The 223,780-nt window shown below is 71.8% G+C and carries 210 protein-coding genes (2 of these 210 running past the window's edge); 116 read left to right on the top strand and 94 right to left on the bottom strand.

What is annotated here, in order from left to right:
• Nucleotides 1-898 carry the 3' portion of a family 1 glycosylhydrolase gene (locus D3272_RS01315; RefSeq protein ID WP_207210096.1) on the top strand. The gene continues 404 nt to the left of window position 1, outside the view, so 898 of the gene's 1,302 nt are visible here — the last part of the coding sequence; its start codon lies beyond the left edge, outside the window; its stop codon occupies nt 896-898.
• A 122-nt stretch (nt 899-1,020) separates the two neighbouring features.
• On the opposite strand, the gene D3272_RS01310 is transcribed toward D3272_RS01315, so the two are convergent.
• The gene (locus D3272_RS01310; protein ID WP_129217266.1) at nt 1,021-2,808 is read right to left on the bottom strand and encodes an ABC transporter ATP-binding protein; all 1,788 of its coding nucleotides are present in this window, start codon (nt 2,806-2,808) and stop codon (nt 1,021-1,023) included.
• A gap of 460 nt (nt 2,809-3,268) precedes the next feature.
• Between D3272_RS01310 and ffh the strand changes: the two genes are divergently transcribed.
• The 10 genes from ffh to D3272_RS01260 all read left to right on the top strand — a co-directional run bounded on the left by ffh (nt 3,269) and on the right by D3272_RS01260 (nt 13,915).
• Complete coding sequence (gene ffh / locus D3272_RS01305; RefSeq protein ID WP_129217265.1) at nt 3,269-4,840, top strand: signal recognition particle protein; 1,572 nt, start codon at nt 3,269-3,271, stop codon at nt 4,838-4,840.
• Nucleotides 4,841-4,863: 23 nt separating this feature from the next.
• Nucleotides 4,864-5,130: a hypothetical protein gene (locus D3272_RS01300; protein ID WP_129217264.1), complete on the top strand. Its 267-nt coding sequence runs from the start codon at nt 4,864-4,866 to the stop codon at nt 5,128-5,130.
• Nucleotides 5,131-5,133: 3 nt separating this feature from the next.
• Nucleotides 5,134-5,478 (top strand): 30S ribosomal protein S16, encoded by a 345-nt coding sequence (gene rpsP, locus D3272_RS01295; RefSeq protein WP_129217263.1) that lies wholly within the window; start codon nt 5,134-5,136, stop codon nt 5,476-5,478.
• A 460-nt stretch (nt 5,479-5,938) separates the two neighbouring features.
• Nucleotides 5,939-7,051, top strand: a complete 1,113-nt coding sequence (locus D3272_RS01290; RefSeq protein ID WP_129217262.1) for an NAD-dependent epimerase/dehydratase family protein — start codon at nt 5,939-5,941, stop codon at nt 7,049-7,051.
• Complete coding sequence (locus D3272_RS01285; RefSeq protein ID WP_129217261.1) at nt 7,051-8,130, top strand: NAD-dependent epimerase/dehydratase family protein; 1,080 nt, start codon at nt 7,051-7,053, stop codon at nt 8,128-8,130. Before D3272_RS01290 ends, D3272_RS01285 begins: the two co-directional genes overlap by 1 nt.
• Entirely contained in the window at nt 8,127-9,416 is a 1,290-nt protein-coding gene (locus tag D3272_RS01280; RefSeq protein WP_129217260.1) for a TIGR04295 family B12-binding domain-containing radical SAM protein, read from the top strand. The genes D3272_RS01285 and D3272_RS01280 overlap by 4 nt, the downstream gene beginning before the upstream one ends.
• Nucleotides 9,413-10,576, top strand: a complete 1,164-nt coding sequence (locus D3272_RS01275) for a glycosyltransferase family 4 protein (RefSeq protein WP_129217259.1) — start codon at nt 9,413-9,415, stop codon at nt 10,574-10,576. The genes D3272_RS01280 and D3272_RS01275 overlap by 4 nt, the downstream gene beginning before the upstream one ends.
• Before the next feature lie 59 nt (nt 10,577-10,635).
• The gene (locus tag D3272_RS01270; protein ID WP_129217258.1) at nt 10,636-11,763 is read left to right on the top strand and encodes a CgeB family protein; all 1,128 of its coding nucleotides are present in this window, start codon (nt 10,636-10,638) and stop codon (nt 11,761-11,763) included.
• Nucleotides 11,760-12,854 (top strand): CgeB family protein, encoded by a 1,095-nt coding sequence (locus D3272_RS01265; RefSeq protein WP_129217257.1) that lies wholly within the window; start codon nt 11,760-11,762, stop codon nt 12,852-12,854. Before D3272_RS01270 ends, D3272_RS01265 begins: the two co-directional genes overlap by 4 nt.
• On the top strand, nt 12,851-13,915 hold the full coding sequence (locus D3272_RS01260) for a CgeB family protein (RefSeq protein WP_129217256.1): 1,065 nt from the start codon (nt 12,851-12,853) through the stop codon (nt 13,913-13,915). The genes D3272_RS01265 and D3272_RS01260 overlap by 4 nt, the downstream gene beginning before the upstream one ends.
• 64 nt (nt 13,916-13,979) lie before the next feature.
• Here the strand turns inward: D3272_RS01260 and D3272_RS01255 are convergent, their stop codons facing one another.
• From D3272_RS01255 to D3272_RS01245, 3 genes are all read right to left on the bottom strand, one after another.
• Nucleotides 13,980-15,629 (bottom strand): putative bifunctional diguanylate cyclase/phosphodiesterase, encoded by a 1,650-nt coding sequence (locus D3272_RS01255; RefSeq protein WP_129217255.1) that lies wholly within the window; start codon nt 15,627-15,629, stop codon nt 13,980-13,982.
• Between the two features lie 46 nt (nt 15,630-15,675).
• On the bottom strand, nt 15,676-17,403 hold the full coding sequence (locus tag D3272_RS01250) for an ATP-binding protein (RefSeq protein WP_245496311.1): 1,728 nt from the start codon (nt 17,401-17,403) through the stop codon (nt 15,676-15,678).
• A gap of 203 nt (nt 17,404-17,606) precedes the next feature.
• Entirely contained in the window at nt 17,607-18,980 is a 1,374-nt protein-coding gene (locus D3272_RS01245; protein ID WP_207210095.1) for an MFS transporter, read from the bottom strand.
• A 206-nt stretch (nt 18,981-19,186) separates the two neighbouring features.
• Between D3272_RS01245 and D3272_RS01240 the strand changes: the two genes are divergently transcribed.
• Entirely contained in the window at nt 19,187-19,486 is a 300-nt protein-coding gene (locus tag D3272_RS01240) for a YggT family protein (RefSeq protein ID WP_129217254.1), read from the top strand.
• 43 nt (nt 19,487-19,529) lie between these two features.
• On the opposite strand, the gene D3272_RS01235 is transcribed toward D3272_RS01240, so the two are convergent.
• Complete coding sequence (locus D3272_RS01235; protein ID WP_129217253.1) at nt 19,530-20,537, bottom strand: bile acid:sodium symporter family protein; 1,008 nt, start codon at nt 20,535-20,537, stop codon at nt 19,530-19,532.
• Between the two features lie 134 nt (nt 20,538-20,671).
• Between D3272_RS01235 and D3272_RS01230 the strand changes: the two genes are divergently transcribed.
• The 5 genes from D3272_RS01230 (at nt 20,672) to D3272_RS01210 (ending at nt 24,605) form a co-directional block, all read left to right on the top strand.
• A complete protein-coding gene (locus D3272_RS01230; protein ID WP_165361162.1) occupies nt 20,672-21,223 on the top strand; it encodes a GNAT family N-acetyltransferase in 552 nt (183 codons plus the stop codon).
• A gap of 9 nt (nt 21,224-21,232) precedes the next feature.
• A complete protein-coding gene (locus tag D3272_RS01225) occupies nt 21,233-21,436 on the top strand; it encodes a hypothetical protein (protein WP_129217251.1) in 204 nt (67 codons plus the stop codon).
• Between the two features lie 126 nt (nt 21,437-21,562).
• A complete protein-coding gene (cobU, locus tag D3272_RS01220) occupies nt 21,563-22,108 on the top strand; it encodes a bifunctional adenosylcobinamide kinase/adenosylcobinamide-phosphate guanylyltransferase (RefSeq protein ID WP_129217250.1) in 546 nt (181 codons plus the stop codon).
• A 187-nt stretch (nt 22,109-22,295) separates the two neighbouring features.
• On the top strand, nt 22,296-23,258 hold the full coding sequence (locus tag D3272_RS01215; protein WP_129217249.1) for a ferritin-like domain-containing protein: 963 nt from the start codon (nt 22,296-22,298) through the stop codon (nt 23,256-23,258).
• A gap of 129 nt (nt 23,259-23,387) precedes the next feature.
• Complete coding sequence (locus D3272_RS01210; RefSeq protein WP_245496310.1) at nt 23,388-24,605, top strand: MFS transporter; 1,218 nt, start codon at nt 23,388-23,390, stop codon at nt 24,603-24,605.
• Nucleotides 24,606-24,629: 24 nt separating this feature from the next.
• On the opposite strand, the gene D3272_RS01205 is transcribed toward D3272_RS01210, so the two are convergent.
• Nucleotides 24,630-25,625, bottom strand: a complete 996-nt coding sequence (locus D3272_RS01205; protein WP_129217248.1) for a class 1 fructose-bisphosphatase — start codon at nt 25,623-25,625, stop codon at nt 24,630-24,632.
• 134 nt (nt 25,626-25,759) lie between these two features.
• Here D3272_RS01205 and D3272_RS01200 point away from each other — a divergent pair, with 134 nt between their 5' ends.
• The 3 genes from D3272_RS01200 (at nt 25,760) to D3272_RS01190 (ending at nt 29,078) form a co-directional block, all read left to right on the top strand.
• Nucleotides 25,760-26,383, top strand: a complete 624-nt coding sequence (locus D3272_RS01200; RefSeq protein ID WP_129217247.1) for a class I SAM-dependent methyltransferase — start codon at nt 25,760-25,762, stop codon at nt 26,381-26,383.
• A gap of 85 nt (nt 26,384-26,468) precedes the next feature.
• Nucleotides 26,469-26,906, top strand: a complete 438-nt coding sequence (locus D3272_RS01195; RefSeq protein WP_129217246.1) for an ABA4-like family protein — start codon at nt 26,469-26,471, stop codon at nt 26,904-26,906.
• Between the two features lie 216 nt (nt 26,907-27,122).
• The gene (locus tag D3272_RS01190; protein ID WP_129217245.1) at nt 27,123-29,078 is read left to right on the top strand and encodes an AMP-binding protein; all 1,956 of its coding nucleotides are present in this window, start codon (nt 27,123-27,125) and stop codon (nt 29,076-29,078) included.
• On the opposite strand, the gene D3272_RS01185 is transcribed toward D3272_RS01190, so the two are convergent.
• Complete coding sequence (locus D3272_RS01185) at nt 29,041-29,772, bottom strand: cytochrome c biogenesis CcdA family protein (protein ID WP_129217244.1); 732 nt, start codon at nt 29,770-29,772, stop codon at nt 29,041-29,043. The two genes, D3272_RS01190 and D3272_RS01185, sit on opposite strands and share 38 nt — an antisense overlap.
• A 232-nt stretch (nt 29,773-30,004) precedes the next feature.
• Here D3272_RS01185 and D3272_RS01180 point away from each other — a divergent pair, with 232 nt between their 5' ends.
• Genes D3272_RS01180 through D3272_RS01170 form a run of 3 tightly spaced genes read left to right on the top strand, consistent with a single transcriptional unit; the run spans nt 30,005 to nt 32,124 of the window.
• The gene (locus tag D3272_RS01180) at nt 30,005-30,451 is read left to right on the top strand and encodes a hypothetical protein (RefSeq protein ID WP_129217243.1); all 447 of its coding nucleotides are present in this window, start codon (nt 30,005-30,007) and stop codon (nt 30,449-30,451) included.
• Nucleotides 30,452-30,466: 15 nt separating this feature from the next.
• Nucleotides 30,467-31,468 (top strand): P1 family peptidase, encoded by a 1,002-nt coding sequence (locus D3272_RS01175; protein ID WP_129217242.1) that lies wholly within the window; start codon nt 30,467-30,469, stop codon nt 31,466-31,468.
• Nucleotides 31,469-31,503: 35 nt separating this feature from the next.
• The gene (locus D3272_RS01170) at nt 31,504-32,124 is read left to right on the top strand and encodes a ParB-like protein (RefSeq protein ID WP_129217241.1); all 621 of its coding nucleotides are present in this window, start codon (nt 31,504-31,506) and stop codon (nt 32,122-32,124) included.
• Between the two features lie 17 nt (nt 32,125-32,141).
• Here D3272_RS01170 and D3272_RS27095 read toward each other — a convergent pair whose 3' ends face one another.
• The 4 genes from D3272_RS27095 to D3272_RS01150 all read right to left on the bottom strand — a co-directional run bounded on the left by D3272_RS27095 (nt 32,142) and on the right by D3272_RS01150 (nt 37,473).
• Nucleotides 32,142-32,315 (bottom strand): hypothetical protein, encoded by a 174-nt coding sequence (locus D3272_RS27095; RefSeq protein WP_165361161.1) that lies wholly within the window; start codon nt 32,313-32,315, stop codon nt 32,142-32,144.
• 136 nt (nt 32,316-32,451) lie between these two features.
• Nucleotides 32,452-33,507, bottom strand: a complete 1,056-nt coding sequence (locus tag D3272_RS01165; RefSeq protein ID WP_129217240.1) for an aldo/keto reductase — start codon at nt 33,505-33,507, stop codon at nt 32,452-32,454.
• A gap of 169 nt (nt 33,508-33,676) precedes the next feature.
• The gene (locus tag D3272_RS27805) at nt 33,677-34,936 is read right to left on the bottom strand and encodes a DUF2778 domain-containing protein (protein WP_245496309.1); all 1,260 of its coding nucleotides are present in this window, start codon (nt 34,934-34,936) and stop codon (nt 33,677-33,679) included.
• A gap of 413 nt (nt 34,937-35,349) precedes the next feature.
• A complete protein-coding gene (locus D3272_RS01150; RefSeq protein WP_165361160.1) occupies nt 35,350-37,473 on the bottom strand; it encodes an ATP-dependent helicase in 2,124 nt (707 codons plus the stop codon).
• Nucleotides 37,474-37,698: 225 nt separating this feature from the next.
• On the opposite strand from D3272_RS01150, the gene D3272_RS01145 reads away from it, so the two are divergent.
• On the top strand, nt 37,699-38,262 hold the full coding sequence (locus D3272_RS01145) for a metallophosphoesterase (RefSeq protein WP_129217238.1): 564 nt from the start codon (nt 37,699-37,701) through the stop codon (nt 38,260-38,262).
• Between the two features lie 71 nt (nt 38,263-38,333).
• Here the strand turns inward: D3272_RS01145 and D3272_RS01140 are convergent, their stop codons facing one another.
• Nucleotides 38,334-38,786 (bottom strand): DUF2794 domain-containing protein, encoded by a 453-nt coding sequence (locus D3272_RS01140; protein WP_129217237.1) that lies wholly within the window; start codon nt 38,784-38,786, stop codon nt 38,334-38,336.
• 504 nt (nt 38,787-39,290) lie between these two features.
• Between D3272_RS01140 and htpG the strand changes: the two genes are divergently transcribed.
• From htpG to D3272_RS01120, 4 genes are all read left to right on the top strand, one after another.
• Complete coding sequence (htpG, locus tag D3272_RS01135) at nt 39,291-41,219, top strand: molecular chaperone HtpG (RefSeq protein ID WP_129217236.1); 1,929 nt, start codon at nt 39,291-39,293, stop codon at nt 41,217-41,219.
• Between the two features lie 13 nt (nt 41,220-41,232).
• Nucleotides 41,233-42,090, top strand: coding sequence for a peptide chain release factor N(5)-glutamine methyltransferase (gene prmC, locus D3272_RS01130; protein WP_245496308.1), 858 nt, complete (start codon nt 41,233-41,235; stop codon nt 42,088-42,090).
• A 216-nt stretch (nt 42,091-42,306) separates the two neighbouring features.
• On the top strand, nt 42,307-43,245 hold the full coding sequence (gene pip, locus D3272_RS01125) for a prolyl aminopeptidase (protein ID WP_129217234.1): 939 nt from the start codon (nt 42,307-42,309) through the stop codon (nt 43,243-43,245).
• Nucleotides 43,246-43,481: 236 nt separating this feature from the next.
• Complete coding sequence (locus tag D3272_RS01120) at nt 43,482-44,039, top strand: bleomycin resistance protein (RefSeq protein ID WP_129217233.1); 558 nt, start codon at nt 43,482-43,484, stop codon at nt 44,037-44,039.
• A gap of 228 nt (nt 44,040-44,267) precedes the next feature.
• On the opposite strand, the gene D3272_RS01115 is transcribed toward D3272_RS01120, so the two are convergent.
• The 3 genes from D3272_RS01115 to D3272_RS01105 all read right to left on the bottom strand — a co-directional run bounded on the left by D3272_RS01115 (nt 44,268) and on the right by D3272_RS01105 (nt 47,976).
• The gene (locus tag D3272_RS01115) at nt 44,268-44,549 is read right to left on the bottom strand and encodes a hypothetical protein (protein ID WP_129217232.1); all 282 of its coding nucleotides are present in this window, start codon (nt 44,547-44,549) and stop codon (nt 44,268-44,270) included.
• 128 nt (nt 44,550-44,677) lie between these two features.
• Nucleotides 44,678-47,263, bottom strand: a complete 2,586-nt coding sequence (locus D3272_RS01110; protein WP_245496307.1) for an ABC transporter permease — start codon at nt 47,261-47,263, stop codon at nt 44,678-44,680.
• Complete coding sequence (locus tag D3272_RS01105; protein WP_129217231.1) at nt 47,260-47,976, bottom strand: ABC transporter ATP-binding protein; 717 nt, start codon at nt 47,974-47,976, stop codon at nt 47,260-47,262. The genes D3272_RS01110 and D3272_RS01105 overlap by 4 nt, the downstream gene beginning before the upstream one ends.
• 84 nt (nt 47,977-48,060) lie before the next feature.
• On the opposite strand from D3272_RS01105, the gene D3272_RS01100 reads away from it, so the two are divergent.
• Both D3272_RS01100 and recF read left to right on the top strand, forming a co-directional pair.
• Nucleotides 48,061-48,699: an arylesterase gene (locus tag D3272_RS01100; RefSeq protein WP_129217230.1), complete on the top strand. Its 639-nt coding sequence runs from the start codon at nt 48,061-48,063 to the stop codon at nt 48,697-48,699.
• Between the two features lie 25 nt (nt 48,700-48,724).
• A complete protein-coding gene (recF, locus tag D3272_RS01095; protein WP_129217229.1) occupies nt 48,725-49,888 on the top strand; it encodes a DNA replication/repair protein RecF in 1,164 nt (387 codons plus the stop codon).
• A 14-nt stretch (nt 49,889-49,902) separates the two neighbouring features.
• On the opposite strand, the gene D3272_RS01090 is transcribed toward recF, so the two are convergent.
• The 11 genes from D3272_RS01090 to D3272_RS01040 all read right to left on the bottom strand — a co-directional run bounded on the left by D3272_RS01090 (nt 49,903) and on the right by D3272_RS01040 (nt 59,382).
• Nucleotides 49,903-50,220 carry a cupin domain-containing protein gene (locus tag D3272_RS01090; protein ID WP_129217228.1) on the bottom strand — a complete coding sequence of 106 codons (318 nt, stop codon included), beginning with the start codon at nt 50,218-50,220 and terminating at the stop codon, nt 49,903-49,905.
• Between the two features lie 38 nt (nt 50,221-50,258).
• Nucleotides 50,259-51,239: an ADP-glyceromanno-heptose 6-epimerase gene (gene rfaD / locus D3272_RS01085; RefSeq protein WP_129217227.1), complete on the bottom strand. Its 981-nt coding sequence runs from the start codon at nt 51,237-51,239 to the stop codon at nt 50,259-50,261.
• Complete coding sequence (locus D3272_RS01080) at nt 51,236-52,693, bottom strand: PfkB family carbohydrate kinase (protein WP_129217226.1); 1,458 nt, start codon at nt 52,691-52,693, stop codon at nt 51,236-51,238. Before D3272_RS01080 ends, rfaD begins: the two co-directional genes overlap by 4 nt.
• Before the next feature lie 103 nt (nt 52,694-52,796).
• Nucleotides 52,797-53,135, bottom strand: a complete 339-nt coding sequence (locus D3272_RS01075; RefSeq protein ID WP_129217225.1) for an Rdx family protein — start codon at nt 53,133-53,135, stop codon at nt 52,797-52,799.
• A gap of 256 nt (nt 53,136-53,391) precedes the next feature.
• Nucleotides 53,392-54,471 carry an extensin-like domain-containing protein gene (locus D3272_RS01070; RefSeq protein ID WP_129217224.1) on the bottom strand — a complete coding sequence of 360 codons (1,080 nt, stop codon included), beginning with the start codon at nt 54,469-54,471 and terminating at the stop codon, nt 53,392-53,394.
• Between the two features lie 102 nt (nt 54,472-54,573).
• A complete protein-coding gene (locus D3272_RS01065; RefSeq protein ID WP_129217223.1) occupies nt 54,574-55,272 on the bottom strand; it encodes a hypothetical protein in 699 nt (232 codons plus the stop codon).
• 95 nt (nt 55,273-55,367) lie between these two features.
• On the bottom strand, nt 55,368-56,066 hold the full coding sequence (locus tag D3272_RS01060) for a YggS family pyridoxal phosphate-dependent enzyme (RefSeq protein WP_129217222.1): 699 nt from the start codon (nt 56,064-56,066) through the stop codon (nt 55,368-55,370).
• A 73-nt stretch (nt 56,067-56,139) separates the two neighbouring features.
• Nucleotides 56,140-57,387 carry a hydroxysqualene dehydroxylase HpnE gene (gene hpnE / locus D3272_RS01055; protein ID WP_129217221.1) on the bottom strand — a complete coding sequence of 416 codons (1,248 nt, stop codon included), beginning with the start codon at nt 57,385-57,387 and terminating at the stop codon, nt 56,140-56,142.
• Nucleotides 57,387-58,229, bottom strand: coding sequence for a presqualene diphosphate synthase HpnD (gene hpnD, locus D3272_RS01050; RefSeq protein WP_281010568.1), 843 nt, complete (start codon nt 58,227-58,229; stop codon nt 57,387-57,389). Before hpnD ends, hpnE begins: the two co-directional genes overlap by 1 nt.
• Entirely contained in the window at nt 58,226-59,107 is an 882-nt protein-coding gene (gene hpnC, locus D3272_RS01045) for a squalene synthase HpnC (protein ID WP_129217220.1), read from the bottom strand. Before hpnC ends, hpnD begins: the two co-directional genes overlap by 4 nt.
• 89 nt (nt 59,108-59,196) lie before the next feature.
• Entirely contained in the window at nt 59,197-59,382 is a 186-nt protein-coding gene (locus D3272_RS01040; protein WP_129217219.1) for a hypothetical protein, read from the bottom strand.
• A gap of 231 nt (nt 59,383-59,613) precedes the next feature.
• Between D3272_RS01040 and D3272_RS01035 the strand changes: the two genes are divergently transcribed.
• The gene (locus tag D3272_RS01035) at nt 59,614-60,816 is read left to right on the top strand and encodes a cupin domain-containing protein (RefSeq protein ID WP_129217218.1); all 1,203 of its coding nucleotides are present in this window, start codon (nt 59,614-59,616) and stop codon (nt 60,814-60,816) included.
• An 82-nt stretch (nt 60,817-60,898) separates the two neighbouring features.
• Here D3272_RS01035 and D3272_RS01030 read toward each other — a convergent pair whose 3' ends face one another.
• The 3 genes from D3272_RS01030 to D3272_RS01020 are packed head-to-tail and all read right to left on the bottom strand — an operon-like array spanning nt 60,899 to nt 63,511.
• Nucleotides 60,899-61,573 (bottom strand): GntR family transcriptional regulator, encoded by a 675-nt coding sequence (locus D3272_RS01030; RefSeq protein ID WP_207210094.1) that lies wholly within the window; start codon nt 61,571-61,573, stop codon nt 60,899-60,901.
• A gap of 17 nt (nt 61,574-61,590) precedes the next feature.
• Complete coding sequence (locus tag D3272_RS01025) at nt 61,591-62,589, bottom strand: 4-hydroxyproline epimerase (RefSeq protein ID WP_129217217.1); 999 nt, start codon at nt 62,587-62,589, stop codon at nt 61,591-61,593.
• Between the two features lie 7 nt (nt 62,590-62,596).
• Nucleotides 62,597-63,511 (bottom strand): dihydrodipicolinate synthase family protein, encoded by a 915-nt coding sequence (locus D3272_RS01020; RefSeq protein ID WP_129217216.1) that lies wholly within the window; start codon nt 63,509-63,511, stop codon nt 62,597-62,599.
• Nucleotides 63,512-63,576: 65 nt separating this feature from the next.
• Between D3272_RS01020 and D3272_RS01015 the strand changes: the two genes are divergently transcribed.
• The 7 genes from D3272_RS01015 (at nt 63,577) to D3272_RS00985 (ending at nt 71,327) form a co-directional block, all read left to right on the top strand.
• A complete protein-coding gene (locus tag D3272_RS01015) occupies nt 63,577-64,827 on the top strand; it encodes an NAD(P)/FAD-dependent oxidoreductase (protein WP_207210093.1) in 1,251 nt (416 codons plus the stop codon).
• Nucleotides 64,828-64,953: 126 nt separating this feature from the next.
• Entirely contained in the window at nt 64,954-65,676 is a 723-nt protein-coding gene (gene rph, locus D3272_RS01010) for a ribonuclease PH (protein ID WP_129217214.1), read from the top strand.
• A 166-nt stretch (nt 65,677-65,842) separates the two neighbouring features.
• Nucleotides 65,843-66,277, top strand: a complete 435-nt coding sequence (locus D3272_RS01005; protein WP_129217213.1) for an RbsD/FucU family protein — start codon at nt 65,843-65,845, stop codon at nt 66,275-66,277.
• A gap of 70 nt (nt 66,278-66,347) precedes the next feature.
• Nucleotides 66,348-68,057, top strand: a complete 1,710-nt coding sequence (locus tag D3272_RS01000) for a heparinase II/III family protein (protein ID WP_129217212.1) — start codon at nt 66,348-66,350, stop codon at nt 68,055-68,057.
• Nucleotides 68,058-68,164: 107 nt separating this feature from the next.
• Nucleotides 68,165-69,757, top strand: a complete 1,593-nt coding sequence (purH, locus tag D3272_RS00995) for a bifunctional phosphoribosylaminoimidazolecarboxamide formyltransferase/IMP cyclohydrolase (protein ID WP_129217211.1) — start codon at nt 68,165-68,167, stop codon at nt 69,755-69,757.
• Nucleotides 69,754-70,137: a hypothetical protein gene (locus D3272_RS00990; RefSeq protein ID WP_129217210.1), complete on the top strand. Its 384-nt coding sequence runs from the start codon at nt 69,754-69,756 to the stop codon at nt 70,135-70,137. Before purH ends, D3272_RS00990 begins: the two co-directional genes overlap by 4 nt.
• A gap of 71 nt (nt 70,138-70,208) precedes the next feature.
• Entirely contained in the window at nt 70,209-71,327 is a 1,119-nt protein-coding gene (locus D3272_RS00985) for a nucleoside hydrolase (protein WP_129217209.1), read from the top strand.
• A 37-nt stretch (nt 71,328-71,364) separates the two neighbouring features.
• Here D3272_RS00985 and phbB read toward each other — a convergent pair whose 3' ends face one another.
• The 4 genes from phbB to pgsA form a co-directional block, all read right to left on the bottom strand.
• Nucleotides 71,365-72,087: an acetoacetyl-CoA reductase gene (gene phbB / locus D3272_RS00980; protein ID WP_129217208.1), complete on the bottom strand. Its 723-nt coding sequence runs from the start codon at nt 72,085-72,087 to the stop codon at nt 71,365-71,367.
• Between the two features lie 161 nt (nt 72,088-72,248).
• The gene (locus D3272_RS00975) at nt 72,249-72,707 is read right to left on the bottom strand and encodes a molybdenum cofactor biosynthesis protein MoaE (RefSeq protein WP_129217207.1); all 459 of its coding nucleotides are present in this window, start codon (nt 72,705-72,707) and stop codon (nt 72,249-72,251) included.
• A gap of 4 nt (nt 72,708-72,711) precedes the next feature.
• A complete protein-coding gene (gene moaD, locus D3272_RS00970; RefSeq protein ID WP_129217206.1) occupies nt 72,712-72,963 on the bottom strand; it encodes a molybdopterin converting factor subunit 1 in 252 nt (83 codons plus the stop codon).
• 4 nt (nt 72,964-72,967) lie between these two features.
• Nucleotides 72,968-73,555 carry a CDP-diacylglycerol--glycerol-3-phosphate 3-phosphatidyltransferase gene (gene pgsA, locus D3272_RS00965; RefSeq protein ID WP_129217205.1) on the bottom strand — a complete coding sequence of 196 codons (588 nt, stop codon included), beginning with the start codon at nt 73,553-73,555 and terminating at the stop codon, nt 72,968-72,970.
• A gap of 127 nt (nt 73,556-73,682) precedes the next feature.
• Between pgsA and D3272_RS00960 the strand changes: the two genes are divergently transcribed.
• Entirely contained in the window at nt 73,683-75,266 is a 1,584-nt protein-coding gene (locus tag D3272_RS00960) for a Na+/H+ antiporter (protein ID WP_129217204.1), read from the top strand.
• A gap of 198 nt (nt 75,267-75,464) precedes the next feature.
• On the opposite strand, the gene uvrC is transcribed toward D3272_RS00960, so the two are convergent.
• Both uvrC and D3272_RS00950 read right to left on the bottom strand, forming a co-directional pair.
• The gene (gene uvrC, locus D3272_RS00955) at nt 75,465-77,684 is read right to left on the bottom strand and encodes an excinuclease ABC subunit UvrC (protein WP_129217203.1); all 2,220 of its coding nucleotides are present in this window, start codon (nt 77,682-77,684) and stop codon (nt 75,465-75,467) included.
• 66 nt (nt 77,685-77,750) lie between these two features.
• On the bottom strand, nt 77,751-78,902 hold the full coding sequence (locus tag D3272_RS00950; protein ID WP_165361159.1) for a helix-turn-helix transcriptional regulator: 1,152 nt from the start codon (nt 78,900-78,902) through the stop codon (nt 77,751-77,753).
• A 318-nt stretch (nt 78,903-79,220) separates the two neighbouring features.
• On the opposite strand from D3272_RS00950, the gene D3272_RS00945 reads away from it, so the two are divergent.
• The 3 genes from D3272_RS00945 (at nt 79,221) to dcd (ending at nt 82,191) form a co-directional block, all read left to right on the top strand.
• Nucleotides 79,221-80,795 carry an OpgD/OpgG family glucan biosynthesis protein gene (locus tag D3272_RS00945; protein WP_129217201.1) on the top strand — a complete coding sequence of 525 codons (1,575 nt, stop codon included), beginning with the start codon at nt 79,221-79,223 and terminating at the stop codon, nt 80,793-80,795.
• Nucleotides 80,796-81,376: 581 nt separating this feature from the next.
• The gene (locus D3272_RS00940; protein WP_129217200.1) at nt 81,377-81,634 is read left to right on the top strand and encodes a hypothetical protein; all 258 of its coding nucleotides are present in this window, start codon (nt 81,377-81,379) and stop codon (nt 81,632-81,634) included.
• Entirely contained in the window at nt 81,631-82,191 is a 561-nt protein-coding gene (dcd, locus tag D3272_RS00935; RefSeq protein WP_129217199.1) for a dCTP deaminase, read from the top strand. Before D3272_RS00940 ends, dcd begins: the two co-directional genes overlap by 4 nt.
• A 448-nt stretch (nt 82,192-82,639) precedes the next feature.
• On the opposite strand, the gene D3272_RS00930 is transcribed toward dcd, so the two are convergent.
• Nucleotides 82,640-83,938 (bottom strand): O-antigen ligase family protein, encoded by a 1,299-nt coding sequence (locus D3272_RS00930; RefSeq protein ID WP_129217198.1) that lies wholly within the window; start codon nt 83,936-83,938, stop codon nt 82,640-82,642.
• Nucleotides 83,939-84,051: 113 nt separating this feature from the next.
• Here D3272_RS00930 and D3272_RS00925 point away from each other — a divergent pair, with 113 nt between their 5' ends.
• The 9 genes from D3272_RS00925 to D3272_RS00885 all read left to right on the top strand — a co-directional run bounded on the left by D3272_RS00925 (nt 84,052) and on the right by D3272_RS00885 (nt 94,788).
• Nucleotides 84,052-84,852, top strand: coding sequence for an aldolase/citrate lyase family protein (locus tag D3272_RS00925; protein WP_245496305.1), 801 nt, complete (start codon nt 84,052-84,054; stop codon nt 84,850-84,852).
• 71 nt (nt 84,853-84,923) lie between these two features.
• Entirely contained in the window at nt 84,924-85,673 is a 750-nt protein-coding gene (locus D3272_RS00920; RefSeq protein WP_129217197.1) for an electron transfer flavoprotein subunit beta/FixA family protein, read from the top strand.
• Nucleotides 85,670-86,617: an electron transfer flavoprotein subunit alpha/FixB family protein gene (locus D3272_RS00915; protein WP_129217196.1), complete on the top strand. Its 948-nt coding sequence runs from the start codon at nt 85,670-85,672 to the stop codon at nt 86,615-86,617. The genes D3272_RS00920 and D3272_RS00915 overlap by 4 nt, the downstream gene beginning before the upstream one ends.
• A gap of 132 nt (nt 86,618-86,749) precedes the next feature.
• The gene (locus D3272_RS00910) at nt 86,750-87,628 is read left to right on the top strand and encodes a 3-hydroxybutyryl-CoA dehydrogenase (RefSeq protein ID WP_129217439.1); all 879 of its coding nucleotides are present in this window, start codon (nt 86,750-86,752) and stop codon (nt 87,626-87,628) included.
• Nucleotides 87,629-88,049: 421 nt separating this feature from the next.
• Entirely contained in the window at nt 88,050-88,616 is a 567-nt protein-coding gene (locus D3272_RS00905) for an HNH endonuclease (protein WP_129217195.1), read from the top strand.
• A gap of 106 nt (nt 88,617-88,722) precedes the next feature.
• Entirely contained in the window at nt 88,723-91,086 is a 2,364-nt protein-coding gene (locus tag D3272_RS00900; RefSeq protein ID WP_129217194.1) for an efflux RND transporter permease subunit, read from the top strand.
• A 213-nt stretch (nt 91,087-91,299) separates the two neighbouring features.
• A complete protein-coding gene (locus D3272_RS00895) occupies nt 91,300-92,739 on the top strand; it encodes a TadA family conjugal transfer-associated ATPase (protein ID WP_129217193.1) in 1,440 nt (479 codons plus the stop codon).
• The gene (locus D3272_RS00890) at nt 92,736-93,728 is read left to right on the top strand and encodes a type II secretion system F family protein (RefSeq protein WP_245496303.1); all 993 of its coding nucleotides are present in this window, start codon (nt 92,736-92,738) and stop codon (nt 93,726-93,728) included. Before D3272_RS00895 ends, D3272_RS00890 begins: the two co-directional genes overlap by 4 nt.
• An 82-nt stretch (nt 93,729-93,810) precedes the next feature.
• Nucleotides 93,811-94,788 carry a type II secretion system F family protein gene (locus D3272_RS00885; protein ID WP_129217192.1) on the top strand — a complete coding sequence of 326 codons (978 nt, stop codon included), beginning with the start codon at nt 93,811-93,813 and terminating at the stop codon, nt 94,786-94,788.
• Nucleotides 94,789-94,934: 146 nt separating this feature from the next.
• Here D3272_RS00885 and fumC read toward each other — a convergent pair whose 3' ends face one another.
• Nucleotides 94,935-96,347: a class II fumarate hydratase gene (gene fumC / locus D3272_RS00880; protein ID WP_129217191.1), complete on the bottom strand. Its 1,413-nt coding sequence runs from the start codon at nt 96,345-96,347 to the stop codon at nt 94,935-94,937.
• Nucleotides 96,348-96,630: 283 nt separating this feature from the next.
• Here fumC and D3272_RS00875 point away from each other — a divergent pair, with 283 nt between their 5' ends.
• Nucleotides 96,631-97,110, top strand: a complete 480-nt coding sequence (locus D3272_RS00875; RefSeq protein ID WP_245496301.1) for a cupin domain-containing protein — start codon at nt 96,631-96,633, stop codon at nt 97,108-97,110.
• 7 nt (nt 97,111-97,117) lie between these two features.
• Here D3272_RS00875 and D3272_RS00870 read toward each other — a convergent pair whose 3' ends face one another.
• A complete protein-coding gene (locus tag D3272_RS00870) occupies nt 97,118-97,957 on the bottom strand; it encodes a tetratricopeptide repeat protein (protein WP_129217190.1) in 840 nt (279 codons plus the stop codon).
• Nucleotides 97,958-98,071: 114 nt separating this feature from the next.
• Between D3272_RS00870 and D3272_RS00865 the strand changes: the two genes are divergently transcribed.
• Together D3272_RS00865 and D3272_RS00860 are read left to right on the top strand one after the other, a co-directional pair.
• Entirely contained in the window at nt 98,072-99,451 is a 1,380-nt protein-coding gene (locus D3272_RS00865; RefSeq protein ID WP_129217189.1) for a leucyl aminopeptidase family protein, read from the top strand.
• The gene (locus D3272_RS00860) at nt 99,448-99,801 is read left to right on the top strand and encodes a 4a-hydroxytetrahydrobiopterin dehydratase (protein ID WP_129217188.1); all 354 of its coding nucleotides are present in this window, start codon (nt 99,448-99,450) and stop codon (nt 99,799-99,801) included. Before D3272_RS00865 ends, D3272_RS00860 begins: the two co-directional genes overlap by 4 nt.
• Nucleotides 99,802-99,967: 166 nt before the next feature.
• Here D3272_RS00860 and D3272_RS00855 read toward each other — a convergent pair whose 3' ends face one another.
• The 5 genes from D3272_RS00855 to D3272_RS00835 form a co-directional block, all read right to left on the bottom strand.
• Nucleotides 99,968-101,056, bottom strand: coding sequence for an ABC transporter ATP-binding protein (locus D3272_RS00855; protein WP_129217187.1), 1,089 nt, complete (start codon nt 101,054-101,056; stop codon nt 99,968-99,970).
• Between the two features lie 89 nt (nt 101,057-101,145).
• Nucleotides 101,146-102,492 carry an alpha-glucosidase/alpha-galactosidase gene (gene melA / locus D3272_RS00850; RefSeq protein ID WP_129217186.1) on the bottom strand — a complete coding sequence of 449 codons (1,347 nt, stop codon included), beginning with the start codon at nt 102,490-102,492 and terminating at the stop codon, nt 101,146-101,148.
• 99 nt (nt 102,493-102,591) lie between these two features.
• The gene (locus tag D3272_RS00845; protein WP_129217185.1) at nt 102,592-103,908 is read right to left on the bottom strand and encodes an ABC transporter substrate-binding protein; all 1,317 of its coding nucleotides are present in this window, start codon (nt 103,906-103,908) and stop codon (nt 102,592-102,594) included.
• Between the two features lie 37 nt (nt 103,909-103,945).
• Entirely contained in the window at nt 103,946-104,818 is an 873-nt protein-coding gene (locus D3272_RS00840) for a carbohydrate ABC transporter permease (protein WP_129217184.1), read from the bottom strand.
• Between the two features lie 7 nt (nt 104,819-104,825).
• Nucleotides 104,826-105,731: a carbohydrate ABC transporter permease gene (locus D3272_RS00835; RefSeq protein ID WP_129217183.1), complete on the bottom strand. Its 906-nt coding sequence runs from the start codon at nt 105,729-105,731 to the stop codon at nt 104,826-104,828.
• A 210-nt stretch (nt 105,732-105,941) separates the two neighbouring features.
• Here D3272_RS00835 and D3272_RS00830 point away from each other — a divergent pair, with 210 nt between their 5' ends.
• Nucleotides 105,942-106,973: a LacI family DNA-binding transcriptional regulator gene (locus D3272_RS00830; protein WP_129217182.1), complete on the top strand. Its 1,032-nt coding sequence runs from the start codon at nt 105,942-105,944 to the stop codon at nt 106,971-106,973.
• 198 nt (nt 106,974-107,171) lie between these two features.
• Here D3272_RS00830 and D3272_RS00825 read toward each other — a convergent pair whose 3' ends face one another.
• Complete coding sequence (locus D3272_RS00825) at nt 107,172-107,900, bottom strand: HAD family hydrolase (protein ID WP_129217181.1); 729 nt, start codon at nt 107,898-107,900, stop codon at nt 107,172-107,174.
• A 261-nt stretch (nt 107,901-108,161) separates the two neighbouring features.
• Between D3272_RS00825 and D3272_RS00820 the strand changes: the two genes are divergently transcribed.
• Nucleotides 108,162-108,623, top strand: coding sequence for a DUF1236 domain-containing protein (locus tag D3272_RS00820; protein ID WP_129217180.1), 462 nt, complete (start codon nt 108,162-108,164; stop codon nt 108,621-108,623).
• A 120-nt stretch (nt 108,624-108,743) separates the two neighbouring features.
• Here D3272_RS00820 and D3272_RS00815 read toward each other — a convergent pair whose 3' ends face one another.
• The 5 genes from D3272_RS00815 to D3272_RS00795 form a co-directional block, all read right to left on the bottom strand.
• A complete protein-coding gene (locus D3272_RS00815) occupies nt 108,744-109,493 on the bottom strand; it encodes an SDR family oxidoreductase (RefSeq protein WP_129217179.1) in 750 nt (249 codons plus the stop codon).
• 16 nt (nt 109,494-109,509) lie between these two features.
• Nucleotides 109,510-110,400, bottom strand: coding sequence for a DMT family transporter (locus tag D3272_RS00810; protein WP_129217178.1), 891 nt, complete (start codon nt 110,398-110,400; stop codon nt 109,510-109,512).
• On the bottom strand, nt 110,397-111,386 hold the full coding sequence (gene denD / locus D3272_RS00805; RefSeq protein WP_129217177.1) for a D-erythronate dehydrogenase: 990 nt from the start codon (nt 111,384-111,386) through the stop codon (nt 110,397-110,399). Before denD ends, D3272_RS00810 begins: the two co-directional genes overlap by 4 nt.
• Before the next feature lie 103 nt (nt 111,387-111,489).
• Nucleotides 111,490-111,825, bottom strand: a complete 336-nt coding sequence (locus D3272_RS00800; protein ID WP_129217176.1) for a hypothetical protein — start codon at nt 111,823-111,825, stop codon at nt 111,490-111,492.
• Between the two features lie 77 nt (nt 111,826-111,902).
• On the bottom strand, nt 111,903-112,814 hold the full coding sequence (locus tag D3272_RS00795; protein ID WP_129217175.1) for an SDR family oxidoreductase: 912 nt from the start codon (nt 112,812-112,814) through the stop codon (nt 111,903-111,905).
• Between the two features lie 191 nt (nt 112,815-113,005).
• Between D3272_RS00795 and D3272_RS00790 the strand changes: the two genes are divergently transcribed.
• Complete coding sequence (locus D3272_RS00790; RefSeq protein ID WP_129217174.1) at nt 113,006-113,635, top strand: glutathione S-transferase family protein; 630 nt, start codon at nt 113,006-113,008, stop codon at nt 113,633-113,635.
• An 89-nt stretch (nt 113,636-113,724) separates the two neighbouring features.
• A complete protein-coding gene (locus tag D3272_RS00785; RefSeq protein ID WP_129217173.1) occupies nt 113,725-114,567 on the top strand; it encodes a formate/nitrite transporter family protein in 843 nt (280 codons plus the stop codon).
• Nucleotides 114,568-114,714: 147 nt separating this feature from the next.
• Here the strand turns inward: D3272_RS00785 and D3272_RS00780 are convergent, their stop codons facing one another.
• A complete protein-coding gene (locus tag D3272_RS00780; protein WP_129217172.1) occupies nt 114,715-114,927 on the bottom strand; it encodes a hypothetical protein in 213 nt (70 codons plus the stop codon).
• Nucleotides 114,928-115,055: 128 nt separating this feature from the next.
• Between D3272_RS00780 and D3272_RS00775 the strand changes: the two genes are divergently transcribed.
• Complete coding sequence (locus D3272_RS00775; protein ID WP_129217171.1) at nt 115,056-116,402, top strand: MATE family efflux transporter; 1,347 nt, start codon at nt 115,056-115,058, stop codon at nt 116,400-116,402.
• A gap of 36 nt (nt 116,403-116,438) precedes the next feature.
• On the opposite strand, the gene D3272_RS00770 is transcribed toward D3272_RS00775, so the two are convergent.
• The gene (locus D3272_RS00770) at nt 116,439-117,662 is read right to left on the bottom strand and encodes a cytochrome P450 family protein (RefSeq protein ID WP_129217170.1); all 1,224 of its coding nucleotides are present in this window, start codon (nt 117,660-117,662) and stop codon (nt 116,439-116,441) included.
• A 238-nt stretch (nt 117,663-117,900) separates the two neighbouring features.
• On the opposite strand from D3272_RS00770, the gene D3272_RS00760 reads away from it, so the two are divergent.
• On the top strand, nt 117,901-118,473 hold the full coding sequence (locus tag D3272_RS00760) for a cytochrome b (RefSeq protein WP_129217168.1): 573 nt from the start codon (nt 117,901-117,903) through the stop codon (nt 118,471-118,473).
• 10 nt (nt 118,474-118,483) lie between these two features.
• On the opposite strand, the gene D3272_RS00755 is transcribed toward D3272_RS00760, so the two are convergent.
• On the bottom strand, nt 118,484-119,341 hold the full coding sequence (locus D3272_RS00755; protein WP_165361157.1) for a substrate-binding periplasmic protein: 858 nt from the start codon (nt 119,339-119,341) through the stop codon (nt 118,484-118,486).
• Between the two features lie 194 nt (nt 119,342-119,535).
• Between D3272_RS00755 and D3272_RS00750 the strand changes: the two genes are divergently transcribed.
• Nucleotides 119,536-122,520, top strand: a complete 2,985-nt coding sequence (locus tag D3272_RS00750; protein ID WP_129217166.1) for a PAS domain S-box protein — start codon at nt 119,536-119,538, stop codon at nt 122,518-122,520.
• 4 nt (nt 122,521-122,524) lie between these two features.
• Here D3272_RS00750 and D3272_RS00745 read toward each other — a convergent pair whose 3' ends face one another.
• Nucleotides 122,525-122,764, bottom strand: coding sequence for a BrnA antitoxin family protein (locus D3272_RS00745; RefSeq protein WP_129217165.1), 240 nt, complete (start codon nt 122,762-122,764; stop codon nt 122,525-122,527).
• 193 nt (nt 122,765-122,957) lie between these two features.
• On the opposite strand from D3272_RS00745, the gene D3272_RS00740 reads away from it, so the two are divergent.
• From D3272_RS00740 to D3272_RS00730, 3 genes are all read left to right on the top strand, one after another.
• Nucleotides 122,958-123,626, top strand: a complete 669-nt coding sequence (locus D3272_RS00740) for a 50S ribosomal protein L25/general stress protein Ctc (protein WP_129217164.1) — start codon at nt 122,958-122,960, stop codon at nt 123,624-123,626.
• Between the two features lie 75 nt (nt 123,627-123,701).
• Nucleotides 123,702-124,304, top strand: coding sequence for an aminoacyl-tRNA hydrolase (pth, locus tag D3272_RS00735; RefSeq protein WP_129217163.1), 603 nt, complete (start codon nt 123,702-123,704; stop codon nt 124,302-124,304).
• Nucleotides 124,305-124,404: 100 nt separating this feature from the next.
• Nucleotides 124,405-126,573 carry a malate synthase G gene (locus D3272_RS00730; RefSeq protein ID WP_129217162.1) on the top strand — a complete coding sequence of 723 codons (2,169 nt, stop codon included), beginning with the start codon at nt 124,405-124,407 and terminating at the stop codon, nt 126,571-126,573.
• Between the two features lie 76 nt (nt 126,574-126,649).
• On the opposite strand, the gene D3272_RS00725 is transcribed toward D3272_RS00730, so the two are convergent.
• Both D3272_RS00725 and D3272_RS00720 read right to left on the bottom strand, forming a co-directional pair.
• Nucleotides 126,650-126,946 carry a DUF2934 domain-containing protein gene (locus D3272_RS00725; protein WP_165361156.1) on the bottom strand — a complete coding sequence of 99 codons (297 nt, stop codon included), beginning with the start codon at nt 126,944-126,946 and terminating at the stop codon, nt 126,650-126,652.
• A gap of 97 nt (nt 126,947-127,043) precedes the next feature.
• Entirely contained in the window at nt 127,044-128,117 is a 1,074-nt protein-coding gene (locus D3272_RS00720; RefSeq protein WP_129217160.1) for a spore photoproduct lyase family protein, read from the bottom strand.
• 200 nt (nt 128,118-128,317) lie between these two features.
• On the opposite strand from D3272_RS00720, the gene D3272_RS00715 reads away from it, so the two are divergent.
• Nucleotides 128,318-128,791, top strand: coding sequence for an RNA polymerase subunit sigma-70 (locus D3272_RS00715; protein ID WP_129217159.1), 474 nt, complete (start codon nt 128,318-128,320; stop codon nt 128,789-128,791).
• A 376-nt stretch (nt 128,792-129,167) separates the two neighbouring features.
• Here D3272_RS00715 and D3272_RS00710 read toward each other — a convergent pair whose 3' ends face one another.
• From D3272_RS00710 to ftsE, 7 genes are all read right to left on the bottom strand, one after another.
• The gene (locus D3272_RS00710) at nt 129,168-129,419 is read right to left on the bottom strand and encodes a hypothetical protein (RefSeq protein ID WP_129217158.1); all 252 of its coding nucleotides are present in this window, start codon (nt 129,417-129,419) and stop codon (nt 129,168-129,170) included.
• 97 nt (nt 129,420-129,516) lie between these two features.
• Nucleotides 129,517-130,110 (bottom strand): GNAT family N-acetyltransferase, encoded by a 594-nt coding sequence (locus D3272_RS00705; protein ID WP_129217157.1) that lies wholly within the window; start codon nt 130,108-130,110, stop codon nt 129,517-129,519.
• Nucleotides 130,110-132,518 (bottom strand): Orn/Lys/Arg family decarboxylase, encoded by a 2,409-nt coding sequence (locus tag D3272_RS00700; RefSeq protein WP_129217156.1) that lies wholly within the window; start codon nt 132,516-132,518, stop codon nt 130,110-130,112. Before D3272_RS00700 ends, D3272_RS00705 begins: the two co-directional genes overlap by 1 nt.
• A 97-nt stretch (nt 132,519-132,615) precedes the next feature.
• A complete protein-coding gene (locus tag D3272_RS00695) occupies nt 132,616-133,464 on the bottom strand; it encodes a 23S rRNA (adenine(2030)-N(6))-methyltransferase RlmJ (protein ID WP_129217155.1) in 849 nt (282 codons plus the stop codon).
• Nucleotides 133,465-133,646: 182 nt separating this feature from the next.
• Nucleotides 133,647-134,303 (bottom strand): YdcF family protein, encoded by a 657-nt coding sequence (locus tag D3272_RS00690; RefSeq protein ID WP_165361155.1) that lies wholly within the window; start codon nt 134,301-134,303, stop codon nt 133,647-133,649.
• 98 nt (nt 134,304-134,401) lie between these two features.
• Nucleotides 134,402-135,340 (bottom strand): cell division protein FtsX, encoded by a 939-nt coding sequence (locus D3272_RS00685; RefSeq protein WP_129217153.1) that lies wholly within the window; start codon nt 135,338-135,340, stop codon nt 134,402-134,404.
• A complete protein-coding gene (ftsE, locus tag D3272_RS00680; RefSeq protein ID WP_129217152.1) occupies nt 135,333-135,995 on the bottom strand; it encodes a cell division ATP-binding protein FtsE in 663 nt (220 codons plus the stop codon). Before ftsE ends, D3272_RS00685 begins: the two co-directional genes overlap by 8 nt.
• A 135-nt stretch (nt 135,996-136,130) precedes the next feature.
• On the opposite strand from ftsE, the gene D3272_RS00675 reads away from it, so the two are divergent.
• Nucleotides 136,131-136,880 carry a hypothetical protein gene (locus D3272_RS00675; RefSeq protein WP_129217151.1) on the top strand — a complete coding sequence of 250 codons (750 nt, stop codon included), beginning with the start codon at nt 136,131-136,133 and terminating at the stop codon, nt 136,878-136,880.
• A 4-nt stretch (nt 136,881-136,884) separates the two neighbouring features.
• Nucleotides 136,885-137,415: a hypoxanthine phosphoribosyltransferase gene (gene hpt, locus D3272_RS00670; protein ID WP_129217150.1), complete on the top strand. Its 531-nt coding sequence runs from the start codon at nt 136,885-136,887 to the stop codon at nt 137,413-137,415.
• 34 nt (nt 137,416-137,449) lie between these two features.
• Here the strand turns inward: hpt and D3272_RS00665 are convergent, their stop codons facing one another.
• From D3272_RS00665 to D3272_RS00655, 3 genes are all read right to left on the bottom strand, one after another.
• A complete protein-coding gene (locus D3272_RS00665) occupies nt 137,450-137,890 on the bottom strand; it encodes a TspO/MBR family protein (protein ID WP_129217149.1) in 441 nt (146 codons plus the stop codon).
• An 80-nt stretch (nt 137,891-137,970) separates the two neighbouring features.
• The gene (locus tag D3272_RS00660) at nt 137,971-138,213 is read right to left on the bottom strand and encodes a DUF3072 domain-containing protein (RefSeq protein WP_129217148.1); all 243 of its coding nucleotides are present in this window, start codon (nt 138,211-138,213) and stop codon (nt 137,971-137,973) included.
• A 91-nt stretch (nt 138,214-138,304) separates the two neighbouring features.
• Nucleotides 138,305-138,790 carry a hypothetical protein gene (locus D3272_RS00655; RefSeq protein ID WP_129217147.1) on the bottom strand — a complete coding sequence of 162 codons (486 nt, stop codon included), beginning with the start codon at nt 138,788-138,790 and terminating at the stop codon, nt 138,305-138,307.
• Nucleotides 138,791-139,026: 236 nt separating this feature from the next.
• On the opposite strand from D3272_RS00655, the gene D3272_RS00650 reads away from it, so the two are divergent.
• From D3272_RS00650 to D3272_RS00635, 4 genes are all read left to right on the top strand, one after another.
• Nucleotides 139,027-140,496, top strand: coding sequence for a hypothetical protein (locus tag D3272_RS00650; RefSeq protein WP_129217146.1), 1,470 nt, complete (start codon nt 139,027-139,029; stop codon nt 140,494-140,496).
• Nucleotides 140,497-140,637: 141 nt separating this feature from the next.
• Nucleotides 140,638-141,894 (top strand): NRAMP family divalent metal transporter, encoded by a 1,257-nt coding sequence (locus D3272_RS00645; protein ID WP_245496300.1) that lies wholly within the window; start codon nt 140,638-140,640, stop codon nt 141,892-141,894.
• A gap of 102 nt (nt 141,895-141,996) precedes the next feature.
• Complete coding sequence (locus D3272_RS00640; RefSeq protein ID WP_129217145.1) at nt 141,997-142,365, top strand: hypothetical protein; 369 nt, start codon at nt 141,997-141,999, stop codon at nt 142,363-142,365.
• Between the two features lie 94 nt (nt 142,366-142,459).
• Complete coding sequence (locus D3272_RS00635; RefSeq protein WP_129217144.1) at nt 142,460-142,771, top strand: hypothetical protein; 312 nt, start codon at nt 142,460-142,462, stop codon at nt 142,769-142,771.
• Between the two features lie 462 nt (nt 142,772-143,233).
• Here the strand turns inward: D3272_RS00635 and D3272_RS00630 are convergent, their stop codons facing one another.
• The gene (locus D3272_RS00630) at nt 143,234-143,746 is read right to left on the bottom strand and encodes a pilus assembly protein N-terminal domain-containing protein (RefSeq protein ID WP_165361154.1); all 513 of its coding nucleotides are present in this window, start codon (nt 143,744-143,746) and stop codon (nt 143,234-143,236) included.
• Nucleotides 143,747-144,101: 355 nt separating this feature from the next.
• Here D3272_RS00630 and D3272_RS00625 point away from each other — a divergent pair, with 355 nt between their 5' ends.
• The 3 genes from D3272_RS00625 to D3272_RS00615 all read left to right on the top strand — a co-directional run bounded on the left by D3272_RS00625 (nt 144,102) and on the right by D3272_RS00615 (nt 145,730).
• On the top strand, nt 144,102-144,266 hold the full coding sequence (locus D3272_RS00625; protein ID WP_129217142.1) for a Flp family type IVb pilin: 165 nt from the start codon (nt 144,102-144,104) through the stop codon (nt 144,264-144,266).
• Nucleotides 144,267-144,573: 307 nt separating this feature from the next.
• Nucleotides 144,574-144,735, top strand: a complete 162-nt coding sequence (locus D3272_RS00620) for a Flp family type IVb pilin (RefSeq protein ID WP_129217141.1) — start codon at nt 144,574-144,576, stop codon at nt 144,733-144,735.
• A gap of 485 nt (nt 144,736-145,220) precedes the next feature.
• Entirely contained in the window at nt 145,221-145,730 is a 510-nt protein-coding gene (locus D3272_RS00615) for an A24 family peptidase (protein WP_129217140.1), read from the top strand.
• A 118-nt stretch (nt 145,731-145,848) separates the two neighbouring features.
• On the opposite strand, the gene D3272_RS00610 is transcribed toward D3272_RS00615, so the two are convergent.
• Nucleotides 145,849-147,354, bottom strand: a complete 1,506-nt coding sequence (locus D3272_RS00610) for an NAD(P)/FAD-dependent oxidoreductase (protein ID WP_129217139.1) — start codon at nt 147,352-147,354, stop codon at nt 145,849-145,851.
• A 27-nt stretch (nt 147,355-147,381) separates the two neighbouring features.
• Nucleotides 147,382-147,834 carry a GtrA family protein gene (locus D3272_RS27090; RefSeq protein ID WP_165361153.1) on the bottom strand — a complete coding sequence of 151 codons (453 nt, stop codon included), beginning with the start codon at nt 147,832-147,834 and terminating at the stop codon, nt 147,382-147,384.
• 144 nt (nt 147,835-147,978) lie between these two features.
• On the opposite strand from D3272_RS27090, the gene D3272_RS00600 reads away from it, so the two are divergent.
• The 5 genes from D3272_RS00600 (at nt 147,979) to D3272_RS00580 (ending at nt 154,610) form a co-directional block, all read left to right on the top strand.
• On the top strand, nt 147,979-149,988 hold the full coding sequence (locus D3272_RS00600; RefSeq protein WP_165361152.1) for a hypothetical protein: 2,010 nt from the start codon (nt 147,979-147,981) through the stop codon (nt 149,986-149,988).
• 92 nt (nt 149,989-150,080) lie between these two features.
• Nucleotides 150,081-150,893 carry a Flp pilus assembly protein CpaB gene (gene cpaB / locus D3272_RS00595; RefSeq protein WP_129217136.1) on the top strand — a complete coding sequence of 271 codons (813 nt, stop codon included), beginning with the start codon at nt 150,081-150,083 and terminating at the stop codon, nt 150,891-150,893.
• On the top strand, nt 150,890-152,533 hold the full coding sequence (locus tag D3272_RS00590) for a type II and III secretion system protein family protein (protein ID WP_129217135.1): 1,644 nt from the start codon (nt 150,890-150,892) through the stop codon (nt 152,531-152,533). The genes cpaB and D3272_RS00590 overlap by 4 nt, the downstream gene beginning before the upstream one ends.
• A gap of 38 nt (nt 152,534-152,571) precedes the next feature.
• A complete protein-coding gene (locus D3272_RS00585; protein ID WP_129217134.1) occupies nt 152,572-153,342 on the top strand; it encodes a CpaD family pilus assembly protein in 771 nt (256 codons plus the stop codon).
• Entirely contained in the window at nt 153,342-154,610 is a 1,269-nt protein-coding gene (locus D3272_RS00580) for a CpaE/TadZ family protein (RefSeq protein ID WP_129217133.1), read from the top strand. The genes D3272_RS00585 and D3272_RS00580 overlap by 1 nt, the downstream gene beginning before the upstream one ends.
• A gap of 37 nt (nt 154,611-154,647) precedes the next feature.
• On the opposite strand, the gene D3272_RS00575 is transcribed toward D3272_RS00580, so the two are convergent.
• Both D3272_RS00575 and hmuQ read right to left on the bottom strand, forming a co-directional pair.
• Nucleotides 154,648-155,157 (bottom strand): hypothetical protein, encoded by a 510-nt coding sequence (locus D3272_RS00575; RefSeq protein WP_129217132.1) that lies wholly within the window; start codon nt 155,155-155,157, stop codon nt 154,648-154,650.
• Between the two features lie 155 nt (nt 155,158-155,312).
• A complete protein-coding gene (hmuQ, locus tag D3272_RS00570) occupies nt 155,313-155,645 on the bottom strand; it encodes a heme-degrading protein HmuQ (RefSeq protein WP_129217131.1) in 333 nt (110 codons plus the stop codon).
• A gap of 503 nt (nt 155,646-156,148) precedes the next feature.
• Here hmuQ and D3272_RS00565 point away from each other — a divergent pair.
• Nucleotides 156,149-156,520: a response regulator gene (locus tag D3272_RS00565; RefSeq protein ID WP_129217130.1), complete on the top strand. Its 372-nt coding sequence runs from the start codon at nt 156,149-156,151 to the stop codon at nt 156,518-156,520.
• Between the two features lie 18 nt (nt 156,521-156,538).
• On the opposite strand, the gene D3272_RS00560 is transcribed toward D3272_RS00565, so the two are convergent.
• Nucleotides 156,539-156,925 (bottom strand): response regulator, encoded by a 387-nt coding sequence (locus D3272_RS00560; RefSeq protein ID WP_129217129.1) that lies wholly within the window; start codon nt 156,923-156,925, stop codon nt 156,539-156,541.
• Between the two features lie 353 nt (nt 156,926-157,278).
• Between D3272_RS00560 and infC the strand changes: the two genes are divergently transcribed.
• Nucleotides 157,279-157,806: a translation initiation factor IF-3 gene (gene infC / locus D3272_RS00555; RefSeq protein ID WP_129217128.1), complete on the top strand. Its 528-nt coding sequence runs from the start codon at nt 157,279-157,281 to the stop codon at nt 157,804-157,806.
• Between the two features lie 78 nt (nt 157,807-157,884).
• On the opposite strand, the gene D3272_RS00550 is transcribed toward infC, so the two are convergent.
• A complete protein-coding gene (locus D3272_RS00550) occupies nt 157,885-158,904 on the bottom strand; it encodes a CobW family GTP-binding protein (RefSeq protein WP_129217127.1) in 1,020 nt (339 codons plus the stop codon).
• Between the two features lie 127 nt (nt 158,905-159,031).
• Nucleotides 159,032-159,916, bottom strand: coding sequence for a UTP--glucose-1-phosphate uridylyltransferase (locus D3272_RS00545; RefSeq protein ID WP_129217126.1), 885 nt, complete (start codon nt 159,914-159,916; stop codon nt 159,032-159,034).
• A 192-nt stretch (nt 159,917-160,108) separates the two neighbouring features.
• Between D3272_RS00545 and galE the strand changes: the two genes are divergently transcribed.
• The 5 genes from galE (at nt 160,109) to D3272_RS00520 (ending at nt 164,259) form a co-directional block, all read left to right on the top strand.
• Complete coding sequence (gene galE / locus D3272_RS00540; protein ID WP_129217125.1) at nt 160,109-161,098, top strand: UDP-glucose 4-epimerase GalE; 990 nt, start codon at nt 160,109-160,111, stop codon at nt 161,096-161,098.
• Between the two features lie 82 nt (nt 161,099-161,180).
• Nucleotides 161,181-162,242 carry a DUF2332 domain-containing protein gene (locus D3272_RS00535; RefSeq protein ID WP_129217124.1) on the top strand — a complete coding sequence of 354 codons (1,062 nt, stop codon included), beginning with the start codon at nt 161,181-161,183 and terminating at the stop codon, nt 162,240-162,242.
• Between the two features lie 112 nt (nt 162,243-162,354).
• Nucleotides 162,355-163,269: a thioredoxin gene (gene trxA, locus D3272_RS00530; RefSeq protein WP_129217123.1), complete on the top strand. Its 915-nt coding sequence runs from the start codon at nt 162,355-162,357 to the stop codon at nt 163,267-163,269.
• Between the two features lie 38 nt (nt 163,270-163,307).
• Complete coding sequence (locus tag D3272_RS00525; RefSeq protein WP_129217122.1) at nt 163,308-163,973, top strand: LON peptidase substrate-binding domain-containing protein; 666 nt, start codon at nt 163,308-163,310, stop codon at nt 163,971-163,973.
• A gap of 58 nt (nt 163,974-164,031) precedes the next feature.
• Nucleotides 164,032-164,259, top strand: coding sequence for a Trm112 family protein (locus D3272_RS00520; RefSeq protein ID WP_129217121.1), 228 nt, complete (start codon nt 164,032-164,034; stop codon nt 164,257-164,259).
• A gap of 118 nt (nt 164,260-164,377) precedes the next feature.
• On the opposite strand, the gene D3272_RS00515 is transcribed toward D3272_RS00520, so the two are convergent.
• Nucleotides 164,378-165,319, bottom strand: coding sequence for a pseudouridine-5'-phosphate glycosidase (locus tag D3272_RS00515; protein WP_129217120.1), 942 nt, complete (start codon nt 165,317-165,319; stop codon nt 164,378-164,380).
• Between the two features lie 307 nt (nt 165,320-165,626).
• Here D3272_RS00515 and D3272_RS00510 point away from each other — a divergent pair, with 307 nt between their 5' ends.
• The 7 genes from D3272_RS00510 to D3272_RS00480 all read left to right on the top strand — a co-directional run bounded on the left by D3272_RS00510 (nt 165,627) and on the right by D3272_RS00480 (nt 173,378).
• Nucleotides 165,627-166,946: a GNAT family N-acetyltransferase gene (locus D3272_RS00510; RefSeq protein ID WP_129217119.1), complete on the top strand. Its 1,320-nt coding sequence runs from the start codon at nt 165,627-165,629 to the stop codon at nt 166,944-166,946.
• 269 nt (nt 166,947-167,215) lie between these two features.
• Nucleotides 167,216-167,779 carry a F0F1 ATP synthase subunit delta gene (locus D3272_RS00505; protein WP_129217118.1) on the top strand — a complete coding sequence of 188 codons (564 nt, stop codon included), beginning with the start codon at nt 167,216-167,218 and terminating at the stop codon, nt 167,777-167,779.
• Complete coding sequence (gene atpA, locus D3272_RS00500) at nt 167,779-169,308, top strand: F0F1 ATP synthase subunit alpha (RefSeq protein ID WP_129217117.1); 1,530 nt, start codon at nt 167,779-167,781, stop codon at nt 169,306-169,308. Before D3272_RS00505 ends, atpA begins: the two co-directional genes overlap by 1 nt.
• A 100-nt stretch (nt 169,309-169,408) precedes the next feature.
• On the top strand, nt 169,409-170,287 hold the full coding sequence (locus D3272_RS00495) for a F0F1 ATP synthase subunit gamma (protein ID WP_129217116.1): 879 nt from the start codon (nt 169,409-169,411) through the stop codon (nt 170,285-170,287).
• A gap of 78 nt (nt 170,288-170,365) precedes the next feature.
• Complete coding sequence (atpD, locus tag D3272_RS00490; RefSeq protein ID WP_129217115.1) at nt 170,366-171,844, top strand: F0F1 ATP synthase subunit beta; 1,479 nt, start codon at nt 170,366-170,368, stop codon at nt 171,842-171,844.
• 68 nt (nt 171,845-171,912) lie between these two features.
• Nucleotides 171,913-172,314: a F0F1 ATP synthase subunit epsilon gene (locus D3272_RS00485; RefSeq protein ID WP_129217114.1), complete on the top strand. Its 402-nt coding sequence runs from the start codon at nt 171,913-171,915 to the stop codon at nt 172,312-172,314.
• A gap of 89 nt (nt 172,315-172,403) precedes the next feature.
• Nucleotides 172,404-173,378, top strand: a complete 975-nt coding sequence (locus D3272_RS00480) for an L-threonylcarbamoyladenylate synthase (RefSeq protein WP_129217113.1) — start codon at nt 172,404-172,406, stop codon at nt 173,376-173,378.
• Nucleotides 173,379-173,421: 43 nt separating this feature from the next.
• Here D3272_RS00480 and acuI read toward each other — a convergent pair whose 3' ends face one another.
• Entirely contained in the window at nt 173,422-174,411 is a 990-nt protein-coding gene (gene acuI, locus D3272_RS00475; RefSeq protein WP_129217112.1) for an acrylyl-CoA reductase (NADPH), read from the bottom strand.
• A 201-nt stretch (nt 174,412-174,612) separates the two neighbouring features.
• On the opposite strand from acuI, the gene D3272_RS00470 reads away from it, so the two are divergent.
• The 3 genes from D3272_RS00470 (at nt 174,613) to D3272_RS00460 (ending at nt 178,452) form a co-directional block, all read left to right on the top strand.
• Entirely contained in the window at nt 174,613-176,460 is a 1,848-nt protein-coding gene (locus D3272_RS00470; RefSeq protein WP_129217111.1) for a tetratricopeptide repeat protein, read from the top strand.
• A gap of 161 nt (nt 176,461-176,621) precedes the next feature.
• Nucleotides 176,622-177,683 (top strand): RluA family pseudouridine synthase, encoded by a 1,062-nt coding sequence (locus tag D3272_RS00465; protein WP_129217110.1) that lies wholly within the window; start codon nt 176,622-176,624, stop codon nt 177,681-177,683.
• 4 nt (nt 177,684-177,687) lie between these two features.
• Entirely contained in the window at nt 177,688-178,452 is a 765-nt protein-coding gene (locus D3272_RS00460) for an ATP12 family chaperone protein (protein ID WP_129217109.1), read from the top strand.
• A 148-nt stretch (nt 178,453-178,600) separates the two neighbouring features.
• Here D3272_RS00460 and fdxA read toward each other — a convergent pair whose 3' ends face one another.
• The 4 genes from fdxA to D3272_RS00440 all read right to left on the bottom strand — a co-directional run bounded on the left by fdxA (nt 178,601) and on the right by D3272_RS00440 (nt 184,159).
• On the bottom strand, nt 178,601-178,936 hold the full coding sequence (fdxA, locus tag D3272_RS00455; RefSeq protein ID WP_129217108.1) for a ferredoxin FdxA: 336 nt from the start codon (nt 178,934-178,936) through the stop codon (nt 178,601-178,603).
• A gap of 142 nt (nt 178,937-179,078) precedes the next feature.
• Complete coding sequence (locus tag D3272_RS00450; RefSeq protein WP_129217107.1) at nt 179,079-179,450, bottom strand: RNA-binding S4 domain-containing protein; 372 nt, start codon at nt 179,448-179,450, stop codon at nt 179,079-179,081.
• A gap of 6 nt (nt 179,451-179,456) precedes the next feature.
• The gene (locus tag D3272_RS00445) at nt 179,457-183,125 is read right to left on the bottom strand and encodes a helicase-related protein (protein ID WP_129217106.1); all 3,669 of its coding nucleotides are present in this window, start codon (nt 183,123-183,125) and stop codon (nt 179,457-179,459) included.
• Nucleotides 183,126-183,307: 182 nt separating this feature from the next.
• Entirely contained in the window at nt 183,308-184,159 is an 852-nt protein-coding gene (locus D3272_RS00440) for a DUF3108 domain-containing protein (RefSeq protein ID WP_165361151.1), read from the bottom strand.
• A 365-nt stretch (nt 184,160-184,524) separates the two neighbouring features.
• Between D3272_RS00440 and hslV the strand changes: the two genes are divergently transcribed.
• The gene (hslV, locus tag D3272_RS00435) at nt 184,525-185,103 is read left to right on the top strand and encodes an ATP-dependent protease subunit HslV (RefSeq protein ID WP_129217104.1); all 579 of its coding nucleotides are present in this window, start codon (nt 184,525-184,527) and stop codon (nt 185,101-185,103) included.
• Nucleotides 185,100-186,410, top strand: a complete 1,311-nt coding sequence (gene hslU / locus D3272_RS00430) for an ATP-dependent protease ATPase subunit HslU (RefSeq protein WP_129217103.1) — start codon at nt 185,100-185,102, stop codon at nt 186,408-186,410. Before hslV ends, hslU begins: the two co-directional genes overlap by 4 nt.
• Before the next feature lie 37 nt (nt 186,411-186,447).
• Here the strand turns inward: hslU and D3272_RS00425 are convergent, their stop codons facing one another.
• The 4 genes from D3272_RS00425 to ilvD form a co-directional block, all read right to left on the bottom strand.
• Entirely contained in the window at nt 186,448-187,317 is an 870-nt protein-coding gene (locus tag D3272_RS00425; protein WP_129217102.1) for a class I SAM-dependent methyltransferase, read from the bottom strand.
• 222 nt (nt 187,318-187,539) lie between these two features.
• Nucleotides 187,540-187,752 carry a hypothetical protein gene (locus D3272_RS00420; RefSeq protein ID WP_129217101.1) on the bottom strand — a complete coding sequence of 71 codons (213 nt, stop codon included), beginning with the start codon at nt 187,750-187,752 and terminating at the stop codon, nt 187,540-187,542.
• Nucleotides 187,749-188,039, bottom strand: coding sequence for a BrnT family toxin (locus tag D3272_RS00415; RefSeq protein ID WP_129217100.1), 291 nt, complete (start codon nt 188,037-188,039; stop codon nt 187,749-187,751). Before D3272_RS00415 ends, D3272_RS00420 begins: the two co-directional genes overlap by 4 nt.
• Nucleotides 188,040-188,080: 41 nt before the next feature.
• On the bottom strand, nt 188,081-189,919 hold the full coding sequence (gene ilvD, locus D3272_RS00410; RefSeq protein WP_129217099.1) for a dihydroxy-acid dehydratase: 1,839 nt from the start codon (nt 189,917-189,919) through the stop codon (nt 188,081-188,083).
• A gap of 170 nt (nt 189,920-190,089) precedes the next feature.
• Between ilvD and D3272_RS00405 the strand changes: the two genes are divergently transcribed.
• Nucleotides 190,090-192,474 (top strand): bifunctional diguanylate cyclase/phosphodiesterase, encoded by a 2,385-nt coding sequence (locus D3272_RS00405; RefSeq protein ID WP_129217098.1) that lies wholly within the window; start codon nt 190,090-190,092, stop codon nt 192,472-192,474.
• A gap of 107 nt (nt 192,475-192,581) precedes the next feature.
• The gene (locus D3272_RS00400; RefSeq protein WP_129217097.1) at nt 192,582-193,598 is read left to right on the top strand and encodes an LLM class flavin-dependent oxidoreductase; all 1,017 of its coding nucleotides are present in this window, start codon (nt 192,582-192,584) and stop codon (nt 193,596-193,598) included.
• A 63-nt stretch (nt 193,599-193,661) separates the two neighbouring features.
• On the opposite strand, the gene D3272_RS00395 is transcribed toward D3272_RS00400, so the two are convergent.
• Nucleotides 193,662-194,324 (bottom strand): TetR/AcrR family transcriptional regulator, encoded by a 663-nt coding sequence (locus D3272_RS00395; protein WP_245496299.1) that lies wholly within the window; start codon nt 194,322-194,324, stop codon nt 193,662-193,664.
• 236 nt (nt 194,325-194,560) lie between these two features.
• Here D3272_RS00395 and D3272_RS00390 point away from each other — a divergent pair, with 236 nt between their 5' ends.
• The 5 genes from D3272_RS00390 (at nt 194,561) to D3272_RS00370 (ending at nt 199,127) form a co-directional block, all read left to right on the top strand.
• Nucleotides 194,561-195,871 (top strand): HlyD family secretion protein, encoded by a 1,311-nt coding sequence (locus D3272_RS00390; protein WP_129217096.1) that lies wholly within the window; start codon nt 194,561-194,563, stop codon nt 195,869-195,871.
• Between the two features lie 13 nt (nt 195,872-195,884).
• A complete protein-coding gene (locus D3272_RS00385) occupies nt 195,885-197,459 on the top strand; it encodes a DHA2 family efflux MFS transporter permease subunit (RefSeq protein ID WP_129217095.1) in 1,575 nt (524 codons plus the stop codon).
• 165 nt (nt 197,460-197,624) lie between these two features.
• Nucleotides 197,625-197,831: a hypothetical protein gene (locus D3272_RS00380; protein WP_129217094.1), complete on the top strand. Its 207-nt coding sequence runs from the start codon at nt 197,625-197,627 to the stop codon at nt 197,829-197,831.
• A gap of 168 nt (nt 197,832-197,999) precedes the next feature.
• Nucleotides 198,000-198,449: an RrF2 family transcriptional regulator gene (locus D3272_RS00375; RefSeq protein ID WP_129217093.1), complete on the top strand. Its 450-nt coding sequence runs from the start codon at nt 198,000-198,002 to the stop codon at nt 198,447-198,449.
• 30 nt (nt 198,450-198,479) lie between these two features.
• Nucleotides 198,480-199,127 carry a DUF1684 domain-containing protein gene (locus D3272_RS00370; RefSeq protein ID WP_129217092.1) on the top strand — a complete coding sequence of 216 codons (648 nt, stop codon included), beginning with the start codon at nt 198,480-198,482 and terminating at the stop codon, nt 199,125-199,127.
• 525 nt (nt 199,128-199,652) lie between these two features.
• On the opposite strand, the gene D3272_RS00365 is transcribed toward D3272_RS00370, so the two are convergent.
• A complete protein-coding gene (locus D3272_RS00365) occupies nt 199,653-199,880 on the bottom strand; it encodes a hypothetical protein (RefSeq protein WP_129217091.1) in 228 nt (75 codons plus the stop codon).
• 269 nt (nt 199,881-200,149) lie between these two features.
• On the bottom strand, nt 200,150-203,557 hold the full coding sequence (locus tag D3272_RS00360) for an acyl-[ACP]--phospholipid O-acyltransferase (protein WP_129217090.1): 3,408 nt from the start codon (nt 203,555-203,557) through the stop codon (nt 200,150-200,152).
• Between the two features lie 207 nt (nt 203,558-203,764).
• Between D3272_RS00360 and tcuC the strand changes: the two genes are divergently transcribed.
• A complete protein-coding gene (tcuC, locus tag D3272_RS00355) occupies nt 203,765-205,096 on the top strand; it encodes an MFS transporter (protein WP_129217089.1) in 1,332 nt (443 codons plus the stop codon).
• A 40-nt stretch (nt 205,097-205,136) separates the two neighbouring features.
• On the opposite strand, the gene D3272_RS00350 is transcribed toward tcuC, so the two are convergent.
• The 3 genes from D3272_RS00350 to D3272_RS00340 form a co-directional block, all read right to left on the bottom strand.
• Nucleotides 205,137-206,366: a hypothetical protein gene (locus tag D3272_RS00350; RefSeq protein WP_129217088.1), complete on the bottom strand. Its 1,230-nt coding sequence runs from the start codon at nt 206,364-206,366 to the stop codon at nt 205,137-205,139.
• Nucleotides 206,367-206,456: 90 nt separating this feature from the next.
• On the bottom strand, nt 206,457-207,239 hold the full coding sequence (locus D3272_RS00345) for an outer membrane protein (protein WP_165361150.1): 783 nt from the start codon (nt 207,237-207,239) through the stop codon (nt 206,457-206,459).
• Nucleotides 207,240-207,417: 178 nt separating this feature from the next.
• The gene (locus tag D3272_RS00340; RefSeq protein ID WP_129217086.1) at nt 207,418-208,296 is read right to left on the bottom strand and encodes an outer membrane protein; all 879 of its coding nucleotides are present in this window, start codon (nt 208,294-208,296) and stop codon (nt 207,418-207,420) included.
• 330 nt (nt 208,297-208,626) lie between these two features.
• Between D3272_RS00340 and ispH the strand changes: the two genes are divergently transcribed.
• Nucleotides 208,627-209,559, top strand: coding sequence for a 4-hydroxy-3-methylbut-2-enyl diphosphate reductase (gene ispH / locus D3272_RS00335; RefSeq protein WP_129217435.1), 933 nt, complete (start codon nt 208,627-208,629; stop codon nt 209,557-209,559).
• Nucleotides 209,560-209,603: 44 nt separating this feature from the next.
• Nucleotides 209,604-210,788, top strand: a complete 1,185-nt coding sequence (gene hpnH / locus D3272_RS00330; protein WP_129217085.1) for an adenosyl-hopene transferase HpnH — start codon at nt 209,604-209,606, stop codon at nt 210,786-210,788.
• Between the two features lie 165 nt (nt 210,789-210,953).
• On the opposite strand, the gene D3272_RS00325 is transcribed toward hpnH, so the two are convergent.
• Nucleotides 210,954-211,550, bottom strand: coding sequence for a glutathione S-transferase family protein (locus tag D3272_RS00325; protein ID WP_129217084.1), 597 nt, complete (start codon nt 211,548-211,550; stop codon nt 210,954-210,956).
• Between the two features lie 153 nt (nt 211,551-211,703).
• Between D3272_RS00325 and D3272_RS00320 the strand changes: the two genes are divergently transcribed.
• The 6 genes from D3272_RS00320 (at nt 211,704) to D3272_RS00295 (ending at nt 218,437) form a co-directional block, all read left to right on the top strand.
• Nucleotides 211,704-212,003: a hypothetical protein gene (locus D3272_RS00320; RefSeq protein WP_129217083.1), complete on the top strand. Its 300-nt coding sequence runs from the start codon at nt 211,704-211,706 to the stop codon at nt 212,001-212,003.
• 233 nt (nt 212,004-212,236) lie between these two features.
• Nucleotides 212,237-212,947, top strand: coding sequence for a hypothetical protein (locus tag D3272_RS00315; RefSeq protein ID WP_129217082.1), 711 nt, complete (start codon nt 212,237-212,239; stop codon nt 212,945-212,947).
• 145 nt (nt 212,948-213,092) lie between these two features.
• Nucleotides 213,093-215,834: a TIGR02302 family protein gene (locus D3272_RS00310; protein WP_245496298.1), complete on the top strand. Its 2,742-nt coding sequence runs from the start codon at nt 213,093-213,095 to the stop codon at nt 215,832-215,834.
• Nucleotides 215,835-216,016: 182 nt separating this feature from the next.
• On the top strand, nt 216,017-216,787 hold the full coding sequence (gene gloB / locus D3272_RS00305; protein ID WP_129217080.1) for a hydroxyacylglutathione hydrolase: 771 nt from the start codon (nt 216,017-216,019) through the stop codon (nt 216,785-216,787).
• 14 nt (nt 216,788-216,801) lie between these two features.
• Nucleotides 216,802-217,233: a cupin domain-containing protein gene (locus D3272_RS00300; RefSeq protein ID WP_129217434.1), complete on the top strand. Its 432-nt coding sequence runs from the start codon at nt 216,802-216,804 to the stop codon at nt 217,231-217,233.
• A gap of 4 nt (nt 217,234-217,237) precedes the next feature.
• On the top strand, nt 217,238-218,437 hold the full coding sequence (locus tag D3272_RS00295) for an aldose 1-epimerase family protein (RefSeq protein ID WP_129217079.1): 1,200 nt from the start codon (nt 217,238-217,240) through the stop codon (nt 218,435-218,437).
• On the opposite strand, the gene cueR is transcribed toward D3272_RS00295, so the two are convergent.
• Nucleotides 218,340-218,801: a Cu(I)-responsive transcriptional regulator gene (gene cueR, locus D3272_RS00290; RefSeq protein ID WP_129217078.1), complete on the bottom strand. Its 462-nt coding sequence runs from the start codon at nt 218,799-218,801 to the stop codon at nt 218,340-218,342. The two genes, D3272_RS00295 and cueR, sit on opposite strands and share 98 nt — an antisense overlap.
• Nucleotides 218,802-218,878: 77 nt before the next feature.
• Here cueR and D3272_RS00285 point away from each other — a divergent pair, with 77 nt between their 5' ends.
• Complete coding sequence (locus tag D3272_RS00285) at nt 218,879-221,557, top strand: heavy metal translocating P-type ATPase (RefSeq protein ID WP_129217077.1); 2,679 nt, start codon at nt 218,879-218,881, stop codon at nt 221,555-221,557.
• Nucleotides 221,558-221,616: 59 nt separating this feature from the next.
• On the top strand, nt 221,617-222,024 hold the full coding sequence (gene copM, locus D3272_RS00280; RefSeq protein ID WP_129217076.1) for a CopM family metallochaperone: 408 nt from the start codon (nt 221,617-221,619) through the stop codon (nt 222,022-222,024).
• Between the two features lie 49 nt (nt 222,025-222,073).
• On the opposite strand, the gene D3272_RS00275 is transcribed toward copM, so the two are convergent.
• From D3272_RS00275 to D3272_RS28270, 3 genes are all read right to left on the bottom strand, one after another.
• Complete coding sequence (locus D3272_RS00275; protein ID WP_129217075.1) at nt 222,074-223,150, bottom strand: acyltransferase family protein; 1,077 nt, start codon at nt 223,148-223,150, stop codon at nt 222,074-222,076.
• A gap of 145 nt (nt 223,151-223,295) precedes the next feature.
• Entirely contained in the window at nt 223,296-223,643 is a 348-nt protein-coding gene (locus D3272_RS00270) for a hypothetical protein (protein ID WP_129217074.1), read from the bottom strand.
• 120 nt (nt 223,644-223,763) lie between these two features.
• Nucleotides 223,764-223,780 carry the 3' end of a GAF domain-containing protein gene (locus D3272_RS28270; protein WP_129217073.1) on the bottom strand. Its footprint extends 3,055 nt past the window's final position, so 17 of the gene's 3,072 nt are visible here — the last part of the coding sequence; its start codon lies beyond the right edge, outside the window; the stop codon is at nt 223,764-223,766.

The raw sequence follows: 223,780 nt of genomic DNA, 5'->3' as shown, positions 1-223,780 counted from the left end.
GCATTTCGCCGAATATGCCGAGGCGGTCGCCCGGCGCTACCCGTGGGTCAAGCACTGGACCCCCGTCAACGAGATTTACGTGGCGGCCCGCGTCAGCGCCAAGGACGGCTTCTGGAACGAGCAGCTGAGGAGCGACCACGCCTTCGTGACGGCGCTGAAGCACCTCGTGGCGGCGAGCCTGCTGGCGGGGCGCGCCATCCTGCGCCACCGGCCGGACGCGCTCATCATCCAGAGCGAGAGCGCCGAATATTTCCACGAGCTGAGGGCGGTGCCGAGCCGCGACAACCGCATCGCCAACGCCATGCGCTTCGTGTCGCTCGACCTGCTCTACGGCAACCCGCCCGACGCCGAAGTCTACCGCTACCTGTTGGAAAGCGGCCTGACCAAGGGCGAGTTCGACTGGTTCATGAGTTTCGACGCGCCCGGCCACCAGGTGCTGGGCCTCGACTATTACGGCCGCAACGAGCGCCTGCTCAAGCCCGACGGCGGCGTGATCCCGGCCGAGGACGTGCTCGGCTGGTACCAGCTGGCGCGCCAATATTACCGCCGCTACCGCAAGCCGCTGATGCACACCGAGACCAACGTCTTCGACAAGCAGGCGGCGCCGGGCTGGCTGTGGAAGCAATGGATCAACGTGCTGCGCCTGCGCGGCGACGGCATCCCGGTGCTGGGCTTCACCTGGTACTCGCTCGTCGACCAGATCGACTGGGACACGGAGTTGCGCGAGAAGAACGACAGGGTGGTGAACTGCGGCCTCTACGACCTCGACCGCAAGCCGAACCCCGTGGCGCAGGACTACCGCGAACTCCTCGCCGAATACGGCGGCATCGGCCCCGTCGTGCATGCCGGCTTCCTGACGCCCGCCGACCTGCCGGCGCAGCCCCGCCGCGAGTCGTGAGGCTGGGGAAACCTCTGCCCGTCGCTCCTTCGGAGAGAAGGGTGCAGACCACGACAACCGGAGATCGACGCGATCGCCCGGTGCCGTGACGGAATGGCGGCGCCGAAAGGCGCCGCACTCTCTCACGGCCCCTCGGCCGGCACCGCCTGCCGCTCGAACAGCGCCCGGTAGGCGCCGTCGCGCCGCGCCAGGAGGGCGGCGTGGGTGCCGTCCTCGACGATGCGGCCGCGGTCGAACACCAGGATGCGGTCGAGCGCGCGGACCGTGGACAGCCGGTGCGCGACGACGATGGCGGTCCGCCCCCGCATCAGCCGCTCCATCGCCTCCTGCACGAGCGCCTCCGATTCCGAATCGAGGCTCGACGTCGCCTCGTCGAGGATCAGGATCGGGGCGTCGGCCAGGAAGGCGCGGGCCAGCGCCACCCGCTGGCGCTCGCCGCCCGACAGCTTCACGCCGCGCTCGCCGACCGGCGTGTCGTAGCCCCGCGGCAGCCGCGCGATGAACCCGTGCGCGTTGGCGAGCCGCGCCGCCCGCTCGATCGCCTCGGCCGAGGCGCCGGGGCGCCCGTAGCCGATGTTCTCGCGCAGCGAGCGGTGGAACAGCACGGGCTCCTGCGGCACGATGGCGACCTGGGCCCGCAGCGACGCCTGGGTGACATGCGCCACGTCCTGCCCGTCGAGCGAGATGCGGCCGCCGGTCGGGTCGTAGAGCCGCTGCACCAGCTTGACGAAGGTCGTCTTGCCGGAGCCGGAGCGCCCCACGAGCCCCACCCGCTGCCCGGCCGGGATCGCCACGTCGAGGTCCCGATAGAGCGGCGCGGCGTGACCCGGATAGTGAAAGGTCACGCCCTCGAAGCGCAGCGCGCCCGCCGCGACGGCGAGGGGCCGGGCATCGGCGCGGTCGGCGACGCCGAGCGGTTCGGCGTCGAGCGCCACCAGTTCCACCATCTCGTTGACGCCCCGCTGCAGCCGGTTGATCTGCTGGCCGATGTCGCGCAGGTAGCCGTGCACCACGAAATAGGTGGTCAGCACGTAGGCGATGTCGCCCGGCGCGGCGCGCCCGTCCCACCACAGGCGGAGCCCCAGCCCCACGATGGCGGTGCGGAACACCAGCAGGATCGAGAGCTGCAGCGTGCCGCTGAGGTTGCCGCGGCGCCAGGTTCGCCGTGTGCGCCGCTGCCACTTGGCGAGAACGCGGTCGAGCCGCGCCTCCTCCCGCGCTTCCGCCCCGAAGGCCTTCACCACGGCATTGTTGCCGACGGCGTCGCTGATCGCCCCGCTGATGCGGGTGTCCTGGGCGTTGGACAGGGCCGAGGCCGGCGCGAGGACGCGCGTCGTCAGCACCAGCACGGCCCCGATGTAGACGGCGGCGCAGAGCCCGACCAGCGCGCCCACCGAGGGCCAGCGCGCGCCCAGCAACGCCATGGTGCCGAGCAGCACGACGAGCGAGGGCAGGAAGGACAGGAGCAGCATGTCGTTGAGTTCGTCGAGCGCCCACATGCCGCGGGTGATCTTGCGCACCGTCGAGCCCGCGAAGCTGTTGGCGTGCCATTCCGTCGACAGGCGCTGCACGCGGGCGAACCCGTCGCGCGCCATCTCCGCCATGGTGCGCAGCGTGAGCGGGATCACCAGCCGCCAGGCGAGGTGGCGCAGCGCCACCGCGCCGAGGCTCAGCGCCGTCATGGCGGCGAAGGCCGGAAGCGCCGCCCGCAACGCGACGGCGCGGTCGGCCCCGCCGAGCGCGTCGACGAGGCGGCCGGCGTAGAAGGGCAGGAAGACGTCGGCCAGCGTCGACACCGTGATGGCCGACACCAACCCGGCGACGAGGCCGGTGCGGCGACGCCATCCCCGGACGACGAAGGGCAGCACGCTGCGGAACGCATCCGCGCGGCGGGACGAACGGTCAGACATGGGAATTCCGGGCACGCCCGCGGTGCCACGGCGGACGCGGCGCGAACGTGGATCGTCAGGCGGAAAGAAGGAGGTGTATCGAAGGGTCGCGGCGCCTTACGACGCGGCGAAACCCGGGCGCATGGCGCCGAAGGACCGGGGAGACACGATGTGCTTGGCCATGAAGCTCTCCCCCGGTTCACGTGGATACACCATGACGCCTAGCAGAGCCCGGCGTGACTTGCAACCGCTCGTTCAGCCGGTCCGTTCGCTTGGGCATTGACAGCCCGCCCGCCGATCGCCTAAAGCGCCCTCACGGCTTTTCGAGGCCCGCCAACGCCGACCGTGCCCCGAGCGCGGAGGCGAACGTCCGACAGCGCTTCAGCGCCCTCGGGCGCGCTCTGCTTTGGCTTTTCAACAGGGCCCGTCGACCTCGGCACATCGCCGGTCGGGCGGGTCGATCACCGGGCCGGAGGTTTCCATGTTCGAAGGACTGACAGAGAAGCTGTCCGGCATCTTCGACGGGCTGACCCGCCGCGGTGCCCTGACGGAAGCCGACGTCACCGCCGCCATGCGCGAGGTGCGCCGCGCCCTGCTGGAGGCCGATGTCGCGCTCGACGTGGTGCGGAGCTTCACCGACAAGGTGAAGGAGCGGGCCGTCGGCGCCAATGTCGTGAAGTCCGTCACGCCCGGCCAGATGGTCGTCAAGATCGTGTCGGACGTTATGGTGGAGACGCTGGGCTCGGACGCCCAGCCCATCGACCTCGACGCCCCCGCTCCCGTCGCCATCATGATGGTCGGGCTCCAGGGCGCCGGCAAGACCACCACCACGGCCAAGATCGCCAAGCGCCTCGTCGACCGGCAGGGCCGCCGCGTGCTGATGGCGTCGCTCGACGTGAAGCGCCCCGCCGCGCAGGAGCAGCTCGCCGTGCTGGGCCGCCAGGTCGGCGTCGACACGCTGCCGATCGTGGCGGGCCAGACGCCCGTGCAGATCGCCCAGCGGGCCGAACAGGCCGCGCGGCTGCAGGGCTACGACGTCGTCATGTTCGACACGGCCGGCCGCACCCACATCGACGAGCCGTTGATGGCCGAGATGGCGGAGATCAAGGGCGCGGCCAAGCCCCACGAGATCCTGCTCGTCGCCGACAGCCTCACCGGCCAGGACGCCGTCAACCTCGCCAAAAGCTTCGACGAGCGGGTCGGCATCACCGGCATCGTGCTGACCCGCATCGACGGCGACGGCCGCGGCGGCGCCGCGCTGTCGATGCGTGCCGTCACCGGCAAGCCCATCAAGCTGCTCGGCACCGGCGAGAAGATGGACGCGCTGGAGGACTTCCACCCGTCCCGCATCGCCGACCGCATCCTCGGCATGGGCGACATCGTCTCGCTGGTCGAGAAGGCGGCCGAGTCGATCGACGCCGAACAGGCCATGAAGATGGCCGAGAAGATGCGCAAGGGGCGCTTCGACCTCGAGGACCTGTCGAACCAGCTCGCCCAGGTCGAGAAGCTCGGCGGCATCGGCGGGATCATGGGCATGATGCCGGGCGTGGGCAAGCTGAAGCAGCAGATGGCCGACGCCAACATCGACGAGCGGGTGATCAAGCGCCAGCGCGCCATCATCTCCTCCATGACGCGCGAGGAACGCCGCAACCCCGACATCCTCAAGGCGTCGCGCAAGAAGCGCATCGCGGCCGGTTCCGGCATGAAGGTCGAGGACGTCAACAAGCTGCTGAAGCAGCACCGCCAGATGGCCGACATGATGAAGATGCTGGGCGGCGGCAAGAAGGGCGGCCTCGGCAAGATGGCGTCGATGTTCGGCCTCGGCGGGGCCGGCGGCATGGGTGGCGGCATGCCCGAGCCGACCGCGGCCGAACTCGAGGCCATGGCGAAGCAGCTCGGCGGCAAGGCCGGCGGCCTCGGCGGCGCCATGCCGCCCGGCTTCGCTTCGTCGCTCGGCGCCAAGCTGCCGCCGAACCTGCCGGGCCTCGGCGCCGGCGGGCGCCTGCCGGGCCTCGGCGGCGGCTTCAACCCCTTCGGGGGCAAGAAGAAGTGACCGAGAACGGCCCGACCTCCAAGATGTTCGCGGTGTTCAACGCCCTCCGCGAGCGCCTGTCCGCCGCCGACCTCACCTACGCGCCCGCCGCCTATCGCGACGACGCCATGTCGCTCCTCGTCAACGAGCCCGGTCACTATTGGGAGATCGACGTGCTCGCCGACGGCTCGGTCGACGTCGAGGTCTACGTCTCCCAGGGCCTCTCCGAGGACCCGATGGGCGACATCGACCGCCTCATTCAACGCAACAGCGATGAAGACCTGCTCCCCCCTCCTTCTGAAAGGAACTGAACCATGGCCCTGAAGATCCGCCTCGCCCGTTGGGGCGCCAAGAAGCGTCCGTTCTACCGCATCGTTGTCGCCGACGCCCGCGCCCCGCGCGACGGCCGCTTCGTCGAGAAGATCGGCACCTTCGATCCGCTGAAGCCCGCCGAGGACACGGCCCGCCTCGTCCTCGACGCCGAGAAGGCCAAGGACTGGATCTCCAAGGGCGCCCAGCCGACCGATCGCGTGCTGCGCCTGCTGGCGTCGGTGGGCGTCGGCGAGCGGCCGGCCCGCAACAACCCCGTCAAGGCCCAGCCGAAGAAGAAGGCGCAGGAGCGCGCCGCCGCCGAGGCCGCCAAGGCCGAAGCCGCCTGACGCATCCGCAAGGGATATGCGGGGCCGCCCTTCGGGGCGGCCCTTTCGCGTTTCGGGCCCCGATGTCCGGGTCGATTTTCCGCGCGTGGCGGCGATTTCGACCGCCGGACCCGCGGACCTTCCCGCCGCGTCCCGTCGAAGCGGCAGCGCGCCGTCGGCGGCCGACGTTTTTTGCCGGGCGGGCCGTATCGACCATGGTCGCCGACGTCCTAACCTATGATATGCTCTTGGGCGTGGCAGATGAGCCACGATCGTGCAGCAAGATGTCGCGAGATCTGGGGAATCGGGCCGAAACCATTGATCCCCGGCGCGGCGTCCAGCAAAGCTCGCCCACCGTCCGACAAGGCTGTCCCGGCATCGTGCGCCGGGGCTCGCGGGGGTAAACGGCAGGGGCCGGCACGGGAAACGGACGCTTTCCCCCGCCGGGCCGCGTGGCACGGCGTTGGGAGTGGGTTCGGGCATGGGCGAGACGGTTCTGATCACGGGCGGCGCGGGCTTCATCGGCCGGCACCTCGCCCGGGCCCTGCTCGACAAGGGCGACCGCGTCCGCGTCCTCGACAGCTTCATCGACCAGGTCCACCACGACCGCTCCGCCCGGGCGGAACTCGGCCCCGACGTCGACGTGCAGGAGGGCGACGTCCGGGACGGCGACGCCGTCGCGCGGGCGCTGAAGGGCGTCGACAAGGTGGTGCACCTCGCCGCGGAAGTCGGCGTCGGCCAGAGCATGTACGCGATCGACCGCTACGTGTCGGTCAACGACCTCGGCACCGCCACCCTGTTCCAGAAGCTGATCGACAACCCGGTGCGCCGTGTCGTCGTCGCCTCGTCGATGAGCATCTACGGGGAAGGCCTCTACCGCGACCGCGACGGCAAGCTCTACGAGGAGGTGCTGCGGAGCGGCCGCAACCCGGACGGCAGCTGGGACCCGCTCGACCCCGAGGGGCGCCCGATGGAGCCGGCCCCGACGCCCGAATCCAAGCGCCCGACCCTGGCGTCGGTCTACGCCATCTCGAAATACACCCAGGAGCGGCTCACCCTCACGCTCGCCCCCGCCTACGGCATGGAGGGCGTGGCGCTGCGGCTGTGGAACGCCTACGGCCCCGGCCAGGCGCTGTCGAACCCCTACACGGGCGTGCTGGCGATCTTCGCGTCGCGCATCCACAACGGCATGCCGCCGGTGATCTTCGAGGACGGGCAGCAGCGCCGCGACTTCGTCCACGTCTCCGACGTGGCCCGCGCCTTCATCCTGGCGCTCGACCATCCCCGGGCGGCGGGCGGCGTCTACAACGTCGGCTCGGGCGAGGACCGCACCGTGGAGGAGGTGGCGACGCTGCTCGCCGAATCCATGGGCCGACGCGACCTGCCGCCGGAGATCGCCGGGGTGGCGCGGGCGGGCGACATCCGCCACTGCATCCCCGACATCGACAGGATCTGCGAGGACCTCGGCTACGAGCCCCTGGCCGATTTCCGCGAGGGCCTCGCCGAACTCGCCGAATGGGTGGCGCGCCAGCAGGCCGTCGACCGCGTGGCCGAGGCGCGCCGCGAGCTCGAAGCGCGCGGCCTGGTGGTCTGATGGCGGGCGAAGTTCCGTCGCGCATCCTCGTCACGGGCGGCGCCGGCTTCATCGGTTCCAACCTGTCGGACCGCCTGCTCGGCCTCGGCCACCGCGTCACCGTCTATGACGCGCTGTCGCGCCCGGGCGTGGCCCGCAACCTTGATTGGCTGAAGGCGCGCCACGGCGACGCCCTCGACGTGGTGGTGGCGGACGTGCGCGACGGCGCCGCGCTGGCGGCGGCGGCGGCCGAGGCCGAGGCCGTGTTCCACCTCGCCGCCCAGGTCGCCGTCACGACCTCCATGGTCGATCCGCTCGCCGATTTCGAGATCAACGTGCGGGCGACCGTCACGCTGCTCGACGCGCTGCGGCGGCGGGACGTGCCGGTGCCGCTGGTCTTCGCCTCGACCAACAAGGTCTACGGCGACCTCGCCGACGTGGCGCTGCAGCTCACCAACGACGCCTACGTGCCGGCCGACCCGGCGCTGCGGGCGACCGGCATCGGCGAAGCGCGGCCGCTCGACTTCCACACGCCCTACGGCTGTTCCAAGGGCGCCGCCGACCAATACGCGCTCGACTTCGCCCGCAGCTTCGGCGTGCCCACGGCTGTGCTGCGCATGAGCTGCATCTACGGGCCGCGCCAGATGGGCACGGAGGACCAGGGCTGGGTGGCGCATTTCGCCATCCGGGCGCTCAAGGGCGAGGGTATCAGCCTCTTCGGCGACGGCTGCCAGGTGCGCGACGTCCTCGACGTCGACGACGCCGTGGACGCGTATCTGGGCTGCTGGCGCAACATGGACCGGGTGGCGGGCCGGGCCTTCAACCTCGGCGGCGGCCCCGCCAATGCCATCAGCCTGCGCCAGCTGCTGCGCCACATCGAGGGCCTGACGGGCCGGCCGGTCGCGGTGGAAAACCACGGTTGGCGGCCCGGCGATCAGCGCTACTATGTGTCGGACACGCGCCGTGTCGCCGACGCCCTGGGCCTGCGCCCCTGGCGCCCGTGGCGGGACGGCGTGGCGCGTCTCGTCGGTTGGCTGGCCGACGAGCACGGCATCGCCCTGGCCCCGGCCGAACGCATGACCGCAGGAGGCCCCGCATGAGGATCGCCCTCGTCAACCCGGCCTGGGACTTCGCGCAGTCGATCTATTTCGGCTGCCGCCACCCGCACCTGCCGCTGGAGCTCGGCTATGCCCGGGACCTGCTGGAGCGGGCCGGCCACGAGGTGCTGATGCACGACGGCCACCTCATGGACCTCACGACCGAGGCCCTGGCCGAAGCCGTGGCGGATTTCGCCCCCGCCATGACGGTGGTGACGACCGCCCCGTCCTACCTGTTCTGGCGCTGCGCCCCGCCCGAGCTGCGCAGCCCCCGGGCCTTCCTGGCCGCGCTCGGCACCCGCGGCGGTCGCACGGTGGCGATCGGCCCGCACGGCTCGGCGACGCCCGAGACGGCCCTGCGCAAGCTCGGTTGCGACGTGGTGGTGCGGGGCGAGTCCGACGAGGTCGTGGCGGCGCTGGCCGAGGCGACGGACCTCGCCCGCGTCCCGTCCATCGCGTATCGCCGGGGCGACGCCGTCGTCGTCACGGGCGCGCCCGCGGCCAGCCGCTTCACCGACGCGCCGGCCCTGCGCTGGGACCAGGGCTGGATCGACCGGCACCACCACCATCACCACCGCTACGGCAGCGAGGGGCACGGCCCGGGCGCCGAGGTCGAAGCGTCGCGCGGCTGCCCCTACCATTGCTCGTTCTGCGCCAAGATCGACTTCCGCGACAAATACCGGAAGCGCGACCTCGCGCCGCTGCTCGCCGAGATCGACGGGCTCGTGGCGCAGGGCGTCACCTACGTCTACTTCATCGACGAGATCTTCCTGCCGCAGAAGCCGCTGCTCGAGGCCCTGGTGTCGCGGCCGATCCAGTTCGGCATCCAGACCCGCATCGACCTGTGGAAGCCCGACATGCTGGACCTCCTCGGCCAGGCGGGCTGCGTGTCGATCGAGGCGGGCGTCGAGAGCCTCACGGTCGCGGGCCGGGCGGCGCTCGACAAGAGCTGCCGCATGACCACCGAGGACCTCGCCGAACGCCTGGTCCACGCCCGCCGCAGCGTGCCCTTCGTGCAGGCCAACCTGCTCGAAGTCGCCGGCGACGACCCGGCGCTCGTCGCCGAATGGCGCGACGGGCTGCGGGCCCGCGGCGTCTGGGCCAACGACCCCGTGCCGCTCTACCCCTATCCGTCCTCGCCCGACTACCGCCGCCTCTTCGGCCAGCCGGACGGCGAGGCGTGGGAGCGCGCCCACGCCCATTACCTCGCGCAATTCGACCGCATGAGCGAGATCCAGGACCAGCAGCCGCTGCCGCTCCACGCCCTCGAAGCGGCCTGCTGCCGATGACGGCGCCGGGCCGCCGCGTCCTGATGACGGCCGACGCGGTCGGCGGCGTCTGGACCTATGCGGTCGACCTCGGCGCCGCCCTGGCGCGGCGCGGCGACGACGTCACCCTGGCGGTGCTGGGCCCCGCGCCCACCGAGGCGCAGCGCCGCGATGCCGCCGCCCGGGGCCTCGCTCTCGTGGCGCTCGGCCATCCGCCGGACTGGCTGGCCGAAGACGCCGCCGCCGTGCGGGCGGGCGGGGCGGCGCTGTCGGTGCTGGCGGCCCGCGGGGGCGCCGACATCCTGCACCTGAACCACCCGGCGCTGGGCGCGGACTCGGCCTTCGCCTGCCCGACCCTGGCGGTGGCGCATTCCTGCGTGGCGACTTGGTGGGAGGCGGTGCGGGGCGGTGCCCTGCCGGCCGACTTCCGCTGGCGCGCCGCCCTGCACGAGGCCGGCCTCGCCGCCGCCGACGCCGTCGCGGCGCCGAGCGCCGCCTTCGCCGAGGCCACGCGCCGCGTCTACGGCTTCGGCACCGCGCCGCTCGTGGTGCCGAACGGCCGCGACGCGCCGCCGCTGGCCGCCGGGGCCGCCGCGCCGGCCGCCTCGGTCCTCACCGCGGGCCGGCTGTGGGACGAGGGCAAGAACCTCGCCGTGCTCGACCGCGCCGCGGCGCGCCTGCCGGTGCCGGTGGAGGCGGCCGGCCCGCTGCAGGGTCCCAACGGCGCCCGCATCGCGCTCCACCATGCGGTGGCGCTCGGCGTCCTCGACGCCGCCGTGCTGCGGGCCAAGCTCGGCGAGCGGCCGATCTTCGCCTCCGTCGCCCTCTACGAGCCCTTCGGCCTGTCGGTGCTGGAGGCGGCCCAGGCCGGCTGCGCGCTGGTGCTGTCCGACATCCCGACCTTCCGCGAACTCTGGGGCGATGCCGCGCTCTTCGTGGCGCCGCACGACGACCGGGCCCTGGCCGACGTCCTGCAGCGCCTGCTCGACGACCGGGACGAGCGCGCCGAGCGCGCCGCCCTGTGCCGGGACCGCGCGGCCCGCTACACGGTCGACGCCATGGTCGGGGCGACCCGCACCGCGCATGCGACGGCGGCCCAGATCCCGGCAGTCCCGGCGCCGGCTGCCCGTGCCACCGCTGCCGGTGCCTCCGGTACCTCGGCCGACCGCGGCGGACGTTGATGCCGCTTCCCGCCCCCATGGCTCCGGGGCCCCATGCCTCCAGGACCCCGTCCGGCCCGATGAAGATCAGCTATTTCACCCATTCGCTGTTGTCGTGCTGGAACCACGGCAACGCGCATTTCCTGCGCGGCGTGCTGAGCGAGATGATCCGCCGGGGCCACGAGGTCTCGACCTACGAGCCGCAGGGCGCCTGGAGCCTCGACAACCTGCTGCAGGACGCCGGCGAGGCCGGGCTCGATGCCTTCCGCCGCCACTATCCCGACCTCCATTCCCACAGTTTCGGGGCGGATTTCGATCCCGCCGAGGCCTGTGCGGACGCCGACCTCGTCATCGTGCACGAATGGAACGAGCCCGCGCTCGTGGCGGCCCTCGGCCGGGCCCGCAGGGGCGGGGCGCGCTTCACCCTGCTGTTCCACGACACCCACCACCGCGCCGTCAGCGACCCGCAGGCCATCCGGGCCTTCGACCTCGACGGGTACGACGGCGTGCTGGCCTTCGGCGAGACGCTGGCGGCCGTCTACCGGCGCTGGGGCTGGGGCGACCGCGTCTTCGTCTGGCACGAGGCCGCCGACACCCACGTGTTCCGCCCGCCGGCCGTGGAGGAGGCGCGCGAGGGCCTGGTCTGGATCGGCAATTGGGGCGACGGCGAGCGCTCGGCCGAGCTCGAACACTTCCTGTTCGGCCCGGCGCGCCGCCAGGGCCTGCCGCTCGACATCTACGGGGTGCGCTACCCCGACGAGGCGCTCGGCACGTTGCGGCACTACGAGGCCCATTACCGCGGCTGGCTGCCCAACGCGTCCGCCCCCGCGGTCTTCGCCCGCCACCGCGCCACCGTGCACGTGCCGCGCCGCTTCTACGTCGAACTGCTGCCCGGCATCCCGACCATCCGGGTCTTCGAGGCGCTGGCCTGCGGCATCCCGCTGGTGTCCGCTCCCTGGGACGACAGCGAGGGCCTGTTCAAGGTCGGCGAGGACTTCCTCATGGCCCGCAGCGGCGCCGAGATGGAGCGCCACCTCGCGGCGCTGCGCGACGACGCGGCCCTGCGCCAGGCCCTGACGGCCTCCGGGCTCGCGGCCGTGCGGGCCCGCCACACCTGCGCGCATCGCGTCGACGAACTCATCGGCGTGGTGGACCAGCTCCGCGCTTCCGCCTCGCCCGCCGCCTCCCCCGTCCCGGTCGCCCGATGAACATCGCCTTCTACGGCTCCTCGCTCCTCTCCTCCTACTGGAACGGCGCCGCCACCTATTACCGCGGCATGCTGCGGGACCTGCACGCCCGCGGCTACCGCACGACCTTCTACGAGCCCGACGCCTTCGACCGGCAGCAGCACCGCGACATCGAGCCGCCGGACTGGGCCGAGGTCGTGGTCTATCCGGCGACCGAGGAGGGCGTCACCCGCGTCATGGCGGAGGCCGCCCGCGCCGACGTCGTCGTCAAGGCGAGCGGCGTCGGCGTCTTCGACGACGTGCTGGCCCTGGGCGTGATGGCCCGCGCCCGGCCGGACGCCATCCGCATCTTCTGGGATGTCGACGCGCCCGCGACCCTCGCGGAACTGCGCGCCGACGCCGGCCACGCGCTGCACCGCGCCCTGCCGGGGCTCGACTACGTCTTCACCTACGGGGGCGGGCCGCCGGTCGTGGACGCCTACGAGGGCTTCGGGGCGCGCCGCTGCATCCCGATCTACAACGCGCTCGACCCCACCACGCATCATCCGGTGCCGGCCGAGCCCGCCTTCCGGGCGGACCTGTCCTTCCTCGGCAACCGCCTGCCGGACCGGGAAGCCCGCGTCGAGCGGTTCTTCCTCGACGCCGCGGCGCGGCTGCCGGAGAGGAGCTTCCTCATCGGCGGCAACGGCTGGGAGTCGAAACCCATGCCGGGCAACGTGCGCCACATCGGCCACGTCTACACGCGCCAGCACAATGCCTTCAACACGTCGCCGCTGGCGGTGCTGAACATCGCCCGCGATTCCATGGCGGCCGTGGGCTATTCGCCGGCGACGCGCGTCTTCGAGGCGGCCGGCGCGGGCGCCTGCCTCATCACCGACGCCTGGGTCGGGCTCGGCCTGTTCCTCGAGGAGGGCACCGAGGTGCTGGTGGCGCGTGACGGCGCCGAGGTCGCCGCCCACGTGGCCGCCCTCACGCCCGAGCGGGCCCGGGCCATCGGCGATGCCGCGCGGGCCCGCATCCTCAAGGACCACACCTATGCGCGCCGGGGCGCCGAGGTCGACGCCATCCTGAAGCGCCGCCGGGCCGAGCGGGCGGAAGGCGCGCGGCCGTGAGGCTCGTCGTCCTCGGCCTGTCGCTGTCCTCGTCCTGGGGCAACGGTCACGCCACCACCTACCGCTCGCTGCTCGGCGCCTTCGCGGCCCGCGGTCACGAGATCCTGTTCCTGGAGCGGGACGTGCCCTGGTACCGCGGCGCCCACCGCGACCTCGCCGAACCCGACTTCTGCCGCCTCGCCTTCTACGACGACCTCGCCGGGCTGGACGCCTTCGCCGAGGAGGTGGCGAGCGCCGATGCCGTGATCGTCGGCTCCTACGTGCCCGACGGCCGCGCCGTCGGGGCCTTCGTGCAGGCCCGGGCGCGCGGCGTCACGGCCTTCTACGACATCGACACGCCCGTGACGGTGGCGGCGCTGGAGCGGGGCACCTGCGACTACCTGTCGGCGGAGCTCATCCCCGGCTACGACCTCTACCTGTCCTTCACGGGCGGGCCGATGCTGGAGCGGCTGGCGCGCGAGTTCGGCTCGCCCGGGCCGCGCGCCCTCTACTGCTGCGTCGATCCCGGACGCTACCGCCCCTGGGACGGCGCGCCGCGCTGGGACCTGTCCTACCTCGGCACCTATTCGGACGATCGGCAGCCCGTGCTGGAGCGGCTGCTGCTGGAGCCGGCCCGCCGCGCGCCCCACCTCAGCTTCTGCGTGGCGGGGCCGCAATATCCGGACGGGATCCCCTGGCCCGCCAACGTCACGCGGTTCGAACACGTCGGCCCGGCCGACCATTCCGAGTTCTACGGCGTCAGCCGCTTCACCCTCAACGTCACCCGTGCCGACATGGTGCGGGCCGGCTGGAGCCCCAGCGTGCGCCTGTTCGAGGCCGCGGCCTGCGCCACCCCGATCATCTCCGACCCCTGGGACGGGCTCGACAGCGTGTTCCAGCCCGGCCGCGACATCCTGGTGGCGCGCTCGGGCGACGACGTCCTGGCGGCGCTGACCGGGCTCGGCGAGGAGGCCCGCCAGGCGCTCGGGGCATCGGGCCAGGCGCGCGTGCTCGCCGCCCACACGGCCGCCCATCGCGCGGCGGAACTCGAAGCCCACATCGCCGGCGCGACCGCCGCGTGACACGGGCGGGGGCCGGCCTGCCGCCGACGCACGCCACCCCCCGAACCGTGAGCCCCGACGGGCTTCAACGGCCGCGGGTGCGCGACGTGCGGGCTTCCGCCCCCATCCGGGCCGGGGCGGCCGCCCGGGACGAACCGTAGGAGATGGTGCGGCTCGACGTGAACTGGTCGAGGGCCAGAGGCCGCGAGAAGTAATAGCCCTGGGCGTGGCGGATCGTCGTGGCGGCGGTGAGGTAGGTGAGTTCCTCGAAGCTTTCGAGCCCTTCGGCGATGATCGTCATGTCGAGCGCCTGGCCCAGGGACTCGATGGCCTTGAGGATGCTCTGGCTGCGCGGGCGGCGGTGGATGTCGGTGACGAAGGAGCGGTCGATCTTCACCTCGTCCGCCGTGAGGTCGGCCAGGGCCGAGAGCGACGAATAGCCGACGCCGAAGTCGTCGATCGACACCTTCGTGCCGATGCCGCGCAGCAGCGGCAGCACGGTGCTCTGCAACTCGCTCTTGGCGAAGAAGGCTTCCTCGGTGAGTTCCACCATGAAGCGCTCGGGGCAGCCGGTCGCCCGCAGGTCGGCGGCGAAATCCGTCATGAAGCCGATGTCGCCGGCCTGTTTGGCGGCGACGTTGACGCTGATCGACGTGCCGCAGCCGAAGGCCGCGTCGATGTCGCCGAGCGCCGCCACCGTCTCGTCCAGCACCATGCGGGAGATGTCGTTGATCATGCCGAGTTCGACGGCGAGGCCGATGAACTCCCCGGGCGGCTGGATGAAACCCGCCTCGTCGCGCCAGCGCAACAGCACCTCCAGCCCCACGGTCCGGTGGGTGTAGATGTCGACCTTGGGCTGGTAGGCGCAGAGGAAGCGGCGGTCTCGGATCGCCAGCCGCAGGCGCTGCTCGGTTTCCATGCGGCTCTGGGCCACCATGCGCATGTCTTCGTCGAACAGCGCGGCGGCGCCCTTGCGGCCGCTCTTCACCCGGTACATGGCGATGTCGGCGTTGCGCCGCAGCGTCTCGTAGTCCCGGCCGTGTTCCGGATAAAGGCTGACGCCGACCGACGCGGAGGCGAAGATCTCGTGACCCTCGGCGAAGAGCGGCGCCTTCAGCCGGGCCAGCAGGGCTTCGACGGCGACGAGGACGTCGTCGGTTTCGCGCAGCAGCAGGACGAATTCGTCGCCGCCGATGCGGCCGACCAGGCTGCCGGCCGGCAGTTCCGCCGCGATGCGCCGGGCGAGCTTCACCAGGATGGCGTCGCCCACCGCGTGGCCGTAATAGTCGTTGATCTGCTTGAAGCCGTCGACGTCCACGAAGGCGAGGGCGAAGGGGCCGCTGCCGCGCTCCATCAGCTCCTCCACGGCGTGCTGCAGGTGGCTGCGGTTCGGCAGGCCGGTGAGCTCGTCGTAATAGGCGCGCCGGAACAGCTCCGCCTCGACCTTGCGCTGGGCCGCGAGGTCGACCGTGGTGGTGAGCAGGTAGGCGTCGCCGCGGATCGTCACGGCCTCGCGCGTCGCGCGGAGGTCCTCCGGCGCGGCCGCGGCGGCGGCTTCCGCGGCAGGGTTTCGCAGCACGGCGACGCCGTGCGGGTCCCGCAGGTCGAGCCCCACCGGCAGGGCCTGGAACAGCCCGTCCAAAAGGGCGAGCCGCGCCGCATCCCCGCCGACCCCGCCCCGGTCGTCCGGAGCGGGGGGCGGGGGCGGGGGCTCGGTCATGGTGGCGTCGATCATGGGTGACGGTGTCCTTGCCGGCGCGCCGGTGGGTCTCGTGGCGGGTTCAGCCGGCGGACGTCGGGGAAGGGCGGAGAAGGCTCGATTCGAGGCGGTTGCGCAGCAGGCGGAGGTCGGGGCTTTCCTCGGCCTCGGCCTCCTCGTGGCGGGGCCGGCCGCTCATCGAGGCGCCGCGCCAGCGCTCCACCACGCTGCGGATGAAGTCCACGTCGCCGGCGCCCGAGCCCGGGTGGCCGAGGGCCTGCGACAGCTCGTTGCGGGGCACGCGCTCGGGCGGCATCCGGCGGAAGGCCAGCCGCACCGGCACCGTGACGCCCTCGCCGAAGGCCACGGCTTCGCCGGTCGCCAGCGTCGGCACGAAGGACAGGAGGTTGGTGGCGGCGTCCGACACCGCCGAGCGCAACAGGGCCTGGTCGCGGTCGTTGGCCATGCGCATGGCGAAGAGCGTGCCGCATTGCGCGATGATGGTGGGGTCGAGTTCGGCGGGGCGCTGCGTCACGAGGCCGAGCGACACGCGGTACTTGCGGCCTTCCCGGGCGATGCGGGTCAGGGCGCGGCGCGTGGGGGTGAAGCCGGCCGATGCATCCGACGAGGCATAGCGATGGGCCTCCTCGCAGACGAAGAGCAGCGGCACCGCGCCCTCGCTCCACAGGCCGAAATCGAAGGCGAGGCGGCACAGCACGCAGACGACGGCGTCGATCGTTTCGGGCGGCAGCCCGGCCATCTGCATGACGCTGATGGGCTTGGCGGCCGAGTCGAGCCGGAACAGGTTGGTGAGAAGCTCGCCCATCGTGTCCCCGCCCACGTTGGCGTTCTCGAACATGAAGGCATAGTGCGGGTCGTTGCGGATGGTCTCGATCCGCGTCATCAGCCGGTGGTAGTGCATGCGAGCGCCGCGGTTCTCGAGGCGTCCCATGCGCTCGTCGATCTGCGACAGCAGGTCCTGGATGGTGTAGGGCACGGGCGTGTCGACGGTGAAGCCCGAGACGCGCGGGTCGCCCTTGCGCCGCATGGCGCGGTCGCCGCCCTTGTATTGGGTGTAGAGGCCCTTCGCGATGGGCAGCACCTCGGCCAGGATCTCCACCTCCTCGGCCACGGCGGGCCGGCCGCCGTAGACGACGTCGGTGAACTCCTCGAAGTTGAACAGCCAGAACGGCAGCTTGACGTTGCGCGAGTTGATGACGTTGGCGCGCTCGCCGAAGCAGCGGCCGTATTCGTTGTGGCCGTCGAGCAGGAAGATCCGCAGGTCCGGCCGCAGCGCGATGATCTCGTTGAGGATCACCGCCATGGCGCTGGACTTGCCGACACCCGTGGTGCCCAGCAGCGCGAAGTGCTTGCTCACCAGCCCTTCGACGTCGACGCAGGCCGGCAGCGCCTGATCCTGGTGCAGCGTGCCGACGTTGGCGAGCCCCTTATCGTCGGTGGCGTAGATGAGCCGGAGGATGTCGGCGTCGAGCGGTACGGCCTCGTCGCCGATGGCGGGATATTCCGAGACGCCTCGCTTGAAGCGGCCGGCGCCGTCCGCGTCGCGCCGGATCTCGCCCATGAGGTCGATGTAGATCGACGTCTCGAAGCCCTGCTCGCGCGCGCCGGGCGGGAGTTCGGCCGTGGCCTCGGTGATCATGGCGACGATGAAGGACTGGCCGGCCCGCAGCCCGACGAAGCGCCCCACCGTGGCGGTGGGATGGGAGCGGCGGTCGCCCGTGGGCAGGATGCCGACGCCCGCCCGCGACCCCGTGACCGAGATGACGCGGCCGACCGGGCTCCTGCTCAAGCCCTCTCCGGCGATGGCATGGTGAAGATCGTCAGAACTCAAGGTCGGCCCGCCGCGTTCGAACATCGTAGGCCAATGCATGGCATCTACGTCCGTAACGAAGTTTTACTCTGGCCCGAGAGTCGGCAACCTTCGCCTAAGATGCAGGCTCCACTTCGATTCAAATGGTATACATCGCGTCAGCGATTGCAGAGCGTGGCCCGTTACGCAACGGAGGGATGAGGTGCGGGTGAGGCCGGCTCGGCCGCTCCCACCCGTCCGCCGTGGCGCTTGAGGCCGAAGGTCGCCGCGAAGGCCACGGCGGCGCAGACCACCATGACGAGGGCAGGCGACAGGGGCGACCCCGTGCCCGCCACCAGCGCGGCCGCGACGAGCGGCACGGTGCCGCCGAACAGCGTCTGGCTGACGTTGTACGACACGGCGACGCCCGAGAACCTCACCCGCGTCGGGAACAGGTCGGCCAGCACCATGGCGAAGGTGCCGTTGATGAGGGCCGCCACCGCCCCGGCGAGGACGAAGAGCGGCACGATGCCGAGGCTGCCGGCGGCGAGCGCCGCGAAGAACGGGTAGCTCAGCGCCGCCAGCAGCCCCGCCCCGAGCGCCAGGAGGTGGCGCCGCGGCATGCGGTCCCCGAGCCAGGAGACGGCGAGCAGCCCCACCGAGGTGGTGGCGAGCCCGGCATTCTGCGCCCAGGCGGCTTCGGCCGGCGCGTGATGCAGCACCCGGACGAGATAGGCCGGCAGGTAGACGAACATCATGCCGTTGAAGGCCGAGGTCGCCGCCGAGGTGCCGATGCCGATCAGCACGGGCATGGGATAGGCCCCGAAGAGTTCGCGCAGCGGCGTGCGGGCGGCAACCCCGCGCAGCGCCGCAAATTCCGGCGATTCGTGCAGGCGACGCCGGATCGCCAGGGAAGCGAGGCCCGTCAGCCCCCCGAACACGAAGGCGACGCGCCAGCCCGTCGCAGCGGCGGCTTCGGGCGGCATCAGCGTGTTGACGGCGAGGCTCACCAGCGCGGCGAGGCTCACGCCCGAGTTGACGCAGAAGAACAGCACGCCGCAGGCGAAACCGCCGCGCGCCGGCGCCGTCTCGACCGCATAGACGATGGAGCAGGGCAGTTCGCCGCCGAGGCACAGGCCCTGGACGAGGCGCAGCGCCACCATGAGGACGGTGGCGCCGACGCCCCAGCTGGCATAGCCCGGCAGCAGGCCCATGGCGACGGTGGAGGCCGAGATGGCGCCGAGCGAGAACAGGAAGACGCCGCGCCGCCCGAACCGATCGCCGAGCGCGCCCAGCAGCAGGCCGCCGAAGGGCCGCGCCAGGTAGCCGCCGGCGAAGACCGAGAAGCTCAGCACCAGCCCGACCAGCGGGTCCGAGGCCGGGAAGAACGCCGCCGCGATGGACGGCACGAAGATGCCGTAGATGATGAAGTCGTAGAACTCGAGCGCGCCGCCGAGGCTGGCCAGCACGATGGTGCGCCATTGCGCCCCCGTGAGGCCCGGTGCCGCCGGGGCCCGCACGGCCCCGAGCGTCGGGGCGTCGCCGCGCATCGCCCCGCGGACCTCGTCGCTCGCCATCGCGTCCCCCTCCCGCCCGGCCCGTCGTGCCGGGCCCGCGATGGATGCACGATCCCGCGCCGGCGCGAAAGCCCGCCGGGGTGTCGGTCGCCGTCCCGGCCGGCCCGCGCCAGGGCGGCGCGGGTTGCAGGTCCGTGGCGGGACCGCTACATCGGGCGCATTCGGACTCGGGCGATCACGCGGCCTTGTCCCTGGCCGGAGCTACCATGCGCTCGCTGATCGACATCATCCTCCTCCTCCTGAACTGGTACACCTACCTCATCATCGCCATGGCGATCCTGTCCTGGCTGGTCGCCTTCGACGTCATCAACTTCCGCAACAACATCGTTCGCCAGGTCTGGGGTTTCCTCGAAGCCGTCACCGAGCCCGCGCTGCGGCCGATCCGCCGCTTCCTGCCGAACCTCGGCGGCATCGACGTGTCGCCGGTGATCCTGCTGCTGATCATCCTGTTCATCCAGAAGCTCATCGTCGAATACGCGGTCGCGCAGCCGATCTACATGCGCTGACGGGCGGCGCCTCGCCGGGGGCTTCCCCGGCGAGGCGCCCTGCTCACGCCCTGACGGCATCCGGCGCGGGGGCGGCAGGGATCGGCCGGCGGGCGTAGCGCTGGGCCAGCGAGGCGCAGGCGAAGAGCTGGATCTGGTGGAACAGCATCAGGGGCAGCACCACCGCCCCCACGGCGGCGCCCGGGAACAGGATGTTGGCCATGGGGATGCCGGAGGCGAGGCTCTTCTTCGAGCCGCAGAACACGATGGTGATCTCGTCCTCGGTCGAGAAGCCGAGCAGGCGGCTCGCCGCAGTGGTGGCGGCCAGCACGATGGCGAGCAGAACGGCGTCGAGCACCAGGATCAGCACGATGCTCCGCACGTCCATGTGCGACCACACCCCCGCCACGACGCTCTCGCTGAAGGCCGAATAGACGACGAGCAGGATGGAGCCGCGGTCGACGTAGGACAGGACGCGCTTGCGCTGCGTGATCCACGGCCCCACCCAGGGACGCAGCACCTGGCCGAGCCCGAAAGGCAGCAGCAGTTCCAGCGCGATGTCGGTGAGGGCCTTCAACGAGAAGCCGGAGCCGTGGGTGGTGAGCAGCACGCCGACGAGGAGCGGCGTCAGCACCATGCCGACGAGGTTCGACACCGAGGCGCCGCAGAGCGCCGCCGGCACGTTGCCCCGCGCGATCGACGTGAAGGCGATCGAGGACTGCACCGTCGAGGGGAGCACGCACACGAACATCAGCCCGGCGGCGAGTTCGGTCGGCAGCCAATGCGACAGCGCCGCCGTCAGCCCGAGCCCCACCAGCGGGAAGAGCGCGAAGGTGGACAGCAGCACCAGGCTCTGCAGCCGCCAATGCGCGATGCCCTCGACCACGGCCTTGGTGGACAGCCGCGCCCCGTAGAGGAAGAACAGCAGGAACACCGCCACGTAGACGGCGCCCTTGGCGATCGGCTCGGCGGGCCCGCGGGCCGGGAACACGGCGGCGACCGCCACCGTGCCGATGAGCGACAGGAGGTAGACGTCGAACTTGACGCGGGACAGGAGGCGGCTGAGCGGCATTTTGCATGCAATCTGTGGAGTCGACGTCCCGACTTAGCAGGTTTCGCGGGGGGCGCCAGCACAAGCGGTTGCGCGGCGGCGCCCGCCGTGGCTCCGTGCCGGCCGGAAACTCCTCCCGAACGGAGCCGCCACCCATGATGTCGTCGACCGACGCCCCGGCCTCGATCCGCCGCCTCGTGCCGGAGGATGCGCGGGCCTATGCCGAGTTCCGCCTGGCGGCCCTGGAGGGCAACCCCCTGGCCTTCGGCTCCAGCGCCGAGGAGGAGCGCGGCCATGCGCTGGCCGTGGCGGCGGCGCGTATCCACGATCCGGCACGGCCGCAGGATTTCGTGCTCGGCGCCTTCGCGGGCCGTGACGTCGTGGGCACGGCCGGTTTCAAGCGCGACCTCCGCGCCAAGCACCGCCACAAGGGTTCCGTCTTCGGCGTGGCGGTCGCCCCGGCGGCGGCCGGGCGGGGGCTCGGCGGTGCGCTGGTGCGCCGCCTCGTCGCCGAAGCCCGGACGGTGCCGGGCCTGCTCCAGCTCGTCCTCACCGTGTCGGACGGCAACGGCGGCGCCGAGGCGCTCTACCGGCGCTGCGGCTTCACGGTCTTCGGGCGGGAGCCGCGGGCCATGCTGGTGGACGGGGTGGCGGTCGCCAAGCTGCATATGGTGCTGATGCTGGACGCACCGTCCGGGTCCGACTAGCCTTGCGGGATGAAGTACGGCCTCCGTCGCCCCTCGCCCGCGAAGAGCCTCGCGGCGCGCCTGTCCTGGCGGCGCTACCTGCGCCACAGCCTCGGCCTCAAGGCACCGCGCGGCTGGGGCTGGCTGACCGACCCGCGCCGTGCCGCCTACAATCGCGTCTACAACCGCACCACCGTCTCGTGGCGCACGCTGCTGCGCTGGCTGGCGCGCTAGCATGGGCCGTGCCGTCGCCGACGCAGACAAACGCCAAGGCACGGGCCCGACGGGCTCCGAAGCGCCTTCGCCTCCGATGCCTCCGCTCCGGATCGAGCGCGGACGCATCGGCTCGGAGGCGTCGGCGTGACGGCGTCGTTGACGCTGGTGATCGGCGGCGCGCGCTCGGGCAAGAGCCGGCACGCCGAGGCGCTGGCCTGCGGCACCGGCCTCGACCGCATCTACCTGGCGACCGCCACCGCCTGGGACGACGAGATGCGGGCCCGCATCGCGGCCCACCGTGACGCCCGCGCGGCCGACGGCTGGCGCACCATCGAGGAGCCGCTGGCTCTCGCGGCGGTCCTCGAACGCGAGGCGGGCCCGGGCCGGACCGTGCTGGTGGACTGCCTCACGCTGTGGCTGACCAACGTCATGCTCGGGGGCGCGCCGGACCGGGCGGCCGAGGCCGTGGAGCCCGCCTGCCGCGACCTCGTCGCCGCGCTGCCGCGGCTCGCCGGCGCCGTCGTCCTGGTGTCCAACGAAGTCGGCTGGGGGATCGTGCCCGACAACCGCCTGGCCCGCGACTTCCGGGACGCGCAGGGCCGGTTGAACCAGCGCGTCGCCGAGGTCTGCGACCGGGTGGTGCTGGTGACGGCCGGCCTGCCGCTGAGCCTCAAGGACGTCTCGCGCTGACGTAGCGTTCGCGATCGCCACGGCAATCCGGTCGCTCCGCTGCCCACCATCGGCACAGGGCCTGTTGTCGCACCCGGCCCGGATCGGGCGCGGGACGGGAACCCGGATCAGGTCGATCGCGTGTCGGAACTACGGCAGCCCGCGACGACCTTGTCCTGGCCCGGCCGACACCGCGGGAAAGATCGACATGACCGACACCAGGCCGACCGACCACATGCAGAATGATGGCGAGCGCCCGATCGACCTCGAAGCCGGCCGGCGGGCCTTCATGAAGGCGGCCGGGTTCGGCGGCGTGCTGGCGGCTTTCGCCGGCGCCATGACGGACGATGCCAACGCCCAGCAGGCCGACATCGACACCGCCATCCTGAACTTCGCGCTGAACCTCGAATATCTCGAGGGCGAATATTACAACCGCGGCGTCTACGGGATCGGTCTGCCGGCCGACCTGACGAGCGGCATCGGCCAGCAGGGCGGCGGCGTGCGCGGCGGCAGCAAGGTCGCGTTCGGGAATCCCGTGGTGCTCGACGCCATGGCGGAAGTCGCCAACGACGAGAAGAACCACATCATCTTCATCCGCTCGGCCCTCGGCCGGGCCGCCGTGGCCGAACCCATCATCTCGCTCGACACGGCCTTCACGGCTTTCGCCGCCGCCGCCGGCCTGCCGGGCAACTTCAACCCCTATGCGGACGACTACAGCTTCCTGCTCGGCGCCTATACGCTGACCGAAGTCGGCGTCACGGCCTATAACGGCGCCGCGCCCTTCATCACCAGCAAGACGACGCTCGCCGCCGCCTCCAGCATCTTCGCCGCCGAGGCCTATCATCTCGGCACGATCCGGACGCTGCTCTACTCCCAGCAGAACGCCTTCTATGCCAACGCCACGGCGCTGATCTCGGCGACGCGGGCGCGGCTGTCCGGCGCCCTCGACGACCAGGGGATCGGCGGCGACCAGAGCACGCTCGGCGGCGGCTTCCCCTCGCCCGTCAACATCACCGACACCGATGCCAACAGCCTCGCCTTCGCCCGTACGCCGCGGCAGGTGCTGAACGTCGTCTACGGCGCGGCCGGCGCGCAGAAGGGCGGCTTCTTCCCCGACGGCGTCAACGGCCAGGGCGGCGTGAACCGGCTGCTCGCCACCACCGGCGGCTGAGCCGCCGGCGCTCGGCCCGGGATCCGTCACGGCGCGATGCCGCATGGCTGCGATCCCGGGGCCGCGGGTTGACGGGCGGCCGCCGGCAGTCCACCGCAGGTGCATCCGACCCCGCCCGGAGGCCTGCCCTTGTCCTCGCTGACCACCGCGTCCGACACGGCGCTCCCCGATGCCGTGCCGCGCCGCATCACGATGCTGCTCGCCGTGACCTGCGGCCTCATCGTCGCCAACCTCTACTACGCCCAGCCGCTGGCGGGGCCGATCAGCACCTCGCTCGGCCTGTCGCATGCCGGAGCGGGGCTCATCGTCACCATGACGCAGCTCGGCTACGGCGCCGGGCTGCTCTTCATCGTGCCGCTCGGCGACCTCGTCGAGAACCGGCGGCTGACCCTCGCCGTGACGGCGCTGGCCACGGTCGCGCTGCTCGCCGCGGCCCTGGCCCCGAGCGCCGCGGTGTTCCTGCCGGCCGCCTTGATGATCGGGTTGGGCTCCGTCGCCGTGCAAATCCTCGTGCCCTTCGCGGCCCATCTCGCCCCCGAGGCGAAGCGCGGCCAGGTGGTCGGCAACGTCATGAGCGGGCTCATGCTCGGCATCATGCTGTCGCGGCCGGCTGCGAGCTTCGTCGCCCAGGTGTCGTCGTGGCATGCGGTGTTCTTCGGCTCCACCGCCATCATGGTGGTGCTGATGGCGGTGCTGCACCGCGCCCTGCCGCAGCGCGTCCCGGCGCAGCGCCTGGCCTATGGGGCGTTGCTGGCCTCCATGCTGCACCTCGCCCGCACCATGCCGCTACTGCGCCGCCGCGCCGCCTACCAGTTCTGCCTGTTCGGCGCCTTCTCGCTGTTCTGGACCACGACGCCGCTGCTGCTGGCCGGGCCGCCGTATCACCTGTCGCAGGCCGGGATCGCGCTCTTCGCGCTGGCGGGCGTCGCCGGGGCCGTCGCGGCGCCGCTGGCCGGACGCGCGGCCGACCGGGGCTGGATCCGCCCGGCGACGGGCGGCGCCATGGTGCTGGCGGCGGCGAGCTTCGGCCTGACCCATGCGGCGACGCCCGGCACGCCGCTGGCGCTGGGCCTGCTGGTGGCGGCCGCCATCCTGCTCGACTTCGGCGTCACCGCCAACCTGGTGCTGAGCCAGCGCGCCATCTTCTCCGTCGGCGCGGACTATCGCGCGCGGCTCAACGGCATGTTCATGGCCTTCTTCTTCCTCGGCGGCGCGGTCGGGTCCGCCGCCGGGGGATGGGCCTTCGCGGCCGGCGGCTGGCCGTTGGCATCCGCGATCGGCATCGCCCTGCCGGTCCTGGCGTTGCTCTTCTATGCGTCGGAATGGCGGGGCCGCCGGGGTGCGTGACGCGCCGTCGCGGCGCCCCGGCCGTCAGGCCGCCGCGTGGTGCTCCTCGATGCGGGCGATCTCGTCGCGCGAGCCGAAGATCAGCGAAGCGCGCTGGTGCAGCCGGGCGGGCACGATGTCCATGATCTTCTCGCCCGCGCCCGTCACGGCTTCGCCGCCCGCCTGCTCCACCACGAAGGCGATGGGGGACGCTTCGTAGAGCACGCGGATGCGCCCCTCGGCATAGCCAGGCCGCGCATCGCCCGGGTACAGGTACACGCCGCCGCGGATCAGCACCCGGTTGCAGTCCGCGACCAGCGACGCCACCCAGCGCATGTTGGTGTTCTCGCCGCGGCCGCCCTCGGCGCCTTTCAGGCATTCGTCGATGTAGCGCTGCACGGGCTTCGGCCAGTGGCGCTGGTTGGCCATGTTGATGGCGAATTCCTTGGTGGCGTGCGGCACCTCCAGCCTGTCGTGCGTCAGCACGAAGGCGTCGCGCCGGCGGTCGAGCGTGAAGCAGACGGCGCCGGCCCCGACCGTCATGACGAGCGTGGTCTGGGGGCCGTAGAGGACGTAGCCGGCGGCGAGCTGGTTGCGGCCCGGCTGCAGGAAGGCCTCGACCGACACCGGGTCGGCGCCCGGCTTCACCGGCAGCACCGAGAAGATCGTGCCGATCGACACGTTGATGTCGATGTTGGACGAGCCGTCGAGCGGGTCGAAGGCGACGAGGAGGCTCGCGCCCTGCGGGTTGCCCGGCACGGGGTGCTCGTCCTCCTCGGAGGCGACGGCGGCGACCGGCGCCTTGCGGCAGGCCTCGATCAACATGCGGTCGGTGAGATCGTCGAGCGCCTTCTGCGTCTCGCCCTGGACGTTCTCGGTCACGGCGGCGCCGAGGTTCTGCTCGAGGTTGCCCTGCGCCACCAGGACCGAGATGGCCCGGCAGGCGTCCGTCAGCGCCATCACGGTGGCGGCGACGTCGCGCCGCTGCGCATCCGTGCCGGCCCAGTCGTCGAGATAAGCTGCCAGAAGTTCACCAGCCATGTCGTCCGCTCCCGCTATGATTCCGTGATGCTGCGTTAACACAACGGCGGGCCGGCGGCGCGCCTCTCCTGGTCGGGGCGCACCGGGACGATATGTCCCGCGAACGGTGCGGGACGGCACCGCGTCACCGTCCCATGACGGACACTCCCGACTTTCCCGCCTGGGCTTTCGCCAAGCACGACGCCGCGCCCGACCCGCTCTTCTACGGGTCGCCGCGCTTCGTCGCCCACATCGACGACCGCGCCATCGCGGCCGTGACCGCCCTCTACCGGGCGACCTTCGCGCCGGGCGACCGGCTGCTGGACCTGATGTCGAGCTGGATCAGCCACCTGCCGGCCGACGTCGCCTACGGCGAGGTCGTGGGCCTCGGGCTCAACCGCGCCGAACTCGACGCCAACCCGCGCCTCGCGCGCCGCATCGTGCAGGACCTCAACGCCGACCCCGCCCTGCCGCTGGCCACCGCCAGCCTCGACGGTGCCGCCTGCTGCGTCTCGGTCCAGTACCTCGAACACCCCGTGGCGGTCTTCGGCGAGGTGCTGCGGTGCCTCGTGCCCGGGGCGCCCATCGTCGTCACGGTCTCGGACCGCTGCTTCCCCACCAAGGCGGTGGCGATCTGGCAGTCTGGTATCGACCACGCCGACCTCGTGTCGTTCTACCTTCAGAGTGCGGGCTTCGCGCAGGTGAGGGCGGCCCGGCCGCTCGCCCGCGACGGGGGCGGGGATCCGCTGCTGGCCGTCACGGGCCGCCGGCCCGCGTGAGGGCGCGGCCCGGCCGGCGGGGAACCGCCGGCCCATCGCGCCGTTGCGACAACGGGCTGGCTCCGGTCCGGAAGGCGCGACGGCGATGTCGGACGACCAACTCTTCGCGCTGGCCAATGCCCTGCCGCTCGTCGGCTGGCTGGCCCTCTGCCTCGCGCCCCTCGCCCGCCCGGCGCTGGTGGCGTCCGCCCGCGTCGTCGCGGCCGCTATGGCGGTCGGCTATGCCGTGATGGTGGGGCTGGCCCTGGCCCGGGCGGGCGGGCCCGCCCCCGACCTCACGACCCTGTCGGGCCTCGCCCGCGCCTTCTCGGACCCGCACGTGATGCTGGTCGGCTGGGTCCACTACCTGGCCCTCGACCTGTGGACCGGCGCCTGGGAGGCCGAGGATGCCGGACGGCGCGGCGTGCCGCACTGGCTCCTGCTGCCCTGCCTCGCCCTCACCTTCCTGGCCGGGCCGATCGGCCTCCTGCTGTTCCTGGGCGTCAGGACGCTCCCGGGCCGGCGCGTCCCGGCGCGCCCGTGACACCCAGGGCTCCGGATTGAGGTCGACGGCGCCGCGCCACCTTCTCCCGCCAGCGGGAGAAGGGCGCTCCCGACGATCCCACGTCGCCCCGCGTTCGGAGCCCTGCCGCAACACCGCGCCCGATTGCGTCGTGGCGGCCCCTGCCGCAAGCTGGCGTCTCCCGCCGCACGTTGGCGGGCAAGGCCGGGATCACGGCCGGATCGGGAGGGAGCCGGGATGGCGAGCCGTTATGCCGAGGTCCATGCCGCCTGGCGCCGCGACCCGGAGGCCTTCTGGCGCGAGGCGGCCCGGGCCGTCGACTGGATCCGCCCGCCCGACCGCATCTTCGATCCGGCGTCGGGCCCCTACGGCCGCTGGTTCCCCGATGCCACGCTGAACATCTGCCACAACGCGCTCGACCGCCACGCCGACGGCGCGCGCCGCGACCAGGTCGCCCTGATCCACGACAGCCCCGTCACCGGGGCGGTGTCGCGCTTCACCTACGGCGAGATGCGCGACACGGTGGCGACCCTGGCGGCCGTGCTGGCGGCCGAGGGCGTGGGATACGGCGACCGCGTCGTCCTCTACATGCCGATGATCCCGCAGGCGGTCTTCGCCATGCTGGCCTGCGCGCGGATCGGCGCCGTCCATTCGGTGGTGTTCGGCGGCTTCGCCGCGGCCGAACTCGCCAAGCGCATCGACGACGCCGCGCCCAAGCTGGTCCTCACCGCGTCCTGCGGGGTCGAGCCGGCCCGCATCGTGCCCTACAAGCCGCTGCTCGACGAGGCCCTGCGCCTCGCCCGCCACGCGCCCGCCCGCTGCCTCGTCTGGCAGCGGCCGCAGGCGCCGGCGGGCCTCGTCCCGGGGCGCGACCGCGATTGGGCCGAGGCGGTGGCGGCGGCCGAACGGGCCGGGATGCGGGCGGCCTGCGTGGAGGTGAAGGCCACCGACCCCCTCTACATCCTCTACACGTCGGGCACGACCGGCCTGCCCAAGGGCGTGGTGCGCGACACCGGCGGCTATGCGGTGGCGCTGGCCTGGTCCATGCCGAACCTCTACGGCGTCGCGCCCGGGGAGGCCTTCTTCACGGCCTCCGACATCGGCTGGGTGGTGGGCCACAGCTACATCGTCTACGGCCCGCTGATCCACGGTGCCACCAGCGTGCTCTACGAGGGCAAGCCGGTCGGCACGCCCGACGCCGGCGCCGTCTGGCGCGTCTGCGCCGACCATGGCGTCGCGGCCTTCTTCACCGCCCCGACGGCCTTCCGCGCCATCCGCAAGGAGGACCCCGACGGCGTGCTGCGGCGCCACCACGACCTGTCGCGCCTCCGCACGCTGTTCCTCGCCGGGGAGCGGGCCGATCCCACCACGGTGCGATGGGCCGAGCAGGGCTTCGGCCTGCCCGTGGTGGACCATTGGTGGCAGACCGAGACGGGCTGGTGCATCGCCGGCAACCCGGCGGGCCTCGGGCTGCTGCCCACCAAGGCGGGCTCGCCCACCGTGCCGATGCCGGGCTTCGCCCTCAAGGCCGTCGACGAGGCGGGCGCCGAGGTGCCGCCCGGCACCATGGGGGCGCTGGTGATCGCGCTGCCGCTGCCGCCCGGCGCCCTGCCGACGCTGTGGGGACAGGACGGGAGGATGGTGGACAGCTACCTGTCGGCCTTCCCGGGCCATTACGAGACCGGCGATGCCGGCACGGTCGACGCCGACGGCTACGTCTGGGTGATGGGCCGCACCGACGACATCATCAACGTGGCGGGCCACCGCCTGTCGACCGGTGGCATGGAGGAGGTGCTGGCGGCCCATCCCGATGTGGCGGAATGCGCCGTGATCGGCATGAGCGACGCCCTGAAGGGCGAGGTGCCGCTCGGCTTCCTGGTGCTGAAGGCCGGCTCGGCCCGGCCCCGTGCCGCCGTCGAGGGCGAGGTCGTGGCGCTGGTGCGCGAGCGCATCGGGCCGGTGGCGGCCTTCAAGCTGGCCGTGGCGGTCGACCGGTTGCCCAAGACCCGCTCGGGCAAGATCCTGCGGGGCACGATGAAGCGCATCGCCGACGGGGCGGACTGGGCGCTGCCCGCCACCATCGAGGACCCGGCGACGCTGGACGAGATCGGCCTCGCCCTTCTGGCCCGGGGCCTGCCGGCGGAGCGGCCCGCCGTCAGCCCAGCCGTGCCAGGCCCGGAAACGTCTCGATGATCCAGAACGACAGGCTCTGCATGCCGCCCGACAGGAAGGCGATGCCGGTCAGCACCAGGGCGGCCCCGGCGAGCTTCTCCATGGTGGCGAAGTGGCGCCTGAAACCGCGCAGGAAGGTCGTGAAGGTCCCGATGGCGACGGCCGCCAGCACGAAGGGCAGGCCGAGCCCGGCCGAATAGGCGAGCAGCAGCGCCGCGCCGCTGCCCACCGTCGCCTGGGAGCCCGCCACCGCCAGGATGGCGGCGAGGATCGGCCCGATGCAGGGCGTCCAGCCGAAGGCGAAGGCCAGCCCCATCGCATAGGCGCTCCACAGCCCCGGCGGACGCTGCACCTCGACGCGGGCCTGCCGATAGAGGAGGCCCAGCCGGAACAGGCCGATGAAGTGCAGCCCCATGACGATGATGCCGAGGCCCGCCACGATCGACAGGGCCTCGCCGTGCTGGCGCAACAGCGTGCCGAAGGCCGAGGCCGTGGCGCCGAGGGCGACGAAGACGGTGGAGAAGCCCGCCACGAAGAGCAGGCTGGCCAGCAGCGCGCCGCGGCGCGAGCGGCCTGCGTCGCCGCCCTGCAACTCTTCCAGCGTGGTCCCCGCCATGAAGCACAGGTAGGGCGGCACCAGGGGCAGCACGCAGGGGCTGAGGAAGGAGACGAGGCCGGCGATCAGCGCGGCCGGGAACGACACGGAACTGGGCATGGAGGATCCGTAGAGGATCGGCGGCGAACAGGCGAGGTCTTCGCCGCGGAGCCGCCCGCCGCACGGGCGGTGCCGGCCGGACCGCGTCCCACCGTTGCGGCGGTGCGACACGTCGCGGGATTCGTGTGGGCGCCGGGCGAATCCGTGCGGCGGGACGGGGCGCTTCGGCGTTAGATGAAGGTATTCGGCGTCAAATGGGCGAGTCGGCCGCATGGCCGCGCGGGAGATGAGCTTGCGTCACTGGTTCCCGGCCCTCGTGGCCACCACCCTCCTGGCCGCGGCGTCGCCGGCCAGCGCCACCTCGCCGCTGATCGCCAACGGCGACTATCCCTATTGGAAGCTGAACTACGCCCATTACGACACGACCTACGCGGACATCGAGAGGAAGGCGCACCACCTCGCGACCTTCCGCTGGGATGCCGAGGTCTATTGCCGCTACCGCACCGGTTGGCAGGGCCCGGGCGCCTACCGGATCGGCGACCGGTTCCGCACCCGCGCCGGCTGGGACGGCGGCTATCCCTGGCAGGGCCCGGGCGTTCCCGCCGACCACGATGGCGACGAAGCCATGAACGTCTACCGCGCCGATTATGCGCGAGAATTCGGCCGCGAGCCGGTCTGCGCGCCTGTGCGCCACTACCGCCATATCCGCCGCGAGGTCGTGCTGCGCCGCAAGTACTGAGGCGGCCCCGCCGCCTTGGCCGCCACGCGCAACCTCATCACGGACGTGCCGGGCCTGCGGGTCGGGCACGCCGATGACGGGCGCCTCGCCTCCGGCCTGACCGCCGTCGTGTTCGACCGGCCGGCCACCGCTTCCATCGCCATTCACGGCGGCGCGCCCGGCGTGCGCGACACGGCGCTGCTCGAACCCGAGATGACGGTCGAGGGCGTCGACGCCCTGGTGCTGTCGGGCGGATCCGCTTTCGGGCTCGACGGCATGGGCGGCGCCATGGCGGCCCTGGCGGCGCAGGGTCGGGGTTTCGCCGTCGGGGCGGCGCGCGTGCCCATCGTGCCGGGCGCGGTGCTGTTCGATCTCGCCAACGGCGGCGACAAGGCCTGGGGCCGCCGCCCGCCCTATTGGGACCTCGGCCACGCGGCCGTGGCAGCGGCGGGGCCGCACTTCGCGCTCGGCAGCGTCGGGGCGGGGCTCGGCGCCACCACGGCGGACCTCAAGGGCGGGCTCGGCTCGGCGAGCGCCGTCACGCCCCGGGGCTACCGCGTCGGTGCCCTCGCCGCCGTCAACGCGCTGGGACAGGCCACGGTGGGCGACGGCCCGCATTTCTGGGCCGCCCCCTACGAGCGCGACGCCGAGTTCGGCGGCCTCGGCCTGCCGCGCTCCGGCCCCGCGGGCGCCCCCCCGTTCCGCACCAAGGGTGACCGGCCCGAGAACACCACCATCTGCGTGGTGGCGACCGACGCGCCCCTCACCAAGGCGCAGTGCAAGCGCCTCGCCGTGGTGGCCCAGGGCGGCCTCGCCCTGGCGCTGCGGCCCGCCCATGCGGCGCTCGACGGCGACGTCGTCTTCGCGGCGGCGACGGGGCTGACCCCGCGCCCGGTCACGGCGCGCGACCTCACCGAGATCGGCGCGCTGGCGGCCGAGACGCTGGCCCGGGCGGTGGCGCGGGGTGTCTTCGCGGCGGCGGCGCTGCCCTTCCCCGGCGCCCTGCCGGCCTGGCGCGACAGGTTCGGCCAGCCCTGATAGGGAGTGAGGCCAAGCTTAGTCCAGGATGGCCCATGTCGACCCGCGAACCCCTGCTTCAGACGGTGCCGATCGCCGAACTCCGACCCACGCAGGTGACGGTCGGCTTCCGCGAGGTGGCGGAGAAGCGCCGGGACTGGAGCGAGCGGCCCGACGGCGACCGCGCCGAATGGCTCGGCCGGCACATGATCCCGGTCCTGCTCGGCCCGAAGAAGCGCCCCTACGTGATCGACCACCACCACCTGACGCGGGCGCTGCTCGAGGAGGGGTGCGCCGGCGTGCTGGTCAATGTCGTGGCCGACCTCAGCATGCTCGACCGGGACGCCTTCTGGGTCTTCGCCGACAACCGGGGCTGGTGTCATCCCTACGACGCCGAGGGGCGGCGGGCGGGCTTCGACGACATCCCGAAATCCATCGCCGATCTCGCCGACGACCCTTTCCGCAGCCTCGCGGGCGCGCTGCGCCGCGCCGGCGGCTACGCCAAGGAGACGGTGCCGTTCACCGAGTTCATGTGGGCCGACGCCCTTCGGCGGCGCATCAAGCGGCGCGAAGTCGACGCCTCCTTCTCGGGCGCCCTGCTGCAGGCGCTGGAATTCGCCAAGAGCCGCGACGCCCGCTACCTGCCGGGCTGGTGCGGGCCCAACGACGGGACCTGACGGCGGGGGAGGGCGCCTCAGTCCTCGTCGTCGGCCATCAGCGCGTCGAGTTCCCGCGCGACGGCGCGGGCATCCTCCTCGCCGTGCCCGAGCTGCGGCATGTCGTTGACCACGGCCGGGAGGTCGGTCGCGGCGTCATACACCGTCCAGCTGCCGTCCTCCTCCTGGCGAACCACGTAGCGCGGCGTCATGAGATGCCCTCCGGTCGGGTCTGGGTCCGGCGGGAAGTCTTGCCCCGCGCGGCGGCGGGCGGCAAGCCCGCCGGACCGGCGCGGAGGCAGGCGCCGGGCCTTGCTCGCCGGCCTTGCTGGCGAGCCTGGGCCGCCCTCAGGGTGCCGGGTTCTGGTGCACCTGGTGGATCGCGTCGATGCGATCCTCGAGTTCCGGCGTGATGGCGACGTCGGCCGAGGCCAGCGCCGTCTCGAGCTGCGCGATGCTGGTCGCCCCGATGATGTTGGAGGCGACGAACTTGCGCGAGGTCACGAAGGCCAGCGCCATCTGGGCGGGGTCGAGGCCGAACTCGCGCGCCAGCGCCAGGTAAGCGTCGATCGCCGTGGCGACGCCGGGCTTCTCGTAGCGCTGGCCGCGGTTGAACAGCGTCGAGCGGGCGCCGGCCGGCCGGGCGCCGCCCTGGTACTTGCCGGTGAGGTAGCCCTGGCCCAGCGGCGAATAGGCCAGCAACCCGACGTCTTCGCGCAGGCCGATCTCCGCCAGCCCGAGCTCGTAGTTGCGGTTGATGAGGTTGTAGCTGTTCTGGATCGCGGCGATGCGGGGCCCGTGCCCTGCCTCGGCGGCGGCGAGAAAGCGCATGGTGCCCCAGGGCGTCTCGTTGGACAGGCCGACGTGGCGGATCTTGCCCTCCTCGACGAGGCGGCCGAGCGCGCCCAGCGTGTCGGCGATCGGCACGGAATCGTCGGGCCGCGGCAGGTCGCGGAACACGTTGCCGCCCGCCCCGAACAGGCTCACGACGCGGTCGGGCCAATGCAGCTGGTAGAGGTCGATGTAGTCGGTCTGGAGGCGCTTCAGCGAGCCCTCGACGGCGTAGCGGATGTTGCCCTCGTCGAGCCGGGCCGGCTTGCCGCCGGGGCGAAGCCAATCGTTGCTCGAGCGGCCCGACACCTTGGAGGCGACGACGATGCGCTCGCGGCCACCCCGGCTCTTCAGCCAGGTGCCGATGATCCGCTCGGTCGAGCCCTGGGTTTCGGCCTTGGGCGGGATGGAATACATCTCGGCCGTGTCGATGAAGTTGATGCCGCGGCCGATGGCGAGATCGAGCTGGGCGTGGCCCTCGGCTTCGGTGTTCTGCTGGCCCCAGGTCATGGTGCCGAGGCAGATCGACGTGACGTCGAGCCCGGTGCGGCCGAGCTTGCGCTTTTCGAACATGGATGGGGATCTCCGCCGGATCGTCGTGCCCGGCCTTGGCGGGGGGCGGGCATCGGCTCACCCCGCAGGACTGCGACGCGACCGGCGCCGCATCGTCTCCGCGGCACCCGACCCGTCCCGTCCAGGATAGGGCCGAACCCCGGGCCTGTCGAGGCGCGGCCGCGGCGGCTCAGCCGAGGCCCGGCACCACCACCAGCCGCCGCACCTGGCCGTTCTGGTAGGCCCGCAGGAAGGACGCATAGTCGCGGAACGACACGCAGCCGTTGGAGTCGCCGTTCGGCCCCAGCATGAAGGTGTGGGCCAGCAGGCCGGTGCGGCCGAACACGCCGCCGCCGCCCACGGGGTTGAGGCGCAGAGCCTGGACGCCGTGGAACAGCGATTCCCGCAGGGTCAGGTCGTAGACGTGCGGCGGCGTCGGGCCGACGTTGCGGGCCGCGACGTGGCGCGGGTCGTCGATCATCCGGCCGAGGCCCGAATGCGCCTCGAGCTTCGAGCCGTCCGGCATGTACACGGTGTGGGCCGAGATGTCGTAGACGGCCGTGTAGGGGGTGCGCGAATAGTCGTGCGCCGAGGGGACGACGGCGGGGCGACCGAACAGGCCGTCCTCGGGCGACGCATAGGCGAGCGTCGGGCCGTTCGACGGCTTGAGGGCCCCGAAGAACCTATCGAGGAACGAGCGGTTGTCGGCCGGGATGCCGGGCGCGACCGGGGTCGGCGCCGTGTCGGTGTTGCGCGCCGTCTGGCGGCGCGGCGCCCGGGGCGAGGGCTCCGGCGCGGCGATGCGGAAGTCGGGCCGCGGCGCCGGCAGCGGCACCGTCACGGCCTGCGGGACCTCCGCCCGCTCGGGCCCGGCCGCGACGGGTGCCACCACGGACGGCGCCACCACGGTCGGCGCCACCGGGACGGGCGCCGTGTCGTGCGGGGCTTCGGGCAGCGGCAGCAGCATGGCGAATTCCGGAGCGGGCGTCGGCGCCGCCGCCTCGGTGGTGCCGGGCGTCGGCGGCACGAAGCGTGCGGGCAGCGGCGCGCTGTCGGCCAGGGCCACGGGCCCCTGCGCGGGAGCGGGGTCGATCAGGGCCGGTGCGGCCGGGGGCGGCAGGGCGGCGACGGGCGCCGCGGCCGACTGGAAGGCGCCCTCGAGGCCGGGCGCGGCGGGCGCCGTCGCGGCCAGGCGTGCCGGCTCGGGGCGGGACAGTTCGGGCAAGGGGGGAGCGGGGGGCGTGTGGAACGCGGCGGTGAGCCGGGCCGTGCCGGCATTCTCGACGGTCGGCTGCGGCGCCGCCGCACGGTGGTCGATGAGCCAGGACCCGACCAGCACCCCCAGGGTGACGGCCCCCGCACCCGCCACCGTCCATGTCGAGTGCCGCTGCGACAGGCGCCCGCGATCGAAGGGGAACAGATCGAAGGGGGTGGCGGACGTGTCGGTCATTCGCCTCGCTTTCGGGGTGGGGCTCTCCGACCCGGCGCCGTCGTGCCGTATGTCGGAAGGTCCTCGGCAGTGCTGTGACGTCACATTGAGGCTGAGTTTGGTTAATCGACGCTTAAACCGGCGACGCGATGCCGCGTTTGCTGTCGAGACGCGCCCGGTGGCGGGGGGTGCCGGGTCGATTGTGTCCGATGTGCGGAAACAAGGCGGAGCCGGGGCGGCGGCGCGAAGGTCTCCCGATGTCGCTCGGGTGCCGGGCCGAGCAGCACGACCGGGAGCACAAAGTCGACGGCGTCCCGTTCACGCCGGGCTCCAGCGCGCTTTCGCTCTCGGCGGATGCGCTCCAGCCCCCAATCCATGGCGGTATCATCGACTTGGAAGCGCCGGGGCGTCTCCGGGACCGATACGGCTCGACGTCAGCCCCACAGGCCACGCGCGGCCGATTTCGACGCCACGAGCTTGAGCCGGACCAGCCGCGACAGCACCGCCTCCGGCGTCTTGCCGGTGGCGGCGCAGATCTCGCCGAGGTCGCCCGCGATGGCGAAGCTCGACTGCAGCTTGGCGTCGTCGCGGGCCGTCCATTGCGCCGCCGCGGCTTCCGGGTCCGGCGCGAAGGGCGTGACGTCGGCGGGGTCGACCGCGTAGCCGCGCTTCGCCGCACCGGTCTCGCGCGTGCCCTTATCGCGCGTGCCCTCGGCGCGCGCCCGGCTCGCCGCCGGGCCGGGCGGCACGGCTTCGACCTTCTTGGCTTTGGCCGGCGCCGGCTCGGCCTGGTAGGGCGGGCCGAGGGGCAGCAGCACGTCGGCGTCGGGGTGGTCCGGGTCGGTACCGACATGGGCGTCGCCGGCGAATTCCGCCACGAACCGCGACCGCTTGGAGGCGCTGCCGCCGCGCTCGGCCGCGTAGGTGAGGCCGAGGATGCGCTTTGCCCGCGTCACCGCCACATAGGCGACGCGCCGCTCCTCCTCGATCTCGGCCCCCGCCACCGGCATCACGCCCTCTTCAAGCCCCACCACGAAGACCGCCTCCCATTCGAGGCCCTTGGCGGAGTGGATCGTGGACAGGACGACGGCATCGCCCGAGGGCCGCCGCAGGGCCCGGCTCTGTTCGGCGATCCGCTCCATCAGGCCGTCGAGCCCGTCGCATTCCGCGGCGAGGCCGGCGAGCGCGTCGCACAGGTTGGCCCAGTCGCGCTGCTCGCGCTCCGCCGACTTCTTCGGCAGCGCGTCCGACACGACGCGGCGGGCGTGCCGGCAAGCGTCGGCGAAGGAGGCGCGGCCGCTGGGCGGCACCTTGTCGAGCCGCCGCCGCACGCTTTCGCCGCGCTTGCCCGTGCCCATCTTCTCGATGGCGCGGCTCTCGTCGGCGTCGAGCAGGTAGAAGAGCGCGCCGAGGAACAGCTTGGCGGCCGCGCTCTGCCACAGGTCGCCGGCGCCGCGCACGTCGAAGGGGATGTGGAGCGCCTCGAGCGCGCCCTGGAAGGCGAGGCCGGTGGAGCCCGCCCGGTACAGCACGGCAATCTCGCTCGGCGCCACGCCGTCGCGCAGCAGCGTCCGGATGGCCCGCGCCACCTGGCGCACCTCGGCGTCCGGGGTGGAATAGCCGCGGATCGCCACGGCGCCGGCCGCCTCGAGGGCGGGGCCGTAGTCTTTGGCGAAGCGGTCGCGGTTGCGGCCGATGAGCCGCTTGGCGCCCGCCACGATCTCGGGCGTCGAGCGGTAGTTGCGGTCGAGCAGGTGCAGCACCGCGTCGCGGTGACGGCGCTTGAAATCCAGCGTGTAGCGGATGTCGGCGGCGCGAAACGTGAACAGCGTCTGGTCGTCGTCGCCCACCGCCCACAGGTGCACGCCGCCGGAGCGGAAATGCTCGATCAGCCGGTGCTGGCCGAGATTAATGTCCTGGTACTCGTCGACGAGCAGGTGGTCGACGGCACCCGATACGGCGCGGCCGTAGGCCGGGTGGTCCGCCATGGCGCGCAGCAGCAGCGGCACCATGTCGGCGAAGTCGATGGCGCCGGCCTCGCGCAGGGCCGCCTCGTAGGTAGCGAAGAAGGCGGCGGCGCGGTGGCCCGCCTCGTCGTCGCGCGCGAGGCTCCGGGCATAGGCGCCGGCATCGAGCAGCTGTTCCTTGGCGCCCGCGATGATGTCGAGGATGTCGCCCTCGTCGTTCCAGTACATGCGCCGGGCCGAGAACACGGCGCGCTGCTGGTGGGCGCTCCACACGTCGATCCGTTCCGGCAGGCCGGCGAGGTGGGGCTTGCGTTGCAGGCAGCGCAACGCCAGGCTGTGGAAGGTGAAGACGCGGAGTTCGGCCGGGTTGTCGAGCGCGAGGTCCCGGGCGATGCGCAGCCGCATCTCCTCGGCGGCCTTCTTGGTGAAGGTCAGCGCCATGATGCGCTGCGGGTCGACGCCGCTGTCGCTGAGGTGTCGGAAGCGGCCGACGAGCGTCGAGGTCTTGCCCGAGCCGGGGCCGGCGAGCACGAGCTGGATCGGGTGGTCGGCGCTGGCGGCGCGGCGCTGCGAGGGGTCGAGGTCGGCCATCCCCCTCCATGCCACAGACGCCGCGCGCGTGGGAAGCGCGGGCAGGCCGGGGGTGGGGCGCTGCGGGCCGGTGGACCTCCGGATGTCGCGGCGCTTCAGGGTCTGCGGCGCTCGAAGGCCTGCGGCGCTCGAAGGCCTGCGGCGCTCGAAGGCCTGCGGCGCTTGGCAGCGGCGCGGGCATCCGGGCGCGGCACGCCCTATAACGGAAGCCCGACCCGAGGCGCCATGACGACCTTCTTCACGGCCGATACCCATATCGCCGATCCCCACATCCTGCGCATGCGCGCCTTTCCGTCCATCCACGACCACGACGAGGCCGTGATGGCGCGCTGGAACGCCCGCATCGGCCCGGAGGACGAGGTGTGGCACGTCGGCGACGTCTTCGGCGGCATCGGGCGGGACCGCTGCGCGGCGCTGTTCGGGCGGCTCAACGGCATCAAGAGGCTCGTGGTCGGCAACCACGATTCCAACCGCGTGCTGCAGCTGCCCTGGGCCTCGCCCCCGGTCGATCACGCCCGGCTGACCCTGCGCACCGCGGCAGGCGACGAAGTGCGGCTCTACCTGTCGCATTACCCGATGCGGTCCTGGCCCGGCCTGTGGCGCGGCACGCGCCACCTCCACGGCCATACCCACGCCATGCTGACCGGCACCAGCCAGTCCTGCGACGTCGGCGCCGACGCCTGGGACTACACGCCGGCGACGCTCGGCGAGGTTCTGGCCCGGCAGGACGCGACCCCGACCCTGCCCGAAGAGCTGGCCGTGTGGGCGGCCCGCCGCGCCGGCGAATAGCCGCGGCAGGTCCCAAGGGTGGCAGGTCCGAGGCGTGGCAGGTCCGGGGCATGCGGCGTCCCCGGCGCGCGTCACACCACGACGAGCTTGGGGCGCTTGTCGAGGGCCTGGAGCACGCGGGCGAGGTCCGGCCCGCGCTTGAGGATGAGGCCCGTCGCCGCCACCACCGCATAGGCGCCCTGGCGGCGCGCCAGCGACGGGTCCTTCTCCACCCGGTAGAGCGGCACTTCCGAGGCGCGGCGATAGATGGAGAACACCGCCTTGTCGGGCCGGAAGTCGATGGCATAGTCGCGCCACTCGCCCTCCGCCACGCGGCGCCCGTAGACGTTGAAGATTTCGCGCAGCTCGTGGCGGTCGAAGGACACGACGGCCGCGGCGGGCTGGGGCCGGGCTTCGGGCGCCGGGGCGGGCTGGCGCCGGGGCGGGAACGCCGCCACCGATCCGCCCGCCGCCTGCGGCACCGCATGGCCAGCGTCCTGCCCCGCCCCGTGTCGCCGCCCCTCCGGCGTGTCGCCTTCGCTCATCCCGGTCTCCATGCTGGGGTCGAGAATGGCGCGCCGCCGAGGCGGGTTCAAGGCTCGGTGCGGGATCCCACCGATGCCGGCTCCCGCGCACCGCGGGATCCCGACGATGCCGCCGTGCCGCCCCCCGGTCGCCTCGGGGCCGCCCCGCGCCTGCTGCTTTGCCGGGCGACATCGTCGGAGCCGTTCGGCGCCCCGCGCACCCTGGCGTGTCAGCCCCCACGGCCTTCCGGGTCCGCGCCGACCTCGCCCGTCGAGGTCCGCCGTCGGATGGACCGGCAGCGAGCTTCCCCGGCTCCTGCCGGTCTTTTTTCGGCCGCGATCCGCCTTGCGGTCCCGGGACCCAGCCGCGATATGAGGTGCGCTCCCGCGGCCTCGAGGCTTCGGGGGACGGGGTCGGCCGCAAGGTCCCCCATCGGCACGGCACCGTCCCGGTCGCGCCGGCCCGGAGCCCGCCCTCGACGCGGCCCGGCCGCCCCGGGCCACCACGGAGGGATCGCGAGTTCCATGAGCGAGGCTGACATCCAGACGACCGAGGGCGCGGCAGCGGCGGCGCCGGGCGAAACCAAGTCGTTCCAGGCCGACGTGTCGCGCCTGCTCGACCTCATGGTCCACTCGATCTATTCGGAACGCGACGTCTTCCTGCGCGAGCTGATCTCCAACGCGGCCGATGCCTGCGAGAAGCTCCGCTACGAGGCCATCGCGGCACCCGACCTCATCGCCGACGGCGAGGGTTTCGCCATCCGCGTCGTGATCGACAAGGACGCCAAGACGCTGTCCGTGGTCGACAACGGCATCGGCATGGCGCGGGACGACCTCGACCGCGCGCTCGGCACCATCGCGTCCTCCGGCACCAAGGCCTTCCTGGACCGCATCGGTTCGGAGGCGGAAGCCGAGAGCGGCAACCTCATCGGCCAGTTCGGCATCGGCTTCTACTCGGCCTTCATGGTGGCGCGCAGCGTCGAGGTGCGGACCCGCCGCGCCGGAGCCGACGAGGCCTGGCTCTGGACCAGCGACGGCAAGGGCTCCTACGCGGTGGCGGCCCTGCCGCTCGCCGAGGCGCCGGCCCGGGGCACGCGCGTCACGCTGCACCTCGACGAGGACGGCGCGAAGGAGTTCCTCGAGCCCTGGCGGGTCGAGCGGCTCGTCAAGGAGCATTCGGGCGCCGTGGCGGTGCCGATCGACCTGCAGGAGACGCCGGAGGCCGAGCCGCGCCGCCTCACCGACGGCGCCGCCCTCTGGGCCAAGAACAAGTCCGAGATCACGCCCGAGCAATATACCGAGTTCTACCGCGGCCTCGCCGCGCAATACGACGAGCCGGCGCTCACCATCCATTACCGCGCCGAGGGTCGGCACGAATATTCGGTGCTGGCCTTCGTGCCGGGCTCGAAGCCCTTCGACCTGTTCGATCCCCAGCGCAAGGGCCGCACCAAGCTCTACGTCCGCCGGGTGCTGATCTCGGACGAGGCCGACCTGCTGCCGGGCTGGCTGCGCTTCGTGCGCGCCGTGGTCGATACCGCCGACCTCCCGCTCAACGTGTCGCGCGAGATGGTGCAGAACAGCCCCGTCTTCGCCGCCATCCGCAAGGGCGTGACCAACCGCGTGCTCGGCGACCTCGCCAAGATGGCGGAGAACGACGCGGACGGCTTCGCCACGGTGTGGGAGAACTTCGGCGCCGTGCTGAAGGAGGGGATCTACGAGGACCCCGAGCGGCGCGACACCCTGTTCAAGCTGGCGCGCTTTGCCTCGACGAGCCACCCCGAGGGCGGCCGCACGCTGGCGCAATATGTCGCCGGCCTGCGCGAGAACCAGACCGCCATCTACTACCTCGTCGGCGACGACCTGAAGCGGCTCGGCATCAGCCCGCAGCTCGAAGGCTTCAAGGCGCGCGGCATCGAGGTGCTGCTGCTCCCCGATGCCGTCGACGCCTTCTGGGTGTCGAATTCGGCCGGCTTCGACGGCAAGCCGTTCAAGTCGGTGACGCAGGGCGCGGCCGACATCAAGGCCGTGCCGCTGGCCGAGGGCGCCAGCGCGCCCGAAAGTCAGGAGGTGAGCCCCAAGCTCGCCACCCTGCTAGCCTTCATGAAGCAGACCCTGGCGGATTCCGTCGAGGACGTGCGGGCCTCGGACCGGCTGTCGGAGAGCCCCGCCTGCCTCATCGCGCCGGAGTTCGGCCCGGACCGCCGGCTCGAGAAGATCCTGGCCCAGCACGGCAAGCTCGGCAGCCAATCGAAGCCCGTGCTCGAGATCAACCCCGGCCACCCGTTGGTGGCGGCGCTGGCCGAGCGCTTCGCCGGCGAGGGCGACCGCGCCGTGGTGGAGGACTCGGCCTGGCTGCTCCACGACGAGGCCCGCATCATGGACGGCGAGCTGCCGGCCGATGCCGCGCTCTTCGCCGCGCGCCTGCGCCGCGTCATGGAGAAGGCGGCCGGGTGACACGGCCGGCCCCGTGCCGGACCTCGGCGCGACGCTCCGCGACGCCGTCCGCCGCCTGCGGGCGGCGGGCGTGGACGGCGCCGAGGGGGACGCCCGCATCCTGCTGCTCGCCGCCACCGGCCTCGACCGCGTCGCGCTGATCCGCGACCCGGACCTGCCGGTGACGCCCGAGGCGGCGCTGCGGCTCGAGGCTTGGCTCGCCCGCCGCGCCGACCGCGAGCCCGTGTCGCGCATCCTCGGCCGGCGCGACTTCTGGGGCCTCGGCCTCGTCGTCACTCCCGACGTGCTCGACCCCCGCCCCGACACCGAGACGCTGGTGGCGGCCGTGCTCGACGGGCTCGGCGCCCGCCGCGGCGCGCCGCTGCGGCTGCTCGACCTCGGCACCGGCTCGGGCGCCATCCTCTGCGCGCTGCTGGCCGAACTGCCGGCGGCGACGGGCTGGGCCCTCGACCGCTCCGCCGGGGCCTGCGCGGTGGCGCGCCGCAACCTCGCCGCCCACGGCTTCGCGGCACGGAGCCTGGTGATCCAGGGCGACTGGGCGGCGGCGCTGGCGCCGGGCGCCTTCGACGCCGTCGTGTCGAACCCCCCCTATATCGAGAGCGCCGTCATCCCCGGCCTCGACCGCGACGTGCGCGAGCACGACCCCCTGGCGGCCCTCGACGGCGGCCCCGACGGCCTCGCCGCCTACCGGCTCCTCGCCGCCGACCTGCCGCGCCTGCTGGCGCCGGGCGGCGTCGCGGCTTTCGAGGTCGGCCGCGGGCAGGACGGGGATGTGGCGGGACTGATGCGGGCGGCGGGGCTGGCCGGCATCACGACGCACCCCGACCTCGCCGGCATCGCCCGCGTGGTGATGGGGCGTGTCGTGCCCTGATGCCGACCGCATCGGCCCTGGGTCGAGCGTGGAGGGGCGACGACCGTCGGGGAGGCGCGGGGTCGAGGTTGGGCGCGCCGCGCGGCCACTTCGTCGCGCTGACGCGGCACGTCGGTTCGCCATGGGTTCCTGATTGAGGACCTGTTCGATCGATAGTGGAATCGGTACACTGGCTCGACGCAGCAAGCGGGCATCGCGTTGTAGCAGGGGCGTGCCATGCTCGAGCCTCCAATTCAACCTTTCGCGACCGGCATGTTGCGTCGCGACGACGGCGCCGAGATCTATTGGGAGGCGTCCGGCAGCCCCGACGGTCGGCCGGCGCTTTTTCTCCATGGCGGTCCCGGGTCGGGTCTCGGCTCGGGCGGCTATCGGCGCCGGTTCGATCCCGCGCGCCACCTCATCATCGGCTTGGACCAGCGTGGCTGCGGGCGGAGCAGACCGCTCGTCACGGAGTCGCCGGCCGTGCTGCAATCCAACACCACTCAGACTCTCGTCGCCGACGTCGAGGCCGTGCGGGCCCATCTCGGGATTGCGCGCTGGCTTGTCTCCGGCGTGTCCTGGGGAACGACGCTCGCGCTGGCCTACGCGCAGGAGCATCCCGAGCGGGTGACCGAACTGGTACTCGCCGCCGTGACCACGACGAGCCGCGGCGAGGTCGACTGGATCACCGAGGGCGTAGGGCAGATCTTTCCCGAAGCATGGCATCGCTTCGAGCGTGCGGCGTACCGTGGCCCCGGCGAGCGCATCGTGGAAGCCTATGCGCGGCGCCTCGCAGGGAGCGATGCTGCGGAGCGGCGCCGTGACTGGAATGCCTGGGAAGCCGCGCACGTGTCGTTCGACGGTTCGGTAACGCCGGGCAGATGGGCCGGCGACGAAGGCGCGGCTGCTGTCTTCGCGACCCTGGTCACGCACTATTGGGCGAACGACGGCTTCCTGAAGGGAGACCGCGCGATCCTGTCGCGCATGGACCGCATCGCGGAGATTCCGGCTGCCCTGATCCACGGCCGGCGCGATGTCAGCGGCCCGGCGGTCACGCCGTGCCGGCTGCACCGCTTATGGCCGGCGAGCCGCCTCACGATCGTCGAAGGCGAGGGCCATGGCGGCCCCGAGATGCTGGCGTTGGCGCGCCGGGCCTGCGACGGCTTCGCCGCCTGAGGACCGCTCCGGGTGTTGGGAAAGACCTGCATCGTCCCTCGATATGAAGCGTCCTGCATCGTCCGACCTTCGCGCGGTTCGTGCGGGTCGCCTTTGCGCGATGGTGCCCGATCGCGGAGACTTGCGCGCGAGTCGCCCGCTTCGCTCGGGGCATGCGCCGCGTGACCGTCCGGGGTGGGCCAAAACCGACCCTCGGACGTCGACCATCAGCCACATCGAAGAACGAGAGTGCCGATATGGAACCGCTCGCAGACCCCGATGCCCGCGCTCGATCCTCCGGTTCCGGCGCGATACCCGACGGCGGTTTCTCGGCCCTGACCCCCGAACTGAGCGTCCAGGACCTCGATGTGAGCCTGAGATTCTGGTGCGACTGCCTCGGCTTCACCGTCGCCTACGATCGTCCGGCCGCCCGCTTTGCCTACCTGGTGCGGGGCAAGGCGCATGTCATGCTCTGCCAGATCAACGGAAGGTGGGACACCGGCGAACTCCTGCACCCCTTTGGACGTGGGGTGAACTTCCAGATCCTGGTCGAGCGGTTGGACCCGATCCTCGCCACGCTCGAAGCGGCGCGCTGGCCGCTGTTCGAGGTGCCGAGCGAGGCGTGGTATCGGGCCGGCCCGGTGGAGGCCGGTCAGCGGGAATGCCTTGTCCAGGATCCCGATGGCTATCTCGTGCGGCTCGCCGAAATCTTGGGCCAGCGATCTCCGACACCGCCGCCTCCGGCCCGCGTTCCCGAACCTCCACGGCAACCCGCTCCGGACAGTCTCCCGACTTCCAGAAGGATACCACAATGAGCATCCGCGTCGGCATCAGCGGTTTCGGCGGCGGCGAGGCAATGCGTGTGATTGACGAACGAAGCTAGGCTTTTAACCGACGATGTGGTCAGAAAAGCCGGCCCAGCTGGTGAGCCTGTAGCGTCATGAGAGGCCCGGTTCCGGACTCGGTTGTCGTCGCGGCATCGAAGCGGCCCATGCGGGATCGGTACGTGGCAAGCCGCGCGTCCCCGCCATGGGCCGCGTCCCTCAGCAGCTCTCGGGCACGTAGCGGCACTTGATGTCGTGCTCGTTCTGCAGCTCGATGGCGCCGTCGCTGCCCGCCGGGTAGCCGCCGTAGGCGCCGTTCGGCCCCTGCACGTAGTTGCCGTAGCCGTAGCGGTTGACGTGATAGGTCGGGTCCTCGCCGCGGGCGCGGGCGGCGCCGAGCTGGTCGTATTGCGGCGAGGAGCCGGTCTGGGCCATGGCGGCCGGGGTGAGGGCGCCCGAGGCCAGGAGGCCCAGGGTCGCCATGATGAGTTTCGAACGCATGGTGGTGAGGCTTTCCGTCGTGTTCCGCCCTATGCCATCCAACGCGCCCGCACCTTTGCGGGTGCCGGCCCTCGTGCCGGCGGGCCCTGCGGCGCCTCACCGCAACCCGCCGCGCCCGCCCCCGGGTATCACAGGCTTCGGAGGTAGCCGGCGGGCTTCTGCCCCAGGATGCGCCAGGTGCCGAGGAGGCCGAGTCCCACCGTGACGACCAGGGCCGCCAGGGCGGCCTCGACGGCGGGGGCGGGCGCGAAGGTGAAGTCGAACCCCATCACGGCCTTCACCACCCCATAGGCGGCGGCGGTGCCGGCCAGGATGCCAAACAGCGCCGTCCCGAGGCCCAGCAGCGCATATTCGATGACGAAGGCCAGCAACAGGCGCTGGCGCGTTGCCCCCAGCACCTTCAGCATGACGCTGTCGTAGACCCGCGCCCGCCGCCCGGCGGCCAGCGCCCCCGCCAGCACCAGCACGGAAGACAGGATCGTGATGGCGGAGGCGGCCCGGGTCGCCGTGCCGAGCTTGCCCACGAAGGCGTTCACGGCCTCGAGCACGTCGCGCACCCGCACCGTGGTGACGGCCGGATAGGCTTCGGCCACGTCGCGGGCGAGGCGCGTGTCGCGTGCCGGGTCGTCGGTCGGGTAGGCGGCGGTGGCGAGCGCCATGTAGGGCGCGCCCCGGAAGGCGTTGGGCGAAAACACCATGACGAAGTTGATGCCCATGGTCTGCCAGTCGACCTTGCGCAGGTTGGACACCGTCGCCGTGACGGGGCGGCCGAGGACGTTGACCGTCACGGTGTCGCCGAGCTTCAGCCCGATGCCGTCGGCGAGTTCCCGGTCGAAGGAGACGAGCGGCGTCCCGGCATAGTCCTTGGGCCACCAGTCGCCGGCGACGACGCTGGAACCCTTGGGCGGGGCATCGGCGAAGGTGATGCCGCGGTCCCCCTCCAGCACCCAGGTGGAACCCTCCCTGGCCTTGACCTGGTCGGCCGGCACGCCGTTCACCGCCGTGATGCGCCCGCGCAGGATCGGCACCTCCTCGATCACGGCGGCGGGCGTCTTGGCCTTGACGAAGGCGAGGAAGCCCTCGGCGTCGCGGTTCGGCACGTCGGCGAAGAAGAAGGACGGCGTCACGCCAGGCCGCGTCTCGGTGATCTGGTGCTGGATGTTGCTGTCGATGAGCGCCAGCGTCACCAGCAGCGTCAGGCCGAGACCCAGCGACAGCACCACGGCGCCGGTCAGGGCGCCCGGGCGGTGGATGTTGCCGAGCGCCAGCCTGAGCTCGACGTTGCGGGGGCGGGGCAGGGCGCGGGCCAGGACCATGTAGCCCCAGGCCACGAGCCGCAGCAGCGCGAAGACCAGCAGCGTGCCGGCGACGTCGTAGGCGGCCAAGCGATGGTCCTGCGAGAAGCCCACCGCGCTCGCCACCAGGGCCAGCACGGCGACGCCGAGGGCCAGGCGGTAGCCGAGCCGCAGCCGGCCGGGCTCGGGGTCGACGGCGTCGCGGAACAGGGCCGAGACCGGCACGTCGTGCACGCGCCCGAGCGTCGGCAGCGAGAAGACGAGGGCGGTGAGCAGGCCGTAGAGCGCGCCGAGGCCCAGCGCGGCCGGGTGCAGCGACGGCACCAGCGGCAGCGGGATCAGCGCGCCGAAGCCCGCCACCGCCGCATAGGGCATGGCGGCCCCGATGGCGAGGCCGGCCACCACGCCGAAACCCGCCACCAGCATCACCTGGGCGAGGCCCATGGCGAAGACCGCGCCCCCGGGGGCACCCAGCGCCTTCAGCACCGCCAGGCTGGCGCGCTTGCGCTCCATCGCGGCCTTCACGGCATTGGCGACGCCGACGCCCCCCACCACCAGCGCGGTGAGGCCGATGAGCGTCAGGAACTGGGTGAAGCGGCCGAGGTTGCGGTCGAACTCCGGCGACACGTTGTTGCGGGTCTTGATGTCCCAGCCGGCCTGCGGGAAGGCGGCCCGGGCCGCCGCCACCGTGCGGCCCAGCGCGGCATCGTCGTCCGGGCCCGCCAGCGCGAGGCGCGTGGTGAACTTGGCGAGGGTGCCGGGCTGGATCAGCTTGGTGGCGTCGAGCCCCTCGCGGCTCATCAGCACCTCCGGGGCGAAGGCGATGCCGCCGGCGAGCCGGTCGGGCTCGGAGCGCAGGATGCCGCGCAGCGCGAAGGCCGTCGCCCCGATCGAGACGCGGTCGCCGACCTTGAGGCCGAGCCGCCCCACGATGGCGGCATCCGCCACGAGGCCGAAGGTGCCGTCGACGGGCGCCAGCGCGCCGGCCAGCGGCTGGGGCGGCTCGAGCCCGACGCTGCCCGCCAGCGGATAGGCGGCGTCGACCGCCTTGACGTCGATGAGCCCCGCTTGGTCCCCGGCCCGCGCCATGGAGCGGGCCGTGACGATGTGGCTGAGGCGCCCCCGCGCCGCCAGCCAGTCCGTCTCGGCCCGGCCCAGGGGCTGCGACACGGTGGAAAAGGCGGCGTCGCCCCCGAGCACGGCCCGGCCTTCGCGGCCGAGGCCCTCGGACAGGCTGCCCGCCACCGAACCCACGCCCGCGATGGCCGCCACCCCGAGCGCGATGCAGATCAGGAAGATCCAGTAGCCGCCGAGCCCGCCGCGCAGGTCCCGCCAGGCGAGCCGCAGCGCCACCGGCAGGCCGAGGCCGGCGCGGCCGGCGCTGCGTGCCGCGACCGCGCCCGCCACCTCCGCCGTCACGAGGCCATCCCCAGCGCGGCCGCCGTGTCGGTTTCGACTTGTCCGGTTTCGACCTGGCCGGAGCGGATCCGCACCGTGCGGTCGCAGCGCGCCGCGAGGCCCGGGTCGTGCGTCACCAGCACCAGCGTGGCGCCGCGCTCGCGCCGCGTCGCGAAGATGAGGTCCATGATGGCGCGGCCCGTCGCCTCGTCGAGGTTGCCGGTCGGCTCGTCCGCCACCAGGATGGCGGGATCGGGCGCCAGCGCGCGCGACAGCGCCACGCGCTGCTGTTCGCCGCCGGACAGCTGCGAGGGGTAGTGGTGCAGGCGCTCGCCGAGCCCGACGCCCTTCAGTTCGGCGGCGGCCCGGTCGAAGGCGTCGCGGCGCCCCGCGAGTTCGAGCGGCACCGCGACGTTCTCCAGCGCCGTCATGGTGGGGATGAGGTGGAAGCTTTGGAACACGATGCCGATGTGCCGGCCGCGGAAGCGGGCGAGCCGGTCCTCGTCGAGCCCGTCGATGCGGGTGCCGTCGACCGTGACGGCGCCGCGCTCCGGCCGCTCGAGCCCCGCCAGCACGCTCAGCAGCGTCGATTTGCCGGAGCCGGACGGCCCCGTCAGGCCCACGGCCTCGCCCTTGGCCACGCTGAGATCGATCCCCTTCAGGATATGGACTCGGGCCGCCGCGCGCCCCAGACTCACATGGACCCCCTCGAGCGAGATCGCAGCTTGGTTCATCATGCATCCTCACGCGGCCCGGGCCGTCAGCCCTCCCCATATGGGCGCCTGCCGCGACCTTGTCAGTCGGGGTTGGGCTTTCTGATGGTCGCAGCCACCCTGGCGGCCGCGCTCTGCGCCGCCTCGGCGGGGCCGGCCCGTGCCGCGACCCGGATCGCCGCCTTCGGGGACAGCCTGTCGGCCGGCTACCAACTGCCGGCCGCCGCCGCCTTCCCGGCCGTGCTGGAAGGCGCGCTGCGCCGGGACGGCTACGACGTCGCCGTCGACAATGCCGCGGTCTCGGGCGACACGACGCAGGGCGGGGTCGAACGGCTCGACTGGTCGGTGCCGGACGGGACGGCCCTCGCCATCGTGGAGCTCGGCGCCAACGACATGCTGCGCGGCATCGACCCGGCGGTCACGGCGAAGAACCTCGACGCCATCGTGTCGGGCCTGCAGAAGCGGCACATCGGCGTCCTGCTCGCCGGCATGTACGCGTCGCTCGAGCTCGACGCGGCCTATCGCGAGCGTTTCGCCGCCATCTTCCCGTCGCTGGCCAAGCGCGCCGGGGTGCCGCTGTACCCGTTCTTCCTGGCCGGCATCATCGGCCATCCCGAACTGCACCTCGCCGACGGGGTCCACCCCAATGCCGCCGGGGTCGCCGTGATCGTCAGGAACATCCTGCCAACCGTCGAGGAAAGCCTCAAGGGGCTCGGCGTCCAGCCCTCGGGGGTGAAGGGTTGAGGGCGAGGGGGACCGCCGCATCGCCATGGTGACTCCCGACCGCCGCCCCCGCATCCGGCGGCTGGTGCTCGGCGACTTCCGGTCCTATCCCGCCCTGGACCTGCCCCTGTCGGGCGCCCCCGTGGTGCTGGCCGGGCACAACGGCGCCGGCAAGACCAACCTCCTCGAAGCGCTGTCCTTCTTCACGCCCGGCAAGGGCTTCCGCCGGGCCGAGCTGGCCGATTGCGCCCGGGATGCCGGGGGCGGCGGCTGGGCCGTGTCGGTCGAGGTCGAGGATGCGGCGCGCGAGGTCGCCGGCGTGCAGCTCGGCACCGGGCTCGAGCCTGTGGGCGGGCCGGCCTCGCGCCGCTGCCGCATCGACCGCGCGACCGTGCCTTCCGCCAAGGGCTTTGCCGACTACCTGCGCGTCGTCTGGCTCACGCCCGCCATGGACGGGCTCTTCGCCGGCCCGGCCGCGGAGCGCCGCCGCTTCCTCGACCGCATCGTGCTGACCGTCGACAGCGAGCACGGCACCCGCGTCTCGGCGCTGGAGCGGGCGCTGCGCAACCGCAACCGCGTGCTGGAGGAGGGGCGCCTGTCGGGCCGCGTCGACGCCGCCTGGGCCGAGGCGGCCGAGCGCGAGGTCGCGGCGCTCGGTGTCGCGGTGGCGGCCGCCCGCCACGAGACGGTGACACGGCTCGCCGCGCTCATCGCGCTCCACCGCGACCCGTCCTCGCCCTTTCCCTGGGCCGACATCATGGTGGTGGGCGGCGTCGAAGCCCTGGTGGCCAACCACCCGGCGCTGGACGCCGAGGACCGCTACCGGGCCATGCTGCGCGACAGCCGGGGGCGCGACGCTGCGGCGGGGCGCACGTCGATCGGCCCGCATCTCAGCGACCTCGCGGTCCGCCACGGGCCCAAGGACGCCGAAGCCGCCCGCTCGTCGACGGGCGAGCAGAAGGCGCTGCTGGTCGGTCTCGTGCTGGCCTCGGCCCGGCTCGTCGCCGCCATGAGCGGCATCGCGCCCCTGGTGCTGCTCGACGAGATCGCGGCGCATTTCGACCCGCTGCGCCGCTCGGCGCTCTACGCCGAACTCGCCGCCCTGGGCGGCCACGTCTTCATGACGGGGGCCGACCCGGCGCTGTTCGCCGACCTCGTCGAGGCCGAGCGCTTCGAGGTGACGCCGGGCGCGGTGCGGCCCGGGGGCTGACGGCGCGCCAGGCGCTATCCGACGGCGGCGAGGTTGGTCTCGACCAGCAGGGTGTCGGTGTCGAAATTCGCCAGGTGCCAGGTCCCGGCCGGGAAGACGAAGACGGTGCCGGCCGCGAAGGGGCGCTCGCCGTCCTCGGTGGCGAGCGTGCCCGAGCCCGACACCACCTGCACGAACTGGTCGTGGTCGTGGCTGTGGCGCGTGCCCCGCGTCCCGCCCGGCACCGCGACCGAGACGAGCGACATGCCCGGCAGGTCGATGCGGCGCTTGCTGAGGCCGCCCGGCGCCGCCGCCGGCTCGACCTCGTCCCAATCCACCACGTGCCGCGCCATGGCTGTCCCCCGTCCCCGCCAGACTGAACGCCCGAACCTCACCGATATTCGTCGTCGACCACGAGATGGTTGCACACGTAGTCGGCGACGGCGGCCTCCAGCGACGCGAAGGGCCGCTCGAAGCCCGCCCGGCGCAGCCGGTCCATGCGGGCCTCGGTGAAATACTGGTACTGGCCGCGGATCGCCTCCGGCATGTCGACGAAGTCGATGCCGACCGCGACGTCGAGCGCCCGGCCCACCGCCAGCACGAGGTCGCGGAACGAGCGTGCCCGTCCCGTGCCGAGGTTGAAGAGGCCGGACACCTGCGGGTTGGCCAGGAGCCACAGCACGGCGGCGCCGCAGTCCTTGACGTAGACGAAGTCGCGGCGCTGCTCGCCGTCGGCGATGCCGGCGCGGTGCGACCGGAACAGCGCGACGCGTCCGCCCGCCGCGATGCCGGGCGTCGTCTTGGCGACGAGGGAGCGCATGTCGCCCTTGTGGCCCTCGTTGGGGCCGAAGACGTTGAAGAACTTGAGGCCGGCCCATTGCGGCGGCGCATGGCCCTCGGCGGCGCGCGCCACGGCCCAGCGGTCGAAGAGGTGCTTGGACCATCCGTAAAGGTTCAGCGGCCGCAGGCGGGCCAGCGCCTCGGGCGCGGCATCGTCGTCGAACCCGCCCGTGCCGTCGCCGTAGGTGGCGGCCGAGGAGGCGTAGAGCAGCGGCGTGCCGGTGGCGGCGCACCAGTCCCACAGCCGCGTCGAGAGGCGGAAGTTGGAGCGCAGCACGGCATCGCCGTCGCTCGCCGTGGTGGACGAGTTGGCGCCCATGTGGACCACGGCGGCGAGCCGCTGCCGGGCCGCCAGCCAGGGCTCGATCTCGTCGGGCAGGATCACGTCCCGCAGCCCGCGCTTGGCGATGTTGCGCCACTTGCCCTCGTGGCCGAGCGTGTCCGCCACCACGATGTCGCGGTGGCCCGCAGCCTCGAGGTCGGCGCACAGGTTGGAGCCGATGAAGCCGGCGCCGCCGGTGACCAGGATCATGCCGGAACCTTCCCGCCCCGCGCCACCAGGCGCGACGTCGATTGATCCGGCGTCAGCCGGGCCAGCATCACGCGGCCGCCGCCGGCCCTGACGACCTCGGCCCCCACCACGGTCTCCTCCGTATAGTCGGCCCCCTTCACCAGCAGGTCCGGCTGCAGCGCCGTCACCAGGGCGAGCGGCGTGTCCTCGTCAAACAGCACCACGGCGGCGACGCCCTTCATGGCGCCCATCACGGTCGCCCGTGCCGCCTCGTCCTGCACGGGCCGGGCCGGGCCCTTGAGCCGGCGCACCGAGGCGTCGGTGTTGAGCGCCATGACGAGCCTGTCGCAGCCCGCCGCCGCCTGGCGGATCAGCGAGGCGTGGCCGGGATGGACGAGGTCGAAACAGCCGTTGGTCACGCCGACCGAGAGGCCCTGCCGCCGCCACCAGGCGCGGAGCGTCACGAGGTCGTCGAGGGCGAGCAGGCGCCCGTCCGTCACGTCCGCGCCCCCGTCGGCGGCGAGGTCGGCGAGCAGCTCCTCGCGCGACACCAGCGCGGTGCCGACCTTGCCCACCACGATGCCGGCGGCGTGGTTGGCGGCCCGCATGGCTTCGGCGATCGGCAGGCCGGCCGCCAGGCAGAGCGCCAGCGTGCCCACCACGGTGTCGCCGGCGCCCGACACGTCGAAGACTTCCTGGGCGACCGTCGGCAGGTGGATGGGTTCGCCGCGGACCGGGAAATAGGACATGCCCTTCTCGGAGCGCGTCAGCAGGATGTCGGCGCCGCAGAGCCCGATGGCGATCTCGGCAGCGGCCCGGGCCTCGGCATCGGTTTCGCAGGGGTGGCCGGTCGCCAGCGTCAGCTCGGCGCGGTTGGGCGTCACGATGCTGGCGCCGCGATAGGCCGACAGGTCGCGGCGCTTGGGATCCACCACCACCCGCTTGCCGGCCGTGGCGGCCGCCGCGAAGACCGCCGCCAGCAGCCCGTCCGAAACGACGCCCTTGCCGTAATCGGACAGGATCGCGATGTCGGCCTCGGCCACCGCGGCGGCGGCGGCCCGGGCCACGGCGGCATCCACGGCCTCCGGCAGCGGGCCGCGGTCCTCGTGGTCGATCCGGGCGATCTGCTGGTTGTGGCCGAGCAGCCGCGTCTTGCGCGTGGTGCGGCAGCGCGCATCCACCACCACCCGCTCGCGGGCGATGTCGCCGTGGCCGTCGAGCAGGCGCGACAGGGCCGCGAAGCCCTCGTCCGGCCCCGCCGCGCCGACGAGGTCGACCCGGCCGCCGAGATGGGCGACGTTGGCCGCCACGTTGGCGGCGCCGCCCGCCACGGCCCGTTCGCTGGCGAGGCGCACCACCGGGACGGGAGCTTCCGGCGAGATCCGCTCCACCTCGCCCTGCAGGTAGACGTCGAGCATCAGGTCGCCGATCACGGCGACGCGGGCCCGCGCCAGATCCTCGAACACGTGCCGCATCCCCGTCCGCCTCGCCCTTCCCGCCGCGGGGTCCTCCCGCCGGCGCGGCGCCGGTATGGCGCGGCGGGACGGTTTTGCCAAATCGCCCGGCGCGGGCCGCCGGTCAGCCGGGATCGCCGGACCGGCGGTCGACCGGTTTCGTGTCGAGGTGCCCGAGATCGCGTCCGGGGTCGAGCCTGTCGCGGACCCGCCCCTTCAGGGCTTTCACGTCGGGAAAGCCGCCGTCCCGCTTGCGCTCCCAGATCTCGACCCCGTCGTAGGTGATGGCGAAGGCGCCCCCGGTGGCGGGCACGAGCGTCACGGCGCCGAGCTCCGCGCCGAAGGTCGACAGCAGTTCCTGGGCCATCCAGGCCGATCGCAAGAGCCAGTTGCATTGCGTGCAGTAGGTGATGGCGATGTGGGGCTTGGCGGGACGCGCGTCGCCGGCCGTCTCGTGGGACATCGTGAAGGATCCGTCCTGCGGAGGTCCGCTGTTCGGGGTTTTGTCGCGTGGCGAGATCCGGTGGCGGCAGCCCCAAACCGGACCGTCCGGGCAAAGCCCCGGAAGCGACGTCGCCGGGCTGCCCGGACATTTGAAACGCCCGCCCTGTATAGCGCCACCGGACCATGCTGGCGAGGTGCGGAGGCGAAGCACGCTCGCCGGAACGCTCGACAGGCGTCGGGCAGCGCCGCCCTCGCCGGGGCGATGCGGCGGGGTGTCAGCGCCCGATGCTGGAAGTGACGTCCCAGTCCTTCGGTGCTCCGGCGCTGCGGGCCGGGGCCGTGGCTCGGGGTGGGCGCGGGGCGCCGTCCTCGGATGCCGCGCCGAAGCTGATGAGCGGCGGCTCGGCGGGCTCGGAGGCGATGGGGCGCGGGGCCCGGAGGGGCTCGGCCCGGGCCGCCGTCATGTCGGGCACGGACCGCGTGGGGGCGAGCGCCGGGGCGCGCGGCCGGCGGGCGGACAGGCCCGGCGCGTCCGCCGGCAGCTCGGCCAACAGCGTCGCGGGTCCGGAGCGCAAGGCCGGCTCGGGCAGCGGTGTCCGGGCGATGTCCATCTCCTCCTCGACGGCCGGAGGGTCCGGCATGGCGTCCCGGACGGGGGGCTCGGGCAGGTTCGCCTGCGGCACCGGCTTGCAATAGCGCTGGGGCCCCCGCGACGTGGCGCCGTGCAGCGCCAGGTCGAGGTGGAAGTGGTTGTAGTGGAAGATGTTGTAGCCCGGCCCCAGCACCGTCGTGAAATGCCCGCAGGCGCCGGCATGGGCCTCGTGCAGGAAGGCGCGCTCCTGCTCGTCGGCGCCGTTGAACCCCCGCATGATGTTCAACGTCCGGCCGCTGGCCAGGGTGAAGCCGCCGACGTCGATGGCGTTGGCGAAGGAATGCTCGCTGAGCCCGGCGCCGCTCATATTGTTGATGCCGCGGCAATTGTAGCTGCCCATCGAGTCGATCCTGACGACCCGCTCGCCGAAGCGCGCCTGCGCGGCCGGCTGCACGACGTCCCGGACCCAGGCGTCGAGCGCCGCGATCATGGGACAGTCCAGGGTCTGGGTGGCGTTCAGCGCCACGCTGCCCCCGTCGAGCGCCGTGACCTTGAACGGATGCTCGGCGCCGCAGATCCCCGGCCCGCTCATCTCGTGGAAGGGGCGGATTGAGGCCGATTCGCTCACCAGCCCCTTGGCCAGGCACACGGCTTCTGCCTTGGCCCGCCACGGCGGCCGTTCGGCGCGCCGGGAGTCCGAACAGCCGGCGAGGGCGCCCAGCACGGCGGCGGCGATGAGGATCTGAAGACAGCGGAACCACATGCCGGCAGCGTGCCGGGCAGGGTTTAAGCGCCGCTCAACGATGGGTCGGGCACCGGCCCCGGCACCGGGGAAGCGCCCGCCATGGTTAAGGGCCGGTGTCGGTCAGATCGCCGGGTCCACGCCCGTCGGCATGCCGGCCACCGAGCCGATGTAGGAGCGCACCCGGCTGCGGCCGTGCTCGGTGTCCCGACGCGCCGTCACCGATTGGGCTTCCTCGCCCGGGATGGCGGTGCGCTCGGGGCCGGGCGAGGCGGCGGATTCGGGCGCGAGGTCCATGCCCGCCCCGAAGTCGGACGTCCCGACGCCGATCCGCTCGCGGACGTCGCGGTTGGCCTCGCCCGACACCAGCGGGTCGTGCCGCTGCTGGCTCTCGAAGCCCGACGCGTCGGTGGCGGACGGCCGCGCGTCGGTGCCGGCGGTCCAGCCCTCGGCCTTCCAGCTGGTTTCGCGCTCGTCGAGGTTCACGGCCCCGTCGCGGTCCAGGATGTCGATGGCGCGCTCGTAGCCAGCCGCCCCGGTGTGGACCGCCAGCGCGACGCCGCCGCGCCGCAGCCCCTCCTCGTAGGTGGCGCGGTCGTCGGTCGGCATGAAGACGAAGATGTCGAGCAACGCCTGGAAGAAGCCCACGTCCTTGTGGGGTGCGGCCTTGGCCTGGGCGGCCTCGCCCGTCACGACGTGGATGTCGGCGGCGGCGTAGCCGGCGGCGACGAGGTCCGCCCTCGCGTGGTCGGCCTCGGCCTGGCTCTCGAAGAAGGCCGTCACGGTCTGGCGGCTGGGGGCGTCCCCGCTGGCGTGGTCCATCGCGTCTCTCCCTGTGTGGCGGGGAAACACGGCGAGGGGCAGGGGCGTTCCATCGCGGGATGCCGACCGCGACGGGATGGGACGGCCAGGATCGTTCAGGGCCGAAGCGGCGGGCGCGCCCCGAAGATGGCGGTGCCGACGCGCACATGCGTGGCGCCGAGCTGGATGCCGAGTTCGAAGTCCGAACTCATCCCCATGGACAGTCCTGGGAGGCCGTTGCGCGCCGCGATCTTGGCCAGCAGCGCGAAATGCGGGGAAGCCTGCTCGTCGGCCGGCGGGATGCACATGAGGCCGGCGACGTCGAGCCCGAGCGCCTCGCGGCAGTGCCGGACGAAGCCGTCGGCCTCGGCCGGCAGGATGCCGGCCTTCTGCGGCTCGGCCCCGGTGTTGACCTCGACGAAGAGCCGAACGGGCTTGCCGGCGCGGGCGATCTCGGCGGCGAGGGCTTCGGCGATCTTGGGCCGGTCCACCGTCTCGATGACGTCGAAGAGTTCGACCGCCTCGCGCGCCTTGTTGGACTGCAGCGGGCCGATGAGGTGCAGTTCGACGTCCGGGAAGCGGGCGCGCAGCGCGGGCCACTTCGCCTTCGACTCCTGCACGCGGTTCTCGCCGAAGACGCGGTGGCCGGCCTCGAGGGCCGGTGCGATGATTTCCGCGTCGTGGGTCTTCGACACGGCGACGAGCGCGACACTGCCGGGCGCCCGGCCGACGTCCGTCGCGGCCCGGGCGACGCGCGCCGCGACGCCGGCGAGGCGGGCGGGGATCTCGGCGGCCGGTGTTTCGCTGTCGGTCATGGGCTCGTCCTCTCGGGCAGGTGGCGGCCCGAAGACTACACGCCCTGGCCGGCGCCGGAAATCTGACGCGGCGTCACCGCGACGCCAGCAGGGCGGCGCGGTTGCCGGAGCGCAGCGCCCCCTCGATGGTGGAGGGCAGGCCCGTCTGGGTCCAGTCGCCGGCGAGGAGCAGGTTGCGCCACGCCGTCTCGGGGCCGGGGCGCAAGGCGTCCTGTTCGGGCGTGGCGGCGAAGGTGGCGCGCTTCTCGCGGATGATGCGGTGGGGCGGCAGCGTGTCGGGGTCGTGGCCCGTCACGGCCGCCACCTCGCGCCACAGCCGGGCCGCCAGCTCGTCCTTGGGGGTGTCGAGGAAGCGGTCGGCGTCGCTGATCGTCACCGACAGGCGTCCGGGAAAGGCGAAGACCCATTCGGACGCGGCGTTGATCAGCCCGATCATCAGGGGCTGGCCGTCGGGCGGGCTCGCCAGGAAATGCGCGTTGACGATGGAGCGGAAATCGGTCGGCACGGTGAGGCCCGGCACCAGCGTGGCGGCGACCGGGGCCGTGACGGCCAGGATGACGCCGTCGCCCGGCTCCAGCACCGTGGGGTCCTCGTCGGCGAAGTCCAGCGCCGCCACGCGGGTGCCGTCGAAGGCGAGGCTGCGCAGGCGATGGTCGAAGCGGACCTCGACGCCGCGCGCCTTCAGGGTGGCGAGCGCCGGGTCCACGAAGGCTTCGCCGAGGCCCTCGGTGGCGACCAGCGGCCGGCAGGCGTCGCCGCCCTTGGCGAGGGACTCGCGCACCACCGCCCCGGCGAGGGCCGCCGAGGAGGCTTTGGGGTCGGTGTTGAGCGCCGCCACCAGCAGCGGGTGCCACAGGCGCTCCCACAGGGGCCCCTCGCAGGCCATCACGTCCCCGATGCGGTCGCGGGGGCCGGCGCGCAGCAGCTTGCCGAGCGCGAGGTAATCGTTCCAGCGCGTGCCGGGCACGCGGCGCCGCGCCGAGAAGATCCACCAGGGCAGCCGGCCGGCGTTGGGGATCACCCGCCAGCGGGCGCCCGTCGCGAGGTCGGCGAAGTCGAAGGCGGCGTCGCGCGTCGGCTTCAGCCTGTCGCCCGCGCCGATCGCCGCCACGTAGTCGCGGACGGCGAGGTTGCCCGAGAGCACGAGGTGGTTGCCGTTGTCGATGACGGTGCCGAGGGCCTGGTCGTGATAGGACCGGCAGCGCCCGCCGGCGTGGCGCGACGCCTCGTGCAGCACGATGCGCCGCCGCTTGGGGTCGAGCTTCAGGGCTGCGGCGAGGCCGGCGAGGCCGGCCCCGACGACGTGGACGGTGCCACCCATCAGAACAGCCCGTGCCGCACGAGCGAGATCAGCAGTTTCAGCTTGGGCTTTCGCACGACCGCGCGGGGTGCCGCGAAGCCGCGCTTGGCGGTGGCTTCGAGGATCGCGCCATAGACGGCGCCCATGAGGCGGGGCGCCCGGGTGGCGCGGCGCGGCTCGCGCGCCATGATGGCCTGGGCCTCGGCGAAATGGGCGCGCGCCTCCTGCACGATGGGGGCGCAGACGGCGGGCAGGGCGGGATGCGCCGCCACCGCCACGGGATCGGCGGTGACGATGCCGGCGGCGTCCAGCTTCTCGCGCGGCAGGTACAGCCGGCCCATGGCGGCGTCCTCGTCGATGTCGCGCAGGATGTTGGTCTTCTGCAGGGCCCGGCCGAGGTGGTGGGCGAGGCCGTGGCCGTTGGCCTCCGACACGCCGAAGATCCGGACCGACAGGCGGCCGACCGCGCTGGCGACGCGGTCGCAATAAAGGTCGAGCGTGGCCTCGTCGGGCGCCCGGATGTCCTCGGCGGCATCCATGGCCATGCCGTCGATCACGGCGATGAAATCAGCGCGGTCGAGGCCGTAGCGGCGCACCGGCTCGGCGAGCGGCGCCGTGTCGGGGGTCGGCCGGCCGGCATAGAGGGCGTCGATGCCCTCGCGCCAGCGCGCCAGGCCGGCGAACCGCTGCTCGCGCGTGCCGCCGTCGTCGGCCACGTCGTCGACGGCGCGGCAGAACGCGTAGACGGCATACATGGCCTCGCGCTGCGGCTTCGGCAGGATGCGCATGCCGGCGTAGAAGGAGGAGCCGGCGGCCTGCGCGGCCTGGGCCACGCCCACGGCGGGTTCCGTCGTGGCGCTCACGCCCGGCCCATCCGGGGGGCGGCCGGCGCGGCGGGGCGGAACAGCCGGGAGAAGGCGACGCGAGCCGCCCCGGCGCCGCCGACCCGCAGGTATTCGAGCTTGTTGTGGTGCACGCGCTCGCTCAGCGGGTCGCGGGTCCCGAGCGTCGTCGTCAGGTGGCGGGCCAGCGCGATGATGACGGCGGTCTCGAGGCTCAGGCGGAAATCCGCCACCTGCCGGGGCAGGATCCCGCCCTCGTCGAGCAGCCCCATGGTGCGGGTCGCGAGGGTTGCAAACAGGCGGCGCAGCGCCGGCGACGCCGAGTCGGCGCCGAGCGCCTCCACGGTCAGCCCGGCGTCGGCGAGCGCGTCGTCGGGCACGTAGACGCGGTCGAGGTCGCGGAAGTCCTTCCCGCAATCCTGGAGGTGGTTGATGATCTGCAGGGCGGCGCAGACGGCATCCGACGCCGCCCAGGTGGCCTCGCTTTCGCCGTGCACGTCGAGCACGTAGCGGCCGACCGGCATGGCGGACAGGCTGCAATAATGCATGAGGTCGGCCCAGTCGGCCGTGCGGTTCTTGGTGACGTCGAGCCGGAAGGCCGCGATGAGGTCCTGCGCGTGGCGCGGCGTCAGGCGCCGCTCGGCCAGCACGGCGCGGAGCGGGCGCGCCACGGGCTCGTCGTCGCGCCGCCCGAGCAGCGCCTGTTCCAGCCGGTCGAGGTGGTCGAGCTTCTCGGCCGGCGTCAGCGTCGCATGGTCGGCGACGTCGTCGGCGGCGCGCACGAAGTCGTAGAAGGCCATGACGGCCGGCCGGTGGCGGGCCGCGATGAGGTGGGACGCCACGGGGAAGTTCTCGTCCGTGTGGGTCTTGCCCGACGCGACGTCGCTGGCTGTCGTCATGCTGCTGTCTGGTCCCGCCGGCCTCAGGTCGAGCCCGTGTCTTTAGGTCAAATGCCGCCCCGTGGAAAGGCGCGCTGGGCCGGGGCGCGTCACTCGGCGGCGCCGCGCTTGGGCAGGTAGCCCTTCTGGCGCAGGTGCTTGGCCAGGATCTGCCGGATGGCCTCCGACACGGTGGGGATCGGCGTGCGGCCGCGGCGCCACTCGTCCACGGCCTTCAGCATGGACTCGTCGAAGCCGATGACCTTCTTGACCGGGTAGAGCTGGGGGCGGGCCATGGCGATGCCTGCGGGCGGGAATGGAACCGTCGGGGAGTTAAGGGCATGTTTCGCGTATGTCAAACTCCGGCCCCGCCCCGGTCCGCCCTCACGCCGGCGCCGACGTAAGAATGTTTTTAAAAACCGGCCCGCGCCCGGCGATTGCCGCGCCTGTCCGTCGCCCGTATTGCATGCAGTAGCACGAGGCCGGACGGTGCCGGCGATCGCGCAGGATCTTCGAGGGAGGCCGAGATGGACACCAGCAGGCGCAATTTCCTGGGCACGGCGGCGCTGGGCGCCGGCGGCCTCGTGGCGCTGACGACGGCCGCCGGGGCGGCCGCGGCGTCGACCGACGACAAGGGCCAGCCCGGGCAGGGCGGCTTCGGCCGCGACGTCCAGCAGCTCCAGCCCGGCGCGCAGGTCGCCTATCACGACCCCAAGGACGTGGGCGAGATGCCCGACTTCGTCCGCTCGCTCGACGGCTCGAAGCCGAAGATCACGTCGGGCGGCTGGGCCAAGGAATCGACCGAGCACCAGCTCCCCATCATGAAGGGGCTGGCCGGCGTCCACATGTTCCTCAACCCCGGCGCCTCGCGCGAACTGCACTGGCACGCCATCGCGGCCGAATGGGCCTATGTGATCGACGGCCAGTGCCAGACCGTGGTGCTCGACCCCTCGGGCCAGACCGAGGTCAACAACTACAAGCCGGGCGACCTCTGGTTCTTCCCCAAGGGCCATGGCCACTCGATCCAGACGATCGGCGACAAGCCGTGCCACTTCCTCCTGTCCTTCGACAACGGCGCCTTCTCGGAACACGGCACCTTCTCGATCACCGACTGGATCGACGTGACGCCGCACGACATGCTGGCCCGCAACTTCGGCCTGACGCCGGCGATGTTCGACGCCTTCCCCAAGGGTGAGACCTACATCCAGGCCGGGCCCGTCGTGCCGGTCGCCCAGGCGGTGGACGCGCCCTGGCCGAAGGATTCGACCCACAAGTTCACGCTGCTGCACGACCCGCGCGCGCGCCGCGACTTCGACGGCGGCTCCTTCCACCTCGCCTCGGTGGACGAGTGGCCGATCTCCAGGACGATGTCGGGCGGCCTGATGGTGATCAAGCCCGGCCAGATGAAGGAGCTGCACTGGAACCCGAACGCCGACGAGTTCCAGTTCTACCTCAAGGGCAAGGGCCAGGTGGCGCTGTTCGGCTCGGGCGGCCGCGGCAAGGTCGCCGAGGTCAAGGCCGGCGACTCCGCCTACATCCCACAGGGCTACGGCCACGCCATGATGAACACCGGCACCGAGGACCTCGAGATGATCCAGACCTGGAACGCCGGCAAGTTCGAGGAGATCACCCTCAAGCACTGGATGGAGACGGCGCCCCGCTATCTCCTGTCCAACAACCTGTCCGGCGTGCCCGCCGCGACGGTCGACAAGCTCGACCCGCAGGCCTGAGCGGCCGATCGGGCCGGACCGGCGCCTTTTCGCGTCGGGACCGGCCCGGTCGTGTCGGCCGGGCCGCCATCACGGGGCGGCATCACGGTGCGGTGCCGGCCCGCTCGAACTCGGCCCGCAGGTCTGCCAGCGTCGCCGCGATATGGGCGGAGCTGAGCGTCCCGGCCCGCGCGGCGTCGCCGCGCGACCAGGCTTCGAAGAGCGCGGCATGCTCGACGAGGGCGCGGTCGGCGCGGCCCGCCGGGGCGAGGTGGCGCACCACGTAGCGTTCCGAGATCGTGTGGAGCCGCTCCGCCATCTGCTGCGTCACGGGCCGCCCGCCCGGACGGATCAGGGCCATGTGGAAGGCGCGGTTGAGGGCGCCGGCGCGCCCGTCGTGGGCCGCGGCCGCGGCGCCGAGCGCCGCCAGCGCGTCCCGGCCGGCCTCTACGTCCGCCGGCCCCAGGCAGGTCGCCGCCGCCGCCACGGCGTCGGGCTCGATCTTCAGCCGCAGGTCGAAGACGTCGTAGGCTTCCGCCGCGGTGAGCGGCCGCACCACGTAGCCGCGGTTGCGCTCGGACACCACGAGCCCGTCCCGCTCGAGCCGCGCCAGCGCTTCGCGCAACGGGATCTTGCTGATGCCGAACTCCGCCGCCAGCGCGTCCTGCCGGATCGGCGCGTCGGCGGCGAGGTCCCCCGCCACGATGCGGGCGCGCAGGACATCGATGATCTGGTCGGCGAGCGCGGTCTTGACGATGAGGGCCATGGCCCCCGCCATACCAGAGCCGTCCCGCCCTACACCACCTGGAAGCCCGGCCAGAACGGGTCGGCGCGGTCGATCCAGATGGTGTTGAAGCCCGTCGCCACGGCCGAGCCCATGATGGCCGGCACGATGCCGGCCTGCCCGCCAACCTCGGCTTCGGCGAGGACGGTCCCGGTGAAGCGGCTGCCGATGTAGCTCTCGTGGACGAAGCTTTGGCCGACGGCGAGCCGGCCCGTCGCGGCGAGCTGGGCCAGGCGCGCCGACGTGCCGGTGCCGCAGGGGGATCGGTCGATCGCCTTGTCGCCGTAGAAGACGGCGTTGCGGCCGTCCGCGCCCTCGCCGCGCGGCGCATCGGCCCAGAGCACGTGCGACACGCCGCGGATCGTCGGGTCCTGCGGGTGCACGGGCTCGAAGCGCTCGCCCACGAGGTCGCGCACCGCGCCGCTGAGCGCCACCAGCCGCGCCGCGCCGAGGTCGTCGAGCCCCGTATAGGCGCCCTGCGGCTCCACGATGGCGTAGAAGTTGCCCCCATAGGCCACGTCGACGCTGAGCGGGCCGAAGCCCGGCACGTCGATGGCGATGCCGCGCGCCGCCACATAGGCCGGCACGTTGGTGATGGTGACGGCGGCGATCCGCTCTCCCTCGACCCGGTAGGCGATGTCGATGGTGCCCGCCGGCACCTCGACGCGCAGGCGGCCGGGGGTACGGGGCTGGATGAGCCCGTGTTCGAGCCCGAACGTCACCATGCCGATCGTGCCGTGGCCGCACATGGGCAGGCAGCCGCTGGTCTCGATGAACAGGATGCCGATGTCGGCGTCGGGCCGCGTCGGCGGATACAGGAAGCCGCCCGACATCATGTCGTGGCCGCGCGGCTCGAAGCACAGGCCCGTCCGGATCCAGTCGAAGCGCTCGAGGAAGTCCTGCCGGCGCTCCGACATGGAGGCGCCGGCGAGCAGCGGCGCCCCGCCGGCGACGAGCCGCACGGGGTTGCCCGCCGTGTGGCCGTCGATGCAGAAGAAGGTGTGGCGCACGGCGGGTTCAGGCCGCCTTCGACAGGGACAGGCTCGGCCGGGTCGCGGCTGCGGTCTCCACCATGGCGGTGACCTCGTCGCGGCGGGCGCCCGACAGCGGCATCCGCGGCATGCGGACCCGCTCCGAGCCCCGGCCCATGATCTGCTCGGCCAGCTTGATCGACTGCACGAGGTCGTGCTCGGCATCGAGGTGCAGCAGCGGCATGAACCAGCGGTAGATCCGCCGCGCCGTGTCCCAGTCGCCCCGGGCCGCGGCGGCGACGAGCTGCACGGATTCCTGCGGGAAGGCGCTGGTCAGGCCCGACACCCAGCCCTTGGCGCCCAGCATCAGCCCCTCGAGCGCGATGTCGTCGAGGCCGGCGAAGATCTCGAATCGGTCGCCGAAGGTGTTGGCGAGGTCGGTGAAGCGGCGCGGGTCGGGCGCGCTTTCCTTCACGGCGACGATGTTGGGCACGTCCGCCAGGGCGCGCAGCACGTCGGCGCCGATGTTCACCCGGTAGGCGGGCGGGTTGTTGTAGAGCATGACGGGCAGGCGCGTGGCCTCCGCCACGGCGCGGAAATGCGCCACCAGCTCCTCGGGCCTGGGCACGTAGACCATGGCGGGCAGCACCATCAGGCCGTCGGCACCGAGCCTCTCGGCATCCCGCGCATAGGCGACGGCGCGGCGCGTATCGAGCTCCGACACGCCCGTGACCACCGGCACGCGGCCCGCCACCACCTCGACGGCGGCCGCCAGGATGGTGCGCTTCTCCTCGGGGTCGAGCGAATTGTTCTCGCCGCAGGTGCCCATCACGATGAGGCCGTTCACGCCGTCGCGCACGAGAGCATCCTGCACGCCCTGCGTGGCGGGGAGGTCGACGGACAGGTCCGCCGCGAACTGCGTCGTCACCGCCGGAAAAACGCCATGCCAACCCGTCGCCATCTCGACCTCCACTTGAACCAGTATCGTATACTATATACGATTACGGGATGGCGGAGGGTTGTCAAGTGGCGGATGCGGAGATCCTGGTGGTGGGCGGCGGCATCGTCGGCCTGTGCTGCGCGCTGGCGCTGCGCCGCAGGGGCGTGGAGGTCACGCTGCTCGACCCGGGCCGGCGCGAGGGCGCGGCCTCCTTCGGCAATGCCGGCCACATCGCGACCGAACAGGGGGCGCCGCTGGCCTCGGCCGCGATGCTGCGCTCGGCGCCGGGGCGGCTGACGCTGGCCGGCGGGCCGATCGCGCTGCCGCCGGGCGCCGTCCGGCACTGGCTGCCCTTCGCGCTGCGGCTGGCGCGGGCCGCGGCGCCGGCGCGCCATGCCGCCGGTGCGGCGGCGCTCGGTGGGCTGCTCGACGGCGCCATGCCGGCCTGGCGACGCCTGGTCCGGGACCTCGCGCGCCCCGATCTGCTGAGCGAGGACGGCCATTGGGTCGTGTGGCACGATCCCGCGGCGGCGGCGCGCGGCCTCGCGGCCTGGCGCACCGCCGCCATCGGCACGGCGCGGCTGCGCGAAGCGAGCCCCGGGGAGCGCGCCCATCTCGGCAGCGTCATGGCGCGGCCGCCCGTGGCGGCGCTGAAGTTCGACGGCACCGGGCAGGTGGCGGATCCCGGCGCCGTGCTCGACGCGCTCGAACGGGCCTTCGCGGCGGCGGGCGGCCGGCGCCAGGCCGGCCGGCTGCGGGCGCTGGAGGTCGCGGACGGCCGCGCCGTGGCGGTGACGGAGGCGGGGGAGCGGCTGGCACCCGGCCGCCTGCTGGTGGCGGCGGGTGTCGCCTCCGGGGCGCTGCTCGGGCCGGCCGGGCTCCGCGCCCCGATCATCGCCGAGCGCGGCTACCACATCCAGGCCGCCGAACACGGCTGGCCGGCGGATCTCCAGCCGATCGTCTTCGAGGACCGATCGACCATCGCGACGCGCTTCTCGGGCGGGCTCAGGGTGGCGGGCTTCGTGGAGTTCGGCCGCCACGACGCCGCGCCCGATCCGCGGCGCTGGCGGGCGCTGGAGCGGCACGCCGGCGCGCTCGGCCTGCCGCTGCGCGGGGCGCTGACCCGCTGGGTCGGCTCGCGCCCGACGCTCCCCGACTACCTCCCCGCCATCGGCCGCGCGCCGGGCGCCGGCAACCTGTTCTACGCCTTCGGCCACCAGCACCTCGGGCTGACGCTGGCCCCGCTGACGGCGGAGCTGGTGGCAGGGCTGATGGGTCAGGACGGCGGGGATCCCGCCCTCGCCGCCTTCTCGCTGCGCCGCTTCGCCCGGCCATGAGGGCGGACACCTGCCGCGGTTTTCGCCGGACCCGCCGCGACGGGCCGTTCCCTCCGGGCCGCCGATCCTTTAGAAGCGCCCGTCCGCGAACGGCCCGTGCCGCGACGCGCCCTGGAGTCTTCCCCGATGCGACCCTCGAACCGCGACGCCGCCGCGCTCCGCCCCGTCACGATCGAGCGGGGCGTCGCCCGCTACGCCGAAGGCTCCTGCCTGGTGAAGTTCGGCAACACCCACGTCCTGTGCGCGGCCTCGCTCGAGGATCGGCCGCCGCCGTGGCTGCGCGGGCAGGGGCGCGGTTGGGTGACGGCCGAATACGCCATGCTGCCCCGTGCCACCGCCACCCGCACCAAGCGCGAATCGGCTTCCGGCCGGCCCTCCGGCCGCACCCACGAGATTCAGCGCCTCATCGGCCGCAGCCTGCGCGCCGTGGTGGACCTGCAGGCCATGGGCGAGCGCCAGGTCGTGGTCGATTGCGACGTGATCCAGGCCGACGGCGGCACCCGCACGGCGGCCATCACGGGCGCCTGGGTGGCGCTGCACGACTGCCTCGCCTGGATGCACCACCGGTCCATGATCAAGCACATGCCGGTCCGCGACCACGTGGCGGCCGTGTCCTGCGGCATCGTCAAGGGCGAGGCGGTGCTCGACCTCGACTATGCCGAGGATTCGAGCGCCGAAACCGACGCCAATTTCGTCCTCACGGGCCAGGGCGGCCTCGTGGAGGTGCAGGCCACGGCCGAGAACGCCCCCTTCACGGAGGCGCAGCTCGGGTCCATGCTGGCCCTGGCCCGGGCCGGCATCGCCGACCTCGTGGCGCTCCAGAAGGACGCCGTCGCCAGGAAGCCGTGAGACTGTCGGGATGGATGCCGGTTTCCCCCGAAACCCAGGAGGACGTCCTCCCCGGTTCCAACCGGCATCCCGGCACAGGTTCGGTCCGTTCACCCTTCCTGGGCGGCCCCGGGTCGCGCCGCACCGCGGGGCCGGACCGGACGACATCGAGAGCGAGGAGAACGCCATGCTGAAGGGACTCGACCCGATCCTGACGCCCGAACTGCTGTCCACGCTGCGCGCCATGGGCCACGGCGACGAGATCGCCATCGTCGACGCCAACTTCCCCGCCGCCTCGTCGGGCCCGCCGGTCATCCGCCTCGGCGGCGTTCCGGCCGATGCCGTGGCGCATGCCGTGCTGTCCGTCATGCCGCTCGACGACTTCGTGCCCGAGGCGGCCTGGTGCATGGCGGTGGTGGACGACCCCGAGGCCGATCCCCCGATCTTCGACGGGTTCCGCGAAGCCCTGGCCCGCCACGAGACCGCCGAGTTCACGCTGAACAAGGTCGAGCGGTTCGCCTTCTACGCCCGCGTGTCGGCCTGCTTCGCCGTGGTGTCGACCGGGGAACGCCGGCTTTACGGCAACCTCATCCTCAAGAAGGGCGTGGTAAGGACCAATTAACCCTGTCGCACGATCATCGGCCGGGGCCGGCCCGCTCCGGGCGGCCGCGATTCGGTTGGGGTGGGGGCGCGTGAAGGACGAAACCGTCGCGGACCGCGCACGCCTGACGGCCCTCGTCCTGGCACGGCGGCTGCGGCACCTCGGCTTCGCGGCGCGCCGGCCGGTCCGCGGCCTCGCCACGCGCCGCAGCCGCGTCCCCGAGCGGCTGCTCATCGCCCCGCAGGACATCCGCACCGCCGACCCCACCGTCGCGGCCGACATCTACTCGGGCTATTTCGTCTTCGACGGCAAGGCCGTGAACACGCGCGGCGCTTCGCCGTTCGACGTCGACCCGCCCACCGAGGCCTGGGCGGCGGCGCTGGCCGGGTTCGGCTGGCTTCGCCACCTCAGGGCGGCCGAAACGGCGCTGGCCCGCGTCAACGCCCGCGCCCTCGTGGGCGACTGGATCGCGGGCGCGGCCCGCATGGGTGGGCCCGGCACGCGGCCCGACGTCACGGCGCGGCGGCTGCTCAGCTGGCTCAGCCAGTCGCCGCTCATCCTCGAGGGTGCCGACGCCGTCTTCTATCGCGCCTTCACCCGTAGCCTCACCCGCCAGGCCGACACGCTGCTCGGCATCGTCGACCGCGGGCTCGGCGGCACGGCAAGGTTGACCGCGCTGGTGGCGCTCTGCGAAGTCGCGCTCTGCGCCGAGGGGATGGCGCGCCTGCAACGCAAGGCGTCGCGCCTGCTCGCCGACGAACTCGGCCGCCAGATCCTGCCCGACGGCGGCCACGTGAGCCGCGATCCCCAGGCGCTGCTCGACCTGCTGCTCGACCTCCTGCCGCTGCGCCAGGCCTATGCGGCGCGCGAGGTTGCGCCGCCGCCGCCGCTGCTCAACGCCATCGACCGCATGATGCCCATGGTGCGCTGCTTCCGCCACGGCGACGGCGCGCTGGCCCTGTTCAACGGCATGGGCAGCACCCGGCCCGACGTGCTGGCCACCGTGCTGGCCTATGACGACGCGCGGGGCGCGGCGCTGACCAACGCGCGCTATTCCGGCTACCAGCGGCTCGATGCCGGGGACGCCAGCCTCATCGTCGATGCCGGCTGCCCGCCGCCGCCGACCTTCGCCGCCCGGGCCCATGCGGGCACGCTGGCCTTCGAATTCTCGCACGGCGCCCAGCGCCTCATCGTGAACTGCGGCGCCGCGCCCGAAGCCCAGCCGGCCGCCCGCGAAGCGTCCCGCGCCACGGCGGCGCATTCGACGCTGGTGCTGGGGGACCGCTCGTCGAGCCGCTTCGCCCAGCGCGGGTCGCTGCGCGGCATCCTCTACACGGGGCCGAGGGTGGTGACGGCGGAGCGCGGCGGGACGGGCGAGGGCGAGATGCTGGACCTGTCGCACGACGGCTATGCGCGCCGGGGCGGCTACGTCCACGGGCGCCGCCTGTGGCTGTCGGCCGACGGGCTGCGCCTCGCCGGCGAGGACCGGCTCGTGCCCGCCGAGGGCCGCAAGCCCGTTGAGGCCGGCTTCACCATCCGCTTCCACCTCCACCCGGCCTTGCGCGCCGTCGCGGCCCGGCACGGCACGGCGGCGCTGATCGCCGGCCCGGACGGGGCCCACTGGCTGTTCGAGGCCGGCGGGCTGCCGGTCGCCATCGAGGAGGGCATTTTCTTCGCCAACCCGGACGGGCCGCGCCGGGCCGAACAGATCGTGGTGCACGGCGACGCCGCCAACGCCGCCCCGGTGGCGTGGTCCCTGGCGTGGTCCCCGGCGCGGGACGCCGGGCAGGGCGAGGGCTGAGCGCTTCTCCTCCTCCCCTCGGCCGGCCGCGCGGCCCCGCCGGGGTTCGCAGCGCGGCGCGCGCGTGCTAAGCGCCCCGATCGACGGATTTCGGGGATCACATCGGCATGGCAAGCGACCTGCGCCGCATCCAACGCGCGCTGCTCTCGGTTTCGGACAAGACGGGGCTCGTCGACTTCGCGCGCTTCCTGCATGGACGCGGCGTCGCCCTGGTGTCGACGGGCGGGACGCGGGACGCGCTGGCGGCGGCCGGCCTGCCCGTCACCGAGGTCGCCGACCTCACGGGCTTCCCCGAGATGATGGACGGGCGGCTGAAGACGCTGCATCCCCTGGTGCACGGCGGGCTGCTGGCGATCCGCGAGAACCCCAGCCACGAGGCCGCCATGCTGGCCCACAACATCGCGCCGATCGACCTGCTGGTGGTCAACCTCTACCCCTTCGAGGCTACGGTGGCGCGCGGCGCCAGCGCCGAGGACTGCATCGAGAACATCGACATCGGCGGCCCCGCCATGATCCGCGGCGCCGCCAAGAACCACGACGACGTCGCCGTCGTGGTGGATGTCGCCGACTATGCCGTGGTGCGGGCCGAGATGGAGGCCAAGGACGGCGCCACCGGCCTGCGGCTGAGGCGCGGCCTGGCCCAGAAGGCCTATGCCCGCACGGCCGCCTACGACGCCACCATCGCCAACCACCTCGCCGCCACCGCGCTGGAAGACACGCCGACCTATCGGGCGCTCGGCGGCACCCTGCAGGAGGCCCTGCGCTACGGCGAGAACCCCCACCAGCGCGCCGCCTTCTACCGCACGCTGGATCCCCGCCCCGGCGTCGGCTCGGCCCGGCTGGTGCAGGGCAAGGCCCTGTCGTTCAACAACATCGGGGACGCGGACGCGGCCTTCGACCTCGTCGCCGAATTCGACCCCGCCGGCCCGGCGGCCGTCGCCATCATCAAGCACGCCAACCCCTGCGGCGTCGGCACCGGGGACACGCCCGCCGAGGCCTACCGGCGCGCCCTGCGCTGCGACCCGGTCTCGGCCTTCGGCGGCGTCGTGGCGGTGAACCGGCGGGTCGACGCGGGCTTGGCGACCGAACTCGCCAAGATCTTCACGGAAGCCATCATCGCGCCCGACGCCGACGAGGAGGCGCAGGCGATCCTCGCCGCCAAGAAGAACCTGCGCCTGCTGCTCACCGGCGGGCTGCCGGACCGGCGCGTCCCCGGCCTGCTGTGGCGCAGCGTGTCCGGCGGCTTCCTGGTGCAGGACCGCGACAACGCCACGGTCGACGACCTCGACCTCAAGGTGGTGACGCGCCGCGCCCCCACGGCGGAGGAGATGGAGGACCTGCGGCTCGGCTTCCGCGTCGTCAAGCACGTCAAGTCCAACGCCATCGTCTTCGCCCGGGGCGGCGCCACGGTCGGCATCGGCGCCGGCCAGATGAGCCGCGTCGACTCGGTCCGCACCGCCGTGTGGAAGGCCGAAGAGGCGGCCAAGGCGGCCGGCGAGGCGCAGAGCCTCGCGCGCGGCGCCGCCATGGCGTCCGACGCCTTCTTCCCCTTCGCGGACGGGCTCGAGGCGGCGGTCGCGGCCGGCATCACGGCCGTGATCCAGCCCGGCGGCTCGCTGCGCGACGCCGAAGTCGTGGAGGCGGCCGACAAGGCCGGCATCGCCATGGTGCTGACCGGCATCCGGCATTTCAAGCATTGAGCCTGCCGCTGCCCGCCGCTGCGCCGCCGCCGCCGCTCCGGAGCGCCGCCCGCGTCCTGTTCTGGCTGACGCTGGCCTATGTGGCCTTCGTCACGCTGTCGCCCATCGCGGACCGGCCGCTGACGCCCTTCGGCCCGCAGGTCGAGCGCTTCGGGGCCTTCCTCGTCGTCGGCGCGCTGCTGATGATCGGCTACCCCGGCCACCGCCTGCGCTGGTTCTGGGCCCTGGTGGTGGTGGCGGCCGCGCTCGAGGTTGGCCAGAACCTGGTCGGCGGCCGTCACGGGCGGGTGATCGACTTCGACGTCAAGGCCTGCGGCGCCGCGGCCGGGGCCGTGATGGGCTTCGTCGTCGAACGGCTGGTGCGGCGCGCCCCCGCGTGACGGGTTGCATCGGCGGCCGCGAGCCGTCAGAACGCGATGGTGTTCGAGCGCGAGACCGGAGCCTGCCGACCATGCCGTGGACGACCCGCCGCCCCACCGCCCGCGCCGGCAAGGCCATCTTCCTGGCTGCGCTGCTCGGCTTCGCCGGGACCGCCCGCGCCCAGCAGCCGCCGGCCGAGCCGCCGAAGGTCTTCGTGGTGATGGACAACGACTTCGCCGGGCCGGGCGGGACCGACATGCAGGCGATCCTGCCGCTGCTGGCCGACCCCAAGGTGGCCGTGCTGGGCTTCACGGTGGTGACGGGCGACGGCTGGGAGAACGAGGAGGCGGCGCGCCTGCTCCGCTTCCTCGAGGTCGCGGGGCGCCCCGACGTGCCGGTGGTGAACGGCGCCACCTATCCGCTGATGCGCTCGGTTCCCGAGATGAGGCTGTGGGAGCAGCGCTACGGCAAGATCCCGTGGAAGGGCGCCTGGGGCGGGCTCGGGCCGATCGACAAGGTGCCGGCCCAGCAGCCGGCGCTACCCCACCTCGACGAGGGCCTGCCGACGACCCCGCCCGCCCAGGGGTTGGCGGCGAGCTTCCTCATCAAGCAGGTGCACGCCCATCCCCACCAGGTGACGGTGATCGCGGCCGGGCCGCTGACCGACATCGCCCTGGCGATCCGCATGGACCCGAGCTTCGCGGCCGACGCGAAGCAGCTCGTCTTCATGGGCGGCCTGCTCGACACCGCGATGATGTCGGTGACGGGCAATGCCGATTTCGCCTCGGACTTCAACTTGATCTTCGACCCCGAGGCCGCCCATATCGCCCTGACGGCGCCCTGGCCCAAGATCACCGCGGTCGGCGACGTGTCGAATTCCGTGATGATGACCCATCCGCTGATGGACCGCATCGCCGGCGCCAAGACGCCGCTCACCGCCTATCTGGCCAAATACTTCAACCCTCTGCCGCTCTGGGACGAGATGGCGGCCGCCATCGCGCTCGACCCGACCCTGGTGACGAAGTCGGTCGAGGCCTTCATGGACGTCGACGTTTCGGGCGGCGCCGATTACGGCCGCGCCCATGTGTGGCCCGAGGCCCTAGCCCCCAAGGACATGGGGGTGCGGGCCGTCACGATCGTGCAGGAGATCGACACGGCGCGCTTCGTCGACGGCTTCGTCGCGGCCGCGCAGTGGACGCCGCCGAAATAGTCGCGCCCGCTCCGGAGCGGGCGCGGCGGCGCGACCGTCACATGTGCTGGCCGCCGTTGATCGACAGCACCGAGCCGGTGACGAAGGACGCGTCCTCGCTGGCGAGGTAGGACACGGCCTTGCCGACCTCCTCGGGCAGGCCGAGGCGCCCCACCGGGATCTGCGGCAGGATCTTGGTCTTGAGAACCTCGGGAGCGATGGCCTGGACCATCTCGGTGCCGATATAGCCCGGGCAGATGGCGTTGACGGTGATGCCCTTGTTGGCGCTTTCCTGCGCCAGCGCCTTGACGAAGCCGATGTCGCCCGCCTTCGCGGCCGAATAGTTCACCTGCCCCATCTGCCCCTTCTGGCCGTTGATGGAGGAGATGACGACGATGCGGCCCCAGTTGCGGGCCCGCATGCCGTCGATCACGGGACGGGTCACGTTGAACAGGGAATCGAGGTTGGTGGTGAGCACCGCCCGCCACTGCTCCTGCGTCATCTTGTGGAAGAAGCCGTCGCGCGTGATGCCGGCGTTGTTCACCAGGATGTCGATCGGGCCGACCTCGTCCTCGACGCGCTTCACGCCCTCGGCCGAAGCCTCGAAGCTGCCGACGTCCCACTTGAACACCGGGATGCCGGTCTCGCCCTTGAAGCGGCTCGCCGCCTCGTCGTTGCCGGCATAGCTGGCCGCGACCGTGACGCCGGCCTCGGTCAAGGCACGGCTGATGGCGGCGCCGATGCCGCGCGTGCCTCCGGTGACCAGTGCGATGCGTGCCATGTCGAATCCTCCCCGCCGCGGCGCCGTCTCCGCGCTCTCGGATCAACGTCTCTTGCAGGGTGCGGTTCGCCCAGTCCAGTCGATTCGAGACGGAAACGCAATGCAGCATAGAAGCGCCGGCGGCTGTTGCGTTGCAGTATAATGCGGCCTCGCCGCCGCCGTCAGCGCCAGCGATCGAGCGCGTCCGCGTCGTCGGCCTTGGGCGCCACCCATTCGGGCTGGCCCGCCGCAGCGTCACGGCGGCGGTTGCGCTTCCAGAACGGCGCTTCGCTCTTGAGGTAGTCCATGAGGAAATCGGCGGCCGCGAAGGCCGCGGCGCGATGGGCCGAGGCCGTGACCACCAGCACGATGTTGGCGCCCGGCGGGATGGCGCCGTGCCGGTGGATGACGCGGCAGCCCTGGAGCGGCCAGCGCGCCTCGGCCTCGGCGCAGACCCGGGCGATCTCGCCCTCCGCCATGCCGGGGTAATGCTCGATCTCGAGCGCCTCCAGCGTGCCGCCGTCGTCGCGGCACAGGCCCGAGAAGGTCACCACCGCGCCGACGTCCGTCCGCCCGGCCGTCAGCGCCGCGATCTCGGCCGCGGTGTCGTAGTCGCGGGACTGGACCGAGACGGAGGCCACCGCCTCAGCCCCCCGTCATCGGCGGGAAGAACGCCACCTCGCGGGCGCCCGCGAAGGGGGCGTCGTGCTTGGCGTGGAGCCGGTCGACGGCGGTGCGGATCACGGCCGGGTTCTCGAAGGCATGGGCGTAGTTCTCGCCCCGCCCCGCCAGCCAGCCCATGAGCTCGCCGAGCGTGGCGACGGCGGCCGGTGGTTCGATCTCCTCCTCGGCCACCCCGATGCGTTCCCGCACCCAGGCGAAATACAGGGCTTTCACGTCGTCACTCCGCCATCGGCCTGAAGCCGGCCTTCATGTAGTCCCAACCCGTGTAGAGCGTCAGGACCGCGGCGATCCACAGCAGCACGAGGCCGATGTTCAGCGTGCCGGGCAGCACGCGCTCGCCGGCCGGCCCCGCGATGAGGAAGCCGACGGCGGCGAGCTGCGCCGTGGTCTTCCATTTGGCGACCTTGGTGACCGGCACGGACACGCGCAGCTCGGCCAGGAACTCGCGCAGGCCCGACACCAGGATCTCGCGGCACAGGATCACGATGGCGGCCCAGATCGACCAGCTCGTCACCGAGCCGTCCGCCACCAACATGAGCAGCGAGGCCGCCACCAGCAGCTTGTCGGCGATGGGGTCCAGCATGCGGCCGAGGGAGGACTGCTGGTTCCAGGCGCGGGCGAGGTAGCCGTCGAAGAAATCCGTGATGCCCGCCACGGTGAAGATGGCCAGCGCCAGCCAGCGCATGCGGAAGTCGTCGGGAGCGAAGAGGCATCCGGCCACGGCCGGAACCGCCACCATGCGGCCGTAGGTCAGGAGGTTCGGCAGGTTCCACTGCCGTTCGCGCTCGATGGTGGAAAGTGCCATGGGGCGAGAGGGAACATGCCGGAGGGTTCGGCGTCAAGGGAGCGGCGCGGCGCGGGCGCGCCGATCCGGGGTCTCGACGGCGATGCTGCAGCGCGGCATTCTGGCCCGGCGCCCCCCGGAGATGCCCATGTCGCCCGTCGCCCGGTTCGAGTTCCTGCTGCTGCTCCTCGTCGTCGTGCTGGGGCTGGAGCTGCTGGCACGGCGGCTGCGCCTGCCGCCGGCGGCCGCGCTGGTGGCGGGCGGCATGGGGTTGGCCTTCGTGCCGGGCGTGCCGGCCGTCGCGCTCGACCCGGACCTCGTGCTGGTGCTGTTCCTGCCGCCCCTGCTGATGGACGGCGCCTACCTGACGGTGCTGTCCGACTTCCGCCGCCACATCGGCGGGATCCTGTCGCTGGCGGTCGGCGCCGTGGCCTTCACCACGGCGGTGGTGGGCGTCGCCGCGCATTGGGCGGTGCCGGGCCTGCCCTGGGCCGCCTGCTTCGCCCTCGGCGCCATCGTGTCGCCGCCCGATGCCGTGGCGGCCAAGGCGGTGCTCGACGGCGTGAAGCTGCCGCGGCGGGTCTCGGTTCTGCTGGAAGGCGAGAGCCTGCTCAACGACGCCGCCGGCCTCGTGCTGTTCCGCTTCGCCGTCGCGGCGGCCCTCACCGGCACCTTCGACGCCGGCGAAGCCGCCGGCACCTTCGCGGTCCTGGCGGTCGGCGGCGTGGCGGTGGGGGCCGCGTTCGGCTTCACCTGGGTCAGGCTGTTGCGCCGGCTCGGCGACGCTTCGCTCGCCATCGCGGCGACGCTGCTGCTGCCCTGGGCCGCCTACGTGGCCGGCGACGCCCTGGGCGTGTCGGGCGTCATCGCCACCGTGACGGCCGGGCTGATCTTCGGCTGGTACCAGCACGAGGTGTTCTCGGCGGAGATCCGCATCAAGGGCACGGCCTTCTACCAGGTGCTCGTCTTCCTGCTCGAAGCCTTCGTGTTCGTGCTGATCGGCCTGTCGCTGCGCGGCGTGGTCGATCGTCTCGGCGGGTTCGGCGCCGCCCTCGGCACGCTCGGCGGCCCCATCCTCGCCGTGGTGGCCGCCGTCACGGTCGCGCGCTTCGCCTGGATCTTCGCCAACGAGGTGGCGATCAGCGCGCTGTCGCGCGTCAAGGGCCCGCGCGTGCCCTTCTCGGCCGCCGGCTGCGGCGTGATGGGCTGGGCCGGCATGCGCGGCGTCGTCACCCTGGCCATCGCGCTGTCGCTGCCCGACGCCATGCCGGGCCGCGACGTCATCCTGGCCTCGGCCTTCGCCGTGATCCTCGTCACCGTGCTGGTGCAGGGCACCACGGTGGGATGGGTGATCCGCCGGCTGGGGCTCGAGGCCGGCGACGAGCGCGATGCCCGCCACCTCACGCAGGCCCAGGCGATGGCGCAGATGAGCGCGGCGCAGCTCAAGGCCGTCGAGGCGCTGGCGCGGGAGCCGGACGGCAGCCTCCGCCACCCGCGCCTCCTTGAACAATACGCCTACCGGGCCGACGTCATCGCCCGCTACGCCGACCGCCAGGACGAGGCGGCCGGGGAGCGGCGCGAGCATTTCGACGTCATGCTCGCCGCCGCCGGCGCCGGCCGCGCGGAGCTGCTCAGGCTGCACCGGGCCGGGCGGATCCACGACGACGTGCTGCGGGCCATCGAGCGCAGCCTCGATCTCCAGGAGGTGATGGCGGCGGGCGCGCGGGGGTGAGGATCAGGGTGGCGTGCAGCGTTGGCTGGAGGTTCGAAGCCGCGGGTCGGCGATCCCGCCACGACCCTGTCCCGGTCGCTCTGGCCCGCGTCGCCTGGTTCGCCCGCACGACCGGCGCGCCGCCGCCCTTCCAGGCCTTCGCGGACGACGATGTCCGGCTTGCCGATCGGGAGCGGGACGAGGGCATCGGCCATGGCATCACGTCCCACCCTCGTTGAAGAAGTCGTAGACCCGCTTCGCCGTCGCGGCATTGACGCCCGGCACCTTCTCGAGGTCGGACAGGCTGGCGCGCCCGATGGCCTTGGCGGTGCCGAAGGCGTGGAGCAGGGCGCGCTTGCGGGCCGGGCCGATGCCCGCCACCTCGTCGAGCGGCGAGCGCGTGATGTCCTTCTTGCGCTTGGCCCGGTGGGTGCCGATGGCGAAGCGATGCGCCTCGTCGCGCAGCCGCTGCACGAAATACAGCGCAGGGTCGCGCTCGTGCAGCTTGAAGGGCTCGCGCCCGGCCGCGAAGAAGGTTTCGCGGCCCGCGTCGCGGTCCGGCCCCTTGGCGATGCCCACGACGGCGAGGCCGTTCGGCACCGCACCGGGGCCGAACAGCACCGGCACGCCGAGCTCCGCCATGATCTCGCGCACCGCCGCCAGCTGCCCCTTGCCGCCGTCGATGAGCAGCAGGTCGGGCCAGGGCGAGCCGTCGTCGAAGTCGAGCGACGGCGCCTCGTCGACCTGCATGGCGGGATCGTCCGGGTCCGAACCCGCCGCCATCGGACCCTCGGCTTCGAACGGCATGTCGACGGTCTCGGACCCGTCCGACCCCGCCGCGACCGCGTCGTCGACCCCGTCGGCGGACGGGGCCTCGTCCTCCAGCGCCGCCGCCATCAGGGCGTCGTCGGCCGAAGCGCCGCGCGACTCGCGCAGCAGGCGGGCGAAGCGCCGCCGCAGCATCTGCCGCATCATGCCGAAGTCGTCGCCGGGCGTGACGTCCTTCATGTTGAAGGTGCGGTACTGGGTCTTCATGAAGCCCGACGGCCCCGCCACGATCATGGCGCCGACCGCGTTGGTGCCCATGATGTGGGAATTGTCGTAAACCTCGACGCGGCGCGGTGTGCGGTCCATGCCGAAGGCGGCGCCGAGCCCCGCCAGCAGCTTTTCCTGGCTGGCCGTCTCGGCGAGCTTGCGGGCCAGGGCCTGCCGGCCGTTCGCGGCCGCCCCCTCGACGAGGTCGCGCTTCTCGCCGCGCTGGGGCACCGCCACCTCCACGGCGAAGCCGGCGCGCTCGGTGAGGGCCTCGGCCAGCAGCGCCCGGTTCTCCACCTCGTGCGACAGCAGCACGAGCCGCGGCGGCGGCTTGTCGGCGTAGAACTGCACCAGGAAGCTGTCGAGCACCTCGCCCGACGCCAGCGAACGGTCGGCCCGCGGGTAGTAGGTGCGGTTGCCCCAGTTCTGGTAGGTGCGGAAGAAGAAGACCTCGATGGCGAACTGCCCGGCCTCGTCCACCACGGCGAAGACGTCGGCCTCCGCGACGCTCTTCGGGTTGATGCCCTGCTGGCCCTGGACGGCGGACAGCGCCGCGACGCGGTCGCGCAGGCGCGCGGCGCGCTCGAACTCCATGGCGTCGGCGGCCTGCAGCATCTCGGCGGCGAGCCGGTCCTTCACGGCGCGGCTCTTGCCGGCCAGGAAGTCCCGCGCCTCGTCGACGAGCTCGCGGTAGCCCTCGGACGTCACCTCGCCGGTGCAGGGGCCCGAGCAGCGCTTGATCTGGAAGAGCAGGCAGGGCCGGGTGCGGTTGTCGTAATAGCTGTCCGAACAGGAGCGCAGGAGGAAGGCCCGCTGCAGCGCGTTCAGCGTGCGGTTCACCGCCCACACGCTGGCGAAAGGCCCGAAGTAATCGCCCTTGCGGTTGCGGGCGCCGCGATGCTTGGTGATCTGCGGGGCCTTCGGGTCCGCCGTGACCAGGATGTAGGGGAACGACTTGTCGTCCCGCATCACGACGTTGAAGCGGGGCTTCATCTGCTTGATGTAGTTGGCTTCGAGCAGCAGCGCCTCGGTCTCGGTCGCGGTGGACACGAAGACCATGGCGGTCGTGAGCGAGATCATCTGGGCGATGCGGCGCGAATGGCCGGCCGCCCTCGTGTAGGAGGCGACGCGCTTCTTGAGGCTCTTGGCCTTGCCGACGTAGAGCACTTCGCCGTCGGCGCCGAGCATGCGGTAGACGCCCGGCCCCATGGGCAGCGTGGCCCAGTGGCGGCGGATGACGGCCGCGCCCTGGCGCACCGAGGCCGGGGCGGCTTCCTCGGCGTCGAAGCCGAGGTCGATGCCGGACTCGCGTTCGCCGACGCGCTCGTCGTCGGCATCGTCCATGACGTCGTCGAGGTCGTCGTCGGGCGGGGGGGCGTCGGATCGGAGGCTGGTCGAGCTCATGCCGTCGATCTAGGCGTGGAAGGCGGCGGCGGGAAGGCTGTTCCGACCGCGGCTTGGAGATCAGGTCTAAAAGCGGGACCGGCCGGCATCGGCGCGCGCTTCGGCCGCTTTCAGGCTCGAAAGCAGGGCGGCCAGCTCCGATTGCCGGGACACGTCGAGTTTGTCGAAGACCCGTTTCAGGACTGAACGCACTGTATTCTCGGCGAGGTTGAGCCGATCGGCAGCCGCCGACGGGCTGAGCCCATTGGCGATCAGCGAAGCGACACGGGCCTCGCCGAGGGTGAGACCACAGACGTCGCGCAGGAGGCCGGGATCGACGGGCTCGCCCGCGGCGATCGCGACAGCGAGCAGGATCGTGCGCCCTCCCGTCAGCAGCCGTTCCGTCGGGGCGGTCCCGGCGGTGAGCGGCAGCGCGTAGACGGCGAGCCGGGTCGGTCCGTCCTCGATGACGAAGGGGGCCACGGTCCGCTGGGGCGGGGCGTCTTGGGAAATCTGGCCGCAATGCGCCAGGAGCGCGGTCAGGCGCTTCTGGTCCACCGGCGACCGGCAGGTTAGGACGCCGCCCTTGACCACGAAGGCGTGCGACAGCATCGCCTCGGCCCTGCTGTTGGCGAAGACGACCCGGCCGTCGTCGCCCAGCACGAAGGCCCCGATCGCGAGGCGGCCCAGGCTATCCCCCAACCCCAGGCCGACCGTTTCGGCGTCGATCAGTCTGAGACTGAGACGCAGCGCCTGCTCGACATGCTGGCCCAGCAGCGTGAGGAGGGCCAGCTCCTCGTCGCTGTAGGGCGGCTTGGACGGTGCGCGATGGACCGACAGCGCGACCGCCATGCCCGATTGCGGCAGCACCTGGACGCCGGCCACCCAGCGCAAGCCCAGCGGAGCGAGGAATTCAGTATAGATCGGGTGGGTCTCGATCTCCTCGTCGGTGACGCCATGCCGGTCCGTTATAGCGCCGACGTGATCGCGATAGGCATAGTCGAGGGATCGGGCGGCCCGAATATCGTAGCGCCACCATTTGGAATGATAGGCCTCGGCGAACGGTTCGAGGTTCGGCGACACGATGGTTCTGAAGCTGCCGTCGTCCCGCCGATAGAGCAGCAGGGCTCCCACGTCGTCGAAACACTGCGCGATCGTCCGCAAAGTCTCTGGCCAATCTGCCGGCCGTGCCGCGCAAGCATAGATGGCCTTGATGGCATCCGACAGAGCAGCGTCCACGGCGGATCTCCAGATTCGGGTGGGGCAGCGTAAAGCCTGCGTGACAGCGGCGCCATACGGGAGCCATGCGAGGGCCGGCCTTCGGTCGCCCCCTGAACGGGGTCGGCCGAAGCGCGCTCCGTCACGGTGAGCCCCGGACGGTCCCGGCGTGCGGCGATGGAGGCGTCGCCGCATCCCCGCTTGCCCCACGGCACAGCTCCCGCTACCTCGAAGACCGGCGGATGTGCCGGAGCCTGGAGCGAGGTGGCTTCGGCCGGAACGCCTGCGCGAAACACGAACCCGCGTCGGCCCCCGCCGGCGCCCCAGCCGGAGTCCCGCATGCTATCCTTGGACCGTCGCGCCATCGTGGCCGGCATCGCGGCCGGGCTGGCCCAGGTCGCGGCGAACCCGCTGATGGCGCAGACCGTGTCCCAGACGCCCGCCGAACCCGCCCCCCATTTCGGCTTCGAGGACGTCCTCAAGCGCGCCCGCGAGATCGGCACCGCGCCCTTCGAGGCGAACCCGCCGCCCTTGCCCGACGCCCTCGCCCGGCTCGACTTCGACAGCTGGCGCGACATCCGCTTCCGCCGCGACAAGGCCCTGCTCGGCACCGAGGGCGGCCCGTTCCGCATGGAGATGTTCCACCTCGGCCACATCTATCCCCGGCCCGTGACCGTCAACGTCATCCGCGAGGGGATCGCCACGCCGGTGCCCTATGCGGCGAACCTCTTCGACTACGGCCGCAACAAGATCGACAAGCCGCTGCCGCTGAACCTCGGCTTCGCGGGCTTCCGGCTGCTCTACCCGTTGAACCGGCCCGAGGTCCTGGACGAGGTCGCGGCCTTCCTCGGCGCCTCATACTTCCGCTTCCTCGGCCGTCGCCAGCGCTACGGCCTTTCGGCCCGCGGCCTCGCCGTCGGGGCGGGCTCGCCCGGCGAGGAATTCCCCTTCTTCCGCGAGTTCTGGATCGAGACGCCCGGCCCGCTCGCCGAGCGCGTCACCATCTACGCGCTGCTCGACGGCGCTTCCGTCACGGGCGCCTACCGGTTCGACCTCTACCCGGGCGCCGAAACCGTGCTCGAAGTGTCGGCGACGCTGTTCCCGCGCCGGACCGACTTCAAGCTCGGCCTGGCGCCGCTGACCTCCATGTTCTTCACCAGCCAGAACGACCGGCGCTTTTCGGACGACTTCCGGCCCGAACTGCACGATTCCGACGGGCTGCTCATCCATTCGAGCACGGGCGAATGGATCTGGCGGCCGCTGCGCAACCCCATGCAGCCGGAAGTCTCGGCCTTCCTCGACAAGGGCGTGCAGGGCTTCGGCCTGCTGCAGCGCGACCGCGTCTTCGAGGACTATCAGGACCTCGACCTCGGCTACGAGCTGCGCCCGTCCTACTGGATCGAGCCCAAGGGAGACTGGGGCGAGGGGCGGGTGGAACTCGTCGAACTCCCCACCCAGGACGAGACCAACGACAACATCGTGGCCTCCTGGGTGCCCAATGCCGCCGTCGAGGTGGGCAAGCCCCTGGCGGTCGCCTACACGGTGACGGCCAGCCTCAACCTCGCCCGCCTGTCGCCGGGCGGCCGCGTCACCAAGACCTACCAGACCCAGGCGCGGGCGCTGGGCTCCAAGGAGGTGGCGTCGCCCGGCTCCCGCCGCTTCATCATCGACTTCTCGGGCGGCGACCTCGCCTATTACGCCACCGACCCCGCGCTGGTGCAGGTGGTGCCGACCTCGACCAACGGCCACATCACCCGCAGCTTCCTCGTCCCCAACCCCCACATCAACGGCTTCCGCGCCGCCATCGACGTGGAACTGCCGGCCGGCCAGAGCACCGACCTGCGCGCCTTCCTCAAATCCGGCAACAAGGCCCTGACCGAGACGTGGACGTTTCCGTGGAAGGCGCCGGGGTAGGGCCTGACCCGCCCCTCCGTGCTCGCGAGCTTTGTGGAGCGAGGTGGGACCGGTACACGAGCCCATGCGCCTCGCCGTGCCGAACCCTGCCAGCCGGGGCGAGTCCAGCCTGGTTCAGTTTCTGGTGAAGGTGCTTGCCGGACATGCGGGCTGCAAGTCAGACGCGTAAGGCCGTTCATCTCGGTGACGGCGGTCGGCGACGCGGATGTTTCCGGCATCGGAGTTCCTGCGATCGGCCGTCCGCGAAGCATGCTTCTCGATCCGCTCAAAAGGCACGAGCGATCGAGCGACGCAGCGATGTCGCTTTGAAAAGTCCCCATGATCAGCCTGGCATGGGAAACGTAAGCTAAGGGGTCGATGCTGAGACGCTCGGCGCATCCGTCGAACGCCGCCGAGAGGGAGGGCTGGCTTCATCGCTATGTTCATGTTTTGTTCCGTGATAGTTTTCCACAGCGATGCGCAAGGAATTCAACTGACGATTCAGATGCGACCCGAGTCGCTAGCTTGAGCGTTGTCGGGGAGGAGTTGACGAATCGGATGCCTGCCACGCGTCCTGATGACACCCGTAAGGAGGATGAGAGATGCCAGTGATCCGTGTTCAGGAACTCGGCGAGGGTCAGCATCCGAGCGAGGTCTTCGTGGGGGTCACCACCGCTCATGGAGAAAAAGAAAGCTTGATTGTAGATCGCCGCTCAATCGATAATGGTACTCTCGATATCGGGTTCCCTGTCGGCGGAGAGGGCAAGCTTTTGCTCGTCGAGCTGCCGCGGGAGACTATGAGCGGCAAATGGCGCGTTTGGGTGAACCGAACAGACGTTCTCGATAGGGTGCCTGCGTGATTTTGACGGATCGAGAGATCAGGCTGGCGCTTCAGCTCAAGACGTTGAAGATTGATCCGCCTCCAGCTAACGAGGCGTTCGCGTCCACCAGCGTTGACCTGACTCTTGATCCGTCGATCAGTGAATTCAGAACGAGCGCAACCGACAGCCATTTTGATCCTGGTCGCCAAGACTATCCCATCGAGAAGGTGCTTGGCGAGCAAACGTTTAGGATCAACATCGATGAGAGAGGTCGATATGAGCTTGAACCCAAGAAGCTCATATTAGCTTGGACGACTGAATACGTCGATTTGCGCGAGTCGCCACGGCTTGCGGCCAGAGTCGAGGGTAAAAGCTCACTCGGGCGCCTCGGATTGGCTATCCACGTGACGGCCCCGACGATCCATGCCGGTTTCAACGGGCGCATCAGGCTTGAGATCATCAACCACGGCCATCTGCCGATCCGTCTTCGGTCGGGGATGAAGATTTGCCAGCTGATCTTCGAGCAGACCCTGGGGACGCCGGAAAAAGGCTACGAAGGACGCTTCGCTGGGCAAAGCGTAGACCGCACCGTCTGAGAGCCGAGGCTTGATGGTTTTCATGTCATCCCCTCCGCGTCATTCGATTGGCCGCCATTGCAACGACTGGGGCGGGCTCAATAGGAAGAAGAGAGCGCTCGTTTGATGGATGCGGACGAAACTTCGACAGGTTGAGAATGTTATGACCGCAAACGGCTGCTTCGGCGATACGCTAGAGTCCGTCAGGCTGTTGTTGAAGCGGAGCTTCAACTTAAGTTTATGATTAGACCTGCAATTTAGAGCTGGCGTGTGTCAGCAGCAGCCTGACACACGCTAAATCCCGTCCTGTTCCCGATCCCCTCCGGAATGTGCAGCGTAGCGGGCCGAACGCTGAATCCCGACTTGGACAGCGACAAGCCTCCCCGTTTCCCTGGAAGACACGGGGCCGGGGGGATCGCGAACGGGCGTAGCCCGACGACTGATGCCGTCGTCGGAAAACTGCGTGCGGTCAATGGCGGTGCGGCAGCCCGCCGTCGGCGCCCGTCCCCCGATCGCCATGGTCGAACCACAGCAGGGCGGCCGCGATGGAGGCGAGCCACCAGGGCTGCCAGGCGCTGAGGCCGACGAGGCCGACGGTCATCACCGACACCAGCAGCCCGAGCCGGGCCGCCAGCCCCGGGCCGCGGCGCCGGGCGAGCCGCGCCACGACGAAGGTCGACGCCAGCGCCGCCGCGGCGAGGCCGAGGCTGCCGAGCTCCACCCAGGCCTGCAGCAGGATGTCGTGCGGGTGGAAGCCCACGATGGGCGCGCTGTCGGGCGGGGGAGCGGCCCCGTCGGGGCGGGGCGTCTCCGCCACACGGAAGCTCGCGTCGAAGCCATGGCCCAGCCAGGGCCGGTCGAAGCCGCGGTGCTCGAAGGCGGTCCAGATCGACAGGCGGTGCTCGGCATGCTCCTCGCGCAGCTCCTGCCGGGCATCGGGCGGCAGCGCCCGGCTGAGGATCGAGCCGGTCCAGGGCGCGCAGGCGACGAGGAGGGCGAGGCCGAGGCCGGTCAAGCCGAGCGCCGGCCGGGGCGCCACCAGCGCGGCGCCGAACAGCGCGGCGCCGAGCGCCAGGCCGACCGCGGGGGCGCCCGAATGGGCCGCCGCGACGCCGGCGGCGACGGCGAGGCCGAGCAGGCCGAGGGCGGCGAAGCGCCGGGCCGGCCAGAGCAGGGCGGCGGCGGGCCAGAGCAGGAGAAGCGGCGGAACGGCGCTGCGCTTCAGGTCCCAGGCTTCGCCGCGCGCCCGCGCCAGCGCATGCAGCGGCATGCCCGTCCCATGCTCGACCACGATCAGCAGCCCCGCCGCCGCGACGCCGGCGACGAGCCAGCGCGCGTCCCGCGGTCGCGCCACGAGGGGCCAGGCCGCCGCGAGGCCGAGGGCCGACAGCAGTTCCGGCAGGCCCTCGACGAGGCCGCGCGCCGTCAGCTGCGGCGCGATCGTCCAGGCGAAGCTGGCGGCCATCAGCGCCAAAATACCGGCGACCAGCAGGGCGGTCGGCGCGACGGCGGCGGCGCGGTAGCGGGCCGCGAGAATCCGCCCGTGGCCGGCGAGCAGCGCCGCGCCGTTGGCGGCGAGGGCCGCCGCCGCGAGACTCGCCGGCGCGGACTTGTTGGCCACCACCATGAGCACCGGCAGCACGAAGCCGAGCAGCGCGGCCGACAGCGTGGCGAGACGCCGGGCCGCGGGCGGGGCGACGGGCGCGGGGCCGGGCCGTGCGGAGCCCGCGCGGCCGGTGGCGCTTTCCGCTGGATCGCCGACGTTCATCGTGCCTCTGTGCCAGAACCTCGGGGGCCGCCCGTCGGACGGCGGCCCTCCTGTGCCCCGACCCTCCCCGAGCGTCAACTCGCGGCCCGGGATGGCCGCAGCGAGACCGCCCCATGCGCATGCCCCTGCTGGTCCCCTGCGACGGCCCTCCCGACCTCGCCCCCACCCTCGCCTCTGCCCTGGCGTCGGGCGCCGACGCCCTGGTCGTCGACCTCGGGCCGTCGGACCCCGACGGGGGGCGGGACGCGCGGCGCGCGGCGGCGCGCGGCGCGCTGTCGAGTCTCGCCGGGATGGCGCGAGCCGGGGGCGCGCCGCGGCCGCTCGCCATCGTGCGCCTCGGGCCCTTCGCGTCGGGCGACATCGACGCGGACCTCGCCGCCGTCATGCCATGCGGCCCGGACGCGCTGCTGCTGCGGGGCGCCGTCGGGGCCTGGGACATCCAGCGGCTCGCCGCCAAGCTGGCGGTGCACGAGGCGGAAGCCGGCCTCATGGCGGGCGCCACCGGCATCCTGGCCGCCGCGGCCGACACGCCGGCCGGGGTCCTGGCGCTCGCCGGCGTGCCGGGGGCGAGCCCGCGGCTGCGCGCCCTCGTGTGGGACGGCGACAGGCTGGCGGCGTCGCTCGGGACCGGCGCGACGGCGCAGCCCTGTCGCCAGGCCCGCGGCCTGCTGCGCCTCGCCGCCGCCGCGGCGGGCGTGCCGGCGTTCGACACGGCGCCGAACTCGGGCGCGGCGCTGCCGGCCCGGTGCCGGGCTGCGGCGCGCGACGGCTTCGCCGGCCTGCTGGCGTCCCGCCCCGCCGACGTCGCCGCCATCGCGCGCCTGATGGGGCGGCCGACCGGCGGTGGCCGCGGCGCCGCCGGCCCCGTGCGGGACCGCGCGTTGACGAATGCCGACCCCGCCTTTAGCAGTTGATGCCCTCGGGGGAAGCTGGCGTCGCGGCGGTGGACAGACCGCGCGGCCGCCGTTCACGGAATTGCTGTGCGATGAAGATCCTGGTGCCCGTCAAGCGGGTCGTCGACTACAACGTCAAGATCCGCGTCAAGCCGGACGGCTCGGGCGTGGACCTCGCCAACGTCAAGATGGCCATGAACCCCTTCGACGAGATCGCCGTCGAGGAAGCCCTGCGCCAGAAGGAGGCCGGGGCCGCCACGGAGGTCGTGGTCGTGTCGGTCGGGCCCGCCCAGGCTGTCGAGACGCTGCGGACCGGGCTGGCGATGGGGGCCGACCGCGGCATCCACGTCAAGGTCGACGGCACCGTCGAGCCCCTGGCCGTGGCCAAGATCCTGGCCGGCGTCTGCCGGGCGGAGGAGCCCGGCCTCGTCATCATGGGCAAGCAGGCGATCGACGACGACTGCAACCAGACCGGCCAGATGCTGGCGGCGCTGATGGGCTGGGGCCAGGGCACCTTCGCGTCGAAGCTCGTGCTCGGCGCCGCCGAGGCGCAGGTGACGCGCGAGGTCGACGGCGGCTCGCAGACGGTGGCGCTGGCGCTGCCCGCGGTCGTCACCACCGACCTGCGGCTCAACGAGCCGCGCTACGCCTCCCTGCCCAACATTATGAAGGCCAAGAAGAAGCCGGTGGACGTGAAGGAGCCGGGCGACTTCGGCGTCGACGTGGCGCCGCGCCTCAAGGTGCTGAAGACGGTGGAGCCGCCGGCCCGCCAGGGCGGCGCCAAGGTCGGCTCCGTCGGCGAACTCGTGGGCAAGCTGCGCGAGACGGGAGTGATCCGATGAGTGTTCTGCTGGTCGCCGAACAGAAGGACGGCATCCTCAACGACGTGACGGCGCGGGCCCTGACCGCCGCCAGGCAGATGGGCGACGAGGTCCACGTGCTGGTGCTGGGCCGTGGCGCGGCCGCGGCCGCGACGGCGGCGGCGAAGCTCGAAGGCGTCGGCAAGGTGCATGTCGCCGAGGGCGGCGCGCTCGACCACGGGCTGGCCGAACCCGCCGCCGCTCTGTTGGTGACGCTGGCCGACCACCACAAGACCATCGTGGCGCCCGCCACCGCCGCGACCAAGAACATCATGCCGCGCCTCGCCGCGCTGCTCGACGTCATGCAGGTGTCGGAGATCACCAAGGTGGTGTCGGCCGACACGTTCGAGCGCCCGATCTACGCCGGCAACGCCATCCAGACCGTGCAGACGGCCGACCCCGTCAAGGTCGTGACGGTGCGCACGGCCGCCTTCGCGGCGACGCCGGACGGCGGTGCCGAGGCGCCGGTCGCCCCGGTGTCGGCTTCGGCCGCCGCCGACCCGGCCCTGTCGCGCTTCGGCGGCGAGGAGCTTGCCAAGTCGGACCGGCCGGAGCTCACCTCCGCCAAGGTGATCGTGTCGGGCGGCCGCGCCATGGGCAAGGCCGAGAACTTCAAGACCTACCTCGAGCCCATCGCCGACAAGCTCGGGGCCGCCATGGGCGCCTCGCGGGCGGCCGTCGACGCCGGCCTCGCCCCCAACGACTGGCAGGTGGGCCAGACCGGCAAGGTCGTGGCGCCGGACCTCTACATCGCGGTGGGCATCTCGGGCGCCATCCAGCACCTCGCCGGCATGAAGGACTCGAAGGTCATCGTCGCCATCAACAAGGACGAGGAGGCGCCGATCTTCCAGGTCGCCGACTACGGCCTCGTGGGCGACCTCTTCACCATCCTGCCGGAGCTCGACGCGGCGCTGGCGAAAAGCTGACGGCCGGCTCCGGGCGCCGCGAACCCGTGCTATGACGGGGGCGGCGCCCGCGCGTCGGGCTGCGACCCGGGCCGGTGACGGTCCGGCAGGACCGGCGTGACGGTGCACGAGGGACGGGTGGGGACGGGCAAGATGGGCGAGATCAGGACCCTCGGCGTGATCGGCGCGGGCCAGATGGGCAGCGGCATCGCCCATGTGGCGGCCGCCGCGGGCTTCAGCGTCGTGCTGCACGACCTGTCGGAGGAACGGCTCAACGCCGGCCTCGCGACGATCAACGGCACCATGACGCGGCTCGTCAAGAAGGGCGGCATGACCGAGGAGGCGCGCTCCGAGGCGCTGGCCCGCATCTCCACCGCCCAGCACTACGATGCGCTCGGCGACTGCGACCTCGTGATCGAGGCCGCGACCGAGAACGAATCCGTCAAGCGCAAGATCTTCTCGGCCCTCTGCGCCTCGCTGAAGCCGACGACGCTGCTGGCCTCCAACACGTCGTCGATCTCCATCACGCGCCTCGCCTCCGTGACGGACCGGCCCGAGCGGTTCATCGGCATCCACTTCATGAACCCGGTGCCCCGCATGCAGCTCGTCGAGCTGATCCGCGGCATCCAGACCGTGCCGGAAACCTTCGAGACCGCCAAGGGCTTCATCGACCGGCTCGGCAAGACCCCGACCGTGTCGGAGGACTTCCCGGCCTTCATCGTCAACCGCATCCTGCTGCCGATGATCAACGAGGCCGTCTACGTCCTGCACGAGGGCATCGGCAGCGTGGAAGCCATCGACACCGCCATGCGGCTCGGCGCCAACCACCCGATGGGGCCGCTGCAGCTCGCCGACTTCATCGGCCTCGACACCTGCCTCGCCGTGATGCAGGTGCTGCACGAGGGCCTGGCCGATTCGAAGTACCGGCCCTGTCCGCTGCTGGTGAAATACGTCGAGGCGGGCTGGCTCGGCCGCAAGACCCAGCGCGGCTTCTACGATTATCGCGGCGAGCACCCCGTCCCGACGCGCTGACGGCGGACACCCGCGGCGCGGCGGAAACACCGCTTCCCCGGCGGGTCGCCGCACAGGCGCCGCGCGCCGCGGCCCATCCGCTTCGCGCCGCTGTTTCTCGCCTTCGATCGGCGACCCCGTTTCGCGACCCTGTGACGCCGGGAGGCGGGGCTTCACAATCGTGTCATCGCGCATGTAGACTGTGCCGGACGCCGCCCCGGAAGGGCTGGGGCGTAGCTACAGGCGCAGCGACGATGGTTCTTCCCATGAACCTCACGGCTGACGATCGACGGGCCCGCCGGACGGGTCCCGTCAGCCCATGGCCCGCACGATCCGGCCGCCGCATGCGGTCCGGGCCGCAGTCCGACCATCGTCTCGCGACGATCGCGGCTTCGGCGAAACTCCTGAAAGCCACGACGGTCACGGCCGGGGAGGGGAGTTGATGGGGTTCCACAGGTCCACCCCCGAACTCTGCACCCTGGTGCTCAATGCCGACATGCAGCCCCTGAGCTGGGGGCCCCTCTCGGTTTGGGCCTGGCAGGATGCCCTGGTGGCGGTGCTGCAAGGTCGCGTGCACCAGGTTTCGAGCTACGACGTCGAAGTCCACTCCGCCAGCCAATCCTTCCGCATCCCCTCGGTCATCAGCCTCAAGAAGTATCACAAGCGCAACCGCATCTCCTTCACGCGCTATCACGTCTTCCTGCGTGACAGTTTCCGCTGCCAATATTGCGACAAGCGGGAAGAGAGCACCAACCTGACCTTCGACCATGTGGTCCCGCGGGCCCGCGGCGGCACCACCTGCTGGACCAACATCGTCACCTGCTGCGCCAAGCACAACCTGCAGAAGGCCGACAAAACGCTGAAGCAGTCGGGCCTCACGCTGCGCCGCATGCCCTTCGAGCCGACGCCCGTCCAGCTCGACAGCATCGCCCGGCGCCAGCCCATCCCCGACAACCTGCACGAAACGTGGCTCGACTACCTGTATTGGGACTCGACGCTGGAGCCGTGACGCGCCACACCATCCCGCGAGCGGGACGACGCGCTGCCGCGCCCCCAAAAGGCCGCGGCGGCGCGCCACCATCGGGGTCCCCGCCACGCTTCGCAGGAGTCGTGTTCTGAACGCGCCAACGCCCACCGGCCGCCCGCCCGCGCAACACCGGCGGCGCGTCGCCATCGCCTTCGGGGCCGAGCGGATCGGTCTGCTCGGTCTCCGCTTCCCCGCCGTCGCCGCCGTGCTGCTCGTGCTGCTGGCGGTCGGCGCCGCCTTCGGGGTGACGCGGCTGCAGGTCGACGATTCGCTGAGCCAGCTGTTCCGCTCCGACACGCCCGAGTTCCACCAGTTCGAGGACGTGACGCGGCGCTTCCCCTCCAACGAATTCGACGTGCTCGTGGTGGTGACGGGCCAGGACCTGCTCGCCCGCGAGCCCCTCGGCCACCTGCGCAATCTCGTCACCGACCTGCAGCTCGTCGACGGCACCACCGGCATCATCTCGATGTTCTCGGCCCGCCAGGCCCCCGAGCCCGGCCACAGCGTGCCGCCGGCCCTCTTCCCCGAGCCGCTGCCGGACGGCGCCGGCTACGACGCGCTGATCGCCAAGGTGAAGGCCAACGACATCATCCGGGGCAAGCTCCTGTCGGACGACGGGGACCTCGCCCTCGTGGTGCTGTCGCTCGACCCCAAGAACGAGGGGCATTACGCCGGCACCATCGCCGAGATCCGCAAGACCGTGCACGACGACCTCGCCGGCACCGACCTGCAGGGCGAGCTCAGCGGCGTGCCGGTCATGCAGCTCGAGATCCGCGACGCCGTCGAGCGCGACCGGGTGCTCTACAACGCGGTGGGCTTCGCGGCCGGCTGCCTCATCGCCATCCTGTTCTTCCGCCGCGTGTCCTTCATGGTGGTGGCGGCGGGTCCCCCGCTGATCGCCATCCTGCTGGCGCTGGGCACGCTGGGCTGGCTCGATTTCCGGCTGAACATGTTCCTCAACGTGATGACGCCGCTCATCATGGTGATCTCCTTCTCCGATTCGATGCAGCTGACCTTCGCGGCGCGGGACCGGCTGATGGCGGGGGAGAGCAAGGCCCAGGCCTTCCGCAACGCCGTGCTGGTGGTGGGGCCGGCCTGCGTGCTCACCCACGCCACCGCCGCCCTGTCCTTCACGGCGCTGCTGTTCACCAAGTCCGACCTCATCCGCACCTTCGGCGAGGCGGGGCTCATCTCCACCGTCATTGCCCTGCTCGCCGTGCTCATCCTGGTGCCGCTGCTCGGGCTGCTTCTGGTGCGCAACGTCGACCGGCTGACGGTGACGAGCCGCGGGTCGGATGCCGGCGTGCAGGCGCTGCGGCGTTTCTGCGCCTTCGTGGCGGCCCGCATGGTCAGCCACCCTGGCCTCTACAGCGCGATCGCCGTCGTGGTGGTGGCGGGGCTGGGCCTCGCCTACGCGCATCTCCAGCCGAGCTATCGGCTGGCCGAGCAGGTGCCCGACAAGGAACAGGCCGTGCAGGCCAGCGGCAAGCTCGACAAGGAACTCACCGGCGCCAACCCGGTCGACGTCCTGGTGGAACTGCCGCCCGGCCAGACGCTCTACACGCCCGAGACGCTGGCCGTGATCGCGGCCGTGCACGCCACCGTCGAGAAGCAGGCCGGCCTCGGCAATGTCTGGTCGTTGGAAACGCTGCGGCGCTGGCTGGCCCAGAAGGCCGGCGACGACAGCGTGGCGACGCTGCAGCGCTACGTCGGCTACCTGCCGAAATACCTCGTCCACCGCTTCGTCGACGAGAAGGAGGATGCCGTGCTGGTGTCGGGCCGCATCCCCGACAGGGACGCCAGCCAGCTGCTGCCCGTGGTCGACGACCTCGACCACAGCCTCGACGCCGTGCGGGCGCAGCATCCCGGATACACGGTGGCGGTGACGGGCCTCGCCGTCATCGCGGCCCGCAACAGCGCCAGCATGATCGACAAGCTGAACCGCGGCCTGACGCTGGAATTCCTGCTCGTCGCGGTGTTCATCGGGCTCGCCTTCCGCTCCGTCGTGGTGGCGGTGGCGGCGGTGCTGCCCGGCATCTTCCCGGTGGTGGCGTCGGGCTCGCTGCTGCTGCTGCTCGGGCAGGGGCTGCAGTTCGTCAGCGTCGTCGCCCTCACGGTCTCGTTCGGCCTGGGGCTCAGCGCCACGATCCACTTCCTCAACCGCCTGCGCCAGGAGGACGACCCGGCGCAGGACCCGGCGGTGGGCGTCGAGCGCGCCACCGTGCTGATGGGGCCGGCGCTGATCCTCACCTCGGTGGTGCTGGCCTGCGGCCTCGCCGTCACGGTCTTCTCGGACCTGCCCTCGCTGCGGCTCTTCGGCTGGCTCAGCTCCTTCGCCATGCTGGCGGCCCTCGTCGCCGACTTCCTCATCCTGCGCCCCACCATGACCTTCCTGGTCACGCTGGCCCGCCGCTTCGGGCGGGGACGGATCGGCACGGTGGCGACCGACTGACGCGGGCCCGGCGACGGCCGGGGAAGGCGCCCGTGGGCGGGGGTGCCGTGCCCCCTCCGTCCCGGCCTCGCCGGCGCGCGGCGCGATCCGCGCGTCGCGACCGCATCCGATCCTTTCCGTGTCCGAAACGGTAACCATTCTCCGCCACTCTGCCGCAAGGTTCGGGTCCCCGCGCGAGGGACGCCCGGGCGATGCGAGAGGGGATGTCGCAGGATGTTCGGACGACGCGCGTCCGCCGGTGCCGCTCCGGCCCCGGCCCCGGCCGCCCAACCGAGGGGGGAGCCTGCCCCGCCCGGCGGGAGCTACAGGCCGACCCTGGTCTCGTCGGCACCACCGCCTCCGGCACCCGAGGCGCGGCGGTCCGACGACTATTACATCATCAAGAGCACGATCTTCTCGGCCCTGATCGAGGCGATCGACCTGTCGCAGCTGTCCAAGCTCGACGCCGAGACGGCCCGCGAGGAGATCCGCGACATCGTCAACGAGATCATCTCGTTGAAGAACGTCGTGATGTCGATCGCCGAACAGGAGGACCTGCTCGACGACATCTGCAACGACGTGCTCGGCTATGGGCCGCTCGAGCCGCTGCTGGCGCGGGACGACATCGCCGACATCATGGTCAACGGGGCCAACAAGACCTACATCGAAGTCAACGGCAAGATCCAGCTGACCAACATCCGCTTCCGCGACAACGGCCAGCTGATGAGCATCTGCCAGCGCATCGTCAGCCAGGTGGGCCGGCGCGTCGACGAATCGTCGCCCATCTGCGACGCGCGCCTGATGGACGGCTCCCGCGTCAACGTCATCGCGCCGCCCCTCGCCATCGACGGCCCCGCCCTCACCATCCGAAAGTTCAAGAAGGACAAGCTGACGCTCGACCAGCTCGTCAAGTTCGGCGCCATTTCGCCCGACGGCGCCGAGGTGCTGAAGGTCATCGGCAAGGTGCGCTGCAACGTCCTGATCTCGGGCGGCACGGGCTCGGGCAAGACGACCCTGCTCAACTGCCTGACCAACTACATCGAGCACGACGAGCGGGTGATCACCTGCGAGGACGCGGCCGAACTGCAGCTCCAGCAGCCCCACACGGTGCGGCTCGAGACGCGCCCGCCCAACCTCGAGGGGACCGGCGCCATCACGATGCGCGACCTCGTGCGCAACTGCCTCCGCATGCGGCCGGAACGCATCATCGTGGGCGAGGTGCGCGGACCCGAAGCCTTCGACCTGCTCCAGGCCATGAACACCGGCCACGACGGTTCCATGGGCACGCTCCACGCCAACTCGCCGCGCGAAGCCCTGAGCCGCTTGGAATCCATGATCACCATGGGGGGCTTCTCGCTCCCCTCGCGCACCATCCGCGAGATGATCGTGACCTCCATCGACATCGTCATCCAGGCGACGCGCCTGCGCGACGGGTCGCGCCGCATCACCCACGTCACGGAAGTCCTGGGCCTCGAGGGCGACGTCATCATCACCCAGGACGTGATCCTCTACGACATCCTGGGCGAGGACGCGCAGGGCAAGCTCAAGGGACGCCATCGCTCGACCGGGATCGGCCAGCCGCGCTTCATGGAGCGGGCCCGCTACTACGGGGAGGACGAGCGGCTCGCCGCCGCCCTCGACCGGGCCGATCCCAAGGAGGTGGGCCGGCTATGACCATGGCGCTCCCGGCCGTCAGCCCGCACATGGTCGTCACCTACGGGCTCGGCCTCGTGGCGCTCGCCTGCGTGCTGTTCGTGCTGAGCCCCTACCTGTCGGGCGACATCAAGGCCGAGAAGCGCCGCGTGGCGGTCGCCACCCCGCGCACCAAGCGCTCGACGGACCGCGTCGTCGATGCCGCCAGCCGCCGCAAGCAGGTTTCCGACAGCCTGAAGGAGGTCGAGCAGCGCGGCAAGGCCAGGAAGGCGACGCTGGAGATCAGGATCCAGCAGGCCGGGCTCGACTGGAGCCGGCAAAGCTACCTCGTGGGCTCCGGCATCGCCGCCGTCGTGCTCGGGGCGCTCGTCTACATCGTCGAGGACAGCATCGCCATCGCGGCCGCGGCGGCGCTCGTCGCCGGCTTCGGCCTGCCGTCCTGGATCCTGAACCACCTGAAGAAGCGGCGGCTCGCCAAGATCATCAACGAGTTCCCCAATGCCGTCGACGTCGTGATCCGCGGCATCAAGGCCGGGCTGCCGCTCGGCGACTGCCTGCGCGTCATCGCGTCGGAGGCGGCCGAGCCGCTGCGCTCCGAGTTCCGGCGGGTGGTGGAGGCCCAGACCATGGGGCTCAGCGTGGGCGAGGCCGTGGAGCGCATGGCCGAACGCGTGCCCATCACGGAGACGAACTTCTTCGCCATCGTGATCGGCATTCAGCAGAAGGCGGGCGGTAACCTGACCGAGGCGCTCGGCAACCTGTCGCGCGTCATCCGCGAACGCAAGAAGATGAAGGGTAAGATCAAGGCCGTGTCGTCGGAAGCCAAGGCTTCCGCCGGCATCATCGGCTGCCTGCCCTTCGTCGTCGGCACCTTGGTCTGGGTCGTTTCGCCCGACTATATTTCCCTGCTGTGGACCACGTCCACGGGCCGCATGATGATGGCGGCTGGTTTGTTCTGGATGAGCATCGGCATCTTCGTCATGAAGAAGATGATCAACTTCGACATCTGACGCGGCCAGCGCATCACGGCCAGGAGCCGGGGGCGGCCGAGGAGCGCCGGAGCACGGCCGGGAGCGGCAGGAGGCGGGAACCATGATGGACGAGATCTACGGCAGGCTGTCGGACCAGCACTTCATGGCCGGCCTGCTCGCCGCCATCGCGGCGGCCGCCACCATCATCACGCTCGTGATGCCGATGCTCGAAAGCGACACGCTGGGCAAGCGGATGAAGCAGGTCTCGTCCGAACGCGAGCGCATCCGGGCGCGCGAGCGCGACAAGATGGCCAAGGGCGGGAAGGCCAACCTGCGCCCCGAGGCCAAGGCCTTCATGTCGCGCATCGTCGAGGGGTTCAGCGCCTCCAAGTGGCTCGGCACCGACACCGCCAAGCAGAAGCTCGCCATGGCGGGTTTCCGCGGCCACGGCGCCGAGGTCACGTTCCTGTTCTTCCGCCTCGTCGCCCCCGTGATCGGCCTGGCGCTGGCGCTGGCCTACGTGCTGGTCCTGGCCTCGCCGGACATGTCGATCGGCTTCAAGCTCGGCATCATCCTCGGCGGCGCCTATCTCGGCATCAAGGCGCCGGAGATCTCGCTGTCGAACACGATCTCCAAGCGGCAGAAGTCCCTGCGCCAGGCGTTCCCCGACACGCTCGACCTGCTGCTGATCTGCGTCGAGGCGGGCATGTCGCTCGAACATGCGGGGCGCAAGGTCGCCTCCGAGATCGGCACCCAGTCGATCCCCATGGCGGAGGAGATGACCCTCACCATGGCGGAGATGTCCTACCTGCCCGACCGCCGCCAGGCCTTCGAGAACTTCGCCGGCCGGACGGGGCTCGAACTCGTGAAATCGCTCGCCACCGTGATGATCCAGTCGGAGAAATACGGCACGCCGCTCGGCGCCGCGCTCCGCGTGCTGTCGCAGGAGGGGCGCGACACCCGCATGATGGAGGCTGAGAAGAAGGCCGCCTCGCTGCCTCCCAAGCTCACCGTGCCCATGATCCTGTTCTTCCTGCCCGTGCTCTTCGTCATCATCGGCACGCCCGCCGTGCTCCAGGTGATGGCGGTGGCCAAGTAGGGGGGAATGCGCGCCGGCCCGGGCCGGCGCGCGTGGTCGCCCTGTCAGAGGTCGTGACGGGATCGAACGCGGGGCGGAAGGCCCTCGCCCGAAGACGCCGAGACAGGTCTCTTCGTCTTGGGACGCGGGCCTTCGGTCACGGATTCTCAGCCGGCGAGCGGGTGCGTCATGTCGCCGGGGCGGACCCAGGCGTCGAAATCCTCGCCCGACACGCCGAACTTCATGGCGGCATCGCGCAGCGTCATGTCCTCGCGATAGGCCATGAGCGAGATCTTGGCCGACGTCTCGTAGCCGATATGCGGGTTCAGCGCCGTCACCAGCATCAGCGATCCGTCGAGGTTCTGCTTGATCTTGCGCAGGTTCGGCGCGATGCCGACCGCGCAGAAGCTGTTGAAGGCGTGCAGCCCGTCCGACAGCAGCGCGATCGACTCCAGGATGTTGTGCAGCATCACCGGCTTGAAGACGTTGAGCTGGAAGTTGCCCTGGCTGCCGGCGAAGGCCACGGCATGGTCGTTGCCGAAGACCTGCACCGCCACCATGGTGAGGGCCTCGCATTGCGTCGGGTTGATCTTGCCCGGCATGATGGAGGAGCCGGGCTCGTTCTCCGGGATGGTGAGTTCGGCGAGGCCGGCGCGCGGGCCGCTGGCGTACCAGCGCACGTCGTTGGCGATCTTCATGCAGGCGCCGGCGAGCACCCGCAGGGCGCCCGAGGCCGCCACAACCGCATCGTGGGCCGACAGGGCGGCGAACTTGTTCGGCGCCGTCACGAAGGGGTGGCCGGTTTCGCGCGCGATCATCGCCGCCGCCACCTCGCCGAAGCGCGGGTGCGTGTTGATGCCGGTGCCGACCGCGGTGCCGCCGAGCGCCAGGGCGTAGAGGCCGGGCAGGGACCGCCGCACGCCGTCCAGCGCCTCGTCGAGCTGGGCCACCCAGCCGGAGAAGACCTGTTCCAGCGTGATGGGCGTCGCGTCCTGGAGGTGGGTGCGGCCCACCAGGATGACGTCGGCGCCCGCGGCGCCCTTCTCGGCGAAGGTGTCGCGCAGCGCCGTCACGGCCGGCACGAGCCGCGCCGCGATGTCCTCCACCACGGCGATGTGCATGGCGGTCGGGAAGGCGTCGTTGGAGGACTGGCCGCGGTTGACGTCGTCGTTGGGGTTGATGGGCTTCTTCGAGCCGAGCTGCCCGCCGGCCTTGCGGATGGCGAGGTTGGCGATCACCTCGTTGGCGTTCATGTTGGTCTGGGTGCCCGAGCCGGTCTGGAACACGACCAGCGGGAACTCGCCGTCGTGCTGGCCGTCGATCACCTCCTGGGCGGCGGCCGCGATCATGTCGACCTTGTCGCCGGGCAGCTGGCCGAGCTCGCCGTTGGCGAGGGCGGCGCATTTCTTCAGCACGCCGAGCGCCCGGATCACCGAGCGGCCCCAGGTGAACCGATCGGTGCCGATCGGGAAGAAGGTCAGCGAGCGCTGGGTCTGGGCGCCCCACAGGTGGTCGGCGGGCACCGGCACCTCGCCGAGGGAGTCGCGCTCGATGCGCATGGTGTCGGAGGCTGCGGTCATGACGGGCACCCTGGATGGCCGGGAGGGGACGGGAACACGCCGTGGCTTTAGCGCCTAAACGGCGGCCGATCCAGACGGGCGTCGCGCGGGCCCCGCCGCCCGAGGCGCCCGGCGCCCGCCACCGCGACGGACGTGGGGTTTGCGAAGGTTGTCGTTAACATTGAAGTAGGTTCATCTGTTGTCGAGCGCTCTATACTGTTGCGGTCGAGGGCCGCGCATCTATGGTGGATGGCGTGGGGGCCGAGAGGCCTATTGATCGTTCTTCGTCGAACAGGAGCCTCGCGTGCCGGCCACCGCCATCGTCCACGGCCAAACGTCCGTCGAGTTGAAATCAGCGCCGATCCAGCCCGACTGGATCCGCGGCGGCAACCCCGTCGCCCGCAACGCCGAGTTGTCGCGCAGCGACGACCGCACCGCCTGCACGCTCATCTGGGACTGCACGCCGGGCCAGTTCGAGTGGCGCTACGACATCGACGAGACGATCCACATCCTCGAAGGCTCGGTCGTGCTCGACGACGGCGTGGCGCCGGCGCGGCGGCTCGGCCCGGGCGACGTCGTCTTCTTCCCCGCCGGTGCCGTCGTGCACTGGACGGTGGAGACCCACGTGCGCAAGCTCGCCTTCTTCCGGCGCCAGTTGCCCAAGCCGCTGGCGCTCCTGTCGCGGGCCGCGCACGGGCTGCGGGATCGCCTGCGCCGGCCCGCCGGCCAGGACGGCTTCGTGCCGTCCGAGCCCATGCCGGCCCTGCAGCGCGCCGAAGCCTGATCCGCCCTCAGCCGGCGGCCGGCCCCGGCGCCGGCCGCACCGGCACGCGGGACGGCCCGCCCTGGCCGACGCCGCGCCAGCGCGCGTCGCTGGCGATCATCTGGCGGATGGCGTCGACGCTCGCCGTCGCATCGGACGGCGACAGGTCGGTGGCGGCCACGCCCTCGGCCTGCTTGAACTTGCCCTCGAGCGACAGGACGAGGGCGAAGTTCTGCCGCACCCGCATGTCGGCCCGGGGATCGGCGGCGGCGAGCTTCAGGATGTCCTCCGCCCGGGTGAGGTCCTTGGCGAGCGCATAGGACAGGCCGAGGTTCGACAGCACCGTGGGCTCGCCCGGCCGCAGCTTCAACGCCGCCTCGTAATAGTTCACGGCGCCCGGATGGTCGCCGAGTTGGTCCGCCACGGAGCCCTGGGCGGACAGCACCGTCCAGTCCGGCTTGTCCGGCGTGTGGGCCCGGCCCAGCACGTCCATGGCTTCGCGCGGGCGCCCGGCATCGGCCAGGGCCTTGCCGTAGGCGGCCAGCAGCGACAGCTCGCTCGGGTGCCGGGCGACGGCGGCCTCGAGCACGGCCGTCGCCTGGGCATATTGGGTGAGGGCGCGCAGGCCCCGGGCATAGTTGATGGCCGCCGGGACGTCGCCGGGGTCGGCGTCGTGCTTGCGGCCCCAGGTGGCGGCGTAGTCGCGCAGTGCGGCCTGGCCCTGGGGCAGGGGGGCGACGGTGAGGGCGATGGCGCCCGTCTGGTCCTGGTCGGTGGTGCAGCCGGCCAGGGAGGCCGCCAGAGCCAGGGCCGTCAGGAGTCCGCGCCCGCGGTTTGCTCCCCCCCGAAACACGGCATAGCTTGGCATGGCTGCGGCGGCCTTCCTGCTCCGGATCGGGACGATCCTCGATCGGGACGGTGATAGGTCGTCAACCCTAACGCACCGTTAACCGGCCCTGGCCGGTCGCTGGAGCTCCCCCGCATGTCGCTGTTCGCCGATCCCGACGCCGCCTCGACCCCGATCCACTGCATCGCCAAGGACGCGTGGCCGGCGGCGGCGGAGCGCCTCGAGCCGGGGGCCGCGGCCTTCGCGGCCGCGCTCGGCTTCGAGGGCAAGCCCGGCCAGCGGGCCATGCTGCCGGGTGCCGGCGGCCGGCTCGGCGCCGTCCTCTACGGGGTCGAGCCGCCGGACGCGCGCCTGCACGACCCGCTGGCGCCGGGCCAGCTGGCGACGCTGCTGCCGCCCGGCACCTACCGCTTCGCCGAGCCCGGGCCCGCGCGGCCGGACCTCGCCGCCCTGTCCTGGCTGCTGTCGGGCTACCGCTTCTCGCGCTACAGGAGCGCCCCGCCCGAAGGCCCGCGGCTCGTCGCGCCCGCCGGGGTCGATGCCGGGCGGCTGGAGCGGATCGCCCGCGGCATCACGCTCGCCCGCAACCTCGTCAACACCCCAGCCAACGACATGGCGCCGGATGCGCTGGAAGCCGCCGCCCTCGACCTCGCCCGCCGCCACGGCGCCAGCGCCCGCACGGTGCGGGGCGAGGTGCTGGAGCGCGACTTCCCGCTGATCCATGCCGTGGGCCAGGCCGCCCACCAGCCGCCGCGGCTCGTCGACCTCGCCTGGGGGCCGGCCGATGCCCCCACGGTGACGCTCGTCGGCAAGGGCGTCACCTTCGATACCGGCGGGCTCGACATCAAGCCGGCGTCCGGCATGGCGCTGATGAAGAAGGACATGGCGGGGGCCGCGACGGCGCTGGGCCTCGCCGACATGGTGATGGATGCGGGCCTGGCGATCCGGCTGCGCGTGCTCCTGCCCATCGTCGAGAACGCCATCTCGGCCACGGCCTTCCGCCCCGGCGACGTCTATCGCAGCCGCAAAGGGCTCACGGTCGAGATCGGCAACACCGACGCGGAGGGCCGGCTCGTGCTGGCGGACGCCTTGACGCTGGCCTGCGAGGACAAGCCCGGCCTCCTCGTGGACTTCGCCACCCTGACGGGCGCGGCACGGGTCGCGCTCGGCCCGGACCTGCCGGCCTTCTACACGGACGACGAGGCGGTGGCGGCGGCGGTGACGCGCCATGCGGCCGCGGCGCACGACCCCGTCTGGCGCATGCCGCTCTGGCGCCCCTACGATGCCCTGCTCGACGGCACCGTGTCCGACCTCAACAACGCGCCGGGCGGCTCCTTCGCGGGGTCGATCACGGCGGCCCTGTTCCTCGACCGCTTCGTCGCGCCCGGGGTGCCGCACCTCCACTTCGACCTCTACGGCTGGAACCCCACCGCCAAGCCGGGCCGCCCGGACGGGGGCGAGGCGCAGACGGCGCGCCTGCTCTTCGACCTCCTGGCCGAACGCGCCGTGCCGTGACGGACGGGCTGGCGGACCGGGCCTGCGTGCCCTGCCGGCGCGGCGCCCCGCCCCTGGCGCGGGACGAGGCCGAGCGCCTGGCCGCCCGCGTTCCGGCCTGGACCGTGTCGCCGGACGGCACGCGCCTGTCCCGCCGCCTGACCTTCGGGACCTTCGCCGAGGCCCTGGACCTCGTGGTCCGGGTTTCCGCCCTCGCCGAGGCCGAGAACCACCATCCCGACATCGCCTTCGGCTGGGGCTACGCCGAGATGTCGCTGACCACCCACGCCATCGGCGGCCTGCACCTCAACGACCTCGTGATGGCGGCCAAGATCGACCGGCTGGCCCGGCCGGAGCGAGCGCCGCGCTGAGGCGTCCCGACGAGCGAACACGCCCGCCGCAGCGGCGACACGGCTCTCGCGTCGAAGCGGAGGCGGTGTCGCCCGAGGCCCAGGCGGCCCGACCTGTGTCCTGTCCTCGCCGACACGCACCGGCGCTCGCCGCGTGATCCGCTCCACGGGCTCCGGGCTTCGACGGTCAGGGTCGCAGCGTCTCGCCCTCGCCGTCGAAGACGTGGGGGTGGCCGCCGAACGACAAGGGCATGAGGGTGCCGGGGGTGACGGCGAGCCGCTCGGCCGCCGTCATGATCAAGGCCTGGTGATCCGACGTCGTCGCGTGCACGAGGGTCGAGCCGCCGAGGTTCTCCGTGATCTCCACGCGGACCGTCAGCATCGGGTCCGCGGCATCCCAGCGGAGCGTTTCCGGACGCAGCCCCAGCGTGACCGGCTCGCCCGATCGCACCTCCCGTCGAAACGGACCCGGCACGTCGATCTCGGGCCCCGTGCAGGCCGGGCAGGACAGGGTCAGCTGGTCGGGGCCGCCACGGATCACGCGGGCCGGCAGGAGCGCCATGCGGGGGCTCCCCAGGAACCCCGCGACGAACAGGTTGCGCGGCCGGTCGTAGAGTTCGGACGGCGAGCCGGTCTGCTCGACCAGGCCGTTGCGCAGCACGACGATCCGGTCCGCGAGGGTCATGGCCTCGACCTGGTCGTGCGTCACGTAGATCATGGTCGCGCCGATCGCCTGGTGCAGCCTGGCGATCTCCACGCGCATCCGCGTGCGGAGCTCGGCATCGAGGTTCGAGAGCGGTTCGTCGAACAGGAAGATCTTGGGTTTGCGCACGATGGCCCGGCCGATCGCCGCCCGTTGGCGCTGCCCACCGGAAAGCTGCCTGGGTTTGCGGTCGAGCAACGGCTCGATCCGCAGGATGCGGGCGGCCTCCTCGACACGGCTCCTGATCTCCGCCCTGGGGACCTTCTTGATCTGCATGCCGAAGGCGATGTTGTCGAACACGTTCAGATGCGGAAACAGGGCGTAGGATTGAAACACCATGGCGATGTGGCGTCGCGCCGGATCGGCGTGGGTCACGTCCTCGCCGTCGATGGCGATCGTGCCGCCCGAGGTCTCCTCCAGCCCCGCGATCATCCTGAGCAACGTGGATTTGCCGCAGCCGGACGGGCCGACGAAGACGATGAACTCGCCTTTTCGGGCTTCGATCGACACGCCCTTGATGACTTGGACGATGCCGAACTGCTTGGTGACTCGGTCGATGCTGAGGAATGACACGGGGCTTGGACCCTCTGGTCTCGCGCGTTTCCGGGGTCGGTCCGAGGAAGCGGGCCTGGCGGCGCTCCCCCGGGCTCTGCTCGATCGGTTCAGGCGCGCGCCCATCGCGGCAGCCAGTCGCCGTGGGCGGCGGTCAGCTTGTCGACGAGGCTCCAGATCTGGTCGAGATCCAGCTCGGCCGCGGTATGGGGGTCCATCATGGCGGCGTGATAGATGTGCTCGCGCTTTTCCGTCACGAGCGCCTTCACGGTCAGCTCCTGGACGTTGATGTTGGTGCGGATCAGGGCCGTGAGCTGGGTCGGCAGCTCGCCGATGTAGGTCGGCTGGATGCCGTTCCCATCGACGAGGCACGGCACCTCCACCGCACAATTCTGCGGCAACGAGCTGATGCAGCCGTTGTTGCGCACGTTGCCGTAGATGACCGAGGGCTCGCCCGTCCATACCGAGTTGATGATGGACGAGGCATATTCGTGGCTCTCCCCGACATCGAGGCTCTGGTTGCCGAGCGCTCGCGATTCCTCCTTCCACCGGGCAATCTGCTCGACGCATCGCTTGGGATACTCATCCAGCGGGATGCCGAACTTCTCGATCAGGTCCTCGCGGCCCTGCTTGATGAACCAGGGCGTGTATTCGGCGAAATGCTCGGAGCTTTCGGTGACGAAATAACCGAGCCGCGTCATCATCTCGTAGCGCACCTTGTTCGGGCAGCGTGGATTCCAGCTCGACGGCTTGGGGTAGCGGCCGTCGCGGTAGCCGGCCAGAAGATCGGGATAAAGGTCGCGATAGGACCCGTCCGGCAAGCGCCGCTCGAAGTTCAGGTAGAACGCCATGTGATTGATGCCGGCCGTGCGGTAGCGCAGTTCCGCGACCGGGATCTCCAGGTCGCGGGCAAGCTCGGCTGCGGTGTGCTGGACGGAATGGCACAGGCCGACCTGGCGGATGGAGGGGAATCTCTCGGCGATCGCCCAGGTGTTGATCGCCATGGGGTTCACGTATTGCAGAAGCACGGCGTTCGGGCAGACCTGCATCATGTCGGCGCAGATGGACCACAGGTGGGGCACGGTCCGCAGGCCGCGCATGATGCCGCCGATGCCGAGCGTATCGGCGATGGTTTGGCGCAGGCCGAACTGCTTGGGGATGTCGAAGTCGGTGACGGTGCAGGGCTCGAAGCCGCCGATCTGGAAGGCGACCACGACGAAATCGGCGGCGTCGAGCGCCTTGCGCTGATCCGTGTAGGTCTCGATCGTGGTGCCGGTCGAGAGTGCCCGCACGAGCTTGCCGGCGACGACCTCGCTTTCGGCCAGCCGTTCCGGATCGATGTCCATCAGGGCGATGACGGCATCCTTCAGGGCCGGGCGGTGGAGCACGTCGCCGACGATGTTCTTCATGAACGTCGTGGAACCTGCACCGATGAAGGCGATTTTGAGGCGGCGCATCTTTGAACTCTCCGGGCCAATCGTCTGCTGGTGGGGTGGGGGGCGAAGCGGCGGCGGCTTGCCGTCCGCTCCGGCCGTGGGCGGGGCGGCGCCGCGGGTTCAGAACATGCCGTCGACCTGGTCGTTGGCGTTCTTGAGGATCTGCGCCGGCTTGCCCTGGCCCAGCATGACGTTCTCGACGGCGGTCTTCAGGATCGCCGAGATCTCGGAGCTGTGATCCGTGATCGGGAACGGAAAGGTCGTGGCGGGTGTCGCCACCATGGTGAAGGCCGAAACGTTCAGCCCCTTGGCCCGATAGGCGGCCTCGGCCGTCCTGTCGGCCTCGGGGCGCGCCGGGAACACGACGCCCGAGGCGCCGACCAGCGTCTGGCACGCGGAGCCGCCCAGGTACTTCACCCACTTCCAGGCTTCGTCCTTGTGCTTGGAGCCCGACCAGATGCTGTCGGCGAGGCCGTTGAACATGGAGCGGCGACCGTCAGGTCCCTTCGGCACCGGCGCGAAGCCGAAGTCGGCCTTGGCATTGTCCCGGTAGGCGGCGATCATCCACGAGCCATCGGGCACGAGAGCCACCTTGCCGGCCGAGAACAGGGCGACGGCCTTGAGGTTGCCGAGGTTCTCCTGGCCGATGGCATAGCCCTGCTTGGAGGCGAGGTCGTGCAGCCACGTCAGCGTCTTGACCAGCGCGGGGCTGTCGTACTCGTAGGTCGTGCCCCAACGCTGGGAGATGTATTTGAAGCCGGCGGAGGCCGCCAGGAAGCTCCACTGGTTCTGGCCGTAGCCGTCGACCGGATCTGTCGCCCAGCCGTAGACGGCGACCTTGGACTTGTCGAAGCCGGGGTCAAGGCCATGCTTGCCGTTCCGGTCCACCGTGAGGCGGGCGACGACCTTGCCGAACGAGCCGCCGTTCTCGGGGTTCCAGTCGAGATCGCGCATCTCGTCTTCCGTCACGCCCGCATCGGCCAGCATCGCCTTGTTGTAGACCAGGGCGACCGTGTCCCAGTTTTTGGGCAGGCCCCATTGGTGAGCGTCCTTGTTCCAGTTCTCGGCCAAGCCGGGGAGATAGGACCCCATGTCGTAGGTGTCGGCCGCGATCCGGGGCGTCAGGTCGGCCAGGATGTCGTTGGCGAGAAACTCAGGAAAGCGGGTGATGTGGTTCACGAAGACGTCGGGCGCGGTGCCGGCGACGAAGGCCGTGTTGAGCGTCGTCCAGTAATTGTCCCAGCTGTCCTGGGTGATGTGGATCTTGATGCCGGGATTGTCGGCTTCGAACCGATCCGCGCATTGTCGATAGATCGGCGCCTGGTTGCCGTCCCACATCCAGTACTCGACGGTGACGTCCGCAGCGCGGGCCGGCGCCGCGCCCATTATCGTCACGGCCGTGCAGGCCAAGAGCGCTGCGCGCCTGAAAGTCCTCATGCGATGTTTCCCCCTCTTGATCCGGTATTGTCCGGAATCATTTCATCCCGCTGGTCTGCAGCGATTCGACGATCTGCCGCCCGAACACGACCAGCATGACGAGGACCGGGATGGTCGACAGCGTCACGGCAGCCATCAACCCGGTCCAATCGGGCGTGCCGCGGCCGGTCTGGCTGATGAAGTCCGCCAGAGCCACGGCCATGACCCGGACATCCGGATCGCGTCCCACCAGGAACGGCCAGAAGAAGTCGTTCCAGGAGTTGATCGTCAACAGGATGGCCAGTGTGGCGATCGGTCCCTTCTGGATCGGCAGGGCGACGCGCCAGAAGATCTGGAAGGCGGAGGCGCCTTCGAGGCGGGCCGCCTCGTCCAGTTCCTTGGGCGCCGTCATGAAGAACTGCCGCAGGAAGAAGACCGCGAAGGGCGTCATCAGGATCGTCGGCGCGACCATGCCGGCGAAGGTGTTCAGCAGGCCGAGGTCCTTCACCAGGATGAAGTTGGGAATGAACAGCACGATGCCGGGGATCATGGCGGCGGCCAGGAAGGCGAAGAACAGCAGGTCCCGGCCGGGAAACCGCATCCGCGCGAAAGCATAGCCGGCCAGCGCCGAGAAGAAGATCTGCCCGGTGACCGTCAGGACGGTGTAGATCAGGCTGTTGCGCAACGCGACGGTGAAGTCGATCGGCGCGGCGCGGAAGGCCGTCAGTTGGATGTCCGACGGCAGGCCCATGACGCGCAGGACGTTGCCGAACGTCAGCGAGGTCATGCCCAGCCGCTCGGCATCGCCGAAGACGTCGGTGGGGTAGGACAGGCCGATCTTCAGCGACATCCACAGCGGAAGCAGCGACAGGACCACGAACAACGCCAGGATGGCGTAGCCGAGAAAGGCCTGGGGAGACAGCTTGGTCATGGCGGCCTCAGTCGAGATCGGAGTGATCCGCCCTCAAGAGGCGCATCTGCAGCAGTGTGACCAGGATCAGGACGGAGAACAATGTCACGGAGATCGCCGAGGCGTAGCCCATCTTGTGGAACTTGAAGGCATTCTCGTAGATGTACCAAAGGATGGCCCGGGTGGACTGGGCCGGGCCGCCTTCGGTCGTCACCGCGATGACGTCGAAGACTTGGAAGGACCCGACGAGGCTGGTGACGAGGACGAAGGCCAGCACCGGGCGAAGCAACGGCAAGGTGATGCGGCGGAACATGCTCCATTCATCCGCGCCCTCGAGCCGCGCCGCCTCGTAGAGATGCTTCGGGATCGCCTGCAGGCCGGCGTAGAACAGCAGGGCGGTCAAGCCGGTGTTGCGCCAGATCGAGATCGCCGCGACGGAGGCCATCGCCTCGTCGGGAGAGGACAGGAAGCCTTGCCGCGGAAGGCCGACATGAGCCAGCCAAGCATTGGTCAGGCCCAGGATCGGGTCGAGCAGCAGCATCCAGACGAGCCCGGCTACGACGTTGGACATGAGGTAGGGCGCGATGATCACCGCCCGAAGTGCGACCGACCGCGCGAGCCTGTCGGACAGGACCGCCAGCAACAGGCCGAGCGCCGTCTGCAGCGGGATGTTGTAGAGGACGTAGGTCAGAGTCACCCAGGCCGAATGCCAGAAGGCCGGGTCGCCGATCATGCGCCTGTAGTTGGCGAGGCCGACGACGTTCGGGGCGCGGAGCAGGCTCCAGTCGGTGAGGCTGATCTGGAACGCCCTCACCGTCGGCAGCAGGTAGAAGGCCAGGAACCCGACCGTGGCGGGCGCCACGAACAGAAGACCCGCGATCGCCTCCCTTCGCCGCCGGCCAGCCCGCGTGACGACCCTCGTCTTCGCCGCCATGAACTCCCCCCCGAGATTGGCGAAAAATGCCCGCGCCGGCGCACCTGACACGTTTTAGTTCATTAAATGCGTGTTACTAACACGTGTTAGTAGAAAGCTAATGGCGTCCCATGTGGGGTGTCAAGCGTGTTTCGCCCTTGTGGGCGCGCCCCGACGACGATTGAATGGGTGCCGTAGGGTCGACCATCCCGCCAGACGCCCGGAGAAGACGTGAGTCGACCTCGCATCACCAGCCACGACGTCGCGCGGCGAGCGGGCGTGTCCCGCACCACAGTGTCGCTCGTCCTCAGCGGTTCGGGACGGGTGGCGCTCAGCCCCGAGACACGGAAGCGGGTGATGCGTGCCGCCGAGGATCTCGGCTACAAGCCCAATTCCGCGGCGCGCATGCTGGTGAGCGGCAACAGCGAGACGATCGGTCTCGTGGTGTCCGATCCGTCGATCCTCCTCGTCGACGCCTTCATCCCGCAGATCCTCTACGGGATCGAGCGAGCCAACCGCGAGATGGGCTTCCACGTCCTGGTGGAGGGGCTGGGGGCGGAGGAGCGGCCGGGCGCCTACGACCACCTCGTCGAGTCGCGGCGCATCGATGGGCTGATCGTGCTCAACCCGCGCGTCGGGGACGAGGCGCTGGTGTCGCTGATCGAGAAGGGCTTTCCACTCGTTCTGGTCGGCTCCGTCCGGCACAAGGACGAGGTGTCGGTGACGTTCACGACGCGAGCGGCGATCGGCGCGGCCGTGGAGCATGTCGTGGCGCTGGGGCATCGCCGGATCGGCGCGGTCACGTTCTCGCCGCGGGGCTACACGTCGCGGGATGCGCGGCTGGCCGCGCTCGGGGCCGCCATGGTCGGGCACGACCTTCACCTCGACGAGGACGCCATCACGGACGGCAACTTCAGCGCCGAAAGCGGCCATCGGGCGGCGACGACCCTGCTTGAGCGACGCCCCGACCTCACGGCCGTGTTCGCCGGCAACGACACGATCGCCATCGGCGTGCTGAGCGCGGCGCGGGCCCTGGGCCGCCGCGTCCCGGAGGACCTGTCGGTGGTGGGCTTCGACGATCTTCCTTTCGCGCCCTGGCTCACGCCTGCCCTGACGACCATCCGCACCGATGGGGTGCGGCAGGGAACCATCGCGGCGGAGATGCTGTTCGCCCGGCTCGGTCATGCCGCGCTGCATCCGCCGCGCGTCCGGCTCGAGCCCGAACTGGTCCTTCGCCGATCGACCGGCCCGGCCCCGGACTGAGCCGGGCGCCGCGGTCCGTCGCCGGCACGGCCTGTCCGGCATCGGCCTCCGACACGCACCGTGCCGCTGGCGGCGCACGATCGGCTGAACCGCGCCGCGGACGGGCCGAGGCCCGGAGCCGTATCGGCTTTCCCGGAGTCGCCTTCACGGCTCCAAGCCGATGAAAACGTCTCGATCCGAAGCTGGAGCGGAAGCGCTCTATGCCGTGCCCGACAGCCTGTCGACCAGGGCCGGCAGGTCGGCGATGCCGTCGATCACGTGGTCGGCGAGCGGCGCCAGCTCGTCGCGCCGCGCCGGCCCGGTCAGCACCGCGATGGCCACCGCTCCGGCGGCGCGGGCCGAGACGAGGTCGAGGTGGCTGTCGCCCACCATGCCGATGCGTCCCGGCGCGACGCCGGTCGCCGCCGCGAAGGCCAGCACCATGCCGGGGTCCGGCTTCCCGCCATGGCCCGTGTCGTAGCCGGCGATGAAGTCCATGTGGGCGTCGAGACCGAGAGCGGCGAGCTGGCGCCGCGCGCTGGCTTCGCCGTCGTTGGTGGCGAGGCCGAGCTTCAGGCCGCGGCCCTTCAGCGCCAGCAGCACCGCCTCGGGCGTGCCGATCGGCGCCAGCGCCCGCAGCGTCGCGTCGGTGAAGGCGGCATTCATCTCGTCCAGCAGCACAGCGTCGTCGCTCCGCCCCAGGGCTTCAGCCCACAGGTGGACATAGGTGTCGGGCGCGCCCGCGATCAGCGGCGAGGACGGGGCGAAGCGCAACGCCGCGACATCGTAGTGCATGGCCTCGGCCAGCCGCGCCACGGCCGCGGCGTCGCCGCCGCCGAGCGCCAGCATGACGGCGTGGCCGGCGCGGCCCCAGGTGAGGTCGAAATCGACGAGCGTGCCGTCCTTGTCGAAGAGGAGCGCGGCGAGGGGGGCGGGCGGAACGTGCATGGCGCCGCACTAGCACGGCGGTCCGGCGGGCCGCCAGGGCCGGAGGCGGCGGCCGCGGATGCATCGGGGAGGACAGAGTGGGGGCAAAGCCCTCCCCGACGGCCACGGCGCGGGTGGGGCGCGCGGCGTGACGTCATCGATTTAACGTGGGAAAAAATCCCACGCAAGGGGTGTCTCCACCGGCGACTGCACAAAATCAAGGCGGTTAGGAACCAAAAATCTGGCGTTACGTTGGTCGGCTAGGCGAACAAGGAGTTCTTCATGCGCAATACCATCATCGTCGCCGTCTTCGCCGCCGCGACGCTCGCGGCCCCCATCGCCGTCCAGGCCCAGGTCGTGAACGGCACCGTCAACGGCGCGCAGCGCGGCGCGGCCCAGGGCGAGAACGCGGCCGGCCCCGTCGGCGGCATCGTGGGTGGCGCGGTCGGCGCCGGCGTCGGCGCCGTCACGGGTGCCGTCGGCACCGCGACCGGCATCGTGGGAGACGTGCTGGGCGTCAACGAGCGTCCGCGTTTCCGTGAATACGTGGTCCGCGAGCACCGCCCGTCGTTCCACTACGCCGAAAGCCTGCACCCCGGCGTCGTGCTGCCGCGGGAAGGCGTGACCTATTACGAGGTCCCGACCGAATACGCGACGAAGCCCGGCTATCGTTACACGGTGGTGAACGAGCGTCCCGTGATCGTCGATCCCGCCACCCGTCGGGTGGTCGAGATCATCGAGTGACGGCGGGCCAGGCCCTCCAAGGTCACTGACATACGGGTCAGGCGACGTCGGGCCCCATGGCTCGACGTCTTCGACTTGGAATACCCGACGCCCCGGACCTCGTCCGGGGCGTTCGCGCGTTCAGCCGCGGCCCACGTAGGGCATGGTGGTGGCCAGGATCGTCATGGACTGGACGTTGGCGTCGAGCGGCAGGCCCGCCATGTAGACCACGGCATCGGCGACATGCTTCACGTCGAAGGTCGGCTCCGGCTTGATCGTCAGGTCGGCCTGCAGCACGCCGCCCTGCATCTTCGCCGCCATGGGCGTCAGCGTGTTGCCGATGTCGATCTGCCCGACCGCGATGCCGTATTTGCGGCCGTCGAGCGAGGCCGCGCGGGTGAGGCCCGTCACGGCGTGTTTCGACGCCGTATAGGGGGCTGAGTTCGGCCGCGGCATGGTCGACGAGATCGAGCCGTTGTTGATGATGCGGCCGCCGCGGGGTTCCTGCGCCTTCATGATGCGGAAGGCCTCCTGGATGCACAGGAAGACGCCCGTCACGTTGGTGTCGATGACGCCGCGCCACTGGTCCAGCGTGAGGTCCTCGAGGTCGACGGGGGGCGCGTTGGTGCCGGCGTTGTTGAACAGCACGTCGAGCCGCCCGTGGTCGGCCTTCACGGCGGCGAACAGCGCCGCGACCGAACCCGGGTCGGTGAGGTCGGCGGGGACCACGGCGGCCCGGGGCCCGATGACGCCCGCCACCCGCTCCAGCGCGTCGCGCCGGCGGCCCGTCAGCACGGTGGTGAAGCCCGCGGACGCCAGCGCCACCGCCACGGCTTCCCCGATGCCCGATCCCGCACCCGTCACGAGTGCGATGCCCTTGCTGTCCGCCATGGCGGTTCCTCCCCCTCTATGTCGTTGCCGCGCGCCGCCGCTCGGACCAGACCAGACCCAGGCTGCCCGCAACGATGAGGGCGGCGCCCGCGACCGTGCCGGGGCCGGGGATGTCGGCCCAGATCGCGTAGCCGTAGACCCCGGCCCAGACAAGCCCGGTATATTCGACGGGGGCCAGGGCCGAGGCCGGCGCGTAGCGGAACCCTTCGAACAGCAGGTATTGCCCGAGCCCGCCGACGAGGCCGAGGCCCAGCATCAGGGCGAGGCTGGCGGGGTCGGGGCTGCGCCACAGCCAGAACAGCGGAGGCAGGGAGCCGGCGACGAAGATGGCGTTGCTGGACAGCATCTGCACCAGGGTCGAATCCGTGCGGCCGATCCAGCGCACCAGCACGGTGCTGGTGCCCCAGCAGGCGGCGGCGGCGAGCGCCGCCACGGCCGGCCCAGGCTGCAGCGCCCCGAGGGGACCCGCCGCCACCGCCACGCCGGCGAAGCCCGTGCCCACCGCGCCCCAGCGCGCCGCCCCGACGCGCTCCTTGAGCACCAGGGCCGAGAGCGAGACCGCGATGACCGGCGCGGCGAAGTACAGCGTGGTGATCTCGGCGAGCCCCATCCGCGCCGCCGCCGAATAGAACAGCAGCCAGGCGACCAGGATGAGGAGGCCCCGCAGCGCGAGCGGCCCCTTGTTGCGGCTGCGGGCGGCGCTGCGCAGCAGCCGCGGCCCGCCCCCTGCCGCCAGCGTGATGCCCACGATGACGAGGGAGCGCAGGAACAGGATCTCGGACACGGGATAGCCGGCGACCAGCCACTTGACGACGGCGTCCTGCAGCGAGAACAGCGAATAGCCGCAGGACGCCAGCGCGATGCCGGTGAGGACCGTGCCGCCGTCCGCGGCGGCCCCCTGCCTCAACCGCCCACGACCCCGCCGAGTTCGTCCTCGACATGGGCCCGCACGATGGCGTCGAAGCTCGTCTCGGCGCGGAAGCCCAGCGCTTCGGCCCGGCGCGTGTCGAAGTCCTGCGCCCAGCCCGCCACGATGCGGGCGATGGTGGGGTCGGGCTCGCGCCGGATCAGCGCCACGGCCTTGTCGCCGCCGACGCGCCGGAGCGCCGCGATCTCCTCGCCGACCGTGGCCGACAGGCCGGGCAGGCTGATGTTGCGCCGGTCGCCCAGCGCCGCCGTGTCGACCTCCGCGGCATGGACGAGGAAGCCCACCGCGGCCCGCGGGCTCGCGAACCAGTGGCGGACGTCCTCCGAAACCGGCAGCACCGCTTCCCGGCCGGCGAGCGGTTCGCGCAGGATGCCGGAGAAGAAGCCCGAGGCCGCGAGGTTGGGTTTGCCGGGGCGGATGCAGATGGTCGGCAGGCGGATGCCGATCCCGTCGAAGAAGCCGCGGCGGCTGTAGTCGGAGAGCAGGAGTTCGCCGATGGCCTTCTGGGTGCCGTAGCTGGTCAGCGGCGTCGTGAAGAACTCGTCGTGGATGCGGTCGGGGAAGGGGGCGCCGAAGACCGCGATCGACGACGTGAAGACCACGCGGGGCTTGTAGGGCGCCTTCAGGCCCTCCTGGCGGATCGCCTCGAACAGATATCGCGTGCCGTCGAGGTTGATGCGGTATCCCTTGTCGAAATCCGCCTCGGCTTCGCCCGACACCACGGCGGCGAGGTGGAACACGATGTCGGGCCGCCGCGCCACCAGCGCTTCGGCCTCGCCCGGCGCCGACAGGTCCGCCGTGACGGCCTCGGCACTGCCGGAGAAGCCCTCCGGCACCGCCGGCGGCACGACGTCGACGAGCGTCAGGGTGTCGATCGCCCGCCCGCCCGGCCCGCCGTCCCGCGCGAGCTTCGCCACGAGCTTGCGCCCCACCATGCCGGCCGCGCCGATGACCAAGATGTGCATGGACGTTCTCTCCCCTGGCGGCCTTCGGGCCGTGCGCCGTGACCCGGCATGGCCGCAGGGTGCACGGCGGGCGCCGCCCAGGCAAGGGACGGGCGCCCGCCCGTCAGCCGAGGCGTCGCAGCGCCGCCTCGCCGGCCTGGCGCGCCGCGGCGGGGCCGGGATAGCCTTCGGGGCTGCGGGCCACCACGATGGCGCCGAAGCGGCGGATCTCCCAGCCGAAATCGTTGCCGCAGGCGGCGCCGCGGACGATGAAGAGGTCGAGGGCGCCGAGCGGCGGTTTCGGCTGCGCGGCGATCTCCCGTCGTCGGGCGAGGGCGGCGTCGAGCGCCGCCCGCGTGAAGGGTCGGCGCTGCCCGGCCCGGTCGGGCTCGGGCTGGGGGCCGCCCGTCGGCGGCGTCTCGGGGTCTGTGGGGGTCTCGCGGATCTGGCTTCGACTCATGGAGGATCGGTCCCGTCGGCTTCGGGGGGAGGGCGTGGCGGCTGAACGCCCGCCCGACAGAAGGGGTTCTCCGGCCGTCAGGCCGTGCCCTTGCCGCCCGTCGCCGCATAGGTCTCGCCCGTGACGTAGCTGGCCTCCTGCGAGGCCAGGAAGACGTAGACGGGCGCGAGTTCGACGGGCTGGCCGGGGCGGCCGAGCGGCACGGCGCTGCCGAATGTTTCCAGCTTCTCCTGCGTCTGGCCGCCGGACGGCTGCAGCGCCGTCCAGAACGGGCCCGGCGCCACGGCGTTGACGCGGATGCCGCGCTCGATCTGCTGCTTGGCCAGCGCCTTGGTGAAGGCCAGGATGCCCGCCTTGGTGGTGGCATAGTCGAGCAGCCCCTCGGAGGGGCTGAACCCCTGGACCGAGGCCGTGTTGATGATGGCGGCACCCGGCGGCATGTGCTGGAGCGCCGCCTTGGTGATCCAGAACATCGCGTAGAGGTTGGTCTTCATCGTCTGGTCGAACTGCTCGGTCGTGATGTCCTGCACGTCGGGCTGGTTCACCTGCTTGCCGGCGTTGTTGACCAGGATGTCGAGCCCGCCGAGCCCCGAGACCGCCCGGGCCACGAGTTCGCCGCACCAGCTCTCGTCCTTGATGTCGCCCGGCAGCAGGATGCACTTGCGGCCATCGGCCTCGATCACCGCCTGCACTTCCTGGGCGTCGGCCTGCTCGTCGGCGAGGTAGCTCAGGGCCACGTCGGCCCCCTCGCGGGCGAAGGCGATGGCGGCCGCCCGGCCGATGCCCGAATCCGCGCCCGTCACCAGGGCCTTGCGTCCCTGCAGGCGCCCGTAGCCCTTGTAGCTGGTCTCGCCGTGGTCGGGCTTGGGGTCCATGGCCCGGGCCAGGCCGGGCGCGCCCTGCGGCTGCTTTGGGAAGGGCGGCTGCGGGTACTGCTTGCGCGGGTCCTGCATGCGCAGGCGGGCGGCGGCGGCGGCGGCGTCGGTCATGGCGTCCTCGTGGTGTCGTCGTGGTTCCGGTGTCACCGTCCCAATGCCGCGGACCGGCCTCCGGTCGCCCCGCGGCGGCCGAGGGCCGCAGGGGCGGAACCTGCGACGGATGACGCCGCCCGCCGCGCGCCGCGCCCTTGACCCGCGCCCGCCCGGTTCCATCCTCCCTGGGGAAACGCAGGAGGACGACCATGCCGGCCATCAAATTGTGGGGATTCAACAATTCCACCTACGTGCGCACCGTGAAGATGCTGCTCGCCGAGAAGTGCGTCACCGACATCGAGCAGGTGCCGGTCAACGTCCTGGCGGGCGAGCCGAAGTCGCCCGAGCACCTCGCCCGGCACCCCTTCGGTAAGGTGCCGGTCGTCGACGTCGACGGGTTCCGCGTCATCGAGACACCGGCCATCGCCGCCTACCTCGACGCCGTCCTGCCGGGCCGGCGGCTGATCCCCGCCGAACCCAAGGCCATGGCCCGCTCCGCCATGACGGTCAGCATCCTCGACAGCTACGGCTACGGCGCCCTCATCGGCGGCGTCGTGGCCTACCACCTCTTCCCGGATTTCGTCGGCGGCCGGAACGAGGCCATGCATGCCGAAGGGCTGACGCAGGGCCGGCGCGTGCTGGACGAGATCATGAAGATCCGGGGCGGCGACCGATTCATCGCCGGCGCCGACGTCAGCCTCGCCGACCTCTACCTCGCCCCCATCATGGCCTATGTGGTGATGACGCCCCATCGGGACGCGTTCATGGCGCTGCAGGGCGTCGCCGGCTGGTGGGACGCCATCACGGCGCGCGACAGCTTCAAGGCCACCGAATACTGACGGGCGCGCCGCCGCGTCGCCGCCACGGCGGCGACGCGACTGGCACGGCGCCTGCTTCTCGCCACACTTCAGTCGAGGAGTTCAGCACAATGGCATATGTCGCCCCAGCGGATTTCGTGAGGAAGGCCATCGACGCGGGCGAAGCCAAGGTCTTCATGGCGACGAAGGATGCTTTCATCCGCGCCTATATGGCGGGCGCCATCCTGGCCCTGGCTGCCGCTTTTGCCGTCACCATCAACCAGTCGACCGGACAGCCGCTCGTCGGGGCTCTGCTCTTTCCGGTCGGCTTCTCGATGCTGTACCTGCTGGGCTACGACCTCCTGACCGGCGTCGTGGTGCTGACGCCCCTGGCGCTGCTCGACCGGCGTCCCGGCGTCACGGTCGGGGGCGTGCTGCGCAACTGGGTCGTGGTGTTCCTGGGCAATTTCGCCGGGGCCCTCACGGTGGCGGTGATGATGGCCATCGTGTTCACCTTCGGCTTCGCCACCGAGCCCAACGCCGTCGGCAAGTTCATCGCCGGCATCGGCGAAGCCCGCACCCTCGGTTACGAGAAGTACGGCGCTTCCGGCATGCTGACGCTCTTCGTCCGCGCCATGATGTGCAACTGGATGGTGTCGACGGGCGTCATCGGCGCCATGTTGTCGACCTCGGTGCCCGGCAAGGTCATCGCCATGTGGATGCCCATCACGGTGTTCTTCTTCATGACGTTCGAGCATTCGGTCGTGAACATGTTCCTGTTCCCGTCGGCGCTGCTGATGGGCGGTCATTTCTCGGTGCTCGACTACCTGATCTGGAACGAGATCCCGACCCTGGTGGGCAACATCGTCGGCGGCATCGCCTTCACCGGCCTGATGCTCTACGCCACCCACGCCCGCACCGGCGCGTCCCGCAAGGGCGAGGCGCTGTCCCCGGCGATGCGGGCCGCCGAATAGCACCGAGGCGACCCCGGCTCCGCCGGGGTCCGCGTCGGGGCGGACGCGACACCGATGCCCGCCGAGGCATCGGAGCCGGTCGGCCCCTCGAACCCGTGACGGGATCGCGTCCGTTGCCGAGCGAAACGGGCCTTCGTCCCCGAACGCTCAGGCGATCAGGCCGTCGGCCCTGGCCTCGGCCGCCACGGCGTCCCAGGCGCGCAGCAGTTCGGCCTGGTCCATCTCGGCCGGGTTGCCGCTGTGCTCGGGATGCACGCTCGTCAGGAGCACGCGGCCGCCCCTGACATGGAAATGCGACACCGTCCCGTTGGAATGGACGAAGCGCCTCGTCACCACAGGGTCGCCGCTCGTCTGCGTCATGATCCGCCTCCCGCGCCGCGCCTGGGCGGCTCCGCCGCGAATCGTTAGGCAACCGCCGTGCCATGCGGCACATCGGGGGCGCCGGTGCCGCCCGCAGCGGATGAGCGAGACGCCATGACCGAGACGCCATGACCGAGACGAGACGTGCCGTCGTCACCCATGCGGCGGTGATCCGCCTCGCCCTGCCCATGACGCTGGCCCACATGTCGACGCCGCTGCTCGGCTTCGTCGACGCGGCCGTCATCGGGCGGCTCGGCCAGCCCGCGCTGCTCGGCGCCATCGCGGCCGCGGCCGTCATCTTCGACTTCGTGTTCTGGGCGCTGGGCTTCCTGCGGCTCGGCACCGCCGGCCTGACCGCCCAGGCCGTGGGCGCCGGCGACCGCGACGCCGAACGCGCGACGCTGCTGCGGGCGCTGCTGCTCGCCCTCGCCCTCGCCGCGCTCGTCGTGCTGCTGCAGAAGCCCATCGCCTGGGTGGCCTTCGCGGCGCTCGATGCCACGCCCGCCGTGACCGGGGCGGCCCGCGCCTATTACGACATCCGGATCTGGTCGGCCCCCTTCGCGCTCGTCAACTACGTCGTGCTGGGAGCGGTGATCGGGCGGGGCCGCACCGACATCGGGCTCGGCCTGCAGGTGCTGATCAACCTCGTCAACATGGCCCTCAACGTCGGGCTGGTGGCGCTGGCGGGCCTCGGCGTCAGGGGCTCGGCCCTGGGCACCCTCACGGCGGAGGCGCTCGGCGCCGCGGCCGGCCTCGCCGTGCTGTGGCGGCTCGAGGGGCGCTTCGCCGTGGATTGGCGTCGCCTCGCCGACCGCGCCGCCCTGCGCCACATGGTGGGGGTCAACCGCGACATCATGATCCGCTCGGCGTCGCTGATCTTCGCCTTCGCCTTCTTCACCGCCCAGGGCGCGCGGGGCGGCGACGTGGTGCTGGCCGCCAATGCCGTGCTGATGAACCTCTTCCTCGTCTCGGCCTTCTTCCTCGACGGCTTCGCCACGGCGGCCGAGCAGATGTGCGGCCAATCGGTCGGGGCGCGCGACGCCGCCGGCTTCCGCCGTGCCGTGGTGCTGGCCGGCTTCTGGTGCCTGGTCTTCTCGGCGGGCGTGTCGCTCCTGGCCTTCGTGGGCGGGGGCTCCTTCATCGACACCGTGTCGACGAGCGAGGCGGTGCGGGAAGCGGCACGCGGCTCCCTCGGATTCGCGGCCCTGACCCCGATCTGCGGCGCCATGGCCTTCGCCTTCGACGGCGTGTTCATCGGCGCGACCTGGACGCGCGCCATGCGCGACCTCATGCTGGTCTCGCTCGCCGTCTACCTCGGCCTGTTCTTCGCGCTGCGGCCCTTCGGCAATGCCGGCCTGTGGATGGCCCTGCTCGGCTTCCTGCTGGTCCGGGGCGCGCTCCAGGGCTGGCGCTTCCCCGCGCTGGAGCGCGCCACCTTCGCGCCCGGCACCGCCGACGGCCCGGACCGGCCCTGACGCGAGGGGCGGCGCGGTTCCGCCGCGCGGAGCCGTTCAGTCCCAGCGCACCGGCAGGCGGCGGAGGCCGCGCAGGGCGCCGGGGGGGCGCCACTCCAGCGCATCGCGCGGGCCGTCGATGCGCAGGCCCGGCAGGCGCTCCATCAGGCTCTCGAAGGCCACGCGGGCTTCGAGGCGGGCGAGGTTGGCGCCCAGGCAGTAATGCGCGCCGGCGCCGAGCGCGAGGTGGCGGTTGTCGCGCCGCCCGAGGTCGAGCCGGTCGGGATGCGGAAAGGCGTCGCCGTCGCGGTTGGCCGAGGAGATCAGCCCCATCACGGTGGCGCGCGCCGGCAGCGCCACGCCGGCCAGCGTCACGGGCTCGCGCGTGTAGCGCATGGCGACGGCCTCGACCGGGTTGGTGAAGCGCAGCAGTTCCTCGATGGCGGTGGGCATCAACGCCGGCTCGGCCCGCAGCCGGGCCATCTCGTCCGGGTGGTCGAACAGCGCCAACTGCCCGTTGCCGATGAGGTTCACGGTCGTCTCGTGCCCGGCGAAGAACAGCAGGAACACCATGGCGGTGAGTTCCTGGCCCGACAGGCGCCCGCCGTCGTCCTCGACCGCGATCAGCGCCGAGATCAGCCCGTCGTCGGGCGCGCGCCGGCGCATGGCGACGAGCCGCTCGAAGAAGCCGACGAGGCGCAGCAGCTTCGGCAGCCACAGCCCCAGCCGCCACAGCACCGACCGGGGCGGCGACAGCAACCCGCCCACGCGGCGCCGGAACTCGGCCCGCCGGTCGTCCGGCACGCCGAGCAGTTCGGCGATGACCGTGAAGGGCAGGGGCAGGGCGAAGTCGGCGATGAGGTCCATGCGGCCCGCCGGCATCGCGCGGTCGAGCAGCGCCGATGCGATGGCGCGGATCCGCCCTTCCAGCTCCGCGATGCGGCGCGGCGTGAAGGCCCGGCCGACGAGGCCGCGCAACCGCGCGTGCCGGGGATCGTCGGCACCCACCATCGTGCTGGACAGCGTGCGGATGCCGCGCGGCATCGGCAGCCCGCCGAAGAAGGGCGAGGGCACGCCGGCCCCGCGCCGGTCGTTGGAGAAGCGCGGGTCCTTGAGCAGCGCCGCGACGTCGGCGTAGCGCGTCACCACCCAGACGGTGCCGCGGCCCGGCACGGTGGCGCGCACGACCGGCCGGTCGCGCCGCAGCGCCGCGTAGAAGGCGTAGGGGTCGGCGCGGCGGGCCTCGTCCCAGAAGGGAAAGGGCGCGTCTGGGGCAGTCATGGGGGGCGGCTCCGATCGTGTTCCACCCTTGAAGACCAGGATTGCGGCGCCGTCGGGGAGGCGGGCTCCCGGCGTCGTTGCGGGGCGGTGGCGCGGGCGGCGGCGCCACACCGGCGGCGAATCGGTCGCCGGCCCGGCGGCGGGGGCCGTCGTGCCGCAATTCCGCCCGCGAGCTCGGGCGTCTCGGCAGGCAGGAAGCCGCGGCCCGCACCGGGGCCGCCCCGACACCGGACCCGAGATGACCACCTACGACCTCGCCGCCCGCGCCCCCGCCACCGCACCCCATTACGACCGGGCGCACCGCGCCTTCCATTGGACCATGGCGGCCATCATCGTCGCCGCCATGCTGATCGGGCTCTACTGCGCCTATCAGGCGCCCGGCACGCCGGTGCGGCGCTACCTGCTGGAATGGCACAAGTCGCTCGGCATGACGGCGCTGGTGCTCGCCGTGCTCCGCATCGCCTACCGGCTCGCCCGCGCCGCGCCGCCCTATGCCGAGCGGATGGGGCGGCTCAACCACGCCGCCGCCGCGGGCGCCCATGTGGGGCTCTACGGCCTGATGCTGCTCCTGCCGCTGACCGGCTACGCCTTTTCGGCCATGGGCGGCTATTCGCTGCCGTTCTTCTGGCTGTTCCAGTGGCCGCGCCTGCTGCCCGTCGACAAGGCTGCCGTGCCCGTCGCCGAGGACCTGCACCGCTACGGGGCCTGGGCCATCTACACCGTGGTGGGGCTGCATGTGGCGGCCGTGGCCTGGCACCAGTTCGTGCGGCGCGACGGCGTCCTGGCCCGCATGTGGCCGCGGCGCGCCTGACCCCGAAGCGTCAGTGCCTCCCCGGCCGCGGCGTGCCGCCGAGCAGGGGCGCCGGGGCGGGCGAGGTGATGGGCGACGGGACCGGAACGTCGGCGGGCGGGTCGAAGGCGAGGCCGAACCACCGCCGCTGCAGCGCCGCCAGGCGCCCGTCCGCCCGCATGCGCCGCAGGGCGCCGGCGACGACCCCGGCCAGGCGGTCGGCCTCCGGCCCCGGGCGCATGACGGGGGCGAGGCGCGGCGCGGCGCCGAAGGGCGGCCCCACCACCTCGACGGCGCCCGGCCGTGCCAGGGCGGCCGCCGCCATGGCCTCGACCGAACCCGCCAGCGCTGCGACGTGACCGGCCGCGAGGTCCCCCTCGCCGTCGCCGGGCCGGAAGCTCCCGTGCAGGGTGACGCGGGCCTTCAGCGCGGCCGCGAGCCTCCGGACCGACGCCCCGACGGCGGCATCCGGGACGCCGATCCGCTTGCCGGCGATGTCCGCCGCCTCCAGGAGGGCGCCGTCGCCCCGCCGCTTGAGCAGGGCCTCGCCGCCGGTCGCCACGGGCGGCAGGGCGCGTCGCCCCGCGGCCTCGCCGGGCGCGAACGGGCCGGCCGCGACATCGAAGCGCCCGCCGTCGAGCCCCGCCAGCGCGGCCGCGGGCGGCGCTTCCACGACCGTGATCCCCGACCCGATGTCGACGGCCAGGACGGCGAAGAGGTCGCGGTCGAAGCCCGCCGTGGGGCCGGAGCCGGGCGGCACCGCGACGGTCAGGCGTGCCGGCGGCGCCCCGGCCTCGTCGGCCGCCGCGGGGGCGAGCAGCGCCGGGAGGATGGCGGCCGCCCGGAGGACGGCTCCTGGCGGGCGGGCGGTTCGGGTCGGGCGTGCCAAGCGTCGGACCTCCTGCGGCATCCCGCGCGGGCCGTCGAACTCCCGCGCGCCTGCGACGATGAGCCCCGGAACCGCCGTGCGGCGTGACACCCTGCGGCGGTCCGGTTACGACTCTCCTATGATAACCGCCATCCGCCCCGCCGAGGGCCACCCCGATTCGCCGGTCCCGCCGGCTGCCCCGTTCCTGCGCGGACATGGCTGAATCGGAGACGGACGGCCTCCGCCGGCGCATCGCGGAGCTGGAGGCGCTGAACGACAGCCTCCGTCGCAACAGCGCCGCCGCCATCCTGGCCCGCGACGACGCCAGGATCGTGGACGAGATCACCGGAAACGACGGCGGCACCGACCCCTTCGCGGCGGCGGTCCGTGCCACCCGCATGCCCATGGTGATCTCCAACCCGCGCCTGCCCGACAACCCGATCGTCTTCGTCAACGACGCCTTCTGCCGCCTGACCGGCCACACGCGCGACGAGATCGTCGGCCGCAACTGCCGCTTCCTCCAGGGGCCCGAGACCGACCCCGAGACGGTGGCGCGGATCCGCGCCGCCGTCGACCGCCGCGAGCCGGTGCGGATCGACATCCTCAACTATCGCAAGTCGGGCGAAACCTTCTGGAACCGCCTGCTGATGGCGCCGGTGCGCAACGGCGTCGGGGAACTCGCGTATTTTTTCGCCAGCCAGGTCGACGTGACGCTGGAGCGCGAGCGGCTGGAAGGGCTCGAAACCCACAACGCCGCCCTGATGGCGGAAGTGTCGGACCGGCTGCACATCCAGCAGGAAAGCACGGCGCGGCTGAACTTCGCCGCCGAGGCCGGTCGGCTCGGCATCTGGGAGCAGGACCTCGAGAGCGGGGACCTGACCTCGTCGAGTATCACCCGCGAGAACTTCGGGCGGGACCGATCCGATCCCCTGACCACGGCCGATCTCGAGGCCGCCATCCACCCCGAGGACCGGGCGGTGCGGGCCGCGGCGCGGCGCCACAGCATCGCGGAAGGGGCCGACTACGACGTCGAGTTCCGCATCGTCACGCCCGCCGGCGCCACCCGTTGGCTCCACATGCGGGCCCAGGTGATGCGCGACATCGACGGCCGGGCCCTGCGCATGGCCGGCGTCTGCCTCGACGTCACGGCCCGCAAGGTCGAGGACATCCGCCGTCTCGCCATGGTCGAACTCAGCGACCGGATCCGCGACCTCGACGATGCCGACGACCTGGCCTCCGCGGCCGCCGGGATCCTGGGCCGGACCCTGTCGGTGAGCCGCGCCGGCTACGGCACGGTCGACCTCGCGGCCGAAACCGTCACGATCTCGCGGGACTGGAACGCCCCCGGCGTGCGGAGCATCGCCGGCCTGCTGCATTTCCGCCACTACGGCTCCTACATCGACGACCTGAAGGAAGGGCGGCTCGCCGCCGTGGTCGATGCCCGGACCGACGCGCGCACGGCGGATCGGGCGGAGGAACTGGTCGCCATCGACGCGCGGTCCTTCCTCAACCTGCCCGTCACCGAATCGTCCGGCCTCGTCGCGCTGCTCTTCGTCAACAACGCCGAGGTGCGGCACTGGACGCCGGACGAGATCGGCTTCATGCGCGACCTCGCCGAGCGCACCCGCGTCGCCATCGAGCGGCGGCGGGCCGAAGCGTCGCTGCGCGCCCTGACGCTGTCGCTCGAAGCCGAGGTCGACGCCCGCACGCGCGAGCGCAACCGGCTTTGGGCCACCACCAACGACCTCATGGGCACGGCGGGGCTCGACGGCACGCTGAAGGAGGTCAACCCGGCCTGGGGGCGCAGCCTCGGCTGGGACCGGGCGACCCTGCTGAGCCGTCCCTTCCTCGACATCATCGACCCGGCCGACCATGCCGAGACCCTGCGGGTGATGGCGCGGCTGCGGGCCGGCGAAAGCGTGACGGGCTTCCTCGACCGCATCCGCACGCGCGAGGGCGAGTACCGCATGCTGATGTGGAACGCCGTGCCGGCCGGCGAGGACTTCTTCATCGTCGGCCGCGACGTCACCGAGCAGCACCAGGCCGAGGAGGCCCTGCGCCAGTCGCAGAAGATGGAGGCCGTGGGCCAGCTCACCGGCGGCCTGGCGCACGACTTCAACAACCTGCTCACCGGCATCTCGGGCAGCCTCGAACTGCTCGGCGCCCGCGTGCGCCAGGGCCGCATCGACGACATCGAGCGCTATGTCGTGGCGGCCCAGGGCGCCTCGAAACGCGCCGCCGCCCTGACCCACCGGCTGCTGGCCTTCTCGCGCCGGCAGACGCTGGACCCGCGGCCCACCGACGTGAACCGCCTCATCCACGACATGGCGGACCTGATCCGCCGCACCGTCGGGCCCGCCATCACGCTCGAAGTGGTCGGCAGCGTGGGGCTGTGGACGGCGCTGGTCGACCCCAACCAGCTCGAGAACGCGCTGCTGAACCTCGCCATCAACGCCCGCGATGCCATGCCGGACGACGGGCGCCTCACGGTCGAGACCGGCAACCGCTGGATGGACGAGCGCGCCGCCCGCGAGCGCGACCTGCCGCCCGGCCAATACCTGTCGCTCTGCGTGAGCGACACCGGCACCGGCATGCCGCCCCACGTGGTGGCGCGCGCCTTCGACCCGTTCTTCACCACCAAGCCGCTGGGGCAGGGCACCGGCCTCGGCCTGTCGATGATCTACGGCTTCGCCCGCCAGTCCGGCGGCCAGGTCAGGATCTATTCCGAGGTCGGCCAGGGCACGATGGTGTGCGTCTACCTCCCGCGCCACTACGGCGAGCGGGGCGAACCCGGGTCGGGCGGGGACCGGTCCGGCGAAGCGCCGCGGGCCGTCGACGGCGAAACCGTGCTGGTGGTGGACGACGAGCCGACCGTCCGCATGCTGGTGGCGGACGTGCTGGCCGACCTCGGCTACGCCGCCATCGAGGCCGAGGACGGCCCCGCCGGCCTCAAGGTGCTGGAAGGGCGGGCCCGCGTCGACCTGCTCATCACCGACGTGGGCCTTCCGGGCGGCATGAACGGCCGGCAGGTGGCGGATGCCGCCCGGGTGCTGCGGCCGGGCCTCAAGGTGCTGTTCATCACCGGCTATGCCGAGAATGCCGTGGTGGGCAACGGCCACCTCGACCCCGGCATGGAGGTGCTCACCAAGCCCTTCGCCATCGACGACCTCGCCGACCGGATCCGCGGCCTGATCGATTGAGAGGCTAGGAGTCGAGGCCGGCCGCGGCCCTGAGCGCCGCGTTGATGCGGTCCTGCCAGCCGGGGCCGTCCTCCTGGAAACGGTCCAGCACGTCCTCGTCGATGCGCAGCGTCACGCTCTGGCGGGCGCCCGGGATGGCGGCCGGCTTGGCGGGCGCCGCGGGTGCGGCAGCCTTGGGCGCCGTCTTGCTGAAGACGGCTTCGGCGGCGGCGAAGGGGTCGCGCGGCCTGCGGGTGCGGTCCATGGCGGTGATGTTCCTGGAGGGATGGATCCCGCTGGTGTGGCGACGACGACGGATCCGCGCAAGGCCGTGCCTTGCCATCCGGCGCCGTGCCGCGTAAGACCCGCGCTCGCGTCCGCCGACACCCTTGGAGGCACGGACGCGCCTTCGCACGGCCGCATCGGGCGGCCGTTTCGCATTTTCGAGGATTGAACTGATGGCAGCGACCAAGACCATCGCGGCCGTGGCACGCAGCGGGCTCGGCAAGGGGGCCTCCCGCAGCATCCGCCGCGAGGGCCGCGTGCCGGCCGTGATCTACGGGGGCGGCGACGCGCCCGAGGCGATCTCGCTGAACTTCCGCGACGCCCACCGCCACATCTATGCCGGCCACTTCCTCACCACGATCTTCGAGATCGACGTCGAGGGCCGCAAGGAGCGCGTCATCCCGCGCGACTACCAGCTCGACAAGGTGAAGGACCTCCCGGTCCACGTCGACTTCCTGCGGCTCAAGCCCGGCTCGAAGCTTCGCCTCGAGATCCCGCTGAACCTCGTCAACGTCGATCAGGCGCCGGGCGTGAAGCGCGGCGGCACCGTCAACGTCGTCCGCCACACGGTGGAGATGCTGGTGCCGGCCGACAACATCCCGGACAGCGTCACGGCCGACCTGTCGACGCTCGACATCGGCGGCTCGCTGCACATCTCGGCCGTCGTGCTGCCGGAGGGCTGCGCGCCCGTCCTGCGCGACCGCGACTTCACCCTGGCCACGATCGTGGCGCCGTCGGGCCTCGCCGAGGCCAATGCCGACGACGCCGCCGCCGCGGCGGCCGCCGAGGCCAAGGCCGCGGCCGGTGCCAAGGGCGGCAAGAAGGCCCCGCCGAAGAAGTGAGGCGGTCCGCCTGACCGATCGGAAAACGCCCGCTTCGGCGGGCGTTTTCTTGAGCAAACCACCGGACACATCGCGATGCTGCTCCTCGTCGGCCTCGGCAATCCCGGCGGCCCCTATGCCGGCAACCGGCACAACATCGGCTTCATGGCGATCGACGCCGTCGCCCGGGCGCATCGCGCCACGCCCTTCCGGGCCCGCTTCCAGGGGCTGGTGGCCGAATGCACGGTCGAGGGCGAGAAGATCGTGCTGCTGAAGCCCACGACCTTCATGAACGACAGCGGCCAAGCCGTCGGGGCGGCGGCGCGCTTCTTCAAGCTCGGCCTGCCCGACATCGCCGTGCTGCACGACGAACTCGACCTCGCGCCCGGCAAGCTCCGCGTGAAGACGGGCGGCGGCAATGCCGGCCACAACGGCCTGCGCTCCATCACGGCCCATCTCGGCAACGATTACCGCCGCCTGCGCCTCGGCATCGGCCACCCCGGCGACAAGGCCCTGGTGCACGGCTTCGTGCTCAACGACTTCGGCAAGGGCGAGCGCGCCTGGGTCGAGACGCTGTGCGAGGCCGTGGCCGACAACGTCGCCCTCCTCGCCAAGGGGCAGGATTCGAGCCTGCAGAACAAGGTCCACCTGCGTATGGAGGCGGCCGGCTTCGGCGAGGTGGGCCTGCCGGGACGGTGAGGCGCCGGGCCGGCAAATCACTTTTGCGCGCCGCTCCCCTGGCCATCGCGCCCCCGTCGCGTCACATGGGTCGCAGACACGTTGCCAAGGGGAGGCCGACATGGACAGGATCGACATCGCGGGCTTGAGCGTCGCCAAGCCGCTGCAGGACTTCCTCGTGGGCGAGGTCTTCCCCGGCGCCGGCGTCGCCGCGCAGGACTTCTGGGCCGGCTATGCCGCCATCCTGAAGGACCTCGGCCCGCGCCTGACGGCGCTGCTGGCGCGGCGCGACGAGCTCCAGGCCAAGATCGACGGCTACCACAAGGAGCGCCGCGGGCAGCCGCTCGACCAGGCCCACTACATGGGCTTCCTGCGCGAGATCGGCTACCTGCTGCCCGACGCCCCCGCCGGCGCGGTGACGACCGGCAATGTCGACGACGAGATCGCCCGCCAGGCCGGCCCGCAGCTCGTCGTCCCCATGTCGAACGCCCGCTACGCGCTCAACGCCGCCAACGCCCGCTGGGGCTCGCTCTACGACGCACTCTACGGCACCGACGCGGTGGCGCACGAGGGCGATGCCGCCGTCACCGGCCGGGGCTACAACGAGGCCCGGGGCGCCCAGGTCATCGCCAAGGCCAAGACCTTCCTCGACGGCGCCGTGCCGCTGGCGGGCGCCTCCTATACCGACCTCGCCGGCCTCGCCATCGTGTCGGGCGGCGTCGCCGCCACGCTGAAGGACGGCCGCACGACCGGCCTCGCCGATGCCGCGACGCTGGTCGGCTACACGGGCGAGGCTTCGGCCCCGAAGACCGTGCTGCTGCGCCACAACGGTCTCGGCGTCGAGCTGGTCTTCGACCGCTCCACCACGGTCGGTCGCACCGATCCGGCCGGCCTGTCCGACGTCGTGCTCGAATCCGCCGTCTCCACCATCATGGATATGGAGGATTCCGTGGCCGTGGTGGACGCCGACGACAAGGCGGAGCTTTACCGCAACTGGCACGGCCTGGTGAACGGCACGCTGGTGGCGTCCTTCCCCAAGGGGGGCAAGACCGTCGAGCGCCGCATGAACGAGGATCGCCGCTACACGGCGCCGGGTGGCGGCACCGTGACGGTGCCGGGCCGCTCGCTCATGCTGATCCGCAACGTCGGCCACCACATGTTCACCGACATCGTGACGCTGGACGGGGCCGAGACGCCCGAGGGCTTCCTCGACGCCGCCGTGTCGGTGCTGATCGCCAAGGCGGACCTCGCGGCCAGGCGCAACAGCCGCGCCGGCTCGATCTACATCGTCAAGCCCAAGATGCATGGCCCCGACGAGGTGGCGCTGACGGACGCGCTGTTCGGCCGCGTCGAGCAGCTCGCCGGCCTTCCCGCCAACAGCGTCAAGATGGGCATCATGGACGAGGAGCGCCGCACCTCGGCCAACCTCGCCCAGGCCATCCTGGCCGCCAAGGACCGCGTGGTCTTCATCAACACGGGCTTCCTCGACCGCACCGGCGACGAGATCCACACCGACATGGAAGCCGGCCCGGTCGTCCGCAAGGACGACATGAAGGGCACGGCCTGGATCAAGGCCTACGAGAACAACAACGTCGACGTGGGGCTGAAGCTCGGCCTGCCGGGGCGCGCCCAGATCGGCAAGGGCATGTGGGCGGCGCCCGACCGGATGGCCGACATGCTGGCCCAGAAGGGCGGCCACCCCAAGGCCGGCGCCACGACGGCCTGGGTGCCCTCGCCGACCGCCGCGACGCTGCACGCCATGCACTACCACGAGACCGACGTGGCGGCCCGCCAGGGCGAGCTGCGCAGCCGCGCCCCGGCGCGCCTCGAGGACCTGCTGACCGTGCCGGTGTCGACCTCCAACTGGGCGCCGGACGCCGTGCAGCAGGAGCTCGACAACAACCTCCAGGGCATCCTCGGCTATGTGGTGCGCTGGGTGGACATGGGCGTCGGCTGCTCGAAGGTGCCCGACATCCACGACGTCGGCCTCATGGAGGACCGGGCGACGCTGCGCATCTCGTCCCAGCACGTCGCCAACTGGCTGGCGCACGGCATCGTGACGGAGGCCCAGGTGCGCGAAACGCTGCGCCGCATGGCGGCCGTGGTGGACCGGCAGAACGCCGCCGACCCGGACTATCGCGACATGGCGCCGGGCTTCGACGGCGAAGCCTTCCGGGCGGCGTCGGACCTCGTCTTCGAGGGTCGGGCGCAGCCGAACGGCTACACCGAGTTCGTGCTGCACGAGCGTCGGCGGGCGGCCAAGCGGGCGGCGGCGATGCTGGCCGGGTGAGACGGCCGGGGAGGCGGCCGCGCGTCGGCGCGACGGCCTCCCGGCGGGTCCGGCGCCCCGGCGCCGCCCATCCCGCCTATTTGGCCGGTGCCGGATCCAGCACCGACGGAAAGGTGCTCATGCCGTCGCTGTGGCGCCCGGGCGTGCCGCGCGGCCGAACCCGGGAGGCGGCGGCTTCGCCGTCCCGGTCCGCCCCGCTCGGTCCTGTCCCGTTCGGGTCCGTCCCGTGCCTGTCCTCGCCCGCCTGGGCCCGCGCCGCGACCTCGCGTTCGGCCTGGCGCCAATGGGCGTCCTGCGAGCCGTCGGCATAGCCGCTTTCCTGCCAGAGCTGGTAGGCCCGCGCCCGGATGGCGGCGTCGTTGCTGTGGTTCATGGCGTGTCCGTCCCTCGGCGCCGCAGGCCGTTGGTGCCGGCCCATCGGCTCGAAATCGACGCGGTTCCGCCCGTTTAGGTTCCCGCTCCGTCCCGCGTCAGAAAGCGTAGCGCACCGTGCAATAGGGCAGGGTTTCGGCCAGCAGCGCCTTGAAGCGGGCGAGCCAGCGGCCCTTCCAGCCCGTGCGGTAGCGCAGGTTCTCCTGGCCGCCCTCGCTCAGCTTGGTTTCCTGGATATCGGGCGTCCAAAGCCAGTCCTCGGCCTTGGGGTGCCAGCGCAGGTTGACCTCGTGCAGCGCCGCATTGTGGGTCAGCATGATGATCTCGGCCTTGAGCTGGCGCTTGGCCTCCGGCGACAGCGCGGCATCCACGGCCTCGAACAGCGCCCGGTAGTCGGCTTCCCAGCCCGGATACAGGATCACGGGCGAGAAATTGACGTGGACCTCGTAGCCGGCCCGCACGAAGTCGTCGATGGCGGCGATCCGCGCCGCCATGGGGCTGGTGCGGACATCCACCACCCGGGCGACCCGCTCCGGCATCAGCGAGAAGCGGACCCGCGTCTTGCCGCCGGGGTCGTAGGCCAGGAGGTCGCGGTTCACCGCCTTGGTGGCGAAGGAGCCCTTGGCGTGGGGCGTCGCCCGGAACAGGGCCACGAGGTCGCGCACGTTGTCCGACAGCATGGCGTCGACCGACAGGTCGCCGTTCTCGCCGATGTCGTAGACCCAGTCGACGGGGTCCACCTGGTCGGGCTCGGGCTTGGGCCCGAGCTTGCGCGCGTGGCGCGCGATGGCGGCGGCGACCTCCTCGACGTTGACGAAGAGCGAGATCGGGTTGGCGTAGCCCTTCCGGCGGGGCACGTAGCAGTAGGCGCAGGCCATGGCGCAGCCGTTCGACGTCGAAGGCGCGATGAAATCGGCGCTGCGGCCGTTGGGCCGCATGGCGAGCCCCTTCTTCACGCCCAGCACCAGGGTGGTGCGTTTGCTGTGCAGCCAGTCCTCGGCGAGGCCCTCGTTGCCGTGCAGTTCAGGGATCCGCCAATGCGACGCGACCGGGATGCGCCGCGCCGCGGGGAAGCGCGCCAGGATCTCGCGGCCGCGCGCGAAGCCTTCCACGGCCGGCTCGAGGTAGATCGTGTCGACGCTGAGGAAGCCCGGGGCGGAGATGTCGTGCATGGCCTCAGGCGAACGGCAGCGGCCCCGGGAAGGATCCGAGCGGCACGAAATGCCTCACCGGGGAGGGCGGATGCCCGGGCCGCCTCGCCCCGCAAGCCCGGAATCTCGCGAACCTGTGGATAACCTGTGGAGAAGTGTTGAACGAAACGGGAACGGAACTACCTTGTCCCCAAGAGAACGATGCAGGGCGAGGCCAAGCCATGACGACGCTGAGGGAATTCGAGGACGCGTTGCGCGACCAGGGCATGTCGATGGCGCTGGCCATCCTCCAGGGCCTGAAGGAGCGGGACCGCGCCAAGCGCTCCGCCGTGGCGCCGGCCCGCCGCCTGACCGGCCAGAAGATGACGCCGGATCTCGCGCGCCGCATCCTCGAGCTGCACGGCTCCACCGGCATGACCCAGCAGGAGATCGCCTTCAAGGTCGGGGTGAACCAGGGACGGGTCAACGAGGTCATCAAGCGCGGCAAGTGGCTCGACGGCGACCCGAATGCCCCGGAGGCCAAGGCCCGCGACAAGGCCAAGGCGAGGATCGCGGCCGGCCCCAAGGCGACGGCGCCGCTGCGCAAGCCCCGCCCGCGGGCGGACGGCAAGCCCGTTCCCGCGGCCGAGCGTGGCAAGGGTGGGACGCGCATGGCGGCCCCGGTGGCGCGCGACGCGCAGCTCACCTTCCTGTGACGGGTGCCGCCTTATGTGCTGTGGACGAAGCTGCAAGGCCGGCGATTTGTCTCGGTCGGGCTCGCTTGCCATCCGGCAAAAGGCGTGTAAACTCACCTCATCGTCAACCAAACGGAAGGAGGTGATCTAGTGTCTCATTGTTTCATGCTGTGTGGGGCTCTGGTCTTCTCTTCGGTGAAGTCCGCGTAACGAGTTCTGGGCCGCACAACGGCTGACAATGCTTCGTGCTCTCGATCGACTTAGCACGAGAGCCTGATATGAGCCGCGGCGCCCGTGAGGGTCCCGCGGCTTCTTTGTTTTCAAGGCGAGCGATCTCGGTGTCCGATGCTCGCCTGGCGAGCGGGCCGGACCGGGATGTCCCGGCCCGACGCTGGCGTCACTGGGCGACGGACGGGGTCACGGCGCGCTGGTCGCGCTGCAGCGCGCTGCGGCTCTTGTGCGCGCGATAATAGTGCGAGGCGCCCGAGCCCGCCGCGCAGCCGGCCGCGGCCCCGGCGATGCCGTGATGCACGGCGTGGCCGGCGATCCCGCCGATGATCGCGCCCGTGATGCAGCCACGCGCCTCGGCCGCCTGCGAATCCGCCACCAGCGCCCCGGCGCAAAGCGCCGCTATCATCAAATGCCGCATGTCGAACTCCCCTTGTCGATGGTTGAGTAACTTGGGGCGATGCTTAAAAGTTCATCCGGCCGGCTCGGGCCCGGAGTCGGACCCGGCCGTGCCCGTGTCAGGCCGCGCCGCGCGCCGCGCCCCGCAGGGGTTCGGGAAGGGGTTCGGGCAGGTTGGCGTCGCCATCGCCCAGTGCGCGCTGCACCATGATGCTGTCGGCCCAATGGCCGAACTTGTAGGCCACGGCCGGCAGCAGGCCGACGCGGCGGAAGCCGCAGGCCTCGTGCAGGTGGAGCGAGGCTTCGTTGGCGCCGTCGATATAGCCGATCATCTGCCGAAAGCCGCCGGCCGCACAGGCGTCGACCAGCGCCGGCAGCAGCCGCCGGCCGATGCCGAGCCCCACCCGGCTGGGGTGGACGTAGATCGAGTGCTTCACCGTGTAGCGGTAGGCGGGGCGCTTGCGGAACGGCACCGCATAGGCGTAGGCGGCGACCTCGCCCGCCAGCTCCGCCACGAGGTGGGGCAGGCGCTTGTGGCGCATGTTGCGCCGCCGGCGCTTCAGGTCCTCGGCATCCACGGCATCGGCCTCGTAGCTCCCGAGGTCCCCGATGCCGCGGCCGATATGGTAGCTGTAGATCGCCACCATGGCGGGCACGTCCGCATCGGTCGACGGGCGGATCGTCAGCGTGCGGTCGGTCGTCGTCGCGTCCATCAGTCCCGCCGCCCCCGTGCCCCCGCCGAAGCGCCGCCCGGCGCCCGGCCGCCGCCCTCGCGCATCACGTAGGTGTAGAAGCGGATGCGGCCGCCCGGGTCGACCTCGCGGTAGACGCCCTGGATCTCGGCGTCGAGCCCGGGGAAGCGGTTGGAGCTTTCCTCGAACATCTTGAAATAGTCGAGCATGGGCTTGGCCCGCGGCCCGATGCGTTCGCCCGGCACCAGCACGCCGATGCCCGGCGGGTAGACCAGCATCAGCGTCGTCACGATGCGGCCTTCGGCCTCCTCGATCGGCACGTAGTCGACGCGGTTGCGCACCAGGGCCCGCACGGCCTCGTGCGGCGGCACCACCATCTCGGGCAGGTGCTCGGGGGAGAACATGGCGCGCTGCAGCCGGCTCGTGCCGTGGCTGCGGTGGAAGTCGTGGAAGGCGCGGCAGAGCTCCTGGATGCGCATGCCGCCGTATCGGGCGCGGCGGCGGCGCACGAAGTCCGGCATGACCTCCTCGACCGGCGCATCCTCGTCGTGCAGCCGCTTGAACGCCACCATGGCCGAGATGAGCGTGCCGGCCTTCGACGATTCCACGCCCGGCGTCAGCAGGAACAGCATGGAGTTGAGGTCGTTCTTCTCCGGCACGATACGGTTCTCGCGCAGGTACTGCGCCACCACCGGGGCCGGGATGCCATAATCGGCATAGTCGCCCGTCGCCCGGTCGAAGCCCGGTGTCAGGATCGTGAGCTTGTTGGGGTCCGTCATGGCGAAGCCTGGCGCCACGTGGCGGAAGCCGTGCCAGCCGGCGCCGGGGTCGAGCGTCCAGAAGCGCGGGTCGCTGGCGAGGTCGTCGGTCGGCACGCTGTCCCAGGGCACGTCGCCGGCGGGCTCGTCCTCGGTGGCGGGCATCGGCACGGTGTCGGGCACGAAGCACTCGAAGAACCAGCGCTTGCCCGGATCCTCCTCCTTGCTCTCGAACTCGCGGCGGATCGCCCGGATCTTCTTGCGCAGCTCGATGCCGAGCCGCACCGTGTCGTCCCACAGTACCTGGCCGGACCGGCCCTTCATCATCTGGGCGCCGACGTCGAGCGAGGCGAAGATCGGGTAGAACGGCGAGGTGGAGGCGTGGAGCAGGAAGCTCTCGTTCATGCGCCGGTGCTCGACGCGCCGGTCCTGGCCGCGGATATGGCCGTCCTTGGTGTGGATCTGCGACGCCTGCGAGAAGGACGCGAGCTGCTTGTGGGCCGATTGGGTGGCGATGATGCCGGGCGAACCGGGACCGAGGTCCTTGAGCCCCATGGCGAAGCGCCCCGCGAAGAGCGGGTGGAACTTCATGAAGCCGGCCCAGGCCTCGTCGAACAGGATGTAGTCGCAGAGGTGGCCGATCTTGGCGACGATCTGCTCGGCCGAGTAGATCGTGCCGTCGTAGGTGCATTGCTCGATCACGGCGACCCGGAACGGCCGCTCGCGCCGCCAGGCCTCGGGATCGGTCACGAGCGGGTTCGTGCGGATGCGCTCGCGGATGGCGGCCTCGTCGAAGGCTTCGGCGAAGATGGGCCCGATGAGCCCGTAGGGGTTGCGGTCCGTCGGCAGGAAGATCGGGATGCCCTCGCCGAGGAACAGCGCGCCATGCAGCGCGGCCTTGTGGTTGTTGCGGTCGAAGAGCACGAGGTCGCCCTCGGCCACCAGCGCGTTCAGCACGACCTTGTTGGAGGCCGAGGTGCCGTTCAGCACGAAATAGGTGCGCTCCGCCCCGAAGATGGCGGCGGCCTCGCGCTGCGCCTGCAGCGCCGGCCCCTCGTGGACCAGCAGGTCGCCGAGGTCGAGCACGGAATTGTCGATGTCGTCGCGGAAGATGGCTTCCCCGAGGTGCTCGACGAAGATGCGGCCGATGGGCGAACGGTTGTAGAAGACGCCGCCGTTGTGGCCCGGGCATGTCCAGAGTTGGTTGCCCTGCTCGGCGTAGTCGACGAGCGCGCCGAAGAAGGGCGTCTTCAGCGTGTCGGCATACTGCTTGACGCGGCTGACGAGGCCGCGGGCGATGAAGTCCGGCGTCTCCTCGGCGAGGAAGATGTAGCCGTCGATGAAGTCGACGACCTCGACGGGAATGTCTTCCAGGCGTTTCCGGCGCACCATCACCACGATGGGCATCTCGAGCCCGCGCTTGCGCATGAGGTTGACGAGGGCCGCGGTCTTGCCCTCGAAGCCGCGCTTGCCCCAGTCCACCACCATGCAGCCGATGGCGGCGTCGGTCTGCACCGCGATGGCGGCATCCTCGACGCGCCGTGCCCGGATGACCTCGAAGCCCGATTTTTCCACCGCCCCGACGATCTGCTCGATGCGCCGCCCCTCGAGGTCGTCCGGGTCGAAGGTGGGGGTGCACATCAGCACGGTGAAGCGACGGGTGAAATCCAAGGGGCGGTCTCCTGTGCTTCTCCGGCCGCGCGCGCGCCGGACCGGGAGGGTTCAATCGGAGCGGAGTGCGACACTGGCGTGACGGACGCCGACGGCGTCACTCGCCGGCGAGCCAGCGCGCCGTCCATTCGGTAGGCTCGCCCGGCCGGCCCAGCGTCGCCGCCAGCCAGGGCAGCAGGGCTTCGGCCTCCGCCTTCAGGGTGAAGGGCGGGTTGATCACCACGAGGCCGGAGCCCGCCAGCGGGCCGCCGTCGGGGTCGCCAACCAGGAGGTGGATCTGCAGGATGCGGCGCAGGCCCGCCACCGCGACCCCGTTGACGAAGCGGCCGACCGCGGCGCGGTCCTTCAGCGGATACCAGGCCATGTAGGTGCCGGTCGGCCATTTGCGATAGGCCCGCACCAGCGCTGCCTGAAGGGCGTCGAACTCGCCCGGCTTCTCGAAGGGCGGGTCGATCAGCACGAGGCCGCGGCGTTCGGGCGGCGGCAGGGCGGCGTTGAGCGCGCCGTAGCCGTCGCCGGCCAGCACCCGCACGCGCCGGTCCCGGCCCATGTTGGCGCGCAGCGTCTCGACGTCCTCCGGATGGAGCTCGCAGAGCGTCAGTCGGTCCTCCGGCCGCAGCAACCATTGGGCGACGGCCGGGGAGCCCGGGTAGGTACGCCAGCTGCCATCGGGCCCCGCGGGGCCGACGGCGGCGAGGTAGGGGGCCAGGATCTCGCCGAGGTCGGCCGGCACGGCGGCGGCGGCGAGGCGGCCGATGCCCCCGCGCCACTCGCCCGTGCGGCTCGCCTCGTCGCCCGACAGGTCGTAGACGCCGAGCCCCGCATGGGTGTCGACGAAGCGCAGCGGGGCCGGCTTGGCGATCATGTAGGCGAGGATGCGGGCCAGCAGTGCGTGCTTGACGACATCGGCGAAGTTGCCGGCGTGGAAGGCGTGGCGATAGTTCATGGCCGGGACCTCTACGCCATTCCGGCCGCCCCCGCATCCCACGGGGTGCGGGGGCGGCGGGCCCGGTCGAGGGGTGGGTCAGACGGCTCGGTCGGGGGGTGGGTCAGCCGGCCCGATCGGGGGGTGGGTTCAGCCGGCCCGATCGGGGGGTGGGTTCAGCCGGCCCGATTGGGGGGGTGGGTTCAGCCGGCCCGATCGGGCCGAGGCGCCGCGCGGCCGGCCTCGGCCAGCGGCTCGCCGGCCGGCGGGGACGCGATGCCGATGCGCAGCGTCGCGGCGTTGAACTTGATCCATTCCCACAGAATCAACCGCGTGCTGGCGGCGTCGGTCCACCAGGGGTGCAGGCGCCCGTGCTCGGACACGACGGGGTGGGGCACGAGTTCGATGCCGGGCAGGGCCGAGCTCATCTCCGCCAGGGCACGCGGCATGTGGTAGTTCGACGTCACCACGATCAGCGAGCGGATGTGGTTGGCCCGGACCCAGCGCTCGGTCTCGGCCGCGTTGCCCACCGTGTTGGCGGCGTCGTAGCCGAGCGCGATGCAGCAGTCGATGAGCCCGCGCGCCGCCGGCGTCCGGCGGACGATCTCGCCCGGCGTCGTGGCCGGGTTGACGCCCGTGATGAGCAGCTTGTCGGCGTGGCCCTGGGCCAGGATCTCGACGGCATCGGCGATGCGGTCGGCCCCCCCGGTCAGCGCCACCGCGCCCTCGGTGTGGCCGGTGACCGGCGTTTCCACGGCGGCGATCCGGTCGAGGAAGGAGCCGAAGCTCCAGGCGAGCGCGAGCCCGCCCGCCAGGCACAGGCTCAACCCGAGGGTCGCCACCGTCAGGATCCTGCTCACGCGCCGTCCCGTCCCGCTGTCCATCCCGGATCTTCATCGCCCCATGGTATCGGAAGGGTTAACGCGATGCCGGTGCGGATGTTCGGGCGGTGGCGCCCTCATCCCAGCCCCCGCAGGTGCCGGAACACGATGGCGCGCGACATCCATCCCGTGGCCAGCGCGGTGCCGAGCGCGATGGCGGCGATGGCGCCGTAGCCGCGCGGGCCGAGCGCGAAGGTGCCGAATAGGGCCTCGACCTCGTCGGCCCCGGCGCCGCCGGCGAGGTGGGCGGTGACGAGGTTGGCGACGAGGAAGGCGAGGGCGGCGAGCCCGCCGCCGAGGCCCGCGCCCTGCAACCCCAGCCTCAGGAAGTGGCGCTGGAACTCGCGCGCGATGAACCGGTCCTCGGCGCCGACGAAATGCAGCACGCCGATGATCTCGCGGTTGCCCGCCATGACGCCGCGCGTGGCGAAGGCCACGGCGAGGCCGAGCGCCGTCAGCACCAGCAGCACGACGACGCCCGCGATGCCGACCAGCGCGTCGGCCATGGCGGACAGGCGCCCCTGCCATGCCGCGTGGTCGTCGAGCGTGGCGTCGGGCAGGGCGGCGGCGAGGGCGGCGGCGAGGGCCGGCCCGTCGAGCCGCGCGCCCGGCGCGAGCCGCAGAACGATCAGCCGCGGGATCGGCAGGTCGCCGAGGTCGAGCCCGGTGCCGAGCCAGGGCTCGAGCAGCTTCTCCGCCTGGCCCTTGTCGAAGGGTTCGACCGCGGCGAGGCCGGGCGCGGCGCGGGCCACCTCGGCGGCCCGGGCGACATCAGCATCGATGTCGCGCCCCGGCATCGGGCGCACCTGGACGGTGGCTTCGCGCGACACCGCCGCCTGCCAGTCGCGCGACGTGCCCGCCACCAGCAGCGCCCCGCCGGCCGCCAGCGCGGCCAGGAAGGTCATGATGGCGATCACGCTGACGAGGGCACGGCCCGCGATGGAGGCGGCCGGCACCAGCGGCACCTCGCGCCGCGGCCGCGGCACTGCGGCCGGCTCCGGCGCGGCTTCACTCATACACGGTGAGCCTGCGGTCGCCGAGCACGAGGCGGCGGATGTGGCTGAACTGGTCCATGAGGGCGAGGTCGTGCGTGGCGATCACCACGGCGGTGCCGGACCTGTGCAACTCCATGAAGAGCCGCAGCAGGCGGCGCGCCAGCGGCGGGTCGACGTTGCCGGTGGGCTCGTCGGCCAGCAGCAGCTCCGGCCGCATGATGAGGGCCCGGGCGATAGCGGCGCGCTGCTTCTCGCCGCCGGACAGCACCGGCGGGTGGGCCCCCATCCGCTCGCCGAGCCCCACCCAGCGCAGGAGTTCCACCACCTCGGCCCGGTAGCCCGCCTCCTCGCGGCCCTGGACGCGCAGCGGCAGCGCCACGTTCTCGTAGGTGGTGAGGTGGTCGAGCAGGCGGAAATCCTGGAACACCACGCCGATGCGGCGCCTGAGGCCCGTCACGGCGTCCTTGTCGAGCGTGGCGGCGTCGCGGCCGAACAGCGTGATGAGGCCGCGGGTCGGCTTCAACGAGAGCAGCATCAGCCGCAGCAGCGTCGTCTTGCCGGCGCCCGAAGGGCCGGTGAGGAACTGGAAGCTTTCCGGCGCGATGGAGAACGACAGGTCCTTGAGGATCTCGGCCCCCATGTCGTAGCGCAAGCCGACGTTCTCGAAGCGGACCAAGGCCTTCCCCGATTCCCCTGACGAGACCGACCTTAGCACGGGCCGCGTAACCGCGCCTTAACCACGTTGGCGCTTCCTGGGGGGACAGAGGACGCGTCCCGGCGTCCAGCCTCCCCCTCCGACACGCGGCAAACCATGCTGGTCCGGTGCCCCACCTGCGCGAGCGGCTACGATATCGCTCTCGAACTGCTGCCCGCCGGGCAGATCCTGCGCTGCGCCCATTGCCGCGACGCCTGGGTCTTCGACCCTCCGCCCGCCGCCGCCGTGGCGCCGCCCCGCGACACCCCGTCGGCCGGCCCCGAGATCGTGGCGGCGGCGCGCTTCTCCCGCCGCGCTCCGGCCCGTGCTGCGGCGCCCAAGCGCGACACCCGTGGCCAGCAGCGCGGCTCCCGCCTGCGGCTGCCCCCGGGCGTCGCCGCCTCGGTGCTGGCGGTGGCGCTGCTCGGCTCCGGCATGGCGGCGGTGGCCGCCAAGGCCAGCCTCGTCGCCGCCTTCCCGCCGAGCCAGGCCGTGTTCGCCACGCTGGGCCTGCCGGTGAACCTCAGCGGGCTCAGCCTCGGCGAGATCCGCTCCACCATCGTGACCGGCGACGGCCCCCCGACGCTGACGCTCGAGGGGCAGATCACAAACCTCCGCGCCGGTCCCACCGCCGTCCCGGCCCTGCGCATCGTGGTCCGCGACAAAAGCCGTCGCGAGCTCTATTACTGGACCTCGCCCGCGCCGAAAGCCCAGCTCGCCGTGGGGGAAACGGTCCAGTTCCGCAGCCGGCTCTCCGCTCCGCCGCGCGACGGGCAGGACCTCGCCGTCAGTTTCGCCGAAGCTCCGGCCGGGGCGCGACACGCGGCCGAACGCCATGTGGCGGAGGTGATGCCGGGTGACAGGTGATGCCGTGACCGAGCCCGCCATCCGCACGCTCTACGACGCCGAAACGATCGCGGCGCGGACGCGCGGCATCGCCGGGGAGATCGCGGAGCTCGCGCCGCGGGACCTCCTCGCCGTCGCGGTGCTCAAGGGCTCCTTCATGTTCGCCGCCGACCTGCTGCGCGCGCTGCACGGCGCCGGCCTCGCCCCGCAGGTGGAGTTCATCCACCTGTCGAGCTACGGGGCGGGCACCACCTCCTCCGGCACCGTCACGGTGGTGCGCGACATCGAATCCGACGTCGCCGGTCGCGACGTGCTGCTGATCGACGACATCCTCGAATCCGGCCGCACCCTGGCCTTCGCCCGTGACCTGCTGCTCGCACGAGGCGCCCGGCGGGTGCTGGTGGCGGTGATGCTGGAGAAGCCCGGCAAGCGCGCCGTCGCCTTCGAAGCCGACGTCGTCGGCTTCACCTGCCCGGACCTCTTCGTCGTCGGCTACGGCATGGATGCCGCCCACCGCTTCCGGCAATTGCCGTTCATCGGCGTGGTGGAAGGCTGACCTCGCCGGGGGATCCGCCGGGGACAGACGGCCGTCAGCCGTTGCGCAGCGCGATCGACAGGTCGAGCAGGAAGACGAAGATCGCCGCCAGCGTGAAGGGCAGGAACAGCAGGCCGGCGCGGCGGTCGACGGCGGCGCAGCGCAGGGCGGCCCAGGCCGCCGCGATGCCGAGCCCGCCCGCCACGGCCAGCGCCAGGCTCGGGTGGCGTCCGGCGAAGAACAGCCACGACCACAGGACCGACAGGCCGAGGGCGATCCAGGCCATGCGCAGCGCCCCGGGCCGGTCCGGCAGGTAGTCGGGGCGGCCGAGGATGCGGATGAGGCCCCAGGCCACCGTGACGGCCAACACCAGCCCGATCAGGGCGGCCAGCCAGGGTCCGGGCGCGAAGGTCGGCTTCAGCAGGCCCGAGTACCAACGCAGGTTCGACAGCGCCATGGCGGCCGTCCAGGCCGTCGCGGCACCGACGACCAGCACGGCGCCAGCGGCGTCGCGCAGACGGACGCGCCGGGTGGGGCGCGGCCGGATGGATGTGGCGGCGAGGGTGCCGGCTCGGCTCAGTGTCCGGCCTTCTTCTTCAGGGCGTCGATGCGCTTCGAGGCTTCGGCCTTGGTGAGCCCGTCCTCGTAACCCTCGTCCTCCTCCTTCACCTCCTCGGACAGCGTCTTGAGGTAGGAGGCCTGGGCGCCCGTCATGGGCTCGCCGCCCGTGGTCCAGTTGTCCGGGTCCTTGACGGTGTTGGAGCCCGGATCGGGATCCAGCTTGGGATTGTGGTCGGGGTGGTCGGTGTCGTCGGCCATGGCCTGCGCCTCATGTTCACGGATTGTTCGACACCACAATGCGCCGAAGCCGCCCGGGTTCCACCCGGCTGGGCCGCGGCACCGTCGCGGGTCAGCCGCGCGGCAGCTTGTCGAGCTGGGCCAGGACTTTGGACGTGTCCTTGCTGACCTGGCTGGCATCCGTCAGGCCGACGAAGTCCCGTTCCGAATAGGGCCAGCTGCTCGAACCCGCGAAGATCCGCACGCCCTTGGCGGTCATCACGGCGTCGCCGCGCCGCAGCGTCCTGTCCTCGAAGATCGAGACGGGGGCCGGCTTGGTCGGGGCATCGACGTAGACGATCCTGGGCTTCGGCCGGTGCAGCCGGACGGTGAGGGGCCGCGACGCGCGGCGCATGGGCGCGTCGTAGCCGGGTGCCGGGGCGGCCGACTCGGACGCGGGCGCCGCCTGGGTCTGGCCGCCGCCGAAGATGGCCGAGAAGAAGTCGTGGACGCCGGCGTCGTCGGCCGATGCGCCCTGGACGGCGGCCATCATCGCCGCACCGGCGATGGCGACCCGCGCCATGCGGCGAACCGTGCCGCGAGTGGTGAAGCCCATCATGATCGAGATGCCCTGCGTCGGAGGCGACGCGGCTGCGCTCGTCGCGGCAGCCGGCCGTATTGTCGCAGGCACAACGCCCGGCGGGCCGTTCGGTTTCGCGCCATCCCGCACTGCAATGCCGGCCCGGCCCGGCCGGCGACGCCGCCTTCCTGGCAGGCCGGACCTGCTCTATGGTGCGCCGCTCCGGCCGCCGCGCCGCTCCGCCCGCCGATTGGGCATTCAACCGAGAGGGCCCGATGGCCAGAACGCTCCTGATAGGTCTCGCCGTCGCCGCGATCCCGATCGTATCGGCCGCGGCCGCCCCGGCGACACCGGAGGAGGCGGCCCGGCTGACGGCGCTCTTCGAGCGCTATGTCAGTCACCCGGCGCCCGGCCAGCCGAGCGGCGTGAGCGTGGTGCCGGCGGGCGAGTCCTACGCCGTGACGGTGGACGTGAAGCGCGCCGCGGCGGGCCTCGACAGCTTCGGCATCACCTTCGACCCCTACACGTCGAAGACGCTGCTGACGCCGCAGCCCGACGGCACCTGGAAGGTCCACGGCGACGACAGCCCGCCGATGGTGGTGCATGCCGGCAACCAGACGCTGAGCTTCGCGGCGACGTCCAGCAGCTTCGACGGGGTCTACGACCCGAAGCTCAGAACCTTCGCGAGCTTCGACCAGCACCAGGCCGGCACCACCACCGTGCGGACCTCGCCGACCCTGGACCAGAACACCCGCAGCGAGACGGCGACCTGGGCGGGCACCGGCGTCGCCGCCGAGGGCGGCACCGTGACGACCACGGCCCACTACGCCGCGACCGGTTTCGCCTCCGACATCATGCTCAAGGCGGCGCCGGCCCCGGCCGGCACCACCCCGGGCAACCCCGCCGTGCCGCCGCCGAGCCGGACCGGCACGGCGATCACCGTCACGGCGCCGAGCAGCGTCCAGGACGTGAGCCTGGGCAGCCTGCGCGCCGGCGCCCTCCTCGACCTTTGGGCCTTCGTCGTCGCCCACCCGACCCACGACAGCCTGGTGGCGGCCCAGGACGACCTCAAGGGCCTGCTGCGCGCCGGACTGCCCTATGTCGACAGCTTGAAGCTGAAGGCCACCTTGCCCGTGCTGGCGGCGTCGACGCCGGTCGGCGTCGTCTCGACGAAGTCCTTCGCCGCCGGCATCGATGCCTCGGGCCTCGCCGCGACGGGCCGTGCCGCCGTGGCGCTCTCCCTTTCGGACCTCGCCGTGCCGCCCGGGCAGCTCCCGCCGTGGTCGTCGGGCCTCGTGCCGACTGCCCTCGACCTCCACGTGACGGTGGACGGCTTCCACGCCGCCGAGGCGGCGCTGGCGACCGTGAACGCCGTCGACCTCGCCAAGGACGTGGTCATCACCCCCGACCAGAAGGCCGTCGCCGGCCGGGCGCTCTGGCCCGGCAACGGCACCGTGACGCTGGCGCCGAGCCGGCTGACCACGGCCATGCTGGACCTCAGGATGGACGGGCAGGCGAGCTTCGCGCCGGCCTTCGCGGGCCGCGTCACCGTCACGGGGACGGGGCTCGACAAGGAGATCGCGGCCCTGCAGGCGCTGGCCGCCACCGATCCGGGTGCCGGCCAGGTGCTCGGCCCGCTGGTGCTGGCCAAGAACCTCGCCAAGCCCAACCCCGACGGCAGCCTGGGCTGGCTGATCGAGTTCGGCGGCGGACCGGTCAAGATCAACGGCGCCCCGCTCCAGTAGCGTCACCGGGTCGCCTGCCGCCCGTGCAACTTCCCGGCGCGGGCGGGCGTAGGGCCGGGGCGCGACGGGGCCGGCCGTCGCCCACGGTCTCCGACGCCCGGGCGGCTGGCCGGTCGAGCCGCGGGCCGGGAAGCAGGATCGATGGACGACACGCGGCGCACGGCCCCGGCCCGGGGCATCGGCACCTTCTCGTGGCGCCACCTGGCGGCCATCGCGGGGCCGGGCCTCGTGGCGATGCTGGCCGACACGGATGCCGGCAGCCTCGTCACGGCGGCGCAGAGCGGGGCGCAATGGGGCTACCGCCTGCTGTGGCTGCAACTCGTCCTCGTGCCGGTGCTCTACATCGTCCAGGAGCTCACGGTTCGGCTCGGCGCCGTCACGGGCGAAAGCCATGCCGGCCTCATCCGCCGCCACTTCGGCACGTTCTGGGCCTGGGTCTCGGTGTCGACCCTGGTGGTGGCCTGTATCGGCGCCCTGCTGACCGAGATGGGCGGGCTCGCCGGCGTCGGCGCCATGCTGGGCCTGCCGTCCTGGGCATCGATGGCCATCGTGGTGGTGGCGCTGACGGCGATGGCGGTGACGGGGTCCTACCGCTCGGTCGAGCGGATCGCGCTCGGCGCCGGCGCCTTCGAGGTGGTGTTCCTGGGCGTCGCCGTCTGGGCCCATCCCGATCTCGGCGAGATGGGCCGCCAGGCCGTGTCGATCCCGCTGACCGATCCCAAATACATGCTGCTGGTGTCGGCCAACATCGGTGCCGTCATCATGCCTTGGATGGTCTTCTACCAGCAGTCCTCCGTGGTCGAGAAGAGCCTGAAGGCGAGCGACATCGCGACGGAGCGGGTCGACACCGCCATCGGGGCCGTGGTCACCCAACTGGTGATGGCGGCCGTGGTGGTGGCCTGCGCGGCGGCGCTGCAGCACCGCGGCGGGACCGGGTCGCTCGACACCGTGCAGCAGATCGCCGACGCGCTGACGCCGGTCCTGGGCACGGCGGCCGGCCGGGTCGCCTTCGGCGTCGGCATCTCGGGCGCGGCGCTGGTCGCCGCCATCGTGGTGACGCTGACGGCGGCCCGCACGCTCGGCGAACTGCTGGGCTTCGGCCATGCGCTCGACCAGCCCATGGGCGAGGCGCCATGGTTCTATGTCGCCTATGCGGCCGTGCTGGTGGCGGGTGCCGCCTTCATCGTCGTTGGGGTGGACATCGTGTCGCTGGCGGTCGGCGTACAGGTGCTCAATGCCCTGTTGCTGCCCATCGTGCTGGGCTTCCTGTATCTCCTGGCGCGGCGTCTGCCCGAGCCCTTCCGGCTCAGCGGCGTCTACAACGTCGTGGTGGCGGCGGTGATCGCCGTCACGGTTGCGCTGGGCCTCTATGCCGGCGTCGCCGGCCTGTGGCGGTGAGGGGGGCTCTTCCCTACGCAGCGCCACCGCGTGTGGCGCGGGCGGCGCCCCGGTGATAGGGAAGGCGCGCGCCGCATGAGGCGCCGTCCCGTCGAGGTTGTCATGTCGCCTGCGTTCCGCCGCTTCCTGTCCGCCATCGTCGTGGCGGGCCTGGCCCCCGTGGCGGCGGTCGCCATGGCGGGGTCGGCGGCCGCCTTCCAGGTCGGAGAATCCCCGGATTTCAAGGGCTGCTACGTCTGGTTCAACGACGCCGGCCAGCCGCTGCACAACAAGTCAGGCCGGGAGATCGGCCGCAAGGCGCCCTGCGGCGAGGGCACGCACAACCGGGACAGCTACGAGGTCCTGTTCGGCGAGGCCAAGGACACGCTGGTGATCCGCGACGCCACGCATCACTTCGAATGCATCCTGGAACTCGCGGCGGGTTCCGCCACCGTTGTGGTGCCGAAGGTGTGCCAGCCCTGGGACGAGTGAGGGCGGTCCGCCCCTCCGCCGGCGGCTTTAACCGCGGATTAACCATGCCGTGCGATCTTCCGTCATCGCAGACTCCCGCGGGAGACGACAGAGCATGGACGCCTTCCCCGATTTCACCAACACCGTCCGGTACGCCCTGACGCACCGCGCTGCCGCGGAGGGGCGCGTCGACATCGTGCTCGACCTCTTCCGCGGTGCCGTGCCGGCGCTCACCCGCACCATCGCCCGCGTCGAGCCCACGCAGGTCGCCCCCGTGATGCTCAAGTGCCGCCGCTACCTCGACCTGCGCGGCGCCCACGCCGTAGCGCCGGTGTCGGTCCCCTCGCCGGGCGCCGTTCGCCGGCGCGAGGAGGCCCCGCGCGCGGCCGCGCCGATGGCGGCCTTCGACTGGATGTTCGCCGGCTGATCCCCCGCCGACGCGGGCCGCGTGCCGCGTCTCGCTATGGCCCCGGAACACTGTCGCCAGCGGCGCAGTGCTTCCCGCTTGCCATCGAGAGCCGGGCGCCGGCCGGCACCGCATTCCGGACGTGGGTCGCCGGCGGGCGCCAAGCCCGTCTTGCGCCCTCTGCGGCACCCTTCGGGCGGGCGCGCCCCGTCGAGGCGCGGCATGCCGCTGCCGACACACGCCAGCTCTCGGATGCGCGCCTGTTCACAGGTTCAGTCGAAGCTCCGCTTCGGCGACAGCCTGACGGGCTCCCGTGCCGACAGGCGTCGAAGCGAAGTGGCCGAACGCCACCGCGCTCCCATCGCGGACCCAAGCTGAAACTCCGCCCCGACGAGGGCGTCAGGCGGGCTCAGGGTTTGTGAAGGGGGCGAACCCGTGCCCGCAAGCTCCTGCTCGGAGTCACGGGCCTTCGGTCACGAGCATTCAGTGCTGGCCGCCGCCGGTCGCCGCGGCGGCTCCGGTCGCCTGGGCGTTGCGGGCCTGGATGTCGCCGATGGTGCGCTGGAGGAAGGCGGTGCTGTCGCCGAGCGCCACCGTGGGTTCGCAGCGCGGGTGGCAGGCGAAGGTTTCACGGTCGACCCCGCGCTGGACCACCATCACGGAGGGCGACTCCCGGACCCGGATGCGGGCCTCCTGCAGGATGGCGCCGTGCCCGTCGAGGAACAGGAGGTTGGTGTCGCCGAACCCCTTGCCGGTCAGGATCACCTGTCCGGTGTTCCTCAACATGGTCACATCGGCGATGATCGGGTTGCCCACGATGATGGTCGCGGTGGTGGGCGGATAGGCCATGATCTGGGCGCGGTCGAGCAGCACCGTCAGGGCGGTCTCCTGTGCCTGCGCCGCGCTGGCGCCGGCCAGCAGAGCCCCGAAGGCCAGGGCCAGCAGGGCCCGTGGCCGTCTCCGTCCCATCGACGGCGGGATGCGAGCGGGTCGCATGGCCGAGGTCCTCCGATCGCTGTCCATCACCTCCGAGCAACACTGTCGGAAGAGCGTTAACGAACCCTCACTGCGTGAGGTCGCAGCCTGCCGCCGGCTCGGACAACATGACGTTGTGTTCGAGCCACGGAAGCCGGATAAAAACGCTCAGAGATGGAACAAAGCCTCCGAGCTTTGGTGTTCGATGGCGGGATGGAAGTCTTCGCCGGGCAGAGACAGCTCCGAAACCCGGCACGGTGATCGGTTTGGACTGCCGCATTAACGGCTCTTCAAGCTCTGAAACCTAGGTTTGCTTCATCCCGAGCCCACCGCTGGTGTGGCTGGCGGGTGAAGGTCTCAAAGCCAGGAGCACCCCATGAACATCATCAAGCGCTTTGCCAACGACGAGTCCGGCGCCACCGCCATCGAATACGGCCTGATCGCCGGTCTCATCAGCGTGGTCATCATCACGGTGCTGGGCGCTATCGGCACCAAGCTCAACACCAAGTTCACCACGATCTCGACCGCCCTTGGGACCTAAGGGACGTCGCGCGATCGCGGGCGTGGGCCGAAGCGAAACAGCGAGTTCGTCCAGAGCCTTATGTTGAAGCTGCGCTTCAACATAAGCTCGGGGTGACACGGCGGCCGGAGTGAGCCTCCGGCGGGCGACGGTCCGCTTCGGGACATGATGTTTGGTGGGACCGTGGGTCCGAACGGGTCGTCGACCCGTTTGGGTCGGCGCGCGCTCGCTCGTCCGTTTAACGGCTTTGCAATCCCTGGGACCTAGTTTGGCCTCAGCCCGGGCGCATATTCGCGCGTGGGTGAAGGTTCAACAGACTGGAGCCCCCATGAACGCCATCAAGCGCTTCGCCGCAGACGAGTCCGGAGCGACCGCCATCGAGTACGGCCTGATCGCCGGCCTCATCAGCGTCGTCCTCATCACGGTCCTGACCACCATCGGCAAGGAACTGAACACAAAGTTCCTCAAGATCCAGAGCGCCCTGACCTGAGCCGAGCACGGCGCGGTCGCCGGGTCGGCTTCGGTCCGGTACGCCGGGCCTCTCTGCTTCCCCGGCGACCCGCACGACCGGGCCGCCCGGCTTCCACGCCTGAGAAGGGCCGGATCCGTTGGTCCGTCCGCCGGCCCTTCGTCGTCGATCACGAAAGCGCCCTGGCACGTGTCATGCTGCTGCCGGCACCGGCCAGTTGCAACGCATGGCCTGTTCGCGGGACCACGTCGAAGCTCCGCTTCAACGATGGCCCGACAGGCTCTGGAACTGTCGCGGCTCGCCTTGGCTCGCGATTTCAGCTCTAGCACGCTTTCGCCTTCGGCGAATGCGCTCCAGCTTCGAGTCGAGAGCAGTTTCATCGGCTTGCAGTCGCCAAGGCGGCTCGGGGAAAGCCGATACTGCATTATCGCTATGTTTTTGCGAGCATCGTGACGCGATCGGGTGACTCGACCTGATCGCGATCTGCTCTAGGTCCGAGGCGCGCCATGCTGGTCATCGTCGTTCTGGTGCTGTTTCCGCTGCTGATGGCCTATTCGGCGGCCTCTGACCTCCTGACGATGACCATCTCCAACCGGGTGTCGATCGCGCTGGTGCTGGGCTTCGCGGCGGTCGCGCTCGCGTCCGGCATGCCCCTCGCCACGCTGCTGACCATGCACCTGGCCTGCGGTGCCGCCGTGCTGGTCCTCACCTTCGCGCTCTTCGCCTTCGGCTGGATCGGCGGCGGCGATGCCAAGCTGGCGGCTTCGACCGCGGTCTGGCTGGGCTGGGCGAACCTTTATGAATACGGCCTCGCCGCCTCCATCCTGGGGGCGGGGCTGACGCTCGGCATCCTGATGCTGCGCAAACGCGACCTGCCGCCGCTCCTGGCGACGCGCGCCTGGGCGGTGCGGATCCACACGGCCGGGAACGGCGTGCCCTACGGCATCGCCCTCGCGGTGGCCGGGTTGGCGCTCTATCCCGAGACGGCAGCCTGGTTGGCGGCCGCCCACGCCTGACGGGCCGTCCCGGCTTCCTGTCCCAGACGCAACGACGGCCCCGGCGTTCCCGCCGGGGCCGTCGCGGTTTGAGGGTAGGGGGCCGGTCTGCCCCGCTTGGGCGCGGCCGCCGCCCGCCTCAGGCGGCGGCGGCACCCACGCGGCGCGGCACCAGCCGCTCGCTCTTCAGGGCCTCGCGCGCCCCGGCGTGGCCGCTTTCGCCATATTCGGCGTCCTCGTTGACCTGCCACACGTCGAACTTCCGCTCCCCCGCCAGGATGTTCTCGACCGTCAGCATGGCGGTCATCATGGCATGGTCCTGGTTGTTGTATTTGTGCAGGCCGTTGCGCCCCACCATGTGCAGGGTCGGATAGTCGCGCTCGAGTTCGAGCCGCACCGTGGCGACCTTGTCGGCATAGCCCTCGTCGTAGACCGGGTAGGCCTTCGGCTGCCGCACCACGCAGGCGTCCACCACGTCCGCCGACGAGATCAGGCCGATGTGGTCGATCTCGCGCTTGGCGAGCGCCACGAGGTCGGCGTCGGTGGCGGCCCAAAAGCCGTCGCCCTCGAAGCAGAAATATTCGAGGCCCAGGCAGGTGTGCCCCAGCTCCGGGATGAGCTCGGGCGACCAGGAGCGGAAATTCTGCACCCGGCCGACATGGACGGCGGGGTCGTGGATGTAGACCCAGTTGTCCGGGAAGTCGCGCTCCGTCCGGGCGATCAGCGCCACGGTGAGGAAGTCGCGGTAGCGCAACGCCCGGGCGTGCAGCTTGCTGATGGGGGCGGGGCGCAGGGCGTCGACGAGGTCGTGGATCGCCGCCGAGGAGACCACGTGGCGCGCCGTGACGGTGGAGCGCTCGCCGGCGCCCGATACGAAGACGGCGGTCCAGAGCCCGGTGCCGGCATCCCAGGCCAGCGTGTCGAGGCTGCGGTCCATGGCGATGCGGCCGCCGCGGGCCGCGATCTTGGCGGCCGCCGCCTCCCACATCATGCCGGGGCCGCGGCGCGGGTAGCGGAAGGACTCGATCAGCGTCTTGGTGGCGGTGCCGTCGCGCCGCTTGAGCTTCAGGGAGCGGCGCAGCCCGTCGATCACGGCCGAGAACAGGTCGAGGCCCTTGATGCGCTGCGCCGCCCAATCGGCCGAGATCTCGTCGCAGGACAGGCCCCACACCTTCTCGGTGTAGGTCTTGAAGAAGATGGAGAACAGCCGCTCGCCGAAGTTGTTGCGCACCCACTCGTGGAACGTGCGCGGGGCCGCCACCGGCCGCAGCTTGGCGAGGGCGTAGGATGCGATGCAGGCCGTGCTGGTGAGCAGGCCGAGGTTGCGCAGCGCCTCGAAGGCCTTGAGGGGATAGGCGTAGAACTTGCCGCCGTAGAAGATCCGCGACAGGCGCGGCCGCTCGACGAAGTCGTCCGGCAGGAGCTCGTCCCAGAGCGCCACGACTTCGCGCGACTTCGAGAAGAAGCGGTGTCCGCCGATGTCGAACAGAAAGCCCTTGTAGTCCACCGTGCGGCTGATGCCGCCGACGTAGCGCGGGTCCCGCTCGGCGACGAGCACGTCCCGTCCAGCCTTGGCCAGGAGGTAGCCGGCCGTCAGCCCGGCCGGGCCGGCCCCGACGATCAGGATATCGGTATCGGGGCGCATGCGCTCGGGTCTCGGGAGGGGTCGGCGTCAGGCGCCGCGGAAGGTGAAGAAGCGCTGGCCCGTGAAGGACAGCAGCGTGGCGGCCGCCGCCGCCGCCACCAGAGCCGCGAGGGCCGGCAGCGCGGGCGCCGCGGCCGACAGGGCGAGGAACAGGGCGTAGCTGAACCCCTGGGCGAGCAGGGTCACGGCGGCGTAGCGGGCGAGGTCGCCGCCGCCGCGCCGCGCCGTGGCGGCGAAGGTGTAGCGCCGGTTCAGCGCGAAGGTGACGAGCGTCGCGCAGGCCAGCGACGCCGCCCGGGCGGCCGGCCGCGACGCGTCGAGCCCCTGCAGCGCCGAGAAGATCGCGGCATCGGCGGCGAGGCCGAGGCCGCCGACGGCCAGGAACAGCGCGGCGCGCCGCAGTTCGGCCCGGCGGCCGCCGCTCGCGAAGCTCGGCCTGGCGCGGCCGCTGTCTGCCATCTGGGTCATGGCCGACAGCATGGGGCCCGGGACCTTGAGACGAGGTAAACACGGCCTTTCGGCCTCGCCCGGCCCGGAACCCGCCCTTAAGGATCGCTCTCCTACCAGGAGGCCGATCGCCCCGGGCCGGCCGGGCGGCGAGGCCGCCCCCGACGAGGCCGACCCATGGCGCAGACCGAGACCCCGACGAGGCCCCCGCCGCGCTGGCGCACTGGGCCGCTCGCCACCTGGGCGCTGCTGGTGCCGGCGATGCTGGTCCTGCACCCCTATGCCGGCCTCGTCCAGGACGCGCGGATCTACATCGGGCGGGGCCTCGCCGACCGCGATCCCGGCGGGCTCGGGCGCGACCTGCTGTTCTCCGAGGACGCCCAGACGGGTTTCAGCCTGCTGCGGCCGCTGATGCGCGCGCTGCTCGGCGCAGCTCCCCCCGACCGGGTCTCGATGGCGCTCGTCGGGATCGGGCTCCTCGCCTGGCTGGCGGCCGCCGTGGCGCTGGCGCGCCGGCTGGCGCCGGACCGGGTCGCCGCCGCGGTCGTGCTCGCCGTTCTGGCGCTTCCGGCCGACTACGGCACGGGCGGCACCTTCGGCTATGCCGAAGCCATCGCCACGCCGCGCCTCTTCGCCGAAGCCGCCGTGCTGGGCGGGCTGGCGGCGCTGCTGGCGCGCCGGCCGCTCGCCGGCCTCGCCCTGCTGGTGCTCGCCGCCGGCCTGCATCCGCTGATGGCGCTGCCCGGCTTCGCGCTGGCGGCCCTGTTGGTGTTGGGAAGCGCCCGCCGGGTCGCGCCGCTCGCCGTCGGGCTCGCCGCCGCCCTCGCCGCCGGCCTGCTGGCGGCGGCCTGCGGCCTGCCGCTGTTCGACCGGCTGTTCGTCGTCATGGATCCGGCCTGGGCGGACGTGCTGCGGGCGCGCAGCGTGAACCTGTTCCCGACGCTCTGGCCCGCCGATGCCTTCGCACCCATCGCCTGCCGGGCCGCGGCCGCGATCCTCGCCGGCGGGCTCGCGGGGGATCGGCCGGGCGGCACGCCGGGGGGCGTGCGCGCGCTGTTCTGGGGCGGCACCGGCGTGGCCCTCGCCGGCCTCGTGCTGTCGCTGCTGTTCGGCGACCGCGTGATGAGCGTCCTCGTGACCCAGCTGCAGCCCTGGCGGGCGCTGTGGCTGCTCGGCGTGTTGGGCAATGCCGGCCTGATGCTGTCGGTGGTCGGGCTGTGGCGCGGCGACGCCGGCGCGCGGCTGACGCTGGCGGCGCTGGTCGGCGCCTGGGCGACCCAGCCGGAGCCCGGGCTCGCGGTCGCGCTGGCCGGCCTCGCCCTCGGGCTCGCGGCCCTGTCGGCGGCCGGCCGCCTCCGGGCCGTGTCGCCCCGGGTCGCAGCCTGGGCGCTCGGCGCCGCGCTGGTCTTCGCCGGGTCGGCGGCGCTGGTCGGCGCCGCCGCCGTGGTGGCGCTGCTGCTGCCGCTCGGCCGGGCCTGGACGGCCGTCGGGCCCTGGCCCTACGTCCTGGCCTCCGGCGCCGTGGGGTCGCCGCTCGTGGCCGCCGCGGCCGCCCTGGCGCTGGCGCCGGGCGCTGGGCCGGCGCGACGCTCCCGCCGGCTCGCCCTCGGCGCCGGGGTGGTCCTCGCCGCCGCGCTGGCGGCTCTCGTCTGGGACAGCCGGAACGACGAGCGCCGCGTCGTCGACGCCCGTGGCGGCGCCGCCGCGCTCGACGACGCCCTCCCGCCCGGGCCGGGCGGCTTGCTGTGGATCGGCGACGACAGCGAAACCTGGTTCCTGGCGCGCCGGCCGGCCTTCTTCAACGCCGTGCAGGGGGCGCCGGGCCTGTTCTCGCGCGGCCTCGCGCTGGAATGGGCCGACCGCGCGCGGTTGCTCCTCGGGCTGGGCTTCGCGCGCCCGTCCGACGTGTCCCTGGCGGCCGGGAGCGGGCAGGGCGACGCCGTGCGGTTGACCCCGGAGGCCGTGACGCGGTTCTGCGCCGACCCGCGCCGACCCGCCGGCCTCGTGGCGCCGGGTTCGCAGCTCGCCGCCGCCCCGCCCGGGACGGAAGCCCGGCTCTGGTCCCCGCCGGTGCCGTTCCGGCACCTCGCCGAGGCGGACGGCCGACTGGCCTGGCGCACGACCGACGTCTTCACCGTCGTGGCCTGCGCGGCCTCCGGGGCCGTGCTTCCGGCCCCGTCCCCTTAAACTCGGTCAGGATCGATTAACCATAACTTGACCTTTGGCTGATTGAGTCCGGGACGAAGCGAGCCGGTCCCGGCGCGCCCCCAGGCCAGGTCATGAAGAAGTCGCGCATCATCGTTCTGTTCCTGGCGCTGGCCGCCGCCGGCGGGGCCTTCATGCTGGCGACCGGCCCCGGCACACCGCCGCCGGCCCCGGTCGCCGCCCTGCCGCCCCCGCCGCCGCCGCCCACGACGGACGACGTGGTGGCGGCCGCCCGCGACCTGCCGCTCGGGACCAAGATCGCCGAGAGCGACCTCGCCTGGCAGAGCTGGCCGAAGGACAGCGTGCCGGCCAACACGCTGCGCAGGAGCCAGAAACCCCAGGCCTTCGAGGAGCTGAAGGGCTCCATCGTCCGCAGCGCCCTGTTCCAGGGCGAGCTCGTGCGGACCGAGAAGCTCATCAAGGGCGACAATTCCGGCTTCATGTCGGCGATCCTGCCGACCGGCATGCGCGCCGTCGCCATCAACATCGACAGCCAGGGCGCCACCACGGCGGGCGGCTTCATCCTGCCCAACGACCGCGTCGACGTGGTCCGCACCTATCGCCAGGAGCCCAAGCCCGGCGCCGCGCCGACGGGCGGCGACAACTACCTGACCGACACGCTCCTCAGCAACGTCAAGGTCCTGGCCATCGGCCAGAACGTCCAGGAGAAGAACGGCCAGCCCGTGGTGGTGGGCTCCAACGCCACCCTGGAGCTCGACCCCGAGCAGGCCGAGGTCGTCATCCTGGCGCAGCGCACCGGGCAATTGTCCCTCGTGCTCCGCTCGATGCTCGACGCCCACCAGGCCGGCACCGTGGCGGCGCGGCAGGCCAGCCACGGGCTCTCGGTCGTGCGCTACGGCAACATCAGCGAGGACCACGGCCGATGACGCGTCCCCGCTCCCTGCGCTCCGCCGCGGCCGCCCTGCGCGGCGTGCTCGCGCCGGCGACCGTCGGACCCGGCCTGGTCGCGGCTTCGCCGGGCGCCCAGGGCCTCGCCCTCGCGGCGGCGCTCGCCCTCGCCGTGCCGCCCGTGCCGGCCCTGGCCCAGGCCCCCGTGCTGGTGCCGAAGGTCAGGAACGCCTCCTCGACACCCGCTCCCCCGTTCCTGGCCGTCCCCCCGGACGCCCGGACCCAGCGCTTCACCATGCCGGTCGGCAAGTCCATCATCGTGGACCTGCCGGAGGACGCCGCCGAGGTCTTCGTCGGCCGGCCGGAAGTCGCCAACGCCGTGGTCCGCTCGGCCCGCCGCCTCTACGTGATGGCGCTGACGAAGGGGCCCACCACCATCTTCGCCCTCGACAAGGGCGGCCGGCAGCTCGCCACGCTCGAGATCAACGTGATCGGGCGCGACATCGGCGAGCTGTCCGGCATCCTCAAGACCGTGATGCCCGACAACGACATCCGGGTGCAGGCGGTGGACGACACCATCATCCTCACCGGCACCGTGGCGTCGGCGGTCGACGCGCAGCGCGCCTACGACATCGCCAGCGCCTTCACGGGCTACACGGCCGTGGGGGCGGGCGGGGGCGCGTCCTCGTCGGGCGGCGGCTCCAGCGTCTCGTTCTCGAGCACGCCCATCGTGGTCAGCGGTTCCATCATCAACTCGCTGGTGATCCGCGGCCAGGACCAGGTGACGCTGAAGGTGCAGGTGGTGGAGGTGCAGCGCACCGTGCTGAAGCAGCTCGGCATCAGCCTCACCGGCGGCAGCGTCAACACCGGCGGCTTCTCCGGCTCGGCGAGCAGCTTCGGCCTGCCGAGCGCCAACAACAGCTACAACGTCGGGAGTTCCGCCTATTCCAACGGGCTCAACGCGGCCCTGAGCTGGGTCGGGCAGAAGAACGCCCTCAATTCCACCATCCAGGCGCTCGAACGCACCGGCGTGGCCCATGTGCTGGCCGAACCCAACGTGACGGCGGTCTCGGGCGAGTCGGCGCGCTTCACCGCCGGCGGCACGCTGCCCCTCGCCACCAGCAGCTCCATCGATCCGACCACCAAGGTCTGCACCACCACCTACACGCAGACGCCCTATGGCGTGACGCTGAACTTCACCCCCACGGTGCTGTCGGAGGGGCGCATCTCGCTGCACATCGAGACCCAGGTGGCGGAACCCGACCCGAGCTACGCTTCCGCGTCCGGCTGCGCCAACACCGTCGGGTTCCGCAACCGCACCAACGTCACGACGGTGGAACTGCCGTCCGGCGGCTCCATCGTGACGGCCGGCCTCATCCAGCAGGCGAGCCAGCAGGCCATCTCGGGCACGCCCGGGCTGATGAACCTGCCGATCCTCGGCGCGCTCTTCCGCTCGCGGGACTACCAGCGGCAGGAGTCCGAACTGATGATCATCGTCACGCCCTACCTCGCCAAGACGCTGCGGCCCGACCAGGTCAGCAAGCCGGACGACGGCTTCACCGACCCGAGCGACCCCCAGTCCTGGCTGCTCGGCCGCATGAACCGGATCTACTCGACGGCGGGCAACCCGGAGCTCGCCAGGGGCTACCGGGGCCGCGTCGGCTTCATCAACGATTGAACGGCCGCTCCGCCCGTCGCCCCACCGGGATCCCCGCCATGACAGCACCCTTCCTGCCCGCGCTGCCGACCCGCCGGCATGCCGCCGCCGCCGCGCTCTTCGCCGTGCTGGCGCTTCCCGTCGCCGGCTGCTCCCACCCCGACCGCGCCGTCGCCACCTCGGCGATCCCGGCCGACTATCACGAGCGCCACCCCGTGGCCCTGGTGAACGCCCGGCAGGCGATCGACATCTTCCTCATCGGGGTGGGCGGACAGCTCGACTACCGCCAGAAGCACGACCTCGAAGCCTTCTCGGCCGACTACCGGGCGCATGGCGAGGGCCTGATCCAGGTGCTGGTGCCGCGCGGGCCCGGCAACGCCCATGCCGCCGACGCCACGCTCACGGCCGTGCGCCGCGGGCTGGCGGCCTCGGGCGTGACCGGCGACATCGAGGTCGGCTCCTATGTCACGACGGATGCCAAGCTCGCCTCGGTGCTGCGCGTCAGCTTCGTCAAGCTGCAGGCGCGGGCGGCCAGCCGCTGCGGCGACTGGCCCAGCGACCTCGCCTCGGGCTCGTCGACCGACGGGTGGGAGAACCGCACCTACTACAACCTCGGCTGCGCCACGCAGCAGACGCTGGCGGCCCAGATGGACGACCCGCGCGACCTCGTGCGGCCCCGGGCCGAGGACCCCAGCGACGTCGTGATGCGGACGCGGGCCATCAAGGACCTGCGCGGCGACCAGACCAGTCCCACCCCGCTCGGCCTCGATCCCAGCACGAGCTGGACCCGGACATCCCTGTCGCCGATCGGCGCTGTCGGAAACAACTGATGACCGACGTTCCCGTCCCCGCCCGCGCCCTCGCCGAATCCGCCGCGGCCCGGGCCATCCCGCCCCTGCCGCGCATCTCGGTCCAGGCCTTCTGCGAGACCGCCGAGATCGCCGGGCTGATGAACGAGGCCATCGCGGACCGCCGCATGAGCCGGGCCCACGTCAAGGTCCACATGGGCGGGGCCCCGGCCGCCGTCGAAGCCTACCGCATCTCCCCGACGCCGAACCTCATCGTCATCGAAACCAACGGCGACCGAAGCACGCTCGTCGACCACCTCGACAAGCTGGCGGAGTACTGCGACAGCGGCACCAAGGTGGTGGTGATCGGGCGGCTCAACGACATCGTCCTCTACCGGGAACTGATCAGCCGCGGCGTCAGCGACTATCTCGTGGCGCCCTTCGCCGTGCTCGACTTCGTGCAGGCCCTGTCGCAGCTCTACCACCACGGCACCGCCAACCCCATCGGCCGCGTCATCGCCGTCGCCGGGGCCAAGGGCGGCGTCGGCGCCTCGACGCTGGCCCACAACGTCGCCTGGTCGATCTCGCGCCTCTTCGACGTCGCCACCACCATCGTCGACCTCGACCTGCCCTACGGGACGGCCGGACTCGACTTCAACCAGGACCCGCCCCAGGGCATCGCCGAGGCGGTTTTCGCCCCGGACCGGCTGGACGCCAACCTGGTGGACCGGCTCCTGTCCAAGTGCACGGACCGTCTCTCCATCCTGGCCGCCCCGGCCCTGCTGGAGCGGCCCTACGACTTCACCGAGACGGCCTTCGACGGCCTCTTCGACATCCTGCGGGCGACCGTGCCGGTCGTGGTGCTGGACGTGCCGCACGGCTGGACGGCCTGGAGCCGGCGGGCCCTGATCGGGGCCGACGAGGTCATCGTGGTGGCGGCGCCGGACCTCGCCAACCTGCGCAACGCCAAGAACCTCATCGACGTCCTGAAGAACGGGCGGCCGAACGACGCCGTCCCCAAGCTAGTGCTGAACGGCATCGGCGTGCCCAAGCGGCCCGAGATCGCCGCCTCGGATTTCGCAAAATCCCTGGACCTGCAGCCGAGCGCCACGCTGCCCTTCGACGCCAAGCTGTTCGGCACGGCGTCGAACAACGGCCAGATGCTCGGGGAGGTCGAGCCCGGCGGCCGCGTCGCCGAAACCTTCAACGAGATCGCCCGGACCGTCATGGGGCGCAGCGAGCCGCGCCGCGGCAAGCGGACCCTGTTCGATCCGCTGGTGTCCCGGCTCGCCCGCCTCAAGGCCTCCTGAAACCGCCGGGCGCGGCCGTGCCGCGCCCGGGCGGTGCTCAGGCCTTGCGCAGCGTGATCTTGACGTTCTGGACGTCGGTGCCCTGCGACACGATGGTGATGGCCTGCTGGTGCCCGTTGCTGCTGGCGGCGAGCTCGATCCCGAAGCCCGTGCCCTTGAGGCTGGCCTGGTACTGGCCCGGCGCCGGCACCCGCCCGGAAACGTCGCCGTCGACCTGTCGCGTGGTTTCGCGCCAGGTGCCCGAGAAGTTCTCCCCCTGCGCCACGACGTTGGCGATGATGTTCACCCGGTAGCTGTCGCTGGCGCAATTGACGTTGATGTTCAGCGCCTGGCCGCTCGGCCCGACCGAGTAGCTCGCCTTGCACTTGATCCGGTCGTGCGAGCCGTCCGACATCGTGATGTCGCCCGAGCCCGTCCACTCGCCCGGAAAGCCCGTGAAGGGCCCGGCCGCGAAGGCCGGGGCCAGGCTCGCGCCCGTCAGCAGAGCCGCGAGGGGCAGGGCCGCGGCGAGCCCGCGGAGCCCGAAACGATCGCCGTTCACGCGCATCACCCTATCTCCCCAAAAAGATCGTCCGGCGGCCGGCCGCGCGAGCGATTCGCACCGTCGCACGCCTCGCGATAGACATCGACCGACTTTCGCCCCAAGGCAATGCCGCAAGGACATGCGGGCAACCAACGCTTAACCGTACCGAAGGGTTCGGTTCACGTCGCCGCACCGCTCCGGCTCGCCAGGGTCTGGATGACGTCGAAGCCCTCGAACTCGGGGTGGCCGAGGTACATCTGCCGCGTGGAACCGGCGCCGCCGTGGGCCGAGCGGAACTGCTGGGACGTCGTCCAGGCCGAGAAACTGTCCCGGTCGGCCCAGATCGTGTGGGACGAGTAGAGCGTGTGGTCGTCGCGCTCGGGGCCCCGCAGCATGTGGAACTCGACGAAGCCCGGCACCGTGTCGAGGTGGCTCTCGCGGTTGAGCCACAGGTCCTCGAAGGCTTTCTCCTCGCCCTTGACCACCTTGAACCTGTTCATGGCGATGAACATCCCGACCTCTCCCTCGCTGGCGCGGCGGCCCTCGCCGCCCCGCTCGGGATATGTCGGCCGCGGAGCGGCCAATGACAGGGCGGAGCGCGCGTGCGATCCACAAATCGCCGCGCCCGGGCCTTATCTTCTGTTGCAGGTCGGGGTAGGTGACGTTTGTACCCCGCCGGTCGCCCGTGGCGCCTGATCGGGACCGCCGGGGCGATCCCGGGCGATCCGATGCTGCTCTTGGCCAGGGCGACTCCTGGCCGGGGCGACTCTTGCCCGAGGCGACTCTTGCCTGTGGCGACTCTTGCCCGTGGCGACGGCGGGGACGAAGTGATACGGCTCCGGCGGCGTTGCAGGCCGGTCGTCAGCGGAACCGGGGTTGAAGCGGCGATCCGACTCAAGTCGGCGTCGGCGCTGGGTTTTTCGAGCTGGAGTGTCGTCGCGGGAACGCGACATGCTTTGAGCGTCCCGCGACCGCGGCGGGGCTTGCGGTCCGTTGAGTGTGAAGGGCGTCGACCATGGAGAAGCCGTCCATCGTTCTGATCGTCGAGGACGATCCGCTGCTGGCCGAGATGGCTCTCGAGATGATCGGGGAAGCCGGCCTCCCGGCTGTCGCGGTCGATTCCGTCGATGCCGCGCTCGACTACCTCAAGGAGCATGCCGAGCGCGTCGCCGCCATGTTCTCGGACGTGAGGCTGAAGGGGCCGCTGAACGGCGTCGAACTCGCCGCCTTCGTGGCGGTGCGCTGGCCGACGATCGCCATCTGCGTGACGTCCGGCGTGGCGCTGGAGCGACCCTATCGCCTGCCGCGCAACGCCCGCTTCATGCCGAAGCCGTGGAAGGCCGGGGAAGTCATCGCCTTCGTGGAACAGGCGGCCGGCGCCCGCTGACGCGGACGGCCGCCGCCGTCAGCGGGCGCCGGCCACCAGGCGGGCGAGCGTCTGGCCCACCTCGTCCGACGTGAAGGGCTTCGGCAGGGTCGGCGTGTCCTGCCATTCGGGCGGCAGGCCGTGCGAGCCGTAGCCGCTGGAGAAGACCAGGGGCACGCCGCGCGAGCGGAGTTTGCTGGCGACCGGGAAGCTCGGCTCCCCGTTGAGGTTGACGTCGAGGATGGCGAGGTCGATGTCGGCGGCCTCGGCAAGTTCGGTCGCCTGGCGGATGTTCATCGCCGGTCCCACGACCTCGCAGTCGAAGTCGCCCAGGATGTCCTCGAACAGCATGGTGATCAGCGCTTCGTCCTCGACGACCAGCACCTTCTTGCCCTGGAGAACCCCGCGACCGTCGCCGTCCACCATCAAACCAACCCTCACCGCAGCGGCCCCGCCGCGCGCGGGGACAATCTTCGCGGCCGAGCTTACGCGCTTCGGCCGGCCCCCGCCACCTTGGACGCCCTGCGCCGTTGCGTCCGTCGGCCGAGCGCGCCCGCCCGTACCAGGCAGGGCCGCTTGCGTTTCGGGCCGGCGCACTAGGCTCGCGCGAGGCGCCCCCTGTCAATCCTGTTCCGAAGCGTCGATGCGGGCTTGACTGTTGGGGGAGTCGCGCCGATCTTCACCAGTCGAACCCCCGTCGCCATGGCCGTGGCGGGGCATTTCGTCGTCGCTGCCGCCCGCCCGATGTCTCAGTCGAGGAGAGAACCATTCGCCGCCCCATGAAAGCCGCTCCGGTCCCGCAGAAGGACGGGCCAAAGATCAATCGCGACATCCGCGTCCGAGAGGTGATGCTGATCGATGCCGAGGGTCAGAACCGGGGCGTCACGGAGATCACGGAAGCGCTGAGCATCGCCGAAGAGGCCGGCCTCGATCTCGTGGAGATCGTGCCGAACGCCAACCCGCCGGTCTGCAAGCTGCTCGACTACGGCAAGCACCGTTTCACCGAGCAGAAGAAGCAGGCCGAGGCCCGCAAGCGGCAGAAGATCGTCGAGGTCAAGGAGATCAAGCTCCGCCCCGGCATCGACGAGCACGACTACGACGTCAAGATGAGGGCCGTGAAGCGCTTCTTCGACGAGGGCGACAAGGTCAAGGTGACGCTGCGGTTCCGCGGGCGCGAGATGGCGCACCAGGACATCGGCTACCGGCTGCTCGACCGCGTGAAGACCGAGACGCTCGCCATCGCCAAGGTGGAATCCGAGCCGTCGATGGAAGGCCGCCAGATGGTGATGGTGCTGTCGCCGAAGTGACCCGGTGCCCCGCCGCGGGCACCCTGACCGTCGTGACGAGGCCGGCTTCCCGCCGGCCTTCGTCGTTTCTGGGGGCCGTCAGGCCGTGCAGGCGCGGAAACCCTCGCGGATGGCCGCCTCGGGCAGGTCGCGCCCGATGAACACGACCTTGGACAGGCGCTTCTCGTCCGGCTTCCAGTCGCGCTGGACGTCGCCGTCGAGCATCATGTGCACGCCCTGAAACACGAAGCGCTTGGGCTCGCCCTTGAAGGCGAGGATGCCCTTCGAGCGCAGGATCTTGCCGCCCTCGCGCTGCACGAGGTCGTTCAGCCAGGGCATGAACTTCGCCGGATCGACGTCGCCATCGTGGGCGATGGCGACCGACTGCATCTCCTCGTCGTGATAGTGCTTCAGCCCGCCGTGGCCGTGGTGGCCATGGTCGTGATGACCGTGGTCGTGGTCGTGATCGTGGTCGTCCTCGACCAGGAAGTCCGGCTCGATCTCGAGCACGCGGTTGAGGTCGAAGGCGTTGCGATCCAGCACCGCGTCGAGCGGCACGGCGCAACGCTCGGCCTTGTGCAGCTTGGCATAGGGGTTGATGGCGCGGATGCGGGCCTCGACCTCGCGCAGCTTGGCGGGCTCCACCGTGTCGATCTTGTTGAGGATGATGACGTCGGCGAAGGCGATCTGGTTCTTGGCCTCGGGCGCGTCCTTCAGCCGTTCGCTGAGCCATTTGGCATCCGCCACCGTCACGACGGCGTCGAGGCGCGCGTTGTCCTGAACCTCCTGGTCGACGAAGAACGTCTGCGCCACCGGGGCCGGGTCGGCGAGGCCGGTGGTTTCCACGATGATGGCGTCGAACTTGCCGCGCCGCTTCATCAGCCCTTCGAGGATGCGGATGAGGTCGCCCCGCACCGTGCAGCAGATGCAGCCGTTGTTCATCTCGAACACTTCCTCGTCGGCGCCCACCACGAGGTCGTTGTCGATGCCGATCTCGCCGAACTCGTTGACGATGACGGCGTATTTCTTCCCGTGCGGCTCCGTCAGGATGCGGTTCAGCAGGGTCGTCTTGCCGGCCCCGAGATAGCCGGTGAGCACGGTGACGGGAATCTTGTCCATGATGGTCTCCGATGGCGCGGACCGGGCCGTCGCGCCAGCGTTATATTGTAGCGGCGCCGCCGATTCAAAGGCGGCAGCGCCGTCGATCCCAAAGCCGTCGGTCACGAGGCCGCCGGCCTCGCCTCGCTCAGAGCGTGCCGACGATCTTGCGCAGTTCCGCCCGGAACCCTTCGGCGAGTTCGGGCCGCGACATGGCGAAGGCCACGTTGGCGGCGAGGAATCCGAGCTTGGAGCCGGTGTCGTAGGTGCTGCCGTCGAAGCGGGTGCCGTGGAAGGGCTGGCTGCCCAGCATCTTCTTCATGGCGTCGGTGAGCTGGATCTCGCCGCCCGCGCCCTTCTCGCCCCGTCCCAGGACCTCGAACACGGAAGGGTCCAGGATGTAGCGACCCGAGATCATCGAGGTCGAGGGCGCGGTGCCCAGCGGCGGCTTCTCGACCATGCCGTTGATCTCGAACTCGGCCCCCTTGTCGGCGCCGATCGAGACGATGCCGTACTGGTTCGTCTGGTCCATCGGCACCTCTTCGACCGCGATGACGTTGCCGCCGTGGCGCTCGTAGGTTTCGATGCACTGGGCGAGGCAGCGGCCGCCGCGGCGGCCCGGCAGGGTGACCATGTCGGGCAGCAGCACGGCGAAGGGTTCGTCGCCGATGATGTCGCGCGCGCACCAGATGGCGTGGCCGAGGCCGAGCGGCGACTGCTGGCGCGTGAAGCTGGTGGCGCCGGCCGCCGGAAGGTCGGCCATCATGGCCTGGTATTCCTTCTCCTTGCCGCGCCGCTTCAGCGTGTCCTCGAGCTCGTAGGCGATATCGAAATGGTCTTCGATGACGGCCTTGTTGCGCCCCGTCACGAAGACGAAATGCTCGATCCCCGCCTCGCGCGCCTCGTCCACCACGTGCTGCAGCACGGGCCGGTCGACGACTGTGAGCATCTCCTTAGGGATCGACTTGGTGGCGGGCAGGAACCGCGTGCCGAGCCCCGCCACGGGGAACACTGCTTTCCGAATCTTTCTCATGGGACCGTCCATCTCACCATCTTCCGGGCCGTGCCTGTCCGCCATTCGGTCCCGCGCGTCGTGAATGGGGGCTGAACTGTGAAAATCGCAACCTCGTGAGAGAGAGCGCATTCGATTTGTTCAATGCGCCGGTTTACGTTGCGTTGCATCGGGGGCAGGGGCTACCCGAATCGGGATGGATGGGAGTGGGCCATGGCGGTTCTGGTGACGGGCGGCGCCGGCTACATCGGCAGCCACATGGTGCTGGCGCTGCTCGATGCGGGCGAGGCCGTCGTCGTCGTCGACGACCTGTCGACCGGCTTTCGCACCGCCGTGCCGGAGGCCGCCACCCTGGTGGAGGGCGATTTCGGCGACCAGGCGCTGATGGAGCGGACCTTCGCCGAGCACGGCGTCGACGCCGTCGCGCATTTCGCCGCCCGCATCGTGGTGCCGGAATCGGTCTCGGACCCGCTCGGCTATTACCTCAACAACACCGCCAAGGCCCGCAACCTCATCGAGAGCGCGGTGCGGGCCGGCATCGGGCAGTTCATCTTCTCCTCGACGGCGGCCGTCTACGGCGAGACCGACTCCGGCCAGGTCACCGAGGACCGGCCGTTGAAGCCCGTGTCGCCCTACGGCCGCTCCAAGCTGATGGTGGAATGGATGCTGGAGGATGCGGGCCGCGCCTATGAGCTGCGTTCCGTCGTGCTGCGCTACTTCAACGTCGCGGGCGCCGATCCCAAGGGCCGGGCCGGGCAGTCGACCCGCGACGCCACCCACCTCATCAAGGTCGCCGTGCAGACGGCGCTGGGACGGCGCAAGCAGCTCGAAATCTTCGGCCAGGACTATCCGACGCCCGACGGCACCTGCCTGCGGGACTATATCCAGGTCACCGATCTGGCGCAGGCCCACATGGACGCCCTGCGCTACCTGCGGGCCGGCGGCGCCAGCCTCACCTGCAACGTCGGCTACGCGCGCGGCTATTCGGTGAAGGAGGTGGTGGACGTAGTCCGCAAGGTGTCGGGCGCCGCCGTGCCGGCCGTCATGTCGCCGCGCCGCGCCGGCGACCCCGCCGCCATCGTGGCGTCCAACGACCGGATCCGGGCCGAGCTCGGCTGGGTCCCCCAGCACGACGACCTGTCGGAGATCGTCGCCCAGGCGCTCGACTGGGAGCGGCGCCTGCACAACCGCGATGCCGGGTGACCACCGCCCGGCCCCTCGCGTTCCCGCGCGGCGCGGTCCATAAAGGCTGACGGCGGCGGCGGGCCGTCCCGGAGGGCGTGCCATGACGGGGCGATCGGAGCGGCGTGCGGGCGTTCTCGCGGCCTTCGACACCCAGGTCGGCTGGTGCGAGGCGCTGGGATCGCCCTTCACGGCCGCCGTGCTGCGGGCGGTGGCCGACGACATCGCGGCGGACGGGATCGCGGCCGCCCTGACCGAGGCCTGGCCCGGCGACCCGCTCGCCGACGCCCTGCCGCTGCGGCTCGCCGGGGCGCTCAACGGCCTCGTGCTCGCCGGGGCCGCGCCGGACCTCGCCGCCGCCTATCCGCCCGAGCCGCGTCCCGCGCCCGAGCCCCTGCGCGCGCTCGTCGCCGGCGCCCTGGCCCGGCACCGCGCCGCCATCCTCGCGGGCCTCGGCTCCCCGCCCCAGACCAACGAGGTCGGCCGCGCCGCCGTGCTGCTCGGCGGCTTCCTGCGCGTCGCCCACGAGACCCGCCTGCCGCTGCGCCTGCTCGAGATCGGCGCCAGCGCGGGGTTGAACGGCCGCTGGCCCGCCTTCCACTACCGCATCGGCGACCGGAGCTGGGGAGATGCCGCCAGCCCGGTCCGCCTGGCGCCGCAATGGCAGGGGTGGCTGCCGCAGCTCGATGCCCCGCTCGCCGTGGCAGAGTGGCGGGGCTGCGACCGGGAGCCGATCGACCTCGGCGATCCCGCCCAGCGGCTGAGGTTGAGGTCCTATGTGTGGCCCGACCAGCCGGAGCGGCTCGCCCGGCTCGACGGCGCCGTGGGCCTGGCGCTGGCCGACGGCCTCCGGGTGGAGCGCGCCGATGCCGCGCCCTGGCTGCGGGACCGCCTGGCGGAGCCGGCATCGGGGCACGCCACGGTCGTCTACCATTCGATCGTCTGGAAGTACCTCCCGGCGGCGACGCAGGACGACATCGTCGATGGCCTGCGGGCGGCGGGAGCGCTCGCCACCGCGGACGCTCCGCTCGCCTGGCTGCGCTTCGAATCCCTCCGGGAGGACCTGCGTCCGACGCTGCGCCTCACGCTCTGGCCCGGCGGGCGCGAGGCCGTCCTGGCCGAGGCCGGGCCGCATGGCGACCCCGTCGCCTGGATGGCCGACTGACGCGCCCGGCACCCGAGAGGGCTGCCGCGCCCGTGTTGCACAGCCGCCGCGCCCGCCCCATGTTTCCGGCACGGGGGCCGGTGCGCCGGCCGCAGGATTTCGGGGAACGTCGATGTCGTTTGGGAATGTCACGATCGGGGCCGGTGCGCCCGCCGGCGCCGCAAGCGCCGCCAAGGACGTCACCACGGCCTCATTCCGCCAGGACGTGATCGCCGAATCGGCGCGCCAGCCCGTGCTGGTCGACTTCTGGGCGCCCTGGTGCGGCCCGTGCAAGCAGCTCGGCCCGGTGCTGGAGAAGGCCGTCGCGGCCTCGAACGGCAAGGTCAAGCTGGTCAAGATGAACATCGACGACCACCCCGACATCGCCGGCCAGCTCGGCATCCAGTCGATCCCGGCCGTCATCGCGTTCCAGCGCGGCCAGCCGGTCGACGGCTTCGTCGGGGCGCTGCCGGAATCCCAGATCCGGCAGTTCCTGGAGCGCATCGCCGGACCGATGGGCGATCCGCTGAAGGAGATGCTCGACGAGGCCGCCGCCGCGGCGGCGGCGGGCGATGCCGAGACGGCGGCGGCGATCTATTCCGAGATCCTCGCCGAGGACGAGGCCAATGGCCCGGCCCTCGCCGGCCTCGCCCGGCTCCACCTCGAAGCCGGCGACCTCGACCAGGCCAGGGCCGTCCTGGCGCTGGCCACCGGCTCGGCCGCGGCCGATCCCGCCGTCGCGGCGGCGCGCGCCGCCCTCGAGAACGCCGAGCAGAGCGCCGACCTCGGCGACGTAACGGATCTCGAGCGTCGCATGACGGCCGACCTGTCCGACCACCAGGCGCGCTTCGACTACGCGCTGGCGCTGAACGCCAGGGGTCGGCGCGACGAGGCCGCCGATGCCCTCCTTGACATCATCAAGGCGGACCGCAGTTGGAACGAGGACGGGGCGCGCGTGCAGCTCCTCAAGTTCTTCGAGGAGTGGGGCTTCGCCGATCCGGCGTCGGCGGCCGGTCGGCGCAAGCTGTCGGGCCTCCTCTTCCGGTGACGGCGCATCTCGGTTGAACGGCGGGCGGGGATCGGAACATGAGCATCAACAAACCCTACCGCGGGCCGGACGACCTGCCCCAGGCCATCCCGGTGTTCCCGCTCAGCGGCGCCCTCTTGCTGCCGCTGGGCCAGTTGCCGCTCAACATCTTCGAGCCCCGCTACCTCGCCATGATCGACGACGCCATGAAGGGCGACCGGATCATCGGCATGGTGCAGCTCCTGTCCGACGCGCCGGGGCAGGGGTCGCGGCCGGCCCTCTACGACATGGGCTGCGCGGGGCGGATCACCTCGCTGGAAGAATCGGGCGACGGCCGCTACGTCGTCACGCTGACCGGTGTCGCCCGATACCGCATCGTCGAGGAGCTTTCGACGGTGACGCCCTATCGCCAGGCGCGGGTCGACTTCGCCCCTTTCGCGCGGGACTTCGACGAATCCGTCGAGCGCGACGCCGTGAACCGGGACGGCGTCATCCAGGCGCTGCGCCGCTTCGCCGAAGTGCACCGGCTGTCGGTGGATTGGGAAGGCATCGACGCCGCTCCGAGCGACCTGCTGGTCAACGCGCTGTCGATGATGAGCCCCTTCGGGCCCAAGGAGAAGCAGGCCCTGCTGGAGGCGCCCGACCTCAAGACGCGGGCCGATGTGCTGATCGCCATCGCCGAGATGGACCTCGGCCGGGACGGTGCGTCGGCGACCCTGCAGTGATACAGCAGGGCCGACGGGCCCGGCATCGCGGCCCGCGCCCGCCATCGAGACCGACCCCATGCCGACCACACCGGACGACCTGCCCACCACCAGCCCGGCCCCGGGCGGCGCGACCCGGGTCGACCGCCGCCTGCTCGAGATCCTGGTCTGCCCGGTGACCAAGGGCAGCCTGACCTACGACGCCGACCGCCAGGAACTCGTGTCGGAGGCCGCGAAGCTCGCCTACCCGATCCGCGACGGCATCCCCATCATGCTGCCCGAGGAAGCGCGCCCGCTCGACGGCTGACCATTTGCGGACGGAACCCGCGCTGCCCGACAGCGAAGAGCGCGATCTTCGGGTTTCGGCGGGCATCCACGGTCTCTGACCGCCCCGGCCGGCGCGGCGACGGCGGAGCGCCGCCGCCTCAAGCGGCCGCGAGCGCGACCGCGATCCCGGCGGCCAGACGGGCGTTGTTGAGGATCAGCGCGACATTGGTGCGCAGGCTGCGGCCGCCCGTCAGCTCCAGCATGCGTGACAGGATGAAGGGCGTGACGGCCTTGCCGCCGATGCCCTGCCGCCCCGCATCCGCCACGGCCTGCGCGATGAAACCGGCGATCTCGTCGGCCGGGATCGCGTCGGCGGCCGGCACGGGGTTGGCCACCAGCACGCCGCCGGACAGGCCGAGGCCGCGCTGCGCCAGCACCAGCGCCGCCACCTCGGCCGGCGTGTCGAGCCGCAGCGGCGCCGGTAGCCCGCTGTCGCGGCTCCAGAAGGCCGGGAAGCGATCGGTGCCGTAGCCCACGACGGGCACGCCGCGCGTTTCGAGATATTCGAGCGTGCGCGGCAGGTCGAGCAGCGCCTTCGCGCCGGCACACACCACCGTGACGGGCGTGCGGCCCAGTTCGTCGAGATCGGCCGAAACGTCGAGCGTCGTCTCCATGCCGCGGTGCACGCCGCCGATGCCGCCCGTGGCGAAGACCGCGATGCCGGCGAGGCGGGCGCAGATCATCGTGGCGGCGACGGTTGTGGAGCCGTCGCGCCGTCGCGCCACCGCATAGGCGAGGTCGGCGCGGCTCAGCTTCATCACGTCCGTGGCCTGGCCCAGGCGCTCGATCTCCGCCGCCGACAGCCCCACCCGGATGCGGCCGCCCAGCACCACGATGGTGGCGGGGACGGCGCCGCCCGCCCGGACGGCCTCCTCCACGGCCCGGGCCGTCGCGACATTGTCGGGGTAGGGCATGCCGTGGGTGATGATGGTGGATTCGAGCGCCACCACCGGCAGTCCGCGTGCCAGCGCCTCGGCAACCTCGGGAGACAGGTCGAGCGGCAGGCTCGCGGCGGCGTCGGGGCGCGGGGGCTGGGTCATGGCGGTCCATCGCGGGGTCGGGAGGGCGGCAGTCATATCCCCGACGGCGCCGGATCGGCAAACCGGCCCGGCCGAGCGCGCGTCCAACGCCCCAAGCCCGCGCCGCGCCGCGCTCCTTATCATTAAGGCTTCCTTAGGCGCGCGGTGTTGGACTCCGTCCCGAACGGGTGGCCCGGATCGTGGACCGGGCCCGCCCGTCGACGCGGGGGCTGCCTGCCCGTGCCGCGACGGCGCGGGGGTCTTCAGGGGCGGGTGGCGGTGTCTCCGGTCCCCCCGAAGCGACGCGGATCTGGAGGCTGTGCCGGTCATGCCCTTGCTGCCTCGCCGGCCGACCGCGCCGACACCCGCGCGCGACGTCGCGGCCCGCACCGTCTGGGACCTGCCCGAAGCGTCGCAGGCGACGGCCCGTCCGTCCGCGCGGCCCCAGCCGACCGCCGTGCGGCTCGAAGCGACCGGCGCGCGGCCCGGCGCCGTCCCGGACCTCGTGGTCGAGCGCGTCGCGCCCGCCGATGCCGCGCGCCACCGCGACGCCTGGCTCGACCTGATGGGCCGGGCGCTCGAAGCCAACGTCTTCCTCGACCCCGACTTCGCCCTGCCGGCGGCGCAGCACCTCGACGTCCGCCGCCGGCCCTGGTTGATCCTCGTCTGGGCCGATGCCGCCCGGGGGCCGACCGATCTCCTGGCCGTCTGGGCGGTGGTCGACCGGGCCGGCCCCGGCCGGGCGCTGGCGGTCTCCTGGCTGCATGAGTTCTCGACGCTGGGGATGCCGCTGCTCGACGGCGAGCGGGCCGATGCCGCGTTGCGGGCGCTGCTGCGCTGGGCCGCCAAGGGAGTGCCGGGCGCCCGCGGCCTCGTCGTCCGTGCGATGCCCGCCGACGGCCCCACGGCGGCGGCGTTGCGGAGGGCCGCGGCGGGGGCCGGCCACGCCGTCGCGGTGCTCGATTCGGTGGAACGGGCCGTGCTGCGGCGCGGGTCTCCGCGCGCCGGCCTCGCCGCGCTCTCGGCCAAGGGCGCCAAGGACCTCCGGCGCCAGCGCCGCCGCCTCGCCGAACGCGGCGCCCTCGCCTATGCCTCGGCCCGCGACGGCGACGCCTTGCGGAGTGGCGTGGAGCGCTTCCTCGCCCTGGAGGCCGCCGGCTGGAAGGGAGCGGCCGGCACGGCGCTGCTCGCCCGCACCGGCCACACGGCCTTCGCCCGTACGACGTCCCGCCTCCTCGGCCCCCGGGGATTGTGGCGGGTCGACAGTCTCGCGCTCGACGGCGAACCGATCGCCATGGCGCTGCTGCTGCGGGCCGGCAGCGTGGATTTCCTGTGGAAGATCGCCTATCGCGAGGACGCGGCGCGGCTCTCGCCCGGCGTGCAGCTCGTGCTCCACATCACCGAGGCCCAGCTCGGCGATGACGCGGTGTCGCTCACCGATTCCTGCGCCGTGCCCCGCCACCCCATGATCGACCGCCTGTGGCGCGACCGGCTGCGGCTCGAGGACATCGCCGTGGCGAGCCGCCCCGGCCCGTTCAGGACCTTCGCGGCCGCGGTCGCTGCGGAACGCGGCCTGCGTCGGCTGCGCGGCGCGCTCAAGCGCGCCGTGGTGGCGCTGCGGAAGGTCCGGCGCCGCGGCGACGGCTGACCCCGGGCGCCGCCGCCCGAACCCGCGGCAGGCCCACCGCGCGCCGCCACGACCCTGCCGTTTTCGTGGTCGCGGCCTTGCCTCGCCGGCGGCCTTTCCAAGGCGCCGTGTGCTTGCACCGGCCAAATCGCTATGTTAGTCCCCGCCCTGCAACGACCGCACCGGTCGTGATTGCAACAGCGGCAATCCATGGCCACCCATGGTGCCGGGGCTGGCGCATGCCGCCGTCCCGAAACACGCTGGACCGTCTTCGTCGAGGGTGAAACGCCGTGGCCGATGCCGAAAACATCGTATCCGGGATGGCTGGCCGTTACGCCTCCGCCCTGTTCTCGCTGGCCAAGGATTCGCGTTCCATCGACCGCGTCGCGCAGGAGCTGAGGAGCTTCGACGCGCTCGTGGAGTCCAACCCCGACCTGCAGCTCCTGGTCCGCAGCCCGGCCTTCTCCGCCGAGGACCAGTCGCGGGCGCTGAAGGCCGTGCTGGACAGGGTCGGCATCTCCGGCCTCACCGCCAACTTCCTGCTGCTGGTCGCTTCCAAGCGGCGGCTCTTCGCGGTCCGCACCATGATCCGCGGCTTCCTGGCGCTCGACGACGCCGACCGCGGCGTGTCGCGCGCCGCCGTCACGGTGGCGGCCCCGCTCGACGACGCCCAGCTCGCCGCGCTGAAGCAGTCCCTCGCCGAGGCCACGGGCGGCCGCAGCGTGGAGCTCGACGTGAAGGTCGATCCCGAGATCATCGGCGGCATCGTCGTGCGGCTCGGCAGCCGCATGGTCGACGCCTCGATCAAGACCAAGCTCAACTCAATCCGTACACGCATGAAAGAGGTCGGCTGATGGACATCCGCGCTGCTGAGATTTCCGACATCCTCAAGCGGGAGATCCAGAACTTCGGCACCGAGGCCGAGGTCACCGAGGTCGGCCAGGTCCTGTCCGTCGGCGACGGCATCGCCCGCATCTACGGCCTCGACAACGTCCAGGCCGGCGAGATGGTCGAGTTCGAGACCGGCGTGCGCGGCATGGCGCTGAACCTCGAGGCCGACAACGTCGGCATCGTGATCTTCGGCTCGGACCGCGAGATCGGCGAAGGCCAGACCGTCAAGCGCACCGGCGCCATCGTGGACGTGCCGGTCGGCAAGGAGCTGCTCGGCCGCGTCGTCGACGCGCTCGGCAACCCCATCGACGGCAAGGGCCCGATCGCCGCCACGCGGCGCGCCCGCGTCGACGTGAAGGCCCCCGGCATCATCCCGCGCAAGTCGGTCAACGAGCCCATGTCGACCGGCCTCAAGGCCGTCGACGCCCTGATCCCGATCGGCCGCGGCCAGCGCGAGCTCATCATCGGCGACCGCCAGACCGGCAAGACCGCCGTGGCGCTCGACGCCATCCTGAACCAGAAGGCCGTCAACCAGGGCACGGACGAGGGCTCCAAGCTCTATTGCGTCTACGTCGCGGTCGGCCAGAAGCGTTCCACCGTCGCCCAGCTCGTGAAGGTGCTGGAGGAGCAGGGCGCGATGGATTATTCCATCGTGGTCGCCGCCACCGCCTCCGACCCGGCCCCCATGCAGTTCCTGGCCCCCTTCGCCGGCTGCGCCATGGGCGAGTTCTTCCGCGACAACGGCATGCATGCCCTGATCGTCTACGACGATCTGTCCAAGCAGGCCGTCGCCTACCGCCAGATGTCGCTGCTGCTGCGCCGCCCGCCCGGGCGCGAGGCCTATCCGGGCGACGTGTTCTACCTGCATTCCCGCCTGCTGGAGCGCGCCGCCAAGCTTAACGACAAGGAGGGCAACGGCTCGTTGACCGCCTTGCCGGTGGTGGAAACCCAGGCCAACGACGTGTCGGCCTACATTCCCACCAACGTGATCTCCATCACCGACGGGCAGATCTTCCTTGAGACCGACCTGTTCTACCAGGGCATCCGCCCGGCCGTGAACGTCGGCCTGTCGGTGTCGCGCGTCGGCTCCGCCGCCCAGACCAAGGCGATGAAGAAGGTCGCCGGCAAGATCAAGGGCGAGCTCGCGCAGTACCGCGAGATGGCGGCCTTCGCGCAGTTCGGCTCGGACCTCGACGCCACGACGCAGAAGCTGCTCAACCGCGGTTCTCGCCTGACCGAGCTGCTGAAGCAGCCGCAGTTCTCGCCGCTGAAGATGGAAGAGCAGGTCTGCGTGATCTACGCGGGCGTGAACGGCTACCTCGACGCCCTGCCGGTGAACCGCATCCGCTCCTACGAGGACGGGCTGCTGGCCCTGCTGCGGTCCAGCCACATGCCGCTGCTCGACGCCATCCGCACCTCGAAGGACCTCAGCGACGACTCGGCCGGCAAGCTGAAGGGCGTCGTCGAGGGCTACACCAAGTCCTTCGCCTGAACCGGCGCGGGTCGCCCCGGCGCCCGCACGGCCACGACAACCGATCCATCCCGGGCCGTGAAGGCCCGGGGCGCCTCCTTCTCCGACAAGAGCCCTCGACATGCCGTCCTTGAAGGACCTGCGGAACCGGATCTCCTCGGTCAAGTCGACCCAGAAGATCACCAAGGCCATGCAGATGGTCGCGGCCGCGAAGCTGCGCCGCGCCCAGATGGCGGCCGAAGCCGCGCGTCCCTTCGCCGAACGCATGGAGAAGGTGCTGGCGAACCTGGCGCGCGGCATCGGTGCCGGCACGCAGGCGCCGCCGCTGCTGGCCGGCAACGGCCAGGACCGGACACACCTCCTCGTGGTCTGCACGGCCGAGCGCGGCCTCTGCGGCGCCTTCAACGGCTCCATCGTGCGCCTCGCCCGCGAACATGCCAATGCGCTGCTGCGCGAGGGCAAGACCGTGAAGATGCTGCTCGTCGGCAAGAAGGGCTTCGAGCAGCTCCGCCGCCAGTTCGAGCAGAACATCGTCGAGGTGATCGAGCTTCGCAACGTCAAGCAGATGGGGTTCGGCGACGCCGATCCCATCGGCAAGAAGGTCATCGCCATGTTCGAGGCGGGCGAGTTCGACGTCTGCACGCTGTTCTTCTCGCGCTTCCGCTCCGTCATCTCGCAGATCCCGACGGCGCTGCGGCTGATCCCGGCCGAACTGCCGAAGGAAACGGACGCGACGGGGACGGGCGCCGCCTATGACTACGAGCCCGGCGAGGAGGAGATCCTGGCGGCGCTGCTGCCGCGCAACATCTCCATCCAGGTGTTCCGCGCGCTGCTGGAGAATGCCGCGTCCGAGCAGGGCTCGCGCATGAGCGCCATGGACAACGCCACCCGCAACGCCGGCGAGATGATCAAGAAGCAGACGCAGATCTACAACCGTTCCCGCCAGGCGATGATCACCAAGGAACTGATCGAGATCATCTCGGGCGCCGAAGCGCTGTAAAGCGCGCCGCCCGCGCCATCTCCTTCCCACCACAGACGTCGAAGCCGCCGCGCCCCGCGCGCACCACGTGAGGACACCATGGACGACTTTTCCCAGAACAGCGGCGGCAGCCTCAACGCCACCCAGAACCGCTCCCCGGGCCACATCACCCAGGTCATCGGCCCCGTGGTCGACGTCAAGTTCGAGGGCCACCTGCCCGAGATCCTGAACGCGCTCGAAACCTCGAACAACGGCAACCGTCTCGTGCTCGAGGTCGCCCAGCATCTCGGCGAGAACGCCGTGCGCTGCATCGCCATGGACGTGTCCGAGGGGCTGACCCGCGGCCAGTCGGTCACCGACACCGGCAAGCCCATCATGGTTCCGGTCGGCGAGGGCACGCTCGGCCGCATCATGAACGTCATCGGCGAGCCGGTCGACGAACTCGGGCCCATCAAGGCCGACGACACCCGCGCCATCCACCAGGCCGCCCCGGCCTATTCCGAGCAGTCCACCGACGCGCAGATCCTCGAGACGGGGATCAAGGTCGTCGACCTCCTCGCTCCCTACGCCAAGGGCGGCAAGATCGGCCTGTTCGGCGGCGCCGGCGTCGGCAAGACCGTGCTGATCATGGAACTCATCAACAACGTCGCCAAGGCGCACGGCGGCTACTCGGTCTTCGCCGGCGTCGGCGAGCGCACCCGCGAGGGCAACGATCTCTACCACGAGATGATCGAGTCTAAGGTCAACATGGACCCGCACGAGAATGGCGGTTCGGCCGCCGGTTCCAAGTGCGCGCTCGTCTACGGCCAGATGAACGAGCCCCCGGGCGCCCGCGCCCGCGTGGCCCTCACCGGCCTCACGGTGGCGGAGGACTTCCGCGACAAGGGGCAGGACGTGCTGTTCTTCGTCGACAACATCTTCCGCTTCACCCAGGCGGGCTCGGAAGTGTCGGCGCTGCTCGGCCGCATCCCCTCGGCGGTGGGCTACCAGCCGACGCTGGCCACCGACATGGGCGCCCTGCAGGAGCGCATCACCACCACCAACAAGGGCTCGATCACCTCGGTCCAGGCCATCTACGTCCCGGCCGACGACCTGACCGACCCGGCGCCCGCCACCTCCTTCGCCCATCTCGACGCCACGACCGTGCTGTCGCGCTCGATCGCCGAGAAGGGCATCTACCCGGCGGTGGATCCGCTCGACTCGACCTCGCGCATGCTGTCGCCGCTCGTCGTCGGCGAGGAGCATTATGCCATCGCCCGCCAGGTGCAGCAGGTGCTGCAGCGCTACAAGGCGCTGCAGGACATCATCGCCATCCTGGGCATGGACGAGCTGTCGGAAGAGGACAAGATCGCCGTCGCCCGCGCCCGCAAGATCGAGCGCTTCCTCAGCCAGCCCTTCCACGTGGCCGAAATCTTCACCGGCTCGCCCGGCAAGCTCGTGTCGCTGGCCGACACCATCAAGGGCTTCAAGGGCCTGGTCGAGGGCAAGTACGACCATCTCCCCGAGGCGGCCTTCTACATGGTGGGCAACATCGAGGAAGCCATCGAGAAGGCCGGCCGGCTCGCCAAGGCGGCTTGAGGCTTCGGGTCTGAGACGACGCGCGGCGCGCCTCCGGGCGGCGCCGCGCTTTTCGCAAGGGATGTGAGATGGCCGCCTTTCCGTTCGAACTCGTGTCGCCCGAGCGCCTGCTCTTCACGGGCGAGGTCGAGTCCGTCGTCGTGCCGGGCTCGGAAGGCGAGTTGACGGTCCTGAAGGACCACGCCCCGCTCATGACGACGCTGAAGCCCGGCATCGTCACCGTGACGGAGACGGGCGGCCGGGCGCAGCGCCTGTTCGTCCGCGGCGGTTTCGCCGACGTGGCGCCCACGGGCCTGACGATCCTGGCCGAAAGCTCCGTGCCGGTCGAGCAGCTCGACGCCGCCAAGCTCGATGCCGAGATCAAGGATGCGCAGGACGACGTGAACGACGCCTCGACCGACGAGGGTCGCCGCCTCGCCACCGAGAAGCTGAACCAGCTCCAGGAGCTGCGCGGCGCCCTGTCGATCTGACCCGACCGCCGGTTCCAGCCCGAGGCCGCGCGCTCCGTGAGGGGCGCGCGGCCTTCGCTTTTTGTCGGCACCGTCGGTATCGTCGGACCATGACGCACGACCCCAGACCCACGGCACGCCTTTCAGCAGACCCTGCCGGGATCGCCGCGGCCGCCGGCCTGCTCCGCGGCGGGCGCCTCGTGGCCTTCCCGACCGAGACCGTCTACGGCCTCGGCGCCGATGCAGGGAGCGCCGAGGCCGTGGCCGGCATCTACGCCGCCAAGGGTCGGCCCCGCTTCAACCCGCTCATCGCCCATGTGGCGGACCTCGATGCCGCCCGGGAGCAGGGCGATTTCGGCCCCGACGCCCTGGCGCTGGCCCGCGCCTTCTGGCCCGGCCCGCTGACGCTGGTGGTGCCGGTCGGTCCCCGTTGCACGGTGTCGGACCTGGCCCGCGCCGGCCTCGACAGCGTGGCGCTGAGGGTGCCGGCCCACCCCGTGGCCCGGGCCCTCATCGCCGCCGCCAGCGTCCCGGTCGCGGCCCCTTCGGCCAACCGTTCGGGCCGCATCAGCCCGACGGCGGCGGGCCACGTCCTCGACGATCTCGAGGGACGCATCGACGCCGTGCTGGACGGCGGGCCGACCGAGGTCGGCGTGGAATCCACCATCGTGTCCTGCCTCGGCGCCCCGATTCTGCTGCGGCCGGGCGGCGTGACGCGCGAGGCGATCGAGGCCGTGCTGGGCCGGCGGCTCGCCGATGCGGCGGCGGGCGGCGCCACGGTGGCGCCCGGCATGCTGGCCTCCCATTATGCGCCGCGGGCGGCCGTGCGGCTCGACGCCCTGGCATTGCGGGCCGGCGAGGCCGGGCTCGACTTCGGCGGGATCTTCGTGGGGCAGGGCGGGCCGGTGCTCGACCTGTCGCGGCGGCGGGACCTTGCCGAGGCCGCCGCCAACCTCTTCGGCCACCTGCGCGGCCTCGACGGGCAGCTGGCCGGGCGCGGAAGCATCGCGGTCGCCCCGATCCCGGCCGAGGGGCTCGGCGAGGCGCTCCGGGACAGGCTGGCGCGGGCCGCCGCGGAGCGGTGACGGACCCGTCGCCCTCTCCCGCCCGGCGGGAGAGGGCCGGTCCTCAGCCCCCGATCTCCACCACCACGCGCCCCCGCACCTTGCCGTCGAGGATGGTGTGCGCGGTCGGCACGATGGCGTCGAAGCCGATCGTCGTCGTCAGCGCCTTCAGCTTGTCCTTGTCGAGGTCCCGCGCCAGGCGGTCCCAGGCGGCGATGCGACGCTCCCGGCTCGCCATGACGCTGTCGATGCCGAGCAGCGACACGCCGCGCAGGATGAAGGGCATCACGGTGGCGGGGAGGTCGGCGCCCTGCGCCAACCCGCAGGCCGCCACGGCGCCGTTCGACCGGGTCTGCGCGATGACGTTGGCGAGCGTGTGGGAGCCGACCGCGTCGACGCCGGCGGCCCAGCGCTCCTTGCCGAGCGGGCGGCCGGGCTTCGACAATTCGTCGCGCGCCACGATCTCGGCGGCGCCGAGGTCGCGCAGGAAGCCTTCCTCCTCGGGCCGGCCCGTCGACGCCATCACCCGCCAGCCGAGGCGGCTGAGCAGCGCCACCGCGACCGAGCCGACGCCGCCCGCCGCCCCCGTGACGATGGCGGCGCCGTGCTCGGGCGTGACGCCCGCCTTCTCCAGCGCCATCACGGCCAGCATGGCGGTATAGCCGGCCGTGCCGATCGCCATGGCGTCGGCGGCCGTGAAGGTCGGCGGCAGCGGCACCAGCCACTCGCCCTTGACGCGCGAGCGCTCCGCGTAGGCGCCGAGATGCGTCTCGCCCGTGCCCCAGCCGTTGAGCACCACGGCGTCGCCCGCCTTCAGCCCCGGATGGCTCGTCTCCTCGACGATACCGGCGAAGTCGACGCCCGGGATCATGGGGAAGCGCCGCACCACCGGGGACCGCCCCGTGATGGCGAGCCCGTCCTTGTAGTTGACGGTGGAATGGGTGACCCGCACCAGCGTGTCGCCCGGCATGAGGTCGGCCTCGTCGAAGGCGACGGGGGCCACGGTCTGCCCGGATTCCGTCCGGTCGATGCGCAGCGCCTTGAAGGTGCCCATGGTGGTTTCCTGTCCCTCGTCGGTTTCCCGCGATGAGAACGCGCGGCGGCCCCGGGCGTCAACCGCCACGCCTCGGCGGCGGGGGGGCGCCCTTGCGGCACCAGCGCAAAAAGGACATCTTCGCTCCTCACCGTGCTGCGGACGGCGCGCGCCCGTGCCCCTGCCGGGGTGGGAGCCGCCCCCAAACCCGACAAGGTCCCCGTGCCCGAACTCTTCTTTCCGCGCCGCGCCGCGGCCTGCCTCGCGGCCCTCCTGCTCGCCGGCACGGCCCTGACCCTCCCCGTCCAGGCGCGCGAATCCATCGCCCTGCCGCCGCCCCCCGACGTCAGCGGCAGCGTGACGGGCAACTACCTTTCGGCGCTGGTGGCGGGCGCGGACCGCGACACCCAGGCGGCCTCGGCCTATTTCAAGGAAGTCCTGCGGTCCGATCCCCGCAACCCGGAACTCATCGAGCGGACCTTCGTGGCCGCCCTGTCCAACGGCGACGTCGATGACGCGCTCGACTTCGCTCGCCGCCTCGTCAAGGCCGACCCGAAGAACGGCCTCGCCCACATGGTGCTGGGGCTCGGCCAGTTGCGCGACAGCCATTGGATGGCGGCCCGGCGCGAGTTCAGCTCGGGCGGCGCCGGCCGCGAGCACGACATCACGGCGACGCTGCTCACCGCCTGGTCCTTCGCCGGCCAGGGCGACGAGAAGAAGGGCCTCGCCGCCATCGACGAGCTGAAGGACACCGGCTTCGCGGTCTTCCGCGACTACCACGCCGCCCTGATCGCCGACATGGCCAACGACCTGCCCGAGGCCACGAAGCGCTTTAAGACCGCCTATGCCGAGGACCACACGATCCTGCGGCTCGTCGACGCCTATGCGCGGTTCGAGGCGCGCCACGGCGCCAAGGACGAGGCGCTGCGGGCGCTCGCCGCCTTCGGCGAGATCCTGCCGCACCATCCGCAGATCGAGGCGCTGACCGCCGACATCACGGCCGGCAAGCCCATCCAGCCGCTCGTCAAGACCGCGCAGGAAGGCGCCGCCGAGGTGCTCTACGGCCTGGGGGCGGCGGGCGGCCGCCAGGGCGACGAACTCGCCGCCATGATCTACCTGCGCCTGTCGCTCTTCCTCGCCCCCAACAACAGCCTCGCCCAGATCACGCTGGCCGACCTGTACGGGCGGCTGAAGCAGAACGAGCAGGCCATCGCGGTCTACAACAGGGTGCCGGATGCCAGCGCCCTGCGCGACAATGCCGACGTGCAGACCGGCCTCACGCTCGACGTGATGGGGCGGCCCGAAGACGCGATCCGCTACCTCAAGGACATCGTGGCGCGGCACCCCGCCGACATCGACGCCCTGACCACGCTCGGCAACGTGCAGCGCGAGCAGAAGCAGTACGGCCCGGCGGCCGCCACCTACGGCCAGGCCCTCGCCACGCTGGCCCCGGGCGACAAGGCCGCCTGGACGCTGCTCTACTTCCGCGGCATCTCCTACGAGCGCGACAAGCAGTGGCCCAAGGCCGAGGCCGATTTCCAGGAAGCCCTGCGCCTCAACCCGGATCAGCCGGTGGTGCTCAACTACCTCGGCTATTCCTGGGTCGACCGGGGCGAGCACCTCGACGAGGCCTTCAAGATGCTCCGCAAGGCTGTGGCGCTGCGCCCGGAGGACGGGTTCATCGTCGACAGCCTGGGCTGGGCCGACTACCGCCTCGGGGATTACGCCGGGGCCGTGAAGGAGTTGGAGCGCGCCATCGTGCTCAAGCCCGGCGACCCGACCATCAACGACCATCTCGGCGACGCCTACTGGCGAACCGGCCACAAGCTCGAGGCGCAGTTCCAGTGGAACCACGCGCGCGACCTCAAGCCCGAGGCCGACGACCTGCCGGCGATCCTCGACAAGATCGCCCATGGCCTGCCGGACCTGAAGCCCACGGCCGCCGCCGAGGGCAAGGCACCCGACGGCAACGCCCCCGAGCCTGCCGCCCCCACCGCCGCCCCGGCCGTCGATACGTCCCCCAAGGCCCCGGAAGGGTCGGCGCCGGCCGGGTCCACGCCGCCGAAATAGAGAGGCGTCCCGCGTCGCCGAAATAGGCTTGCATCCCGCGTCGCGGGGCGCCATGTCGATGGCGTGCCGTGGCCGGCGCCCGTCCCGGGACCCGCCGCGGCGCGGCTGTTGGCGTGGCGCGATCATATCGGTCCCTCTGCCCCCCGATATGGAGTGAACCGATGAGCGTCGAGACCCTGGTCGTCACCGCGGACGAGGACGGCATGCGCCTCGACCGCTGGTTCAAGCGGCGCCACCCGGAACTGACGCTGGGCCACCTCAACAAGATCGTCCGCACCGGCCAGGTCCGCATCGACGGCGCCCGCACCAAGACCTCGGCCCGGGTCGCGCCCGGCCAGACCGTGCGGGTGCCCCCGCTGAAGATGGCGGACTTCCCCGCGCCCGTCGTGCGGCGCCCCACCCATTCCGAGGAGGACCGACGCGCCATCCTCGAGATGGTGCTGTTCGAGGACCGCGACGTCTTGGTGCTGAACAAGCCCTACGGCCTCGCCGTGCAGGGCGGCTCCGGCACCGTGCAGCATGTCGACGGCATGCTGGCGAGTCTCGCCGACGCCGCCGGCAACCGGCCGCTCCTGGTGCACCGGCTCGACCGCGACACGTCGGGCGTGCTGCTCGTCGCCCGCAGCCGCAAGATGGCGGCCGACCTCGGCGAAGTGTTCCGCTCGCGCCAGGCCCGCAAGCATTACTGGGCGCTGGTCGAGGGCGTGCCCAAGCCCGCCCAGGGCCGCATCTCGCTCTTCCTCGCCAAGGGCGAGGGCATGGGCAACGACCGGGCGGATCGCCCCAAGGGCGGCGACCGCGCCGCCATGGAGCGCATGCGCGTCGCCAAGCACGGCGACCCGGACGCGCAGCATTCCGTGACGCTCTATGCCACCGTGGACCGCGTGCTGCCGCGGCTCGCCTGGCTGTCGATGAAGCCCATCACGGGCCGCACCCACCAGCTTCGCGCCCATGCCGAGGCCATCGGCCACCCCATCGTGGGCGACCCGAAATATTTCGTGGCGCCGCCGGGCGGTGCCAAGCACGTCGACCCCGCCCGCGCCGTGCCGACCGACGTGGAGCGCAAGCTCCACCTGCTGGCGCGCCGCCTCGTGCTGCCGAACCCGCGCGGCGGCACGCTCGACGTGACGGCGCCGCTGCCGCCCCATATGCAGAAGAGCTGGGACCTGTTCGGCTTCGACACGAAGCAGTTCGACCCGATCGAGAACGCCCCCGAGGACTGACGCGATGGTGGACGAGCCCGGACCCATGATCCCGGGGCGCCAGGCCCCGCCCGCCAAGCCGAAGCGCTTCTACGCGCTGGCGAGCGTCGCCGAACGCGACGGCGGCTTCGCGCTGCTGCTCGATGGGCGGGCGGCCCGCACCCCCGCCCGCCGTCCGCTGGCGCTGCCGTCGGAGCCGGTCGCGGCGGCGGTGGCGGGCGAATGGAACGCGCAGGTCGCCGTCATCGACCCCGCGAAGATGCCGCTGACCCGCATCGCCAACAGCGCCATCGACGGCGTGGCGGAACAGAGGGACGCCGTCGCCGCCGAGGTCGCCACCTATCTGGGCTCCGACCTCCTGGTCTACCGCGCCGCCGATCCCGCGCCGCTCGTCGCCGCCCAGGCGGCGGCCTGGGATCCCGTGCTCGACTGGGCGCGCCAGGCTTACGGGGCGCGGTTCATCCTGGCCGAGGGCGTGACCTTCGTGGCGCAGCCGCCCGCGACGCTGGCGGCGCTCGGGCAGGTGATAGATGGGCTGGTCGGGCAGGGGCCCGCCGCCCCCTTCCGGCTCGCCGCCCTCAACGTCATGACGACGCTGACGGGCTCGGCGCTGCTGGCCCTCGCCGTGATGCACGGCCGCCTGTCGCCCGAAGCCGCCTGGGCTGCTGCCCATGTCGACGAGACGTTCCAGGAGTCCCAGTGGGGCAGCGACGCCGAAGCCCTGGAGCGCCGCGACCGCCGCTGGGCCGACATGCGCGCCGCCGCCACGCTGGGCCTCTTGGCGGGCTGACCCGCCTGTCGGGCCACTCGGCGGCCCGGCCGTCCCGCCCGCTCGTCGCCGATCCCGCCGGCACGAGCCCAACCGCCCCCATGACGAGGAAAGCCCCCGACGGCAGGGCCGTCGGGGGCTCGATCGATGGTGCCGAAGGGGCGAGCCGTCAGTCGCCGGTGCCGGCGGCCGGGGAGAACAGTTCGGCCTTGCCGGGCTTGCCGTCCCAGTCCTTGCTGTCGGCGGGCGCGTCCTTCTTGACCGAGATGTTGGGCCAGGACTTGGCGTATTCGGCGTTGATCCCGAGCCATTTCTCGAGGCCCGACTCCGTATCGGGCTTGATGGCCTCGGCCGGGCACTCGGGTTCGCACACGCCGCAGTCGATGCATTCGTCGGGGTGGATCACGAGCATGTTCTCACCCTCGTAGAAACAATCCACGGGGCACACCTCGACACAATCCATGTACTTGCACTTGATGCAGTTCTCGACGACGACGTAGGTCATATCCTATCCTTTGACGCGCTTCCGGCGGTGCGGGCACGATCGAGGGCGCGGCGCGAACGGAACGTCCGCCAACAGCCCGTGCTAATGGCTTTGCGGGGCGCGTGCAAGCGCCCGACCCGCGGCCAGAATGACCGGGCGGGAGTTAATCTTCCGTCCCGTCCGCCTCGGCCTCGTCGTCCGGACCCTCGCCCGCATCGTCGCCCGGGGTGGCGGCGGGCCGGGGCGCGAGGTCCTCGTAGAGGGTGCGGGCTTCCGGCGCTGGCCCCCGCCGCTCGCCCGAGGACAGCACCTTCAGCACCCGCACGTGGCGCTCCAGCGCCACCGTCACCACGTCGCCCGGCTTGACGGCCTTGGCCGCCGTCTCCACCCGCACCGAATTGACCCGGACGTGACCTTCGGTCACGAGCCGCGCCGCCAGCGAGCGGGTCTTCACCACGCGGGTGAACCACAGCCACTTGTCGAGGCGCTGGCGCGCGGGCTCGGGACCCGCCGGAGGAGGGGCGGTGCCGGGCAAGCGGGGTCAGGACTCCTTCTTGCCGCGCTCGAGTTCGACCTTCAGAGCCATGAGCTTGGCGAAGGGCGAGTTCGGGTCGGGCTGCCGGTCCCGCGCCGGCGGGCGCGTCTCGGTGGAGAAGTTCTGCGGTCCACGGCCCTCGCGGCGGTTCTCGCCGCGACCCTCGCCGCCGCGGAACCCGCCGCGCTCGCCGCCGCCGGCCCGGTTCTCGAACCGGGCCTTGCCGTTGCGGGCGGGCGCACCGCCGTCCCGCGCCGGCCGGGCACCACCCTCGGGCACCTGGCCGGCCTGGGCGGCCGGTGCGGCTTCGCCGCCCGGTCCCCGACGGTCGCGATCGAAGCGGCGCTCGCCGCCGCCCGGCCGCCCGTTGGGGCCGCGGTTGTCGGGGCGCGGCCGCTGCGACCTGCGCTCGTCCTGGCGCTCGCCCGCGTGACCTTCGGCCGCGACCGCGGGTTCGCCGCCCTGGGCGGGCGCTCCCCGGCGTCCATCGGCCCTGCCGTCCCGGCGCGGAGCCCCGCGACCGTCCTGACGGCGCTGGGCGTGGTGGTTGGTCCGGTGCGGCCGCCACACTTCGATCAGCACGGGCTCTGCCGGAACGGCCTCGACAGCGGCCGAGTCGGACGCGGTGGCGTCGGAGCCGGCGGTGGCGTCGGAGCCGGCGGTGGCGTCGTGGGTCGTCTCGTCGTCGGCCGTCTCGGAAACGGTCGGCTCGGTCCCGTCCTGCGGAGCTTCGATCCCGTCCTGCGGCGCCTGGACCACGGCTTCGGCTTCCGGCGCCTCGGGCGCAGCAGCCTCGCCGGTCTCGGGCGTCGTCGTTTCGTTCGCCTCGTGCGGCGCCGTCTCGTGCGAGGCCGCCTCCGCATCCGTCACCGTCACGGCAACGGGCTCGGGAGCCGGGGCAGGCGTGCGGGACAGGCCCGTCCCTTCGATGAGGGCGCCGTCGTCGACCGGAATGTCGGCGCTTTCCGGCGCGGCGGCTTCGACCGAAGACGTTTCCGCGTCGGGCGCCAAGGCCTCGGCGGGCTCGGCAGCAGGGGCGGCCTCGTCGGCCGGGGCGTCCCCCGCGTCCGGCGACGCTTCTGCCGGTGCGTCGGCCGATGCGGCTTCGGGTGCGATCGCCACCGGCTTGACCGGCGCGATGGGCGCGGCCGGCACCAGCGGCACCGTGATGGCGGGGCCGGGTCGACGGTCGAGCACGTAGCCCAGGGCCTTCAGGATGGAGGCGAAGTCCTCGCCCGAACAGCCCGCCAGGGAGGTCATCTGGACGGTGGTGACGAAGCCGTCGGAATCGGCCGTGCCGGCCGGCGGCGTGCCGGGCGTCGTGCCGGGCCGGTAGGCGATGGCGGGACGGATGAGGTCCGCCAGGCGCTCCAGGATGTCGACCCGCACGGCCCGGGTCCCGCAGACGCGGAAGCCGGCGGCGCGGTAGAGGCCCTTCGGCACGTCGGGGTCGGCCACGAAGGAGGTCCGACCGGAGGCGGCGAGATGCGGCACCTCGTCGAGGCCCTTGACGCTCTCGACGCCGCCGTGGCGCAGGGCCCAGAGCTGGGCCGCCAGGGCGCGGGGCGCCGGCTTGACCAGCGCCGGGAGGTAGATGTGGTAGGCGCCGAAGCGCAGGCCGAGCTTGCGCAGCGTGCCGCGCGCCGCCTGGTCGAGGCCCTTCATCTCCTCGGCGACGCGGGACCGCTCCAGAACGCCGAGCGATTCCGCCACCTGGAAGGCGATGCCGCGCAGGATGCCGTCGAGCCCGTCGCCGGCTTCGAGTTCGAAGAGCACGCCGAGGTGCTTCTTGATGTGCTGCCCGAGCCACAGATCGAGCCGCCGCTGCACCGTCTCGAGGGCGGGTCCGGTGAGGTATTCGTCCGCCACGATGCGGGCACGGGGCTGCAGCAGCTTGTCGCCAGCGGCGAGCTTGGCCACGGGGTCGCCGAGCCAGCGGATCGTGCCGTCGTTGGCGAGGGCGAAGCTCTCGTCCACGGCGGCGGCGAAGCGCTCGGCCCGGGCCTCGATCTCGCCGCCGAGGGCCTTCAGCGCGGCCGCGTTCAGCGCCTTCGCCGCCTCGCCCGCGGCCTGCGGGTCGGGCGTGAACCGAAAGCCGTGCAGCTGGCCCACGTGCTGGCCTTCAACCATCACGTCGCCGCCGGCCGTGATCTCCGCTTCCAACATCGCATTCTCTCTCAAGCGCCGCATCAACACGCTCGTCCGCCTGTCGACGAAGCGCTGGGCCAGTCTCTCGTGCAAGGCATCGGACAGCCTGTCCTCTAGCTGACGCGTGACGCCCTGCCAATGCTCCGGATCGCCGAGCCAGTCGGGCCGGTTGGCGATGTAGGTGAGGGTGCGGACCTGGGCGATCCGCGCCGACAGGGCGTCGATGTCGCCTTCGGTCCGGTCGTAGAGGGCGACCTGCTGGGCGTACCAGCTGTCCGGCACGCGCCCGGCCCGCACCACGTAGCCGTAGAGCGCCAGGGCGAAGTCGGCATGGGCGGCCGGCGACACCTTGCGGTAGTCGGGCACCTGGCACACGTCCCACAGCCGCTGCACGTCGGCGCGCGTCTTGGCGACGCGCCGCACCGTCTCGTCCCGCGCCGCGATGTCGAGCACCATGACGTCCTCGGCGAGCGGCGCGCGCGTCAGGCCCGGCTCGTTGGGGAAGATCTCCAGCGAGGCCTGCAGGGACGCGATCGAGGTGAAGTCGAGGTCGGAGTTGCGCCACTGCAGCGTCGTGACGGGGTCGAAGCGGTGCTCCTGCAGGGCTTCGACGAGGTCCTCCTCGAAGGCCGGGCAGCGGCCCGTGGTGCCGAAGGTGCCGTCCTTGACGTGGCGCCCGGCCCGGCCCGCGATCTGGCCGATCTCGGCGGGGTTGAGCCGGCGGTACTGCCAGCCGTCGAACTTGCGCTCGCCCGCGAAGGCCACGTGGTCGACGTCGAGGTTCAGCCCCATGCCGATCGCGTCGGTGGCGATGAGGTAGTCGACCTCGCCGTTCTGGTACATCGCCACCTGGGCGTTGCGGGTGCGCGGCGACAGGGCGCCCAGCACCACGGCGGCGCCGCCGCGCTGGCGCCGGATCAGCTCGGCGATGGCGTAGACCTCGTTGGCCGAGAAGGCCACGATGGCGGTGCGGTGCGGCAGGCGCGACAGCTTCTTTTCGCCCGCGAAGGTCAGGTTCGACAGGCGCGGCCGGTTGACGATGCTGACGCCGGGCAGCAGCCGCTCGATCATGCGCTGCATGGTGGAGGCGCCCAGCACCAGGGTCTCGTCGAGCCCGCGGCGGTGCAGCAACCGGTCGGTGAAGACGTGGCCGCGGTCGAAGTCCTGGCACAGCTGGATCTCGTCGATGGCGACGAAGGACACGTCGAGGTCCCGCGGCATGGCTTCGACGGTGCAGACCCAGTAGCGCGGGTGCTTGGGCTTGATCTTCTCCTCGCCGGTGATCAGCGCGACCTGCTCGGCCCCGACCTTCTCGACGACGCGGCCGTAGACTTCGCGCGCCAGCAGCCGCAGCGGCAGTCCGATGATGCCGGACGGGTGGGCCAGCATCCGCTCGATGGCGAAATGCGTCTTGCCGGTGTTGGTCGGCCCGAGGACGGCCGTGACGGTGCGGGCCCGGATCTGGTCGCGGACACCGCTGAGGGCGCCGGCGAAAGCACCCGGCGTGCTGCGGTTCGGATGATGCATCGAGCGGCCGGGCCTCTTGGCGCTGCTTGTGACGACCGCACGGTTCCGGCTCTTGAGCCGGGACCCGGTTCGCAGGCGCGGCCCATGAACGACCGCTCCTGGTGAATGTCGGGCTGCGGTGCCCGCAAATCAACCCGCGCCCACCGACCCGGTCCGGTCCGCCTCCCGGACGGCTTCCGACGTCACTGCGCCCCGGCGGCCTTGAGGGGGGCGGCGAAGGACACGTCCGTCGCCTCGATCGTCACCATGCCGATCATGCTCATCACGGCGACGTGGTAGGGATAAACGAAGCGCGTGGTGCCGAGGGGCGCCAGCCAGGTCTCCATGTCCTTGTTGTCGATCATGAACTTGTTGACCGGGCGGTCGGGCCGATAGCCCGAGATGGGCTGGTAGCGCGCCGCGCAGACCGCGACGGGACCCGTGTAGGCGGGGCTGGCCACCTGCTGCAGGCGCTTGAAGCTCAGCACCACGTTGAAGCGCACGCCCCCGTCGAAGAGCGGCAGCGTGCGGTCGCAGGCCGCCGGCCCGAGCACGTCGCCGGTGCCCGGAACCGGCATGATGAACGAGCTCATGGGGTCGATGATGCCCCGCTTGTCCGCCGGGGATACCGGGATGCGGTCCGGCGACTGCAGGTAGGGCGGGGTGATCTCGACCTGGGTGGCGGCATTCTTCTCCTCCGCCATGCGGATGGTGAGGAGGTAGTGCGGCGTGCCGGCCGTGGCGGCGAAGCCCGAGGGCGTCAGGTGGCCGTCCCGGTGGGCGCCCGTGGCCGTCACGGCGCCCTTGGTGTCGACCAGCACTCCCGCGATGCCGGTGAGCTTGCCGGTCCCCAGCAGCCGGTAGTCCTTGGCGCCCACGCTGCCGTCCACGGTGGCGGTGCCGATCGGCAGGCCGATCAGCGCCACGCCGTAGCGGAGGTGGACGGGGGTGGCGTCGGGGGCCGGCGCCGCGTGCGGGGCGGCGGCGAGGGCCGGGGCCGTCGCGGCCAGCAGCACGGCGGCGGCACTCGCCAGGGCCGGAACGGGGCTTCTCATCGGATCGGCATCTCGGGGGGGCCGCGCAGGGCGAAGCTGTCTCGACAGCAGGGTTAACCCGCGGAGCTTGCGCCAGGAAAGCGGCATCTTTCGGCACGATGTCGCGCCGGGAGCGATGGGAGCGCGGCCGGCCGGGCCGGGCCGGGCTTGCGGGCCGCACCTGCCAGCCGCACCTGAGGTCGCACTCGGGGCCGCACTCGGCGTCGCACTTGCAAGCTCCCCCGTGCCACCATACGTCCGGGCCTCGAACAGGATCGGCTGTCCCGCAATCGCCTCGGCGATTCCAAGCCGATGACACTGTTCCTGATTTGGAGCCGGAGCGGATTCGCCGACGGCGGAAGCGCTTTGGTCAGCCGGAGACGTCGATGGTCCAGGGGAACGAGCCGAGCCAGCCCTTCCACGCCACAACCATCCTGATGGTGAAGAAGCGTGGGCTGACGGTGATCGGTGGCGACGGCCAGGTTTCGTTCGGCCAGACCGTGATGAAGTCGACGGCCCGCAAGGTGCGGCGTCTCGCCAAGGGCAACGTCATCGCGGGGTTCGCCGGCGCCACCGCCGACGCCTTCACGCTGTTCGAGCGGCTCGAAACCAAGCTCGAACAATTCCCCGGCCAGCTGATGCGCGCCTCGGTCGAACTCGCCAAGGACTGGCGGACGGACCGCTACCTGCGCCGCCTGGAAGCCATGATGTTGGTGGCGGACGACAAGACCGCGCTGGTGCTCACCGGCACCGGCGACGTGCTGGAGCCGGAGGCGACCGAGCACGGGTCGGTGGCGGCCATCGGCTCGGGCGGCAATTACGCTCTGGCGGCGGCCCGGGCCCTCATCGACACCGGGCTGCCAGCCGAGGCCGTGGTGCGCAAGGGCATGAAGATCGCGGCCGAGATCTGCATCTACACCAACGACAACCTCGTCGTCGAAAGCATCGGGGCTGAGGGACCATGACCGAATTCTCACCCCGCGAGATCGTCTCCGAACTCGATCGCCACATCATCGGCCAGAACGACGCCAAGCGCGCCGTCGCCATCGCGCTGCGCAACCGCTGGCGCCGCCTGCAGCTCACCGGCGCCATGCGCGACGAGGTGCTGCCCAAGAACATCCTGATGATCGGGCCGACCGGCTGCGGCAAGACCGAGATCTCGCGCCGGCTCGCCCGGCTGGCCAACGCGCCCTTCCTCAAGGTCGAGGCCACGAAGTTCACCGAGGTCGGCTATGTCGGCCGCGACGTCGAGCAGATCGTGCGCGACCTGCTCGAGATCGGCATCGGCCTCGTCAAGGAGGCGAAGAAGAAGGACGTCGAGGCCAAGGCCCATCTCGCCGCCGAGGAGCGCCTGCTCGACGCCCTGGTGGGCGAAACCTCGTCGCCCGCCACCCGCGACAGCTTCCGCAAGCGCCTGCGCGCCGGCGAACTCGACGACAAGGAGGTGGAGATCGAGGTGGCGGCGCCGGGGCCCACCATGCCCATGATGGAACTTCCCAACATGCCGGGGGCCTCCATCGGCGCCATCTCGATCGGCGACATCTTCGGCAAGATGGGCGGGGCGCGCACCAAGCCGCGCCGCACCACCGTGAAGGAGGCCCATGCGCCGCTCTTCGCCGAGGAAAGCGAGAAGCTGCTCGACCCCGAGGCGGTGACGCGCCAGGCCATCCACGAGGTGGAGAACAACGGCATCGTCTTCCTCGACGAGATCGACAAGATCTGCGCCCGCGACGGCCGGGGCGGGGACGGCGGCATCTCGCGCGAGGGCGTGCAGCGCGACCTGCTGCCGCTCATCGAGGGCACCACCGTGCCGACCAAGCACGGGCCGGTGAAGACCGACCACATCCTGTTCATCGCCTCGGGCGCCTTCCACGTGTCGAAGCCCTCCGACCTCCTGCCGGAACTGCAGGGGCGGCTGCCGATCCGCGTGGAACTGGCGGCCCTGACCGAGGACGATTTCCGCCGCATCCTCACCGAGACCGAGGCCTCGATCATCAAGCAATACGTGGCGCTGATGGAGACCGAGGGCCTGACGCTGGCCTTCGACCCCGAAGCCATCGACGAGTTGGCGCGGGTGGCGGTGGAGGTGAATTCCACCGTCGAGAACATCGGGGCGCGGCGGCTGCAGACCGTGATGGAGCGGGTGCTCGACGAGATCTCCTTCACGGCCTCGGACCGCTCGGGCCAGGAGGTGACCATCACGCGCGATTACGTGAAGACCAACGTCGGCGACCTCGCCAAGAACGCCGACCTGTCGCGCTTCATCCTGTGACGGTGGGCCGGCCTCCTCCCGCGCCGCGGGAGAAGGCTCAGGCCCGCGCCGAGACGAACCAGCACTGGGCGCCGAGCCGGATGCCCTCCGGCCCGTCGACCTCCGCCAGCGCCGCCGCGACCGCGCGCTCGGCGGCCGCACGCTGCGCTTCCGTGCCGCTCGCCAGCGCCCGCGACACGGGGCCGACCTGAACGGTGAAGCGCATCGCCTCTTCGACCTCGCCGTGTCGGCCCAAGGTCAGCGGCGCGTCGAAGGCCTCGACCCGCACCTCCGCGAAGCCCGCCAGGCCGAGGATCCGCCCGACCCGGTCGGGGTCGGCGAAGGCGAAGGGCCCGGGCGCCTCGGGCTCGGGCCTTTCCTGCTCGGGCAGGTGCGGCACCGCGGCCCTGTAGGGCACGGAGAACCAGGGATTGGCCTTGAAGGGCCGCCAGCAGGCGAAGACCAGCCGCCCGCCCGGCTTGAGCGCGCGGTGGATGTTGATGAAGGCTTCGACGGGCGCGTCGAAGAACATCACGCCGAAACGCGAGAAGGCGAGGTCGAACGAGCCCGGTGCGAAGGGCTCGGTCGCGGCATCGGCCTTCAGCACGGCCGCCTGGGTCAGCGCGCTTGCGGCGATGCGGTGCTCCGCCACCGCCAGCATCGGCGCCGAGATGTCGACCCCGGTGACGCGCCCGAGCGACCCGACGCCCTCGGCCAGCGCCAGCACGGTGGCGCCGCAGCCGCAGCCGATGTCGAGCGCATGTTCGCCCTGGCGCGGCGCCGCCGCCGCGACGGCGGCCGCGCTGATCGGGGCGAACAGCCCGTCGAGGTGCGCCTGCAATCGGGCCCATTTGTCCCCGGCATCGCCGTTCCAATAGGCGACTTGGTCGGCGTTGGGGGCGGCGGTGCTGCTGGTCCCGTCGGTCATCGCCATCGCTCCGAGCCGGACGTCGGCCACGACGCTATCTAAGCTGGCCACCGGGACGCCGTCGAGCTTGGGCTTGGTCCTGTCGGGTCGTTGAATGCGACGGTGGTGCCGGTCCGCGATGACCAGGCGTCTTCGATGCCGCCGCGGTCCGTATTGCCCGACGACATGGCTCGCGTCGTCCGATGCCGACGACAGCCGAGCCTGCGAACAGGCTCGCACGTTTCAAGGTTCAGGATGCCTCGCCGCGATGGACAGGTCGAGAGCTTGCCGGAGCAGTGCGTTGACCAAAGCGTCGAGTGTCACGCCCTGCCGCTCCGCGCGTCCCTCGAGCGAGACCAGGATATCGGCATCGAGATGGACTGGCGGAGCCAAGGTCGCGTCCTGGTGGAAGAACCGCCCTCGTCGACCGGTCGAAAAGTCGTACTCGTCCCTCATGCGCCCTCGCGATACTGCCTCGTTTCGTTGCGGGTCGGACGCCTTGCCGAGATCAGGCGAACCACCACGCGGTCTTCATCGTGTTCCGTCCATGTGTGGACAAGGAGGACCAGGCGGCCGACAGAGCTTTCGCCGATCGTGATCCAACGCTCCTCCGAAGCACTGTCGTCCTGGACAGACAACATCAGGCTATCACGGAAGACCGACATGGCTTCCTCGAACGTCACATCGTGCTTGCCGACGTTCGAGGAGGCCTTGGCCTGATCCCAGTCGAAGGAGATCTGCACGCTGGAGATGCTCCTTCACGACGGGCGGGCAGATCGTCACCTCACTCCGGCAGCTTGCGCACCGCCCCCTTGGATGCGCTGGTCGTCATGGCGGCATAGGCTTTGAGCGCCGTCGTGACCTTGCGCTTGCGGACCTCCGCGGGCTTAAAGCCGCGGCCTTCCTCCAGCGCGGCGCGGCGGCGCGCCAGTTCGGCGTCCGCCACGTCGAGGTGGATGGAGCGGTTCGGGATGTCGATGGCGATGCGGTCGCCCTCCTGCACCAGCGCGATCGTGCCGCCTTCGGCGGCTTCCGGCGAAACGTGGCCGATGGACAGGCCCGAGGAGCCGCCCGAGAAGCGGCCGTCCGTCACCAGGGCGCAGAGCTTGCCGAGGCCCTTCGACTTCAGGTAGCTCGTCGGGTAGAGCATCTCCTGCATGCCGGGACCGCCGCGCGGGCCCTCGTAGCGGATCAGCACCACCTGGCCGGGCGACACGCGGTTGGTCAGGATGGCGTCGACCGCCGCGTCCTGGCTCTCGAACACCCGGGCGGTGCCGTCGAAGACGAGGTTCGAGGGGTCGACGCCCGCCGTCTTCACGATGCAGCCCTCTTCGGCCAGATTGCCGTAGAGCACTGCAAGGCCGCCGTCCTGGCTGAAGGCGTGCTCCTTGTCGCGGATCACGCCGCCCTGGCGGTCGGTGTCGAGGTCCTCGTAGCGGCGGCTCTGGCTGAAGGCGACCTGGGTCGGCACGCCGCCGGGCGCGGCGCGGAAGAAGTCCCGCACGGTCTCGCTTTCGGTGCGCTTCACGTCCCAGCGGTCGAGCGCGGCGCCGAGCGACTCGGCGTGGACGGAGCCGCAATGGCTGTGCAGCAGGCCGGCGCGGTCGAGTTCGCCCAGGATGCCCATGATGCCGCCGGCGCGGTGCACGTCCTCCATATGGACGTCGCTCTTGGCGGGCGCGACCTTGCACAGGCAGGGCACGCGGCGCGACAGCCGGTCGATGTCCGACATGGTGAAGTTCACCTCGCCCTCGTGGGCGGCGGCGAGGAGGTGCAGCACCGTGTTGGTCGACCCGCCCATGGCGATGTCGAGCGTCATGGCGTTCTCGAAGGCCTCGAAGCTGGCGATGGCGCGCGGCAGGACGCTCATGTCGTCCTGCTCGTAGTGGCGGCGCGTGACGTCGACGATGAGGTGGCCGGCCTCGACGAAGAGGCGCTTGCGGTCGGCATGGGTGGCGAGCGTCGAGCCGTTGCCCGGCAGGGCGAGGCCGAGCGCCTCGGTGAGGCAGTTCATCGAATTGGCCGTGAACATGCCCGAGCAGGAGCCGCAGGTCGGGCAGGCGGACCGCTCGATGACCGTCACCTCCTCGTCGGTATAGTCGTCGTCGGCGGCCGCCACCATGGCGTCGACGAGGTCGAGCGCCTTGATCTTGCCCCGGTGGTCGACCTTGCCGGCCTCCATCGGGCCGCCCGACACGAAGACCGCCGGGATGTTGAGGCGCAGCGCCGCCATCAGCATGCCGGGGGTGATCTTGTCGCAGTTGGAGATGCACACCATCGCGTCGGCGCAATGCGCGTTGACCATGTATTCGACGCTGTCGGCGATGACTTCGCGCGAGGGCAGGCTGTACAGCATGCCGTCGTGGCCCATGGCGATGCCGTCGTCGACCGCGATGGTGTTGAATTCCTTGGCGACGCCGCCGGCGCTCTCGATCTCGCGGGCGACGAGCTGGCCGAGGTCCTTGAGGTGGACGTGGCCGGGCACGAACTGCGTGAAGCTGTTCACCACCGCGATGATGGGCTTGCCGAAGTCCCCGTCCTTCATCCCGGTCGCCCGCCACAATCCGCGGGCGCCGGCCATGTTGCGGCCGTGGGTCGTGGTGCGTGAACGATAGGGAGGCATGGGGCTGGTCTCGCTGTGGGCGGCTCTTGCGGATTTGGGAGCGGTTCTAGACCTCCGCAACCGCCGCGCCAAGGCGAAAGCGGCCGAGACGTCCGGGCTTCCCCTCCTGCAACGTCTGTTAAGGGCTCGGGGCCGATACTATCCGTCATCTCCTGTGAGCTTTCGGGCCGATGCTGAGCAACGACGGACATTTCGACATCCGGTACGACGCGCCGTTCCTCGGCGTCGCCGTCATCCTGTGCCTCCTGTCGACCCTGGCGCTGGTCAACCTCAACGATCAGGTCGGGGCCAGCCGGGGCCGGGCCCGTGCCGCCTGGCTCGCCATCGCCGGCCTCACCGGAGGGACCGGCATCTGGGCGACGCACTTCTTCGCCATGCTGGGCCTCAACACCGGCCTGCGGAGCGGCTACGACGTGGTGCCGATGGTGGCGGCGCTGGTCATCGCGGTGGGCGGCACGGTGGCGGGCCTCGCCATCGCGGCCCGCGCGCAGGGCCGCGGCGGCGCCATGGCGGGCGGGGCGACGGTCGGCGCCGGTGCCGTGGCCATGCATGGCTGCGCCATGGCGGGCTACGAGGTTGCCGGTGTCCTCGACCCGAGCCTGGCCCTGCTCGCCCTGGCCACGGTCCTGGCCTTGGTGCTGGCGGCGGCGGCCGTGGTGGTCGGGCGTCGGGGCGGGCTGCGCGGGCGGCTCGCCTGCGCGATGCTGCTGGCCCTGGCCATCTGCTCCCATCACCTCATCGCCCTCAAGGCCATCGCGATCCTGCCGGCGCCCGGCACCGGCGTGGCTCCCGGCGCCCTGGCGCCGGACCAGCTGATCGGGCCGGTGGCGGTGGCGAGCGTGCTGATCCTGCTGCTCGCCGTCGTGGCGCTCGGCGCCGACCTGCGCCTGCGCCGCCGGGCCGCGGCCGAGGTGCTGCGCATGACCTCGCTCGCCGATGCCGCCGTGGAAGGGCTGATGATCTGCGACGGCGACCGCGTCGTCACCGCCAACACCAGCTTCGCCCTGCTCAGCGGCCATTCCTCCGCCGCCGTGGTCGGCATGGCGCTGTGCGAGCTGTTGCCCGACGCGGACCGCCGCGACGCCTGGCCGCGTCGCGGCGGCGCCCCCGTCGAGACCGTGCTGCTGGCGCGCGACGGCGGCCGCGTGCCCGTCGAGGTGTTGGTCAACGACATCGAATTCGCCGGCAAGCGCCACCAGGCCATCGCGCTCCGCGACCTCGGTGCCCGCAAGCGCGCCGAGGACAGCATGCGGTTCATGGCCCATCACGACGGGCTCACCGGCCTGCCGAACCGCGCGCTGTTCGACGCGGTGCTCGACGACGCCGTGACGGGCGCGGGGCGGCGCGGCCACGGCTTCGCCGTCCTGTGCCTCGACCTCGACAGGTTCAAGGAAATCAACGACCTCTTCGGCCACGGGGCCGGCGACGAGGCGCTGAAGACGGTGGGCCGCGTCCTCGCGGGCTTCGCCGGCGGGGGGCGCGTGGCGGCCCGGCTCGGCGGGGACGAGTTCGCCGTCCTGGTCCCCGACGCCGGCGAGCCCGCCGTGGCGGGGCGCCTCGCCCTCGACATCCTGGCAGCCCTCGCGGAGCTCAACGTCGGGCGGGACTCGGGCCCGGCCCTCGCCACCAGCATCGGCGTCGCGCTCTTTCCGGGGGACGGCGAGGACCGGCAGCACCTGCTCAACGCCGCCGATACCGCGCTCTATCGCGCCAAGGCGGAAGGGCGGGGCACCCACCGCTTCTACGAATCCGGCATGGGGGCGGAGGTCCGCGGCCGGCGCCTCATGGAGCACGAGCTGCGCACGGCCGTGGCGCGGGGCGAGATGAGCCTCGTCTACCAGCCCCAGCTGGCCGTCGCCACCGGAACCATCGTGGGCTTCGAGGCGCTCCTGCGCTGGAACCGGCCCGCCCACGGCTTCGTCTCGCCGGCGCTGTTCATCCCGGTCGCGGAGGAGACCGGCACGATCCTGCAGATCGGCGATTGGGTGCTGCGCACGGCCTGCGCCGAGGCCGCCGGGTGGCGGGTGCCCCTGCGCGTGGCCGTCAACGTGTCGGCCGTGCAGCTCCACGCGCCGGGCTTCGCCGACAGCGTCGAGGCGGTGCTCGCCGAGACCGGCATCGATCCGCGGCGCCTCGAGCTCGAAGTGACCGAGACGGCGCTGATCCGCGACATCACCCGGGCGCTGGCGGCGCTGACCCGGTTGAAGCAGCTCGGCGTGAAGATCGCCATGGACGATTTCGGCACGGGCTATTCTTCGCTGTCGAACCTGCGCGCCTTTCCCTTCGACCGCATCAAGATCGACGGGTCCTTCGTCCAGTCCGTCGACGCCAACCAGCAGGCCTCCGCCATCGTGCGGGCCATCCTGGAACTCGGACGCGGGCTCGACCTCGCCATCCTGGCCGAGGGCGTCGAGACCAAGGCGGAACTCGGCTTCCTCGGCGCCGAACTCTGCGACGAGGTTCAGGGCTACCTCCTGGGCCGCCCGGCCCCGATCGAAACCTTCGCGGCGGCGACGCGCGGCGAGGCGGCCGACCTCGGCACCCTCGCGGCCTGATCCCGTCGGTCGATGCCTCGCCCCCGGTTGAACGCACCCCGGGTGCATCCCCATCTCGGCGGTGAGGGACGGGCTGCCCGGGCCCGCCGCCACCTTCGGGATGCGCCATGATACCCTTCTCCGTCCTCGACCTCTGCCCCGTGCCGGACGGCTCGGATGCCGGCCAGGCCCTGCGCAACACGCGCGACCTCGCCGGGCTCGCCGAAAGCCTCGGCTACCGGCGCTACTGGCTCGCCGAACACCACAACATGACCGGCATCGCCTCGGCGGCGACGGCCGTGGTGGCGGGCTTCGTCGCCGAAGGCACCCGCACCATCCGGGTCGGTTCGGGCGGCGTGATGCTGCCCAACCATTCGCCCCTGGTGATCGCCGAACAGTTCGGCACGCTGGCGGCGCTCTATCCGGGCCGCATCGACCTCGGCCTCGGCCGGGCGCCGGGCTCGGACGGCCTCACCGCCCGGGCGCTGCGGCGCGGCCTCGCCGATGCCGACGACTTCCCGCGCGACGTCCTGGAGCTGCAGCATTACTTCGCGCCGTCCGAGCCCGGCCAGCGCATCCAGGCGGTGCCGGGCGCGGGGCTCGACGTGCCGCTGTACATCCTGGGCTCCAGCACCTACGGCGGCCAACTCGCGGCCGCGCTCGGCGTGCCCCACGCCTTCGCGTCGCATTTCGCCCCGGCGCAGATGCGCGAATCGGCGGCGGTCTACCGGCAGCAGTTCCAGCCGTCGGAGCGCTGGCCCAAGCCCCACATGATGTTCTGCCTGAACGTCACGGCGGCCGACACCGACGCCGAAGCGCGCCACCTCTTCACCTCCGTCGAGCAGCAGTTCATCAACCTGCGCCTCGGCACGCCCGGCAAGCTGCCGGCGCCCCTGCCGGACCGCCACCACCGCTGGGGCGCCCGCGAGCAGATGGTGCTGCAGAGCGCCCTGTCCGAAGCCATCGTCGGCTCGCGCGAGACGGTGCGGCGGGGGCTCGAGGCCTTCGTGGCCGAGCACCGGCCCGACGAGATCCTGGTCACCGCCATGATCCACGATCATGCGGCGCGGCGGCGCTCCTTCGAGATCGTCGCCGAGGTGCGCGACGCCATGGCGGCGTCGGCGCCCATCTCGAACGCCGCCTGACGGGGTTTCCGGGCGCCGGCGCCTTCAGCGCGCCGGCGCATCGTATCGAGGTCGCCGGCGCCTTCAGCGCGCCGGCGCGTAGGCCCGCAGCATCAGGTCGACGGCGCGGCGGACATGGCCGGCCCGCTCCGCGGCGGTCGGCAGCGGCCCGACGCCGAGCAGGACCTTGAGGAAGATGTCGCCCTTGCAGGTGTCGAAGAACTGCTGGGCGGCCAGCACCGTGTCGGGGATGGCGAGACGGCCCGCCGCCACCTGCCGGTCCAGGTAGCGGGCCAGCCGCCGGCGTCCCGTCTGGGGCCCGGCCTCGTAATAGGCGCGGCCGATCTCGGGGAACTTCGGCGCCACCGCCATCACGGTCCTGAGGTGGGCGAGCGAATCCGGCCGCAGCACGAGGTCGATGAAGCGCGAGCCGATGGCCTGGAGGGCCGCGTCGACGTCGGGGCCGTCGTCGTCGAAGTGGCAGAGCTGTTCGGCCTGGGCCTGCTTCTCGTCCCGCAGCAGCGCGGCGAACAATTCCTCCTTACTGGCGAAGTAGACGTAGAGCGTGCCCTTCGACACGCCGGCCGCGCGCGACACCTCGTTCATGCTGGCGCCGTCGAAGCCCAGCGCCAGAAAGACGCGGCGGGCGCCGTCGATGATCTGCCGGCGCTTGGCGCTGTCCTGCCGCGCCGGCGCCGCGGCATCGTCGGGCTCCAGGGCGGCATGCGACGAAAGCGATGAAGTCAAGCGCTGCTCCTCGGGTCGGCGGCCGCGGGGACGGGGCGCCCGACCATGGTCCCGCAAGGCCGCCTCCCGCGCAAGGCGCCGGGCCGGACGAGGCTGGGGACGGCGACCGAACCGTTCGGTCAGGACTTGATTGGGGGTCGGCTTCGCGTTAGTCAACCGCTGACCGAACGGTTCAGTCATATCCGTCGGTCATGCTGGGGGCCGCGCCGACTCCGGGCCGCGCGATGGGGACGACGATGGCCGATACGCAGACGACGACGACCGCCGCGACCGGGACCGGAACGGGCGAGGGCACGGTCGCGCTGCGGGCCGCCACGGCGCCGTCGCAGCCCCGCACCGGCGAGATCCTGCCGCCGGCCGCCGGGATCGCGGCGCCGCGGCGCCGGAAGAAGCGCGTGGTGCTGCCGCTTCTCCTGGTCGCCGGCCTCGGCGGCGGCGGCTACGAGGGCTATCGCTACTTCGTCGAGGGCCGCTTCCTGGTGTCGACCGACGACGCCTACGTGAAGGCCGACATGTCGACCATCGCCGCCAAGGTGGCGGGCTATGTCACGCTCGTGCCGGTGGTGGACAACACCGTGGTCACCAAGGGGCAGGTCCTGGCCCGCATCGACGACGGCGACTATCGCAACGCCGTGGACGCCGCCCAGGCGCGCATCGACACGCAGGACGCCACCGTCGCCCGCATCGGCCGGCAGGTGGCGGCCGGCGCCGCCGCGGTCGACCAGGCGGGGGCCATGCTGCAGTCCGCCAGGGCCGACGCGACGCGCCTCGCCGCCGAGTTCGCCCGCGCCGAAAGCCTGATGCATTCGTCCTACGGTACGCAGCAGCGCCTCGACCAGGCGCGCGCCGACCGCGACCGGGCCGACGCCGCCGTCGCCAATGCCCAGGCCGCCGTCACGTCGGCGGAAGCCGCCATCGACGTGCTGAAGGCGCAGCGCGTGGAGGCCGAGAAGGTCCGCGCCGAACTCGTCACGACGCTCGCCCGCGCCGACCGCGACCTCGGCTTCACCACGGTCCGGGCGCCGTTCGACGGCGTGGTGGGCAACAAGTCGGTGCAGCCCGGGCAATACGTGCAGACCGGCGGCCGCCTGCTGTCGCTCGTCCCGCTCGACAGCGCCTATGTCGAGGCCAACTTCAAGGAGACCCAGGTGGCGCGGCTGAAGCCCGGCCAGCGCGTCGTCATCAAGCCCGACGCCTACGGCGAGCGGGAGGTGATGGGCACGGTGGAAAGCATCGCGCCGGCGTCGGGGGCGGAATTCTCCATGCTGCCGCCCGAGAACGCCACCGGCAACTTCACCAAGATCGTCCAGCGCCTGCCCGTCCGCATCGCCGTGCCGGCCGAGGTGGCCCGCGAGGGCATCCTGCGGCCCGGCCTGTCGGTCGAGGTCGCCGTGCAGACGCGCGATCCGGGCGAGCCGGCCCCGACCATCGCCGGGGCGGTGGCGCCCCTCGTCGACCGCGTCACCCGCACGGTGCGGGACGCCGCCGCCTCGCTCGGGCTCGTCGCCGCCGAGGCATCGCCGCCCCGGCACACCGCCGCGCGCTGACGGGCGCCGCGCCATGGCCGCCCCAACCTCCGCGGCGGCGCCCTCCGCCCCGGCCGCCACCGACACGCGCCGCCTCGTCACCTTCGTGGCCATGGTCTTCGGCATGTTCATGGCGATCCTCGACATCCAGATCGTGTCGGCGTCGCTGTCGGAGATCCAGGCCGGCCTGTCGGCCTCGTCCGACGAGGTCGCCTGGGTGCAGACCAGCTACCTCATCGCCGAGGTCATCATGATCCCGCTGAGCGGGATCCTGTCGCGCGCCTTCTCGACCCGCTACCTGTTCTTCGCCAGCTGCGCGGGCTTCACCGCCATGAGCTTCATGTGCTCGACGGCGACGACGATCGGCCAGATGATCGTCTACCGCGCCCTGCAGGGCTTCGTCGGCGGCGCCATGATCCCGACGGTCTTCGCCGCCTCCTACACGATCTTCCCGCGCGAGAAGCAGCCCATCGTGGGCCCGCTCATCGGCCTCGTGGCGACGCTGGCCCCCACCATCGGCCCGACGGTCGGCGGCTACCTCACCGACCTCTTCTCCTGGCACTGGCTGTTCCTCGTCAACGTCGGGCCCGGCATCGTCGTGTCGCTGATGGCCTGGTTCCTGATCGACTTCGACGAGCCCGACCTGTCGCTGCTGGAGCGCTTCGACTGGTGGGGCCTGCTCGGCATGGCGGGGTTCCTCGGCGGCATGGAATACGTGCTGGAGGAGGGGCCGCAGAAGGACTGGTTCTCCGAAGAGCTCGTGCTGGTCTGCTTCGTGGTCTCGGTGCTGGGCGCCGCCCTGTTCTTCTGGCGGGCCTTCACGGCGCGCCAGCCGATCGTCGACCTCAGCGCCTTCCAGAACCGCAACTTCGCCTTCGGTTCGGTCTTCTCCTTCGTGATGGGGATCGGCCTCTACGGCCTGACCTACGTGTACCCGATCTACCTGTCGCGGGTGCGGGGATACGATTCGCTGCAGATCGGCGAAACCATGTTCGTGTCCGGCCTGTGCATGTTCGTCGCCGCCCCGGTCGTGGGCCGGCTCATGGGCAAGGTCGACCCGCGGCTGCTGATCGCGCTCGGTTTCGCCGGCTTCGCGCTCGGCACCTGGCTGGCCTCCGGCATCACGAAGGACTGGGACTTCTGGGAACTGCTGGTGCCCCAGATGCTGCGCGGCTTCTCGCTGATGACCGCCATGGTGCCGATCAACAACGTGGCGCTCGGCACGCTGCCGCCGGCCCGGCTCAAGAACGCCTCCGGCCTCTACAACCTCACTCGCAACCTCGGCGGCGCGGTGGGCCTCGCCTGCATCAACACGCTGATCAACGACCGCTGGGACCTGCACCTGCAGCGCCTGCACGAGAGCGTCGCCTGGGGACACGAGCAGGCCGAGGCGACGCTGGCGGCGCTGACCCAGGCCTATGCGGCCTACGGGTCGGGCGCCGCCGCGGCAGCCACCAAGAAGCTCGCCCAGATCGTGCGCGGCCAGGCGCTGGTGATGTCGCTCGGCGACGTGTTCCTCGCCCTGACGCTGCTGTTCCTGGCCCTGGTGGCGGTGACGCCGCTGATGAGCCGGCCCGGCCGGGCCGGCGCGGGCGCCGACGCCCACTGAGGTGATCACTCCGGCCGGCCCTGCGCGGCGTCGGGGCCGGCGGCGTGCCGCCGTTGGCTCCCGCCACGGCGGAGCGCGGGCTCGGCCGACTCGACGGCCATCGTGGCACGGTTCATGCTGAACTTTGCCGCCAGCCCCTGGCTGGCTCCCGCGATGGAGGATGTCATGACGGTCGACATGCTGGCTGCCACCTTCTTCTGGCCCGAGGGCACGCTGCTCGGGGCGCAACATCCCGAAAACGCCACCGATGGCGCCGCCCCGCAGACCGCGTTTCCGGACGACGACGCGCCGGAGCGCGATGGCTTCTGGGCCGGCGTGATGCGCCACCTTTGGCGTCCGGCCCCGGCACCCTCGGCGGCGGGCCCGCGTTAGAAGAGGGTCGCCGGTCTCCGACATCGCCTCGCCGAGGCCGATGATGCTCTCGCGTGGAGCAGGCGCTTCCGCGCGCGGCATCGCATCGCTATATCAAGGCGACAATCGCCGGCGCGGCGATCCGCCGGACCGTCGTCGGCGCGGTCGCGCCGCGACCCGCGGATCGTGATGCTGACCAACAAGGGCAAATACGGCCTCAAGGCCCTGGTGCATCTCGCCGGCCTGCCGCCGGACGCGACGGCGCAGTCGATGGAGATCGCCACCGCCGAAGCCATCCCGAAGAAGTTCCTCGACGCCATCCTGGGCGACCTGCGCAATGCTGGCCTCGTCGTGGCACGCAAGGGCAAGAACGGCGGCTACCGCCTGTCGCGCCCGCCGTCCGAGATCATGGCGGGCGCCGCCATCCGGGCGCTCGACGGGCCGCTGGCGCCGATCGGCTGCGCCAGCCGCACGCGCTACCGGCCCTGCGACGATTGCGGCGACGTGGAAAGCTGCTCGGTGCGGCTGTTGATGACCGAGGTGCGCGACCTGTCGGCCAAGCTGCTCGACGGAACCTCGATCGCCGAGATGCGCGGTCGCGCCGCGGCCGTCGTCGAGCACTACACCTATCACATCTGACCGCGTCGGCGCGGCGCGAAGGGGACGGCGATGGCGGATTGGGATGCGGCGGGCGGCTACCCGGCGCTGTGGGACTGGCGGCGGCGCGTGTCCGACCTCTACGGCGCCGTGCGGGCCGAACCCGACCCGCGCCGGGCCTGGGCGCTGTGGCGGGAGGCGCGCGACGGGCTGTTCCGCCACCATTCCCAGTCTCCGCTGCAGCCCGAAGCCCGTCGCGGCTTCGCGGGGCTGCCGTTCTTCGATTACGACCCGGCCCTGCGCTTCGCCGTCGCCATCGACCCGCTGGAGGCCGAGCCCGTCTCCGCCGAAGCGGGACGGGACGGCGCACTGTCGTTGAAACCGTTCGGGCGGACGCGGGGGCTCGCCGAAGCGTTCGGCGCCGAACTCACCCTGTTCTGGGTGGCGGGCTACGGCGGCGGCGTGTTCCTGCCTTTCGCCGACGCCACCGCGGGCGACGAAACCTACGGCGGCGGCCGTTACCTCCTCGACACGATCAAGGGCGCCGATCTTGGTTCGGACTTGGGTCCGGACGCTGAAGGCCGGGCGGTGCTCGACTTCAATTTCAGCTACAACCCGTCCTGCTCCTACTCGCCGGCCTGGGTGTGCCCGCTGTCGCCGCCCGCGAACCGGCTGCGCGTCCCCGTGCGGGCGGGCGAGAAGGCGCCGCGGCTGGGGTGAAGCCTGGCTGTCGGGGGTCGCGGAGCCGGCCCGCCCCGATGGCGGCACCGACGAAAATAGCCCCGTGAAGGGGCTTGCGGATTTCGCAGTGCAGCGTAGATTCGATCTCGCGCCTTCGGGCGCATGCCCTTCTTGGGCGTTTCCTCCCTAGACTCGAGGCCGCCTCCAGGGCGGTCTTTTTTTGTCTGGAGCTTCACTTCGCATGAGCGCCCGCTCACTGCAAGGCAGCCATGCGATTTGTAATGTTCGGTTTTCGTCGAATGTTAACGATCTCGCGCGAGGTCCTGCCCGTGTCGCCCGTGGGGGCGTCCGCGCGATCTCGTTTCATCCGAGCCGCCACAAGGCTCCCGGCCCGGTCCCGCCCTTGAGCACCCGCCTGCTCTTCGCTGGGAGCGGAGGTCGCCCCGATGCGCTCAGTGAGCCAGGCAGCGACAGCGTCGCAGGCTTGGAGTGCGACAAACCCGGAATAAAGAGGACCGGCGCCCGGAGGCACCGGTCCGATTGGCTCAGGCGGTCGGCCTGCGATCACATGCCGTTGCGCATCATGTGATGCATGCGGTGCCGCATGCGCTCGTGCCGCATCATGCGATGCATTTCATGACGCATTCTCTCGTGACGCATCATGCGATGCATGTCGTGGCGCATCTGCATGTGGTGGAGACGACGGTCGACCGCGTCGGCCTGGGCGGGGACGGCAGCCGCGCCGAGGGTGGCGGCGAGGACGCAGCCAACGATGAGGGCCTTGATCTTCATGTGTCGTTTCCCTGTGCCGATCGCCTTCTCGGGAGAGAAGTTCGTGACCGGCTGCATGCAGCTACGGTAGCGGAGATGAACGCCTGCGAAAGGGATGGGGTTGGCGCCGATGTTTCAGCGCTTCGTCCGAGCTGAGCCGACGTCCCTACGCTGGCCGTCTGCCGCTCCCTCCACCGGTCGCACGGTCCCGCGCAACGACGTACGCCTGGTCATGGCCCGGACCTCGTAGGCGATGGCGAGGCTTCCGGGGCCATGCTGGCGCAGGCCCGTCACCCCACGGCGGGCTCCGGCTGCTTGGCTTCGGCGCGCTCCCGCACCATGCGCCCCACGGCCGGGTGGTCGAGCTTGCCGGAGCCGAGCAGCGGCAGGGCCTCGACCACCACCACGTCGGACGGCATGGCGACGTCGGCCACGCCGCGGTCGCGGGCATAGGCGGCGAAGGCCTGGCGCGTCGCGTCCTTCTTCTCCGTCACCAGGACGATGCGCTCGCCCTTGCGGGGGTCGGGCAGGGTCGTCATGGCGGTGCCGCTGTCGGGCCACAGGTCGGCCGCCACGGCTTCCAGCGCCGCCAGCGACACCATCTCGCCGGCGATCTTGGCGAAGCGCTTGGCGCGGCCCTTGATCGACACGAAGCCTTCGGCGTCGATCGCCACGATGTCGCCCGTGTCGTGCCAGCCGCCGGGCGGCGGCTCGAGCGCGCCGAGGTCGCCGCCCCGCACGTAGCCCAGCATGACGTTGGGGCCGCGCACGCTCAACCGGCCGCCGTCCTCGACGCCCTCGACGGGCGCGAGGCGGTGCTCGATGTCGGGCAGGAAGCGGCCCACCGTGCCGAAGCGGTTGAACATCGGCGTGTTGACGGCCAGCACCGGCCCGGTCTCGGTGATGCCGTAGCCTTCGAGGATGCGCAGCCCGAACTTCTCCAGGTATACCTTGCGCGTCGCCTCCTTCACGGCCTCGGCCCCCGCCACCACGAGCCGCAGCGAGCGGAAGTCGTAGGCGTTGGACGAGCGCGCGTAGCCGGCCAGGAAGGTGTCGGTGCCGAAGATCGCGGTCGCGTTGATGGAATAGACCAGCTCCGGCACGATCCTGTAGTGCAGCGGCGACGGGTACAGGTAGACCGGCACGCCCGACACCAGCGGCAGCACCAGCCCGGCCATCAGCCCGAAGGCGTGGAACATCGGCAGCACCTGGAAGATCTTGTCGGCGCGGCCGAAGTCGATGCGCGCCGCCACCTGAGCGACGTTGGCGAGGAGGTTGCGGTGGCTCACCACCACGCCCTTCGGCGCCCCCTCGCTGCCCGACGTGAACAGGATGGCGGCGGGGTCGTCCGGCCCGCGCCGGACCAGCGGCTCGCGATAGCCCAGCAGGCCGCGCAGCTTGTCGGCCGCCGTCACGGTGGCGCGCACGTCCTCGAGGTAGACGAGCTTGACGCCCTCCGCCATGGCGGCGGCGAGCTTGTCGAGCTTGGCCTTGGCGATGAAGGCCCGCGACGTCAGCACCGTGTCGACGCCCGCCGCCCGGCAGGCCGCCATGACGTTGGCGATCCCCGACGTGAAGTTGATCATGGCGGGCACGCGACCGGCCGATTGCAGCGCCAGCACCGTGATGGCCGTGCCGGCCGCGGTCGGCAGCATGACGCCGACCGCCTGGCCGACCGGCGCCAGCGGCATGAGCTTGGCGCCCAGCACCCGCAGGCCGATGGCCACGCGCTTGTAGGTCAGCGGGCCCGCCACGGGATCTTCGAGGGCGACGCGCTTCCAGCCGTGCTCGTCGCCGGCCGCGATCGTGGCCTCCACGATCGTGCGGTCGACGCGCGACGTGCGGAAGGCCGCGTCCGACATCACGTCGTAGAGGGCGGCGCCGGCGGCCTGGCGCCGTTTCTTGCCGAAGAGCCCGTCGGGCACGTGGACGCGGCGCGGCTCCAGCACCTTCGCGGTGACCTTGGGCAGCATGCGGGGCCGCGTCTGCCATTCCGTCAGGTAGGAGAAGGGCGTGCGCTCCAGCCCCTCGATCCACACCGGCACGACGGGCACGCCGGTCCTGTCGGCGATGAGGCCGGCGCCGTCGTAGACCTTCATCAGGCTGCCGGTGCGGGTGATGCGCCCCTCGGGAAAGATCACCAGCGTTTCGCCCGACCGCACGGCATTGATGAGCGCCCGCGTCGCCATGGGCTTCGAGGGGTCGATGGGCAGGGCGTTGGTGAGCCGCAGGAAGGGCTTCACCCACCAGCGCGTCGCGATCGTGGCGTCGATGGCGAAGACCGGGTCCCGGTCGAGCAGCGACAGGGCGAGGCCGGCGTCGAGCAGGCTGACGTGGTTCAGCGCCACGATGGGGTTCGGGCCGGCCTTGGCGACGTGGTCGAGGCCCGTGACGTCGAGCCGGTAGAAGCAGCGCAGGATGACCGACAGCAGGTCGCGGAAGGCGCTGGTCGGCAACGTGTGGAAGATCCACCAGGCCGCCAGCAGGTTGGCGACGCCGAGCAGGGCGAAGAGTTCCGGCGTCGTGAGGCCGCTGGCCTGCAGGGCGGCGGTGGCGATGGCGCCCGCCACCATGAAGCCGGCCGACAGGATGTTGACGGCTCCGATGTTGCGCGCCCGGTCCTCGGTGGTGCTCCAAACCTGCACGGCGGTGAAGACCGGCACGATGAACAGGCCGCCCGAGACCGCGATGCCGAAGAGGTCGATGGCGGCGTGGAGCCCGTCCCGCCGCGCCACGAGGTCGAGCGCGCCGAGCGTCGCGGCGCTGAGGAAATGGCCCGAGCCCCAGGCGAGGTCGAGCGAGAAGAGGCCGAGCAGCACGGAGGCGAGGGCGGTCGGCAGCAGGACCACGCGCCCCGCCGACAGCCAGGAGGCGATGCCCGACCCCACCGCGATGCCGATGGAGAAGATGGCCAGCGCCGCCGTCATGGCGCCCTCGCTGCCGTGCAGGTCGGCCTTGACGAGGATCGGCAGCAGCGTCAGCGCCACCGCGCCGGTGAGCCAGAACCAGCTCACGAAGAGGCCGCAGGACCACAGGCGCCGGTCGGCATGGAGGTGGCGGACCAACTGCCCCGTGGAGCGGAAGACGTTGGGGTCGACGGCGAGGTCGTGGTCGCCCTCGCCGGTGGCGGGGATCAGCAGGCTCGTCCCCCAGCACAGCACCGCGAAGGCCGAGACCGCGATGCCGTAGGCCACGGCGTGGCCGTCCGCCGCCGCCCAGCCGCCCGCGATCGTGCCGAGCAGGATGGCGATGAAGGTGCCGCCCTCGACGAGCGCGTTGCCGGTGGGCAGCTCCTCCTGGCGCAGCTGGTCGGGCAGCATGCCGTATTTCACCGGGCTGAACAGGGCCGCGACGGTGGAAAACAGCACCAGGGCGGTGAAGAGCAGCGGCAGCGACACCAACACGAAGCCCAGCACCGAGAACAGCGCCGCCGCGATCTCGGCGAGCTTCAGCCGCTGCGCGACCTTGGCCTTGTCGTAGCGGTCGGCCCATTGGCCGCCGAGGCCCGACAGGATGAGGGGCGGCGCCACGAACAGCGCCGACGCCACCGTCACCAGCATGGGCGCCGAGGCCTTGTCGGCCTTGAACAGGATCAGGAACACCAGGGCGTTCTTGAGGACGTTGTCGTTGAAGGCCGAGAAGAACTGACACCAGAACAAAGGTGCGAAGCGTCGCGACGTCATCAGCGATCGGAACATGACGGTCTTATCCCCCCGGGTCGACGGCGGACACCCTCTTAGCCGTGAATCCGCCGCCTGACGACCGACAAGATGGCGGATGCCCGGGACGGCAACGGGCCGGAGGTGGGGACGGGCGCCCCGGCGGCGCAAACGGGGCGCCCATTCGCGCCCGGAGGTGGTAAGAGGCTTGGCCCCGCGGCGGGCCCACGAGGGAGGATCGAGTCGATGAGCCTGACACGCGAGGACCGGAACCGCAGGATCGGAAGCGTGTTCCGCGTGGCCACCGGCAACTTCCTCGAACAATACGACTTCTTCGTCTACGGCATCTATGCCGCCTATATCGGCCGGACGTTCTTCCCGACCGAGAACGAGTTCGCCTCCCTGATGGCGTCGCTCGGGGCCTTCGCCATCAGCTTCCTCATGCGGCCGCTCGGCGCTATCGTGCTCGGCGCCTACATCGACCGGCACGGCCGCCGCCAGGGCCTCATCGTCACGCTGGCGCTGATGGCCTTGGGCACCCTGACGCTGGCTTTGACGCCGGGCTATGCGACGATCGGCGTCGCCGCGCCGATCATCATCGTGCTGGGCCGCTTGCTGCAGGGCTTCTCCGCCGGGGCCGAGCTCGGCGGCGTCTCGGTCTATCTCGCCGAGATCGCCACGCCGGGCCGCCGCGGCTTCTACACATCCTGGCAGAGCGGCAGCCAGCAGGTCGCCGTGGTCTTCGCGGCGCTGCTCGGCGCGCTGCTCTCGGTCATCCTGTCCCCGGCCGACATGGCGGCCTGGGGCTGGCGCGTGCCGCTGCTGATCGGCTGCGCCATCATCCCCATCATCCTGTGGCTGCGCCGCTCGCTGGAGGAGACGGAGGAGTTCCGGCGCATGGAGAAGGCCAAGCGTACGGGCGAGCTGCTGCTGCTGCTTCGGGCCCAATGGGCGCTGGTCGTGGCCGGGCTGGGCCTCGTCGCCACCACGACGACGCTGTTCTACTTCACCACCATCTACACGCCGACCTTCGGCAGCCAGGCCCTGCACCTCGACCCGACCAGCGTGCTGGGCGTCACGGTGTGCATCGGCCTCTCCAACCTCGTGTGGCTGCCGGTCGGCGGGTCGCTGTCCGACCGCTTCGGCCGCATCCCGCTGCTGGTTCTGGTACCGATCCTCGCCATCGTCACGGCCTATCCCGCCTTGGCTTGGCTGGCGTCCGCGCCGAGCTTCGGCAAGCTCCTGGCGGTGGAGCTGATGTTCTCGGCCTTCTTCGGCCTCTACAACGGCGCCATGATCCCGCACCTCACCGAGATCATTCCGCCGCAGATCCGCACCGCGGGCTTCTCGCTCGCCTACAGCCTCGCCACCGCCATCTTCGGAGGCGTGACGCCGCTCGTGTCCACCTACCTCATCCAGGTGACCGGGAGCCGCGCCGCCCCGGCGCTCTGGCTCGCCGCGGCGGGCGCCATCAGCCTGGTGGCGGCGCTGGCGTCGCGGCGCTATGCCGTGCCGGCCGGCCGGGCGACGACCCCGGCCTCGGCCAGGCCCGGTGTCGCGCGGAGCCCGCGCCGGTAGAGCCCGTGAGGCCCGCCCGCGACCGGGCCGGGTCCGCGCGTCAGCCGTGGAAGCGGAACACGTTGGGGTGGGTGATCAGGTCGGCCTTGGTCACCCCGTCGAGTTTGATCGTATCCGTCCGGCTGAGATGGATCACCGCGCTGCCATCGAGCGCCGTTGTGGTGTGGTGCATCACCTGGGCCAGCGTGCTGAAGACGGACTGAGGCAGGCTGAGGACGTCGTGTTCGATGCCCGTCGGGCTTTGGGCGGCGCTGAGGTACTGGAAATTGGTGACTTCGTCCTGGCCGAAGCCATGGCGGAACAGGAAGGTGGTGTCGCCGGTGCCGTCGCCGGTCATCACGTCGTCGTAGGCGCTGCGGATCACCGCGCCCGTTGACGAGCCGCCGTTGATGGTCGGGCCGCCGTTGTTGCTGCGGCCCACTACGCTGCCGTCTGCCGCGTAGGAGGTCGTCGCCGCGACGCCGCCGGAAGCGCCGTGGTCGACCTCCTGGTAGACGTAGGGGCTGCCCACCACGCCGGCCGTGATGGTGAAGGAGCTTTGCGATGAGGCGACCTGGCCCGAGACGCCCATCGCCACGGCGGTGAAGACGTGGGTGCCGGGGGCCACGTGGGCGTCGAAAGACCAGGTGCCGTCCGTGCCGAGGGTGGCGTAGCCGAGGGGTTTGGCGCTGGACAGGAGAGCGCCGCTGGCGGGATCGACGGTCGATGCCGCTGACCCGTCGAAGATCTCGATGGCGGAGGTGCTGCCATAAGCCGAGGTGGTGCCGGTGAGCAGCGCCTCGGTCGAGCCTGCGAAGGTCGCGGTCGGGTCGAAGGCGATGGACAGGGGGGCGGCCGCATCGCCGTTCAGCGCCACCGCGGTCTGGCTGACCAGCGTGCCGGAGCCGTCGTAGTTGCTGATGCGGGTGAAGACGCCGGAGCTGTTCTCGTCGAGTTCCTGGTAGACATAAGGCTGGTTCTGGATGCCCGTCACCAGCCGGTAGGGCGAGTTGATCGTGTAGCTGGCGCCCGTCAGCTCCGTCACGGTGGCGGTCAGGATGTGCTTGCCGGCCGGCAGTGTGGCGATGACGCCCCATTTCGCGTTCGACGACTGGAAGCCGCCGGTGCTGGCGAGCGGCGTGCCGCCGTCCGAGATCTCGATGTTGGCAATGTCTGTCGCGTTGGTGGCGGTTCCGGTGATGAGGACCGTGCCGGGCCCGTCCGCCGGCTCGAAGACGGCCGAGCTGTCGAAATAGGCATGGGTGACGGGCTGGCTGTCGGTGGAGCTCATCGCGACTGATTCCGTGTTGGACGATCCGCGTGGAGACCTTGAGACGCGATGGTTAACTCCGCGCTACGCGGCTGCCTCCCGTTGCGAGCTTCAATCGATCATGTAGCGCAGGCCGACCCGGACCTGCTGCTCGGTGATGGAGCGTGTGGTGCTGGTCACGGGGAAGAGCGGGACCGTGGTGCGGCCGAGGTCGAGGTAGCGGTAGCCGATGTCGGCCAGCATGTGGGGGCCGAACGCGTAGGAGAAGCCCGCCATGGCGGCCCAGGCGAACTGGTAGTCGGTGCGGCTCGGCACGCTCGACGTCACCAGGGTCCCGGTCCGGGGGTCGGTGATGCCGCTCGCCAGGGCGTTGCCGTTGATGCCGATGCTGCCGTCCTGGTGGGTGCCGGCGACGCCCGCGCCCGCGCCGATGTAGGGCGTCAGGCCGAACCAGTTGCCGAGGTCGACGTAGCCGTTGACCAGCCCGTCCCACCGCCACACGTTGGTCTCGTGGTTGACCGTGCAGGCGGTGCCGCAGGACGTGTTGGCGGCGTAATGGAACGGGTCGAGGTAGTCGGCGGTGATGTCGGCCCTGAACCAGTCGTTGAACTTGTAGCCGCCGCCGCCGCCGAAGGCGTAGCCCCAGGCGGTGCTGTCGCGCCCGAAGGTCGGGGCGGCGCTTTGGAGCGACAGCCGCGGCTTGTCCTCGGGGCCGAACGAGGCGTCGCCGCGCAGGTACCAGCCGGTGCCGAACTCCAACGGCGCGTCGGGCGGGGCGGGGGTCGAGCCGGGGGCGTAGTAGGACGGCATGTCGGCGGCGGTCGCCGGCGCCGCGGGGAGAAGTGCGGCGGCGGCCGACAATGCCGCCGCGACCGATGCCGTTCCGAGCCGCATGGATCCAGATCCCCCGTTCGCGTGCCGGATGGGGCGCGCGTCAATCCCATGGAAACCATAACGGCCAGGGTTTAAGCGGGGCTTAACCACGTGGACGGGACGTGGCGATGGCGACCATAAAACGAAAACGGGCCCCTTCGGGCCCGTTTCGTCGCAATCTCGTCTGTCGATCCGAGGATCAGTACTTGCGCACCAGCGGCGGGGCGGGCGGGGGCGGGTAATAGGGCGCCGGGGCCGGCGCGGCATAGCCGGCGTCGCCGAAGAGCCAGCGCATGCCGATCTTCACGTCCTGCGAGGCGAGGCCGATCTTCTGCACCTCGTGCGGGCACACGCCCGTGTTCTGGCAGTTGATGGCGCCGGACCGGACATCGCCCATGTCGAGGTAGCGATAGGCGAGTTCGAGCTTCAGGTTGGGCGTGACGTCGTAGGCGATGCCGACCGTGCCCTGGTAGGCGAGGTTGATGCCGCTGCGCTCGCGGGCGTAGCCGAAGCCCGTGTTGCTGCCGCCGACGCCGATGTCGGTGAGGTTCGAGACCCGGTTGAACGCGCCGCCGACGCCGCCACCGACGAAGACGCCGAAGCGGTTCCAGTGGAACGCGTCGATGTAGACGTTGGCCAGGGCCACCGTGCTCTGCACCTGGCCCGTGTAGGTGTCGAAGGAGCGGCCGGCATCGCGCGGCACGTTGAAGAAGCCGGAATTGTAGCTCTCGACGGCGTTGAGGCCCTGGCTGGTGCGGTACTCGCCGGTGGCGTCGAAGCGCAGCCAGTTGTTGACCTGGTAGCCGACGCCGCCGCCGGCGAAGGCCGAGTCGCCGAGGCTGCGCTCGTCGAAGCGCGGGTTCGGCACCGTCACGTCGGCGTCGAACGAGGAGCGGATGTCGGGCCGGAGGGCGGAGCCGACGCCCACGTCGCCGCGCAGGTACCAGCCGCCGAACTCGACGGGCTCGGGCTCGATCTGTTCGAAGGGCGGGGGCGGGGGCAGGTCTGCGGCGCGGGCCGTGCCGAAGGCGCCGAACGCCGCAGCTCCCGCGAGAAGAAGGGCTTTCAGCTTGCCCATGATTCGGAGTCCTCTTGATATGGCGCGGGGCACTGGCACCTCGCATTCGGCCAATAGAGGCAGGATCGCAGGCACTGCTTAAGGGGAGTTTAACCCTAACGGACGATCTATAGATGCCGTAACGGCACCCTCCGGCCGAGTGTCGACCGCCTGTCTCGCGGCGGCAACAGGTGGCGAGGATCTGCCGCCGGGCCGCTGCGCGATGTTGCGACGGCGGGGCTTTTTGCCTAACCACATGAGATCGTGTGTCACTTTCGGGCACGCCGTGGGCGTCAGGACGCGCCCGCACAGGATGGGGACGGGATGATCGGTGAGCCGACACAGCGGGCGATGAAGGTCGTGCTGGCGCAGCCGCGCGGATTCTGCGCCGGCGTGGTCAGGGCGATCGAGATCGTCGAGCGCGCGCTCGCCAAGCACGGCGCCCCGGTCTACGTGCGCCACGAGATCGTGCACAACCGCCACGTGGTCGAAACCCTGAAGGGCAAGGGCGCCATCTTCGTCGAGGACGTCGGCGAGGTGCCGCCGGGCGCCGTGACGGTGTTCAGCGCCCACGGGGTGGCGCGCTCCGTCGAGCATGCCGCCGCCGCCCGCGGCCTGCGGGTGCTCGACGCCACCTGTCCGCTCGTCGCCAAGGTGCACGCGCAGGGCACGCGCTACGCCGCCCAGGGCCGCACCGTCGTCCTCATCGGCCATGCCGGCCATCCCGAGGTGGTGGGGACGCTGGGCCGCGTGCCCGAGCCGGTCCACCTCGTCGCCAGCGTCGCCGACGTCGCGGCGCTGACCGTCCCGGACGACGCGCCCGTCGCCTACATCACCCAGACGACGCTGTCGGTCGACGACACCCGCGCCATCATCGCGGCGTTGCAGGCGCGCTATGCGGACATCGTGGGTCCCGAAACGCGCGACATCTGCTACGCCACGCAGAACAGGCAGAATTCGGTGCGCGACCTCGGCCGCGTGGCCGACGTCATCCTGGTCGTCGGCGCCAACAATTCGTCGAACTCCAACCGTCTGCGCGAGATCGGCAGCGAGTTCGACATCCCGAGCTACCTCGTGGCGGACGGCGACATGCTGGAGGCCGACTGGGTGAAGGACGCCGAGGTCGTGGGCGTCACGGCCGGCGCTTCGGCGCCGGAAGTCCTCGTCGAGGACGTGATCGACGCGCTCCGCCGTCTCCGCCCGGTCGAAGTCTCGACCCTTCCGGGCATCGAGGAGACGATCTCGTTTCGCTTGCCGGCCGAGCTTGCCGACATCGGACAATAACCCCACGGCCGGCCGCATCGCTGCGCGGCCTGAAGGAGTTGAACTTGGGCATTCCCTTCCACCAGACGGCGCGCATCGGCGCCTACGTGCTGAAGCAGCACCTGTCCGGTCGCAAGCGCTACCCGCTCGTGCTGATGCTCGAGCCGCTGTTCCGCTGCAACCTCGCCTGCGCGGGCTGCGGCAAGATCGACTATCCGGACAAGATCCTCAACCAGCGCGTGTCCTATGCCGATGCCATGAAGGCCATCGACGAGTGCGGTGCGCCGGTCATCTCCATCGCGGGCGGCGAGCCGCTGCTCCACAAGGAGATGCCCGAGATCGTCCGCGGCGCCATCGCCAAGAAGAAGTTCGTGACGCTGTGCACCAATGCGCTGCTCATGGAAAAGAAGCTCGACCAGTACAAGCCGAGCCCGTTCTTCAACTGGTCGGTGCATCTCGACGGCGACGAGACGATGCACGACAAGTCCGTCTGCCAGACGGGCGTCTACGACAAGGCCGTCGCCGCCATCAAGGCCGCCAAGGCCAAGGGCTTCCGCGTCAACATCAACACCACGCTGTTCAACGACGCCGATCCCGAGAAGGCCGCGCGCTTCTTCGACACCATGACGGAGATGGGCATCGACGGCATCACGGTGTCGCCGGGCTACGCCTACGAGCGCGCGCCCGACCAGCAGCATTTCCTCAACCGCGCCAAGACCAAGGAGCTGTTCCGGGGCATCTTCGCCCGCGGCAAGGGCGGCAAGGCCTGGCCCTGGTTCCAGTCGCCGCTGTTCCTGGACTTCCTCGCCGGCAACCAGACCTATAGCTGCACGCCCTGGGGCAACCCGACCTTCACGGTGTTCGGCTGGCAGAAGCCCTGCTACCTGCTCGGCGAAGGCTATGCCCAGAGCTTCACGGAGCTGATGGACACGACCGAGTGGGACAAGTACGGCACCGGCAACTACGAGAAATGCGCCGACTGCATGGTCCACTGCGGCTTCGAGGCCACGGCCGTGAAGGATGCCGTCAAGGCGCCCTGGAAGATGCTGACACTGGCGGTGAAGGGCATCAGGACCCAGGGCCCGACCGCGCCCGACATCTCGCTGGCCAACCAGCGTCCCGCCGATTTCGTCTTCTCGCGCCACGTCCAGGCGAAGATGGAGGAGATCGACACCTTCGAGAAGACGACCGGCAAGTCGTTCAGCAAGGTCGCCAACGACCGCGTCAAGCCGATGGAAGCCGCCGAATAGGCAGCGCCATCTCCGTCCGGTCGAGGGGCGTGGCGCGTGGCGCCGCGCCCCTTTCCGTTGGGGGCAGGGGAGAGGCCTCGGGCGCCGCGCTGATAGGCGCCACGCACCTCGGCGACATGCCTCCACGAGCGCCGCGGTTCTCTGCCCCGGCGCGCCTGAGCCCCGTCAGGTCGGCTTGACGCGGGTCGTCTCGAAGGCCGGCACAGCGGCCGCGAAACCGTCGAGCCAGGCCACCAGCGCGGGATGGGTGTCGCGCCACTCTCCGGCGAAGCGCAGGTCGAGATAGCCGAGCGCGCAGGCGAGCGCGATGTGGCCGACCGTGACGGGACCTTCCGGCGGGGCCGCCTCGAGCGCCGCCAGGCCACGCGACACCTTGCCGGCCTGGTGATCGGTCCAGGTCGCGTCCCGCCGCGGCTCCTCGCGCCACCGCCCCTCGTAGACCTGCAGCAGGGCCGCGTCCGCGATGCCGTCCGCCAGGGCCTCGAGCCGCAGGGCGGCGAAGCGCGGGGCGATCTCGGCGGGGATGATCCGCCCGCCGCCCGCCACCGCGTCGAGATAGGCCACGATCACCCGTGAATCGAACAGCGTCGTGCCGTCCTCCATCACGAGCGTCGGGATCTTGCCGAGCGGGTTCTCGCGGCGCAGCGAATCCGTCGGGCTCATCGTGTCGGCCTCCACGACCGACAGGGTGACGCCCAGCACGGCGGCGGCGAGCTTGACCTTGCGGCCGAAGGGTGAGGCGGGGGAGGAACGGAGGATCATGGCGGGCCTGTCGCGGTTGGGTGCTGGCGCCTTAACAGGTCCGACGGCGTCCGGAAAGACACGGCGCCCGCCATCCGCCGGACGCTGAATGAACGTTCATTGACACGATGAGAATGACCGTTCATTCTCCCCTCACCGCGAAGGGAGCTGGCCATGATCCGCATCCACCCGACCGACCTCGACGTCCTGTCGCCGAATGCCCTCTACGCCGCCCGGAGCGCCCGCCATCACGCTGCACGGCGCGGCTTCGCGCTGCTGCGGGAGGCCTGCGCGCCGGGCCTCGTCCTGCCGGCGGCGCTGCTCGCCTTCGGGTGCTATGCCCTGCTGGTCTTGACCGGTGCGGGGCCGGACAGCTGGCAGGTGCGCCTCTGTGCCAACGGCAACCTCGACCTCCGGTCCTGCCAGGCCGCCAGTCCCGTGGTGGGGCCGGCGAACCGCGATGTCCTGCGCTGAGGGTCGGCGAACGCACGCCCGCTCTTCTTGAAACCCAGAGCGGGCCCGTCCGAGCCGTGGCATCGCCGGCATTAGTCTCGACTTAACCTTACCGCTGTACGTGGGTAAATGTCCCACGGTTTCGATCGACCCGGGCCGGTTTTGGGGAGCCGGGCCGGACAGCCGCCGCCGTGGGCTTTGTCAGCCCCCGTCCCGCCATGCCGGGACGGCGCCAACACGCCGGAGACCGTCCCATGTCGGTGACACTCAGCACGCACAGCCACCACCATCACATCGCCCGCACCCAGCAGAGCGCGACGATCGGCCAGGCGACCGCCGATACCGCGACTGGCAGCGGCACGTCGTCGACGACGAGCGACACCGCCGCCGGCAGCACCGCCGTTGACGCCAGCGGCACCAGCTCGGCCCTGTCGAACTTCCTGTCCGTCCTGTCGCAGATCCAGACCGGGTCCGGTGCGGACGCGGGCGATGATTCCGGAGCGGACGCCGACAGCTCCGCCTCCGGCAGCCTCGGGGGTCCGGGTGGGCCCGGTGGCCCGCCGCCCGGGCCGCCGCCGTCCACCTCGGCCGACGGCACGTCCGCGACCGGTTCCACGGATGCCAGCAGCACGCTGGCGGCCGCGTTGAAGCAGTTGCAGAGCCTGCTCACCACCATCGGCGACGACCTCGGCACCGCCACGGCCGATGCCGGACCGACGAGCGGCGCCACTGCGGCGACGTCGTCCTCCGTCGCATCCTCGTCCGTCGCGTCGTCGTCCACGGCGTCGTCGTCCAGCCCGTCGTCCTCCGGCGCAGCCGTCGCCTCGGCGTCGGGCGCGGCGGACGACACCTCCGCGACGGGCGCCTCGGGCTCGACCGCCGACACCACCAGGCTGCAACGCCTGCTCCAGGCGCTCCAGGCCTATGCGGCCCAGGGCGGCGGGAACACCGCGGCCGCCGCCTGACGCGCCGGCCGGCGACGCGACCCTCCGCGCGGCTGTGTCGCCGCGCGGGCGCGCCGGCTCATTCGCGTTTCCCGCCGTTTGTCCCTAGATTGGGGCCGGGGTGCCGGCCTTGGCCGCGGCCCGGAGACGGGATCGGAGTGTGGCCGTGCCGAACCGAGATGAGAAGCGTGGCGTGCTGGACGGGCTCGTCGCCCGGGCCCTGGCCGTCCTGGTGTTCGAGCGGCTTTGGCCCGTCGCCGTCGCGGTTCTGGCCGTCGCTGCCCTGTTCCTGGCCATGTCCTGGTTCGGACTGTGGCTGATCCTGCCCCATGCCGTGCGGCCCCTCGGCGTGGCGCTCTTCGCGGCGGCGTTCGGCTTCGCGCTGTACCGCGCCTGGCAGGGCCGGTTGCCGGGGCGACGCGACGCGCTCGCCCGGCTCGATCGTGACTCCGGCCTGCCGCATCGCCCCATCTCGTCCGCCGAGGACGCGCTGGCCGATGCCGCCGCCGACCCGACCACGCGCGCCCTCTGGGCGCTGCACCGTCGGCGGCTCGACGAGGCGCTCGGCCGCGTGCGCGTGCGGGCGCCCTCGCCCCGCATGGTCGAGCGCGACCGCTATGCCCTGCGGGCGGGGGCGCTCCTCCTGCTGGCGGCCGGCGCCTTCGTGGCCGGGCCGGAGCGCGACGGCCGGCTCCTCGCCGCCTTCGACTGGTTCGGCGCCGGTGCGCCGGGGGCGGGGTTCCGCCTCGACAGCTGGATCGACCCGCCCGCCTACACGGGCCGGCCGCCCGTGGTCCTGTCGGGCCCGGGCGTGCAGGCCGATGCCGCCTCCGCCGCCGCGCCGCGCGCCATCGCGGCGCCGGTGGGCTCCGCCCTGGTGGTGCGCGCCTCGGGCGAGGGCCGGGTGGAGGTGGAAGCCGAGGGCGACATCAAGCCGGCCCCGGTCGAGGTCGCCGCGGGCGCGGTGCCGGCGGCCGGTCGCGCGCCGGACGCCCGGCTGCCGACCGGCGGTGCCGGCCAGGCGCCCGGCGAAACCGAGCGGCGCCTCGTCATGGCGGGCGACGGGCGCGTGACGGTGAAGCGCGACGGCGCGCCGGTCGCCGTCTACGCCCTCTCCGCCATCCCCGACCAGCCGCCCACCATCGCGCTCGAAGGGCGGCCCCAGCGCAATGCCCGCGGCTCGATGACGCTGCGCTACAAGATCGGCGACGATTACGGGGTGGTGGGCGCCGAGGGCCTGCTGTCCGACCCGGTGGTCGCCGGCAAACCCGTCACGGGCCGCACCCTGGTGCCGCCGCCCAAGCTGTCCCTGGCACTGCCGGCGGCGCCCCGCGGTCTCGGCTCAGGCGAGACGACGGCCGACCTCGCCGACAGCCCCTGGGCGGGAGCCACCGCGGCGCTGGTTCTGACGGCCCGGGACGAGGGCGGCAACACCGGGCGCAGCGCGCCCGTCAGCGTGGTGCTGCCGGCCCGCAGCTTTTCCCAGCCGCTGGCCCGCGCCCTCGTCGAGCAGCGGCGCGACCTCGTGCTCGACCCCGACCACCACGGCGGCGTCGACACCGCGCTCGACGCCCTGACCCTGGCGCCGGACCTGTTCGACACGCCGCCGGCCGTCTTCCTGGGGCTGCGCACGGCCCGCGCGCGGCTCGACGCCGCCCGTTCGGATGCCGACCTCGTCGGCGTGTCCGACCTCCTTTGGGCCATGGCGCTGCAGATCGAGGAGGGGGACCTGTCGAAGACCGAGCAGGACCTGAAGGCGCTTCAGCAGGAGCTGAAGGATGCGCTGGCCCGCAACGCCCCGCCCGAGGAGATAAAGCGCCTCACCGAAGCCCTGCGCCGGCAGCTCGACAAGTTCCTGGCCGAGATGGCCCGCAAGGCCGAGCCCTCCGAGCGCGCCGACCGGCAGGGACCCGACGACCGTGCCCGCACCGTCACGCCGAAGCAGCTCCAGGACATGGTCGACCGGATGGAGCAGGCGGCCCGCAACGGCGACGTCGCCGAGGCGCAACGCATGCTCGACCAGTTGCGGGGCGTGCTCGACAACCTGAAGACCGCCAAGCGCCGGTCCGGGGCCCAGCAGCAGGCGCAGCGCCAGGCCAACCAGGCGATGAGCGACCTCGACCGCATGACGCGCGACCAGCAGGCGTTGCGCGACCAGACGTTCAAGGACGGGCGCGATGCCCGCAAGGCCCAGCGCGAGGGCGACGACGACCAGGACGCGCCGATGGACGACGGCCAGGGCGGCGGGCAGGACGGCGATCAGGCGCAGGGCGACCCCTCGGCGCCCGGGCAGGGTCAGGAGCAGGGCCAGTCGGGCCAAGGACAGTCCGGCCAAGGACAGTCGGGCAAAGGGGGCCAGTCCGGCAAGGGCCAGTCGGGCGCCGGCGGCGACCTGCAGGGCCGTCAGAACGCGCTGCGCCAGAAGCTCGGGCAGTTGCAGCGTCAGATGCGCGAGATGGGGCTCGAGGGCGAGAAGGGGTTCGAGGCAGCCGGCCGGGCCATGCAGGATGCCGAGAACGCGCTCGGCGAAGGCCAGGGCGGCAACGACCGCGCCGTCGAGGCCCAGGGCCGCGCCCTGCGCGGCCTGCAGCAGGGCGCCCAGGGGTTGGCCAAGCAGATGGCGCAAGGCCAGGGCCAGGGCGACGGGCAGCAGCAGGCGCAGGACGGCGAGGGACAGGACGACGGCACCGGCGGCCCGAACGGGCAGGAGACGGATCCGCTCGGCCGGCCGCGGCGCCAGCGCGACTCCACGCTGCCGGACAACAGCTTCGGCGGCAAGGACATCCACGCCGGCGGGCTCGCCGCCCGTGCCCGCCAGGTGCTGGAGGAGCTGCGTCGGCGGCTCGGCGACCCGTCCCGGCCCCAGGTCGAGCAGGACTATCTTGAGCGATTGCTGAAGCGCTACTGACCGCCGCGCCCCCGGACCGGGAGCGCGGCCTCCGGCGCCGTGCCGGAGCGGAGCGGCCGAAGGCGAAAGCGCTCTATGTCGGTTTTTCGACGATCCCGGTCACCGTGTCGGGCGTTGTGGCGTGCGGTGGGACGAGGGACGCTGTAGAGCGTCGGCCCGACCCTTCGAGTCGAGGACTCAGCATGACGGCGCATTTCCACCAGTTCCCCTGCCTGTCGGACAATTACGGCGTGCTGGTCCATGATTCCGCGACGGGCTCGACGGCCGCCATCGATGCGCCCGAGGCCGAGGCCGTGCTCCGGGCGCTCGACGAGACGGGCTGGACGCTGACCGACATCCTGGTGACGCATCACCACGGCGACCACGTCGACGGCATCCCGGCGCTGAAGGCCCGGTTTCCCAAGCTGCGCGTCGTGGGCCCGGCGGCGGAAGCCACCAAGATCGGCGGCGTCGACCTCGGCGTGCACGAGGGCGACGAGGTGATGGTGGGCCACCTCGGCGCCAAGGTGATCGCCACGCCGGGCCATACGGCCGGCCACATCGTCTACTGGTTCGAGGAGGCCGGCGTGCTGTTCGCCGGCGACACGCTCTTCTCGCTCGGTTGTGGCCGGGTGCTGGAAACGCCGCTCGAGACCATGTGGGACTCGCTGCTGAAGCTGTCGCAGCTGCCCGGCGACGCCCAGGTCTACTGCGGCCACGAATACACGGCCGGCAACGCCAGGTTCGCCCTTACGGTCGAGCCGGAGAACGCCGTGCTGCGCGAGCGCGCCGCCGCCGTGGAGGCGCTGCGGGCCGACGGCAGGCCGACGCTGCCCACCACCATGGCGCTGGAACTCGCCGCCAACCCTTTCCTGCGCTGCGCCGAGCCCGCCGTTCAGGCCGCGGCGGGCCTGCCGGGCGGCGACCCGGCGGCGGTCTTCGCCGTGCTGCGCGAGCGGAAGAACAAGGCGTGAGCGGCCTCTCGGGCCTGTCGGCTCGCGAGGTCGCCCGCCTGCTCGACCTCGCGCCGCACCCGGAAGGCGGCCATTACCGCGAAACCTTTCGCGACACCGCCGTCGACCCCGACGGGCGCCCGGCGTCGACCGCCATCCTGTTCCTGCTGGCGGGCGACGAGGTGTCGGACTGGCACCGGGTGGACGCTGCGGAGGTTTGGCACTTCCACGCCGGCGCCCCGATGGTCATCACGCTCTCGCCGAACGGCCACGACGCCTCGGCCCACCACCTCGGCCCCGACATCCGGGCCGGCCAGAGCCCGCAGATCGCCGTGCCGGCCCGCTGCTGGCAGACCGCCGCGAGCCTCGGCGCCTGGACGCTGGTGGGCTGCACGGTGGCGCCCGGCTTCCGCTTCGAGGGGTTCGAACTGGCGCCGCCCCATTGGCGGCCGATGCCGCGGGAATAGCGCCATGGTGGCCCTCTACGGACGCGAACTGTCGCGCCTCGACCTCGCCCGGCGCGCCGGCAGCCTCGCGCAATTCGCCGGCGTGCGCCTCGTCACCCTGGGCGACGGCGTCGAGCGCGGCATCCGGGCACTGCAGTTCCGCACCGGTTCCGGCCTCGCCTTCACGGTGCTGGTCGACCGCGCCATGGACATCGGCGATTGCGAGCACGGCGGCCGGGCGATCGGCTGGCAGTCGGCCAGCGGCTTCCGCCATCCCGGCCTGCACGAGACGGAGGGCGAAGGCGGGCTCGGCTTCCTGCGCAGCTTCTCGGGCCTGCTCGTCACCTGCGGCCTCGACCATGTCGGCTTCAACGCCGAGGAGCCCGCCGCCCACTACCATTACGGCCCGCGCTCCAGCGTGAAGCACACGATCCACGGCCGCATCGCCACCGTGCCGGCGCGGCTGACCGGCTATGGCGAGCGCTGGGACGGGGACCGCTGCATCCTGTGGTGCGAGGGCATCCTGCAGCAGGCGGCGGTCTTCGGCGAGGACCTCCACCTCATCCGCCGCATCGAGGCGGATGTCGGCGGCGACGAGATCCGCATCCACGACCGGGTCGTGAACCACGGCTTCTACGCCACGCCCCACATGGTGCTGTACCACCTCAACGTCGGCTATCCGGTGCTGGACGCGGGGACGCGGCTCCTCGCCCCGATCGCCGACGTCGTGATGGCGGCGCATGCCGGCGAGGCCTACCGGCGCCAGGGCGTCGGCTACCGCACCCTGCCGGCGCCGCGCGACGGCTTCACCGAGCAGGTCTGGGAGCACGACCTCGCGGCGGATGCCGAAGGGCGCGTGCCCTATGCGGTGGTCAACGACGCCCTCGGCTTCGGCCTCGCCGTGGAGGTGACGAAGGCGCAGCTGCCGTGTTTCACCGAGTGGCAGCACTTCCAGGCCGGCGCCTATGCGCTCGGCATCGAGCCGGGATCCAACCACGTCCCGGGCCACGCCTTCGCGCGCGAGCGGGGCGAACTCATAGTGCTGCAGCACGGCGAGGAGCGAGCCTACGACCTCACGCTGCGGGTGCTCGACGGGGCCGGCGCCATCGCGGCGGCCGAGGCCCGGATCAGGGCCGTGGGGGCTCAGCCCGACGAGGATTATCCCGAGCCGTCGGGGCGGTTCGCGCCGCTGCGGTCGCGTTCTTCCCCGCCAGCCCCTCGATGATGGGGCAGTCCGGCCGGCCATCGCCGGCGCAGCCGTCCGCGAGGTGATGCAGCGTCGCCACCATCTCGCGCATGCCGGCGATCCGACCCTCGAGGTCGGCGATGTGGTCGAGCGCGATGCGCTTCACCTCGGCGCTCGATCGACCGCGGTCGCTCCACAGCGCCAGGAGATCGCGGATCCGCTCGATGGCGAAGCCGAGGTCGCGTGCCCGGCGCACGAAGCGCAAGCGCGCCACGTCCTCGGCCGTATAGTCGCGGTAGTTGCTGTCGCGGCGCCCGGCCGGCGCCACGAGGCCCATGGCCTCGTAGTGTCGGATCATCTTGGCCGAGGCGCCCGAAGCCTTGGCGGCCTGCCCGATCTGCATGGCGATTGTCCCCTCGGCGGCGGCGCTTGACCCTCCCATGATGGGAAGGTGCAGGGTGGCGTTCAAGGATGGACGCCATGACCGAGACCCACCACCATCACGGGACAGCCGGAGGCTGCTGCTGCTCCGCGCCGAAACCCGCCCCTGCCGGAGCCGCATCCGCCGCCAAGGACCCCGTCTGCGGCATGACGGTCGACCCCGCCAAGACCCGGCACCACGCCGACCACGCCGGCACCACCTACCACTTCTGCTGCGACGGCTGCCGCGGCAGGTTCGTGGCCGACCCCGCCCGCTACCTCGCGGCGGCGGACGCGAAGGACCCCGTCTGCGGCATGACGGTCGACCCCGCCAAGACCCGGCACCACGCCGACCACGCCGGCACCACCTACCACTTCTGCTGCGACGGCTGCCGCGGCAAATTCGTGGCCGACCCCGCCCGCTACCTCGCGGCGGCGGACGTCAAGGACCCCGTCTGCGGCATGACGGTCGACCCCGCCAAGACCCCGCATCACGCCGACCATGCCGGCCAAGCCTACCATTTCTGTTCGGCGGGCTGCCGGACGAAGTTCGCGGCCGATCCCGCCCGCTACCTGGCACCGGCGCCCCGCGACGAGGCGCCGGCGCCGCCCGGCACCGTCTACACCTGCCCGATGGACCCCGAGGTGCGGCAGGTCGGGCCCGGCGCCTGCCCGATCTGCGGCATGGCGCTGGAGCCGGAAGACTTCACCGCCGAGGCCGGCCCCAATGCCGACCTCGTCGACATGAAGCGCCGCACCTGGCTCGCCGCGGCCGGCACCGTGCCGGTCGTGCTGCTGGCCATGGGCGGTGAACTGGGCGGCGGGTTCCTGCACGGCGCCGTGCCGTTCGGCGGGGAGGCGGGCAACCTCGCCCAGATGGTGCTGGCCACGCCGGTGGTGTTCTGGGCCGGCTGGCCCTTCATCCAGCGCGGCTGGGCCTCGCTGCGCAGCCGCAACCTCAACATGTTCACCCTGGTGATGATCGGCACCGGCGTCGCCTGGGCCTATAGCGCGGTGGCGACGCTGGCGCCCGGCCTGTTCCCGCCCGCCTTCCACACGATGGGCGGCGCCGTCGGCACCTATTTCGAGGCCGCGGCCGTCATCACGCTGCTGGTGCTGGTCGGTCAGGTGCTGGAGCTGAAGGCGCGCGACAGCACCTCGACGGCCATCCGCGGACTGCTCGACCTCGCCCCCAAATTCGCCCGCCGCATCGCGCCGGACGGCAGCGAGGCCGACGTCCCGCTCGACGCCGTCGCGGTCGGCGACCGGCTGCGCCTGCGTCCCGGCGAAACCGTGCCGGTCGACGGGACGGTGGAGAGCGGGGAAGCCGAACTCGACCAGTCGAGCGTCACGGGCGAGTCCCTGCCGGTGCGCAAGCGGGCCGGCGACGCCGTCATCGGCGGCACGATCAGCCGCACCGGCGGGCTCGTCATCCGCGCCGACAAGGTCGGGCGCGACACGCTGCTGTCCCGCATCGTGCAGCTCGTCGCCGCGGCGCAGCGCAGCCGCGCCCCCATCCAGCGCCTGGCCGACCGCGTCTCGGGCTGGTTCGTGCCCGGCGTGCTGGCGGCCGCCCTCGCCGCCTTCGCGGCCTGGATGGTGTTCGGCCCGGAGCCGCGCTTCGCCTCGGCCGTCATCGCCGCCGTGTCGGTGCTGATCATCGCCTGCCCCTGCGCCCTCGGCCTCGCCACGCCCATGTCCATCATGGTGGGGGTGGGCCGCGGCGCCCGCGCCGGCGTGCTGATCCGCGACGCCGAGGCGCTGGAGCGCCTGGAGCGCGTCGACACCGTGGTGCTCGACAAGACCGGAACGCTCACCCGCGGCGTGCCCGCCGTCACGGCGGTGGCGGCGGCCGAGGGCTTCGGCGAGGACGAGGTGCTGGCGCTGGCGGCCGCGGTCGAGCGGGCCAGCGAGCACCCGCTGGCCCGCGCCATCCTGGCGGCGGCCGAGGCGCGGGGTCTGCCCGTGGCCGAAGCGGAGGGCTTCGCCTCGCCGGCGGGGCGCGGCGTCCACGCCTTGGTGGCGGGGACCGATGTGCTGGTCGGCTCCGCCCGCTTTCTGGAGGATAAGGGCGTCGCCGTGGGCGCCCTCGCGGCGCGGGCCGACGCCTTCCGGGCGGACGGCGCAACCGCCGTGCTCGTGGCGGCCGGCGGGCGACTCGCCGGGGCGATCGGCGTCGCCGACGCGGTTCGGCCGGAAAGCGCCGCCGTGGTGCGGGCCTTGAAGGCCGCAGGCCTGCGGGTCGTGATGCTGACGGGCGACAACGACGCGACGGCCCGCGCCATCGCGGCCCCGCTCGGTATCGACGAGGTCCTGGCCGACGTCCTGCCGGACGCGAAGGCCGCGGCCGTGGAGCGCCTGAAACGCGAAGGGCGGATCGTCGCCATGGCCGGCGACGGCGTCAACGATGCGCCGGCTCTGGCGCTGGCCGACGTCGGCGTCGCCATGGGCACCGGCACCGACGTGGCGATGCAGAGTGCCGGCGTGACGCTGCTCGGCGGCGACCTCGCGGGACTGCTGCGGGCGCGGGCGCTGTCGCGCGCCACGATGGGCAACATCCGGCAGAACCTCGCCTTCGCCTTCCTCTACAACGGCATCGGCATCCCGGTGGCGGCCGGGGTGCTGTACCCCGCCTTCGGCCTGCTGCTGTCGCCCATGCTGGCCGCCGCCGCCATGGCGCTCTCCTCGGTGAGCGTCATCGGCAATGCCCTGCGGCTCCGCGGCGCCGATATCGGCTGACCACCCGTCGCCCGCGCCGCGACGGCCGGGCCCGCCTCTCGATCGAAAGGACCCCGTCGATGACACAGCTCCCCCACACGCGCGACCCCGGCCCGCTCGTCCTCGCCGCGTTCGTCGTCATTTTGGCCGGCTCGGGCGCGGCCCGGGCCGCCGAGCCCATGAAGATGGACCACGCCACCATGGCGCCGGCCGCGGCCGCGCCGGGCGGCGACCACGCGGCCGACAAGGCCTATGCGGCCGCCAACGACGCCATGATGACGGGCATGGACGTGAAGCCCACGGGCGACCCCGACCGCGACTTCGCCGCCATGATGCTGCCCCACCACCAGGGCGCCGTCGAGATGGCCAAGGTCGAGGTCCAGTACGGCCACGACCCGATGCTGCGCAAACTCGCCGCCGACATCATCAAGGCCCAGGCGATCGAGATCGCCCAGATGCAGGGTTGGCAGAAGCGCCACGCCCGCTGAGGGCCGGCCGACAGGCGCGCGCTCGTCGGCCGCCGCTCGGGTGGCCGCGTCAGCCCTCCGCCACGGCCAGCGACGGGGCCTGCCGCGGCGCGACGCGGCGCTGCAGCCAGCGGGTGAGCGGCACCTCGAAGCCGTGGTGGACGGCGAAGCTCGCCGCCAGCGTCGGGGCGACGAGCAGCAGCATGAACGGCAGCGCCGGCAGGCGCGCCAGGTCGAAGACGCGGCCCAGCACGGATTCGAGCCCCAGATAGGCGCCGTAATGCACGAGGTAGAGCGCGTAGGAAGCATCGCCGAGCCGCTCGAAGGCGCGGCGCACGGGTCCGGCCGGGCGGCGCGGCAGGCATAGGGCCGCCGCCGCCACGATGGCGGCGGCCGGCAGGCCCCAGGCCAAGCCGCGCCAGCTGCCCCACCAGCTGTCCGACCACGGGATGGCGGCGGCGATGGCGGCGAGGCCGAACGCCACCAGCGCGGCCGCGGCGGGGCGGGGCAGCCGTCCGCCCGAAAGGCCAACCTCGGCCAGGAGCAGGCCGGTGACGAATTCGAGCACCTGCGTGGCGCCGAGGTAGGAAAGCCACCCGGGCAGCGCCAGCATGCCGTTCGCCGCCACCAGGGCGGCGAGGGCGAGCGACAGGGTCGCCACCGCGCCGCGCCGGGGCAGGGCGAGGACCAGGGCGAAGACGAGGTAGAAGGCCATCTCGTAATCCAGCGTCCAGCCGAGCGGGTAGACGGGCGTCAGATCCGGGTTGGCCGGTGCCGCATAAGGCACGAAGGCGAGCGACAGGGCCACGAAACCCGCGAAGGCGCGGCGCCCGAGGTCGCCGCGGGCGTCGGCGGGATCGAGCAGCACGAAGAGCGCCGTCACGGCCCAGTAGAGCGGAACGATGCGGGCGAGCCGCTTGAGGAAGAACGGCACGGCCGCGCGCGCGCTGCCGAACAGCGGCGCCGAGGCATGCACCATCACGAGCCCGGAGATGACGAAGAACACGTCGACCCCCGCCGCACCGCCCATGAAGCCGGGCAGCCGCGTCGCGATGCCGACCCCGTCGACCTCTTCACGGGCGTGGAACAGGACCACCGCCAGGGCGGCGAGCCCCCGCAGCACCTGGATGTTGGAGAGTTTCCGCATCGCGCCGGTTCGCCGCCCGCGTCGGGCGCGGGCGGGCCTGTCCTGCACGGTCGCGGCGGGGGATGCAATCGCCACACCCCCGTCTCGGGCGGTTCGCCGTCGCGGCGGCCCGCCGTTGGGAGTGCGAGCGGGCCGCGCCCGGGCGTCAGATGGACTGGAGGGCCTGGAACTGGCGCTGGGCGCTGCGGGCCGCGATCCATTCCTGGGCGAAGTCGGGCGCCACGCGATAGCGCTCGCCGTCGCTCTCGTACCAGCCGCCCTCGTCGAGGCGGGGCGCCGCTTCCCCGCCGTGCAGCGCCACCGTGACCCGGTTCAGCGCATGGGCCACGAGGTCGGGCGAGCCCGCCCGCCGCGCGATGTCGGCGGCCGAGCCCTTGCCCTCCGCCACCTCGTCGATGATCTCCATGTAGCGGACGGCCGGGGCCGTCCACCGATCCTGCTCGAGGCGCGTCAGCGCCGTATCGACCCGATCTTTCCAGGCTGGTTTGGTCATGCAGGGCCTCCTGAGACGACCCAGACTAGGCGCAAGGCGACGCGTCTTGCAAGACGCGCGACGGCCCGCGAACGCAATCGTGAACGGCGCCTGAATGGGGCGCCCGGCCGCGCTCGAGCGTCATCCGTCGCGGCCGA

This window comes from Lichenibacterium ramalinae (assembly GCF_004137085.1).
Classification (GTDB): Bacteria; Pseudomonadota; Alphaproteobacteria; order Rhizobiales; family Beijerinckiaceae; genus Lichenihabitans; species Lichenihabitans ramalinae.
Note: the sequence above shows the minus strand (reverse complement) of the source record. Positions and strands in the feature narration are given on the sequence as shown.

Bases quoted from the DNA above. Each gene is read 5' to 3' on its own strand.
- D3272_RS01310 (WP_129217266.1), bottom strand. From the start codon at position 2,808: ATGTCTGACCGTTCGTCCCGCCGCGCGGATGCGTTCCGCAGCGTGCTG.
- ffh (WP_129217265.1), top strand. From the start codon at position 3,269: ATGTTCGAAGGACTGACAGAGAAGCTGTCCGGCATCTTCGACGGGCTG.
- D3272_RS01300 (WP_129217264.1), top strand. From the start codon at position 4,864: ATGTTCGCGGTGTTCAACGCCCTCCGCGAGCGCCTGTCCGCCGCCGAC.
- rpsP (WP_129217263.1), top strand. From the start codon at position 5,134: ATGGCCCTGAAGATCCGCCTCGCCCGTTGGGGCGCCAAGAAGCGTCCG.
- D3272_RS01290 (WP_129217262.1), top strand. From the start codon at position 5,939: ATGGGCGAGACGGTTCTGATCACGGGCGGCGCGGGCTTCATCGGCCGG.
- D3272_RS01285 (WP_129217261.1), top strand. From the start codon at position 7,051: ATGGCGGGCGAAGTTCCGTCGCGCATCCTCGTCACGGGCGGCGCCGGC.
- D3272_RS01280 (WP_129217260.1), top strand. From the start codon at position 8,127: ATGAGGATCGCCCTCGTCAACCCGGCCTGGGACTTCGCGCAGTCGATC.
- D3272_RS01275 (WP_129217259.1), top strand. From the start codon at position 9,413: ATGACGGCGCCGGGCCGCCGCGTCCTGATGACGGCCGACGCGGTCGGC.
- D3272_RS01270 (WP_129217258.1), top strand. From the start codon at position 10,636: ATGAAGATCAGCTATTTCACCCATTCGCTGTTGTCGTGCTGGAACCAC.
- D3272_RS01265 (WP_129217257.1), top strand. From the start codon at position 11,760: ATGAACATCGCCTTCTACGGCTCCTCGCTCCTCTCCTCCTACTGGAAC.
- D3272_RS01255 (WP_129217255.1), bottom strand. From the start codon at position 15,629: ATGATCGACGCCACCATGACCGAGCCCCCGCCCCCGCCCCCCGCTCCG.
- D3272_RS01245 (WP_207210095.1), bottom strand. From the start codon at position 18,980: ATGGCGAGCGACGAGGTCCGCGGGGCGATGCGCGGCGACGCCCCGACG.
- D3272_RS01240 (WP_129217254.1), top strand. From the start codon at position 19,187: ATGCGCTCGCTGATCGACATCATCCTCCTCCTCCTGAACTGGTACACC.
- D3272_RS01235 (WP_129217253.1), bottom strand. From the start codon at position 20,537: ATGCCGCTCAGCCGCCTCCTGTCCCGCGTCAAGTTCGACGTCTACCTC.
- D3272_RS01230 (WP_165361162.1), top strand. From the start codon at position 20,672: ATGATGTCGTCGACCGACGCCCCGGCCTCGATCCGCCGCCTCGTGCCG.
- D3272_RS01225 (WP_129217251.1), top strand. From the start codon at position 21,233: ATGAAGTACGGCCTCCGTCGCCCCTCGCCCGCGAAGAGCCTCGCGGCG.
- D3272_RS01215 (WP_129217249.1), top strand. From the start codon at position 22,296: ATGACCGACACCAGGCCGACCGACCACATGCAGAATGATGGCGAGCGC.
- D3272_RS01205 (WP_129217248.1), bottom strand. From the start codon at position 25,625: ATGGCTGGTGAACTTCTGGCAGCTTATCTCGACGACTGGGCCGGCACG.
- D3272_RS01200 (WP_129217247.1), top strand. From the start codon at position 25,760: ATGACGGACACTCCCGACTTTCCCGCCTGGGCTTTCGCCAAGCACGAC.
- D3272_RS01195 (WP_129217246.1), top strand. From the start codon at position 26,469: ATGTCGGACGACCAACTCTTCGCGCTGGCCAATGCCCTGCCGCTCGTC.
- D3272_RS01190 (WP_129217245.1), top strand. From the start codon at position 27,123: ATGGCGAGCCGTTATGCCGAGGTCCATGCCGCCTGGCGCCGCGACCCG.
- D3272_RS01185 (WP_129217244.1), bottom strand. From the start codon at position 29,772: ATGCCCAGTTCCGTGTCGTTCCCGGCCGCGCTGATCGCCGGCCTCGTC.
- D3272_RS01170 (WP_129217241.1), top strand. From the start codon at position 31,504: ATGTCGACCCGCGAACCCCTGCTTCAGACGGTGCCGATCGCCGAACTC.
- D3272_RS27095 (WP_165361161.1), bottom strand. From the start codon at position 32,315: ATGACGCCGCGCTACGTGGTTCGCCAGGAGGAGGACGGCAGCTGGACG.
- D3272_RS01165 (WP_129217240.1), bottom strand. From the start codon at position 33,507: ATGTTCGAAAAGCGCAAGCTCGGCCGCACCGGGCTCGACGTCACGTCG.
- D3272_RS27805 (WP_245496309.1), bottom strand. From the start codon at position 34,936: ATGACCGACACGTCCGCCACCCCCTTCGATCTGTTCCCCTTCGATCGC.
- D3272_RS01150 (WP_165361160.1), bottom strand. From the start codon at position 37,473: ATGGCCGACCTCGACCCCTCGCAGCGCCGCGCCGCCAGCGCCGACCAC.
- D3272_RS01145 (WP_129217238.1), top strand. From the start codon at position 37,699: ATGACGACCTTCTTCACGGCCGATACCCATATCGCCGATCCCCACATC.
- D3272_RS01140 (WP_129217237.1), bottom strand. From the start codon at position 38,786: ATGAGCGAAGGCGACACGCCGGAGGGGCGGCGACACGGGGCGGGGCAG.
- htpG (WP_129217236.1), top strand. From the start codon at position 39,291: ATGAGCGAGGCTGACATCCAGACGACCGAGGGCGCGGCAGCGGCGGCG.
- pip (WP_129217234.1), top strand. From the start codon at position 42,307: ATGCTCGAGCCTCCAATTCAACCTTTCGCGACCGGCATGTTGCGTCGC.
- D3272_RS01120 (WP_129217233.1), top strand. From the start codon at position 43,482: ATGGAACCGCTCGCAGACCCCGATGCCCGCGCTCGATCCTCCGGTTCC.
- D3272_RS01115 (WP_129217232.1), bottom strand. From the start codon at position 44,549: ATGCGTTCGAAACTCATCATGGCGACCCTGGGCCTCCTGGCCTCGGGC.
- D3272_RS01105 (WP_129217231.1), bottom strand. From the start codon at position 47,976: ATGAACCAAGCTGCGATCTCGCTCGAGGGGGTCCATGTGAGTCTGGGG.
- D3272_RS01100 (WP_129217230.1), top strand. From the start codon at position 48,061: ATGGTCGCAGCCACCCTGGCGGCCGCGCTCTGCGCCGCCTCGGCGGGG.
- recF (WP_129217229.1), top strand. From the start codon at position 48,725: ATGGTGACTCCCGACCGCCGCCCCCGCATCCGGCGGCTGGTGCTCGGC.
- D3272_RS01090 (WP_129217228.1), bottom strand. From the start codon at position 50,220: ATGGCGCGGCACGTGGTGGATTGGGACGAGGTCGAGCCGGCGGCGGCG.
- rfaD (WP_129217227.1), bottom strand. From the start codon at position 51,239: ATGATCCTGGTCACCGGCGGCGCCGGCTTCATCGGCTCCAACCTGTGC.
- D3272_RS01080 (WP_129217226.1), bottom strand. From the start codon at position 52,693: ATGCGGCACGTGTTCGAGGATCTGGCGCGGGCCCGCGTCGCCGTGATC.
- D3272_RS01075 (WP_129217225.1), bottom strand. From the start codon at position 53,135: ATGTCCCACGAGACGGCCGGCGACGCGCGTCCCGCCAAGCCCCACATC.
- D3272_RS01070 (WP_129217224.1), bottom strand. From the start codon at position 54,471: ATGTGGTTCCGCTGTCTTCAGATCCTCATCGCCGCCGCCGTGCTGGGC.
- D3272_RS01065 (WP_129217223.1), bottom strand. From the start codon at position 55,272: ATGGACCACGCCAGCGGGGACGCCCCCAGCCGCCAGACCGTGACGGCC.
- D3272_RS01060 (WP_129217222.1), bottom strand. From the start codon at position 56,066: ATGACCGACAGCGAAACACCGGCCGCCGAGATCCCCGCCCGCCTCGCC.
- hpnE (WP_129217221.1), bottom strand. From the start codon at position 57,387: ATGGGTGGCACCGTCCACGTCGTCGGGGCCGGCCTCGCCGGCCTCGCC.
- hpnC (WP_129217220.1), bottom strand. From the start codon at position 59,107: ATGACGACAGCCAGCGACGTCGCGTCGGGCAAGACCCACACGGACGAG.
- D3272_RS01040 (WP_129217219.1), bottom strand. From the start codon at position 59,382: ATGGCCCGCCCCCAGCTCTACCCGGTCAAGAAGGTCATCGGCTTCGAC.
- D3272_RS01035 (WP_129217218.1), top strand. From the start codon at position 59,614: ATGGACACCAGCAGGCGCAATTTCCTGGGCACGGCGGCGCTGGGCGCC.
- D3272_RS01030 (WP_207210094.1), bottom strand. From the start codon at position 61,573: ATGGCGGGGGCCATGGCCCTCATCGTCAAGACCGCGCTCGCCGACCAG.
- D3272_RS01020 (WP_129217216.1), bottom strand. From the start codon at position 63,511: ATGGCGACGGGTTGGCATGGCGTTTTTCCGGCGGTGACGACGCAGTTC.
- rph (WP_129217214.1), top strand. From the start codon at position 64,954: ATGCGACCCTCGAACCGCGACGCCGCCGCGCTCCGCCCCGTCACGATC.
- D3272_RS01005 (WP_129217213.1), top strand. From the start codon at position 65,843: ATGCTGAAGGGACTCGACCCGATCCTGACGCCCGAACTGCTGTCCACG.
- purH (WP_129217211.1), top strand. From the start codon at position 68,165: ATGGCAAGCGACCTGCGCCGCATCCAACGCGCGCTGCTCTCGGTTTCG.
- D3272_RS00985 (WP_129217209.1), top strand. From the start codon at position 70,209: ATGCCGTGGACGACCCGCCGCCCCACCGCCCGCGCCGGCAAGGCCATC.
- phbB (WP_129217208.1), bottom strand. From the start codon at position 72,087: ATGGCACGCATCGCACTGGTCACCGGAGGCACGCGCGGCATCGGCGCC.
- pgsA (WP_129217205.1), bottom strand. From the start codon at position 73,555: ATGGCACTTTCCACCATCGAGCGCGAACGGCAGTGGAACCTGCCGAAC.
- D3272_RS00960 (WP_129217204.1), top strand. From the start codon at position 73,683: ATGTCGCCCGTCGCCCGGTTCGAGTTCCTGCTGCTGCTCCTCGTCGTC.
- uvrC (WP_129217203.1), bottom strand. From the start codon at position 77,684: ATGAGCTCGACCAGCCTCCGATCCGACGCCCCCCCGCCCGACGACGAC.
- D3272_RS00945 (WP_129217201.1), top strand. From the start codon at position 79,221: ATGCTATCCTTGGACCGTCGCGCCATCGTGGCCGGCATCGCGGCCGGG.
- D3272_RS00940 (WP_129217200.1), top strand. From the start codon at position 81,377: ATGCCAGTGATCCGTGTTCAGGAACTCGGCGAGGGTCAGCATCCGAGC.
- D3272_RS00930 (WP_129217198.1), bottom strand. From the start codon at position 83,938: ATGAACGTCGGCGATCCAGCGGAAAGCGCCACCGGCCGCGCGGGCTCC.
- D3272_RS00925 (WP_245496305.1), top strand. From the start codon at position 84,052: ATGCGCATGCCCCTGCTGGTCCCCTGCGACGGCCCTCCCGACCTCGCC.
- D3272_RS00920 (WP_129217197.1), top strand. From the start codon at position 84,924: ATGAAGATCCTGGTGCCCGTCAAGCGGGTCGTCGACTACAACGTCAAG.
- D3272_RS00915 (WP_129217196.1), top strand. From the start codon at position 85,670: ATGAGTGTTCTGCTGGTCGCCGAACAGAAGGACGGCATCCTCAACGAC.
- D3272_RS00910 (WP_129217439.1), top strand. From the start codon at position 86,750: ATGGGCGAGATCAGGACCCTCGGCGTGATCGGCGCGGGCCAGATGGGC.
- D3272_RS00905 (WP_129217195.1), top strand. From the start codon at position 88,050: ATGGGGTTCCACAGGTCCACCCCCGAACTCTGCACCCTGGTGCTCAAT.
- D3272_RS00895 (WP_129217193.1), top strand. From the start codon at position 91,300: ATGTTCGGACGACGCGCGTCCGCCGGTGCCGCTCCGGCCCCGGCCCCG.
- D3272_RS00890 (WP_245496303.1), top strand. From the start codon at position 92,736: ATGACCATGGCGCTCCCGGCCGTCAGCCCGCACATGGTCGTCACCTAC.
- D3272_RS00885 (WP_129217192.1), top strand. From the start codon at position 93,811: ATGATGGACGAGATCTACGGCAGGCTGTCGGACCAGCACTTCATGGCC.
- fumC (WP_129217191.1), bottom strand. From the start codon at position 96,347: ATGACCGCAGCCTCCGACACCATGCGCATCGAGCGCGACTCCCTCGGC.
- D3272_RS00870 (WP_129217190.1), bottom strand. From the start codon at position 97,957: ATGCCAAGCTATGCCGTGTTTCGGGGGGGAGCAAACCGCGGGCGCGGA.
- D3272_RS00865 (WP_129217189.1), top strand. From the start codon at position 98,072: ATGTCGCTGTTCGCCGATCCCGACGCCGCCTCGACCCCGATCCACTGC.
- melA (WP_129217186.1), bottom strand. From the start codon at position 102,492: ATGCGCCGCCTCAAAATCGCCTTCATCGGTGCAGGTTCCACGACGTTC.
- D3272_RS00845 (WP_129217185.1), bottom strand. From the start codon at position 103,908: ATGAGGACTTTCAGGCGCGCAGCGCTCTTGGCCTGCACGGCCGTGACG.
- D3272_RS00840 (WP_129217184.1), bottom strand. From the start codon at position 104,818: ATGACCAAGCTGTCTCCCCAGGCCTTTCTCGGCTACGCCATCCTGGCG.
- D3272_RS00835 (WP_129217183.1), bottom strand. From the start codon at position 105,731: ATGGCGGCGAAGACGAGGGTCGTCACGCGGGCTGGCCGGCGGCGAAGG.
- D3272_RS00825 (WP_129217181.1), bottom strand. From the start codon at position 107,900: ATGCACGTTCCGCCCGCCCCCCTCGCCGCGCTCCTCTTCGACAAGGAC.
- D3272_RS00820 (WP_129217180.1), top strand. From the start codon at position 108,162: ATGCGCAATACCATCATCGTCGCCGTCTTCGCCGCCGCGACGCTCGCG.
- D3272_RS00815 (WP_129217179.1), bottom strand. From the start codon at position 109,493: ATGGCGGACAGCAAGGGCATCGCACTCGTGACGGGTGCGGGATCGGGC.
- denD (WP_129217177.1), bottom strand. From the start codon at position 111,386: ATGCACATCTTGGTCATCGGCGCGGCCGGCATGGTGGGGCGCAAGCTC.
- D3272_RS00800 (WP_129217176.1), bottom strand. From the start codon at position 111,825: ATGAGTCGAAGCCAGATCCGCGAGACCCCCACAGACCCCGAGACGCCG.
- D3272_RS00795 (WP_129217175.1), bottom strand. From the start codon at position 112,814: ATGACCGACGCCGCCGCCGCCGCCGCCCGCCTGCGCATGCAGGACCCG.
- D3272_RS00790 (WP_129217174.1), top strand. From the start codon at position 113,006: ATGCCGGCCATCAAATTGTGGGGATTCAACAATTCCACCTACGTGCGC.
- D3272_RS00785 (WP_129217173.1), top strand. From the start codon at position 113,725: ATGGCATATGTCGCCCCAGCGGATTTCGTGAGGAAGGCCATCGACGCG.
- D3272_RS00780 (WP_129217172.1), bottom strand. From the start codon at position 114,927: ATGACGCAGACGAGCGGCGACCCTGTGGTGACGAGGCGCTTCGTCCAT.
- D3272_RS00775 (WP_129217171.1), top strand. From the start codon at position 115,056: ATGACCGAGACGAGACGTGCCGTCGTCACCCATGCGGCGGTGATCCGC.
- D3272_RS00770 (WP_129217170.1), bottom strand. From the start codon at position 117,662: ATGACTGCCCCAGACGCGCCCTTTCCCTTCTGGGACGAGGCCCGCCGC.
- D3272_RS00760 (WP_129217168.1), top strand. From the start codon at position 117,901: ATGACCACCTACGACCTCGCCGCCCGCGCCCCCGCCACCGCACCCCAT.
- D3272_RS00750 (WP_129217166.1), top strand. From the start codon at position 119,536: ATGGCTGAATCGGAGACGGACGGCCTCCGCCGGCGCATCGCGGAGCTG.
- D3272_RS00745 (WP_129217165.1), bottom strand. From the start codon at position 122,764: ATGGACCGCACCCGCAGGCCGCGCGACCCCTTCGCCGCCGCCGAAGCC.
- D3272_RS00740 (WP_129217164.1), top strand. From the start codon at position 122,958: ATGGCAGCGACCAAGACCATCGCGGCCGTGGCACGCAGCGGGCTCGGC.
- pth (WP_129217163.1), top strand. From the start codon at position 123,702: ATGCTGCTCCTCGTCGGCCTCGGCAATCCCGGCGGCCCCTATGCCGGC.
- D3272_RS00730 (WP_129217162.1), top strand. From the start codon at position 124,405: ATGGACAGGATCGACATCGCGGGCTTGAGCGTCGCCAAGCCGCTGCAG.
- D3272_RS00725 (WP_165361156.1), bottom strand. From the start codon at position 126,946: ATGAACCACAGCAACGACGCCGCCATCCGGGCGCGGGCCTACCAGCTC.
- D3272_RS00720 (WP_129217160.1), bottom strand. From the start codon at position 128,117: ATGCACGACATCTCCGCCCCGGGCTTCCTCAGCGTCGACACGATCTAC.
- D3272_RS00715 (WP_129217159.1), top strand. From the start codon at position 128,318: ATGACGACGCTGAGGGAATTCGAGGACGCGTTGCGCGACCAGGGCATG.
- D3272_RS00710 (WP_129217158.1), bottom strand. From the start codon at position 129,419: ATGCGGCATTTGATGATAGCGGCGCTTTGCGCCGGGGCGCTGGTGGCG.
- D3272_RS00705 (WP_129217157.1), bottom strand. From the start codon at position 130,110: ATGGACGCGACGACGACCGACCGCACGCTGACGATCCGCCCGTCGACC.
- D3272_RS00695 (WP_129217155.1), bottom strand. From the start codon at position 133,464: ATGAACTATCGCCACGCCTTCCACGCCGGCAACTTCGCCGATGTCGTC.
- D3272_RS00685 (WP_129217153.1), bottom strand. From the start codon at position 135,340: ATGAGTGAAGCCGCGCCGGAGCCGGCCGCAGTGCCGCGGCCGCGGCGC.
- D3272_RS00675 (WP_129217151.1), top strand. From the start codon at position 136,131: ATGCTGGTCCGGTGCCCCACCTGCGCGAGCGGCTACGATATCGCTCTC.
- D3272_RS00660 (WP_129217148.1), bottom strand. From the start codon at position 138,213: ATGGCCGACGACACCGACCACCCCGACCACAATCCCAAGCTGGATCCC.
- D3272_RS00655 (WP_129217147.1), bottom strand. From the start codon at position 138,790: ATGATGGGCTTCACCACTCGCGGCACGGTTCGCCGCATGGCGCGGGTC.
- D3272_RS00650 (WP_129217146.1), top strand. From the start codon at position 139,027: ATGGCCAGAACGCTCCTGATAGGTCTCGCCGTCGCCGCGATCCCGATC.
- D3272_RS00645 (WP_245496300.1), top strand. From the start codon at position 140,638: ATGGACGACACGCGGCGCACGGCCCCGGCCCGGGGCATCGGCACCTTC.
- D3272_RS00640 (WP_129217145.1), top strand. From the start codon at position 141,997: ATGTCGCCTGCGTTCCGCCGCTTCCTGTCCGCCATCGTCGTGGCGGGC.
- D3272_RS00635 (WP_129217144.1), top strand. From the start codon at position 142,460: ATGGACGCCTTCCCCGATTTCACCAACACCGTCCGGTACGCCCTGACG.
- D3272_RS00630 (WP_165361154.1), bottom strand. From the start codon at position 143,746: ATGCGACCCGCTCGCATCCCGCCGTCGATGGGACGGAGACGGCCACGG.
- D3272_RS00625 (WP_129217142.1), top strand. From the start codon at position 144,102: ATGAACATCATCAAGCGCTTTGCCAACGACGAGTCCGGCGCCACCGCC.
- D3272_RS00620 (WP_129217141.1), top strand. From the start codon at position 144,574: ATGAACGCCATCAAGCGCTTCGCCGCAGACGAGTCCGGAGCGACCGCC.
- D3272_RS00615 (WP_129217140.1), top strand. From the start codon at position 145,221: ATGCTGGTCATCGTCGTTCTGGTGCTGTTTCCGCTGCTGATGGCCTAT.
- D3272_RS00610 (WP_129217139.1), bottom strand. From the start codon at position 147,354: ATGCGCCCCGATACCGATATCCTGATCGTCGGGGCCGGCCCGGCCGGG.
- D3272_RS27090 (WP_165361153.1), bottom strand. From the start codon at position 147,834: ATGCTGTCGGCCATGACCCAGATGGCAGACAGCGGCCGCGCCAGGCCG.
- D3272_RS00600 (WP_165361152.1), top strand. From the start codon at position 147,979: ATGGCGCAGACCGAGACCCCGACGAGGCCCCCGCCGCGCTGGCGCACT.
- cpaB (WP_129217136.1), top strand. From the start codon at position 150,081: ATGAAGAAGTCGCGCATCATCGTTCTGTTCCTGGCGCTGGCCGCCGCC.
- D3272_RS00590 (WP_129217135.1), top strand. From the start codon at position 150,890: ATGACGCGTCCCCGCTCCCTGCGCTCCGCCGCGGCCGCCCTGCGCGGC.
- D3272_RS00585 (WP_129217134.1), top strand. From the start codon at position 152,572: ATGACAGCACCCTTCCTGCCCGCGCTGCCGACCCGCCGGCATGCCGCC.
- D3272_RS00580 (WP_129217133.1), top strand. From the start codon at position 153,342: ATGACCGACGTTCCCGTCCCCGCCCGCGCCCTCGCCGAATCCGCCGCG.
- D3272_RS00575 (WP_129217132.1), bottom strand. From the start codon at position 155,157: ATGCGCGTGAACGGCGATCGTTTCGGGCTCCGCGGGCTCGCCGCGGCC.
- hmuQ (WP_129217131.1), bottom strand. From the start codon at position 155,645: ATGTTCATCGCCATGAACAGGTTCAAGGTGGTCAAGGGCGAGGAGAAA.
- D3272_RS00565 (WP_129217130.1), top strand. From the start codon at position 156,149: ATGGAGAAGCCGTCCATCGTTCTGATCGTCGAGGACGATCCGCTGCTG.
- D3272_RS00560 (WP_129217129.1), bottom strand. From the start codon at position 156,925: ATGGTGGACGGCGACGGTCGCGGGGTTCTCCAGGGCAAGAAGGTGCTG.
- infC (WP_129217128.1), top strand. From the start codon at position 157,279: ATGAAAGCCGCTCCGGTCCCGCAGAAGGACGGGCCAAAGATCAATCGC.
- D3272_RS00550 (WP_129217127.1), bottom strand. From the start codon at position 158,904: ATGGACAAGATTCCCGTCACCGTGCTCACCGGCTATCTCGGGGCCGGC.
- D3272_RS00545 (WP_129217126.1), bottom strand. From the start codon at position 159,916: ATGAGAAAGATTCGGAAAGCAGTGTTCCCCGTGGCGGGGCTCGGCACG.
- galE (WP_129217125.1), top strand. From the start codon at position 160,109: ATGGCGGTTCTGGTGACGGGCGGCGCCGGCTACATCGGCAGCCACATG.
- D3272_RS00535 (WP_129217124.1), top strand. From the start codon at position 161,181: ATGACGGGGCGATCGGAGCGGCGTGCGGGCGTTCTCGCGGCCTTCGAC.
- trxA (WP_129217123.1), top strand. From the start codon at position 162,355: ATGTCGTTTGGGAATGTCACGATCGGGGCCGGTGCGCCCGCCGGCGCC.
- D3272_RS00525 (WP_129217122.1), top strand. From the start codon at position 163,308: ATGAGCATCAACAAACCCTACCGCGGGCCGGACGACCTGCCCCAGGCC.
- D3272_RS00520 (WP_129217121.1), top strand. From the start codon at position 164,032: ATGCCGACCACACCGGACGACCTGCCCACCACCAGCCCGGCCCCGGGC.
- D3272_RS00515 (WP_129217120.1), bottom strand. From the start codon at position 165,319: ATGACCCAGCCCCCGCGCCCCGACGCCGCCGCGAGCCTGCCGCTCGAC.
- D3272_RS00510 (WP_129217119.1), top strand. From the start codon at position 165,627: ATGCCCTTGCTGCCTCGCCGGCCGACCGCGCCGACACCCGCGCGCGAC.
- atpA (WP_129217117.1), top strand. From the start codon at position 167,779: ATGGACATCCGCGCTGCTGAGATTTCCGACATCCTCAAGCGGGAGATC.
- D3272_RS00495 (WP_129217116.1), top strand. From the start codon at position 169,409: ATGCCGTCCTTGAAGGACCTGCGGAACCGGATCTCCTCGGTCAAGTCG.
- atpD (WP_129217115.1), top strand. From the start codon at position 170,366: ATGGACGACTTTTCCCAGAACAGCGGCGGCAGCCTCAACGCCACCCAG.
- D3272_RS00485 (WP_129217114.1), top strand. From the start codon at position 171,913: ATGGCCGCCTTTCCGTTCGAACTCGTGTCGCCCGAGCGCCTGCTCTTC.
- D3272_RS00480 (WP_129217113.1), top strand. From the start codon at position 172,404: ATGACGCACGACCCCAGACCCACGGCACGCCTTTCAGCAGACCCTGCC.
- acuI (WP_129217112.1), bottom strand. From the start codon at position 174,411: ATGGGCACCTTCAAGGCGCTGCGCATCGACCGGACGGAATCCGGGCAG.
- D3272_RS00465 (WP_129217110.1), top strand. From the start codon at position 176,622: ATGAGCGTCGAGACCCTGGTCGTCACCGCGGACGAGGACGGCATGCGC.
- D3272_RS00460 (WP_129217109.1), top strand. From the start codon at position 177,688: ATGGTGGACGAGCCCGGACCCATGATCCCGGGGCGCCAGGCCCCGCCC.
- fdxA (WP_129217108.1), bottom strand. From the start codon at position 178,936: ATGACCTACGTCGTCGTCGAGAACTGCATCAAGTGCAAGTACATGGAT.
- D3272_RS00445 (WP_129217106.1), bottom strand. From the start codon at position 183,125: ATGCATCATCCGAACCGCAGCACGCCGGGTGCTTTCGCCGGCGCCCTC.
- D3272_RS00440 (WP_165361151.1), bottom strand. From the start codon at position 184,159: ATGAGAAGCCCCGTTCCGGCCCTGGCGAGTGCCGCCGCCGTGCTGCTG.
- hslV (WP_129217104.1), top strand. From the start codon at position 184,525: ATGGTCCAGGGGAACGAGCCGAGCCAGCCCTTCCACGCCACAACCATC.
- hslU (WP_129217103.1), top strand. From the start codon at position 185,100: ATGACCGAATTCTCACCCCGCGAGATCGTCTCCGAACTCGATCGCCAC.
- D3272_RS00425 (WP_129217102.1), bottom strand. From the start codon at position 187,317: ATGACCGACGGGACCAGCAGCACCGCCGCCCCCAACGCCGACCAAGTC.
- D3272_RS00420 (WP_129217101.1), bottom strand. From the start codon at position 187,752: ATGAGGGACGAGTACGACTTTTCGACCGGTCGACGAGGGCGGTTCTTC.
- ilvD (WP_129217099.1), bottom strand. From the start codon at position 189,919: ATGCCTCCCTATCGTTCACGCACCACGACCCACGGCCGCAACATGGCC.
- D3272_RS00405 (WP_129217098.1), top strand. From the start codon at position 190,090: ATGCTGAGCAACGACGGACATTTCGACATCCGGTACGACGCGCCGTTC.
- D3272_RS00400 (WP_129217097.1), top strand. From the start codon at position 192,582: ATGATACCCTTCTCCGTCCTCGACCTCTGCCCCGTGCCGGACGGCTCG.
- D3272_RS00390 (WP_129217096.1), top strand. From the start codon at position 194,561: ATGGCCGATACGCAGACGACGACGACCGCCGCGACCGGGACCGGAACG.
- D3272_RS00385 (WP_129217095.1), top strand. From the start codon at position 195,885: ATGGCCGCCCCAACCTCCGCGGCGGCGCCCTCCGCCCCGGCCGCCACC.
- D3272_RS00380 (WP_129217094.1), top strand. From the start codon at position 197,625: ATGACGGTCGACATGCTGGCTGCCACCTTCTTCTGGCCCGAGGGCACG.
- D3272_RS00375 (WP_129217093.1), top strand. From the start codon at position 198,000: ATGCTGACCAACAAGGGCAAATACGGCCTCAAGGCCCTGGTGCATCTC.
- D3272_RS00370 (WP_129217092.1), top strand. From the start codon at position 198,480: ATGGCGGATTGGGATGCGGCGGGCGGCTACCCGGCGCTGTGGGACTGG.
- D3272_RS00365 (WP_129217091.1), bottom strand. From the start codon at position 199,880: ATGAAGATCAAGGCCCTCATCGTTGGCTGCGTCCTCGCCGCCACCCTC.
- D3272_RS00360 (WP_129217090.1), bottom strand. From the start codon at position 203,557: ATGTTCCGATCGCTGATGACGTCGCGACGCTTCGCACCTTTGTTCTGG.
- tcuC (WP_129217089.1), top strand. From the start codon at position 203,765: ATGAGCCTGACACGCGAGGACCGGAACCGCAGGATCGGAAGCGTGTTC.
- D3272_RS00350 (WP_129217088.1), bottom strand. From the start codon at position 206,366: ATGAGCTCCACCGACAGCCAGCCCGTCACCCATGCCTATTTCGACAGC.
- D3272_RS00345 (WP_165361150.1), bottom strand. From the start codon at position 207,239: ATGCGGCTCGGAACGGCATCGGTCGCGGCGGCATTGTCGGCCGCCGCC.
- D3272_RS00340 (WP_129217086.1), bottom strand. From the start codon at position 208,296: ATGGGCAAGCTGAAAGCCCTTCTTCTCGCGGGAGCTGCGGCGTTCGGC.
- ispH (WP_129217435.1), top strand. From the start codon at position 208,627: ATGAAGGTCGTGCTGGCGCAGCCGCGCGGATTCTGCGCCGGCGTGGTC.
- D3272_RS00325 (WP_129217084.1), bottom strand. From the start codon at position 211,550: ATGATCCTCCGTTCCTCCCCCGCCTCACCCTTCGGCCGCAAGGTCAAG.
- D3272_RS00320 (WP_129217083.1), top strand. From the start codon at position 211,704: ATGATCCGCATCCACCCGACCGACCTCGACGTCCTGTCGCCGAATGCC.
- D3272_RS00315 (WP_129217082.1), top strand. From the start codon at position 212,237: ATGTCGGTGACACTCAGCACGCACAGCCACCACCATCACATCGCCCGC.
- gloB (WP_129217080.1), top strand. From the start codon at position 216,017: ATGACGGCGCATTTCCACCAGTTCCCCTGCCTGTCGGACAATTACGGC.
- D3272_RS00295 (WP_129217079.1), top strand. From the start codon at position 217,238: ATGGTGGCCCTCTACGGACGCGAACTGTCGCGCCTCGACCTCGCCCGG.
- cueR (WP_129217078.1), bottom strand. From the start codon at position 218,801: ATGCAGATCGGGCAGGCCGCCAAGGCTTCGGGCGCCTCGGCCAAGATG.
- D3272_RS00285 (WP_129217077.1), top strand. From the start codon at position 218,879: ATGACCGAGACCCACCACCATCACGGGACAGCCGGAGGCTGCTGCTGC.
- copM (WP_129217076.1), top strand. From the start codon at position 221,617: ATGACACAGCTCCCCCACACGCGCGACCCCGGCCCGCTCGTCCTCGCC.
- D3272_RS00275 (WP_129217075.1), bottom strand. From the start codon at position 223,150: ATGCGGAAACTCTCCAACATCCAGGTGCTGCGGGGGCTCGCCGCCCTG.
- D3272_RS00270 (WP_129217074.1), bottom strand. From the start codon at position 223,643: ATGACCAAACCAGCCTGGAAAGATCGGGTCGATACGGCGCTGACGCGC.